Genomic DNA, 230,686 nt, shown 5'->3' on the forward strand with positions numbered 1-230,686 from the left:
ATGTACGTCGTGGCTATACCATTGATCCTAATGCACTTCTGTACTTTGACAAAGAGCTTCGTAGTGCTCATACACAAGGAAACGAAGAAATAGGTGTTCCTTCAACCCAAGCTGATACAGGTTATACCTTCTTTGATTGGCAAAAGCTTGTCGCTAACGATAAGGGAGATGTAGTATATCTTGCTCACTTCCATAAGCTTCCTATTGCGCACTTTACTCTTGAAAGCACAACAGAAGCCGAGCAACCATTTACCACTAAGCTTATAGGAGACGCACAAAACCATCCGCGTCTTAAAGCAGGCTCTATAGTTCCAGATGGCATACAAGTAAGCTGTGAAGGTGAGACCTGTACCATAAGCGGTACCGCTCATATAAACGACTGGGAAGACGGAGAAGAACAGCGTGTCATAGAGCTTCACTTTGAAGCAGTAGATGAAAGACAAGCAGATGCATACGGCAGAACATCTTATGGACTCAAGAAAGACATTACCGTTCGCATTGTAGTCACACGTCCACACAAAACTACTCGTCCTCAAGCTCCAGCAGTCTATGATAAGCCCGCTTTACCAAAGGTAGGAACAGGAACACCTCGTCATGCACGTCTTCCCCAAACATCAGATCCAACGCTTGCAGCACATGCAGCAGGACTTTTGGGTATGGGTGTAGGCATGATAACAGCTGTTGCACTTGCACGTAAGAAAGAGCGCAAACATTAAGATGAGCAGTAGGGAATAGGTACGCTAAGCTAAAGCGTACACCATGCGCGCGGTTTTCGTGACCGCGCGCTTGCGTTTATAGGCATAGGCGGCTGAGCGAGTGCATACATCTACACGAATCCGCGCATACGCTCTAGTACGCGCGCCGTGCAGACGCCCCGTACACACAAGCGCCACCCATGCCCGCGCGCCACGCCCACGTGCTCGCACTTTATACATTTTGTATGCGTTTTGTATACGTTTCATGCATACTTCACATATCAGCATATTGATATGGCGAATTCGCATAATTTATATTGATATACAAATCCAACAACTTGCTGGAAACATGGTAATACCACCTATAACCTCGTCATTTATAATTTTTTCGTTTTTTTTTTTCAACAGCTTAAAATACTTTTAAACAACATTAAGAAAGGGTAAAATAACCATCAGTTTACTGTACATTTAATGCAATATTTATATATGATAACAAAGGTCTTGTGCCCAGGCATCATCGATAGGAGTTAGCAATGAGCAAATTGGCACGTAAACATAGTTCATATCGATCAACTATAGATCGCTCTTTATATCATTCTCGCCTTGCGCTCTCAGCGCGTGCATGTTCTGCAATTCTTGCAGGTACAATGCTTCTGGGGGGGGGGTCTTGCCGCCTCTCTTGCCTACGCTGATGGATATGTAGCTCCTGACGGAAACATTTACTACGGTTATAAATCCGATGCCAATTATAGTAAAGACCGCATTAAGATCGAGGTTCATTACTATAGTAATATGAAAGATGCCGAAGACGATAATATTGCTAACCAAGATCCTTTAGGTAAATTTGTACATGTAAAATACATTGCTAATCTTAATTCTAGTGACAATTCTTTTGATAAATGGGCGTTTCGTCCAATGTGGTGGTACGGCGTTCCTGCAGGTTTAACAGATGTACACGATATTAATTATAGCCGTTTTGAACAATACACCGATGCGGGCGCGCCTGCGCCTTCAACTCCTGGCATACGTAAAGATAGCGATAACGTTACCAAACATTATGCTAATTCAAAGGATTGGAAAGGCATTTCCAATTTCTATATTACCGATCCAGCTAAGCTTACTTCTATGAACGGCTTGAGCACGCTTTTGGGTATTGATGGTAAGAGAAATAATGGCTACGACAATGCTGGTAATACAGCTGGTAACTGGTCAGAGTATTACGATGCTACAAAAGGTATGCAGGGAATGTTTATCGATTGGGAATCTGCCGGTAAGCGTTTTTATCAAATGACTTACGTTGCAGAACTTACTCCCCAAGCATGGAAAGAGCGCGATGAGCATCCTTTGCGTTTTGGTGCTGGTGTGTATCGTTTTGCTGGTAATTGGCATATCGCTACTGGTCAGGTGCATCGTGCTCCAAAAATTGGCGACAGCTTAAAGGTTGTCTATCCGTCCTTAACGCCTGTTGCTAAAGCTGATAGTCTTACGCCTGACGAGAAGACAAACGTTACAACTGCCATTAAGAAGGCTAATGAAAACGCGAAGCATTTCGCAGATCTTCTTGAAAAAATTGAAGTTGGTAAAGACGGTACTGCAACTCTTACCTTCCATGACAAAACTACGCTTACCATGCTTGGTAATTTGCTGGTTGTAGAAGAGAAAAAAGACAATGTTAAGTTTCCGCCCGTGTATCCTGCTCCAATTGGTGTGGTGAATCCTAAGAATTTGAGCGATGCTGATCAGAAGACGATTATCCAAGGATTTAAGGACGCGAATAAAGGTAAAGACTTTTTGACCAAGGTTTCTGATAAGGATTCGGATGTTTATAAGTTTGATAACAATAATCAAACGTTGAAAATAAACTATAAGGATGGCTCTTCGCTGACCATTCCTTACGATCAACTGGTATATCAAGGTGCGACCATTGCCGATTGGGCGCCGTATGTTGTACCTGCTCCAACTGAGGTTAAAAACCTTTCGAGCTTAGATGCAACCGAGCAAAAGCAAGTAACCGATGCTTTCGATAAAGCAAACGCTGACTTGGATGTCTATACTGCAGCCAAGAAAGACGGTAAAACTCCTGTAACCTTTGATAAAGACTTCAAGAATGCTATTATTACCTGGGCCGACGGTTCACAAACGCAAGTGCCTTCTTGGCAATTCTTAAAGCAGAAGGCAGCCCCTGCGCCCGAACCATCTGTACCAACTCCTGCCGCTGAAAAAACATTTATTGTTGAGCATCCCGAGACGCCAACGGTGGTTACGTTTGATCCGTTTAAAACAACGACCGCAGAAATAACTACGGGTAATGTTGCGACTCAGCTTAACAACCTTAAATCAACACTTAAGGCTAAAACTGCTAAAGACTCTCAAAACCCACAAACAAAAGTAACTATTACCGACGTTGAGTATAGTGTAGACAATAACGGTGTAGGTTATATTACCTTTAAGGCGAATGGTTACAAGGACGCTAAGTATCCAATGGGTGTGTTCTTCAAGCAGAACCCTAACAATAAGGTACTGCCTCAAACGGGTACTACTACCACTAGCAACACAAATAAGCAGGGTTATAAGTACAACTATACAAAATTTAAGATACAGGGCACGACGCCGACTGCAGCAGAGAAAAATGCAGCTGTTAAGCAATTTGTAAAAGACAACTATAACGGTACCGTAAACGATTGTAGCAACGGTACGTATATGCTTAACGCTGGGCTTACTCCCAAGGATGGAACACAGGGTCTTGCAATCAACAATACTTCTGGTTTAAGCAAGGTTGTTGCGGATAATACAAGCATAAAGGTTCTAGATAAATCGGGCACTGCTGTAATTACCATTAATGATCCTTACGAAAAGAATCAAGGTCAAGCGGGTGGTGCTGATACCACGCTTGCGGATCTCAGAGCTCTCGCCAAGAAACTTCTTGCTGCAAAACAGAAGGCAGGCGTTACCAATAAAGACCTCAAAAAGGCAGGTATCACTGATCCAGCAAACCTCTCCAATGCTGAAAAAGGTATCGATAAGATGGATGAAAAAACACTCCGTGACCTCATCCAAAAACTCACTGATGTCAAGCACTACGACAGAAAGTACAACACGCCTACCCTAGAGGTTGATAATCCAGACAATCTGACCGAGGATAACCTCAAAGCTGCGATAAAGGCATTCCTTGAAGCCAACTACGATAACGCAGACACAGTGAATGTCACTTCGACAAGTGATTTTACCTTGCCCACCAATCTTACCCCGAAGAAAGGCACGGTCTACATGGAGGTTGGCGCTGACGGCGTCGCCAAGATTAAGAGCGCAAGCAAGGATGGAATCGTTGTTGTAGATGGCGATGGCACTACCACATTTACGGTTAAGCCTACTTACACGAAGAAAGCTGTTCCATCTGCCGACGCATTGGCGCAGATGAAAGAGGACGCAAAGAAGCTTATTGATAAGAATCCGTATTTAACTCCTGATCAGAAGAAAGAATACAAGAAGAAGATTGAGGATGCTAAGGATCAGCCTGGCATTCAAAAGATCCTGGATGATGCTAAAACACAGGGTGAAAAGAATAAGCAGAACACAACTGATCCTCAGATTCAGCAAATCATCAATAACAACAAGGGCGGCGGCGATGAAAAGAAGCAGCACGAGCTTGATGCCGCTAAAGAAGCTGCCAAGAAAGCAATCGAAGCTCTTCATAATTTGTCGCAGGATCAAAAGACAGAGTTTGAGAATAAACTTAATGGTACAGACGTTAAGACTCCTGCAGACGTCCAGAAGATTGTTGACGCTGCTAAACTTGCAGATGCACTTGAAAGCGTTAAGAAGGATGTAGCAAAACTGGTGTTCCTCGACCACGGTAAGGGCGCAGATGCGGATAAAACAGATCCAAATCACACCGAAGATGCTGCTTTGGATACGATTCTCAATACAAAGCCAACCAAAGACGCAACACTTGCGACATTGGAAACAAAGCTGGCTGCAACTCCAGTAGTTTTGGCCGATGTGAAAAATGCGCTTACTGCCGCAACGCGCCAAAATGGCATTAACGAGCAAGCTGCAAAACAGGCCGCAACTGCTAAGTTGAGTGCTTTTGAACAAAGCCTTGAGGACGCATATAACAAGCTGTCAGACACAGATAAAACTGCGGTAAGCACTCAGTATAACGCTGCAAAAGAAGCTATTACTAAGGCTAAAACGGCTGTTACCAAAGCAACTAAACCGTCTGAACTTCTGCAGGCAATAAGCGACATTAATACAGCGCTTGATACTGCTAATAAAGCAATAAGCGAGAAGGCAAACGCGGCACAAAAGGACAACAAGAAAGACAACGATCACGATTCCAAGCCAGACGCCTTCAAACAGGAAAAAGAGCATGCCAAGGCTGAAATTGATAAAATAGACGATCTTACTCCTGAGCAGAAAAAGCAATATAAAGAGGAGATTGATCACGCTGATCATAAGGGCGATCCTGAGGCAATTGTAAATCGTGCTAAGAAGCACACGAAGATCGACGCTGCTCTTAAAGCAATTGATGAATTTAAGCACTTAAACAATGCTCAAAAGGATGCTTTTAAGGCAATCCTCAAAGATACGGATGCTTCTGATCACACCAATCCTGACGGGACAACGTCTGATGATATCGATGATGTACTTGCTAACGCTGCAAACACCGATAATGCTATGGCTCGTCTTGAAGGTTTGAAGATAATTGCAGATGAGTTTGCCAAAGGTGAAAAGTATAAGGGTGCTAATGATACTCTGAAGAAAGCATTTGATGATGCTTCTACTGCTGCAGGTGCTGTACTCGATAAGGCTAAAGGTGCCGATAAGGGCGCTGACGAAGTCAATACGTTATATAACGATCTTCTAAAAGCAATGCGCGATATTGATCCTAACGCAAAAAGTGCTGGTCTAAAGACTGATGCTCTTAGCAAAGAGATTGACACCGATAAGACCTTTAAGCCAAGCGAAACCGATCCCAAGACTCCAGGCAACTCTGTTTATAACACGTCTTCTAAAGCTAAGAAAGATGAGTTTGATAAAGCGTTGGGTGCGGCTCAAACGGTTTTGAATGGTGCTAAGACCGCTGATATTTCTACTGCAGACAAAGAAGCTGCTGAACAGAAAGAAATCGACGCTGCACTCGATAAGCTTATTAAAGCTCGTTTAGCTTTAGACGGCGTAAATACTGATGCTCTACAAGCTGAAGTAAAGAAAGATGGCGCATTAAAAGACGACATCTCATATAAGAATGCTTCACAAGCTAAGAAAGACGCATTTGATAAAGCGCTAAAAGATGTACAAGATCTTATTTCTCAATTAGGTGATCTTGAGGGTACAGGTAAACAATACGCAAACAAGTCTCAAAAAGAAAAGCAAGCTCTTGTTGATGAGGCTCTTAAGACTCTAAAAGATGCCGCTGCTGCTCTTGATGGTGTTGATACAAAAGCTTTACAAGCTGAAGTAGATAAAGATGCTAAATTACCAGAAGACGTTTCGTATAAGAATGCTTCAAAGGATAAGCAATCTGCATTTGATACTGCATTAACCGATGCAAAAGATCTTGTTGCTCACATAAATGCCGATTCAACCAAGACTAAAACAGAAAAGCAAACTCTTGTAGATAACGCACTTAAAGCACTGCAAACAGCCGCTGCCGCTCTCGACGGTGTAGACACCAAGCCTTTACAAGATGAGGTTCATACAGCTGATGAAGTTAAGAAGTCCGATGCTTATATCTATGCTTCACAAGATAAAAAAGATGCATATGATCAGGCTCTTCAACAAGCAGACAAACTGCTTAAAGAACTCTCAGATTCTAGTACAGATACACGCACTAAGGATCAAAAAGAAAAAGCTTTGGCTGATGCATTAAAGCTTGTTCAAGATACTAAAGCTGCATTAGATGGCAAGAAGCCAGAATCTCCTGCTGAACATGTGGAGTCTGCTCAACCTGTAGAGCAAGCATCACCTAAGACCTCTGATCCATTTGTCTTAGGTCAAGTACTTGCATCCTTACTTGGTTCTGCAGGAATACTTGGTGCAGGTTTTGCAGGTCGAAAGCGCTCATCTGCAAAGCACATGAAACGCAAGAAGTAAACGTCGAGCTATAGGGCAAAAAGTGTGTATAAAATCGGTTGTTTGCGTAGGTAAACAGCCGATTTTTCGTAAACAATTCAAAAGATCAAATTTTTTACCTGGACAAAAAGTGTGTAAAATTCACAACATATCGGCAGGTAAAACCATCTAAATTAGAAAAAAATTACTAATTTTAGGTGGTGGAGTATGAGTGCAAATATTTGTTTTCGTTTGTAGTAGCAAGATAGTAAAAGATGGCAAGACAAAGGCTGGAAAGCAGCGGTATAGATGTCTTGAGTGTGGAAGTTCACAATCACGTAGATATGCGTTACAAGCAAGAGAGTTAAAACTCTTCTTAGATTGGTTACTAGGTAAATAACTATATATGAAGTCAGTCATTGCAGAAAAACTAAGTGTAGCTATATCGATCGCAAAGGTTATCGGAGCAAATAAAAAGAAAGACGGATACTATGAGGGAAATGGAATTATCGGATATTTCAAATGGCAAGGTAAATAAAGAAGATTTTCTACAAAAAATTAAGGAAGAAATAAATAATACAACAGAGCAATATGTAAGAGGAGGTTCTGCAAATAGCTTAGGGTTTACTTTTGCACCCAAAAATGTATAATTTTAGGTGCAAGGAGGTGCTTTATATGACTTCTATAACCAACCAAATAGAAAATATTATGTCAGAAAATCAGGGGAAAATCTTTTCTATTAATGATTTCTATAATCTTGGAACAAAGAACACAATTAAGTCTGTCTTATATAGATTAAATGAAGAAAATCAAATTATAAGGCTTATAGATGGACTATATATAAAACCAAAATATAGCGAGATTTTAAAAGAATATTCTTATCCAGGTGTAAGTGAGGTTGCTGAAAAGCTTGCAGATAAATTTTCTTGGACAATAGCTCCTACAGGAGATACAGCACTAAACTATACGGGATTATCTACTCAAATTCCAAACGAGTATATTTATATTTCAGATGGGGCATACAGAGAGTATTTATATAGAGGAAAAAAGATTATCTTTAAACACACGACAAATAGAAACATAACATCTTATTCCAAAGAGTTGTCTATTCTTATACAGGCAATTAAGGCATTGGGCAAAGATAATATCAATGAAGAACATATTAAAAAACTTGCTGTATTCGCCCAAAATATTAAAGAAGATTTAAAGGAAGATACTTTAAGATTACCTTTTTGGATACAGGAAGTTTTAGAAAAGATCCAGGAGATTAACCATGAATAAATTATTAGAAGTATCAAATGAAGAATTGGATCTTGTGATACAAAATACTTCAGATAAACTCAATATGTCAAAAGCTATTGTAGAAAAGGATTTATGGGTTTGTGTGATTTTAAAATATCTGTTTAGTAGGTTTAAGTACAGGGATGCTATTGTCTTTAAAGGTGGAACAAGCCTATCTAAAGTTTATAAACTGATAGAAAGATTTTCAGAAGATATAGACCTTGCGTTAGACTGGAAAGTTTTAGGATATGGAAAAACAGAACCTTATGAAGATAGAAGTAATACAAAGCAACAAAAATTCAATGATAAATTAAATGATGATACAAAAGTGTTTCTGCGTGATGAATTTCTGCCTGTTCTACAAAATGATTTTAAAGAAATTCTAAATAATAAAACATATAGTTTTTATATTGACGAGTTTGACGGACAGACAATATGTTTTGACTACCCTAAGAATCATAAAGATAGCTCGATTCTACAAGTAATAAGATTAGAAATTGGAAGTTTAGCAGAACCAATTCCTGCAAGCAATCAAAAAATAAAAACTTATATTGAAGAAGCATATCCTGAGGTATTCAATGAAAATATAGAAGTTGTGGCAGTAGATAGTTTAAGAACCTTTTATGAAAAGATTACTATACTTCATAGAGAGGCAAATCGAGTAAATGGAAATTATCCAACAAGATATTCAAGACATTTTTACGATGTTTATAAAATGATGCTAACGGATATTAGAGAAAAAAGTTTTGAAAACATCGGATTACTAAAAACAGTCATTAATTTTAAGAAAAAATTCTATGCAAGTAATTGGGCGAAATATGATGACATCATGAATGGTAATTTAAAGTTAATACCATCAAAGGAAGGATTAGAAATCTTTTCAAAAGACTATGACAGCATGAAAAATATGTTGTTTGGAGAAAAGATATCATTTGATAAAATCGTTGATGCTCTTATGGAATACGAGAAAGAGTTGAATGATGTTATAAAAAATAAGTAAGTTTATTTTGTCCTATAACTCTAAGCGTCGCACGACCACGCGCCCACGCGCTCAACAAGCACAAAATCACGATGCGTGTTCTCTACAAGGTAGGGGCACGCATTGTTGTATAAATTGCCGCACGTTTCTGCCTGTATGACTAATTCGTAGAGGTAACGCAGGCGTGTAGGAAATGCACTGATAAAAGCCCAGAAGGCGCGGCAGGTATTGTCCGTGCGTCCGAGTGCGCGGGTGTGCTATTGCAAAACATTTCTCCTAATATTCGAAAAAAACCTTGTTTGACACGAGTTTTGCGACGCAAAGCCTTGGGATCAAAAAAACGTGTTTTGTATTTGCCCAGGTAAGCGTGCTGGTACAGTTTTGAGAACCTCTCAAAAGTGATGCAAAGGGCAATTTTTGGCGTCAGAACTCGTGTCAAATGGGGTATTTTTCGAATTTTTCTCACTTGGTTTTGTATGACCCAAGACTCCACGCCTCCATGAATGTGCACTCAGCAGATAAACTGTTTAAAGAATCCTCAGATTCTAGTACAGATTCACGCACTAAGAATCAAAAAGAAAAAGCTTTGGCTGATGCAGCAGGACTTTTGGGTATGGGTGTAGGCATGATAACAGCTGTTGCACTTGCACGTAAGAAGGAACGCAAACATTAAGGTTTGCCAAAAACGCACCTGTGTTTACATAACACAGGTGCGTTTATTTAGGGTTGCGCGTTACCATCCGTGTACCGTGCAAGCTTTTGTTTGCCTGCGTTTGCCGTGAAGCTTTTGTTTGCCTACATGTTCTCAAGCTTAAAATTGAGCTCAATTATGTATAAAACGTGAATGTGTGTACAAAAAACACCTTGCATTTTGCGCACCAGACGATTTTGTATATACCAAGGTTAACCTGCGGTTCAATAAAAATATACGTTTTTTTTTCAATGTCTGAAAGAAGTTTTAAAATTTATTAAAAAGGTGTAAAATCAACGTCAAATTACTGTACGTACCATACAACTTTCATTTATGGTAATGAAGTCCTTGTGCCCGGGCAAAAGTTGAAGGAGAACAGCAATGAGTAATTTGGCACCTAAACATAGTTCACAAAAAGTCAACCATAATCGTTTTTCAAATCATTCACGTCTAGCACTTTCTGCGCGTGCATGTTCTGCCATTCTTGCAGGTACCATGTTGCTGGGTGGGGGTCTTACAGCTTCGCTTGCCTATGCTGATGGTTATGTAGGAACCGACGGAAACATTTACTACGGTTATAAGTCCGATGCCAACTACAGTAAGCAACGTATTAAAATAGAAGTCCATTACTATAACAATCAACAAGACGCCGAGCAGGACAACCTTGCTAATCAAGATCCACTTGGTAAATTTGTACACGTTAAATACATTGCAAACCTTAACTCCGACGATAACAGCTTTGATAAGTGGGCATTTCGCCCCATGTGGTGGTACGGTGTACCAGCAGGTTTAACAAATGTGCACGATATAAACTACAGTCGTTTTGAAAAATATACAGGTAATGGTAATCCTGTTCCTTCTCGTCCTGGTCTTCACCGTGAAGACGAAAATGTGACTAAACATTATGCCACCGCAAAAGATTGGCCATCTATTTCTAATTTTTATATCACAGACCCAAGCAAACTCGCCTCTATGAATGGCTTAAAAACGCTTTTGGGTATTGATGGTAAACAGAACAATGGATACGATAAAACTGGTAATACTGCAGGTAATTGGGCAGATTATTATGACGCAACAAAAGGTATGCAAGGAATGTTTATCGACTGGGAGTCTGCCGGTAAGCGTTTTTATCAAATGACTTATGTTGCAGAACTTACCGATCAAGCATGGAAACAGCGCGATGAGCACCCACTGCGCTTTGGCGCTGGTGTCTATCGTTTTGCAGGTAATTGGCATATTGCCACGGGTCAAACACATCGTGCGCCTAAAATTGCCGAGAGCCTCAAAGTTAAATATCCAAGTCTTACCCCCGTTGCAAAATTAAATGCGCTTTCGCCTACTGAAAAGAATACAGTTAAAGAGGCTATTACCAAGGCAAATCAACAGACGCCTCATTTTATGGATCTGCTGGCAGATGATGGTATTAAGATTGGCGAAGAGGGTAGTGCAACACTTACCTTTAAAGATAAAACTACGCTTACCATGCCTGGTAATTTGCTGGTAGTTGAAGACAAAAAAGACAACGTTAAGTTTCCGCCTGTGTATCCATCACCCATGGGTGTTGTGGATCCCAACGCTTTAAGTGATAGCGATCAAAAAGCTATTATTGACAACTTCAAAAAAGCCAACGCTGATAACGAGTTTAGTAAGCATGTTAATTTAGCTGGCGCAGATACATTCAAGTTTGATAACCAAACCAAACAGATGACTATCACGTATAAAGATGGGTCTACACTTGCAGTTCCTTATGACTCTTTGGTATATCAAGGGCCAAAGATTTCAGACTGGGCGCCATTTAATGTGCCCGATCCTATTGAGGTTGAAAATATTTCGAACCTTAGCCAACAAGAGCAAAAACAAGTAACCGATGCATTTGATAAGGTTAATGCCGATTTGGATATTTACACCGCGGCAAAAAAGAGTGGCGCAACTCCTGTTACGTTTGACAACGGATTTAAGAATGCCATTATTACGTGGGCTGACGGCTCTAAAACAGAGATACCTTCATGGCAATTTTTGAACCAAAAACCTGCCTCTACTCCAGTTCCGCAACCGCCCGTGCCAACTCCTGCAGCCGAAAAAACATTTATTGTTGACGTTCCACCAACTCAAACTGTTGTGAAGTTTGACCCATTCAAAACAACGAGCGAAGAAATAAATGCAGGAAATGCTAAAACTCAGCTTGATAGTTTGAAAACTGTACTTGCCAAGTATGTGAAAGACTCTGCTACTAAACAAAAAGTAGATGACGTTACAGTTGAATACAGTGTTGATAACAATGGAGTTGGTCAAGTTACGTTCAGTAAGCAGGGTTATACTTCTAAGACTTATCCCATGGGTATTTTCTTTAAGAATAGTCCTCAAAGTCCAGCTTCCAAGCCTACTACTGAAAGTAAAACGCACACTGATACTGACGATCAGAAAAATACATTTACGTATAATGTTACAAAAACGGAGATTGAGGGTGATAAACCCACTCCTCTAGAAGCTGTTAAAGCATTAAAACAGTTTGTAAAAGATAACTATGATGGCGTCGAAGATTCTGATTTTCAAGGTATGGCAGATAGCATTGCTGTTAATACAAAGTGGATTCCAAAAACTGGTACTAATAATATGGGCGCTTATGGTGCTCAAGCCCCTAATGATGGCCCAATGAGTTCGTTTAGTATAGTAGGCAGTGACTCTGGCATCCAGGTGATTGGCCACCCATGGACTGACAACGATGATAATGGTGACTGGGATTCCGCTATTGAAACGACGTTGTTTACTATCAAGCCAGATGAATTATATGTCAAAAAAGCTAGTGCACAGCACCAAGACAACACGCTTGCAGACCTCAAAAAGCAAGCAAAAGATTTGCTCCAACAGAAGCGTGGTACCGACAAGTTAAGCAACAATGACCTCGCGCGCGCAGGTGTCAAGGACGCTGAGAACCTGAATGATAATACGATAGACGGTATGAACGAAAAGGCTCTTCGCGATCTTATCCGCAAGCTTATCGACGCCACAAAGGCGGAGTATAAGTACAACACAGATTTGTACGAGGTTGATGCTGAGCCAACGGCAGCTAAGCCTGATGATGATTTCCAAGCCGCAGTTAAGAAGTTTTTGCACGCCAATTACGATGATAGTCAAGCAGCCGAGAAGATTGATCAACTTAATTTTGTCGATGTTAATGTTGCAACTCTAACAGGTAAGGGCTGGACTCCAAAGGCAGGTACTTCCTGCTTGGAGCTTAATTCTAATACGGCATCATATGGCATTACTACAGTGAGCATGGGTAATGACGGTGCAAGTGCTGACTTTAAGAACGGTGATGAAGTTCTGTTCAATGTTTCTGCAGATAAGCTCTACAAGAAGAAGGTTCAGACGCCTGCTCCTACGCCCGACGCTTTGGCGCAGATGAAAGAGGACGCAAAGAAGCTTATTGATAAGAATCCGTATTTAACTCCTGATCAAAAGAAGGAATTTAAGAATAAGATTGATAATGCTCCTGATGAAAAAACTATCAAACAGATTCTTAAAGACGCTAATGATAAGGGTAAAGAGAATAAAAACAATACAGGCGATCCTAATGTTCAGCAAACCATTAATAACAACAAAAATGGTGGCGAGGACAAGCAAAAACACGAGCTTGAAGCAGCCCAAAAAGCCGCTCAAGACATTATTGATAAGCTGCCTCACTTGTCTAATGAAGAAAGAAATGCATTTAAGAAAAACGTTACGGACTCAACTACCCTAGACGATGTAAATGCTGCTCTTGAAAAGGCAAAGAAGCAAAGTGAGCATAATGGTGCAAAAGAAGATGCCAAGACCGCGGCTCAGCAGCTTTTGTTCCTCGACCACGGCACTGCAACAGGCGAGGACGCTGCACTCAATAAAGTGCTTGGTTCTACGTCTACAAAAGACGCGGCTCTTAAAACACTTGAGGACAAGATTGCTGCTCAAGGTGCAACGGTACAAGACATTAAAGATGCACTTGCTGCAGCGCAGCGCGCAAACGGCATTAGCGAGCAACATGCAAAACAATCAACAATTGCAAAGCTAAATGGTCTTGCTCAAACCCTTGATGATGCGGTAAGTAAGCTATCCGATACAGACAAAGAGGCTGTTAAAGCTAAGGTAGAAGCTGCTAAAAATGCTATAGAGGCCGCAAAAACTAAGGCGGCACAAGCAAACAAGCCTTCTGATTTGCTTAATGCTCTCAATTCTGTTGATACTACACTCAAAGACGCTCAACAAGAAGTGACCACAAAGATTGACGCCGAGCATAAGGAAAACAAGAAGCAAAACGATCACGACGTTGATCCTGATGCCTTTAAGAAGGATAAAGAGAAAGCTAAGGGAGAAATTGATAAGATCCCAGACTTAACTCCTGACCAAAAGCAGAAGTATAAGGATCGGATCGAGAATTCTACCCACAAAGGCGATCCCGAGGCGATTGTTAACCAGGCTCAAAAGCATAAAAAGATCGAAAACGCACTTGATAAGATCAATAACGAATTTAAGCATTTGAATAACGCTCAAAGAGATGCATTTAAGAAGATCATTGAAGATAGCGATGCGTACGATCATAAACATGCAGACGGTACAACTTCTGACGATATTGACGACGCACTTAAGAATGCGAGCGCTACCGATAAGGCTATGGAACGCTTAGAGAAGCTTAAAGTTGAGGCTGACAAGCTTCATGCAAGCGATACCTACAAAAATGGTGACGGAGATAAGAAGAAAGCCTTTGATGAGGCTGCAACTGCTGCTGGTACGCTGCTTGATAAGGTTAAAGGTGATGCAAAGGGCGCACCAGAAGTTACCAACTTGTATAATGACCTTCTCAAAAAAATGCAAGACCTTGATCCATCGGCTCATGGTGCGGGAATTGATACAGATGCATTACAGCACGAGATCGATAATGACGCTACCTTTAAGCCAAACGATCAAGTAGATCCTAAAGTACCTGGAAATACGGTATATAAGACGTCATCTAAAAATAAACGAGAAGCGTTTGATAAGGCACTTGAAGATGCCAAAACGGCATTAAAAGAGGCTCAACAAGCTATCGAAAACGCCAAAAAGCCAGGAGCAGCAGCACTTACCCCAGATCAAGAAACTGCACAGCAGAAAAAGGTTGACGACGCACTTGATAAGCTTGTGAGCGCACGTGAAGCTCTTGATGGTGTTGATACCAATCCATTACAAGCTGAAGTAGATAATGATGGCGCATTAAAAGACGACATCTCATATAAGAATGCTTCGCAAGCTAAGAAAGACGCATTTGATAAAGCACTAAAAGATGCAAAAGATCTTATTTCTCAATTAGGTGATCTTGAAAACACAGGTAAACAATACGCAGGCAAGTCTCAAAAAGAGAAGCAAGCTCTTGTTGATAAGGCTCTTAAGACTCTTAAAGATGCCGCTGCCGCTCTCGACGGCGTAGACACCAAGCCTTTACAAGATGAGGTTAATGCGTCTGGTGATGTTAAACAAACTGATACATATACCAATGCGGATAAAGACAAGAAAGATGCGTATGACGCGGCTCTTGAGAAGGCACAAAACTTGCTTAAGGAGCTTGCTCAACCAGACACAGACACGCGCACTAAGGAGCAGAAGGAGCAGGCGCTTAAGACTGCGCTTGATGAATTAGTTGCAGCTAAGAGTGCTTTGAATGGTCAACCCACGCTTCCTGATAATGGTTCTGATGATGAGGGAACAGGTACAGACACAGGCGCAGATAGTAAATCTACACCTCAGACTTCTGATTCACTTGCCTTGGGTCAAGCTCTTGCCGCGCTCTTGAGTTCTGTTGGTATGGTAGGTGCAGGTTTTGCAAAACGCTCAAAACGCAAGGGAGCTAAGCACTTAAATCGTAAGCACTAAACAACGGTGTAACTTCTCTGTTTTAGCTTGTAATGCGTGTTCTCTACATGGTGGGGGACACGCATTGTTATATAGAGTGCACGACGTATTATAATCAAGAAGCACACATTTTATACAAACAGTTTTTAAGGGGCACTATGAAGCTGGCACAAACAACTACCCATACATTGGCAATTTTTGCAGGTGGATCTCTTGGAACTCTTGTGCGCTGTTGTGTTTGCTTAGCGGTTGGTTTAGGTTTTTCAAATCCGATAGTAATTTTGTTTATTAATATAATTGGCTCGTGGGTTTTAGGGTTTGTTCAAACTTTTTTGCCCGCCAAACACCCGCTTGCTCAAACCTTTTGGGGAACAGGGTTTTGCGGTGCATTTACCACGTATGCTACCTTTATTGGAATTGTTGCTGTAGGTGCACCGTCCGCCGTGTACGCCTTTGGCTATGCGCTTGTTTCATTGATAGCAGGTGTTATGTGTTCCATACACGGCAGATATATGGGAAAACGATTATCTGCTTGTGTGTTTTGTCGTTCGCTCGATAAAAGCTCACAGGATCCAAAAACGTGTGTGCACTCACAAATAAACTCGTCTGCTCAGAAAGACAGGTGTGTTAAATGACGCTCTATGCAGGAATAACATTACTTGTTGTAGCTCTTTGTGGAGGAGTAGGAGCGCTTGCGCGTGCATGGCTTATCAAATGCGTAGATGCAATTACAAAAAAGACCGCTTTAACCGAAGGTTTAGCTATGCTGGTGGTGAATATACTTGGTTGCGCGTTATCTGCGCTTGTTCTTATTTTTTCAGCTTGGCTTGGATTAAATTCACCATGGCGCATATGCATAACCGCTGGACTTTTAGGTGGTTTTACGTCGTTTTCTACCCCTTGTGCAACAAGCGCACATCTTATAGAGCAAAAACGATACGCACAAGCTGTAAGATATGCACTCATCATGATAGTTCTATGCTTGTTAGCATACGTAAGCTGTGCATATCTATCTGCTACGCTTGTTTAGATAAGCGGCAGCGAACACGAACGCAGTGCGGGTGTGCGGCATGTACATCTGTCACGCTTTCGTGTGTGCAATGTGCCGCTTAGTTTGGTTGCGTGAATATGTATAAAATGTGAATTAAAGCAAGATGGGTATAAATATAAAAATTCTTGAACAAAGGATTGTATCCCCGTATATAAAGTATTCTATAAATTCATGCATATATGTATATGAGAAGTCATTGAGTACATATAATAAAAGACGTTCTCATAATCTATGTACAACGATATAATCACTATCAAATATATAACACATACAATATACGATACCTATTGATACATCAGGTTTTCCAAACTTTTACATGAGTTTCTCTCAAAAAAATTGTTTTCAACCGCAAAATTAAAATTTTGCACGCCTCATACAGAGTTTAGGAACCCATGCTCCGCTATCAAAACCCGCCATGGTATGCGACAAGGCTCATCACTTTTTCTATGGGCAGGCTATACTTAAACGTAATCAGTTCTCTATAAGATGTAACTGGTATTTTGTGTATACACCAACGTAGAAAGGTCAACTATACCTATGGCTACTTCACAGAACACATCTGGTGCAGCTACGCCTCAAGCAGCAAAAGTATCTACAGCTGCTAAGCGTACGTCTGCGCCATCGGCTTCAGAATCCTTTGGGCAATTTATACTCAAAATTTTGAATGGAACTACGATTGCAATCGTTGTGGCTCTTATTCCTAATGCAATTCTTGCAACTTTTATTAAACCGTTCCCCGACTGCGCACCACTCATGGAGTTTTACCACACCATTGTTGCCTTCCAATTTTTAACGCCAGCTATGGCTGGTTTTCTGATTGCTCATCAGTTTAAATTTAATCCTATTCAAATGGCTACGGTTGCTGGTGCAACCTTTATTGGTTCGGGCGCATGGAAATTTGTCCCAGCTGCTACCGTTGCCGATAAAACAGCTCCACTTTTTCAACTGGCAGGTATCGGAGACATTATTAACGTGATGATCTGCGCTGCGCTTACCGTTGCTGTGGTACGTGCTATTGGCAATAAGCTTGGCTCGCTTACCATTGTATTGTTGCCAATTATCGCTGGTGCAGGTATGGGATTTGTTGGTTGGAAATTATTGCCCTATGTATCACAGATTACATTTTTTATAGGACAAGTTATTAATACCTTTACTACGTTACAGCCTTGGTTGATGTGCATGTTAATTGCCGCTTCATTCTCTATTATCATTATCAGCCCCTTGTCTACCGTGGCAATTGGTATTGCTATTGGCTTAACGGGTATGTCTTCTGCTGCGGCAGGTATGGGCGTTGCTGCGTGTGCTGCAATGTTGGTGTGGGCATGTGCTCGTGTCAATAAAGCAGGTGTACCTATTGCCGTGGCACTTGGTGCTATGAAAATGATGATGCCAAACTTTATGACGCGTCCTGTGATGGCAATTCCTGCAGCTCTTACTGCTGCAATCAGCGCACTTACCATTCCTTTATGGGAAATGGGTGGAACTCCTGCTTCGTCAGGTTTTGGTCTTGTTGGATTTGTAAGTCCTTTAGCAGCTTTAAGTATTGGTAACGTTAACATTATTCAAATTCTTATAGCCTGGGTAGTTATTCCGTTTGCTGTAGGATTTGTAGTTAATAAAGTCCTATGTGACGTTGTTCATCTGTATGATAAGGATCTCTTTAAATTTAAGGGCTAATTGTTATACATTCGCGCGCGTATGCAGCGGCGTTTCGCGCGCGATAATTTTTGCATGTTTTAACATATGGTATATAAAAAAGTAGTTTATTTACGAAAGGTGGAAATATGCGTATTTATATTGCAGGTTCAGGTGCTATGGGTTGTCGTTTTGGCTATCAGCTTCAACAAAGCGGTCAAGAAGTTATTCTGTTAGACAACTGGCAAGATCACATTGACGCCATTAAGCAAAACGGTCTTAAAATTGTGGGCGATAAACCCGATTGCGTTAAGATGACTATCATGCATCCAACCGAGGCACATGAAACTGCTGATTTCATCATCTTATTTACTAAAGCTATGCAGCTTCCCCAGATGTTAGAGGACATTAAACAAATCATCGGTGAGCACACAAAAGTTTTGTGCTTGCTTAACGGTTTGGGTCACGAGGACACCATTCGCAAGTATATTAAAGAAGAAAACATTTTGATGGGCGTTACCGTATGGACTGCAGGTCTTAAAGGTCCAGGTGTTGCCATTTTACAAGGTAAGGGCTCTATTAACTTACAAAGCTTTGACACATGCGGAAAAGAGTCTTCGGCTCAGATTGTAGACGTTATGAATCAAGCCGGCTTAAACGTTATCTATGACGAGGACGTTCTGCCTTCTATTTGGCGTAAAGCATGTGTTAATGGAACCATGAATTCTACGTGCGCGCTTTGCGACTGCACCATTGGAGAATTCTTTGCAACCGAAGATGCGCTGCATACCGTTCGTGCTATTATTCACGAGTTCTGTGAAGTGGGAATTGCATCGGGCGTTAAGCTTAACGAATCCGAAATTGTAGACTACGTTATGCATGTATCCGAAATAGCTGCACCTCATTATCCATCCATGCATCAAGATCTTGTGCAAAATCATCGTTTAACCGAAATTGACTTTATTAACGGTGCTGTTGCACGCCGTGGTAGAAAGCTTGGTATTCAAACACCTTATTGTCAGATGATTACCGATTTGATCCATGCAAAAGAGCACATTTTAGGCATTTCTAAATAGTCTGTTGTGACGTGCTTGTTATGACGAGTCTGTTGTGACGTGCCTGTATGACGTGCCTGTATGAACACTTGAATGGCGCACATCATAATCGCACGGTGCGCGTATAAGCACATGCTCAATCTGCGCACGCTCCACGTTTATACTCGTTGGTGTATGAGGTTACGCCCGCGCCTAAGAAACTTATAAATATGCCCTGCAGCACACATGTGTTGGCAGGGCATATTTTGTATATTAAGATATAAATCTTCTTATAAACATTATTGAGATAGACCAAAATGCGCACGTACTTACGCAGAAAAACACTTGTATACTCTGCAAATATTGCTACAATGGATATATTAGACTAGCACGGTTATCTCTATATTTACTATAGCTAAGTAGAGATAATACATAACAATAATCGCAATCGTTTGTGAAACTGTATCTCAAGCGAAAGGAAGTTTATATGGCTCGCAAACATCACGCTAAACACAGTAAAAATACTATACTTGCGTCTTCTGCGACAAAGTCGTTCTCCAAACTTTCTGTTGGAGCGGCAAGTGCCGTTGTTGGTGCTTCTCTTGCTTTAAGTGCTGCTCCTGCGCTTGCACAAGAAATGTCACCAACGGATGCGCAGCAGGCTGCCTCAACTCCATTGGCTCAACCAGCAAACTCTGCTGCAGCACAAAATCAGCAGGGAAGGAGTACTCTAAGTAGCAAGCCTTCTAACCAAAAGACGCCCAACACACCTGCCTCTGCGTTGCACACTACTCAATCAGCGCAAAAGAACACACCCACAAATACAACCACACCAACTGAACGCGCTGCTACATCCCAACAAACCGATCGCGCAGCTACCCCTGCACCACAGCCTCAAGTTTCAGATGAAGTAAATCTTTCAGCAGATACCAAAGATACTGTTCCCAATATGTATGCGTGGGGCTCATCGGATAATGTATTTATCGAGAACGGCCAAAATCATTCTGTTACGTTTAAATTTGCAAAGCCAACAGATGAAAAAAAATTACTAAGATAGCTATTTTCCCAGCTGACACTAATGGTGTTGATAATGTAAAGAGCAGAAAGTTTTTGGAATATTATTCTGATCCTAACAGCGCCAACGCACATCAGTCATATTCAGGAAAATATGCTTTTACGGCAAATGATGATGGATCGGCTACGCTTACCATGACTGCTCTTTATAGAGATAACAATATGGACGCAGAAAAATATGCTGCAAACCGTTGTATTTATGTGTACGGTAACAACAAGGAAGGCAAAGAAGTTCTGCTGTACAAAACAAACATTGTTCGTGCAGCAACACTTGTTCCACCTAAAACAGTTGGCTCAATTGTGCTGAAGTATAATGAAGAACTTACTGAACAACAAATTCAAGATAAGCTCAAGGCTGCTTTAGATGCTCCTACTGCTGCCAAGGATGGTAAGTCGGTTCGAGACCAGATTACAGCTGCAAGCAAGGCGTTTGGCGTTGGTGGACGCACTGGAGAGAATGGTAAATTCGTTCAGACGCCAGATGATCCTGATAAAAAAGTGGTTATTACTGACAAGCAAGCATATGACGCTAATCAGTTAGCCACCGTTATTAATAAGGTAGATGCATCAAAGACAGGCACGACAACAACATATGTTACAGGTGTTAATAACCTTAAGACCTACCTTGTTTCCGACCTTGGCTACAAGTCCGAGGCGCTTCCGCTTACGGTTGCGCGCTACGACACGCGTATCGATAAGCCCATCGTAGACGATGTGGACATCACGAAGCTCACAGACGATCAAAAGGCGGACATTTGCAAGAAGCTCGCTAAACTCAATCACGTTACGCAAGACAAAGTTACGTTTAACGATAAGGGCGAAGTTGTTATTAACTTTGATGGTGTAGACGCAAAAGACGCGCCTGTGATAGCTCTTAAAGATTTAGTTATTAAAAGACTTAAAACTGATGAGTATGTAGTTCCAACAGGTGATAAAGCAACCTATGTGGCTAATCCTTTGGGATATTCACAAGCAGAGCTTGCCCGTATTAAAAAGTCTATTTATGAGGCAAATAAAGATAATACAAAATTAGGTTTAAGCGCAACAGATTACGAAAAGCAAATTACGCTTTCCTACATTACAGGTGACCTTACTGGCGCAGGCGATGCTAATAAAGGTCGTTCAAATGGCTTACAAGAAAATAATATTAGTGTAACCATTAAAACTGATAAAGCACTTGCAGAGTTTACATCGGACATAACCAAAGATAAACTCACGCGTCTTCCTGATATTCGTACTGATTATAAGGTTGAACTGGTAAAGAATAAGCTCGATGGTCGCGACAGCGATGAGGGTTTCTCGTGGAGTGACGATAAACACACAACACTTATCTATCGCTATGACCCAACCAAAGCTCAGGCGTTTACCGCTCCTGATATTTTGAAACTTATCAAAGCTACGCCTAAGGATCAAAACACAGGTTTGCGTCCGCTTACAGGTGGCGAAACGCTCGATCACGAAGGTGCGGCCGGCAAGGCGCGCAAATCTCATATGGGATATGCAATTGATAAAAATGGTGAACCAACTACTGAGCTCACCCTTGGTATGATGAATGGCGCGTATTGGATAGGCAATCCGCAAGTTGCTAACTCAGATGTTAACTTGGGTAATGACCAATCAATAGCTGGAAAATATACATGGGATAACGAGGCTGGTCCTGTAACCGTAGCAGGTAAGAAAGATAAAATCTTTAAGACACGCCTTTTTGTTGCACCATATGCTTTAACATATTACCGCGGTATATATACAAATCCGTATCAAAAGAATCCCAATAACACACCTCGTGCTATTAACGTTATTTTTGTGCCTCAGACGAATCACAAAAAAGCAGATTTAACCAAGTCGATTGCCGAGCACAAAACCACTCATGTAGAAGGCATAGAGGTTCCAACACAATCTACCTACTATAATGCTTCTGACAGTGTAAAAAAGGCATATGAAGACGCCCTTAAAGTTGCGCGCCAAGCGCTTGAAAAAGCGGGGAATAAAGATGATTCTCAATTAGATGAACATCTTAAAGCCGATATTGATAATGCAACTATAACCTTAGAAAAAGCTCGTAAGGCACTTGATGGTACGCCAACCAATAAAGAAGGGCTTACTAAGTCACTGGATGCCCATGTGAGAGATGAATGGTCACAACAAGATGGTACGGGCACAGAGTCAACCGATAAATATAAGAATGTGTCTGAGCCCGACTTTAGAAATAGTGATGGTACGCCCAACACACAAAAAAATGCAGCTGCCAAAAAAGCTAAAGAAGCTTATGATAAAGCACTTGCCGAGGCAAAAAAGCTCAAAGATGACGAAAATGCAACTCAAGAAGCTGTTGATAATGCAAAAGCTCAGTTAGATGCTGCTCGTAATGAGCTTAACAAATACAGCACGAGTAAAGATAAACTGAATGCGGCTCTTGCTGAACACGGTCATGTGTTTACGTATACCGATGACACGCTTAATAAGCTTACCCCTGAACAAAAATTAGCAACCGCCAACCCAACGTATAAGAATGCAACTCCTGAAGAGCGTGAAGCATACGATAATGCGTTAGAGGAAGCTATGCGCTTGGCTAAAGACCCCGCTGCTTCGCAAAAAGAGGTTAATGAGGCAATTGCTAATCTTGAGGCTGCAAAACAAGCTCTTGATGCTAAGGCAACCAACAAAAGTCTGCTTGAAGCACAGCTTCAAACAAGCCGCGATCACGATGGCGATGCAGAAAATCAAAAGAGTGTATTCTACAAGAACGGAAAGGATCCAAACTACTTTGCTGACACTAACACCAAGTTCCCACAAGGTGTAGATAAAGAAGAGGCAAAGCAATACGCGGATAAGTATGACGAAGCTCTGGCAAAAGCAAAAGAAGTCCTTAATAACAAGGACGCTACACAACAGCAGGTAAATGAAGCACTGGCTCAGCTTAAACAGGCAGAGGAAAACCTTCACAAATTGCAAAGCGACGCAAGCGATTTAGTTAAAACACTTGCCGATAACTTTACGGGGTACTTACTGCCAGCGTACTTCAACGCATTTAACTTGTCACAAAGCAAAGATCCTGCTCTTGCACAAAAGGCTCAACAGGCCGCAAAAGACTTTAAGACATATAACGATGCGTATCACGCGGCAAAGCAGCTGCAGGAAAAGTTCAAAAATGCTGATCCAGCTCAGCGCCCCTCACAAGAAGAAATCAATACTGCAAAAACTATGCTTGAACACGCACGAGCAGTTATTGATAGCTATGCAACTGACACAAGTAAACTCTCTGTTGCTATTTTGAGTGATGTGGCTATTACTGCAAGCCCTGCATATAAGAATGCAAAAGCTCTTGCAGATAAGCAAAATCCTGCGCCTGAGGAGCAAGCACAGGTAGAAGCAGCTAAAAAGGCTGTTGAAGCATATACAAAAGCTATGGCAAAGATCCACCAAGCATTTGACAACCAGATGCCCAAAGATCAAAAAGACGGTCAAGATATCCCGGCTGATAAAGCTCCCGCTGCAAATGGAGATACTTCATCTCCAAATTATCTTGAGGGCATTCAAAGTCACGCTCAAGGTCAACCTCTTAATAAAGATGTAACCGACGCACTTGCAGATTTTAATAAAGCTCGCGAGGGTCTTAATGCATTTGCAACTCATACCGATGCTTTGCTGGATTCTGTTAATGAGCACAGCCTCACTGAACAAACTCCCGCATACAAAAATGCAATGCTTCCAAGGTTTCAAAAAGACGATGGCTCAGGCCCTGATACCGATAAAAACTATGTAGCGTATTTTGCAAAATCCAAGTATGACGACGCGCTTAATGCAGCGCGTGAATTGCTTAAGGATCCCACGGCAACACAAGACCAAATAGATGATGCAAAAAGGGACTTGGACATTGCACGCGCAATGCTTGATACGTTTAAAACCGACACTTCCAAACTTAAGGAAAGTGTTGAAAAGCATGGCAACATGCAAGATCCCGAATCTCCAGCCGCAAAAGAAGGCACGGTTACTTCTGACGCGTATCGCAATGCGTCCGATCCTCACTTCTTAACTGCTGATGGCAAGCCTGATGAGGACAAGAACAACGCCGCTAAGAAGGCTAAGGCTGATTATGACAAGGCATTGACAAAAGCTCAAGAGCTTTTGAAGAAGCATGACAGTGCAGATACGCCACAAGACGCAAAGCCAACGCAAAAAGAAATCAACGATGCACTTGAGGCTCTCGATAAAGCACGTACCAAGCTGGACGCGTACAAGACCGTTACTACTGATCTTGAGACGGAAATTAATAAGTCTACTCCTGAGCATGCTCCTGCTGCTACTGAAGGCGATTTCGAGTATACTCCTGAGTTCAAGAATGCTACTTACAAGCAAGGTGTTAAGCCCGATGCCGATCCTGCTGTTCAGCAGGCAAAAGCTGATGTTGAAACTTATAAGAATGCTTTGAAGACTGCACGTGAGTTACTTGCCAAGAAGGATTCGGCTACACTGAGCGAACGTCCAACGCAGAAGCAAATTGACGATGCACTTGCTGCCTTGAAGCAAGCTAAGCAAGCTATTACCAACGGCTATAAGACGAATACTGATAAGCTTACCGAAGCAAAAGATTATGCAAATGGTGACTTTAAAAAGACGCCTGAATATAAAAATGCAGACGCAATTAAGGGTGATAATGCTAACGCTAAACATGAACAGGCTGCAAAAGATGTAGATGGTACAGATGACAAACCTGGTTTAAATAAGCTTATAGAAAAGATAACCCAAAAGTTGCAGAATGCTAATAACCTTACTCAGCGTGAGGTTGATACGCTGCTTAAACAGCTTAAGAGTGCACAGAAGAAGATTGCTGACAACTACAAGACTGATGTTAAGCCGCTTGCTAACGAAGTAGGCGATAAGGATCAAGACGGCAATCCGATTGTGCCTGCGTTTGAAGAATCTGTTACCTATAAAAATGCGCTTGATAAGCAAAATTCAGGTGACGCAGACGCTACTGCAAAGCTTAAAGACTATAATGACAAGCTTGACGCAGCTCAGAAGCTCCTTGATAAGGTTGCAAATCCAGATCCAAATGCAAAGCCCGAAGATCGTCCAACAAACGCTGATGTAGCACAGGCACTTGAGGCGCTCAAGACTGCTAAAAAAGCTATTGATGATACATTTAAGACTAAACCTGGTGCACTCAAACTTGAAGCTGATGATAAGGATGAGCACGGAACTGCTCATAATCCTGCATTTGAGGCTACTACAGAGTATCAAAACGCTTTAGGCGAAAAGAATCCAGACGGCACGGATAATGCTGATGTACAAACATACAAGAAAGCTCTTGAACATGCAAAGAAGCTGTTGGAAAAATTTGATGAAACCGGCAATCCCAAAGCTGGCGCACAAGATGTTCCAACTCAAAAAGATGTTGATGAGGCTCTTGCAAACCTTAAGGATATAAAGGATAAAATTAAGAAGAATTACGTCACCAATCCGCATGATTTGCAAGAAGAGGTTGATAAGTCTAAAGATGGAGAAGATGACACAAGCGAAGATGCGTTTGAAAATACTCCTGAATTCAAAAATGTAAGTGATCGTGATGATGAAGCTGCAAAGAAGGCATTACAAGATTACACGACTGCTTTAAAGAACGCACGCGAATTGCTTGATAAGTTTGACCGTAGCACAGGTAAGCCAAAGGCAGGAGTAAGTGTTGTGCCTACGCAAAAACAACTCGACGATGCCCTGAAAGCTTTACAAAAAGCCAAGCAAGCCATCTTGGATGGTTATAAGACCGATACCAGCAAACTTGTTGCAGATGTGGATGCTGCGGTGGATGTAGACAATAAGGATTATCGTAATGCCTCGCGTGAAGCACAAGAGGCTTATGACAAAGCTCTTGCAGCCGCGCGCGCGATTCTTAAAAATCCCAAGGCTACTCAAGCAGAAATTGACGCCGCGCAAAGAGCCCTTATGCTTGCCAGTGATGCGCTGATGAAATCTGCACATCGTCCTAAACTTGCCTCACAACAAACTGCGCGTACAAATGCTCCTAAGCACCTTGCTGCAACCTCAGATCCAACAAACACGTTTGCCGTGATGGGTATGATTACCTCAGCATTTGGCTTTATATTTGCAGGCGCAAAGCGTAAACGTCAACGCAAGCAATAGAACAACTCTTGCGAGTTATCGGTGAATGTCTGGTTAAGCTTATACGTGGTGTAGATAGTATCCACGGGCTTAAACAGGTGTAGGATTAAAGCAAGTCAATCGCCTTGTTCCCTAGGTAAATGGGGAGCAAGGCGATTTTTTATGTTGGACATTGCGGTTTACGCAGACATCAACTAATCCAGCACACACTTACATCAGCGTTTGTGTCAACTTGTTTATATTTGTGCGTTATACCAGTGAGTACTTACGGTAATGCCTGCGTTAAAGTTGTATCCTTAATACGTTTCGTTTTACATATATGTCTACGATTTGTAGTAGAATCACACCACACATTCAGTTACAATACAATCTATAAGCTTGTAATCAGTTGACAAGACAAACGTTTTGTATGTATATCAGTGCTTAACTTCTTTATAAAAAGATTGCAACCTCTAGGAGATACCATGAGTAAACACGCCTCATCTACAAAGTACTCTTTTTCTCGTGTGTTACCGCGAGTTGTTCTATCAACTGTGCTCATTGGATCTTCGGTACCTAAATTTTCTTCTGCAGCTGGTTTAGATAAAACCACCGCTTATGCTCAAGGACAAAGCGTAAGCGGGGGGGGTATCAGCGTTTAGCCAATAAAGACGCGCAGGTACACATTGATATTTGGGTAGATGGCACTGCAGGTGATGACAACTCTGCAGGAGATGAACAACACCCCTTACGCACCCTTGATGAGGCAATAAAAAAGGCAGGCGCAACAGCTGCACAACATAAGACCATTGGAATTAAGGGTACCTATGCTCTCACTCACACAGTTTCGATTCCTGAAGGTGTAACGCTGTTTGTTGCTGCAAGTGGGGCCACTATACAAGGCACTGGCAATACCATTGATGGCCTTATTCTTCAAAATGGAGCAACGCTCACAGGTGCAGGAACGCTTACCATGACGGGCTTTAAAACAGCTCTGACCGCCAAAGAAGGCTCGCTTATTACTGATGGTACCTATGTATTTAAAAACAATGGTCAAGAAGATGGCTGTGGCATTTCTTTGCAAGGAAAAGTTCACGGAAGCACGGGTAAAGATAAGCTTACCATTACAGCTGATGATATCTGCGATACCGATTTTTATACAGACAGTGTTGTATTTGAAAATTGTACCGTAAGTGTAACATCGCAGACGCGTACGTGGTTTGACGCGCGCAATCTTACGCTTAAGAATGCTTGCCTAAGTGTTGCTGGCTTTGGCATGTCATACTATGTGAATAACCTTACCATGGAAAACTCTGAATTTACCATTAATAAACGCGGATGGCGTCATGCAACTGGTTTAACAATTCAAGGCAGCTCAACCATTAAAGACTCTACTATTACGGCAAATGCAGGTTCTACTGCAGGCATTTCGGTGGGTGCCCAAGACAAAGAAATCAACATTATAAATTCTACGCTTGTATTTAATAATGGTGGTACGGGTGGTCTTAATGTGAATACAGGTAAGGTGGTGCTTACCGATTCAACTATTAAAGGTAATGGTAAGAATAGCGGCGCATTATTTGGCGCGCAAAAGGATGGCTCTATAGAATTTTTAGGCAATTGCTTAGTAGAAACGCCTGCCGCAACTAATGCCGACACTGGTGCTGGCGTACAAAACCATTATATCGTTAAAGGCGGTTCCTATGCCCTCACGTATGAGCCAAACTACCATTCAAGTTTGGGAAGTACGGTTCCTGTCAATGGAGCGGAAAATGGTAACGAGCAGCTTTCGTTATTTACGCTTGCAGATAGCAGTGTTCGTATGCTTACACCACTTAACAAACAGGGCAATACGTATGAATATAAAGTAGAAAAAGCGTCTGCAGACTCCAAAAAACATGTATGGGTACCTGCTGCAACAGTCACTTTTTCACTTAACGAACCATCTGTTAAAGAACCTGTGCGCGCCCAATTTGCAGATGGCACAACAGAAGAGGTAAAAGCCTTCGCCATGCGCGGATATTCACTAAGCGCAGCTCAGAGTGTGGCAGGAGGTAGTGTATCTACTCCGAGCGATCCTATGGCTGCTGGTTATAAATTTTTAGGCTGGTTTTATAAGGATGCCAATGGAGTAGAACAAGCATTTGACCCTTCCACAGTGGTTACCACCGATACGGCTGTTTATGCAAAATGGGAAAAAGATCCCACATCGTATGCAGTTGTATATCATAATGCAGATACTCAAAATGCAGCCAGTTACATGGTATCAGGCAATAATGCACAGCGCGCACAAAAAGTTTGCTCAATAGAAGAGGTTATCAAGAGCGTACCTAAGTTTGTTCCATATGGAAAAACATTTGTTGGATGGTCAACAGATCCTCAAGACGCTACAAAAATTGTTGAAGTTGGAAGCATGCTGTCTATACCTCAAGATGTTCAAACTCGTGATCTTTATGCGGTATGGAAAGACAAAACTGTATCGATTAAATTCTCTGCAAATGGTGGTGTTTTTGACGCGCAAAGCATTTTTAAGACGCACCCCGATGTTTTTGACATCACTAAAGACTCAACCGGTGGAGAGGTAGCTGTTGTAAAGAAATCGGCTAAAATATCTGACAAACTGACGCTTAACGCTTTGCTTCAATCGTGTGGAGATGGAAGTGTTTCGGCAGCAAGCGATGGATTAAACACCCCTGAGAGTTCAGATTCTGCTGCATATAAGACTCTTGCAGCTAAACCTTATCATGTATTGGACAATCAAAAAGAAGAAAAATCTGTCTTTGGATTTGTGTATAGCACGCTCTATAAATATTGGTTTAGCGATGTAGAGGGCAATGCTGCTACAACAATATCAGGCGACACCAAGCTTGATAATGATTACACCTATTATCTTAAGTGGAAACTTGCACCTCATGTTGAGCAAATACACGCCGATACCTCTATTCCAGCTGATATACTTGTGGGAACAGATACGGCACATAAGCAACCATATGAGGTAATTCCTGGTCAAACGGTTGATTTTACAGGTGCTATTTCTTCTGCGGTTGTTAAAGATCAAATGAAAAACATTGAGGCTAAATTTAGTGCAACTAAACAAAGCGACTACAAAAACATTGCACTTTCAGATATCAAATCAAGTTTTGTAGCAACGTTTAAAGTTCCTCAAGGGCTTTCACTTCCTGATAACCTCAAACCAAGTGATATAAGTACCGAGGGATTTTCGGATACCTTTAGTGTTTCGCATGTTGAAGTAAAAGACAACACGGCAATGGTAACCTTGCAGCTTAAAGACGGAATACAGAACTATGAAGAGCTTCAAACTGCGGTTCAGAAAAACCTTAATGATACTATGAAGTTAACCATTCATGGGGTTAAAGTGCATAAAGACTTTACGGGTACAGCTCAAGTATCAGGTAGTGTTCAAGGATCGTTTTCTGCCGTTGCTACCAAAGATACAAATGGATCTAAAACTATTAAACTCTTTTCATTTACCTGGAAAGGAGTGCAAACCGAAGAGGGTAGAGATTCAAGCACCACAAGTGTTGATGATGGAATTTTGTTTTCGGTAGCAGCGCAACAGCCGATTTCCACTCAGTTATATGGAGACCTGTTACTAGCAGATGATACCGAACACACGGCTGTTCCTTATGTATCACCAGATACGCCCTTTACGGTAACAGGTGCTTTATGCGCAACACAGATTAAAGACCAGATGAATGCTATAGAGACTGTATATCCAAATCTTAATCACAAAGATATTGCACTTGATATACAAAACTTTGAGTTTACCGCAACATTTAGCGTTCCCGAAGGTATGAACTTACCAAAAACAGTAACTAAAGATACCGTCCGCGCGGTTGATTTTGGTGATGGTTTTGTTGTTAAAGACGTGGTAGCTTCAGGCAATACTCTTACGGTAACGTTTGCGCTGAAAGACGAGGCTTCTCTTAAAACGTATGATGACCTTGAAAAAATAGTTGATGCTGCTGGAGGAAAAAGTGGTTGGATGAAACTTGTGGTTTCGGGCGTAAGCGTTGATCCAAATGTGGAAGACGCTACTCGGCTCACCATGAAAGGAACGGTACACGGAACATTTGCTGCAGCAGCAACTTCTAAAGGTGGTGTACGTAAAGTATTTTCGTTTGTATGGAATGCCACTCAGTGGCCCGATGGTAAGGATAAACTTGCTACCGATGATGAAACGATTCAGTTAAGCGTGCTCGTCAAAAAGCCCCAAACAGAGCCTCATACCACGCCTGACACACATACCCCCTCTGTACACAAGCCACACGGCGATTCGCATACTCCGCAAACATCAGATTCACTTGCAGGCTTAGCTACATTATTGCCTCAAGGTATTGCGTCGGGCATTATGTTAGTTACGGGGGCTCTGCTTCGCAAAAGACGTCATAATAAATAACGATTTCTATTCGTTATAGCATATCGCAACATTGCATATAGCTGCATATTTGGCTGTATGCAATGTTTTTATAGGTACACTTTTATCCTTAATGAAAGAAAGCACATCTGTTTTCGTATGTATAAAAAACCTCCTGCAAAGTTTAACTTTGCAGGAGGTTTACTCATACGCACATATCAAGCTGATTTAGAGCATATTAAGAATCTCTTGAATCTAAATGCTTTTTAGAGGCGTGGTTGGAGCCGTGGCGTTCCTTCTTACGTGCAAGTGCAACAGCTGTTATCATGCCTACACCCATACCCAAAAGTCCTGCTGCATGTGCTGCAAGCGTTGGATCTGATGTTTGGGGAAGACGTGCATGACGAGGTGTTCCTGTTCCTACCTTTGGTAAAGCGGGCTTATCATAGACTGCTGGAGCTTGAGGATGAGTGGTTTTGTGTGGACGTGTAACTACAATGCGTACGGTAATGTCTTTCTTGAGTCCATAAGATGTTCTGCCGTATGCATCTGCTTGTCTTTCATCTACTGCTTCAAAGTGAAGCTCTATGACACGCTGTTCTTCTCCGTCTTCCCAGTCGTTTATATGAGCGGTACCGCTTATGGTACAGGTCTCACCTTCACAGTTTACATGTATGCCATCTGGAACTATAGAGCCTGCCTTAAGGCGTGGGTGGTTTTGTACATCTCCTATAAGCTTTGTAGTAAATGGTTGCTCGGCTTCTGTTGTGCTTTCAAGCGTAAAGTGTGCAATAGGAAGCTTATGGAAGTGAGCAAGATATACTACATCTCCCTTATCGTTAGCGACAAGCTTTTGCCAATCAAAGAAGGTATAACCTGTATCAGCTTGGGTTGAAGGAACACCTATTTCTTCGTTTCCTTGTGTATGAGCACTACGAAGCTCTTTGTCAAAGTACAGAAGTGCATTAGGATCAATGGTATAGCCACGACGTACATAAAACGTTGTAAATGGAGACGTAAGGCGTCCATGATCGTTCAGGGCAACGCGATACATAACCTTAGTGTAGTTATGCTTTATAAATTCTGCTTCTGGTGTGTCTTGTGCTGGGAAGTGCTGTTCTGGTATAACACGAGGCAGAACACGAACAGGAACATTTACCCATATCGTTTCTGTCTTGAACAAAGGATTACCCTGTTTATCTCGCTTAGGTGTACCGTCTGCATTCATATCCCATGCATCGGTGTAATACATAAGACCAAAGCGAACATTATAGGTACCGGCTTTATCGGTCTTAATGTTCTTGTAGCCGTCTTCAGCGGTCTTCCATCCAGCAAAACGCTTGTTAATGGTGCGATCGGTAAATGCCTTAAGAGCATTAATGGTAAGTTGATTACCATGTGCGTCTAGTTGAGGCTTACCTGTTTTAGGGTCAACTTTTGTAATATCTTCTACCATGTTGGCATAGGCTGGCATAGCGTCGCCTACAGTTACTACCACATCATTTTTAACGTGAATCTGTGGCAGCTCACTTTGACGTGCGATAAAGGTACGAGCACGCGTAGGTTTGCGATCGGCAATGTCTTGCGGATCGGTAATTTCTTTGCTGTTTGCGTCGTATATTGTCCAGTCGATGAACCCTGAAAGCTGTTTTTGCATAGCTTCAATGGTATCTTTGATAGAACTACCGCTTTTAACGTACTTGATATAAGGATCACGCGATCCATCTTCCCAGGTATGACCAGGTGCTGGCAGAACAGCCACGGGAACATATCCTGCAGGAACCGTATCAACCTCACTTGAGTCAAGGATGTGGTAGACCTTCTCAAATATGGCGCGATACGTTGTTTTACCTTTAAATTGCTCGGTTATCGCACGCTTATCGGGGCTAATATCAACTTGTGGATCTGTACCTGTCTGGTTTGCATTAACTTTTTCCCAACCAACAAACTTATAGTCAAAGCCTTTACCCTGGTTGTCTTTTTGGTTAAGTTTAGCCAATACCTGCGGCACACTAATCTTTATCTTTGTGGTTCCTGTTTGGTCTGCTACTACGTAGCGTGTAAATGACTTTTTGGTATCACCACCAAGTAGCTCTCCTTGAGCTTCGTCGGATTCAAACGCTACGGGAACATAATGATTCTTGAACAGCGTCTCTTCTTCGGTAAGTGCAGGCGCTGTGGGGTTGGCTTGTGTTTTGGCATCTATGCTATTGATAAGAGTTTCTGCAGCTTCGGCACTCAAAGTCTTTGGCATAACTTTAAGTACAGACGTCAAGCGGTATTCTTTGTTCTTATCGGTATCTTTATGTTTAATAATTGCCTTAAAGGTAACGGTATAGGTACCTGCTTTTGCCGTAGAAGGAGAGCTTGTATATTCAATGCTTATGGCATCGTCGTCGGGCTTACCATCGTTATCGTCATCTTTTAAGGTGTCTTGCAACAGTTCTTTCATATTTTCTATGTAGTCGCGCGCTTGTGGCAGATTTGCTCCAGTAAGAACCGCACGCTCACTCATAAGACGAGGGATAACAACGTCTGTTTGATGTGCAACAAACTCTTGGAATGCATTATTAGCAAGCCATTCACCGGGTTTATCTCCTACATGTTCATCACCTGCAATACCTTGCATAGAGCTCTTGGACCACGAACCCTGATAGCCGTACAACTGTGCACCTAAATAATCAAGAATAGATGTTTTACTTGTATCGCCATCTGCAATAGGCACTCCATTCTTATCAAGCTTAGAAATGTCCATACCCTTGCGGATATAGTACACCTTAGGACCTGCAGTGCCATCTTTCCAAATGCGTCCATTTGCTGGTTGGAAGGATACAACAACACTGTCAGGTGGAACATTTCCGTTATCACTTTGCTGGGTGATATAAGGAATCTTTTCATAAACAGCCTGGTAAATGATATTACCCGTTGGTTTGGTAATCTGCTCATAGCGAGCTTGTGGCAAAATGTTGGGCTTAAAGGTTTTAAAGTCGGTCACATCTGGCTGTGTTGGATCGTCCACAATACGCCATCCACGGAAGACCCAGTGATATCCTGCTTGTGTATAGTCTTTTCCTGTAGCCGAAGGAAGATCAAGCTGGTAATTTTCAGGAGCTTTATCGCCTGTGTATACATAGGTTTCAAGCGTTTCGGATTCGCCTTGTGGACTCGTTTGATCTTTTCCTGTGAGCACGCCTTGTTGCGTATGAGATGTAAACGTAATCTTTTTGTACTTGTTGGCATATTCTGCTGGGTAACCCTTTGCATTGAACTCTTTACCAAACATCAGCTGCGGCATCACTTCATAGAAGAAAGGTACCATCTTTGATATGCGGCTCTTTTCGCGACCTGCGGTAACTTTGATAAAAATCTTATGTTCACCAGGCGTTTTTATATCAAGGAATGCTTTGTTACCATGCTCATCGCAAAATTCATAGGTTGCTGCACGTGCTCCAGTTTCGTTATCGTCTGCGTCAGCATAGATATTGTTATTGGCAATGAGATCTTTAGCACTTTGATTTGCTTGTAGTAAAAGATGACCTGGTAGAACATAGCGTTTTTCAACAGCTTTAGGTTCGATCATTTCAAAGTGTTTAATATAGGTTCTATCTTTCGCGTCACGGCCCTTAAATTCAAAGTCGCCTTTTTCTTCAAAGCCCTTATCGGGTACCGCAACAGGAGCTTCAATAACGTTATCTTTGTACTTATCAAGTACAACAACATTGGTGAGTGTATCAAGCGTTTCTGTTTTAGTGCCACCACGTCCGTCAGAAATTTGGCGCGACAAGCGACCGTTTTGATCGGCTGAATAGGTAACTTTGTAGTAGCCCTCGGGCGCCTCGGTCGTGGTATCGCCACCAACAAAAGCAATCTGCGTTTTAGTAAAGTGAGCGGTATACACTACCTTGTAGGGGAATTCCTCCGAGTATACGGGCAAACGATTTGCACCGTCAACACTTGTTTCGCCTTTTGCAAATACTACTTTAGAGGTCCAACCTGTAAAGGTATAGCCCTCTTTTGCATGAGGTGTGGGTAGTGGTGCCTCATACGCTTTAATTCCTTTAACAACATCAAAGGTAAGGGTATTGGTTGTTTTGCCTGTGTCACCTGTATTAGTTCCATTAAACGGAGCTAAGTTTCCACCGTCTGTATGCGAAGGCGTAGAAATTACTTTACCGTTTTGCATGGAAAGTTCTGTAGTCTGCGTATCAAATTGCAGGCGAGAATAATCATCGGGCGTTATTTGGTCACCGTTGGTGCGTGAAAGAATACGAACGTCATCATAGATAAAATCTACGTCGTAGTTGTTCTTGTATGCGCCGTGTTCGTCTGCTTCAAAATGAAGCTGACGAGCCAGTGCTTGGTTGCTTTGTAAGCGATAACCAAGAATCGTTTTGGCGTGAGCCACGTCAAAGGTAAGTCTATTGGATACAAAGACTTCGGGCGTGCGAAGCTCATGCCCCGCAGCGTCTTTATAGTGGACGGTAAAGCGCCGTATTGCATATGGGGTATATACAAATTCTGCGTTGTTATTCTTCTCGTCCTCGCTCACCATAAATGTTGTATAGGTATGGTCAGGATAATAGTTGCCACTGCGATAGACTGCCTCTGCAGCATAACTTGAACATGGCCTTAAATTAGTAAGTACGTTTGTTTGGATGTCGGCAACCATCTTTTTAAGTTCTTCTTGGTTGTTAGTATCCTTAGCTTTTTTGTAGTCTTCTGCCGTATATCCTTCTCGTAAAAAGACGTGAGACATAGTACCAGATACACGTTTATCCTCTATCCATTGAGCTTTAATGTGAAGATCTTCAAGAATGGGGGAACTAAATGCAAATGGCAGCCACTGTACGCTTCCATCTGGTTTGATGTATTGTTGCATCCATCCGTTAAAAATATAACCTGGACGCTCGGCAACCGCAGGGAAGCAATCTTGCTCGGTGGTGGTTTGATCGCCTTGAACGCCTAATTTAGCGCGTTTGGCATGACCTGCATGTTTAACTTTTACGAGTGTATGTTCAGGTGCGTCTGGGCGCGCCATATCAACATCTATGGTGTGAATGGTGTCAACGCGCTTCCAACTTGCATAGAGCGTAATGCCGTTTGTTTCGAGCGGAATATTTCCAAGAACTTTTGCAATTTCTTCGGGAGATTTCTTAAGAAGATCCGCTAGTTCTTGAGCAGTATAGGCGGTGCCGTCTGCTTTTGTAGTGGCAAGCTTGTTGGTACCTGTGGGATCAAGCGACCAACCTGCAAATTCGTAGTCTTCGGGAATGTTGTCAGGACGCGAAAATGTGTATGTTTTGTCGTTAAGAGTAAAGGTATAGCTTGAAGCAAAGTGCTTGCCAGTGGCAGGCGGATTCTTGGTAACACCTTCATTATATTTATGTGCAAATTTTCTTACGTTTGTGCCGTAAGGTTCTTGTGTGCTTGCTTGCGTATTGCTTGAATCTTTTACCTGTGTGATTTCATCAACATTAAAGCGAACGCTCACATTTTTGCGCTTGTACTCGAAGATCAAAAGGCCATTTTCTTCGAGATCACTGTCGTCAGAGCCTTTTGACGTAAAGACAAGATGAGGGAATTTTTGTTCAACCCATTCTCTAAACTCATCATCAGAACCGTCAGGATCATCTTCTTCTTCGGGGTGGTCTTTTTTCCATACATCTGCAAGCTCGTCGGCAAGCTTATTGTAATAATCGTCTTCGTCGTAATTATCTGTTAGATTTTTAGTTTTGTTAAGCGCCTCAAAGCCTTCGATGGTGGGGGCCCCGTAGTCGTAGCTACTGTTCAGCGTGTCGTCTTTGGTATAGCTGAGCTCAGAGACTACGTATTCACGATTGCTGTCATCGTTTCTGCGGGCAGATTCTTCGGTTTCAAGCTTAACCAGAACATGTATTGATCCTGCCTGACCGCTGTTTGCATCGGGAACAAGAACACGCTGATAAGGTGTAAGCTTTTCTCCAAAAAGGCGAATCTTATCCTGTGAAAAGGCTGTAGTATCTTTATTGGCTTTCGGTGCTATAAAGTGTTTTTCGTCAAAGCGGTAGGGTGGTGTGTCTATATAGATAACTTTACCAGCGTCGTTTGCAACTCTCCAACCTAAACCAAATGAGGGCGAGTCGTCGTCTTCTGTTGTGTATCGTTTTGTTTCGACATCTGTTGGAAAACCACTTGTGTAATGAATGGTTTGTCCAAAGCGATAGGTAACTTTATAGAGCTTGCTCTTATCGGTATCGTTATATTCCTTACCATCTTTTGTGATGGTAATGTGCTTAACCCTATCAAACAGTTTATTAGTTGAGCCATTTTTTTGATATCAGCATTCGCAAAAATAAGCTCGTAGGTGCGTCTATTAAATACTTTATTAACGACGGTTGTTCCATCGGGACGTATTTTGGTGCGCTCGCGCGTCTCTTGTGAACCAAAATATTCAGGCTCGGTGCCTTCATTCATTTTGGTAGTAAGGGATTTGGTTGTATCGTCTTCCATAAAGTATTTGGAAAAATCATCTTGATTAGTGATGTTCCCACGTAAATTAGCATCAGGCCATTGCAGCTTGGTGATATCGTTTTGTCCTAAGTTTAAGTCTTGTTCACCAATGGTTGTATCGGTTTTACCCTGCTTGTGTACCTGACCAATAAAGTCATAGTTTTCTATATTGGTAGGGTCATCGGGTTTAGGAAGATCGGCCTTTTGAACCCATATATTAACGGTGTATTGTGCTTTTTCTGACGCTGGTTTCCAATGTGCAACAAAATGCACATCGTAATCAGGCATTTTGTCTAGAAGTGTGGCGTTAGTACTGGTATCAGGTGTTGAGGAATTGGCACTTGATGCGTTCTTGCCAGGTGTTTCGCGCGTCCAGCCTGTAAAGGTATAACCTTTGCGTGTGGGAGTAGGAACCGCGTCAACTTTCATTCCGTATAAAAACATCTTTGATTGAATAGCATTGCCACCATGGGTATCGTAAGATACTTCATGTCTATTAAGTAAATAGCGCAACTCAAGAACAAGATGCTTTTTTGCAAGTGATGGATTATTCAAATTGTTGTCATCATCATCTGAATAATCTTCATCGTCAGGAATGGGGGAGTTAATAAGATTTGGCTCGGGCGTATAGCCTTCGATAGTTACTGGTTGAGCATAGAGGTTTTGTCCAACTACACCTTTTGCCTTACTTACTCTAATCGTGTGAGATTGACCCTGTTTATCCTTAATAGTAATTTGCTCGTTAATGCCTGTGAACTCAATGAACTTTTGGGGGTCATTGGGATCTTGGAGCATGTGACGCACATAATACGTAATAGTCTTAGGGCGATAATTAACCGTAAAGTTAGAAATAATATTGGTATCGGTAGACGTAATGGTATTTTTATGAGCTTCAATTAAGGCGCGGTCTATTTTTATGTACGATTGTACCGACGCGTCTTTTTTGGTATCAATAATGTATTTCCCGTTTTCTTTAATGTACGCGCCACGTTGCGCGCGATAACCTTTTGTTTCTACAACAGGAATATAGAGTCCTTGATCGCTGGGATCACTTATCTTGGTAAGTTCGTCATCGGTAAAGGTAAACTCTGTTGGTTGTAAAAGCTGTTTTTGGCTATAGCCTTCAACGCAGTATGTAACTGTAAACGTGTAGGTTTTTTTGCTGTCTTTTTCACGCTTTACCTGGGTGTTTGCCTCTTCTTGCGAATGTGCCGAAGGGTTTTTATCGTTTGGAGTAATAACTTGGTTCCCACCTTGTGCAGGCGCTGGCTGTGTTTGCGCTTGTGGGGTGGTCTGGGCGTTTGCCTGAGTGTTAGGCTGGGTGCCTGCGGGTGAGTTTACGGGTGCTTGTGGGGTATCTGCTTGTGTAACAGATCGTTCGCTCTTTTGCGTATGTGCCGCGTTGTCTGCGGCTTTGTTGGTGCCTGCGGGCGATGAGTTTTGAGGCGTGGATTGCACCGTGTCTGTCTGTGTGGCTTGTAGCGTTTCTGCTTGAGCAACAGGAGCTAAAGCAATAGTTGATGCGATTGCTACGGATGCTGCTACACCAAGTTTTGCTGTGGTTTCGGTTGAAATAACCTCGTTATTCAGTTTTTTCTTGGCATGCTTTTGCAAGCGCGTCTTGTGTGTCATGTTGTAATCACCCAAACTTTACGACTTTAACATATGAATATAAATATAAATATTAATATTTTATATGATTGTCTGGCTGGTTTTGAGCACATTTACAAGATAGATGGTAATCGCGCGCGTTTTAGAAAACATTATGGGGGGGGTCACGTTTTCCATGGTCAACGCGTTACTATTTTATGAATAGCGCTTCTGCGAATTTACGGTTTTTTTGCGTGCTAAATTGGCATTCACCAATCCACCACATCTGAATGTGTATAAAGTCGCGTAATTTATTCATAAATTTTACGGCTTACCTGATGTACGCGCTGTGCCTGTTGCTCTTAATATCCTAGAAATCATCCCTCGTTATCGCAAAAATATATAATTATGTGATGATCGTCACATAAATACGTATAATTATGTGATAAACATCACAAAAATATATATAATTGTGTGATGAGCGTCATCGTTATTTTGCGCGTTGGATAGTTCTTTGTGATGTAACTTGTGAATAGATGTTTTTTAAGAGCTTTTGCAACGGCTTAAGTATCAGATAATCACCTACACATGCACATATAAATGCTACGCAATACGCCACTATAACAGCTAGGATCCACAGCGGGAACCTTGCCGTAAGCGTTGCTGGATTTTCTGCGGTAAGTAGGCCACATACGTGTGTTTTTTCAAATATAAGGTTAATTGCGGCATAGTTAAAAAGGTACACAGAGTATGAACGTTGCGCCATAAAACTTATGATTTTGCTTGGTACGGGTTGGGTAATGCGCACCTTACTAAAAAGATAAAACACGGCAATGGTACCAAAAAACCACAGATAGCTGGGATCTGCTCTGTTATAACCAAACGCCGATAACACGGCTCCTACAATCCAAAGCACTATACCTGCTCCGCAAAGTTTTTGTAGCGTTTCTTTTGAAATGAGTGTTGGTAAGATTTTTACAAAATACCCAAGACAAAAATATACAAAATAACTACCTGGAACTAGTGCAGGAGACACAAACAGCGTAAGAGCGTCTATAGCAGCTGTGGCTCCACTGAGCTGAAAAACTTTCGCCCATGACGATAAAGCGGTTGTTATAATTCCCCATATCATAGCGGCGCTAACCAAAATAAAAAGGGAACGTTGTTTATAGGTGTCTAATGCCTCAAACATGGTGTATAACCAAGGGGCAAGCATTAAAAATGGTATAAGAGCTGGTATAAACCACCATTGACCTGCAAGTAATTGTTGATAAAAACGCATGAGGTTACCAATGGATAGCGTGGTTATCCCTCTATATATGGCAAAGCAATATAATAAAGCGCCATATGCTATAAGAGGAAGAACAACGGTGAGAAATTTCTTCCAAAGATATCCTGCGTAAGAGCTTGTAAGCTGCCGAATTGCAAAGTAGCCTGAGAGCGTAAAGAAAATGGGGTCACAAATAAGTGCAAGTTCTCCTGCAATGGTGCATGCTTGTGGCGTTTTAAGATAGAATCTGCTGTGAACTATCACCACAAAAAACATTGCAAGTGCGCGAAGTAGATCCCATTGTGTAAGTCTTTTTTTCATGAATATACCTTTGTTTTTAAGGATGATTCCTGCTGTTTTCACAACAATCTTAGTATATTCCATTTTTGTGCAAATACGTGTGTTGATACGACTTACTACACATAATAAGGCTTGAGCAAAAGTAATGTAAGCGAGTAAGCAGTGCTAGCTATGTAAGCAACGAAAGTAATGTAAGCAGCGCCAGCAGCACAAGCAGCACAAGCAGTACAAGCAATGGCTGCGGACTTATAACCCTTTCGCGTGAGAAGGCGCTACTTGGCAAGCCTGCGCGGTATCGGGGTCGCTATGTACACCTAACATTTCTTGCAACGTAGCCCATGCAAGTTCTGCGCATTTTACACGCGCTGGCATATGTGAGATGTCTTTAAGCATCGCCGCGTCTCCTAAGCTGTCAAGCGATTCGCCTTCTTGAAGTTGATTGCGCACCATACGACCAAAAAGTTCGCACATCTGTAAAGCCTCGCTGCCAGTTTTGTCAATAATTGCGTCACTCATCATATCGGCAGATGCCTGACTAATAGCGCAGCCGTGCCCTTGATAGCATGCATCACGAATAATGCCATGCTCATCGAGCTTCAGCGAAAACGTAAGCTCATCGCCACAAGATGGGTTAACGCCTTCGTGCGAAAGTGTTGGGTTGTCAATAGAATAGCAATAATCGGGATGATTGACGTGATCCATAAACAGAGCGTTGTATAAGGTGGGAGCGCCCATTACTCCGGCAGCAGGTTTTTTATCGATTGTTTGGTGCGAGTTGTTGTTCATATCCATAGTTGCTTTCCTTGCTGGTTGTATGCCGTTTTGTATTTACGCGGTTTGACCTGTTATGTGTCTTGTAGTGCGCAAGCTGCTGTGTGCGTCTGAGCTTCTGCGTTCGCGCCGCCTGAGCCCATGTGCTCGCGCCACCGCTCACGTCGTTAAGGCTTAAAAATATTATGTACTGCTTGCAGCGCATCAATAAGACGATCAATATCGCGCGCGTCATTATAAAACGCAATACTTGCTCGGCAGGTACTTTGAACGCCCAAAGAGTTCAGCAGCGGTTGAGCACAGTGATGACCTGCGCGAATGCAGACATTATACGAATCAAGAATAGATGAAACGTCGTGCGGATGTACACCGTTTACATTAAACGAAACAACACCTCTATGGCGCGCGGGGTCATGTGCTCCGTAAATATCGATAAAGCTAAGCTCTGACAAGCGCGAATACAAATATGCGCTTAAATGAGCCTCGCGACGTTCAAGCTTTTTCATATCGTGCGTGTCAAAATAGCTAAGAGCCTTGTCAAATGCGTAAATACCTGCAGCGTCTTGGGTTCCTGCCTCAAACTTTTCGGGGACTTGTGCCCACGTTGCAGAAGAAGTGGTTACCGAGTCTATCATCTCGCCACCCGTTAAAAATACGGGCATGCGTTCAAGAATGTCAAGCTTTCCCCACATAACGCCTATACCAAAAGGACCAAGTGCTTTATGTGCAGAAAACGCAAGCAGATCACAATTAAGCTGTTGTACGTCTAGCTGCATATGCGGCGCGCTTTGTGCGGCATCCACTACCATATAAGCACCTACTTTGTGAGCATGTGCAGCAATACGCGCAATATCGTTGGTTATGCCTAAGACGTTAGATACATGCGTAAGGCTTATAATTTTTGTTTTGTTGGTAATTTTGCGCTCAAGTTCTTCGTCTGAAATACTGCAGGTATCGTCTAGATAGAGATAGGTTAGCTTAGCATGCATTTTTTTGCATATTTGTTGCCAAGGAATCATATTTGAATGGTGTTCCATGATACTAATAACAACTTCATCGCCAGGCTCCAAGCACATCGTTCCCAGTGATTGAGCAATCAAATTTAGAGATTCTGTAGCATTGCGCGTAAAGACAATCTCGCGCGCGCGTCCTTCGCCGTTTGTATCCACCGCGCCAATAAAGCGTGCAACATGAGCGCGCGTAGCTTCAATTGCCTCGGTTGCCATAACAGAGAGTTTATACAAGCCACGCAAAGGGTTTGCGTTCATGTTGTGATAAAACTCGCTTTGTGCATTGATTACCTCTAAAGGCCGCTGAGCTGTGGCTGCGCTGTCTAAAAACGCAAGTTCTTTGTGTTGAGCTAAAAGCGGAAAATCTTGTTTATAAGGATTTTCCTGCAACGCCTGTTCGTCGTTGGTTGCGAGCATTATCAATAAAACCTTTCGTGTAACGTTTGTTGCGTAACGCCGTGTAAAGTTTGTTGCGTAAAGCTGTATAACGTTTTTTCGTAACGCTGCAGCGTCACTAATCTTCTATCACACCGTTAATTTGGTAACTACGCGCGTGATTTTCACCTAATGCATCGGTAAAATCATCTGCCACGTCATCACCTACTATAACGCGCGCACGATCCAAAACAGCGTTTCTCGAAACCGTATCTGGCGCGTGAATGGCTGCATCGTCAAAGATTGCACGCGTAAAGAGCTTGTTTGCCTCTTCTTCGGTAAGACCGCGATCGGCTAGATATGCAAGCTGCTCGGGTCCTATAGAACCAATAGAAGCACCGTGATTTCCTAAAACATCATCTTCGTCACATAGAATAACGGGGAGCGTTTCATTCATAACGTTATCGGATGCAACTAAAACGGTTTCGGCTTCGTTTCCTTTGGAGCCTTTTGCGCCGTGCACTAAATCGATGGTTTCTCGCAGCGTTTTATATGCATAATCGGTAAGAATACCATTAGAAAGCATGGTACAACGCGTGTTTCTGCCGCGTTGCCTGCACAGGTGGTTAACATCGAGGCGTTCGTGTTCGCAGGTAAAATAACGAAGCATGAGGTCAAGACGCGATGAATTACCGTGAAGATCGCACGAAAAACCAAAGGCCACTTTTTTACCGCCCAGCGCATATTGGTGAACATCAATTTTTGCACGATCGTCGACATCAAGCGCTACGCCTTGTAGATGTTGGTGAGTATCGTTCATAGCAACAATTTCTACCAAATGGATAACGCTTTCGCGTTCGGCTACAATGCGCGCCAAATTAGCAGAAGTTGTGTCTTGCGCTTCTTTTCCATATGAAACCAAAACGATGGTTGCCTCGGCACCTTCGCGCACGATGATACCAGTATCTTTTGCTTCGTGTGCATCGGCATTTACATCAACAACAACAGGTTCTGTACGCTTAGTACCTTTTGGAATTTCTATAACGTGTGCATCAGGCGCAACGGATTCTATCCACTTTTGTGCATCTTTTCCTAAGCCGCAGGTCATGCGGTCGAACAGGGGAGGAAGACGCGCATAGAGCGTGCCGCGTACTTCGGGCGCGGGAACAGAAAAGGGAATATTATTGATGTGTAAATAATTCCACGTTTGCGACCACGGGGCGTTTACATGAGCAAGATTGATAACATCTTTGGTTACGTGCATTGCCGTTTCCTGCGTAAAGGCACTCGTTGGTTGTTCTTGTGTCAAGGAACTTGTTGTAGTTTCTTGCGGAGTCGACTGTTCATTTGTGTTGGTGCTCATTTAGCCAATCGCTCCTTCCATTTCGATTTTAATAAGATTATTCATTTCTACTGCATACTCAAGGGGTAATTCTTTAGAAACCGGGCTCGCAAAGCCGTTAACAACCATGGTGCGTGCTTCGGCTTCGCTACATCCACGACTCATAAGATACAAAATAGTGTCATCTGATATTCTTCCGATGGTTGCTTCGTGTCCCACGCTTGCCGTAGCGCAACGAACATTATTCGCAGGAATGGTATCGGAGCGGCTAATATCATCAAGCATAAGCGACTGACAGCTTACCGTTGCCACCGAGTGGTGTGCGCTTTTACCAACGATCATAGACGAACGGAAAGTGTTGATACCTCCGTCTTTAGAAATTGACTTTGTATCAACCGAAGCTTTACAGCCTTGACCATTCATCACAATTTTGCAGCCAGTATCTAGGTTTTGCGTTGCTCCTGCAAAGGTAATGCCCGTAAATTCGCAGGTAGAGTGGTTGCCTTGTAAAATGGTACTTGGATATAAGTACGAAACATGACTTCCAAACGAGCCCGAAATCCATTCCATTCGTGAGTTTTCACCCACAAGTGCGCGTTTGGTATTGAGGTTGTACATATTCTTTGACCAGTTTTCTATGGTTGAATAGCGCATACGTGCATTATTGCCTACAAAAAGCTCAACGGCTCCTGCGTGCAGGTTCGCTTCGTAATATTTTGGCGCAGAACACCCCTCAATAAAGTGTAAATCGGCTTCGTCGTCTACGATGATGAGCGTATGTTCAAACTGACCAGCACTTGAAGCATTAAGTCTAAAATAGCTTTGAAGGGGGTAACTAAGCGTTACGCCTTTGGGAACATACACAAACGAGCCACCTGACCAGACGGCATAGTGAAGCGCAGCAAACTTATGATCTTTAAGAGGAATAAGCTTGGAAAAATACTTTTTGACCATGGGTTCCCAGCGCGGATCGTGAAGCGCGTCCTCAATGGTGGTATATACAACTCCTTGTTTTGCTACATCATCGCGCATGTTGTGATAAACAATTTCAGAGTCGTATTGTGCACCAACGCCAGCCAAACTTTTACGTTCAGCATCGGGGATTCCTAAGCGCTCAAACGTTTGTTTAATATCTTTTGGAACGTCATCCCAGCTACGAGCCTGTTTGGTGCGTGGACTTACATAGGTTGAAATATGGTTGAGGTCTAAGCCCGAACAATCTGGACCCCAGTTATCTGCCATCTTGAGCTCGTGGTAAGTTTCAAGTGCTTCAAGGCGCAGCTGTAGCATCCATGCAGGCTCATCTTTTTTGCGCGAAATTGAGGTAACAATTTCGGGCGTAAGACCGTCTGCGTAGCGTTCGTAGCCTTCCTCACTCATAACAAAGTCATAGAGTGAGCGGTCGATATCAGAAATATTAGAGCGGCCTTTTTCGTCGACACCAACATTTGAGTTTGCACCGCGATCTACATAGTCATCACCTGCGGATTTGGTATCAAACACATCGGTTTGACCTTTGTCGGCAAGCTCTATTAAAGATTGGTCTTTCACGTTAAGCCTCACTTGTTCCACGCGCATCAAGTTGTTCTTCAAGTTTTTGCTCGTATTCGCTAAATCCGTGTGCGTCAATATGGTCGATAAGCGAAGCAGGGCCTTCTGCCATTAAGTGGCCTTTAACCATAACGTGTGTACGGTCAACGTTTAAGCGCTCAAGAATACGCGTGTTATGCGTGATCATCAACAAAGCGCCATCACACTGAGCGCGATAGGCTTCGATACCTTTTGAAACAATTGCAAGCGCGTCAACGTCTAAGCCTGAATCGGTTTCATCAAGGATCGCAAGCTTGGGGCGAAGCAATAGGAGTTGCAGCATTTCAACTTTTTTCTTTTCACCGCCAGAAAAGCCAACGTTAAGTTCGCGCGTTAAAAATGCTTCGTCCATATCAAGCTGTGACGAGATTTCAGAAACACGCTCACGAAACTTGCGCGCCGTTAATTTAAGCTCGGGACGCTTTTGGCAAATGGTGCGTAAAAAGCTATAAAGTGGCACGCCTGGAACTTCAACGGGAGCTTGGTAGGAGAGAAAAATGCCAGCAAGAGAGCGTTTGTCTGCGGTGAACTCGGTAATATCTTGATCTTCAAAATGAATAGAACCTTCTGTTACGTGATAAACAGGGTCGCCCATAATAACGTGACCAAGTGTTGATTTACCTGCACCGTTAGGACCCATCATCACATGGGTTTCTCCTGGCTTAATGGTGAGATTGATGTTATGCAAAATGGGTTTATCTTCTGTTCCTGCATGCAAATTTGAAACAGTAAGTAACTCGGACATGAGCGCCTCTTTCTTATATGCGAACGGCTAAACATCACTTATATGGACAATACTTGTATGTACATGGTGCGCGAATGTAATTGCACGCGCATAGTGCGTAAGCTTTTGCTTAAGCGTGATGTTTATGTGCGTAGTAGGTGACATATAGTTCTTCATCTATCGTACCCTTATCTGTAAGCTTTAATCGTGTTACATGTGGAGGTTCATTAAAGTTTTATAAGGCAAAGTCTGCAAAAGGAGCAACACCTGAAAATAAGGCGACGCCTGCAAAACTGAGTTTGGTGTGCAAAAAATTGTGGCGACATAATTGCTACAGGAAGGGTATCTATACAACGATGGACAAGCAATCCATAAACAAGCAAACAATAAACAATCATAGAGATATGAATTGAGGATGAGATATATGCAAACAGATTCAGCCAGTGTAACACTTCTTTGGTATCCAAGGTGTTCTACCTGCAAAAAAGCAAAGGCATGGCTTGATATGCATAAGGTAGACTACAAACTTCGTGATATTGTTGAGCAAAACCCCACGCCCGAAGAGTTGTCTTTGTGGTTTGCGTGCAGTTCGTATGATAATCCGCGTCGTTTGTGCAATACCTCGGGTGTTTTATATCGCCAAATGAACCTTAAGGCACAATTAGATGCTGGTATGAGCACTCATGAATTATTTGAGCTTATGGGTACCGAGGGAAAACTGGTTAAACGTCCGTTATTAGTTGTTAGGTGCGATGAAAAAATAACGGCTGTTTGCGCTGGCTTTCGCGAAGAAGAATGGACGCGCGCGCTTAATTTGTAATTAAGGTTAACGTTGCTAAGACTAACGTTGTGAGCTTATTTTTTATGTGCAACTTTGAGTTGTGCAATTTTTTACGTGTAGGTTTTTGTCCCACAACTTGCTACCATGCAATTTTTTGCCCCACGAATTTTTGCCACGCAACTTTTTAATTAGCTAAATTCAATGCAGTTATAATTCTTGTCCGCCTCATGCGCTATCCTGTTACATGAAGAACAAAAATTCTAACACGGTATTCAAACAGTGCTGTGTATGCATGAGGAGAACTTATGTTGCGTCCAACTATCTATAATGCTTTGCAGAAACTTCTGCGCGCACAGCAAGACGTTGTTATTTTTGTGCCTTCTTTTACCATGCAAACAAAGGTCGAAGGTCTTATAGCTACGTATCAGCAGCTAGCTTTAGGTATACGTATAACGTCACCTCGTGCGTGGGTTGAAGAACGCTGGAGTGTGTGGGGTAGTAAAGCATATCTTGCTGTGCCTGCGTCTTTACGCATGTATGCCATACGGTGTTTGCTTACTGGTCAAATTCCTTATGAGCATAATCAAGATTTTGAGCTTAGTGCCAATAATGGTTTGGTAAGTTTGCTGGCAAAGCTTTTTGAACGGGCGTTTGCACAGGTTGTTTCTTGTGACGCAAAAAATCCTGCATATACGCCTGCTCAGCAAGAAATTATTACGCTTGTGCATGCATACCAAGCCTACATCCACGAACAAGGATATATCGAACAAACAGAAATGCTTGAGTATCTAAGCGTGTCTTTTAAGCAGCACCATGTGCATCTACCTCATATTTTTATGGTGGGTTTTGATACACATACACGTTTTGAGCAAGAACTCATTGCGCTTTTGTCATCGTGTACTCAGATAGAGTCTTTTACAACCGATGAATTTTTTGACGATGTGAGTGTTTGTGAAGAGTTGGCGCAGGTATCTCAACATATTTTTTCAAACGATGAACAAAGCGTTGCCTCAACTGGCGCGCTTGATTTACTTTTGCCAACAGGTCCGCTTGCACGCTCGCCACTTATTGCTGCGCGCGTAGAACAACTTGCCCAAACGTGCAAAACAGTTGCAATTTCTGCACCTGATGCATTCTACCTTTGGAAAGATTTAGCACCTCGGTTATGCAAGCAAGGAATTGGTGTTAAAGCCGAGCTTAGTTTTTTGGTGCTTGAAACGCAAACAGGGCGTGCAGTGTTTCAATTTTTACGCAGTGTGACAACACTTATGCAAGCGGCAAAAACTTGGCCTGCTCCTACAAAAGAAGAAGAGGGAACATACCTTACTATTCCGCTTGATTCTATGTCGTGGTGGCCTCCAGAAGATCTTATAGACTTTTTAATGTCAGATTGTGCGCATATGAGCATGTCAAGCGTGTATCGTCTTGATAGACTTATGCGTTCAAATCGGCTTCTTACACCAAGCGACGTATTAAATTTGCTCCAAAATCCGCACATGGTTTCTCAAAGTGTGGTAAGTGCTACGCATGAGCTGCTTAAAGGTCATGTTGCAGCTGCGCTTGGAAAACTGGCGCAACCATACCTACAAGAGTTCGATTCTCATACAACTGATGACTTCTATATTGATGCTATGGGCAATACCTGCACTATTTTTCAGCGGGAGCCTCATCCATTTGAACAAAGTCTTGCATATAGCGTCCTTATGCACCTCAATGCACGTGTTAAGGAACTTAAAGAATTTTATATATCAAATACAGCAGATTCTTGTATAGAAGACTTTCTTCCAAACTTTATTGAGGATTTATATCTTATTGCGCGTTCAATGACATGTAGTGTGTATCCGTATATGCGCCCATCAGTTAAGAAGGTGTCGAGCAACCATTCGCATAGCGATGAAAAAGCATCGTGCGATAGCTCACGTACGGATGAAAAAGCAACGTGCGATGGCTCATCTACAAGTGAGCCTTTGTGTTGTGTGTATATTGCGCAGCCTTCAGCGCTTGCGCTTTGGCTTCCTGCTTCGTTTGACGCTGTGGTGTTAAGTGGGCAAACTTCACAGATGAGTCCGCTTCCTCGCGCACTTGATCCACTTCAGCAGCTTCTTGTTGCATTTGATATCGAAAAACCTGTAACGCCACTTGCGTGCGCGCGACACGATTTTCGCGCGCTGTTAAGACTTGCCCAACATCATGTGGTTTTAGAGCGCAGCTTGTTTGATGAATCTTCTCATAAGACCTATCCTTCGGTGATGTATACCGAGCTTTTAGCGTGTTATGGGCTTTCGTCCTTTGAAGATGATGATGTTCTGGCGCATTTTTCACATATGAGCATGAGCGAAACAGGTATTTCCCACATGATTTATTCTGGCGCGCGCCCCCAGGTGTTTGCTCAAGATAATCCTTTATGTGCAGGACAAGTAAGCAAAGACTATATCCCGTTGGTATGTGTTTCGCCTATGGGTAGAAAAGCCGAGATTGCAGACAAACCTTTGCTTTCTGCGTCACAAATTGAGGCATACCTGCGTTGTCCGTATTTATGGTTTAACGAACGACGCTTAGGGCTCACCACGCCTGATGCTGGATTTTCTCCTATGGAAGCAGGAACGTTTGTACATCGTGTGCTTGAGCTTGTTCATACCAAATTGCTTGACGTGGCGCAAAGCAAAAGTATGCATTCAGATGCGCTTTATACGATCGGAGCGCGTGCGAACGCACAGGCACCTGCGCGCGTAAGTAAGACTGCCGATGAGCATACGCATATGCTGCTTGACCAGTTCTTTGATGAACACCTCCACCATCAATACCTTAAGCAGAGTCAAAAAAGGTATAAACAACTGCAAATATTTGTACCGCATTGTTTGGAAGACGAAGGTTTGCTTAATCAAATACGCAAAGATCTGCACTCGTTTCTTGATTACGAATCAGGATTGTTTGAAGGGTTTGAGCCGAGATTTTTTGAACTTGGCTTTGGTAAGGGTGAGGCGGCTGTTGAATATGCAGGCGTATATGTAAATGGTTCTATTGACCGCGTTGATGTGGACGCGCATGGTAACGCGCTTATTATTGACTATAAGCATAAGTCAACCTATAAGTTTTTACCGTCCTATGCGCTTTTTACCAGCGCACACCCCTATACAGATGGTACGTATGAACTGGCAGAACACATTCAAACGCTTATCTATGCAAGCGTTTTACAAAAGCTTTATCCAAATTTGCATGTAGTAGGTGCGCTTTATGTGTCTACTAAAAGAAATCATGCGATCTCGGGTGCAGTGGACGAAAACTTTATCGATCGTGTGTGTGGTTGTAATCGTGTGTCTCGACAGCTTCGCCAAAGCATTGCGGTACCTGCCAATTATTATAGTGAGTATAGTACGCTTACAGGTTTTCAAGGGGTTCTTGATGCAACCGAACATATGATTGCCCAAAAAATTACAGGCATGATAGGCGGAAACATTGCGCCAGACATCAGTTCGCCCGAGCACATCCAAACATGCCCGTATTGTAAAATTGCTTATCAGAATGGAAGGATTCACCATGAAAACTAGCGGAGTCCTCACCGATGAAAAGATATTAGACGGGCTCAACGATCAACAAAAACAGATCGTCAAAACGCTTGCTTCTCCTTTATTTGTAGAGGCAGGCGCTGGATCGGGTAAAACCTTTACGCTTACCAAACGCGTATTGTGGGCACTTACCAAGGGTTCAGGTCCAAACGGCACTGCATTTTTAGATGATGTATCGCAGGTATTAATTATTACCTTTACCCATGCAGCCGCTCACGAAATAAAAGAGCGCATTCGTTCTAGTTTGCGCGAAGCTCATATGCCTCAGCAGGCGCTTGAGGTAGATAATGCATGGATCAGCACGATTCATAGCATGTGTTCGAGGATACTTAAAACATACGCGCTTGACCTTGGCATAGATCCGCAATTTAGCATTGCGTCTGAAAACGACACCGTAAAACTTATGCGTCGTGCCGTTCAAGATGTTTTAAGTGATTATTATCATAAGCGTTTTGAGATCTCGGGTATGCGTTTATTGCTTGGGGCATATGAAATGGGAAGCATGGGCGATGTTTCCACGGGCTTTTTACCAACAGGGCTCTGCGATGTAATCTCTACCATTTCTCGTCAAGCAAAAATATATGCCGATGGATATGACGCTTTCACCAAGGTAGAGGATACAACGCTTGAGCCACGAATAGATGACATCATAGGCGGTCTTACTACACTTTGTAACGCAGATGATATAACCGAAAAAGCTAAAGAAAAGCTTGCGCCTTGTACAGAATTTGCCTCGCGCTTAAAAAGCTGTTTGCAAAATCTTACTCATACACTTGAATTTGCCACATCTGACGATGAAGTTATTGCCTCAAGTAATGATATATGCGCATGTTTGCAGGAGCTTCGCACAAAGCTTCCCACATCTGTTGGTAAGGCACATGCTCAAGAGCTTAAAACCCTTAAAGAAGATTTCGCATGCGCGCATGATAGTGTACGTTTTTTGGTGCTTAATCGCGCGTTTGATTTGTGTGTAGACATAGCGCGGCATGTGGATGAGCGATATATGCAACTTAAGCGTGAATGTTCTATGCTCGATAATGACGACTTAATCCACGAAACTCTGCGCGTTATCAAACATAATTCTTACATTGCCGCGCAACTCACGAATCGCTTTAAGTTGGTTATGGTTGATGAGTTTCAAGATACCGATACGGCGCAATTAGAGCTTATTTCTTTACTGTCAGGAAAAAATGCTGAGCACCTTACCACGGTCGGCGATGCACAGCAATCTATTTATGCATTTCGTGGTGCTGATGTTTCGGTATTTAGAAAACGTGAAGCTACATGCCCATGCGCACTTAAACTTTGTGTTAACTATCGAAGCCATAAAGATATTTTGTCCTTTGTTGATAAAGTATGCGATGCAGGAACTCCTAGCAATCCAAAACAAGGTCTTGTCCAGCACTTTATGCACTTAGATGACAATCCTACACGTGACGCACACGCCTATAAAGCTCATGATCTTCCTCGTTTGGATGTAGAAATGGTAAAAGCGCCTTTCAAACGCGATGTTTGCGCACGTAAGGTGCTGGCTGCGGCGCTTGCACAGCGTATGTATGCGTATGTAAAGCACGGTCAAAAGCCTTCTGATATGGCACTTTTAGTGCGCTCCGCAACAAATGTTGATGTATATTTAGATGCCATTCGCGCACGCGGCCTTAATTGTGTGGTAAGTGGAGGTTCTACCTTTACATCTGCTCCCGAAGTGCAGGTTATGGCTCAGCTGCTACATGTTTTAGCCAATCCGTGCGATACACAAAACGGTCTTTTTGGCTTGTTGATTTCACCGTTATTTGCTCTCGACGAACAAGACCTTTTGCTTCTTGCGTCTATGAATCAGCCAACAAGTGATTTACCTGCAAAACGTCCGATTGATCGTGGACTGGAGCATATGACATTTTACAAGGATATGCCTTGTTCTCTGCGTTTGCAGCGTGCTCACGATATTCTTATGCGCGCACGTAATGAGCTTCCGTACAAAAGTGTTGCCGATGTATGTTTAGATGTTGTCAAACAGTCGGGCTGGTTGTTGCGGCTCGAAAAAGCAGGTACGACAACTATTCCTGTACGTGCAAATATTATGGCTGCACTTAGATATATAGATGAACTTACCAAAGATTTAGGTTTAGGGCCAGCGCGCGCCGCTCAAGAGTTTGACATTTGGCTTTCTCGCTCAAAGATTGCGCCGGCATCTCTTGCAGGTGATGATCAGGATTCAATTCAGGTTATGACAGTTCATGCTTCAAAAGGCTTGGAATTTCCGCTTGTCTTTTTAAGCGAATGGTATACCGAAGTACCTGCCGCTCCTCGCGTGATGTGTGTGTCTGTACCTAAGAGTTCAACAAAGCAGCCAGCATCTACAACAAAGCAGCCAACTCACGCCGACGCACATTCCTCGTCTTTAGACGCGCAAGAGACCGCGGCAAAGGTAGCTTGTATGCTGGTTCCGCCGTCATCAGATTTAATGCCACATCAAAAATTTGATGAGGGGGTTGTAGAAGAACACGCGCCTGTGTGTTATAGCGAGTGGTTTGAGTATGGAAAACGTTTGGCTTCGCTTCGTGATCGCGAAGAAAGCGCGCGTATTCTCTATGTAGGCTTAACGCGCGCACGCGAAGCATTGATTGTTGGTTTGCCTCTTGTTTCGGTTAAAGATGGCTATCGTGATACGCTTGCATTGCGCGTAGCTCAGGCTTTGGATATAACGGATGAACAAGCAGGACTTCACCATAAGGCATACGGTGGTTCTCAAGATGCTTCTGTTCGTGTGTTTGAGCTGCAACCTGATGATTCAGATACGCTTGTTATTAGAGGAAATCATGCACTTGAAGAGCTTGAAGGCTACAAGATTCCTCTTAAGCGTGAGCTTGTGTATAGCCTTAGCTTGCCGGTATCAGAAGCGTTTTCAATGTCACAGGATAAGAAGCAGGCTTCACCGTGTACAGACACGCTTAAGATACAAGATGATAGAATGCATCCCAGCTCGCTACCCTTTGAACTGTATGATACAAATTCTTCGCAGAAAACGTATGACATTATAATGCAGCGCGCGTCAGCTGATTTTTATAGTTTTTCTTCGATTAAAGACAGCATGGATCAAGATAAGCAAGCGCTTGCCTCACATGTTGATTCGAAAAAAGCAGACGCTGTGTCTGTTCAAGATGTGTCGATGAATACTTCCGATACAACACGCGCAACTGCACTAGGTTCGGCATTTCATCAACTTGCACAAAGTATGGTAGAATCGCAAAATCTGTTCCCCTCAGATGAACACATTGCGCGCATGTGTGCGTATTGGAAGTTATCTGCTGCAAAAGAGAAGCGGTTACGTGACGCGCTTTGGCGTTGGTGGAATTCTAACATTCGTCGTGAAGTTCTCACCTACGATACTATCCGTGCTGAAGTGCCGTTTTGTATCCAACGTGATTCGGCATACGGGCGCTATTATCATGGTGCATTCGACTTATTAGCAACCTCTGCTTCGTCGCGTCATGCGCTTCTTATTGATTACAAAACAGGAGATCTGGGCTTGTCAAAAGAAGAGATTGCTGCTCGCCATGCATTGCAATCACAACTGTATGCCGATGTATTGTTGCATGCTGGTTATACAAGTGTGACCTGTGCGTTTGTTTGCGTTGAGTTAGACGATGGGCATGGACAACCTTATGTAATTAAAACAGATTACAGCAGTTGTGAGGCTAAAAATCCTGCTTGCTAAAAAGAAGGACATACGATTACGATAAAACAGCTACGATAGATAACGCTACGATATATACAGCTACAATAGACGAAATTTGAGGGAATAATGGCTTTTGTTCATTTGCATAATCATTCGTTTTTTTCTGTTTTGGACGCATCAACTTCCATTCAGAATATGGTGGACGCAGCAGTTGCTCAACACATGCACGCGCTTGCACTTACCGATCATGCGTATATGTTTGGGATCCCCGATTTCGATTTAGCATGCAGAAAATATAACGATAATGCTGCCGATATGAAGCAGTACAAGCACGACGTTGAATGCTATGAAAAACAGTGGGATAACAAAGAGCCTAAGCCAGATGACCCTGACGCTGCGCCTCACGATAGATGTCATGCACAATGGGAAAAAGATAAACGCGTATGGGATGAAACGCATGATATCGAGCGCGTTCGTGCACAAAAACCTGAGCTTCTTATTAAGCCTATTTTTGGATGTGAGGCAAACCTCATTCCTGATCAGTGTATCGAAAAAGGAACGCCGCAAAAACGTTATCACCTAACGCTTTTGGTAAAGAATGCTGTGGGCTACGTTAACTTAATGAAAATGATGTCACTTGCGGCAAACCAAATGATGTATTACAAGCCTCGTACTACGTTTGCCATGTTGGAAAAGTATCATGAAGGCCTTATTTGTTTAAGCGGTTGTGCGCATGGTGTTATCGCTCAAATGATAGTTACGCAGCAATACGATGCAGCGCGCGCGTGGGCACAAAAATTTAAAGCTTTGTTTGGTGATGATTTTTATCTTGAAATCCAAGATCACGGTGTTTCTTTGGATTCTTGGAACGGTATGTCCGAACAAATGATCGCACAACGCATTGTTCAGCTGGGAAAAGAAGAGGGAATAGCTGTTGTTGCAACTAATGACAATCATTATTTTCATCAAGATGACGTTGAAACGCGCGATATCTTAAGCTGTATTGGTGCCAACACCCACCTCGACGAAAATTACCAGTCAACGCTTCCCGGTTCGGAGTTTTATTTTAAGTCCGAAGAACAAATGCGCGCACTGTTTGCATGGGTTCCTGAGGCCGTAGACGAAAGCGTTCGCATAGCCGCAAAATGTTCGTTTGAGCTTGACTGGACGCACATGTATCTTCCTAAGTTTCCTGGTTTGCGCGAAGGTGAAACATCAGAGGAGCGTTTCCGTAGCGAATGCGAACAAGGTTTGGCGCGTAAATACGGCAAACAATGGCAAGACGTTACCATTAACGGTGTAAATGTAAAAGAACGTTTTGAATATGAATATGGCGTTATTTGTTTTAAGGGTTTTGCTGACTACTTTTTAATTGTTCAAGAATATGTCCGATGGGCAAAAGAGCATGGTATTGGTGTAGGCCCTGGTCGTGGTTCTGCGGCAGGTGCTATTGTTGCATACGCTATGGACATTACGGCATTTGACCCGCTTGAAAACGGCCTGATGTTTGAGCGTTTCTTGTCGCTTGAGCGTACCGAGATGCCCGATATTGATATGGACTTCGACGATGAGCGTCGTTTGGAAGTTGTGCAACATGTTCGTGAACTGTATGGTTCTGATCGTGTGTGTCACGTTATTACGTACTCAACCATTAAGGCAAAACAGGCAATTAACGATGCCGCTCGTGTTTTGGGGTATCCCGTTGCAACTGCGCAAAAATTGTCCAAAATGGTTTCAAGTGACCCAAAGACTAAGCTCAAATTTGTGCTTTCAAAAACTGAAGGCAAAGAGGACATGTATAACCCCGATTTTGTGGATGCTTACCATAATAATGGTGATGAGCACCGCATTATTGATGCTGCGCGCTCTATTGAAGGTATCATTCGTGGCGAAGGCGTGCATGCCTGCGCTATTCTTATTGCACCAACACCTGTTAATGACCACGTTCCCACTAAGCTTGACACCAAAGGTGGCGTAGAAATTACCCAATACGAAGGACATTCCGTTGCGGATATGGGTCTGTTAAAGATGGACTTTTTGGGTTTGCGTACCTTAACCGTTATTTCTAAAGCACTTGATAACATTCGTGCTAGTTATCCCGACTTAAGCAAGCTTGATTCTTTGGGTGATGGAGTTAAAGCTTGCCTTAAACCAGGAGCTACTTGCATTGATATTGATCCGCAAAAAATACCTTTTACCGATCCGCGCATTTTTCAGTTGGTTGGTTCGGGACGAACTGCTGGCGTGTTCCAAATTGAATCGGAAGGCATGACAGCAACCATCAAAAATATGAAACCAAAAGAGTTTCGCCAAATTGTAGCTTTAATTGCCTTGTATCGTCCGGGACCTTTGGGTGCAGGCATGGTAACAAGCTACATTAACCGTATGAACGGTCGTGAACCTGTTGTCTTTTATGATGACAGACTTTCAGACATTTTGGACGAAACATACGGAACTATTGTATATCAAGAGCAGGTTATGCAGATTTCGGTAAAAATGAGTGGTTTTTCTAAAGGAGAGAGCGACTCTAAAATCAGAAAACCTGTTGCAAAGAAAAAAATTGCGCTTTTAACCAGTACCATTTTTCACTGGGAAAACGGTCGAGATGAAACAACGTATGACCACTGGATGAATGGTGCAAGTGCAAACGGCTATAAAAAAGAAGTTGCACAACGTATTTGGGACGATGTTTTGGAATTTGCGTCGTATGCGTTTAACAAATCGCACTCTGCAGGCTATGCTATTTTGGTTATGCAAACAGCCTGGTTAAAAGCATATTTTCCGCGTGAATACATGGCGTCGGTACTTACATCGTATATGGGTAAAACCAACAAAATTGTCCACTATATTAGTGCATGTAATCACGAGGGTATTAAAATTTTGCCTCCTGATATTAACGAGTCTGGTCGTGATTTTACGGCAACACCACAAGGAATTCGTTTTGGATTTGCTGGTATTCGCGGTGTTGGTGAAAATGTTGGTATTGCTATTATGCAAGAACGCAAGAAAAACGGCCCATTTGCAAATTTGCATGATTTTGTGAAGCGCGTTAATTCTGCTCAGGCAAACCGCCGTGTTGTAGAAGCTCTTATCAAGGCTGGTGCGTTTGATTCGTGTGGCTATCCACGCAAGCAGCTTATGGGATTTATTGATAAAAACAATCCTAAAAATATTATAGATGAGGCTGCACGTCACGAAAAAGATCGTTCGATGGGACAACTGTCGCTGTTTGATTATTTTGGAACGGTTGAAGGATCGGGATTTGAAGAAAAAATTCCTCCTGCAGATCCGCATGATCGCTGGGAAGACGGATTTATGCTTTCGCAAGAGCGCGAAGTATTAGGTATTTATGTTACCGACCACCCTCTGCGCCCGTATCAGGTTGCTTTGCGTCGTTCGCGTGATTTTACCTTAAGTGAGCTGGAAGAAAGCAAAGAAGTTATTGACGAGCAAAGCGGCGCCACGCATTTGGAATATAAAGTTCCCGAAGGAAAAACAATACATTTAGCAGGCATGACAGCAACAGGTCTTATTCAGCGTCGCCTTACTAAAACGGGAAAACAGATGGCTATTGTTACGCTCGAAGATATGGAAGGACAAATTCCTTTAGTTGTATTTCCTAAGGTGTTTGAGGCTTCATCTGCGCTGCTTAAAGGTGAAGTTTTGGAGTCGCTTGATAGCAGTGGCGAAAATATTTTCATCAAAGTTACTGGTAAACTTGAGCGTGGCGAGCGAGGTAATCAAGTTATTGTAGAGACTTTGGCACCGCTTCAGCTTTCGGGTGCAATTAACTCAATTCATGTTATAGAAATCGGCCTTTCTACGTCAAAACTCTCTACGCCTTATTTTGAAATGCTGCGGAGCGTGCTTGTGCGCTATCCTGGACTTGATAGGGTTGAGTTGCTGTACGAAAGTTCGGCACATGATATTATGCATATGGAGTTACCTCTTACGGTAGATGCGTGCGATCCGCTGCTCAAGGCCGAGATTGAGGATATGTTTGGTTCGGATTGTCGAGTGAGTGTGTTTATCTAAAGGGTTGTAAGCGCGCTCGGTAAGAGTTGCGTGAGTTCAACGCATGATACCATGCTTACTCAAATGGCGTTGTGCGGTGTTAGTATAAAGTTTTGGAGCGATTCATGAATATATTGATGGTACATACGCGTCTTATTTGTTCAACAGTTGCCGAAATGCTTGCCAAGCTTGAAGAACTTGACGCATATGCTACACGTCATGCAGTTGATTTAATTATTGTTCCACGTAGTTTTACCAATGCGTGCTTGAAAGTAGGTACAGCAGATCCATCTTCTTTGGCGCACTCTTCGCGCTGTGATGATTTAGATGTGCGCTTGCGCTGCTTGTATACCATGGCGCTCCATGTGAAAACACCTTTGTTAGCTCCTTGTGATTGGAGTTTTGCCTCGCGTGAGTATCCGTGCGCATTTCTTCTTGAAGAACGCTTGCCGCGTCGTGTTACTCGTTTTAGCTTGTGTCATCAAAGATTTGTGTGTACATTTTCGCCGCGTAATTTAGATGCATACAAAAAATACGAGCCACATGGAATCATTCTGTTTGACTCTCAACCACTTTCGCTCTCGTCTGCGCTCGAGTTTGTAAATGCGTCTGCACATACGCCTTCAAGTACGGCTGAAAACACGCCTTCAAATACGTCTGCACATACGGCTGAACGCACGGCTGAAAATGCAGCTCCTGATACAGCTGCAAACAAGTTTGCGCGCGTAACGCCGTTTATGCAGGATACTTTGATAACTCCTACGATATGTCCTGTATATGTAGTGCCAAGTATTGGTTGTATAAACAACAAACTTTATGTAGCACCAAGTTTTGTTTTGCAGCCACATGGAACAATGAGCGCGTATTGTGCACCCTTTGAACAGCGCTTTTGTTTGTATAACACCGATCAATCGCCAACATCTAAAGACAAACTATCAACTCAAAAACTGTCAACTCGTATTCAAAAAAATCCTGACTATGCTTACATGCATATATGGGATGCGCTTTGTATGGGTATCCAAGACAGGTGCGCGATGTTTGGCGCGCGTGAAGTTGTTTGCGTCATGGATGGTGGTCTTGCAAGTAGCGTGCTTGCGGCGTTATTGGTTGATGCACTTGGTGCTTTGCACGTGCACGCGTTGATTGCACCTCGTGAATGCTCGTATGATTTTACGGCTGCCAACACATTGGCAACTGCGTTAGGAATTGATGCTCGTACCTGCAACGATATGTCATACGGTCAAGGTTTTAGAACGTTGCAAGAAAAAATACATGTTCGCGAAGGTGCACTTGTTGGCTATGCACAAACATGGGCACAAACGCTTTCGGCTGTGTTGGTAAGTTCGTGCGACAAGCTTTCGTATATGCTGGGTGTATACACACTTTTTGATACATGTACTCGCATTGCTCCGCTTGCCGACCTCTTGCGCTGTGATGTTGAGCGTCTTGCTCGTGCTCGCATGACTCGTTCGGCTCTTTTTTCAACCTGTGAATATAAAAATATTGAATATCAAAGGCTGCAAGAACACCTGTCTGTGCCTGCTACCTGTGATGTTCGTACACTTGATAGCAACTTGCAGAACTATCTTCACCAGCGTGTATCAGCGTCTGATCAGTCTCACGCCACTCAATCTGGCGCCACTCAAGAAGTAATTGACTTCTTTACTTCGTGTTTGCATAAACTTTCTCACACGCTTGCAGCACCATTTGATACGTTTACGCTTTCTAACTGCCCCATTTCGGCATGCATTTTAGCTGCTCAAGCTGATACGTTATCAACCGCTCTGGTACCAACAGACCTGTCGTCACAGCTGTTTCAAAAGATAGACCTGTCGTTGATGAAGGCTTTTTCTCGTTCGCCTGAGTCTTTGCTCAAATTGTTCGGAGCAGATGACGACGATGCCGACCCAGACGATGCCGACCCAGACGATCCGTATCTCGACGATGATGACGACGACGATGAACTTGATGAGGACATTCTTTTGCGCGCAACCGGCGCGCGTGATGTGGACCCAAGCGCTGATAGGGACGTTATAAAACATGCACAATCTCTTAAAGCATGGCTTGAGAGTCATGGTTTTCAAACGCTTCCTGTTGCAGGTGGGTTTATGACGGTGGGTAATGCCCACGACATTGACGAAGACGAATTACGCAAGCTCTTGCAATCGCTTCCGGGCGATATAGATAGTCACATTATGCAGGCTAATATTGAAGTTCCAAGTGATTCTGTAAGCGACTTTGAAACATTTATGAAAGATATTCAGCGTGTGTTTAATAAAACGTCTGATGATTCACAAGAGCATACCTCAGACGACACTCAAAGCAATACATCGGATAAGACAATTGATAAATTTATTCGTGATCTGCAACATGCGTTTGATCTCAAAAATAAGATGAGCTCTCAAAAAGCAGCTCGTGCACAGGTGCGTTCGCAAGATCAGTCGATTCAAGATTTGGTGGACGATATTTTGAACGCGCGCCCGCTCTCACATGAAGAAAGCTTTTATATTTTAGACAATCAGCTTGATACGTTTGAAAATATGGAGTTTCGTGCAAACGATACCCATCAGTCACATGCACATGATGCCTCGTTTACCAAACTTATGAATAAAAAGCTTACCTCGGCGCATGCCGAGCGTCATCTGAAATTTATTTTGGGAACAGTGCGTGACTTTTGCTATGGTGGCGTATTTTATAATCATGCGCAGCGTCCCACGCGTACATCTCATGCAAATGCATCATCTGTATCGGGTACGTCTTTGCAGATGACGCACGAGTTAGATGACAATAATCCGTATTCTGAAAACTAAGTCCTTAAATCTCATCCACATTGTCAAAGAATCTGATATACTAGAACTAATGTTCCGGTTATCGGGATGATACTAAGGAGATAGCATGGTAATCCTAGGAATAGACCCAGGACTTGCACATACAGGATGGGGTATTGTGGAAACACGTGGGAGCGTGTATCGCGCACGTGCGTATGATTGCGTGGTCACCACCTCTGCTCAGTCGTTGCCCGAACGTCTTGATGCTATTTATCAGGGAATTTCCTATGCTATTGAGCGCTATCAGCCAGTGCACGTGGCTATTGAAAAAATATTTTTTGGCGAAAATGTGCGTTCTGCCATAGATACGGCGCATTCACGTGGTGCGGCACTTGTTGCTTGTGCGCGTGCAGGTGTAGTTTTGGGCGAATATACTCCTATGCAGATTAAACAAGCTGTTGTTGGTACGGGTTCAGCTGATAAACGCCAAGTGATCTTTATGGTTAGAAATATTTTGAACCTCGATCACGATCCAAGACCCGATCACTGTGCTGATGCGTTGGCTGCGGCAATTTGCCATGCAAGTTTACTTCGCACACAGCAGGCGGCATATCAAAGTGCTTCGGTAGAAATGCTTGAACAGCAACGTGCCGAAGCCCTTCAACACAAACTACAGGCTCGTGCGCTTACCGCAGCTGCAAGTAAGGCTCATTCCGATTATGCTCACGGCATTGGAAATGTTATGGATAAGACACGTCAGAGCAGGAGAAATAAATAATGATCGTTCAGCTTACAGGAACACTTGTTGAAGTCTTTCCAAACTCGGTGGTCTTAGACGTACAGGGCGTGGGATATGAATTGGGAATTTCTGCCAATACGGCTGCCAATTTACCTGCATGTGGTCAAACGGCTGTTACGCTGTTAGTTAGAATGATCGTTAAAGAAAATGCTATGGAACTCTATGGCTTTTCTTCACGCCAAGAACGAAACGCGTTTGATAGGCTTATTGATATTTCGGGTGTAGGTCCTAAACTTGCGCTGGCGGTTTTGTCAACGTATTCTTTATCAGATTTAGCAACAATTGCGCTGTCCGAAGATGTAACACGTATGGCACAGGTGCCAGGCGTTGGAAAAAAGAAAGCGCAACGTTTGCTTATAGAGTTAGCCGATGTGTTTGCAAAAGATGCCGAGCTTCGTATTTTGGCTTCTGCCGAGCAAAAGACGTCTGGCGCGCGTGAGCAAGCACCGCAGCACAGTGTACTTGATGACGCGCAATCGGCATTATTGGCTATGGGCTTTACACCTCAAGAAGTTGAGCTTGCTCTTAAACCGTATGATAAAAAAGAATGCAATGATAATCCATCGCTTACGGCACAAACCGTTATTACGCAAGCGCTTCAACGCTTAGGAGGCAGATTATAGTGTGGGTAGCAGACGAAGAAAACCTCTTTGCCGATAGCGCTTCAAGCATGCACTCGCATGCTTTACAGCACGAGAGCGGAACAGATGCTCAAGCACATAACGCAGGAGCTTCGCGGAGCGTGGCGTGTGAGCTTACCGAAGATGATTTAGATGTTGAGCGTAGTTTACGACCAGAATCGCTGGGAGATTATTGCGGACAAACGCGTGTACGCGAAAACCTTCGTGTACTTATTTCTGCTGCAAAGGATAGGGGAGAAACCCTCGATCACGTGCTGTTTTCGGGCCCTCCAGGTTTAGGAAAAACAACACTTGCTTCAATTGTTGCTCATGAAATGGGTGCTCACCTTAAAACAACCTCAGGTCCAGCAATTGCTAGAACAGGTGATTTAGCTGCTATTTTGACAAACCTTCAAGAGGGAGATGTCTTATTTGTCGACGAAATCCATCGCCTTAATCATCAGGTAGAAGAAGTGCTCTATCCGGCAATGGAAGATTTTTTCCTTGATATTGTTATTGGAAAAGGTCCAGCTGCACGTTCGATACGTTTAGATGTGCCTCACTTTACGCTCATTGGTGCTACCACCAGAACGGGCTTGTTAACAGGACCTTTGCGCGATCGTTTTGGAATTTCGTATCGCCTTGATTATTATTCGGTGGATGAGCTGGCAGAAATTGTAAAACGCAGCGCGGGGATTCTTGAGGTTGGTATTGACGATTCAGGTGCACAAGAAATTGCATCCCGCTCGCGCGGTACACCTCGTCTTGCAAACCGCCTTCTTAAGCGCGTCCGAGATTATGCACAGGTAAAAGCCCATGGCGAAATATCCTGGGATGTTGCTTCACAAGCTTTATCGTTCTTTGAAATTGACGAAATGGGCTTAGACTGGATGGATAAAAAGATATTATCGGTATTAACGCAAACATTTGGAGGTAGAGCGGTTGGACTTACCACTATTGCTTCTGCGGTAGGGGAAGATCCTGCTACGTTAGAAGATGTGTACGAGCCGTATTTGCTTCAACGAGGATTGTTAATTAGAACGCCGCAAGGAAGACAAGCAACTTCACTTGCGTTTACACATTTAGGCTTGCATGCTCCAACTGCATAGATGCTAACCTTAAATATAGGTGCTGTGTGAGATAGTTTTGTGTTCATAGCGAAAGGAGAATTCATGATTCATAAGGATTTTCTTGAAGAAGCAATTAAAAAATTTGTTGAGGGCGTTTCCAAGCCTTTGGAATACGCGCTTCTTAAAAAAGACATTACGCATCTAGGTGAAGTTGATGACGCCATTGCAGAATTGCTTGAGATGAATTCAGCAGTTGTTATGCAGCTTGCTCCCGCTTCTTTGGTTACGATGATGAATCTATCTCAGGTGGGTGCTTCTATTGCTCAATATGTTGCCTATGTGCTTCGTATGGAGGCGCGTGTTTACGAACGCACGCAAAATCTAGAGTTAAGTAGTTTAAGATTAGGACAAGCACATGCTATAGAGCAGGCATTTGATTGTGAAGCTGATGTTATTCCACTAGAATTTGCAAGTCTTAACACAAAGCTATCGTAAGTCTTAAAGAATGCAATATAATTGTCGACTAAATTATTACATTTATAGAGTATGATAGAAACTGTGCTTGTGAAAAGACTATTTAACCAAGGTCACCATCGTGTGTGTTTGGTAAAAGAGTTTCTTTATAAGTAGCGGTTAGTTAGTGTGTACATAATGTATGCACCTATTAAGTCCAATAGGACAAGAAAGAAAGGCACGACATGGCTCAGGGTACTGTAAAATGGTTTAATCCAGACAAGGGCTACGGTTTTATTTCTCGCGAAGATGGCGATGATTTATTCGTACACTTTAGTGAGATTAAAATGGATGGTTTTAAGACTTTGGACGAAGGTCAAGCAGTAGAGTTTGATATTACCACTGGTCAAAATGGTAAGCTTCAAGCTTCTAATGTTCGCAAAGCATAACTCATTTGGGGTTATACGTATAAATTAGCTTTACCGTGAGTTCATTATTTTGCACTTATTTAAAAGGCTGATTAGAAAGAGAGCCGCGTGTGTGGCTCTCTTTTTTGTCGTTAAAATTCGTACATTTTATATGTGTATATGTTTAATGGTAAGAAGTTATAAAGGAAGTTTTGTTGAACACACAAAAAGAGATCATGACACCTTGTGATACGGCTACATCTACTCATAGTACAGCACGCAGCCTTCATCTTTCATCGCTGCTTTTAATGGCTTCAATTACCTGTCTTGCTGTCTTATCCGAACTTATGCCTTCAGGTGTTTTGCCTGCTATGATAGAACATTTTTCGATATCGCAGACGCAGGCAGCGGGTCTTGTAGGAGCGTATGCAGTTGCTTCTGCAATTTTTGGAATTCCTTTAGTTTCTCTTACGGTTTCTCGCGATAGAAAAAAACTGTTAGCTGTTTTACTTATCGGGTTTGCAGCTTCAAATCTTATGGTTGCCCTATCGCCACAATTTCATATTGCTCTTGTTGGAAGAGCATTGGGCGGCATCTGCGCCGGCACACTGTGGCCCATGATCACGGCATACGGTATGTCGCTTGTTCCTCGCGAATCTGCTGGCAAAGCCGTTGCCATTATTATGTCGGGTATAACGGTAGGTATGTCGGTTGGTCAACCCTGCATGACCTGGATTGGTCGTCAATTTGGTTTTCAGTTTGAGTTTGCGGTTATGGCTTTGCTTATTGTAGGTGTTATGGTACTCTGCATGATGTTCTTGCCTCACGTTAAAGGTGAAAAACGAAGCCGGGAAAATTCTCCGTTTACCATGCTTGCTAACCCAGGTATTTTGCTTGTCATCGTTCTGACGTTTTTAGGAGTTGGCGCAAATTACGGAGTATATACGTTTATTACCACGCTTATTTCTACGTTTAGCTATCCCAGTGTTGAGCTAGCACAAATTTGGTTTGGTATAGGTTCAATTATTTCGGTCATCCTTATTTTGAGGTTTATTGATACGCGTCTTCATCTCTTTTTGGTCTCGATGTTTGTGCTGGGCTGTGTAGCTATGCTTGTCTTTTATAGCTTACACTTCGAGATGGTGCTTCACGGTGCATTCGTTCTGTGGGGCATTGCATTTGGCTCGCTGAGCAGCATTTTTCAAACTGCAACTGCGCGTCAGGTTCGTAGTGGCACTGCCGTTGCTAATGCGCTTCAATCCTGCTCGTTTAATGTTGCTATTATGTTTGGATCAACGGCTGCTGGATTTTTACTCGAAACAGGAGGAATTGAGCCTATTGTCTTAGGTGCATCAGCTATCTTCTTTGTTGGTATGGTGCTCTCAGTTTGTACACGCTCATATTTTGCTTAAAGTACATATTTTACTAGAACATACGTTTGATTTACAAGCGAAGCAATTCAAGCAAAGCTGCACGTAGGCTATTCGCCCTCTTGAGGCCGTGTTTCTATTGAGCGGATAATGCCTACCATTACATCATCACCCGACAGTAAGCCTAAGAGCGTTGCAAAATTGCGTGCCACGGGGAATACCTCGGCATCAAGCGACGCTTTTGTTCCTTCAAGTACAAATGACGTGATCTCAGGAGTTGGCGCAAGGGGTATGTTGTAGGCTTTAAGGACCGATATAAGCTCTTGTGTATCCATCATAGAAAATGGATGTTCAGTGCCATCAGATTGAGATATACCTAATTCTGCATGTAATTGCGCAACAAGGCGTGGCATAAAATGTACCGCACATGCAAAACATGCTTGAGCAGATAACTTGTGGTTCTTTATCATTTCAAGACGAGCCATGTGATAGTACGCAAGCGCTAAGCTTTCGGGAGCGTAAGCATAGCGCATGAAGTCGATAAGCTCATTTCGTGCCTGGTCGTAGCGCTCGCATGCAATTAAGCATTTTATAAGCTGAATGTGAGCTTGCCCATCAACAGGTGCAATATTTACCAGTTTATAAGCATATGTAACAGCTTTTTTATAATCTTTTAAGGCGGCTGTGCACACCGATAATCCTAAAAGCATTTCATAATAGGCGTCGGGTACGAGCATCAGCGAAACACGATGCGAATCCCACATTTGCTGTTCGTGTTGCATGAATTCGCGCGCTGTATGCGTGTGCGGCAACAACGCTTCTTTATCAAGCTCACGGTTTTTGCAGCGTCGCTCATATTCAATGCGCCCATATTTGCTGTTATAAAGTGCACGATCTATATAGTTATTAAAGTAGCGCCATTTTACCGTTTGTGTATCACGATAGCTGCCTTTTTTCTCGATATCGGTATATACCGGTGTAAGCAAATCAAGTGCTTGTTGGTATGCTTCATTATTGCAGGCATTGATTGCCTGTTTGGCAATTTGATTAAGAGTATCGCCGCTTATGAGTTCTTCGGTGATTGCTTGAGTATTATCTGGTATCAAAGCAGCAATAAGCTTACGTGCGCAGCGTCTGCACGCTTCCGTAATGCGCGGATCAACTTCATTTTTGCCACATTCCAGAATAATCTGTACTTTGTCTGAGCAGCTGAGCGTGCCAGCCGTTTCCTCGCGTGCGAGTTTTTCTGCAACACGTGCCGCAAGTTTTTCGAGGCATTCGTTTTCCTCGATTGCTAAACCCGAGGCATGTCGACAACCAAATACGCGCTGTTGTTCTTTGGATAGGCGCGTATTGTTGTTCAAGAGCACGTCGTAGCGTTTGGAAGGACAAAAACGCGTTTCATCCAACGAAAATGTCTGTTCAATTGGATGCAACATGTTGTCAGAAACATGAATTTCGGGCACAAACTGGTGGTAGATGTCTTGTAACTTTTTTGTATCGCAAAGTTCGTCAAAGTCTATGGTCAAAAAGCGTGCTTTATCAAAATCTACCGAAAGTAAGCAAGAAGTGTTGCTGTTCTGCTTTTTGCGCGCGGCAATCCAAACATGTTCAATACGGTCAGAACTTGCAAACGCAACACCTGCAAGCAGTAATGCAAGACGAAGCGTATAAGCACTTGCCAGACATTTTTTATCGCTGGCTGAATTTTTATGAGGAAGATGGTTTACAAAATCATAATCGGGAAATACATGCGCGTCTGTGGTATCAAATTCAAGAGCAACATTGCCATCTGCAACGTTGGTACGAAAATCTACATGGAGACGATAGGGAAGCCGTAGTGCTTCAACAGCATAGGCTATACTTCGACGTACTACCCACTCAGTATTGGGCACCTCACCTTGGGATTTACCCAGCATTGGCTTGATACGTGCAAGTTCATGGGCAATTGAGTTGGTATACTTGTGTAAAACCGCATGTGCCTGTTCTTGGGTAAATTCCTTATCTTGAAAATGCTCAGCTAAAATAAGCGTTGCGTTAAGCGCGACCTCTGCTTTTTCCACCGCACGTAAAGCTTGAGTTGTTAGATTTTTCCCAGACGTACGAATGTAGAAAAAGTTAGACGGCTGTGGACGAACAATACGCATTTCGGTAAGCGTAATTTGATCGGAAAAAATACCCGAATCCATAAGCTCACGCACTAAAAACCATGCAAGACAAGAAGGCTTTTGAGGTGATTTTGTTGGTGAATCGTCTGTAAGATATGCGTTGTTTGAAAGTGTAGAAAGTTTGAGTAGTTGCGTTTCTTGGCCTGTTTCGTCGCAAATCACGGTTTTTTGGGCGGATGCACTTAGGCTATTTTGCAAGCGATCGGTTGCACGTTTAAATTGGGAAGAATCCCACAGAGCGCGCTTGTCTTTGACATCTTGCGCAAAGAGTCGCAATGCTGCAATTCCATCGGCTGTATGGAGCAGCTTTGAGGTAAAGTCATCTAGATCAAAAGATTCAATTTTTGTTTTTGCCAAGTCAATTTGTTGAGCCAGCGCCTTTGTTTGCCGTGCGTGAACTTGTGAGCTGTCTTTGACGTCTGTTTTTGCTGCAGCTACGGTTGTCGCTTTTGTTGCAAGTCTATCCGCACTCGTGTTTGGTGAGGTTGTCGTATGTTCTGTGTTTGTCGAGGCAATACGTGCGTTGGTAGGCATAGTTGAAGGAGCTGTTATAAGCTCATTGTTTGCAGTACTTTTGTTGTTTATAGAAGCAAAATAGTATATCCAGCACGCGGCAACCAAGCCATAGCCGAGTGCTGCAATGTATCCACATATCATGTTTTGTCCAAAAAGAGCGTCTGCTAAAAAGAGTAAACCACCAGGAAGAAATATTACACTTATGCAGATGCACATTTCTTTAGTTATTTTCATATAAAACCTTTCGTAGTTACTCTTTAGTATAGCTTTTTTATACCCATTCGTACTGTTTGAGTGCATTCATTTTAAGGTATGAGATAAGTCTTTGTAGAGATAGTGGCAAGTGTTTGTAAAGATGATGATGGAATGGGTTATGGACAGGTGAGCTGTAAAGCTGAATGTATACTTAAAATAATATCTTCGACTACACCCTCAAATTGATTCGTCCGTACTATTCAGATATATGTTTGGATGAGGCTGTGTGTTTGCTATCGGCGATGTTAAATTGCACAACGCGCCAACTAGGTGCTTTTTGTCTAGTACATGTAAGAGAGGTTACCGTGCACAGTATAGATTACCTGCTATTGCTTCTTATTGGAGCTGTGATGGTTCGCAGTATATATCGTATTGCACGCAGTATGACAGGTGCGTGCGGTTCGTGCGATGTTAAAAAGTCCTGCCCCGCGCATGCTGGTATCTTAAGCAAAAATTCGGGTCAATCACAATGTCCAGCTGCGCAAGCTATGCTTGCTCATGCGGATAAAGCACTTGCGCTTCAACGTCTGAGCAGGGTTCAGCAGCAACCAACTTCGCACAAAGCTTAGCAGTAACATTTTTGTGCTGCTATAAATTGTGTTATCTGTTTACTTTTTCAAAAAACGCAAGAAAATACGTTTCTTTCCCAGCACGATTGTGAGAAACTAACACAAATACTGATTGAGGAGGAACGTATGGGTGATGATCGCAATATCGATTTTGTTTTACGCACCGTAGAAAAACGCGGTATTCGTTTTGTTCGCCTTTGGTTTACCGATGTGTTGGGAAAACTTAAATCATTTTCTATTGCGTCTGAAGACTTGGAAGAGGCTTTTGAAGAAGGAGTCGGATTTGACGGTTCGGCAGTTGAAGGCTTTGTTCCGCAAGAAGAGTCAGACATGCTTGCGTTTCCCGATCCAACTACGTTTCAAATTCTCCCATGGCGACATTCCGAAAATGATGGTGTAGCACGTATTATTTGCGACATAAAAACGCCTCATCGCAATCCTTTTGAAGGCGATCCACGCTCATGTTTACGTAGAGTTTTTGCCGAAGCAGAATCTAAAGGCTATATTTTAAATGTTGGTCCAAAGATTGAGTATTTTTATTTTGATCGCTCTAATGTGGATGGCTCTTTACTTCCTAAATCACTTGATACAGCTGGATATTTTGATCTTACGGCATCGGACTCTTCAACCGATCTTCGTCGCTCAACAACTCTTATGCTCGAGCGTATGTCTATTCCTATTCAATATTCCTATCACGCACCCGCTCCTTCGCAAAATAGCGTAGAGCTTCGCTATACCGAGGCTATAAGTTGTGCTGATAATATTATGACAGCGCGTTTGGTTATTCGTCAGCAGGCGTTTGATAATAATTTGATCGCATCATTTATGCCTAAGCCATCTACCGAAGTTTCGGGTTCTGGTATGTTCTTGTATCAATCCCTGTTTGATAAAGAGGGCAATAACCTATTTTGGGCTCCAAAAAAAGAAAATATTGCTCATCTAACGCCTCTCGCTCAACACTACGTTGCAGGGCTTTTAAGATATGCGCCAGAATTTATGCTTATCACTAATCCAACAGTTAATTCGTACAAACGTCTTGTTGCAAATGGAGAAGTTCCCGTATATACAACCTGGGGTCGCAAAAACCGCTCTGCGCTTGTACGTGTTCCTACGCATAAGCCTGGAAAACATCAGTCAACACGTATCGAACTTAGAAATCCCGATCCTACGGCAAATCCTTATCTTGCGCTTGCTATATCTTTAGCAGCGGGTATGCGCGGTATTGAAGAAGAACTTCCGCTTGCGCCCGAGGCTCCCATGAAATTGGACACCTTGAGTCTTGCAGAGCAAAAGGCAGCTGGTATTCATCGTTTGCCTAAAAATCTAGGTGACGCTATTGATCTTTTTGAACAAAGCGATTTCTGCCGCGGTGTTTTGGGTGATCATCTGTTTGAGTATTTACTTAAAGAAAAGCGTCGTGAATGGGATGAGTACTGTTCTATTGTTACCGATTGGGAACGTAAAAAATGTTATGTAGGCGTCTAGCTTTACGGTGTTTCGTTATGCATTGACCATATAGATGCAATTACGGTGTATTAAAGGGGTTAAGGGAGGATATTCAATGCATCATAAAAATGTCTTGCTGGTAGCTCATACTAAACGATGCGTGGCCAGTATGCAGGATTTAAAGCAGGCCTTGGATGTATCTATTTTGTCTTCTACACCTCAAACGATTCATCGTGCATTTGACTCGGGTCATGAATTTGATCTTATTATTATTGATACCCTCGATCTTGATACTGCTGTACTTAAGACTATTGAGTCTGCAGGCGTTGAACACGGTGTATCCGCATTGCTGCTTATTCAAGATCAGCGTAACTTAGATAAATTGTATATTCCTAAGCATATAAATTTTGACTTCATTTTGCCCACTGCGCCAAGTTCAGAGTTTCAAATTAGATGTGCACTTTTATTGTGGACAGGCGAAGAAGCAGAGCCAGCGGACGAGATATGCGTAGACAATATGAGTATTAATCTTGCTACCTATCAAGTGTGCATAGACACTAAGCCTGTAGACTTAACATTAATGGAGTATTCTCTTCTTTCATTTTTAGTTACTCATCCAGGTCGTGCATATTCGCGCGAAAAACTTTTGCATCAGGTGTGGGGTTTTGAATACTGCGGTGGTACAAGAACCGTTGACGTCCATATACGTCGCGTTCGTTCTAAAGTGGGACCTCAGATCGCTTCTCATATTGCTACGGTTCGTGGTGTAGGGTATCTCTTTAAATCGTAAGCATTAACGATTACCTCATTTTGTGTAACGTGTTATGTTTTGTGCAACGTGCGGTGAGCGTGTGTCAGTTTTATATGAATGTATACATTTAACCGATTATGTATATAGTTCATATATACCGATAACCTCTTAGCTATTGTTTTGAGGTATATGTTTGCCTCATGAAAAGAAAGGTGTTGCAATGAATAATGAATTGGAGCATCCTCAACACGTAAATCCAACTGCGCCTCGTCAAGATACATCACCAACAGATGTTATGGATCCTCTTGTGTCTCATTCTCAACATGAACATGACCAACAAGGTAAAACGACGTCTTCTGTTCCACATGTTTCGGCTCATGTAGCGGATACGGTCGTAGCTCCACGAATTTCAACTTCAAGTGCTCATGCACAAATTCCATGTGCACAGACAAAATCTGATCCATGTAAACCTGATACCATGAGAAAAAAACGCCATGTGCGTACATGTTTGGTAAGACTTGGATTGGCACTTATTCTTGTTCTTGCAGGCGCAGGCGTTGATTTTGGTGTTCAAAACTACCTAGCCCAAACGCGCGGACACAGCTCACAGGGTAATTCTTCTCCCTTAACTATAGACGCCCATGATCAGGATACATCCACAGCAAAGGCTGCGGCTGCTAAGGCTCTTCCTTCGGTTGTCTCAATTGGAGTGCAAAAAGCTCAGGGTTCAGGTGTGGGATCGGGTGTAATGCTCGATAGCGATGGTAATATTCTTACTAATTATCATGTTGTTGCTAATGCTCAAGCTGTTTCGGTTACTATTGCTAACAAAACGTATTCCGCAAAGGTGGTTGGTTCGGATCCTTCAAGCGATATTGCTGTGATTAAAGCCGATTTGGAAGGCGACGAAGTAACACCTATAGAAGCTGCCGATTCAGATAAGCTTTCTGTTGGCGACTGGGTTATGTCGGTAGGAAGCCCCTACGGTTTGAATCAGTCTGTTTCTGCAGGTATCATAAGCTCTCTTGCACGAAATCAATCGCTGCGTACAAAGTCGGGTACAACCTTGTATACCAACTTAATTCAAACGGATGCTTCTATTAATCCTGGTAATTCTGGTGGTGCCTTAGTTAATGCCGAAGGTAAGCTTGTTGGTATATGCACGCTTTTCTCTTCTACATCGGGGGCTTTTTCTGGTATTGGCTTTGCCATTCCATCAAATTATGCTATGAAAATTGCCCATAAAATTTTGAATGGCGAAAAAGTAACACATGCCTATATTGGCCTTGCTATGCAGACCATTAACGCACAAAATGCATCACATTATCGTTTGCCCGTTACCGAAGGTGCCTACGTTGCAGATGTTGCGGCAACGGGTCCTGCCGAAAAAGCAGGTATCAAAAAGGGCGATATTATTACTGCTGTTGATGATAAAGAAATTACCTCGGCTGATGCAATGATTTTGAATGTTAGATCTCATGAAATTGGCCAAACAGTGCGTGTTACGGTTTGGCGTGATAAAGAGAAAAAAACATTTGACGTGACACTTGGATCGGATGAAGCACTACAGCAGCAACAAAACACCTTGCAAAAGCAACAGTCGCCCAATGCTGATCCTTTTGGAATACCCAAAACCAATGAAGACGATTCCGATGATTCCGATCAAAATGGACAAGGTACACCAAACCAACGTAAAAAGCTTCAGCGCTTAAAAGAGTTCATTATGGATCTCAATAATTTATAAGCGAGAACTTATATGTCCTTGTCTAAGAACACGCGTTTGTATACATTTGACGTAGAAGGCATGACTTGTTCGGCATGTGTTAAGCATGTGCAGCAGGCAGCCGAGGGTATTACGGGTGTGCAGTCAGCAGACGTTAATTTGTTAACGCATACACTGCGTATACAGGCTTATCCACATGAAATTGGTCCGTCTTTCTGCACAACGGTTGTGGATACTCTTAAAAGCGCAGGTTACGATGCTCAAATCAGTGATGTTGCTGGTGGTGCGCATGATGGTGTTGCCGATGCAGCTGCTAACAGTGTAACCGCCACACCTGGTAGTGCTTCTGACGCTGCCGCCGCTGTTGGCGTAGCTCAAAAGCACTCTCATTCAACTCCTGCAGGCTCTGACCTGCGCGAACTTTCCCGTCTTGCGCATCGCCTTAAACTTTCAATTCTCTGTGCCGTGCCACTGATGTATCTTGCTATGGCTCCTATGTTTGGATTGCCCTGTCTATTTTCAAGCACTTCGCGTGCCGATTACGCACTTGGTGGTCTCATCCAATTCTTTTTGGCGCTGTGCATTCTCATTATCAACCGCGTGTACTTCATACGTGGCTTTAAGGCAGCTCGCGCAGGTTATGCCACCATGGATACGCTTATTGCACTTGGATCACTTGCTTCGTTTGTATATTCAACGTTTCTTGTGGGGCTTCGCTGGTTTGATGTGTTTGCGTTTCTGCATTATGCCGAACATGTGTTTTCTTTGCCACACGCGCAGCAAAGCCTTACAGAGGCACTTCCTGCTTTCGTAAGCGTATCCGCGGCTTTTCCCCTCGATCATCTCTATTTTGATTCGTGCGGCATGATTTTAGTATTTGTAAGTATTGGAACCTATTTTGAAACAAAAACCAAGCAACAAGCAACAAGCGCATTAACCGAGCTTATCAATTTGGTGCCGCCTTTGGTAACGGTTGTTACTTCTTCGGGAGAAAAGCTTTGTTCGCGCGATTCCGTGCAGGTTGGGCAAGAAATAATCGTTAAAGCAGGGGAGCGTATTGCTCTGGACGCCACCGTGGTTGCAGGCTCGCTTGCAGTAGATGAGTCTGCCCTTTCAGGCGAGGCGTTTCCTCAAGACAAAACACTTCATTCCAAGGTTTATGCAGGAACTCACGTTCTGCAGGGTTGGGCGCGTTTGCGTGTGGACACTGTAGCTTCCCAGAGCGTACTTTCTCATATTATTACCCTTGTTGAACAAGCTACTTCAACTAAAGCTCCTATTGAACGCATCGCTGATACACTTGCATCTTTATTTGTACCTGCCGTTATATTGATTTCTTTGGTTACATTTGTCACTTGGTTGTTGCTTGCAGGCGCAGTATCCGCACTTCCTTGGGCAATAAATTGTGCTGTAAGCGTGTTAGTTGTTAGTTGTCCTTGCGCCCTGGGTTTGGCAGTACCTGTTGCGCTTATGGTTGCATGTGCGCGTGGCGCGCGTTTTGGTATTTTATTCAAATGCGCTTCTGCGCTTGAAAACTTGCGCCGTGTACGTGTGGTTGCTTTTGATAAAACAGGCACGCTTACCCGTGGCAAGCCCTGTGTTACGGCACATGTTGTACTTGATGAATTATCAAATAATCAGCAGGCCTACGCATCGTTTTTGCGCGATGTATGGATGCTTGAGCATAAAAGCGAACACGTGGTTGCACGCGCTTTATGCTTATATATTAAAACATTGGCAGATAAGCATGACATAGAGCTTAGCGACAAAACGTGCACTTCTGTTGTTGATACCTGCGATTTTACTCAACAACCTGGTCTTGGTGTCACAGGTTATGTACGAGGCAGACGCCTGGTAATAGGTAATGAGCGACTTATGCACTCATTGCATATTGATATAACACAAGTTTGTGCTGTATTGCCTGAGTCTACGTTAAAAACGAGCGTTATATACGTTGCCTACGATACATGTGCCTATGCCTGTTTTGAGTTTGAAGATCTTTGCAAGCCTTCAAGCATTGAAGCGCTTGCCGCTTTGCGCACGCGCGCTCTTGAACCAGTTATGCTTTCTGGGGATACGCCTGCATCATGTGAGCAGCTTGCGCGCCAGCTCAGCATAAATAAAGTACATGCAGGTTTGTTACCAAATGAGAAATACGCATGTATCAAGAATTTACAAAATGCTGCGCACGCGCGCACGAATAGGCTTTCGCGTTTGGTAGGTTTTCGCAGCTATCCATTAGTTGCAATGGTAGGCGACGGTATTAACGACGCGCCGTCTTTAGCACAGGCAGATATTGGTATTGCGGTGGGTGCTGGAACCGATATTGCAATTGATTCCGCCGACATCGTTTTAATGAATTCCAATGTATGCGATCTTGTGCATGCATACGATTTAAGTAAAAAAACGGCACGTATTATCAAGCAAAATCTTTTTTGGGCACTGGTATATAACGTTATTTGTATACCACTTGCAGCAGGCGTACTCCAACCGTTTTCCATAACGCTTAACCCTATGATGGCTTCGGCGTCTATGAGCATTTCTTCGCTTATCGTAGTGGGGAACGCGCTTCGTTTGCTGAGATGGAAACCGCGCACACTTTCAAAAATTACTCCTACCTTGCGCGAACATTCATCTACAATAAAAGAAAAAACTTGTGTAACGCATAAAGAAGTATCTGTAACGCATAAGGAGAAAACAGTGATTATTAAGCTGGCAATTGAGGGTATGACCTGCGAACATTGTGTAAGTCACGTAACGCAAGCGCTGTCAGAGGTTGCAGGTGTTAGTAATGTCGATGTAAGCCTTGCCTGTAAATCAGCAGAAGTAGTATGTAGCGATGCACAAATATCTCAGCAACTTATTGCTGCCGTAGAAAAAGCAGGATATAGCGCGCGCTTGATGTAATGGTGCACCGCAAGCAAACGCCAGTACGAGAGTTTATTGCAGTTTGTGCTAATAAGGATCACAAATGACACAGCAGAGTAAATCTAGAGAGAAAATACCAAGTTCTTCGCTTAAGACAACTCAGATGACACAGCCTACGCTGTTTGACGTGATGTCTGAAGCTCAGGATCCAGATATGTCTGATTCTATGCAACGCGGTGATTTATCTGCAGTGTCTGATACGTCCAATCCTCAAAACTTTACCGCACCTGTTTCTACACCGCATGAATCGCTAGAAGCTGATGTTCCTGTTGACACGCATGCCAGCTTGCCTGAGGCGCGCGTGCGTGAGCTTAGAAAACTATTGGAGTATCACGCTTATCGATATTATGCTTTAGACGCGCCTTTGATAACCGATAACCAGTTTGACAGTTATCTTCAAGAATTGTTGCATCTCGAAAAAACGTATCCCTATCTCGACGATGAGCATTCATACACACATCGTATAGGTGGTTATGTTTCTCAGCAATTTCGTCGGGTTGCCCATGCTCAGCGCATGTATTCTATGGACGACGCTATGAATTTGGAAGAGTTGGATGCCTGGCTTGAGAAAACTGATGAAGCGCTTGGGTCTTCGCCGTCCAATCCTGTTGCATATACCTGTGAACTTAAAATAGATGGTTTAGGTGTTGCGCTTACCTATCACAATGGTCAGCTCTTGCGTGCGGCAACGCGCGGTGATGGTAGTGTTGGAGAAGACGTAACCGCCAACGTGATTACCATTAAAGATGTACCGCACACCCTTTTACGTGATGGTTTGCAAAAAATTGCCAACACGGGTTTTGGATCGGATATTGAGGTGCGCGGCGAAGTATATATGCCCAAGCATAGCTTTGTCCGTCTTAACGAAACCGCCGACGATGAAGGCCGTCCTACCTTTGCAAATCCGCGTAATGCTGCGGCTGGCTCGCTTCGTCAAAAAAATGCACGCATTACCGCACATCGTGATCTTGAAACATTTATTTATGCACTTGCTTCGCGCGAATCTTTAGACGTTCACACCCAAACCGATTTTTTGGCATGGTTGTCTTCGTGCGGATTTAGTGTCAATCCACATGCGCAGCGCTGTGTGTGTGCACAAGAGGTGCACGACTATTGCGCGCGTGCGCTTAAAAACCGCAGCTCACTTGATTACGATATTGATGGTGTTGTGGTCAAGGTTGATTCTTTTGCCTTCCAAGATCAGCTTGGTTTTACGGCACGCGCGCCAAGGTGGGCAATTGCGTTTAAGTTTCCGCCCGAGCAAAAGCAAACCATACTTAGAGAAATTCGCATTCAAGTTGGTAGAACAGGCGTTCTTACTCCCGTTGCCGAATTTGATCCCGTTTTGGTTGCAGGATCAACCATAGCACGTGCTACGTTGCATAATATAGACGAAGTACGTCGTCGTGATGTGCGTGTAGGCGATACCATTGTTGTCCACAAAGCAGGCGATGTGATTCCAGAAGTAGTAGGACCAGTTTTAGAAGGTGATCTTGCTGCGCTTCATTTTGCGCGTCCTGTGTGGGATATGCCGCAAACCTGTCCTGCGTGCGGTGCATCCGTTGTACGCGAGGACGATGAAGTGGCTTATCGCTGTGTTTCGCTTGATTGCCCAGCTCAGGCATCTCAACGTCTTATCCATTGGTGTTCTCGAAAGGCTATGGATATTGATGGCTTAGGCTCTGAACTTATCACCAGGCTTACAGAACAAGGCTATGTTAAAGATGTTGCCGATTATTACGATAAACTGAGCTTAGAAAATTTGAGCTCGCTTGATACGGGACGCACGTACGATACTACCAATAAATTGCACAAGCAGGGTGACGCCATTCGTGTTGGTAAAAAAATTGCGTCAAAAATCATAGCACAGCTCAATAAGAGTAAACAAGCAGGTCTTGCCCGCGTTTTGTTTGGATTGGGTATTCGTCATGTAGGAGCAAGTGTTGCAGAACTTATCGTGGCAACATATCCTGATCTTGAAAGTTTACTGCGTGCAGATAAAGACGAAATTGCAGCTATAGATGGTGTTGGCCCCAAAATTGCTGCTTCATTGGTTGACTTTTTGCATATGCCACAAAATATGGAAGTGCTTATCCGTCTGCAAGCTGCAGGTGTGGTGCTTTCAGCTCCTGAACAGAAGGCTCTGCTTCCGCAATCGTTAACAGGATACACCTTTGTGCTCACCGGAACGCTTGAGGATCTGTCGCGCACTGCTGCAGGAGATGCGCTCAAAGCCTTAGGTGCAAAAGTTTCGGGTTCGGTATCTCGTAAAACAAGTTTTGTGATTGCAGGGGAGCAGGCAGGCTCAAAGCTAGACAAAGCGCGCGAGTTGGGTGTATGTGTTATTGGTAGAAAAGAGCTTGATGAGATCTTATCTACTCAAAAACTGCCGCAATATTTGCTTGAACAGCTTAAGGAATAGCTCAAAGGAGAAGAGATGTCATTATCACAGTTAAACGACCATATAGAAGTTCACGAAAACACGATGGACTTTATGGGCTATAAAACGTACTACCGCATTGCGGGCGACATAACTTCTGGTAAAGCACCGCTGATCACGCTTCACGGAGGACCTGGTTCTACCCACAATTATATGGAACTCCTTGATCCTGTGGCTTTGTGTGGCCGTGCGGTTATCAGCTATGACCAGCTGGGTTGCGGAAAGTCGTATGTAGAAAATCGGCCCGATTTGTGGAAACTTAGCACATGGGAAAACGAGCTTGATGCCCTTATCAGCCATCTTGGTTTATCAAAATATTATCTGTTAGGCCAATCATGGGGCGGTATGCTGGCACAGAGCTTTGCACTGGATTGCAACGCACAGAGTTTGCAAGGGCTTATTTTGTCGTCTACTTTGCCGTCCTCGCAACTTTGGGCGCGCGAGCAGCACCGTCTTGCGCGTATGCTTCCTGCGCTTGAATACAGTGCGCTTATGAATGCCGAAAAAACACAGGACTTTTCTGGCCGTGCATATACCCAGGCTCTTGACCATTTTATGACTATGCATTGCTGCGACTTAACATACGACGAAACTGCGCCCGAATGCTTGCGCCGTCCTAAGAAAAGTGGCGAAGAATCCTATGTAGTTGCGTGGGGTCCAAACGAATTAACGGCAACGGGTACGCTTGCAGATTGGAACGTGATTGATCGTTTGCACCACATTAAGGTGCCAACGCTCATTATCAGCGGCACAGATGATGAGTGCACACCGCTTATTGCAAAGACTATGTTTGATCGTATTCCAAACGCACGCTGGGAATTATTTGAAGGTTGTAGGCACATGTGTTACGCCGAAAACACCGAGCATTATCTGAGTGTCATTTGTGATTTCATGACCAACTAGTATAATGTGTGCCTGTGTGAGGTTACTTATTTGCTTAGCAGACCTTATAGGACAAGCTTGTAGGATATGAAATGAGATTCTTATGATAGCTGTAACTAATGATATTTTTAGCGGAACGCAAGCACCTGTCATTATTGGCATTATTATTGCTGTTTGTCTGATAATAGGCGGAATTTTGCTACGTCGTCGCAAATAGTAAGCATTCTCAAGGTGAAACAGCTAAGATAATCTCTATAGACTCTAAAATCGGGTGTCCGCTTACAGCAGATACCCGATTTCTTATGCAACAACCTATGAATTATAACGCGTGTTCTAACATCTAATCTCACCTTATCAACATAGGTGCTAGTCTACCTGTTTTACATGCACAGCTTCTTTGAGTTCGTCCATGCGCGAAAACGTACCTAAACCTGCAGACATAGCAACATTTGCGCCACATGCCATTGCGTTTGTAAGAGCCTGCTCAACAGATGCTTTATGCACCACATATGATGCCAAAAAGCACCCAAGCGTAGCATCGCCTGCGCAAACCGTAGAATAAGGCTTAATTTTTGGTGCGTTTGCATACCAAACATGTGTTCCATTAAAAAAGTACGCGCCGCGCGAACCAAGCGTCAACAATACGTTTTGAAATCCTTGCGTGCCCAAATCATGGAGCGCGCGGACAGTATCATCTTCGTCTGTAAGCGTATAGCCAAAAATGGCATGCAATTCGTCGTCGTTAGGCTTAATGAGAAGCGGCTTCTTTGCGCCAAGCTGGCTTAGGTGAGAAGAGCTGGTATCCAGTACAACATCTACGTGCTTAGAAGCAAGGGTATCAAAAATCTCATCATAAAAGGTAGGCTTTACCTTGGGAGGAAGCGAGCCCGATACAACAAGACAGGTTAGATCATCAAGTGAGCTCAGCAACTGTAATAGTTCGTGCTGTTTATCTTCTGGCACACTACAGCCTGCATTAGGGAAGGTATATTCTTGCGTAGGCGTCGAAATAAAGGGGTTGATGCGTGTGATACCGTCTACCATAACGGGATAAACGTCACAGCCCTTCTTTCGTGCCTCGTCAACAATATAGGTACCGCTAAATCCTCCAAAAAAACCTAAAATAGGAGCATGTACACCAAAATGTTGAAGGGTAAAACTCACATTTAAGCCTTTGCCGTTTGGAGTATATACTGCATCTTTGGTGCGACAAACACGATTAGGCACTACAACATCGGCGCTTACATTCATGTCAACGGCAGGATTGGGAGTGAGCGTATAAATCATGGGTATGTCCTTAGGTTTGTGCTTGTTCAAAACGAGCAATAACGTTTGCGCTTGTGTCTTATGAGCAGATCACTATGCCTTGTTGGTAGACCTTAAGCCTTGTTGGTAGATCCCAGGTTATCCATATGCGATGCAACAACATCAAAAATTGCCTGTTGAGCTGGGATAAACGGTTTTTTAGGATCAAAGCATGCAGGATTTTCTTCCATATATTTCATAAAGCCAGCGGTAAAGACTTGTCGCAGCTCGGTTGCATAGTTTACTTTGCAAATACCATTTTGGATAGCTTGTGCAACCTGATCGTCGGGAACACCCGAGGTACCGTGCAATACCAAAGGTACATTTGTGTGTGCTTTAATTTCTTTAAGAACGCCTTGTTCAATATGAGGAGTACCTTTATACACGCCATGAATGGTACCCACGCCTACCGCTAAGGATGTGCAATGCGTTTTTGCAATAAATTCTGCAGCTTGTTCGGGGTCGGTGTAGGGGTTTTCGTCGGCAGCAAGTGGACCATCGTCTTCTTTTCCACCCACTTTACCTAACTCGGCTTCAACAGGAAGGCCAATAGGCTCAGCAACTTTGGTTACCGATGTCGTAAGAGCAAGATTGCTTTGATAATCAACATGTGATCCATCGATCATAACCGAGGTATAGCCTGCTCGAATAGCCTGTACGCAGCGCTCAAACGTATCGCCGTGGTCAAGGTGAAGCGCAACAGGAACATCTACCGACTCTGCTGCAACGCTGACCATTGCCTTAAAATAATCAACATTTGCATATTTCAGCGTTCCAGGTGTTGTCTGTAAAATAATAGGCGAGTGCTTTGCTTGCGCAGCACGCACTGCTGCCATAACAAACTCAAGGTTCTCTACATTAAATGCACCAACGGCATAATGTCCTTCGTAGGCTTTTTGCAACATTTCTTTTGTTGAAACGAGCATGATGACACTACCTCCTATAAAACGTGTATGAGCTTTGCTGTCAAAAGGCATAATAACAAGGCAATCATGATTTGATACTTCATTTGACAACAAAATGTACCTTCATTGTAGAATACTTTATGAATCTCGCGTTATCTCATGTATGCTTTGTCGTGCATAATACATAATTGAAATTGTAAATTCTGTTGGCATTAAATATAGACCCTGACCTGTGCTCCTTTGGGTTTTTATATGCATACCACTTTCTTGAGGGAAAGGCATACTTTTATGATTTTAACCGTTACGCTTAATCCTTCTATCGATACAAGTTACGCGCTTGATAAGCTTTGTATAGACGATGTTAATCGTGTAGTTGCTCATAAAACAGCAGGAGGTAAAGGCCTTAATGTCACACGCGTTTTGCACGAGTTGGGCGCGCGTGTTCTAGCAACCGGTTTTGTAGGGGGATATATGGGCTCTTATTTGCAGCAGCTCATGGATAACTCTGATTTGCCTCATGATTTTTTGCAAATAGAGGGCGAAACACGTGTGTGCATAAGCGTGCTGCACGAAGGCAAACAAACCGAGTTTTTAGAGGCGGGGCCTTGTGTGACACCACAGGATACGCAGGCATTTAAGGAAAAATTTACACACCTTATACAAGACGCGTCGTGCGTTACGATTTCTGGATCTATGCCGCAAGGCATACCCGATGATTTTTATGCGCAGCTTATTACGAGCGCTGCCGCCGCGCACAAACATGTGCTATTGGATACATCGGGTGCAGCTCTTGAAGCAGCTCTTTTGTCGTCGGATAAACCAACGCTTATAAAACCCAATCTTTCGGAACTCAATGCTATGCTGCACACAAACTTTACCAGCGAAAATCCCCAAGCGCTTGTACATGCGCTTGCGAGCGATGAACGTTTTACGGGTGTTGCATGGATTGTTATTTCTATGGGAAAAGACGGTTTGCTTGCATACCATCAAGGGAGCGTGTATCGCGTGCACGCTGCTCAGATTAGCTGCGTTAATGCAACGGGTTCGGGTGATTCTACGATTGCAGGATTTGCCTATGCGCTTTCGCAAAATATGAGCGCGCCCGACGTGCTGCGTTATGGAGCCGTATGCGGTACGCTTAATGCGCTTGAAGCCCAAACTGGTCATATTAATATGGATAAATGGGACAACGTATATAAAGACACCAAGGTAGAACGTATATAAAGACACCAAGTTAGAACGTATCAAATAAAGAAGTATTAAAGAAGTGTTGTCATGAGCATGGATTTAGATAGTGCGGCCGCTCAAATTGTCACGTACGAACACGATATTGCTGCATGGTGTAGCCTACGTCACCTATCAGACATTCAGAGAAACTAAAGTTTTATGGATTGACTAGAACATAAAACTCAACTGTTGTAGGATAACTACATGCTTATGTGTAAGTTTCACAGAATTGGCATATGCAAAGGTCTTAAAATCCTTGGTCATGTGGTTTGCGCGTTGGCATCTCGCCAATCCTTTCAGTTCAACTTTCACTTTGCTTATCAACACCATAAATTTTTATAGAAGATGTAGGTCGCTAGATATGTCAACTGATAAGGCCTCAACACTACATAGATATTCAAAAGGAACTCAAACATCGACATCCATGTCAAAATCATCTTTGCATGCACGGTTGACAAACTATCTGCGCGAAAAAATTTATTCACACGAATTAGTTCCTGGACAACGCATTGCCTCCGAGAACGAACTTGTCAAACAATACAGTCTCTCACGAGGAACAGTGCGCAAGGCAATTTTGACGCTAATCGAAGAGGGATTGCTTAAAAGTGTACAGGGGAGTGGCACTTTTGTTGCTGATCATGCACTTTCCCATCCTGCGGGCGTACGTCCCCTGTCATTCGCGGAGTCCCTGCATCAACAGGGCAAATCGTTCCAAACACATATTCTTACTAAAGAAGTGCTTGCTGCGTCCGTTGAAGTGGCGCGGCATTTGCATGTTCAGCCCGGCGAGAATGTTATGTTTATGCGCCGTGTGCGTAGCGTGGATGGACAGCCCATAATGTGTCAGGAAAGTTGGTACCCTCTGCGAGAATGCCCTGGTATTGATAGGGTTGATTTTACACAAGCAGCTGCTTTTGATGCCGTTGAACAATGCTCGGGGCGTCGCATTAAAACTGCGCAGATGCGTTATGTGGCGCGTGTTGCTGGTAGACAATACGGCGAGTATTTAGCGGTTGACGAGAATGCGCCTGTACTCCTTTTGATCCAAACTATTTTTCTTGAAGATGGCGTTCCTATTGAGTGGAGCTTTACTTGGCTCAAGGCTGGTCAAGAAATTATTGGTACTGCAACTCAAGAATAATTTCAAACAGTTTTCCATACAGGTCTATCATGCGCATGACCTACCTCAAACCCACGGTTTGTTGAATGAGCACACAGGTGCTGTCATTTTACAGTGCAATCAAATTTTGTATAAAAACCGATGAACGTTACAAAATTGTCGGCGAATGGTCTTTCGTAAACACTTGCAATAAAGTATTTGCTTTACTCACGGCTTTTTGATAAACTTGTTCATAAAAGTATGAACAAGTTGCGTTTTAACAGGCAAATTCAAGAGACGCATACGTCTAATAATCAAGGTTAGTGGTAAAGGAGTTATTATGGGGAATGTAGTTTTGCAGCGCCCTTTTTTTGTAGTCAATCCTAAGTCATATCTGTACGGACAGGAGTTGTACAAGCTTGCAAAAAAAGTCGACGAGCTCTGCGAGCGTTACAAGTTTCAGTCGCTGTTTACCGCGCAACTCATTGATCTGCCATGGGTTATCCATAATTGTCCGCATCTTATTCCCTGCGCTCAAACAATGGAGTCGCTTAAGCCAGGACGTGGTATGGGTCACGTATTACCCGAGGCATTAGCGGCAGCAGGCGTGCAAGCAACATTTTTAAATCATGCCGAGAATCCCATGACCATTAATGAGCTTGCATTAACGATTATGCGTGCTAAGGAGGTGGGGATTCTCACCTGTGTTTGTGCTGATTCAGTTGAAGAAGCTCGTGCTATTGCGCAGTTTAAGCCTGACATTATGACTTGTGAGCTCACGAGTCTCATTGGCACGGGACACATTGCTTCAGAAGATTACATACGTGAATCAACCAAGGCTGTTAAGGAGGCTTCTCCTGACACGATGGTCTTGCAAGCGGCGGGTATTTCGTCGGGGCAGGATGTTTATGATGCCATTATGTACGGCGGTGACGCTACAGGTGGAACGAGTGGTATTGTAGCGGCAGCGGATCCCTTCGCCACGCTTGACGAGATGTTTGAAGCATTGGATCGTGCCCGTCGTGACATCAAGAAAGGAATATAGGCATGAGTGTATATAAAGGTTTAGTCACCGTACAAACTCTCGCAGGTAAACCAACTTATGTTGATATTACTGATAAGGTTAACGAGATTGTAGTTGCTTCTGGCATTAAGGAAGGAACTGTCACGGTTATTTCGTGCCACACCACCTGTGCTCTCTTCTCGGATGAATATGATCACGATCGCACAGGTTCGGGCGATCTGTTTTTGCACGCTGATCTCAATGACGGGCTGCAAAAAATTTTCCCTGAGCAAAAGGATTGGTCGACTTATCGTTATCCTGGAGAGAAACATTTCGAAGCAGTGGAGAGCTGGCCTGACGCTGCAGCTTATTTGCCAGGTGGCGATCGCACACTTTTGTGGAACGGCGATGCTCATCTGCGTGCAACTCTGCTGGGCGGTTCATGCGTTTTTGAAGTGGCCGATGGAAAGCTTCAAATGAACGGTTTGGCATCAATATTTTTTGTAGACTATGACCGTACGCGTGAACGTACGCGTAAGGCAAAAGTCATTGTTATGGGTGAGTAGCTTTTGTCAAGCCCTACAATGACTTTATGATTTGAGTAGAGCTTTTATTGTTACGCTATTCTCGGTGGTAAGAGCTCTATAGAACGATTCTGGTAGCCATCACGTTTCATTGTAGGTCTAGGCAATACTCATACAGTAAAACAGCACTTCAAATAACGTTGAAGGGAGGTAGTATGAAAAACATCATTTTGGCTTGTGGATCAGGAATTGCAACGTCAACAGCGGTTGCTGCAAAGATTAAAGACCTGCTCGACTCCAATGGGCTTGAAGGAACATTTAACATCACTACATGTTCCATTGCTGAGGCTGTTGATAAATCTAAGGACGCTGATCTTATTATCGCAACCACGGTTAAGCCAGCAGGTATTGAATGTCCATTTATTTCTGGCATTCCTTTCTTGACTGGCATGGGTCGCGCTGCTGCAGAACAGCAGGTTATTGATTTCATGAAGGCCTAAATTACATTCGTTTTGTTTGTTGCGGTGCAGCTAATTTGTTGCGCTCGCAATACATATACTTTTTTGGAAGAGAGACATATATGGACTTAGTCATTAGCTTCTTTTCGGGTTTGTCAAGTCTTGGCGTCTCGGTGGTAATGCCTATTGTGCTCACCATCATTGGCATGGCCTTTGGCGCAGGTTTTGGTAAATCTCTTAAAGCTGGTCTTACGGTCGGCATTGGTTTTATCGGTCTTAATCTTGTTATTAATCAGCTCATGGGTACCGACCTTGCTGGTGCAGTAACCGCTATGGTGCACCGCTTTGGTCTATCTCTTTCTGTTATGGATGTTGGTTGGCCTGCAGCTTCTGCTATTGCTATGGGCTCCATTGTTGGAACTATCATCATCCCGCTGTCGTTGCTTGTTAACGTTGTGATGTTGCTTACCAACACAACTCAAACGGCTGACGTTGACATTTGGAACTACTGGCACTTTGCCTTTACAGGTGCACTAGTTGCTATTGTGACAGGTAACGTCGCATTTGGTATTGCTGCAGCAGTAATTAACGAGGTCATCGTGCTTATTATTGGTGACGTAACCGCTCCTATGGTTGAGAAGTCCCTCGGTTTGCCAGGCGTTTCTATTCCTCATGGCTTTTCAGGCGCCTATGCACCCATTGCTTTTGCTATGGACTGGATTATCGATAAAATCCCTGGCTTGAACAAAGTTGACATTAACGTCGAAAGCCTCCAAAAGCGCTTTGGTGTCTTTGGTGATCCTGTGCTCCTTGGTTCCATCATTGGTCTGGTTATTGGTGTTTTAGCAGGTTATGGCTTCCTACCTGCAGTAGGCGCTGACGGTAAGGCCACACCTAGCTTCTTCGCGACCGCCGTTTCGATGGGTGCTGTTATGGTGTTGATTCCAAAGATGGCCGCCCTTTTGATGGAAGGTTTGCTTCCCATTTCAGATGCTGCTTCTGCCTTCATTCAAAAGCATTTCCAAAGCCGCGGTAAGATCTATATTGGTCTTGACTCTGCCGTTGGTACCGGCCACCCCGTTACATTGACGATGGCTCTGATTCTGGTACCGTTTGCCATTCTTCTTGCCTTTATTCTTCCTGGAAACAAGGTTATGCCTCTGGTTGACCTGGCTTGTATTCCTTATATGTTGGTTTTGGTTACGCCCATCGTTCGCCAAAACGGTTTCCGCGGTATTTTGACTGGTATTGTTGTATTGGCTGTTGGTCTCTACATTGCAACAGATCTTGCTCCGCTCATCACTACCGCTGCAGCCTCTGTTAATTTTGATATGAATGGTGCTGCTGCTATTTCATCTATCTGTGATGGTGCGAATCCTTTGACTTGGGTTATTGTTCGCCTTGGTGCGCTAGGTGGAGGTATTGGTCTTGCAATTCCTGCTGTTGGTGCTTTGGCATTGGCTTTCTGGAACCGCATGCGCATTCTTAAAGAAGCAAAGGTTTTGCATAACGAGAACGAGTAGGTATTGAGGTAGCGAGCGGGTGAAAAGAAACGGTAGGTGCATTCGTATATGAGTATATGCACGAGCCAGTTTATCCTGCATGTTGCATCAAGGATATAGATAAGTTATAGCGCTCCATGTTGAGGCGGGACTTTCGTAAGGCGGTCCCGTCTCTGGAGGTTTTCATGAAGCAGTACATATATGAACCAAAACGATTTTTTGTGTCAGTAACCTTTACGGGCATGTTTTGTATAGCCATTTGCATTGCATGTTTAGGCGCATTTTTCGGGCTTGTACCGTTGCCGCATGGAATTGCTGCGATTGTAGGAATTGTTGCTGCATATCAGGTATGGAATACGTTTATAGCTCGAGCAAATCCACAAATTGTAACTATTGACGATACTACTATTCGTTTTAGTGCCTATGGCCGTAGTGATGTCTTTGAGCTTTCAAAAGTCACGAGCTTTCTGGTACGAGAATTTTCAGGCAAACGATATGTTCGTATCAATGGTGGGGGCATGTTTAAAGGTAGATACTGGCTTCAAACGATGTATATCGAAAATGGCGACGAGCTTGAAGCATGGTTAGCTGATTTTGAATACAAGGTTGATCCCCATTCACTAAAATCACAGGCTCGACGACCGTATTGCATGCGTAGTTCGGACAAGTGATAAAACCAACATATGTGAAATCGATCGAGCAAAAAAACGATAACAACTAATAAACCGCTCAAAAGCAATCAAAAGGAGAGAATATGCTGATTAGTCTTCGTGACATCTGTGCGATTGCTGAACAAAACAGTATGGCAATCGCGGCATTTAATACACCAAGTCTCGAGGCCGTACGTGCGGCACTCGACGCTGCTGAACAGACAGGTTATCCTGTTATTTTGGCTCACGCAGAGGGTCATGAGCACGCAGCTCCTTTGAAGTATATAGGTCCTGCCATGGTTGCGTTGGCCGAACAGTCCAGCGCTATGGTGTGCGTGCATTTGGATCACTGTGAGCATCTTTCATATCTACGTCGCGCTCTTGATATGGGCTTTACGGGTGCTATGTTTGATGGCTCGTACATGCCATACGAAGTGAATGTCGAGAATTCTGCACGAGCCGCTGAAATCTGTGCTCCCTTTGGTGCAGGTCTTGAGTGTGAACTTGGAAGCATGGGCTCTCGTGAGGCGGGTTATCGTGACGAGGGCGGTACTGCTGAAGAGTCAGGTGCTGTATACACTGATCCTGATCAGGCGGAAGATTTTATCAGGTGTACGGGCTTAGATATTTTGGCATGTTCGTTTGGTACTGTACACGGCATTTACAAGGGAGAGCCTCATCTTAATTTAGATGTACTTCGTGATATTCGCTCACGCATTAAGTTACCGCTGGTTATGCATGGTGGTTCGGGCGTTTCGGATGAGGATTATCGCAAATCAATTGATGCAGGCATCCGTAAAATTAATTACTATACCTATGGTGTGAAGTTTGCGGGCGAAGCTGTGTGTAATCTCATTGCTGACCGTCGCCGCGACCGCAAGGATGCTCTTGTTTACTGGCATGACATGACGCCTGTTGCCTATGAACGCATGCTTGAGGACTTTACGCAAGTTATTAAAGTCTTTGCCAATGGTGCTAATCCCGTAGCTTAGATACGATGACATAGACACATCCCATTATCGACAGTACACACTACAAGAAGGAGTTACACGTGAGCGATAACTACATCACTGAACCTACCGTCAACACCACCGAAACCACCACTGATAATACTTGCCTTTACAGGCCAGAGCTTGTGTTTTTTGATTTTGATGCCGATACTTACGTCGATTTTTTTGAAAAACTCTCTGACATTTTGTTAAAGAAGGGGTATGTAAAAGAGAGCTGGCTTCAGGCAATTACGGATCGCGAGCGCAATTTCCCAACGGGTCTCATGTTCGAAACTATTGGTGTGGCTATTCCTCACGTTGATCCGCAGCACATTGTTAGGCCTTATATCGCTATTATCAAACCAAAAAAGAGTGTGAGCTTCGAGCCTATGGCGGGTATGGTTGATCATACTATCGATACTAACCTTGTGGTGAACCTTGGTCTGCTGAAACACGCCGAAGATCAAGTTGAGGTGTTGCAGGCTATGATGGGTATGTTTATGAATGAGGACGCTGTCAATGATGTACAGTCGCAAACTACACCCGAGGGTATGGTTGAATGTTTTAAGCGTTACGCTAACGTTAAGTAGGCAGTAGACGGTAGCTAACGAGCATTGTATATAATATAAATGGAAAAGGCGACTTTTGCTTAAAGCGAAGGTCGCCTTTTATAAATGAAATGAATCTCATCCTCTAAAACGATTTGTTGTTCTATTTCTAACCGGTATTACTATTTAAAGACCTTTATGCATTCAACTTGTATTTTAAGGTATCCATATTCATCTATTCATTGCAAAATATGATTGCAAATGAGGTATACATACCAGTTTTATACGTACTCCTCATGAAAAATAACCCTTGTGAACTGCTGTTATCCGTTAGCCAGCGTTTTCTGTCCGTTCACCTAACACAACTTTGTATCTAATGACTTTATACACATTCTTTTATACACTATGAGTAGCTGGTTATAACCAGTTATACAAAATGTATGATGTGCCGCAAAAAGAACGTCCCACACGTTGAGCGATAGGAAAACACATGGTAGGTTGCATTATTACAGGACACGGTGATTTTGCACAAGGACTTATGTCTGCACTCGAAATGATTGCAGGTCCTCAAAATGCAACTCAAGCCGTTATTTTTCACGAAGATGAAGCTGCTACGTTTGGAGTGCGCCTTACACACGCAATTGATGAAGCAATTGAGCAGTTTGGTTCAGTTTTGGTTTGTTGCGATTTAATGGGTGGCACCCCATTTAATCAGGCAATGTTGGCCGCAGCGGATAAGCCAGTTGAAATTGTAACTGGTTGTAATTTAGGCATGTTACTCGAGCTCACCTCTTCCCAAAGCAGCGCCTCTTCAGCTCAAGAACTTGCCCAGATCGCGCAAGATGCAGGCAAGGAAAGCGTTGCACACATCAGCCCATCTCAAATCAGCGCTCATACAGACAATCAAGACACTTTGGATATATCTGATGAAGGAGATGGTATTTAATGAGCGAGATGTTTCTAAACGCTTTAGGCGCTTCTTCGTTGGTTATTGCCGTCCTTCTTACTTTAATTGCACTTGTTTTGTTTGTGTATATGACCGTTTTAAGACAGCGCAAGCAGCATGAATTCAAAGAGCTTCATAAGGAGCTCGCGGTTGGCCAAAAGGTTTCCGTTATGGGCGTTATCTTTGGCGAAATAGTGGCGCTGCGTACAGACACCTGTGACCTCAAGGTAAAGTCGGGTGCTGTATTAGAAGTTTCGCGCTATGCAATTCAATATATCGATTCACAAACTTTAGGTAAATAGTCGTTCGTTTTGTAGGTAATAGTCAAAGTGTGTTCCCGCGTACAAAGCTGCATGCGTGAATATTCACGCGTACGCATATGGGCTTGGTAACAATAAGGTTTTGTTGGGTGAGCAGTCGTAGGCGTTTGTGCATACGGGTTGCGTTTACTGAGGAAATGATGCATAAGCATTCATAGGCATACAACCGAAAGGGTGAGCGGTATGGGTGAACCAAATATTGTACTTGCACGTATTGACAATCGTCTTATTCACGGGCAAGTGGCAACTCAATGGACAGGTAGCGTAGGCGCTAATCTTATTCTGGTTGCAAACGACGAAGTTGCAAGCAATACCATGAGACAACATCTTATGGATATGGCTGCTCCGCAAGGTGTTGCAACGAGATATTTTTCGCTTCAAAAAACAATTGACGTTATTCACAAAGCTGCTGCTCGTCAGCATATTTTCCTCGTGCTGGAAACACCTGAAGATGCTTTAAAGCTGGTAGAAGGTGGCGTTCCCATTAAGGTTTTAAATATCGGTAATATGCATATGTCAGAAGGTAAGCGTCAAGTTGCAACCTCGGTTGCGGTTGATGATGCCGATGTAGCGGCGTTCAAAAAGCTTGTTGACTTAGGCGTTGAGCTAAGCATTCAGCGCGTTCCTACCACAGCTGTTGAGGATTCATCAAAGCTGTTTAATTAATTGGATTTTACGTGCATATATGTGGGGTATATGCACGATAAAAAGGGATATGTATGTCTTATACATTGAAAGGAGGAGCAAAGATGGAATATTCAATTATTCAGGTTATATTGGTCTTTTTGGTAACGTTTGTTGCCGCGATCGACCAATTTAGTTTCCTTGAGTCACTGTATCAGCCGCTGGTTACCGGTCTTGTTATTGGCCTTATCTTGGGTGATGTTCAAACTGGTCTGATTGTTGGCGGTACGTATCAGTTAATGACAATCGGAAACATGCCAATCGGAGGTGCACAACCACCTAATGCTGTAGTAGGTGGTATTATGGCGGCAGTTATTGCCATTTCGTTGCATCTCGATCCAAATATCGCAGTTGCAACTGCAATTCCATTCTCTCTGCTCGGCCAATACGGCGTTACGTTGATCTTTACGCTTATGTCCCCACTCATGAGTAAAGCAGATCAATATGCTCACGATGCCAATCCACAAGGTATTGTTAATCTTAACTACCTTTCAATGGGTCTTTTAGGACTCGTATTCGGTATTGTTGTTACCCTGTTCTTTGTTGGTGGTGCAACGGTTGGTCAGTCTGTTGTTGATTCAATTCCACAATGGTTAAGCAATGGTTTGAGCGCCGCTGGCGGTATGATGCGCTTTGTTGGTTTTGCAATCCTTCTTAAGTTCATGATGACCAAAGATATGTGGGGATTCTACTTCCTTGGCTTTGGTCTTGCACTTATCGTTACCAACATTGCTGTTCTTGCAACACCCGCTCTGCTTATTCTGGCTCTTATTGGCTTTGGTATTGCATATTGGGATTATCAACAAAATACCGAGCTCAAAGGTAGTGTTGTTGTAAATGCGGGAGGTGAAGAAGATGGCATCTAATGAGCAAACAAGCTATAAAAATTTGAACGAGGGCGCACAGCTTGATCAAGCTACCCTTAACAAAATGGCATGGCGTTCATGCTTCTTGCAGGCGTCGTTTAACTACGAGCGTATGCAGGCTGCAGGTTGGCTTTACTCTATCTTGCCCGGTTTGGAAAAGATTCACACCGATAAAGATGACCTTGCTACTTCTATGACCCACAACATGGAATTTTTCAACATTCATCCATTTTTGGTAACGTTTGCAATGGGTGTGATCCTTTCCATGGAGCAAAAGAAGGTCGATATTCCTACCATCCGCGCGGTCCGTGTATCACTTATGGGACCTCTTGGTGGTATTGGCGATGCCTTGTTCTGGATGACGCTTGTTCCTATTACAGCAGGTATTTGCTCTAATATGGCAATTAGCGGTAGTATCTTTGGACCTATTTTATTCCTGCTCATCTTCAACATTGTTCAATTTGCGCTTCGTTTTGGTCTTATGAACTGGTCGTATAAGATGGGAACGCAGGCCATCGATGCTATGATGGCTAACATGAAGGCATTTACCCGTGCAGCTTCTATTTTGGGTGTATTTGTTGTTGGTTGCTTAACGGTTGCTATGGGCGGAACGCAAATTAAGCTTTCGGTACCTAATGGTTCAACTCAGTCATACGTTGCGCATGTTGCCGTTGTTAAAACCGACGAAGTTAAAAGCTTTGACGTCATTAAAAAGACCGACGAAGGCGTTACGCTTTCGGGTACTAAAGATGCAGCTGGCAAGCCTCTTAAAACAGTTGACGACAAAGGCCAAACCGTTGTTGCTGGTGCTAAAGATCTTGGAAATGGCATGAGCGAAGTTACCTACATGGAAATGGTTCAAAAACCGGTCAATGTTGATATCGCTAAGGTACTTGATAGCATTTGTCCTAAGCTTGTTCCATTAGCTATTGTTATGCTTTTGTATTATTTATTTGCACGTCGTCGCTTTACTCCTATGAAGGGTATCATTCTCGTTTTGATTATTGGTATCCTAGGTGCAGGACCATTTGGTATGTGGCCAAGTATTTGGGGTTAATTTCGTGCTAAGCATTTCTAAGGCGTGCGGTGCCTTGCACACTGCACGCCTTTTTTAATAGGGGGCATGTATGACCGCTACAAGCAAAAAGCAGCCTTTGTATCAACAGCTTGTTGATACTTTGCGCGAACAAATTGATAACGATATGACACCTGGCGCTCTTTTGCCCTCCGAACGCGAACTTGCATCTAAATACGGCTTATCGCGTACAACGGTAAGGCTCGCGTTAGACGAACTTGAGGGGTACGGCATTGTGGTTCGCCGACATGGAAAGGGAACATTTGTTTCTGAGTTTTCGAGTCACGCAGCCAATCTTATTTCGGCATACAGTTTTACCGAACAAATGAAAGAGCTTGGTCGTATCCCTTCTACTAAAATTTTGAGTTTTGACATCATAAAGGCAACGCGCAATGTTGCCGAAAATATTCATATTCCCATAAACAGTGATGTGTATGTTATTAACCGTTTGCGGCTTGCAGACGGAGTTCCCATGATGGTGGGTGCAACGTATTTACCTGTTTCGCTTTTTCCAAATATCAACTTAAATTTATTGACCGATAAACCCTTGTACGATGTGCTTGAAGAGCATTTTAATCAGCATATTGTTGTTGCAAATGAAGAGTGTTTTGCAAGCACATCTCGGATGGATGAAGCAGCGTTTTTGAACATTGCCGAAGGTGTTCCCGTATTAAGAATTTGGCGCACCACCTATAATGACAAGCATCAAATTATTGAGTATACCAGAAGCGTTGCACGTGGTGACAGCTTTAAATACGTTGTATCTCACGTGCGAAATAAATAAGTAAGTAAAACCATATGAGCGTATGCTCAAGAAAGAAGGCGGATGGCATGTTTAAAAAATCATCTGAGGAATTAACACAACTAGGTGCGCATATTACAACTCATGAGATTTTTCAGCAAAGTGATTTATGGAAACAAACCTATGACGTGTATACGCAGCACAAACAGGAGATAGCCACATTTTTGAACGGTGTCGTTGCGGGCAAAGGAAACCACGAGGCTGTTCGCGTTATGTTTGCAGGTGCTGGGACTTCGGCTTATGTGGGAGATACGCTTGTACCGTATTTACGTCGCTCGGCGCAAACGTCTCCCTATGAGTTTTGCGCACGCGCTACAACCGATATTGTGTCTGCCCCTTATGATTTTATTCGCCCCGATGAACCTACGTTGTTTGTTTCGTTTGCTCGTTCGGGCAATAGTCCCGAGAGCTTGGCAGCTATCGAGCGTGTAGAACAGATTGCAACCAATGTTCATTTTCTTAATATAACCTGTGCTCCCGAGGGCAAACTTGCAGTGCAAAGTGCAAACAATACACGTGCATATACCGTGTTGCTTCCGTTTGCAAATGATCAAGGCTTTGCGATGACAGGTAGCTTTACCTGCATGTTATTGCTTGCTGCACTTATTTTTGATCCATTAGAAGATGCTCGCAAACAAGAGCTTGTTGAGCAAATTGCTCAACTTGGTAAAAATATTACCGATCGCGAGGAAGAAATCTGTAAATTCTTACAAGACGACTTTACGCGTATCACCTATTTGGGTTCAGGAGCCTTAGGAGCTCTTACACGCGAAGCGCAACTTAAAATTCTTGAGCTTACTGCTGGAAAAATTGCAACTTCGTTTGATACCTCAATGGGTTATCGTCATGGACCAAAGTCTTTTGTTGATGCACACACGCTGGTATTTGATTTTGTTTCAAACGATTCTTATACGCGTCAATATGACCTTGATATTCTTAACGAAATTGCAGGCGACGATATTGCACTTCACACGGTTGCCATTCAGCAGCTTCAAACCAGCAATTTTGAGGGCGAATCGTTTAACCTCAGCGCGCAGGAAGCACTGCCCGAACTTTATCTTGCTTTGCCGTATATTTTGGTTGCTCAGACAATTGCGCTTAATACATCTGTTAAAGTTAACAATACCCCCGATACACCTTCTCCATCTGGTACGGTTAATCGTGTGGTCAAAGGTGTAACTATTCACCCTCTGTCATAGCACGCGCGTAAATATTAACTAACGCTTTGCTACAGTTTGTATACGTGGTGAGATGTGTGTAAGCATATGCGTATGGAGTTTTGAATCAAATAGAAGAGGTAAACAGCAATGTATGCGGTACAAGTTGGAAAAATTGTTCTTCCCGGACGCGTTGAAACTCACGGGTATCTTCTGATCGACAAGGGTGAATTTATAGGCTTTACCCATGAGAAGCCTTCAGAAGATATAAACGTTGTGGACAGATCAACGTATTGGGTAGCACCTGGATATGTAGATACGCACATTCATGGTTTTGTGGGGCACGACGTTATGGACGCTAACGCCAAAGGTTTAGACGAGGCGTCTCGTGCCTTGGTAAAATTTGGTACTACTACTTGGGTACCAACTACGCTTACACAAACGGTTGAGCAAATTGGTCGTGCGTGTGAAAGTGTATATGAGGCACGCTCAAATCGTTCAGACGATTTTGTGGGCGCTCGCATCGAAGGAATCTTTTTGGAAGGGCCGTTCTTTACCGAAAAACATAAAGGTGCGCAAAATCCTGCGCATATGATTGACCCCAACATCGAAATTCTTGAAGGGTGGCAAAAGCGCGCGCATGGTTTGATTTGCAGAACTGGTCTTGCGCCCGAGCGAAGTGGTGCCGCGCGTTATTGCGCACAGGCACGTGATTTAGGTGTTGTTTGCGCACTTGGGCATTCAGACGCAACAAGTGCAGAAGGTTTTGCGTGTATAGAAGCTGGCGCTACAACATTCATACATGTGTATAACGGTATGAGTGGCCTTCATCATAGAAATCCAGGCTTAGTTGCGTGCGCCATGGCGTCGAGCAACACCTATGGTGAGCTTATTTGTGATGGTATGCATATTGTACCTGACGCATTAACTGCATTTGTTAAAGCAAAAGGTTGGGAGCATACGCCCCTTGTTACTGATTGCTTGCGTTGTGGTGGTATGCCCGAGGGCAACTATATGTTAGGAGATTTTCCTATTCGTATGCAGGATGATCTTGCTCGTCTTGTTATGCCAGACGGCTCCTTAGGAAGCATTGCGGGCTCGGTACTTACCCTTAATCAAGCAGTTAAAAATGTTGTTGACTGGAATATAGTAACCGCTGAGCAGGCAATACGTATGGCAACAGAAGTTGCAGCTCAGGCGTCGGGTATTGATGATGTGTGTGGACAAATTTTACCAGGCCGCCATGCAGACTTTAATATCCTTGACAACAACCTCAATGTTGTGGAAACATATTTATCAGGTGCTTGTGTACAAACATCGTCACAGTTGTAATATGCAAAGTTTTGGATGAGTATATGATTAAATTAATTCTTTCGGATATTGATGGCACGCTTTTGCCTTTTGGCGAACATGTTGTGAGCGAGCGTACTAGACGTGCTATCGCGTTGGCAAACGAAGCAGGGATTGTATGCGGTCCGTGTACAGGTCGTGTATATGGACAACTACCCCCTTTATTTGCCAATGAGAGTGCTTGTACAGAAAGTGCAGTTGCTACTAATGGGTCGCAGGTTTTTTTGCGTGGCAAAAAAATCGAAGAAATTATTATTCCCTATGAGCTTCTTTGTGCGCTTAAAAGCGAAGTTGAGCGTATTCCGCGTTGCGGTATGTTGGTGTTTAAGGATACAACTCCTTATTTAGTTGCAGGAAAACGTGAGGATTTAGGTCTTCATTTTCCTTCATATGCAGATATATGTATTCCAGTGTCTCAGATGCCAACGCATCCTGTGGTAAAAACAAATGTGTTCATGGCCGAGCCCGAGCAAGGTACGCGCGCTGTTATAGATCATCTTAATCGCTGCGTAGATGGTCTTGATTTTGACTATCCGCGTGTTGGCTTTTCTAATGTTATGCTGAGCGGTCATAATAAAGCTACAGGTATTGACACTATGGTCAAGGCGCTTGGTATTAGCTACGACGAAGTAGTTGTTTTTGGTGACGCAGGTAACGACCTCACCATGTTTTCAAAAGTACCTGCTTCTGTTGCCGTTGCAGGTGCAACTCCAGAAGCTGCAGCTGCTGCGCGTTATCACATCGGTGCGTGCGAAGACGATAGTGTTGCATGTGCAATTGAGATGCTTGCACAAAATATTTGGCCCTTTTCTTCCTAAGCTGTGCTATGATTCATACATATGCAATGACGGAGAGGGTATGCCTTTGCCATTGGTCGGTGTAGTTAAGAGATAAAATCCTTGGCTGAAAGATTTTACGTCATCGAGGTATACGTTCACTCTATCAGCAGCTATCTGAAAGCTTTTGAGTTTTGTATAACGCAAATGTATAAAGCAAGTAGGTGCGCCGTTTTCTCACGAGACGAGATTTTAAGTGGGCAAAACAAAAGCTATACGTTTTGTCAAACAAGGTGGTACCGCGGAATATTATCCGTCCTTGTGTGTGATACACGAGGACGGTTTTTTTATATAGAAGTTCGTTTTATACACAAAGTTGTATGGATTTCTAACTATGTGTACAGTTTGAAAGGGGAGCTTATATGTCAATGGCAGAAAGCCTTGAAGCTATTCAACACGAAGTAGAACAAGGTCTTGCACAAGCGTCTTCTCCAGAAGAGATCGAAGCTATTCGCGTACAAGTTTTGGGTAAAAAAGGCTCGCTTACGGCAGTTATGCACATGATGGGTAGTGTAAGTAAAGAAGAACGTCCTCATATGGGAAAGCTTGCAAACGATGTGCGCGAACAGGTAACAAGCCTTATTGCCAAACGTAAAAGTGAGCTTATGGACGCGTGCATGCTCAAACAGTTTGAAGCCCAAAAAGTAGACATAACGCTTCCGGGGCGTGCATATCCAAAAGGCACGCAACATTTGATCTCATCTATTCGCGAAGAAATTGAGGATATTTTTACGGGTCTTGGATATACGGTAGAAGATGGCCCTTATGTTGAAACCACGTATTATAACTTTACTGCACTTAACGCTCCTGAAGATCATCCCTCACGTAGTGCAAAAGATACCTTCTATTTGGTAGATCGTGCACCCGAAGGAAAAGAACATCATGTTTTGGGTGAGTCCGATGTTTTACTGAGAACTCAAACATCAGGAGTGCAGGTACACGTAATGGAACATACCAAGCCTCCTATTTATATGATTTGCCCAGGTACCGTATTTCGTCCCGATACAGCAGACGCCAATCATCTTCCACAATTTACGCAGGTAGAAGGTCTTGTTGTTGATAAGGGAATTACGTTTGGCGACTTAAAAGGTACGCTTGATTATTTTTGCAAAGAGATTTTTGGAAAAGACAGAAAAACGCGGTATCGTCCACACTTTTTCCCATTTACCGAGCCAAGCTGCGAAGTTGATGTATCTTGTGGTGTTTGCAAAGGTAGTGGGTGCCGTTTTTGTAAATATACGGGTTGGTTAGAGATTTTGGGTTGCGGTCTTGTAGACCCCAACGTCTTTGGATATGTAGGAATTGATCCCGAGGTATATTCTGGTTTTGCCTTTGGTATTGGTGTTGAGCGCGTTGCTGCATTGCGCTACGATTTGCCAGACTTACGCATGCTTATGGCAGGCGATATGCGCTTCTTGCGCCAATTTTAGCATCATCTAATACAACTGCTGTTACGTTGAAAGGTTTATAATGCGTATCTCGTATGAATGGTTAAAAACTTTAGTAGATATACCCGATGATCCAAATGATTTAGTACGTGAATTTATTCGTACCGGAACCGAAGTTGAGGCGGTGGATACAACAGGCGCCGATATTACCCATGTAGTAACATCGCAAGTTCTTTCCAAAACGCCCCATCCCGATTCCGATCATATGTTTGTATGCAAAATGGACGTTGGCACATATCATACAGATGATAAAGGTAATCCCATACCGCTTCAGGTTGTTTGTGGCGCTCAAAATTTTAACGAAGGCGATAAAACCGTAACCGCGCTGGTAGGAGCTACGCTTCCTGGTGATATTCACATTAAAAAAGGTAAATTGCGCGGCGTTGAATCCTGTGGTATGAACTGTTCAGCGCGTGAATTGGGCTTGAGTTCAGATCACACCGGCATTATGATTTTAGACCCCACAGCTCCTGTAGGAGTAGATTTTTGCACGTGGAAAAACTTGCGCGATACCGTTATCGACTGCGAGATTACGCCTAATCGTCCCGATTGTTTAAGTATGCTCGGCATTGCGCACGAAGTAAGCGCTATGTATAACGAGCCGTGTCATATCTCACTTGAAGGTGTTAAACACGAATCCGCGCCCTCTACTCAAGATCTTGTTGATGTGCGTATCCAAGACGATACATTATGTCCTCGTTATACGGCGCGCGTGTTGCATAACGTGGTAATTAAAGAGAGCCCCGAGTGGCTTCGCAAGCGTTTAATAGCTGCAGGTACCAGACCCATTAATAACGTGGTAGATATTACAAATTACGTTATGTATCTTACCGGCCAACCACTGCACGCGTTTGATCTCGCTAAGCTGTCGGCTGACGAGAATGGCAAACGCCATATCGTAGTACGTGCTGCACATGCAGGTGAAACCTTGGTTACGCTTGACGACCAAGAGCGTACACTTACCGATGACATGATCGTTATTAGCGATAACGGTCAAACACCTCTTGCGCTTGCAGGTGTTATGGGCGGTAAAAATTCTGAAATTGATGAATCAACACAAGATGTTTTGCTTGAAAGTGCGGCATTTTCTGCAGGTCATATTTCACGTACCAGCAGAAACCTCGACCTTATGAGTGAAGCCTCTATACGCTATGAGCGTCAGATTGATGTTAATGGCTGCGCGCGTGCCTCTGAAATTGCTGCTGCATTATTTGAAGCATATGCATCGGCTGAAGTTTCCAAAGGTTTGCTTGATGTGTATCCACATGTTGTAGAGCCTGTATGCATAAAATTGCGCTCTAAGCGTGTGTGCGAGCTTGCTGGAGAAACTATTCAACCAAACTTTATGAAAGAGCGTCTTGAGCGTCTTGGGTGTACGGTAAAGCCTTGTAACTCGTCTGATACCCAAAACGCTGATGCGTGCACACAGCCTTCGGATAATGCGTGCGAATATCTTGTGTATGCACCAACTAATCGTCCCGATTTAACGCGCGAAATCGATCTAGTAGAAGAAATTGTTCGTCTGTGGGGCGAAGGTGATATTACACCAACGCTTCCTGCAGCACGCAATCATGCAGGTGGTTTAAGCGAGGAGCAGCGATATCTGCGTTGTATAGGCGCTACGTTGCGTGCAAGTGGACTAAGCGAGACAACTACGTATAATTTTGCCGATCCAGCCGATTTGGAGCGTTTAGGCATGTCTGAGGAGGGTAGAGGCGTTCCCATTCAAATTATCCGTCCTTTAGTTGCCGATCAAAGCGAAATGCGCCGCGATATTATCCCTGGACTCTTACGCAGTGTTGCTTACAATCTTGATCATGGTGTTAAAAATGTACATTTGTACGAAATTGGCCGTGTGTTCTTTGGCCATGAGCACAAAAGTCAGCCTACCGAGAGTGTCTATGTAGCAGGCGTTATGTGTGGCTCATGGGCAGATGATGCGTGGTGTGCCAGCTATCCTGCATTTGATTTCTTTGATGTTAAAGGTGTTGTTGAGCAGCTTTGCGAACGCTTGCGTCTTACCAAAGTTCGTTATAAAGTTGCCGATCCGCAAGCATTTGGTTGGCTTCAGCCTGGTTGTGCAGCCGAGCTCATATGCTCAGGCGAGCACATTGGCTGGCTTGGCGTGTTACATCCAAAGAGTTGCAAAAACTTTGGTGTTTCTGAGCCCGTTATGGCATTTGAATTATCGTGCGCTGCTCTTCTTCGCCATGCACATCACGAACTGCCTTACCAAGATGTTCCTACGCTTCCGGGTGTATCTATTGACCTTGCCCTTGTGGTAGACGAAGATTTGGATGCCGAAAGCATTATGCAGCGTTTGAGTTCTGCTGGTGGAAAACTCTTAACTGATGTTCGTCTTTTTGACGTGTATCGTGATGAGGTGCGTGTTGGCGCCCATAAAAAGTCAATGACCTTCTCGCTGACGTATCGCTGTGATGATCATACGCTTACCTCAGAAGAAGTTAACAAAGCTCATACAAAATTGATTGCCAAGATAACAAGAAGTTGTAAAGCGGAGATAAGAAGCTAAACTGTATACGGTATACTATTTCTCGTGTGCGACAAATTAAAGCGCACACGAGATTTATGCGATCTAAAACTCTAAGAAGGTCTTTATGCCAAGCTGGAACGTTCATATAGCGCATGCCCTGCGCGTGTTGAACAAACATCCTAAACAGGATCTGGGTATTCATAACGAGCAGGCGTTTGTCTTTGGTTGCTTGTTGCCCGATTTATACGTTGGCTACATGGTTAAGCCACTTACCAAAAAGATTGCGTATATGAAAACGCATTTTGCTGATCCAAGTCAGGTGCCGCTTCCCGATTATGATCGTTTTGAAACGGAGTTTGTGCCTCATGACAAGGCTTTATATACCCATGAACACCCACAAGACGTGCTTTTAGGTGCGTGGTGCCACCTTATGGCAGATCATACCTACAACGCTGCAACACGCGTATTTTTAGCCGAACATCATATTCCGCGAGGTGAGCGTGCCCGTATTGGCAAACAAGGTGATCTTGACTTATTTGGTAAAACAATGGATATTGATATTCATATAGAGCTTGCGCAGGCGCTTATACAGCAATGCCGTGCATTTAAGCAGTATGAAATAGACATAGATGATGTGAGGCGTGCTTGTGAAGTAGTTGATGAGATCGTTGCTTCCAATAAGCGCGAGCATATCTATGGACATCCGCACTACGTAATGTTGAATCAAGAATTTTTTGATACAACATTTGAGCGTGTGGATCATTTAATGGAACAAAAATTACTGGAGTATGCCCACAAGCGCTATTCGTAAAGAAAGGTCTTTTCATGCCAAAGTTTGAAAAATCTACAGGTGATTTATTTTATGCGCAGGTTTCAGACTATGTGCGTGAAAAGATTTATTCCAAAGAATGGGGTGTAGACGAGCCCATCCCTTCTGAACACGAATTGATGGCCATGCTCGATTTATCGCGTGGAACCGTGCAAAAAGGTATTAGACAGCTGGTAGACGAGGGTTTATTAGTTCAGCAACGCGGACGTGGCACTTTTGTTGTACAGCCGGTTATGGCAAGTCCTACCTCTAATAAGTTGTTGTCGTTTGGCGAATCTATGACCGATTTAGGCGTTGATTATACAACCTGTGTTGTTACGCGCGAAGTGCGCCCAGCCGATGTTGTGTGTGCCGAGAATTTACAAATTGATGTAGGAGATCCTTATTTGTTTTTATGCCGTGTCCGTTATGTACGGGCGCGCCCTGTTATGTTTTTAGAAAGTCATGTTAATATTAGCGTGTGTCCTGGTCTTGAAAACGAGGATTTTACCGAGCATACCTTATTTTATCAGGTGGAAAAAACCAGTGGCCGAAAAATTGGCCGTTCTGAGCTTGTGTACAATGCGCGCGTTGTAGGAAAAAAACGCGGCGCCTATTTGGATTCTGATGAACATGCGCCTGCACTTGAAATAGACCAGCTTGTACGCCTTGATAATGGCGTACCCTTTGAGTGGGGAAGCGTGTGGCTTCCTGCTAACAGGTGTGTTATTTCAAACGAAACGCAGCGCACCAACAGGTAACATAACAAAGCTTTGTATGGTCTGCGCTCGGCTGCCAATCTCGGTACTTTTATAATCGCGGAAGAGCTTATACTACATAACCACTAGGTGTCTACAAAAATAACCCCCTCTACATCAGCAGATATAGAGGGGGTTTCTTAACATGTAAGACGTTGGTGCTTATTGAATTTGAGCAACCATAGTCATGTTAGTTGAGGTGATGTAGTCGCCTTGAGAAGGTGAAGTTTGTGGGTCACCAGCGGTGATAACAACCAGATCACCTTTGTTTACGCAACCGTGATCTTTTGCCTCGCGCAAAGCGTTATAGCAAGTAGCAGAAAGTGAGCCTTGCTCAGGTGTCTTATAAGAAGTAACACCCCAGTAGAAGCAGGTCTTTCTGATTGCGTGGTTTGAAGGAGACATTGCAATAATAGGCAAATTAGGACGGAAGTTTGAGATCAGACGTGCGGTACGACCCGAGTGAGTTGGGCAAATAATGCAATGTGCATGAACACGATTGGCACACTCAACAGCTGCCAAACCAATTGCTGCGTTAACTTCGTCACCTGAATCGTGATAAATACCACGCTCTGCTAAGTACTTCTCGGTTTCTTTGCAAACAGTTGCCATCATCTTTACAGCCTCAACAGGATATTTACCTGCTGCAGACTCGCCTGAGAGCATAACACAGTCGGTACCATCGTAAATTGCGTTGGCAACGTCTGTTACTTCTGCACGTGTTGGGCGAGGATTTCTGATCATAGAATCAAGCATTTGAGTTGCGGTAATAACAGGCTTATATACCGAAGCGCATTTGCTAATAATGCTCTTTTGAATGTGAGGAACCTTTGCAGGTGGAATTTCTACACCCAAGTCACCACGAGCAACCATAATACCATCGGAGTGCTCAAGAATCTCGTCAAAGTTCTTTACACCAAGTGCGCATTCAATCTTGGGGAAGATATCAATGTGACGTTGACCTTGGCTAAAGCAGAGTTGGCGGATTTCGTCTACAGCAGCACCGTTGCGGATGAATGAAGCGGCGATAGCGTCTATTCCAAGCTCGCAACCAAAGAGGATGTCTTTTTTATCTTGCTCGGTAACAGAAGGAAGACCAACTTCAACGTTAGGTACGTTTACACCCTTGCGCTCACCAAGCTCACCACCGTTGTCAATGTTGCAGTACATATCGGTACCTTCAACATGGTCAACAGTTAACTCAATTAAGCCGTCATCAATAAGAATGATGGAGCCTTTTTCTACTTCTTGAGGAAGACGCTTGTAGTCAAGTGAGAAACGATCCTTGTTTCCAATAACACCGTCATCAGTGGTAACGATGGTTTTTTCACCTGTTGTTAAAACAACTTTTTCGTGGTTTTCAAGTTCACCCGTACGGATTTCTGGGCCTTTGGTGTCAAGCATAATAGCTACAGGAATACCGAGTTCTTGAGAAATACGGCGTACACGCTCGATATTTGTGCGGTGATACTCATGAGATCCGTGGCTAAAGTTAAAACGAGCAACATTCATGCCGCTTTTAATAATTTCGCGTAAGACGTTATCATCTTCAGTTGCAGGACCCATGGTGCAGATGATTTTTGTTCTTTTCATCTATATCCTTTCACATGTATTGTTTCTATCCGCTAGCATTATAGTTGTTGTAGCAAAAAAATCTAGCATACAACGCTACGTTCTATAAACTCTTTACCTTCTGCATAACGTTCAGCATTTTCAAGGGTAACGCGCGCAATTTGGCTAAGCGCTTCGTGTGTAAAGTATGCCTGGTGAGACGACATAACAACATTGGGGAATGCACACAGTTGGGTGGTAACAGATTCAAAGACTTCACTGGTACGATCTTGATAGACATTTGGACCTTCTTCTTCATAAACGTCCAAACCTGCTGCACCAATTTTTCCAGAAATGATACCACGAATTAAAGCTTGTGTATCAACTAAACCACCGCGACCAGTGTTTACAAAGATAACACCAGGTTTCATCTTGGCAATTGCTTTGTCGTTAATCATGCGGTAGCTTTCTTCATTTAAGAAGGCATGCAGGCTGATAAGATTAGATTCTGCATAGAGCTCGTCTAGAGAAACAAATCTATCAACACAGTGCTCTTCGTCTACCAATTTTTGATTAGGATACAAATCGTAACCCAAAACGGTCATACCAAAACCTTTACAAATGCGGCATAGTGCAGCACCAATACGACCACAGTCTACGATACCAGCAGTTTTTCCGTGTAAGGTATCACCAACCAGGCCAGTAAGCGAGAAGTTATTTTCACGAATACGATTGTAACCTTTGCAAATGTGACGATTAGCTGCCAATGCCAAAGCCATTGCGTGTTCAGCGATTGCCTCGGGTGAATATGCAGGAACGCGGGTAACTTTCATACCAATTTCTTGAGCTGTTTTAACGTTTACCGCGTCAAATCCTGCGCATCTCATAAGAACAAGCTCAATACCCAAGCCTTTGAGTACTTCCAAAGTCATTGCTGATACGTTAGAGTTTACAAATGCACATACGGCGTCATAACCTTTTGCCAATGCTGCAGTTGTTGGAGTGAGTTCTACATCGGTATATTCAAGTGTTACATGAGGAAAATCAGGCAACTCTTTGTTGAATGAATCCTTATCGTAGCTCATGGTTCCAAAAACAAGTACTTTCATGGCAACTCCTTTTACTAAAGGCTGTATTAAGATTATGTGCACCTGTACTACGTGTGCACAAAATATTTAGGCACCTTTAGTTTAACGCACTTTTAACATAGAGGGTATGAGTAAAGTAGAAGTACATATCACATTTTTAAATTCGTTCATGTTAAATTTGGTTAACGGATAAAAGTAAGTGGTAAATGGTATAAATATGCAGAAATCATAGGAAATTTCATCCGAGTGATTTATGGAGTTGTTGTTATGGTTTTGTTGTATGTGCTGTTATGACGCTTATTATCTCATTTTATTTTTTCTATACAAAAGAATGACTATTACGAGCGATTTTCACTTAAATTGCGCGTAGTATATGTATTAAATGATAAAAAAATACAATAAATTGTATGCAATAAAAAAATACAGACAGCTTTGATTACTAGAATACAAAAGCATAAGACCATTTACCGATAATTTTTGCATCTCAACAAATTTATACAATAACTTTTTTATTTTATGCGTAAGAAGTATGGTAGGCTTACACTGTGATATGGTATAAGGAACACGTGCGGCACGTTTTAGGTGCATGTTCGCTCTACAAGGAGAAACTATGGATACACAACAAACCATCGTTGTTGCTTTAGGAGGAAACGCTTTAGGTAAAACTCCTCAACAGCAGCTGGCTCTTATTCAAAATACGGCAAAATCGCTTGTTGATATGATCGAGGAGGGTTACCGCGTAGTCATAACACATGGCAATGGTCCTCAGGTCGGAGCTCTTAAAGTTTCTACCGATTATGCGTCTCAACATGGTGTAGGACCAGAAATTCCCTTTGCAGAGTGTGGCGCTATGTCGCAAGGCTACATTGGATATCATCTTCAGCAGGCAATGACCAACGAACTTGCTCGCAGAAATATACACAAGCCCGTAGTGTCGGTAGTTACGCAAACGCTGGTAGATGCTGCAGATCCTGCGTTTCAGCATCCTACTAAGCCGGTAGGTGCCTTTTACAGCGAAGCAGAAGCAAAAAAGCGCATGGAACACTCGGGCGACGTTTATGTTGAGGATTCGGGGCGTGGATGGCGATGGGTAGTTGCATCTCCTCTTCCAACCTATATTGTAGAAACTGATACTATTAAATCGCTGGTTGAAAGTGGGTGTGTAGTTATTGCAGCAGGCGGCGGCGGAATACCTGTTGTTAAAACCGAAGCAGGTTATAAAGGTGTTGCAGCAGTTATCGATAAAGATAATACCGCAGCTTTACTTGCTCACGATATTAAAGCCGATCGTTTAGTTATTTTAACTGCCGTCGAAAAAGTTGCCATTAACTTTAACAAGCCTAATCAGCAAGACCTAGATGTAATAAACGTGGAACAAGCAAAGCAATATAGCGATGAAGGCCAGTTTGCGCCAGGATCTATGCTTCCTAAAATTTCTGCGTGCGTAAACTTTGTACAACAAACACCTGCAGGTGAAGCCCTCATTACCTCGCTTGAATGCGCTAAACAAGGGCTTTTAGGCAAGACGGGAACACGCATTGTAGCTTAAGCTTTTTTGAGCACTTTATCGAGCAATTGAGTATGTAATTGACGTATGTGTATTGCACATACGTCTTTTTATATTTTCTTCTTGTGAATGTGGTGGGAACTTACCAACATTTTAGTCATAATATAAGAAGTTTTTTGATAGGTACTTGGAGGATGTATGAACATCACAAGAAAGTCTTTTTTATCACTTGCGTCTTGCGCTCTGCTTTTTGCAACAGGTTGTACGGGCCAAACCGAAGATCAGCCTCAGGACACTTCTTCCTCGGAATCGCCTGAGCCTGCGCTCAACTTGAGTGAATTTAAGGCATTGGAGCTCAAACGCGATGGGTGGAAATTTGATAAAGTGAACAACTGTTTTTATCAACTTGGTATTCCGTATTGCTTACATCCTGCGTCAAAAACATACGGATCGCTTTCTATTTATGTACCTGGTACGTATTTTCTTGCAAAACAAAAAGGTGATTCGTGGCAATGTACCACCCGAGATGACGCGCAGCTAGGTGGTTATACGCCTCAAACTGCTCCTATTGTTATGCCACTTAATTCTGCTTTTTTTACGCCACAAGCCTGTCCTAATGTCTATGAGTACGAAGGCATGCGTAGGTATTTACAAGCGGGCATGATTTATGTGTATGCTGGCTTTAGGGGCAGAAGTTCAGGATTTGAAAGCGATAAAAAAGAAATGTTCTCTGGGGGAGCGCCTTGGAGTGTGGTTGATCTTAAGAGTGCTATTCGATTTTTGCGCTACAATGCATCTGCTCTACCTGCTAATACCGATAACATTTTTACACTTTCTTATGGTGCAGGGGCAACTATAAGCTCTGTTTTAGGCTCTAGTGGCGATAGCGACCTCTATACGTCTTATCTCAAAAAAGTTGGCGCAGCCACACACGATAGTAAAGGAAATACTATTTCCGATAAAATTGCTGGTTGTGCGCTGTGGTGTCCTTTGCTTGATGCCGAGTTAGGGGACTGTGCCTATGAATGGATGATGGGGCAATTTGTAACGGATGAATCTCGCAAGGCGAATTCGTTCAAAAAGCAATTGTCTTCAGATCTTGCACAAGAGTATGCAGCTCGCTTGAATGAGCTTGGGCTGTGTGATAACCAAAATGAACGCCTTCTTCTTTCAAAATTAGATGACGGCAGTTACTGTGATGGATCATATTACAATTATGTGATGAAAACGCTTACTGACGCTGCAACCGATTTTATTACGCATACGCAATTCCCTTATGTTCAAACACCTTCACGGTTGATGGAGCCTGCGTTTCCGGGTAATTTGAACGAAAAATGCGTCAGTAGTACCACTAAAGAGCCAGAATCATCATCTTCTTCTGCTCAAGATGGGTCAAAACAAAAATTGTCGGGGGATCCAACATCGTCTGATAAAACTTCTACAGGAGTTTCAAAGGTACAGGGAACCTCGTACGAAACACCATCAAGTTATCTTGCATCACTTAACAGCGACACGCGCTGGATTACCTATTCTTCGTCAAAAGGAACGGTCACTATTAGTAATTTATGGGAATTTGTAAAGCATTGTAAAATTCCCAATAAAGCAGTATGTGCTTTTGACGCACTAGATAAGTCTACGCCAAGCAATCAGCTCTTTGGAGTTGATAACGAATCTACCTTGCACTTTGATGCGCATGTTGCACATTTACTTGCCGAGCACCAAGACGCATATAAAAAAGATTCTGCTTTTGATGCCAAGCTTGTAGATGCATATCGTCAAGATCTTGATAAGAAAGATTCTTTAGGTTCTTCGCAGCAGCTTCGTATCAATGCGCTCAATCCGCTTTATAACTTGTGTGGTTCAAGTGAGGGCTTTGGCAAAGCGCAGGTTGCACCATTTTGGCGCATCAATACAGGGCTTATGCAGCAGGCCTCGCCTTTAACTACCGAGCTTAATTTGGTTGCTGCTCTAAAACATTATGATGGTGTAAAAGACGTTCAATTTACACCCGTATGGGATAAGGGCTTTGAGCTTGCCGAAGTTAAAGGACATCCGCAAGATAACGCTATCCAATGGGTAAGTACCTGCATTAAGCAATTATCCGCTCTTCAAGAGCAAAAAGAGCAACAAGAGCAAGATGAGCAGAGTCAAGACGATAGTAGTGATTAAACTTTTGATTCTTAGCGTTTGACGCTAACACAACATTTTATGTATCGAAGCCATAATACACACAGGAAGGGTCATTATGGATCACAATTCATCTCATACGGTATCGGATGCACAAACAACGCTTGATCGTGCACAAAGTACGCATAATCGCGCGGTTGTAAGCGTTTTAGGAAAAAACCGCTGCGGTATCGTTGCAAAAGTTGCAACGATCCTTGCTAACAATAATGCAGATATTTTGGACATCTCGCAGACAATTATGTCTTCTATTTTTACGATGACTATGGTTGTAGATCTTTCAGAAGTTAGCGTTAGTTTTGCCGAGATTCAAGAGTCGCTTGATAAGCTTGGAGAAACATTGCACGTTCAGATTACCATGCAGCGTGAAGATGTATTTACCTATATGTATCGCCTGTAATGCCGTGTATTTGCGCGACGTCTGTGATTCTTTTAATGCATAAGGCATAAGTTTCTAATATGCATACTGCATGTTAATGTGTATATCCATGGTGTTACAAGCGTTTAAGATTGTGACTGTGGTGGTGTTGTTCAAACTTTTCTTCTTCAAGCTTAAATTCGGGATCTTTGGGCGAAACAAGTTCGTCTTTTCCAGTAGTAGGATTGGTATGGTGAAAAAGTACAGGCTCAAATAAATGCAATTTAAGCGTAAACACTAGCGAAAGTGCAAAAAGTACGATAAAAATGCAGATACGTGGCACTACCTCAACTTGCGTCATAAGATAGGTTCCACAGCACAAAAATGCTGTCCACGCATACATAATAAGAACTGCTTGTTTTTGATTGAATCCTTCAGAAATAAGACGATGATGAATGTGCCCTTGATCAGCTTGACTAATACTGATATGTGCACGTTTTCTTCTAATAATAGCCGAAAACGTATCGATAATAGGAATGCCCGAAATAATAAGTGGCACCATAATGGTAGTAAGACCTGCTACACGTGTTACCGATAAAAGCGAAATAACGCCTAAAGTAAAGCCAATTAACAAAGATCCTGAATCGCCTAAAAAGATTGAAGCGGGATTAAAATTATATTTTAGAAAACCTAGCGTTGATCCACACAGTGCAATTGCCAAAAACGCAGCATCAAGCCTATGTGCCATAATCGAGAGTACGAACATAGTTGCACTTACAATAAAGGCAAGTCCTGTTGCCAGACCATCAAGGCCATCGATGAGGTTAAAAATATTAACGTATGCAACTAAGTAAAGAATTGTCAAAGGATACGCAATCCAGCCCAAATAGAGCGCGGATGAGCTTAATGGATTAACAATCACGCCAATAACAAGTCCGCCGCATACCGCACATGCAGCCGAGATAATTTGACCAATGAGTTTTTGAAGTGGCGTTAAATGATAAATATCATCAAGAACACCAGTAATAAAAATGCAGATCATACCAAGCATAATAAGTGGGTAGTTAATGTATTGAAATACTTCACTGGGTAAAAATACGCTTGGCCAAAGATGAGCTAGAATACCTAAGTAATGAATAAGCAGCGTTAAGAAAATTCCCGTAAAAACGGCAACACCACCCATGCGGGGAATGGGCTTTTTATTCACGCGGCGTTTTCCGGGGTAGTCAATAGCTCCAAGTTTGTGGGCGATTATTTTGGCAAGTGGTGTAAGTGCCAAAACAGTTACGAATGCTATAAAAAATAAGCAAAGAGAACACATAAGCGTAAATGGAGATACTATTGATCCAAGTACAGGTAGGATGTTTAGAAATCCTAAAGAAGATGTAGATATAGGTAGATCCTTAAAACAAGATATACCAAGTGCTTGTAAATTAGGGTGATAACCTAAAGTAGAAAATGCGGGATCAAGGTGGGTAAAATTGCTCACGCTATAATCTATAAGATTTGTGAGCATAAAACTTTCTCCTTATCTTACCCTGCGTTCTTGCAGACACGAGGTAAATCAACGTTGTTGGCCAATAGTTACATATATCTTAAGTTTGAACGATAATGACTTTCTATTCAAGTCTATTTTATAGTGAAAAAATTCGCTATAGTAATAGTAGCGTCCTTTCGTAGTACAACTGGGTGAACCGACAAGCGTTTTGAGGGAGCTCATATTTCGTGTTCAGTACAGGCATCCTTCACAGTTGAGGAAGCTGGAACAAGCGATGAGAGCACCCACCTTATGGAAGGTGGGTTCATTTCGCACCTACGAAAGGGCGTGTTTTCGTGGCATGACCATGATTTTACTGTCGTTTTGGCGGACGCATAGAAACACATTGATCGAGTGTGTTATAAATGCAAATCATCAATAGGTTACCTTTTGAACGCATGCATAAACGATGACTTTAATTTACCTGTTTTCCATAGTTTTGCTGTAGCACATACCTGATGATGAGCGTATACTTTTGCACGGATTTTGTAAGTTTATCGTGTAAAGCATGAAGTATTGCTTGTCAATATACATAAACAAGAGCTTTGTGTGTTGTCATGTTGAAATTCGAGGTGATCTCTACGAAAAAACAGTGTATTCATCCTTTTTGGGTGCGCCATTCAAAAGCTCAACTTATAAGAGGACTCGCACTTTCTGCAGTTGTAAGTGGTCTACTTTTTGGTTCGTTGTCTTCATCTGTCTTTGCTGCTTCAAAGGCGGATACTCCACAGACAAGCATATCAAATACAAATGCGCCTCATAAAGCAAATACGTCAACCGCGCCCACGTCAGAAGAGGTTCCTCAGACAGGATGGGTTCGTGACAATAAAGGTCTTTATTATCGTTTAGAAGACGGTAGCAAAGCGTATTCTACGTGGATAAAGACTGATAAGGGTTATCGTTATGTTACTAATGACGGTTATTGTGCCCGTGGTTGGCTGTGGATGCCTAACGGTAAATGGTTCTACTTTAATAAAGACTCCTACCAGATGGTAACAGGTAAACTAACCGATGGTAATAAAGACTACTGGTTAGATGAAAATGCAGGACTTCTGTATGACCGCTGGGTACAAGATAGCCAAGGAAACTGGTTACACACCGATGATAATGGAGTCTTAGCAACAGGCTGGTTTAAGACCAAAAGCGGATACTGGTTCTACTTTAATCAAGACCATACTATGAAGACAGGTATCCTAACCGATAAAGGCTATACCTTTTGGTTAGATAAAAACGATGGATTACTCTATAACGAGTGGGTAAAAGACGAATCTGGTAACTGGCTTCACACCGATGGTAATGGTTGTCTTGTTAAAGGTTGGTATCATGCACCTAACGGTAAATGGTTCTACTTTAATAAAGACTCCTACCAGATGGTAACAGGTAAACTAACCGATGATAATAAAGACTACTGGTTAGATGAAAATGCAGGACTTCTGTATGACTCTTGGGTACAAGACGCTAAAGGTAATTGGCTTCACACCGATGATAACGGTGTCTTAGCAACAGGCTGGTTTAAGACAAAAAGCGGATACTGGTTCTACTTTAATCAAGACCATACTATGAAAACAGGTATCTTAACCGATAGAGGTTATACCTTTTGGTTAGATAAAAACGATGGATTACTCTATAACGAGTGGGTAAAAGACGAATCTGGCAAATGGCTTCGTACTGACGGTAATGGTTGCCTGCTTACTGGTTGGTATCATGCACCTAACGGTAAATGGTTCTACTTTAATAAAGACTCCTACCAGATGGTAACAGGTAAACTAACCGATGGTAATAAAGACTACTGGTTAGATGAAAATGCAGGACTTCTGTATGACGCTTGGATTCAAGTTAGTCAAAATTCCTGGATGCACACTGATAGCAATGGAGTATTAGTTAAGGGCTGGTATACCATTTCTAACGGTAAACGTTTCTTCTTTGACCCGCAGGATCTACTCACACGCTTTAAAAAAGTTGCAGTAGATAATCATTTCTACTGGATAGATCAAGATGCAGGACTTTTGTACAATACCATTGTAAGCGATGGTAACAGCAAATTCCTTATTGATGGAAATGGCCAAGTTCAAGGTCAAATTACAGATGATGTATTTATTGCTTCTGATGGATCAACTCCTACAGGTTTAATTTCTGCGTGTGGTAAGAACTTTTATGTAGATCCTCATTCAAAGAAACTCCGTAAGGGTACTTTTACGGTTAATGACCTCCATTTTTATGCGAACGACGATTATGTTTTGTTGGATCATACTGAAGAAATCAACGGTAAGCTCTACGCATATTCAAAGCTGGGCACACCATGCTCTGGCTGGCTTTATAGTAATGACGCATGGTATTATGCTGCCGATGCGTCTGGTTTATGTGCCACTGGTTGGCAAAAAGTAAACGGAGTTTATTATTATCTTGATCCTACAACCTATCAAATGCAAACTGGTTGGTTAACCGATCCAACGGGTGTATTTTACCTTGAGTCAAACGGCGCCATGCTTGCAAGTTGTGATAAAACTATTGATGGATATGTATATCGCTTTGATTCTAATGGTCGTTGCGATAAAGTGGGTTATCAAAATCCTGCAGGTTATTTCCGTGTATCATCGTGGAATGTACCTTCGGTGTGGGGAGCTCCGTATCCATTTAACTATATGACGCCTTCGCGTATTGGCGTGAATGCCTCAAGACAAGAGTGTATTGATGCTTTTCTAAGTCGTGCTAAAGAATATATAGGTACTCCGTATGTATGGGATTATGCATGTGCTCCAGGTGTTGGAACCGATTGTGTAGGACTTGTCATGCAATGTGCATATGCTTGTGGTATGGATTTGGGCGAATTTAATCCATATGATCACTGGGCCACAGGTCCTTATGGTTGGCATAGTCATGATGCTAATAATTTATACAATAGTGGCATGTATCAAAGCATTAATCTTGCAGACAGACAACCAGGAGATCTCATATTCTGGCGCGGTCATGTTGCAATTTACTGTGGCGGTGATTGGATCATAGAAGCTTATCCGCCTGACGTACATTGGAGCCACTTGTATGATCATGGAGCTCCTATTGGTTGTGGAAGAATCTTTATCTAGCTTGTCTTGCGCGCGCTCATATGAGCGCGCGTTTTATATGAAGGCTCTTATTTGTTTATTAAATGACAATTTTGTGTATCAACAGCAATAACACGTTGAAAACCAACAAAGTTTGAACCTTATAACCATATATAAATGGCTCTTGACTGTATTCTAAACAGTGCTCAAGAGCCATTTTAGGTAAACACTATGAATTAAGCCTGTGAGTACTTATTGCGTGTGTTTAGGCGTATTACGCGTGTTAGAAGGATGAGTTGTGTGGTCATGCGGCAGATTATGCATGTCTTGCGCCTCAGGTTCAAAAATGCCCGTATCAGTGCCTATAAATTCTTCACCTTGATAGCTATACTCATCATCTTCACTATCATCGTTATCATCCAGTCTAAGTGGTCTAAAGCTAGCTGTATCTCCACCAATAAGTGAGTGTTCAACCGACTCATACGAATCTGCAAGTTCGTGTTTAACGCTGGCAGAAAAGATATCTTCATCACTGTCGTCTATGTGCATAACTCCTGTTTGTTCAGGAGAGGGGTTTACGTGAAGTGGTTTCATAATGCGTGTAAGGCGGTGCTGCTGTTTTGCTCGTGTAAAGAGTGGTACATACTCAAAAATAATGCTTGAGTTTTCAAGGCCATACCATTTGACAGGCGATCCGCAAAGTCTACGAATAATATACTTAGCTTCAATTACCACGCGATTAAGACCAGAGATATTGGTTTCGGGCGACAAAACCTTACGCAGCATGCAGAATCTAAAGTCGCCAACATTGCTATTTTCTCGATAAATTGAATACTTGTGATGCTGAGGGTGCAGAATTCGCGCATCTACCATATCGGAAACAATTTGATACAGATAGGTATTAATTCGCTGGTTTACTCTAAATCCAAGACGGAGCTGTACTTTAAAAATAAAGTTGGTACCAAAGTTTTCTACCAAATATTCGTGAGTGTATGGTTCATTGGTAACTTTAATATTTACAAACCAGTATGCTTTTGCACGTTTTGGACGCTTATCCAAAATTGAGTATAAAATGTCACGGTCAAGACGGTCTTGAGATGAGTCATTTGATAAAAAGACAATGTTGTCAGCGGTAAAGGGGAATTCACGGTCGCGTTTAAGACGGCGCAGCTGATCGATATATTTAACGATGGGTAAATAGACGGTTTGTGTATGTTCTACTGCTGTTGCGCGCCTCCATATATACATAATGGCAAACATTGCTGCTGCCATAAGCACGGTAAAATATCCACCATGGAAAAACTTGGTGAGCGATGAGAAGAAAAACATCAGCTCAATTGCACCAAAGAACAGACCAAAGATAATAGCTGCGGGTTTGTTACGTTTAATTGAAGTTAAGTAGGTGTACAACAAAATGGTGGTCATTAACATGGTTGCGGTGATAGCCAAACCATAGGCAGCTTCCATATGATTGGAGGTTTGGAAGATAAGCACAACAAGTATGCATGCAAGCCACATGGTATTGTTAACAAGCGGGATATAGATTTGACCTTTATTAAGCGATGGATAATTTATTTTCATATGTGGCATGAGGTCTAAGTGAATTGCTTCGGAAATAATGGAATACGAGCCAGTAATAAGTGCTTGAGATGCAATAATAGCGGCAAGAGTTGAAAGTATAACTGCAAATACGCGATAATTTGGATCGATCATCTGAAAAAACGGATTTAAGTCGTCCATGCTTGCAAGCCCTAATGATGAGTTATGCACAAGTATCCATGCACCTTGTCCTAAATAGTTAAGGATAAGGCAGGTCTTAACAAAAGGCCACGTTGCAAAAATATTGACCTTACCAACATGGCCCATATCACTATAAAGTGCTTCTGCACCTGTGGTACAAAGAAACACGTTACCAAGCACCATTAAACCAGCAGCATTTATCTGGCCATTAAACAAAAATACAATTCCACGTATGGGATTAAGCGCGCGCAAAACATTGAGATCGGCGCATAAATTGAGAAGACCTGAAATGCCTAAGTAGAGAAACCATACGGTCATGATAGGGCCAAAAGCCTTACCAATCGAAGATGTTCCTGATCGTTGTACAAAGAACAAAAGACAAATAATAGTGATGGTAATAATTACAACCACGCTTTGGCGTCCACCCATAAGCACGCGTATAAAAGGAATGGTTCGCAGACCCTCGATGGCGGTGGTAACTGTTACGGCAGGTGTTAAAATACCGTCTGCAAGTAGTGCAGCTCCGCCTATCATAGCAGGGATAATAAGCCATTTTCCAAAACGCTTGACAAGTGAGTACAGCGCAAAAATACCACCTTCATTGTGGTTGTCGGCGCTCATTGCTACAAATACATATTTTACGGTTGTAATAAGGGTAAGCGTCCAAATAATAAGTGAAAGAGCTCCTAATACAACATCTTCTTTCATAGTCATAAGTCCGCCGTTGCCTGTCATAATGGCTTTAAGCGTATACATGGGACTTGTTCCTATGTCACCATATACAATACCTAGAGTTACCAGCATCATGGACGCGCTTAAGGGTATAGACGGCATTTTAGCACGCGCTGTTGCCGCAATGCGACCCGTTTGTCCTATGCGACCTGTGACGTTTGCATTTTGTATCGACTGCATATTGCCACCAGATGCGCCAGAAGACGATGTAAACATGAACACCTAATTTCTTTATCCATTTTCACCTAAAAATTTGTAGGTTAACCCGTATAATAGGGGAACATACAAATATATATGTAATCCTATCTGATTTAAAAAGTTATGCAAGTAAGGAGATTTCTATGAGTGATACAACACCACAATCATTACAAGATGGCATTGCTGGTGCGCAAAATATTCAGCCACAAAGTTCAAGTCGTGCTTCAAAAATAAAGGACGCCTTTATTACTGTTCCTGCGCAAACACGAATTGATTTGCCCAAGGCTGCGTCCACAAACCTTGTATGGCGTGGATCACACGAAACATCAGGAGAAATGATCAGTTATCAAGCGCAGGCATCTCATGTGGATGTACGTTCTGATACAGGAGCGCTTATTGGTAATATGTTTTCCATGTCCTATCTTGCTTTGGACGAAAATGGAAAAACGCAAAGCACACGTCCTGTTACCTTTGCTTTTAACGGCGGTCCTGGATGCGCTTCGGTTCCTATCAATTTTGGTGGCTTAGGTCCTCGTCGTGTAGTATCAAATGGTGTTAAACATCTGGGTACTCCTATTGAAGTTGAAGATAACCCATATACTCTTTTGCGTTCAACCGATTTGGTATTTTTAGATGCATTGGGCACTGGTTGGTCAACTGTTGCCGAAGGTGCAGACACTTCGTCTATTTTTGGTGTTGATGGCGACGCTGACGCATTTTGTCGCGCAATTACCACCTGGCTTGAGGAACATAACCGCTGGTTGAGCCCTGTTTATCTGTTTGGTGAGTCTTACGGAACTACCAGAAATGCAGTTTTGATGCGCCTTTTGGGTGAAAAAGACATCAAAGTTGCAGGTGTGACCATGTTGTCTGCTATTTTTGACTTTGCCCAGGTAGAAGAGGGTAGTGACCTTTATCATTTAGGCATGCTCCCAACTATGGCCGCAACTGCTCACTTCTTTGGTAAAGCAGGTGCACAAGAAACTATTGAATCTTGGTTTGATAAAGCGCTTGCATGGACCGATAAAACGCTTGCACCTGCGCTTTTACAAGGGGATCGTCTTGATGTCAACGAAGAAGAGCGCGTTGCACAAGAGATGAGTCACTTTATTGGGTTACCCGAGGCTCATATTCGCGCTTGTCATTTACGTATTACGCTCGACGATTTCCGTCGTAACCTTTTGTATGAACAAGGACGCGTGGTAGGTCGTTTGGACATGCGTTATTCAAGTGATGCTCCTGTTGCTGTTCAGTCGAGTAGTTCTTGGTTTGCGTCGCAAGATCCTGCTGATGATGCAGTTGAGGCAAGCTGGACAAGTGCATTTAGAGACTTTTGTCATAATACCTTAGGATATTCATTTAAGACTCCGTATATGTCTATGAACTATGATCGCGTAGGCGTTAACTGGAAATGGGAACATACCACACCGGGCAAAGATGGTTCAAGCATGTCTGCTAACGTTGCATACGACATAAGCGTTGCCATGCGTAGAAATCCTTGCATGAAAGTATGCATATTAGGCGGTCGCTACGATGCGGCAACTACCTATTGGAATGTTCTTCACGACATTTCCTGCCAGTTCCTTTCTCCCGAATTAAAAGAGAAACTTGAGTGGCATCTGTATAACTGTGGTCACATGGCATATACCGATGCTCCAACGCTTGCGCAGCTTTCCAAGGATATGGAAGCGTTTTATAAGCAGGCATAAATAAGCACGTATACAGACACTCGTGTATGAGCAAACATAAAGGTGCTCGTGCTGTTTGAGTTTACATTTTAGGCGCACCTGCATATGTTTCGTAGGTGCGCTTTTTCTCTTATATCTCTATAACTCCGCTTTTCGAGCGCATGTATGCAAAAACAAAATATGTTAGTTTAACTGTGAGAACAGCTGATTATTTTAGATGCAGAAAGAGACAGGCTTTTGAAAGCTGTAGATATGAGACACTATCTGAATGAGTCGCTTTTGAAAGAAGGCGGTCATATAGGCAATGGGATAAGACCTAGCGAAAGAAGAAAAGGCTATGCAAAGGTATTGGATAGATACTAGAAATTAAGGCGTTAAATTATGATAATAGATAGTTATGATAACAATACAGAGCCTGTTATAAGCCTAAAAGACTTTTACAAAGAAAGAAAATATTTAACAGAAAAATGTTTGATAATATTTTCAAAAATTATAATCGATTATTTACTTGATAACTTTGAATGTCAAAAAATTGGTACTATAGAATCCGTTAATGGTTCAAGACCCGTATATAAAAGCACTTTTGAAGGTCAGGAATTTGCCTTCTACCTTACTATGATGGGGTCAGCTCTTGCTTCAACAGATTGTGTAGAAGTTAATTGGATTACTGGTGCACATAAATTTATTATGTTTGGATCTTGTGGAAGCCTCGATAAAGAAAAGACTTTTGGCAAGTACATTATACCTACAGAAGCTTATAGAGGTGAAGGAACATCTTATTATTATGCAGCTCCTTCGGATTACCTTGAAATTAAAAACCATGATAAGGTAGAAAAATTTTTTATCAAAGAAAACGCTCCCTATACTAAAGGAAAGGTCTGGACTACAGATGTTATAATACGTGAAACTCGTGGACTTGTTGCAAAGAGAAAAGCTGATGGATGTATAGCCGTAGAGATGGAGCTTGCAGGTATTCAAGCAGCTTGTTCTTTCTATGGGCTTGAGCTTTATACTTTTCTTGAAGCAGGAGATGTCTTAAATGAGAGTTCTTATGAAGTTAAAGGGCTCCATAGTGCCAACCATGATCTTGGCAAGTTGTATTTAGCTTTAAAATTTTTAAAAGAAATATAACATTAAAAATAAAGAGATTATTAACTTTTACTTAAGTAGTGAATATATGAAGATGATTTCTAGCAGCTTACTTTCGACAATCGAGCTATAAAACATCTGAATTGTTGAAGATGGAGAAATTCCAAGTTGTTTCAAAATATCTATCAGATGTTCTATGGCTGTTCTTCTCTTACAACTTTAGCGACGACCTCGGTCACGACTTTAGCCACGACCTTGGTCGCAACTTTAGCCGCGAGTTACGATATACGCATGGTGTACATTTTGCGTACGCGCAAAATCAAAAGGAATGGTATCCGCGGTAATATCGTGTATGACAACGCCTGCTTTGCCAAGCGCTTCTTTGTTGAGCGTAAAGTGCTTAAGATTGCAGCAAAACAGGGCTTTTCCATCTCGTGTTAAAAGACGAGAAAGTGTAATAATTAACTCAACATGATCGCGCGCAACATCCCATGTTTTTCCATGCATTTTATTTGAATTTGAAAACGTGGGAACATCACACAAAATAAGATCCCATCTGTTTTTGCTATGACGCATATCCTGTATCCACGTAAGTACATCCGCACGAATGTATTCATGTTGATTGCCTTTAAATCCGTTTCGCTCCATGTTACGCTGTGCCCATTGAAGCGTTGGCGCGCTCATGTCAACTGTTGTGGTATAGTTTGCGCCTCCATCGGCAGCATAGCAGGTAGATGTTGCAGTATAGGCAAACAGATTCAAAAAGCGTTTGGAGCCTTTCATTGCTTTCGCCATCTCGCGCACGCGGTTTCTTACTTCTCTAAAGTCAAGAAAAATTCCGCAGTCATGGCGTGCGGTAAAATTAACTTCAAAAATCAAGCCGCCTTCTTCGATAAGATGAGATCCTTCGGGCATGCTTGATTTGCGCAAAGGCGATGCGCTTGCGTTGCGCAAAGCCGTTGTGCTTGCATCGCGCGTATGTGCGGTTTTACGAATATTGCTTGTCTGTGGCATATGATATTGCGATCCACCTTTTGCCTGCATTCTGGTGTGAACGAATACATCTTCGGGTTTGGTTTGGAGTATCAGCGATGCAATATGCAACGTATCATAGAGTCTGAGCTTGGCTTTCACGGGATCGATAACTTTTGGTGCTTTATATTCAGAAATATTAAGCCAACGCTGCGCCGATCCATCTTGCGTTGCGGTCTTTGTGGTGCGCGGTTGATACGCATTAAACATATCTATTGAACAGGCAAAATCGGGGAGATCTGCATCGTAGACGCGGTAGCAACTGACATCTTCGCGTTTTGCCCAAGACCCGCGCTGCTTGAGCGTTTTCTTAAACCGCGCAGCAAATTGAGCCGCGCCTTTATCAAATATCGTAATGTCTTGTATACGTCCTTGTGACCAGGTACCGCCAAGCTCACAAGAATACAATTCACGCGCGGCAGGACGTAGATTACCAAACAGCACGGTTTGCGTACCCAGGCGCGTGGTGCACGTTTGAGCAAGTAAAGCATCGCCAGCTTCGTGTGCTAACTCATCAGGAATGCTTACCGTTAAACTGCGTTTAAGCGTCTCAGAAGAATTTTTAGTCGGCTCATCTTCCTTACAGGTTGCCTGTGCTGCTCGAATAAGTTTACTCACTCTATCAGCACATACGGCAGTTGAGCTTACATCTGTTTGGCTTGCGTTGAATATAAACGCGGTTGCAGATGCGTTGCTTGCAACGTGAGGTGCGTTTGAGTTATTTGCAATGCTTTGACCTTGTGAAAACTTTGTATATCGTTGTATAAATTCGTCAAAATCAACAGTTTCAAAATTTACGCGTGAAGCTGATACATGCGCACGTGAGAGCATAAAACGTATAGTTTGTATACTTTTACGTTGAGTGGCTGTGTCATCGTATAAAACCAGAGTGCACCTATGATTTTGATAGCGTTGCTCGTCTTTTTTTGATTGTTCGATAATGTTTTCCCATATATCGGGCTGGTGACCTTTCCACTTTAAAAATCCCCAATGTATACGATTACGACCACATGCAAGATGTAGCGCTTGTTCTACAGCTTCAATGCAGAGCGTTCCACTTTGAGGATATGCACATACCAGTGTTGCATGTTCATGTCGAACACAGCTGTACCAGCTGCTTTGGCTTAACAGAGCAGCTGCATAATCAGGGCGCAAAAATGCAAGATGGTGTTGCGTGCTCTTTTGGGCTTCCCAGCCGCGCTTAAAAAGTGGCTCACCACTTAAATCAATGCCGAGTGTTGCGCGGTTTTTTGCAATGCGTAACGAAATCATTACGTCGGGGTGATGTGTGTCAATAGATGGACGCCATCCTTGCGTTTTTATACATGCATCGCATAGAGCGTCTTTTACCTTTTGCGCACTAAATATAGAATTGCTGAGGTTTTCATTGGTACCATGAGCGTCAATTGCACAGGTCGTACCACGATCTATATGCTCCCACCAGGGAATTTCCGCTGCTTGTTGGTAAAGTGTTTGTGCGTCTGTTGCATCGATATGTTTGATAACATACACAATACGCGACGCTAAGCGCGTATAAAGACATATAGTGTAAGCATCTTTAAGTGTCGAAAAAAACTGTACACGTCCTTGCAACGGGCGTGTTTTTACCGGAGCAATGCTTCGCAATTCGCGACTTAACAGCTGTTCAAATCCCAAAGGACAGCTTGCAAAAAACTCCATTTGATCTGCAACTGGCTGATTACTCATGTGTTAGATTGCTCCTTTAAATGGTTGTGCTATGGTACTTAGATAACGTAAGAGGACACCGATTCTTAATGTTTTTGCTTTGTAATATATAACGTTTCTATCTAGCATAGAGGATATTTGCACGCGCGCACGTCATAACATGTTGTAATACGCTTTATACATCCTAAAAATATAACGCTGCCAAGCTTGTACAAGACGCCGTGTATGTTTGCATGCTTAAAAATTAAGCAATAGATGATGGTTCGTAGCTATCTGCGTAGTACACACATAAAGCTTATTCGCTGTAGTACACGCATGTATACCCAGCTTACGCGGTCTATAATCTTCATGCAATATGAAAGCGTTTGTTTTCGTCTTTACATCTGTCGTAATGTTACCTATGATGGTTTTGTGTGTAATTTTTTTCTTTCAACTAAAACCAAGGAGATTTTGATGGATTCACAAACTCAAGAGCGCATTGAGCTGTGGCGTAAACATGTAGAAGATGAAGATTTGCGTCAAGAGTTACAAAGCCTTTTAGATGCAGATTCCCAAGAAAAACTCAACGATGCATTTTATCGTTGTCTTGAATTTGGTACTGCTGGTTTGCGCGGAACGCTTGGTGTTGGTACCAATCGTATGAATGTTTATGTGGTAGCTCAGGCAACACAGGGAGTTGCAGATTATCTCAACGCTCATTTTGATAATCCCAGCGTGGCTATTGGTCGCGATTCTCGTTTAAAGGGCGAGGATTTCCAAAATATTGCAGCTCGTGTTTTGGCGGCTAACGGTATTCATGTGTATGTGTATCCACGTATAGAGCCGGTACCTGCGCTTTCGTTTGCTGTTCGTCATCTTCACACGTCGGCTGGTATTGTTATTACCGCTTCTCATAATCCAGCAATTTATAACGGCTATAAAGTGTATAACGATAACGGCGGTCAAATTGCCAATGAATGCGCTGCCGAGATTTCGGCATCTATTGCAAAAACTCCCGTTTTTGGCGGAGCAAAACTCATCAGCTTTGACGAAGGTCTTGAGCGTGGACTTATTGAGTGGACGCCTGAAGAAGTGCTTGATTCGTTTATCGAAAACGTTATGAAAACTTCTGTTGAGGGCTTTAAGGCTTCTGATGGTTATAAAGTTGTGTATACGCCGCTTAATGGTACTGGTAGAGAATGTGTTACTCGTATCTTAAAGAAGCTTGGCGTAGAAGATGTAACCATTGTTCCCGAGCAGGAATTTCCAGACGGTAATTTCCCAACTTGCACCTATCCTAACCCCGAATTTAGAAAGACTTGGAATTTAGGTTTACAATTAGCCGATAAAGTTAAGCCAAATCTGTTGGTTGCAACCGACCCCGATGCTGATCGTATGGGTACCGCCATTCCTCATAATGGCGATTACGTGCTGCTTTCTGGTAACGAAATGGGCGTTTTGCTTATGGATTGGCGTGCTCGCATGGCGCGCGAGCAAGGCGAAGATGTTGCTTCTAAAGTATGCGTGTCGTCTATCGTTTCTTCTGATATGAGTTGTGCGCTTGCAGAAAAATGGGGCTTTGAGCTCAGACGCGTGTTAACCGGTTTTAAATATATTGGCGAGCAGGTAGATCAGTTAACCGATAAAGGCGAACAAGATCGTTTCTTGTTTGGTTTTGAGGAGTCATACGGCTATCTTGCAGGAACTCATGCGCGCGATAAAGACGCTATTACTGCCACGATGCTCTGTGTTGAAATGGCAAGCTATTATGCTGAGCTGGGCTTAGACTTATACGAAGCTATGGATAAGCTTTATCAACGCTATGGTTATTACCTTAACAAAACGGTGAGTGCGGCATTTATGGGCGAAGCTGGAGCTCAAAAGATCGTTGCTATTATGAATAAGCTCCGTACAGCAGCTCCTTGTGAGTTTGGTGGTTTACGCGTAGAGTCTATGGTAGATTACCTTACCGATTGTGAAATGCAGCGTATTTCTGGGTTGCAGAAAGAGTCAAGTCAGCTGTTGCCACACGCAAACGTTCTTGAATTTAACTTAGAAGGCAAAAATAAGCTTATTATTCGTCCTTCTGGTACCGAGCCAAAGATCAAAGCATACATCTTTACCTATGGTTCTACACGCGAGGATGCGCTGCGTCTGCAAGACGAGCTGTCTTCTACGATTGACGAGCTGTTTGCGTAAAATGTTTGCTTCGTAAGGCGTGCTATGCTGGTTCTTATTAAGATGTAAAAGTAGTGCAAGTGTAGTAAACGTGTTACGTGCCATATGTGATGTTCAATAAAAACGTGCTCAGACTTATAAGAGTTTGAGCACGTATTTTATGCTGATTCTATTTGTAGCTTTTGGACTGTAAACGCCTGCTTTGTGTAGGCTTCTTATTTCATAAGCGTAGAATTGCGCAGCTTATTGATGAGCGAAACAAAATCTTCGGCGGCTTCCATGTCATCTGCTACCACTAATACAGTGTCATTACCTGCAACAGAGCCTTTAATTTCTGGAAGCGATGCCGCGTCAACTGCAGCAGCAACACCAGGCGCAGTGCCTGGTTGTGAATGGATAACTATTAAGTTACCTGCTTGATCAATATTGGTAACAAATTCTGACACCATGCGTTGCAAATGGAGATCTTCGGCAAGGACGTAAATACCTTCTTGAAGCTTACGCAAGCCCATATCGGCAATATCACGAGAAACCGTTGCTTGCGTGCAATTAAAACCAAGCGCCTGCAGCTGATCTACCAGAGCTTTTTGTGTACGAATCGACTGGCCACGAACAACATCACGTATGGCGTCTTGTCGATTGTTCCGCCGCTTGACCATGTAATCCTCCGAACATGTTGAGCATTCCTTTAATTACTCACCATATCCTTTTTCACACATACTTCGGCTCTCTCATGCCGTGGAACTATCAAAATTGGTATGTGTAAACCTTTTTGTAGATGAAGTGAGTATTTACCTCCTTAAAAATACGAAACAATGACTAAAATGTCAATAATTGTTACCTTTTGTTAATATTGGAGGGTAAAATGTACTACGCTATTTTTTACGCATCATTTATGACAGCGAACTGCAAACGCTATGCATACGCGATAGGATAAACATACTATGTTCGGCGTTGAGGATAGATGACAAACTTAACTTTGTTGCCTCAACTCACCTAACTTAGACGCTAACTTAGACACTAACTTCAACGCTTAATATACCAAGTGCGCACGTATCTCTCAAGGAATATTTGATATTACTTTTAAATACGCTAAACTTAAGCTATATGGATGCTCCGACCATGATTGCTGACTGTCTGAAATAACGTACGGGGAGGCATTGCTTATGGCATTTTTACAAGGTTCTCGCACACGAGGCATTGGGTCTTCTCGTCGTGGGAAAATGCTTTCTCGCACGTCTGCTACCTCACATTCTGATCGTGGTAACAACATGAGTGAGCCAGGCAAACGCCAGCGTTTTTCTCCGTATAAAAGTCATCGTAATTATCGTACCATTCGAGGTACAGATGCTGGTCTAACTTTACGCCATTTTGATCGCTCTCGACGAAAGTATAGGCTTTTTGGCAAGCTTTCTGATGACGCGGTTGCATATCTTCTCATGGGCATATCAGGAGTTATTTGTGTTGTGCTTTTGCTGTGCCTTGCCAATTGTGTAAGTGGATGTATACACGGGTGCACTCGCCAAGACACAACTTCTTCTCAAACGAACGAGCTTGATTCTCGTGTTGAGGCGCAAACGTCGCAAAATCTTACGCGTCAGTTTACAGACGTTCTGAATTATGCCGATAATATTACATGGATTGCAGCACATGCCCACTCATACCGTGATGAGCGTTTACCCGAGCTTGCACTACGCGAACAAGAGGCTGCTCCCTTTGTAAGAAGTATACTAGACAGCAGCATAACTGCACCTGCTTCAGACATTTCACCAGAACAAGGTAGTATGCCTACCTGTTACACCTGGGATGGTTTGTGGGGAAGCACCTCGTATGGTCAAGGAACTATAGCTACTGATGGCTCGGGTTTGGTATCGTGGTATATGATTCGTGCCATGCTTTTGGGTGATGGGTCGCAAACGCCTGTAGATTTTGCCGAACAAGCACATGAGTATGCAGATGATACTTGTGGTACACGTGGCGAATTTTTTACGCAGCACGCAAAAGAAGCCGGTTTATCAATCAAAGAATATAGTGTTTCGTTAGACAACTTAAAACTCTCTTGTGATGGAGACAAAAAGCTTGCGCTTGTTTGCTTAAAAGAGGGTGCTACGTCTCCATACCAACATTGGGCGGTTGTTGCGCGCGTTAATAAGAATTCCACGGTCTCTTTGTATGATCCTGCTAGCAAAAAAGCTACGGATGCTACGTGGGAGCAAAATCAACTTGTTGATAAAATTTCAAAGCTCTATACCGTAAGTGCCTTGTCGTAGAGGCTGTGAATGTCTCATAGCTAAGTCTCACGTATTGAACGTGCGCAAACATAGGCTTTATGTGTACGCATACGCGCAACTGATATGCTTGTTGATGTGCTTCCGTTGATATATTCCAATAGTTTGCTACCTCACAACAAAACGTTGAGAGCACCTATGCAGTCAGTTGCATGCAGTAATACTGTGCGGATAAATATCTACATGGATATATGTATTAATTTTTATAAGAAAGGTATGCTATGGAACTTAACCGCTTTATTGACCACACTTGTTTGGCTCCCAATGCTACAAAGCGCGATATTGAACGATTATGCAACGAAGCGGTAAGTTATTCGTTTAAGACGGTTGCAATTAATGGTTGCTGGGTCTCATATGCAGCACAGCTCTTGCAGGGGAGTAACGTTGGAATTAGTGCTTGCATTGGTTTTCCTTTGGGTGCTATGACTTCTCAGGCAAAAGCATATGAAGCTCGCGAAGCAGCACATAATGGTGCAACCGAGATCGATATGGTTATTAATATTGGGTTGCTTAAAGATAAAGCCTACGACGAATGTATAGCAGATATTAAAGCGGTTGTAGACGCTGCCCAGTTACCTGTTAAGGTGATTTTAGAATGCTGTCTTTTAACGTCGGACGAAATTGTACAAGGTTGCATGTGTGCACGTAATGCGGGTGCTGCGTTTGTTAAAACGAGCACGGGCTTTTCTGCCTATGGCGCACGAGTCGCCGATGTAGCGTTGATGAAGAAAACGGTTGGGGACGCACTTGAAGTAAAAGCTGCTGGCGGTATCCATTCGGCAGATGAGGCGCGCGCCATGATAGAAGCAGGTGCTTCCCGCATAGGTGCATCGGCATCATGTAAGATTTGTTCTAAAGACTAACTATTCAGCGCTTGTTATAACGCCTGTGGTTTCTCTTGTATCAATACTTTACATCGTTAAAGATCATGCCTTTTGAATAGAAATATCCCCCTTGCATATGTATATGTGCAAGGGGGTATGTTGTAGATGCAAAGTTAATGTTCGTTGGGGCTTTGGCCACCATTATGTCCACCTGGATTGCCTCCACCGCCTGGATTAGGACTTGGCGGATTAGGACTTGGACTTGGATTTGGACGAGGCCTTGGTGGGTTGGGATTTTCGTTTCCTGGTTGGTTAGGGTTTTCACCGCCTGAATTGTGCTCGTGAGTGTTTGCATTTTGATTGTGATTTTCGTGCTGAGTTTGGGTTTGCTGTTCTTGAGTTTCTTCAGTTTCAAGTGTTTCAAGTGTATCTGTTTGTGCTGTATTTGCATCGGCAGAGGTAAACTTAAAGGTCCATGAGTCATTAGGCTTAAAGTTTATAGTTCCCGTTGCATCTGGAAAATCGGCGACTCCTGCATCTCCGAGAGCTAGATTTATAAAATCACCAAATAAAGGAACAGCAGTATTGTAGGGGTGACCTAATCCACCGCCTACACGTACGGGTACTTCTTCGATATACCCAAACCAAATAGCAACCGATAAATTAGGGGTAATTCCGCAGAACCACAAATCACGACATTCTTGGGAGGTTCCTGTTTTCCCTGCAATAGGTTGTTTGATTCTTACGCTACCAGCAAGTTGACTTGCAGTTCCGCCCGCTTTACAAACGCCTTTCATTACATCAATGGTTGCACGCGCAACTTCGGGAGAAATTACTTGGCTGGGTGCATCTTTGTGTTCATATACGGTATTGCCATTTCTATCTTCGATTTTTGTAATTGCAATGGCATCGCGATGTTGACCTCCAGCTGCAATTGTTGCATATGCCTCTGCCATTTGAATAACTGGTACACCATCTACACCAAGGGTCATAGAATCGTATGCATCGAGTTTTGCGTGAACTCCTAAATTATGTGCCATGTCTGCAACGTTATTATTTCCCAGTGTTTGAGCCACTTGAACAAAGCCTGTGTTAGAAGAGACTGCAAAAGCGTGCTCTATGCTAATAGTTCCAAAACTTTGGTTGCCAAAGTTACCCAGTGTCCACAAGGGAGATATCTGAATTGGCGAATTACAGTTGACGCGTGTTTGTGGGCTCATACCATTATTAATGGCACATGCAAGCGTAAATGTTTTGAACGAAGAACCGGTTTGTCGATATGCTTGTGTTGCGAGATTAAACTGATTGGTATTGTAATCTTTTCCACCGATCATAGCTTTAATATGACCAGTTTGAGGCTCAACAGCTACAAGCGCTGCTTCGAGTCGTTTATTACCAATTAACTTAAGTCTTTTATCTGTTGCCTGTTGTGCTTTATCTTGAATAGCAGGGTCAAGCGTTGTATAAACCTTTAAACCGCCTTGCATAACCGTATTTTTATCAAAATCGGCAAGGAGAAGCTGCTTGATATAATCAGAAAAATAAGGATAGCGACCTTTACTATCACTAAACTTACCAGCATTTACTTGTAGTGGTTCGGCTGTTGCTGCGTCACATTCATCTTGTGTAATATCGCCTGATGTAAGCATACGCTGCAGTACGATGTTTCTACGCGCAACGGCATTATCGGGATTAACCAGCGGATCATAAGAGGATGGAGCTTGCGGCAATCCTGCAAGCGTTGCACTTTCTGCGAGTGTTAAATCTTTAGCATCTTTATTAAAATATGTAATAGCGGCTGCTTGAATGCCATAGGCACCATGACCAAAATAGATGGTATTTAAGTACATATTAAGAATTTGGTCTTTGGTGTACATTTTTTCCATCTGAATGGAAATGTATGCTTCACGAACTTTACGGCGTATGGTTTGTTCAAACTGTTCTTTTGATAAAACTGTATTACGAACAAGCTGTTGAGTGATGGTTGATGCGCCTTCAGATCCGCCGCGCGCGGTTTTTACAACAGCACGAACAATACCTTGAGGATCAACACCATTGTGTTTATAAAAACGGCTATCTTCGGTATCTACAATAGCTTTAAGTACGTAAGGAGAAATTTGATCTTTATTAACGCTTCTTCTGTTTTGTAAATAAAATTCTGCAATCACCGAATGATCTGCCGCATAAACGGTAGTGGGTTCACCTACTACATAGGCATCTGCGGAAGCATAATCGGGAAGGTCTTCGAGCCATGAAGAAATAAGAGAGCTTAACGAAAATGCAAGTGCAATACCAAATAATGCCATAAAACCAAAGGCACCGGCTATTCCAAATTTAACAGCATGAGTTTTACTGTGTTGTCGTGCTCTACGGGTTCTTACGCCCATGTATCCTCCTTACAGAGTCAGTAATACAACCATTATAATTGATATGTAGCTTAAATTGACTAATTCTTGGGTCTTTACCAAGAATAACAAATAGTTTACGAACATGTGTACTATATAGATTTTCTTATACCATGTGCTTCACCTGTGTAAAACATGATACAGTGTAAAGAAATACCTTGTATGTGTCTTATTATTTACAGCTGCATCATAGAGGTACTACGTAAGCTCCACAACTAGCGGTGCTCAACATATAATCTAACGTATACATGGAGGACAGAGCGTTGGTGTCAGTAGAAGAACAGCTTAAGGTTATTACTTCGGGTACTATGCAAATTGTTCCCGTTGATGAGCTTAAAGCAAAACTCAGTCGTCAAGAACCTTTAACCGTTAAACTTGGTGTAGATCCCACATCTCCCGATCTTCATTTAGGCCATGCTGTACCTTTGCGTAAAATGCGACAGTTTCAGGATTTAGGACACAATGTGGTTCTTATCATTGGAAACGGTACAGCTCTTATTGGCGATCCTTCGGGTAGAGATTCTACGCGTCCTCCTCTTACCGAAGAGGCAGTTGAAAAAAATGCAGCTACCTATGTTGAACAGGCTATGAAGATTCTCGATCCTCAAAAGACCAAAATCGTTCATAACGGCGAATGGCTTAAGCCTCTTGACCTTAGCAAAATGCTTGGACTGATGAGCAAGTTTAATGTAGCTCGCATATTAGAGCGCGAAGATTTTCACAATCGTTATACCAATAACCAGTCAATTTCACTCCATGAGTTTATTTATCCTGTTTTGCAAGCATACGATTCGGTTGTTGTTCACGCCGATGTAGAAATGGGCGGTAATGATCAGATTTTTAACCTTTTAGCAGGTAGAGATCTTATGCGTGCCGAAGGTATGGAGCCGCAGGTTGCACTTACTATGCCGCTGTTGGTTGGTACCGATGGTACTAAAAAGATGTCTAAAAGCTATGGCAATTATGTTGGACTCACCGATTCTGCAGATGATATGTTTGGCAAGCTCATGTCTATCCCCGACGAGCTTATTGCTTCGTATTACCGTCTATGTTCAACATTTTCTTTGGAAGAAATTGATGCGGTAGATGAGCAGTTTAAGAATAAAACAGCCGATCCGTATGCGTTAAAGCGCGCTTTGGCCGTAAACATCGTAACGCTTTATCACGGAGAAGGTGCAGGGCTAGCTGCACAAAATCAGTTTGATGCTCAGTTTAAACATCATGAGGTCCCCGATGATATTCCTGAGTTTTCTACCTCTCTTATAGATGTTAGTGACGATGGAATGGTGTATTTAGCAAAACTTATGGTTGATTGCAAACTGGCACCTACGTCAAGCGAGGCACGCAGGCGTATTGATGGTGGTGGCGTAAAAATCGATGGAAAAGCTGTTGCGCCTAAGTCGTATAACATTTCTCATGAGCGCTTACACGCGGGTACAGTTTTGCAATTTGGTAAGCGTAGCTGGGCAAAGCTTATATAGATTTTTGTTGGGTGTTAATTATTGAGTGTTGATCGTTGATTGGAAGATTCTATGCAGAATTGCACGCTTGCACATGTTATATTCGAAAATTCGCAGCGTTTTTATCAGTTTCCCACGCTTTACTGTTTCTCAACAGCGTCTTTGCAGCCTGTTGACATGTATCAAGCAAAGCTGTTGGGCGGTGCAACATATGATTTTACGTCGTTTATGAACGCATGTTCTGTGCAGAAGTGGGCTACCTATACCTATGCTCAGCAATTTTTCTTACACGTAGAATTTTTGGGCGCTCCCGCAAAAATTCAGCTTACCTACGCAAAAGCTTATGACGATCATGCTCAAACGTATCAGACATCTTATGAAATTGGCGGTACAACCGATGAATGGCAGACGCAAGACATTGCATATGAACTTGATAAAGATGTAGTGGTATGTGGATTTAAAATAACAACAACTTCTGATGCCATGATTCGTAACTGTTATTACTATACATCAGTTGCGCCTGAGCATGTTTGTACTCCTGAACTGGCTTTATGTACAACAACGTTCAAAAAAGAATCCTTTATCATAAAAAATGCGCATATGGTGCGTGATTACATTCTGGCTTCATCAGAGCCTATCGCCAAGCACTTTTCTATGCACATTGTTGATAATGGACGCACGCTTAAAGCAAGCGATGTTGAATGCGCAGGTATTGTTCTTCATCCTAATCCTAATGCAGGCGGTTCTGGCGGATATGCACGAGGTATGATCGAGGCAATGCGTCAAGACATGCCAGCCACTCATGTACTTCTTATGGATGATGATGTGAGCGTTTGCCCCGAAAGCATTATGCGTACCTATGCAGTGCTTTCTCTGGTGCGCGATACCTATCGTGATGCATTTATCAGCGGTGCTATGATGTGTTTGGATGCCATGGACACGCGTTGGGAAGATGTGGGTCATATGACCGAAGTAGGTCAATGTCTTCCTCTTAAAGAACCAGTTTCCATGGCTTATTTCCAAAACATTGTACGCAACGATGTGGCTTGTTCACACCAGGAAATCAAACACATCGCTGATAACAAGCATTGTTATGCTGGTTGGTGGTACTGTGTCATACCAGTCTCTTCTATTAAACGCTTTGGCTTACCTTTGCCGTTATTTGTACGATTTGATGACATCGAATATTCTTTGCGTGTTCGTCCAAAGTTTATCAGTATGAATGGTATTGCTGTATGGCATATGGGATTCAATGCAAAATATAATGCAGCAGTAGAGCGCTATCAAACTACTCGGAATTCTTTTATTACGCAGTGTACAACCCATATTGCTTCTGGACATTCGTTAGTTGTTCGTTTTAGAGACCTTGCTTTTGGACTTGATCTTAGAAAATTTAATTATGAAGACGCACGTTTGGCACTTGAAGGTTTTGAAGACTTTCTTAAAGGTCCGCGCTATATTATGAAACCCGGTACCGTAGAAGAGCGTTTTATGTATGCACATAAAGCAGCTGAGCATTTACTGCCAGCTAATGAGTTTAAAGCACAGCTTAAAAGTAAACTTAACTATACACTCTCTGATGTGTACGGCTCTTCGTATGTTGCACCTGTTGGCAATGAGTACAACGTTTCGCGTTCACTTAAACAAAGACTGATAGACCTCATTACGTTTAATGGACAACGTTTTACGTGGCTCGCGCGCTCTAAATCGGAACCTGCCATTATTGATGCGGCTGGATGGACATATCCGTCAGGAATTATTTCTCAGCGAACAACGCTTTTGGTCATTAATGGTCTTAATGGATCAGGAACTATTCGTACCCGTGATGTCCATGCTTTTCGTGAGTTGTACCATAGGTTTAAGCGTGATATGAAGTTTTATAATGATCATAAAGCTCAGCTTGAGCGTGCATATCAAGAAGCTATGCCAGAAATGACTTCCGTTGAGTTTTGGAAAAATTATCTAGGTATCAAGTAATACGCATAACAGTGACAGCTAACGTGCGAGTTGGGTATAGTTGCATGAGATTTACACGTTGCGTATAAGAAAGGGTTTCGTTGCACGTTTGTTCACCTCACAGCTCACAAGCTAAGTTTCCTTTAGAACTTTTAGCTCCCGCAGGAAGTCCTGCTGCTTTTTATGCAGCTTTATACGCAGGAGCAGACGCTATATACTGTGCGCTTGGTTGCGATTTTAATGCACGCCGCAGTGCGGATAATTTTTCGGACGAAGATTTTCAGCAGGCATGTAAAGACGCACATATTCTAGGCGTACATGTGTACGTACCCATTAACATCGAAATGCGAACCGAGGAGATTCCGCGCGTATTAGCATTGGTTGAACGTGCGTATACGCTTGGTGCTGATGCTTTTATTATTCAGGACTGGGGCGTTTTGTTTGAAGTACGCAGGCGCTTTCCGCATATCGAGTGTCATATTTCTACTCAGTCAAACATACATGATTGTCGCGGTATTGCATTTTGTCGCGCGTGCGGTGCACAACGCGTCACACTTTCGCGCGAGCTTAGTTTGCCCGAATTGACTAAACTCTCAAAAGAGGGTGTTGATTTGGAGTGCTTTGGGCACGGTGCCTTATGTTTTTGTTATTCAGGTTTGTGCATGTTGAGTTCACTTAACGGCGATCGTTCTGCAAACCGCGGGCTTTGTGCTCAGCCGTGTAGATTGCATTATCGTATGTACGATGACGAAGGTCACGTATACACAATCAAGAAAAACGATCATCTTCTTTGTCCCAAAGATTATTGCGTACAAGATAAATTACAGGATATGGCACAAGCAGGAGTTTTCTCGCTTAAAATTGAGGGAAGAATGAAAAGTCCTGCGTATGTTTATGCCGTTGTTCGTGCGTATCGTATGCGTATGCAGGCACTTTTGGAACACAGAGATCTAAGCCATGAAGAAGAACAAACCATTCATAACTTGCTGCAACGAAGTTTTAACCGCGGCTTTACTCATGCGTATTTAGATGGAACTTCTGGAAATGAAATGATGAGCTTTGATCGCTCAAATAATCGTGGTCAATTGGTTGGAAGCGTTGTTTCATCTCGTGATTTAGGCGTCTTTAAGCGCCCGCGCCCCGATAAACCAGGTCGTTTTCGCTATAAGCCAACGGCAGAAATTACGGTGTTATTGTCTTGCGAAGTTCATAAAGACGATTTATTAGAATTGCGCGAAGACGGTCACAGCGATTTTTTGACTTCGCGTGTTACCCATGATGCACAAGCTGGCGATACAATTATCTGTCAAACCGCGCGTCCTCTTCCGCAGGGCTGTCCTGTTCGTATGATACGTTCTCAAGAATTGATGGATATAGCCGATAAAGCTGCTCGTCATGTGCTTGTACGTCGTCTGCCTGTTGTGTTTTCTATATATGCACACCTGAACGAAAAATTTATTATCAGCGCTCAAACCGCAGATGGTCGCGCTGTGGCCACGCTTGCAGGCGATCCGCCGCAGGTGGCAAAAACGCGCGCGCTTACTAAAGAAGATATTATTGCGCATGTAGGACGTGTGGGAACTTCTCCTTTTGAGGTCGAATCCTTTTCTATTGATATGGACGAAGGACTTGGCATGGCGTTCTCAACGCTTCATCATCTCCGCCAACAGGTACTTGAGGATCTTCAACATTCCTTATTGGAGCCCACGTCACAACGTGCGCGCACTGAGGCGCTTCGTCGCATGCGCAAGGGATTACCGTTTACTCAAAAGCCTACTATGGACGCACTTGCAACCGAGCTGGCGTATGGTCGTCAGAAAAATTTGCTCTTGGGCATGCGTGATAGCCGCGTGCATGAGCAATTGTCTTCCCAGCTCTTTTATGGAGCGGTTATCTGTGCGCTGGTGCCTTCGGTAGAAGCTGCATACACTGCAATTAAAGCTGGCGCAACCAGGCTTTATGCAACCGTTGATACGCTTTTGTACGCAAAACACCATCATCAAGCATGGCCTGCGCACCACGTTCCCATTCCTTTGTTAGACGAGGTTTGCCGCGAACGCGATCATGTGCGCAATGATTCGTTTGTACAGCGCGATAAGTCTTGTGCGGTGGGAAATATGTCTGAGCTTTTGCTTGCTCATCAAAGCGGTGCAATAAGCGAAATCAGACCTTGTGTGCCGGTTTTTAACACCTCAACTATTGAGGCACTTGCGCGATACGGTGCAAGTACTATATGGTTTTCGCCTGAATTAAGCCTGCGCGAGCTTATTGGGTTAAGCCAAGCCTCACCTTTGTGTACGGGTATACTTGTATTAGGAAGGCCTCGTACGATGACAACTGAGCACTGCATTTTACAGGCGGCAAACCAGTGTATTCATAATTGTCTTAAGTGCCGATTGCGTCAAAGGCACATGTGGCTTGAGTCTGAGCGTGGCGATAAACATGCCTTTACCGTTGATTTAGAAGGAAGAAGCAGGCTGTATTCGGCGCATCCGCTTGATGCAACGCCTCACATTCCAGCACTTATGGAAGCAGGCATGAATATGTTCATGGTGGATTGCACGCTTTTGTCAACTGAACAAATTGTACAATACATCCATCATGTACAACATGCCGTACTTGCTGGGTATAATCATAAACAGCCAAAGCCGCGCATGGTTGGTTTTTCGGCAGGCAGACTTTTTGACGAAGTAGGGTAGAAGAAGTAGGGTAGACAAAGACTTAACAATACGTATGTACCATGTGGCAGAGCTTGGGTTTTGTAGATGTGCGCTATCGGTACGTGCGTGTTGAAACCTTAAAGTACACAAGCTCAATATAAGTGATAGGGGTACGGTCGTGGAAGAAACATATGATTCGCAATTTTCGTCGTACACGGAAGGTTTTAAGAGCGATGATTTCAAAGATTTAGAGCAATCTTCAATTAACGAATATAACGTAGCTGCAGATGCTGCTGCGCGCACTCGTGCGCTTGCGGCAGATGAAGCCGCTGCGCGCGCATGTGATGCCGACGTTAAAGATGATGCTTCTGAGCACGCTGAAGATGCCCAAGCTTCCGCGGATACCCAAGCGGCTGCCACAGGTTCATCTCCTGATATTTCACCTGAAGCCCAGCATGAGCTCGATAACTTTCAAGCGCATGAAACACCCAGCGAAAAGCCAGCTCATGTTCCTATTAATCGCGAAATTCTTGAAGCAACGCTCGACGTTATTCGAGAAAGTCTGCAGGCTGATGGCGGTGATATTGTGCTCGTTAACGTGTCAGATGATGGCGTAGTAACGCTTGATATGGTTGGCGCGTGTGCAGGGTGCCCGATGTCTGCCTACGATATGAGCGAAGGCGTAGAGCGTATCTTAAAAGAGCATGTTCCTGGTGTTGTAAAAGTTGAACCTTCGATGATGTGGTAGATGCTATGTGGCTAAATGATTTTTACCAAACGCTTAATCCTATTGCTTTGCAAATAGGCCCTTTTATTATCAGATGGTACGCGCTTGCCTATATTGCTGGTTTTATTTCCGCTGGTATTGTGATGTATAAAACATCGCAAGCGTGGAAGATTCCTTTGGGTATTGATCGCGTAATGGGGTTGGTAAACGCAAGTATCATCGGCGTGATTGTGGGCGCTCGTTTAGTGTATGTGCTGTTTTATGGGTTTTCATATTACAGTGAACATCCACTTGAAGTTTTTTTTCTCAGTCAAGGCGGTATGAGTTTTCACGGTGGACTTTTGGGTGCGCTTATTGCTGGATATATTATGTGTCGCTTTGTATATAAAATTTCATTTGTAACTGTGTGCGATTTAGCTGTTATCGGTACCTGCCTGGGTCTCTTTTTTGGCCGATGCGCTAACTTCATTAACGGTGAATTATGGGGAAAGGCTTGCGATCTTCCCTGGGGTGTTATGTTTGCTCATACCGGTGGCGGATTTGTGTATCGTCATCCTTCACAGTTGTACGAAGCTGTGCTTGAAGGCTTGGTTATCTTTACCGTACTTTTTACGCTTGCTCACTCAAAGAAGCGCAGCTATGAAGGGGAGTTTATCGGCATTTTTTTGGTGCTGTATGGCACGTTTCGCTTTTTGGTTGAGTTTGTGCGCCTGCCCGATGCACAACTTGGGTACTTATGTGGAACTGATTGGCTTACGATGGGGCAATGTCTTTCACTGCCACTTATTGTGTTGGGTGTGCTTGTTCTTTTTTGGTCGCGTGCGCGCAAAATTGAGCATCATTTGTCTTAAAGCTCAGTTGTCATAGAGGTGATACGTTGCCTGTTTGCATTTTTGAACGTAAAACAATAAACTCCGTACCTGACAAAGCGGATACGGAGTTTTTTCTATTACCCTAATTTATATTTGAGCACACATTCCAATTTTTCTACCTTAGCCATGCTATAGCGGAGTATTCATACACTCTTTAAGCCAGACCTCATCGTTCATGGGGTGTGATATCTTTCCATCCGCTCTTCCAAGTGAGGTAATGCCTTTGATTTCGTCTTCGGTGAGCTTAAAATCAAAGACATTTAAATTTTCGGGCAGGCGCGCTTCGTGTACAGTTTTAGGAATCACCGCAATACCACGATCCAGTTGCCAGCGTAGCACCACCTGTACCGGAGTTTTGTGGTACTTTTGAGCACAACTTTGAACGATATCGCTTTGCATAACCTGGGGATTTGCACGTGCAATGGGGCAGTATGCAACTGGCTGAATATTGTGTTTATGCAGGTAACGTACTAAAGCTTCTTCGGGCCATAACGGATGAATTTCAATTTGATCACAACTTGGCATAACGTGCGCGTGCTGCATAAGATCATTAAGCATAACTTCATTAAAATTGCTTACACTGATGTTTTTGATAATGCCTTGGTCGTGATAATCTTCTAACACATGCCATGTTTCTAAAGCATTTTTACCCCACCAATGCAGATACATCATATCAAGATAATCTACCCGCAGATCTTTAAGAGAACGATCAATGGAGCGTTTTGCCAGCTCTTCTCCGTAATAGTTGGGCCATATTTTAGTTGCAACAAAGAGATCTCCACGCTTTACATCGGTGTGAGCAATTGCTTGACCTACTTCTGCTTCGTTTTGGTACATCCATGCCGTATCAAGCGCGCGGTATCCAAGATCGAGTGCTTTAAGCATTAAATCAATCGCGTTATGCGCCTTGTACGTGCCTAATCCAATTAAGGGCATAGCATGTCCGCTGTTTAATGTGGTGCTATGTTCTATACGTTTATTTTTGTTGGTATTGTCTCCCATAAAATTTCTTCTTTCTGAACGCAACGCATAAACAAATCATAAGACGTGTGTTGGGATATGCATATTGTCATTCGACGCATGTGTAAGAATATAAGTCCTTTTTACATAGTATAAAGGAGCGAAATATCTAAAATCTAGTGTTAAACACAATCTTCCAAACAAGCGTTAATTGCAAAGTAGATACATCACAAGCAAATTTCTACGCACATAACATACAACCAACAAACTAAGAACCAACATACAAAATTCTATGTAATGCCTTGTGCCGTATGGATGATATGCACCAAAATGCATTATACTGTAGTTCATGCTAGGATAGGTAATCACAAGTCACAAAGACCAACATACGGTGCACTCTTGAAGCACCGCACGCGGTGTATAAAACCCGCGTTAATGACTATTTCGGAGGATGTATGTGCGGAATTGTTGGATTTACTGGAAAAAAACAAGCAAAACATTTTTTGTTACAAGGCCTTGAGGCACTTGAATACCGTGGTTATGATTCCGCGGGTATTGCGGTTGTTTCCGACGATAAAGAGCTTCACAGTGTAAAATGTGCAGGCCGTGTGCAAACGCTCATTGAGCGCAGTGAGCTTGCCAACCTCAATGGATTTACAGGCATTGCGCATACACGCTGGGCAACACATGGTGCTCCTACCGACAAAAACTCGCATCCTCATTTAGACGATAGCGGAAGAATTGCCATTGTTCATAACGGTATTATAGAAAACTTCCGCCAACTAAGAGCGTATCTTGCGCAAATAGGTCATACGCTTAGGAGCGAAACAGATTCTGAAGTTATTGCTCACCTAGTAAGTGACGCATATAATGGTCCAGCACAAGGCAATCTGCTTACCGCCGTTAGATATGCATGTGAGCGTTTGCAAGGTACTTGGGCAATAGCTGTTGCATGTGCCGATTTACCAGACGAAGTGGTTGTTGCTCGCAAAGGATCACCACTCGTTCTTGCCTCTACACCTCAAGGTGCCTATGCCGCAAGCGATATTACACCTATGGCATCGGTTGCTTCGCATGTTATTCAGCTCCAAGACAATCAGTTTGCGCGTCTTAACTCAACAGGTGAAATTACGGTATTTGATGATAACGGTATAGAAATTGCACATCCCACTACGCTTGATATCAATTGGGATGCTTCAGCAGCAACGCTTGGTGGTTATGCCGACTTTATGGCAAAAGAGATTGCCGAGCAACCCGAGGCACTTGAGCGGTTGCTTAAAGGTCGTCTTACGCCTGATGGTATTAAGCTCGATGAGCTTGCAATGACGAGCGATGAGCTTGCATCCGTAGACAGAATTTATATGATTGCCTGTGGTACCTCGTATCACGTAAGTTTAATTGCCCGCCAATACATCGAATCATGGGCAAAAATTCCTGTTTGCTGTGAATTTGCTTCAGAGTTTATCTATAAAGAACCACTTATTACTGATCATACCCTTTGCATTATCATTACACAGTCGGGCGAAACGGCAGATACGCTTTGCGCAGCAAGAAGAATGAAGGCGTTAGGATGCAAAGTTATAGCTATTACCAATGTGTTGGGCTCATCGGCTGCGCGCGAAGCAGATGGTGTTGTATACGTTCAAGCAGGTCCTGAGATTTGCGTTGCTTCAACAAAAGCATATACGGCACAAATTGTTGCTTGTGCGCTTGTTGCGCTTCAACTTGCATACGTCCGTAAAACCTTGGAATATAGCGACGTTCAATCCCATTTTGAGCATCTTTTGGCATTGAGCGATCTTATTCGTGAGGTCATTTCTCGCAGATGGCAAGACAAACAAATCGCTCCTTTATTTAGAAATGCTCATTCCGCGCTGTTTTTGGGCCGCGGTGCAAATTCAACCACGGCGTTTGAAGGTGCGCTTAAACTCAAAGAGCTTAGCTATCTCCATGCTGAAGCCTATCCTGCTGGTGAAATGAAACATGGTCCAATTGCACTTTTGGAGCCAGGCTTTTTGGTTGTTGCAATTGTTCCGCAAGACCATGTACACGATAAAACCGTTTCAAATATTCAAGAAGTTATTGCACGTGGCGCAACATGTATTGCGGTTGCAACAGATGGCGATGAATCAGTTGCTGCTCAATGTGAGCATACGCTTTGGATTCCCGCTTGTCCCGAAGAGGATCTTGTGCCTATCGTGGCTATTATTCATTTACAACTTTTGGCGCGTTATGTGGCGCGTCTGCGTGGTTGTGATGTTGATAAGCCGCGCAATCTTGCAAAGTCGGTCACGGTTGAATAGTTTGCGTTAATTGGCAGGTATTGATTACAACTTGTGCGATAATGCACAATAACGCACAATGGCGCGCAAGAACACATGTTTGGATAAAAGGAGTGCACGCAGGATGGAACATCAGAGCATGATGCAATCAGGCATTGGTGTTGATATGTTCGAAATCGAACGCATGAAGCGTGCACTCACATTACATCCAAGTCTTAAAACGCGCGTATTTACGGCCGATGAGATTAGCTATGCCGATGCTTGCGCCCGTCCTGCCGAGCATTTTGCTGCATTTTTTGCTGCGCGCGAAGCCGTAGTTAAAGCGTTAGGCACAGGTTTTGCTTGTGGCATTGGATATGCTGATATAAGCGTTGCCCACGATGCGTTTGGAAAGCCCTATCCTGTTTTATCGCGAACCGCTCAAGAAATTGCAGATCAAGCTGGTATTATTAAAATTGCTTTGACGCTGAGCCATACGCATACGGTTGCCGTTGCCAATGCTTTAGCATTAACGCAGGATATGATAGCGTCTGATGACGCTAAACCTTCGCCCAAAGAGAAGTTAGCGTATTCGTTTAAGCAGGCACGTGGCCTTATTGATGAGCTTGAGCGGCTTGATTACGCAGAGCTTATGCATTACGAAACAGATGCACAAAAGAATTCTTCATCAACAAATTAGACATGTGTTATCCGTATAATGTAGCTCTATTAAATTATATAAAAACGTATAATAATTCTAACGGATCGAAGGCGTCTGGTGTATTAAGCTACACCCAAAGCTTAATACGTATGACGTGGTAAAACGTATAAGTACGGGCGTGTTTTATAGGAGTGTTTCATGCAACCGGTTCTCAATGTTGAGGATATAAAAAAAGTCGAGCACCATTTAGCTGATGTAGGCGTAAGTATTTCTGAACTTATGCATCGTGCAGGCTTGGCTGTAGGAAGAGAAGTCGTTGAGCTTAAAGAAGTTTCAACTGTTACTGTTATGTGTGGCTTTGGCAATAACGCTGGAGATGGTTGGGTAGCTGCTGCTTATCTACTTAAAAAAGGTTGTACCGTTACCGTTGTAACGCCAGTTGAAACCGATGAGCTACAAGCAGACCTCATTCGTGTATGTGCAAAGTCAGCAGAGGCTCAAGGGGTTGCAGTGGTTGTTGCTCCTCCTCGCGAAGAGCTGGAAGAGCTACTCTTTAAAAGCGATGTTGTTATCGACGCTATGTTTGGTACGGGTTTTCGCGGTTTTGCTCACGAGCCGTTTTCTATTTGGATCGACTGTGTTAACGAATCTGCTGCACGCGTTGTTGCTGTTGATGTTCCAAGCGGCCTTTCTGCGCAAACAGGGCTTAAACAGGGCAATTGTATTATTGCCGATTTAACGGTTACGATGATCGCGCTTAAACCAGGACTTTTATGTGATGATGCCCGTGATGTAGTAGGCGCTATTGTAGTTGCTCCTTTAGCAGAACAAAGTGATTATCTTGTGCGCGAAGCTGATCCTGTTGCATGGCGTGTTGATTTTGATGATTATGCTGATGTCATTCCACAACCTTCTAAGGCGCACGATAAGTATTCACGTGGTACGGTATTGGTCGTTGCGGGCTCTACTCGTTTTCCAGGAGCAGCTATTATGGCTGCTTTAGCGTGTGCACGCGCTGGTGCTGGATATGTAACGCTTGCAGTTCCAGAATCTATAGCTGCGCTTGCTCAATCTCATCTGTTAGACATCCCTGTTCTTGCGCTTCCTGCTTCTCCTGAGGGAACTTTTGGAGCTGCTGCATGTGAAGCAGTTGCGCAACTAGCTCCTAAATTTGACGCGTGTCTTATAGGGCCAGGCATGAGAGTAAATGCGCACACGGTAAGCATTGTATCAGCTTTGTTGACGTCAAATGTTCCGCTTGTAGTTGATGCAGACGGCCTTAACTGTATTGCTCGTCTTACTGGTAACAAGCTTGATAAATTCCCCGAGCTTATACGTCGTAATGCTCCCTTGATTTTAACGCCGCATCGAAAAGAACTTGCTCGTTTGGTAGGTCTTGAAAAAGAACCTCTTTCTACGTTAAGCGCAACGCTAGAAGCTGCACGCCGTATTGTGTGGTCTGATGGCGGATCCGAGCTGGTAGTTATGGCAAAATCGTCTGCAACGGCATGTGTGTCAACCGATGTTGCGCTTTTACCAAAGCCAGGCCCTGCCTGTCTTGCAACAGCCGGTACGGGTGATGTTTTGGCAGGTATTACCGCGTCGCTTTTGGCTCAATCACATGTAACTAACGAAGAGTTGGTGTTGCTTGCTTCGTATGCATGCGAGTTGCACGGCGCTTCCGCGCTGTTAGCACAAAAGAAATTTGGTGAAACCGCAGTTATGGCGCATGATTTACTGAACTATATTGGGCTTGCTGCACAAGATTTTGGTGATTCTTTTTCGCAGGCTTAAGTTTTTTGATACGTTTATAGATCTCATATGACGTATATGAAAACTTACGTTATCTGTTCATGCAAAAGTATCTACGCAAGCTCATGCGTTTTTGCTCAATGAGCACAATGCGGGTTTTCATGCATATTTCATGATGCGATGCACAGCTTATAACGTATATTGCAATATTTTGGCAAAGGATAGTAAAAGGATAGTAAATGCAGGAGATAGGTCCAAAGAACAGATGGTCATGGGTGGAAATCAACCTTTCCGCACTTCGTCGTAACGTTCGTACGTTTAAGAAATTGCTTAACCCATCAGTAAGACTTGTGTGCGTTGTTAAGGCCGATGCATACGGTCATGGAGCCGCCGCGTGTGCGCGTGCTATGAGCTCGGCTGGTGCAAATCAATTTGCGGTGGCAACGGTTGACGAGGGGATTGCGCTTAGAAAATCTGGTATCACTCAGCCAATTGTTCTGCTAAGCGAGCCTCCTGAAACAGCGATTGATGACCTTATTGAGTATTCGCTTATTCCTACTATCTATACCACAGAATTTGTTCTTGCGTATGGTGAACGCTGCGTTGCACATAATACCGTTGGAAAATATCACATGGCTCTTGACACGGGAATGACACGTGTTGGGGTTGCTGCAAGCGATGCGGTAGAATTTCGTCACACCATAGATTTTCATCGGGGCATTAGCTGCATTGGAACTTCAACGCATTTTGCTACAGCCGATATTGAAGGCGACTGGGATTTTAGGCGTCAATATCAAGTATTTTCAGATGCTATACGCGAGTTACATGCGGCTGGATTTTATACGGGTCTTATTCATTGCAATAGTACCGCGGCAACTATTTTACATCCCGAACTACAGTTTGATATGTGTCGTGTAGGCATTGGTCTCTACGGTCTTCACCCCAGCGAAGCTACAGTTTCTCGTCTTGAGCTTTCACCTGTTATGTCGGTAAAAGCGCGCGTTGTGCGTGCGGTTGAGCCTCGTATTGGCGACGGCGTCAGTTACGGTATGACCTATCGTGTAAGCGACCCTCACCTACAGATTGCAACCATTCCACTTGGCTATGCTGATGGTCTTTCGCGCAGCTTGTCTAACAAAATGGATGTGTTAGTTAAAGGACAGCGTGTTCATCAGGTTGGTCGTATCTGTATGGATCAGTGCATGTTTGCGTATCCGCTCCAAACGCTTGCCCATCCTCAAGGCTTTGCGCCCATCGAGCGCGGGGATGTTGTTACCGTATTAGGTGAGGATGGTGCAGAATACATCAGTGCCGATGAACTAGCAGCTTTGCGCAACACCATCAATTACGAAGTTCTTTGTGATTTCTCCTTACGCTTAGAGCGAATCTACCTCTAAGAATGGCTATAATTGTTACATAGTTTGTACCGTGTAACTTTTATGCTCATATATCCCGGGGAGGGATTTCAATGGATAAGAACATCTGTTCGTCTATACATATGACATCGCCAGGAACGTTTATTACGGTGTCAACAGAGCAAACGCAAGCCTTGGGTACGTTGCTTGGAACGCTTCTTTCTGCAGGTGATGTTCTTATTTTAACAGGTGATTTGGGCGCGGGAAAAACACAGCTAACCAAAGGCATCGCTGCAGGTATGCAGATTGCTGACGATGTTACCAGCCCAACATTTACTATCGAAATGGTGTACGAAGGTGCGCATATGCCTTTGTATCACTTTGATCTGTATCGTCTGAGCACCCCCGAACAACTAGAAGATACTGGTTTATATGATGTTTTGGATTCAGATGGCCCATGCGTTATCGAGTGGGGTGAGCAATTTGTTGATGAAATTGGCCCAGATCGTATGGACGTTGTTATTACACGTTTATCGCAAGACGGCCACACTATGGCAGAACCGCCTCGTCAAATTAGCTTTATTGCACATAATGACCATATGCACCACCTTGTCGACCAGATAAGTTCGCATTTTTGTGCGTAAGGAGTGAACTCTATGAATTTTGCTACTCAAAAATCGTCCCATGTAGTTGCATTTGATACATCTACCGATATGCTTGCCTGCGCAACCGCGCGTGTTGTTTTGGATTCACCCACTTCAAATAATGCAGAAAAGAAAAGCTTGCTTCCGCAGAACGCATCTTTTAAGGTAGTTGATGTTCACGCACAAGACCACCTATGCCGTCGTCGTGCAAATGTAGAGCTTGTTAATACCATGCTTGGCTGCTTGGATAGTGCGCATATATCGCTTGATGATGTTGACGCAGTTATAGTTGGACGAGGTCCTGGCTCATTTACAGGCGTAAGAATTGGTATTGCTACCGCAAAGGGTCTTTCTTGCGGCATGAGCAAAAAATTGTACGGTGTATCGACGCTTGACAGTGTTGCATGGAATATGTGGCTTCAAGGGGTAAGAGGTCGCGTTGCTGTGGTAGCAGATGCTATGAGAAAAGAAGTTTACCCTGGAATTTATAATCTATGCGAAGAAGGAGCTTTGCGCACGTTTGCGCTTGAACGTGTTGTAAAAGCCGATGTCGCCGTCCAAGAATTTTGCGCACGTGCTGATAAAGATGAACTTTTATTCTCGGGAGATGCATTCACTAAATACTCAGATCTCTTTAAAGGTGCAGGTCTTACTCGTATTGCGGATGAGCCTTTGTGGCATCCAAGCGGAAGTGGCCTTATACAAGCTTATGTCTATGCACTTACTCACAACCAACTTAAAAGCGGAGATCCTGCTTTGGTGCTTCCTGTGTACACACGTCTTTCCGATGCCGAAGAGCATGAACGCCAAAGGCTTGGCTTGAAAGAGCCCGTTCAGGTACAAACAACAGGTGTAAACGATGAATTAGCAGGTCTTCATTGCCAGTTGCGTCCTATGTCGGTAAACGATGTACAAAGTGTTTGTGCACTCGAAAAAGCCTGCCATGCTCAAACTCATCATACGCCCTGGACTGAGCAGATGTTTGCAGACGAGTTAAGCCAACCCAATCGTTCGTGGTGGGTTGCTCATGACGAAGCAGATATTATTGGATTTGCAGGTGCGGTGTTATCAGGTGACGAGTTCCAGATAAGCGATATTGCCGTTGCTAAAGCGCGTAGGCAAAACCATATTGGAGAGCGTCTGCTTGAGCGTGTAGCTTACGACGGTCAAATGTATGGTTGTACGTCGGTTTCGCTTGAGGTAGAAGCAGATAATGCACCTGCACGTGCGCTGTATAACAAACTTGGATTTACACGCATTGCAACGCGAAAAGATTATTACGGAAAAGGTCACGATGCGTTCATGCTTCGTGCAGCTTTGCCTCTTGACACCACGTCCCTTCATAAAAAAGAACAGGCACGTCCCGCCGCTTCTGTGCGCCCGTGGCCCATATGTGCTGCTACGCGCTCGCAAGCAGGTTTAGATGCGCTTAGGCATGCTGGTGATCTTATCTTGGCCATTGAGTCTTCCTGCGATGAAACAGGCCTTGCTATTATTGATTCTCATGGCGAAGTGCTTGCAAATGTAGTTGCAACTTCGCTTGATTTTCATTCACGTTTTGGCGGTGTTGTTCCCGAAATTGCTTCACGTAAGCATGTAGAAGCTATTGTTGGCGTATTTGAAGAAGTTATGCAACAAGCTGGTGAGAAGCTCGGTCTTGACACCTTGGTTCCGCAGGATCTTTCAGCTGTAGGAGTAACAGCAGGTCCTGGTCTTGTTGGTGCGTTGGTCGTTGGCGTCGCTTTTGCAAAAGGCTTGGCAGCAGGTGCTCATCTTAAACTTATCGCAGTAAATCATCTTGAAGGGCATATGCTTGCAAATCTGTACGAAACAAACGATCTTAAGCCACCGTTTATTGCATCGTTGGTGTCGGGTGGAAATACGCTGCTTGTCCATGTTAAAGCATGGGGTGTCTACGAAATTTTAGGAGCAACGATTGACGACGCAGTAGGAGAGGCTTTTGACAAGGTTTCAAAAGCTTTGGGCTTAGGCTATCCAGGTGGTCCTATCATTTCTAAACTCGCTGCTAAAGGTAATAAGCGAGCAATTCATTTTCCTCGCGCAATGCTTCATTCGCACGACTATAGTTTTTCGCTTTCGGGCTTAAAAACTTCGGTTATTACCTACATTGAGCACGAAAATCAAGCAGGTAGACCTATCAATTTACCCGATCTTGCGGCTTCGTTTGAGGCAGCTATCATAGATGTTCAAGTTGCAAAAGCTTACGAAGCACTTAAGCAAACGGGTGCGCGTGATTTTTGTGTGGGCGGCGGAGTTGCTGCTAATAAAGAGCTGCGCGATGCTTATATCGAGGCGTTTACCAAAAAAGGTATACGTGTAACTGTTCCACCGATGGTTGTTTGCGGTGATAACGGCGCCATGATTGCCCTGGTTGCACTAAGGAATTGGCGCGCAGGCATCTTTGCTGACTTTTCATTAGACGCAAATCCTAATTCTAAGTTTGGTGATTGGTCTTGTTTGGCACAGCCTTGCGTATCGCCTAACTGGCCTCCTAAACGTTTTCCTCACGGCACAGGTAAAGGAGCCTCACACTAGTATGAAAGACGGTTTTATAAAGGTTGCTACACGCTCGCCGCATGTACAGGTGGGGTGTGTTTCAGAAAATGTTGCAGCATGCTATGAAGAAATTTTAAGTGCTTACCGCGACGATGAGGCACGCCTTATTGTGTTGCCCGAGCTAAGCATAACAGGATATACCTGCGAAGATTTGTTCTGGCAAGCACAACTTATCACCGAGGCTCAACAAGGCGTAGAACGCTTGATACAAAAATGCGCTAACCTTGATGCCCTTATCTTAGTGGGTGCACCTGTTTCGGTGAGATCTAACCTTTATAACTGTGCAATTGTTTTTCATCGTGGGCGTCTTTTGGGTATTGTTCCAAAACACGCGCTTCCTACCTATAACGAGTTTTACGAGCTGCGCCATTTTACCCCAGGTGAACACGAGGTAACCTATATCAATTTTGCATCGTTTTCTCATGTTCCTTTTGGTATGAATCAACTTTTTACCTGCAGCTCTGTACCTCAGTTGACGGTTGCTGTAGAAATTTGCGAAGATCTTTGGACACCTTGTCCGCCCTCTATTGCTCATGCTTTAGCTGGTGCAACAATTATCTGCAATTTGTCCGCATCAGACGCACAAATTGGCAAGTGCGCATATCGTCGTAATTTAGTTACCAATCAAAGCGCTCATTTGATAGCAGGATATGTATACGCTTGCGCTGGGTGGACGGAGTCAACTCAAGATCTGGTATTTTCTTCGCATAATCTTATTGCCGAAAACGGCACGCTCTTGGCCGAAAGTAAGCCATTTTCACATACAGGTGTTTCTACCGAGATAGATGTAGACATGCTTGATCAGGAGCGTCGTCGTACGTCTACGTATACCAGCACTATTGCCGCCATAAAAACGTATGTGACCACCTCATTTGACCTGCAGGTGCGCCCCTGTACGCTTACACGTTTTATTGATCCGCATCCTTTTGTGCCTGCCCAAACTGCCGAGCTCTCCGCCCGTGCCGAAGATGTGCTTTCTATTCAGGCTCACGGCCTTGCTAAGCGACTTTTACATACGCATACAAAAACTGTCGTGCTTGGTGTATCAGGCGGTCTTGATTCTACGCTTGCACTTCTAGTATGTGCGCGTGCTTTTGATATGATAGGGCTTGATCGTGCAGGAATTATAGCGGTTACCATGCCAGGCTTTGGTACTACCGAAAGAACTCATGGTAATGCGGCTGTTTTAGCCGATGTCCTTCATGCAACCCTCAAAGAAATTCCCATTTCTGCAGCTGTTTTACAGCATTTTGAAGATATTGCCCACGATGTTCACGACAAAGATGTTGTGTACGAAAATTCTCAAGCGCGCGAACGCACACAGATTCTTATGGACATTGCCAATCAGGAAGGTGCACTGGTAATCGGTACAGGTGATTTGTCCGAGCTTGCGCTTGGTTGGGCAACATACAACGGTGATCACATGTCGATGTATGCTGTTAATGTTGGTGTTCCTAAAACCCTTGTTCGTCATGTAGTCGCACACGTTGTCCATAGCTGTTCTACGTCTTTTGATGAATCACAAGATTTACAAGATGTATTACTTGATATTTTGGCTACGCCGGTGTCGCCCGAGCTTTTACCAGCACACGATGATGGTACCATTGCACAAAAGACCGAGGATTTAGTTGGCCCGTATGAGCTTCACGACTTTTTCTTATATCAAGTCTTAAGGCGTGGTTTTAGGCCTTCAAAAGTCTTTCGCTTGGCACAAACAGCTTTTGCAGATAGCTACGATAAAAAAACGATCCTTATGTGGCTTAAAACGTTTTATCGCAGATTCTTTAGTCAACAGTTTAAGCGTAGCTGTTTACCCGATGGACCCAAAGTTGGATCGTGCGCCCTTTCTCCGCGCGGCGACTTTAGAATGCCTTCTGATGCATTTTGTACCGATTGGCTTCGCGAATTGCAATCTTTTGAATAGTGTTCAAAAGACGTACAACAAGTTAGAACACATGTTTAACTCACGAGCCAAGCGACAACGCGCAGGTGTGTAAAACTATCCATACAAAACAAATAAGCGCCCAAGCTTTGCGCTTGAGCGCTTTTTGTATACGCATTAACTAACGTACTCATGGAGTGCTTCTAAGGCGATTTAAGCACCTTTATCCTAGCTTACGCACCAGCTTTGAGCTTAAACGTTAGCAAAACGGGATTATGGTCACTGGTTGCAAACCCCGTATCTATATTATGCGCTTGTGCTTCAACATTATTTGAAACAATAAAACCGTCTACGGTTGTGGTATACGTTACACCTTTTTCGTAGGCAATATCATCGCCTCTACACGTTGGAACTTCCGATAAATTATCCGCTGCAACGCAGGTAAAGCCTTGTGGAAGGTCACTTGCATTAAGCGGTTTCACCCAATCGGGAATACCTTGCTCGCTTGGATAAAGCTCCAGAGAATCACACAGAGCGTGATTCCAATCACCGCCTGCAATCACATAATTGCCCTTTGCATACTCGCTAACAAGTGTGTTAGTAAGTAGTTTAAGCTGTGCTGCTCTAAATTTTCCGCCTTTATCGTAGGCCGACATATGCGAATTGATGAGCACCAGCGAATGTTTATCGGGAAGCGTATAGCGTGTAATTTGAAAACATCTGTCTAAATCAAAGTATTTATCAGGGAAATCAGTGGTAACAGGATAGCTTCTGCGAATAGAATTTATCATGTTAACGCGCGATAACGTAAGAATTCCCGAATTAACTTTTCCGTGCATATCGTGTAAGGGGTAGGCAAGAAAACCCGAATGGAAATTAGACGCAAAACTCGACTCGTAGGTAGAAAACGTATCTTTAACCGCCTTTACTTGGTTAACGTGATAACTTCTATCAGAATCGGTGTCGATCTCTTGAAAGAACATAAAGTCGGGCGCGGAGCCATTTGCCGCTTGAGCAATCGTTGCAATGGATCCTTGAGTTGCGGCTTCTACGCTTTCTAGACTTACTGCCTTGCCATGAGTCCCTTGTTTAGGCGTGCCATCCTTCATAACGCCTTTATCCATAAAGAAGGTATAATCGGGCGTATATGCACCAAAACCTACGTTATACGTAGTAAGTGTATAGGTGGTGTCATAGGACACTTGTTGAGGCTGATTACCTTGCAAATCGGTGCGTGGACTTTCAATTTTAAGCATTTTATTATCGGCTATGCGCGAATAATGACTTTCAAGATAGGCGGCATATCCAACAAATGCAAGCACCGCAAGGACAACAACAAGTATTCCTAGATATACAACTGCCTTAACGATCGAAAAAGCTTTATGATGCTTATAATTCTTGTGGTGTGTCTTTTCTTTGGTTTGTTCAGCAAGATTTTTGAAAACACTTTTATGCAAAAGCGAAGTACTTGTTATATGAGCTGAACTTTCTGCATGAGGCATGTTTATCTCTTGCATTGCTTGTTCAGTTGAAGCTTCTGGCTGTTGTTCGAGAGAATTATCTTCTTCCGAAGCGCCTACACGCGTATCAGAATCGTCTCGATTATATGTTTGGTCTTTCATACTTGCTCCTTTATGTCCAAAACACAGAGATGAGCACATTTGTTGTAGCACCATAACAACTATTATAAATAATTAGTTTTACGATACAATTACTTTCGCACTATTGTAGCGTACTTTTGCACGTTGGTAGAACAGCTCAATCATGCACGTATGTGTAGTAAGCGCCTTCGCGAGTGTTCACTGCAAAATAGGGAATAACACTATTACTCGCTTAAAGTAATGAGGTATCGTCTGCGCTTAGTTTGTATATGTATCAATGATTTTATTTGTAGGTAAAGAGTAGGATAAGGCTTTGAACTTTTCATTTCGTGACGTACGGAGAACATTTGTAATAGCAACAGCTTTGTTTGCTATGTATTTTGGTGCTGGAAATCTTATTCTTGCACCTTATATAGGAGCTAACGCAGGGCGTGATGTTCTATGGGTACTTGCTGGTTTTTTCATTTCGGGTGTTGGATTGCCAATGCTGGCACTTATTGCGTTGTGTTTGGTGGGGTCTCCTGCCACGATTTCAATGCATATATCACCTCTTTTTAGCAAAATTTTTACGCTTTTAGTATTTTTAACATTAGGTCCTTGCATGATTGTGCCGCGTACCGCCGCATGTGCATATGAAATGACTAAACCATTGATGCAGGGGCTTGTAGCTCCCTTATCTGTCGTGTGTACAGCTGCGTGTTCATTAGTTGGTCAGGCTCAGGTAGCTGCTACACATATAGATGTACTTGTGAGTGCATTCATGTTGATATTGTTTTCCGCGCTGTTCTTTGCTATTGCTTACAGCTGTGCAGTTCATCCAGGCAGTTTAACAAATATCATGGGAAAAATTTCGGGACCATGCTTATTGATTCTTATGCTTACACTTATTGGTTCGTTTTTCTTTCAGCGTCCAAGTACACCACCTCAGATTGTTAATTCTTTTTCAGCCTTTTCACAGCAGCATGTTATTGTTGAACATTCAAACGCTTTAGAATCAGGGCTTTATTCGTTTGCGCAAGGTTTTATTTGTGGCTATCAAACCATGGATGTTTTTGGAGCATTTATCTTTGGTTCTATTTTAATTCCTTACATTAAAGAGCAAGGTATTACCAAGCAAGAAGATGTTGTTCGTCAAGTTATAAAATCAGGCTGCATAGCTGGTGTACTTATGATGTGCATATATGCAGGTTTTGCCTTTGTTGGTGGGTGTATGTCGGGAACAGCTCAACACTTCGATCAAGGCGCTTCTATTATTGCGTCTGCTGCGGCGTTTCAATTTGGTTCATGGGGTTCCTTAATTGTAGCTGCAATTTTTACGATTGCGTGCTTAAACGTATGTATGACACTGTCGTGTGCGGCAGGTGAATATTTTGCCAAGACAAGTGAAGGTCCACGCTTCCGCTGGGCTCTACGTGCGGTATGTTTTGTTTCGTTTGTTTTGGCTAACGTTGGATTATCCGCAATATTAAGTTATTCTGTACAAATTTTAACGATTATGTACCCGTTGGCGGTTTGCATCATCGCAATGGCTCTCATCACCTCATACACTAAGAAGAAACGTGCCACGCTGCCCGATGATACCTGGCTACCTTATCAAATTGCCTGTTTAGTATGCGCGCTCGAGACAAGTATCGTGGTAATTCGCGATATGTTCTTTACAACAGTTACGCTTCCATTTGATTTTGTGCCACTCGCCGATTTGCATCTTGAATGGACGATCATTACTTTGCTGGCATTTATCTGTACATATGTATTCCAACAAGCTCGCGCTTATGTTCGGCGTTCAACGCTGTAATTTCTAAAGCTTGCTTGTATGGTTATATAATTGCTGTATGCAATGCGGTTGAAAGCTGGAGAGGGTTTTTAAGCGCACTGATACTTTGTCTTATTCAACTCGCGTCATCTTGCGTAGCACCTTGTTACAAAAGATGATATAAGGGAGGATACGTATGTATAACGTGCGTAAAGTGGTAGATGATATTTGGTGGACAGGAGCGCAAGATCGTCGTCTTGAACTTTTTGAAAACACCTATCGTGTACCTGCAGGAATGTCGTATAACAATTATGTCATCATGGACAATAAAACCTGTCTTATGGACGGCATTGATGCAGCGGTAGAGCATCAGTTTCATGACAATCTTGATCACGTATTAAACGGTAGACCCCTTGATTATATGGTAGTTGACCATATGGAGCCCGATCACTGTGCGGCTATTCCGTATTTAGCCGAAAAATTTCCTGATATGAAAATTGTTGCAACGCAAAAGGCGTTTCGCATGATGGAACAGTTTTACGATTTTGACGTTCAAAGTCGAGCGGTTGTGGTCAAAGAAGGCGATACCTTGTCGCTTGGCAAGCACGTTTTGCGCTTCATTATGGCTCCTATGGTTCATTGGCCAGAAGTAATGGTAACCTATGACACAACTGATCATGTGCTTTTTGCTGCCGATGCGTTTGGCGCATATGGTGCTATGCACGGTAGTCTTTTTGCCGATGAAGTAAACTGGGAAAAGGATTGGTCAGATGAAACGCGCAGGTACTACACCAATATTGTGGGGAAATACGGTCCACAAACACATGCGCTGTTAAAGAAGGCCTCTCGTTTAGATATTTCATATATTTGTCCTTTGCACGGCTTTGTGTGGAGACAAGATTTTAATATGCTTATTGATCGTTATGAAAAATGGTCTACCTATACACCCGAAACCAATTCAGTTGCTATATTTTATGGTTCTGTGTATAGCGGAACCGAAAATGCGGCGGACATTCTATCGGTAAAGCTTTCAGAAAAAGGTATAAGAAACGTACGTGTGTTTGATGTATCAAAAACCGATTTATCCGAAATGCTTTCCCGTGCATTTGAGTATTCTACATGGGTATTTGCTGCAGCAACGTATAATTTAGGGGTTTTTGATCGCATGCATTTTTTGCTACACGATATCAAAACGCATAATTTGCGTAATCGCTGTGTTGGTCTTATAGAAAATGGTACCTGGGGTCCTTTGTCAGGCTCATTGATGGCTAAAGAGCTTGAAAGTCTTAAAAACATCACGATTCTAGAACCGCGCGTAACGATTCATTCTGCACCCAAAGAAGATACCCTCATTGAACTGGATAAACTTGCCGATGCGCTTGTATCAGCTGTTAAAGATTGTGCTTAGTCTTTGGGGCATGGTGCATACAAGTTCAATAAAAGTTCATTTTAGGTGATGATAAAATGAACTCTGTAGTACAATAGACCCTGAGTTCAATTTGAGCTCAGGGTTTTTGTATGGCGTTGTATGATGCGTTGATGTGTAAGCTTATTATTTTTTTGCTCTGCACAAAGGCCGTACAAGACTTCAATGCTTTGCAGGTAGGGTGCTGTGTTGCACCTATGAGGGGAGCACTACTATGACTACATCTCTTGTTACACCAATATTTACGCAACAATTGGTACATTTTATGAAACAAGCAGGTCTTCGCCAAATCGATCTCATTGAACGTGCACGTCAAAGGGATGTTAAGCTTGGTAAAAGTCAGCTGAGCCAGTATGTAAGTGGCAAGTCGCTTCCTCGCTATGATATGGTTCAAACGCTTGCTGAGTTGCTTAACTGTACTGCCGATGATCTTCTAAGCGCACCTTCACCCAAAGCTTCTAACATGCAAGATAGCTTGCACCAGGCACAGAGTAGCTCTCATGTAGAGCATGACCATGTCGTTGCAACTTCCACTCATACGCCAAAACCTAAAAAGCCATGTCGCAGCTTTAAGAAATCATCCAAGCTTGATAACGTTTTGTATGATGTGCGTGGCCCTGTGGTAGATGAGGCATATCGTATGGAAGCAAGCGGTGTTCATGTGCTTAAGCTTAATATTGGAAACCCCGCGCCGTTTGGATTTAGGGCGCCTGATGAGGTCATTTACGATATGCGTCAGCAATTAACCGATTGCGAAGGCTACTCTGATAGTCGTGGACTTTTTTCCGCGCGCAAAGCCATCATGCAATACGATCAGCTCCGTGGCATTCCTAACGTTTCGATGGAAGATATTTACACGGGAAATGGCGTATCCGAGCTTATTAACCTTTCTATGCAGGCATTATTGGACACTGGCGACGAAATTTTGGTTCCTAGTCCCGATTATCCATTGTGGACCGCGTGTGCAACGCTTGCTGGTGGTACTGCAGTTCATTATCTGTGCGACGAACAGGCTCATTGGTATCCTGATATTAACGATATGCGCTCTAAAATTACGCCTCGTACCAAGGCTCTTGTTATTATCAACCCCAATAATCCTACCGGCGTTCTGTATTCACGCGAAGTACTGGAAGATATTGTTGAACTTGCGCGTGAGTTCAATTTGATGATCTTCTCTGATGAAATTTATGACCGACTTGTTATGGACAATAAAAAGCATATTTCAATTGCCTCGCTTGCGCCCGATTTGTTCTGTGTTACGTTTAGCGGCCTTTCAAAATCGCATATGATTGCAGGATATCGTATTGGATGGATGACGCTTTCGGGAAATAAATCAATCGCACGCGACTACATTATGGGCATTAACATGCTTTCAAACATGCGCCTGTGTTCAAACGTTCCTGCACAGTCTATTGTTCAAACAGCTTTGGGTGGATATCAAAGCGTAGAAAATTATATTGCCCCAGGTGGACGTGTTTACGAACAGCGCGAATTTACCTATAACGCTCTTTGCAACATGGAAGGTGTTTCGGTAGTAAAACCCGACGCCGCGTTTTATATGTTTGCTCACCTCGATAAGAAAAAGTTCAATATCAGCGATGATGAACAATTTGCCCTTGATTTGTTGCGCGAGAAACGCGTGCTTATCGTGCACGGAAAAGGTTTCAACTGGGAAACTCCAGGTTATTTTAGAATTGTGTATTTGCCACGTTTGCAAACGCTTTCCGACGCTCTTGGCAAAATTGCCGACTTTTTAACTTCGTATCATCAATAAATATATCGTTGTAAGCGCGTTTACGCTCAAATAACGTACGTACTAACGATAACGTGGGATATCGCTCAACAAAAAACCGGGCCTTGTGCCCGGTTTTGTTGGTAAGTTTGGGTTTATGCGTCTGTATGCGCGACTGCATGTTTGCACGCCTATACGCGTGTCTGCAGCCTTGTCGCTCGCGTGTTCAAGCGCCTATGCGTCCATATGATCTCGCGCGGCATTTACAAAGTTTTGGATAAGCTGCATATGTTCTGGATAATCAAAGCACATAAGTTCAGGGTGCCACTGAACAGCCTGAACAAAGGTTTTATCAGGCATATACACTGCTTCGATAAGATTATCATCAGAAAACGCCATGGGAACAAAGCCTGTACCTAAATCCTTAAGCGCTTGATGATGTCTACTATTTACACCAACATGGTTATGCGTAAGCAAGATTTGCTCTTCCCAAAGCTTTGCCAAAGGAGTGGTTTGTACAATTGATACGGTGTGCCACGGCTTAAAATAAGGCGGGCGCATACTGTGTGTATGAGCGTTAGGCAATTGCGTGGGAATATCCTGATACAGTGTTCCTCCAAACACGCAGTTCATAATCTGAATACCGCGACAAATTCCAAAGACGCACTTATCAAGTTCAACTGCTTTAGAAATAAGCAAAACTTCGTAGGTATCAAGGTCGTCGTGGGGCAGTTGCGTTTGCGCAAGTGCTTCTTCATGATAGAGCGCAGGATTAACATCGTCGCCTCCTGTAATGAGTATGGCGTCAACGGCTTCAAGGTATGCGTCTATCACAGCAGCATCACTTGTTACTGGTAAAAGCATAGGCGCCGCACCACATGCACTAATAGCACGAATATACACGCCCAACGCTGCGTATTCATCTGTTGCGCAAAGGTTTCTGGTAGTAATGCCTATACGAGGCATACGCTCATGAGCGCATGTTGAGATAGGGGAGTGGTTTGTCTCTTTATGGTATTGCATGACGTATAGCTTCCTTATAATAATAGTTTCCTTATACTATGAACTTGAACTTATTCTAATAAGTATATAAATGAAAATACTTCCCCATAAAAAATTTGTTATTTTGAAATATATTGGTTATAGTTCATTAGAAATTCGTAAGAGTTTATAGAGGGTCTATCTTGCACACACGCGAATAAAAATCATCAGTAATTCACGATGGGAGCATGTTAGCACGTATGTATGTTTGTTTGTGCGTATTGTAGTATCTAAGTGAATAGATGTCCCGTATATGCACGGTGCATACATGAAATGTAGGAGTTATATGGTGAAGTGTGTTGTGCTTTAGTAAGTGTTGACATGTTCTATAAAAGAACGTATATTTATATCTTGCGCATGGGAACCTATCATAACTTTAAGGTTCTTATCATACAGTGCGGGGTGGAGCAGTTTGGTAGCTCGCCGGGCTCATAACCCGGAGGTCGTTGGTTCAAGTCCAGCCCCCGCGACCATTTGATTTCAAGCCATCCTTACGGGTGGTTTTTTTATTCCTTTTATTATATGTTGAACACCTTTCATAGAACGTATCTCATCATTCTCAAATACTTTTCGTAATATGTGTACACGAACTCGAGCAATAAATTCATAAAGTATTCACAAAACAATATATAAAAGCTTGACAAATAATACGGGGGGGGGGGGGTAGGTCTCATTGTTAATTCGATTTAGCATACCAAAGATTAACAAGCTTTATGTTATATCTGAAACTTTTATATGCTTCACATCGAAGACTTTACATGCTTTGCGATTAAAGAGGTGTTTTGTATGAAGCATATGAAAGTAACCAAAAAAAGTAACGCACAATTTGCCATAAGTGCAGGTTTGTCGGCACTTATGGTATGTTCTACTTTGGGTGTCGCTCCTGTGTTGGCTGTTGCCGATCCTGCTCCAAAGTCAGCAGTTAAGGATTTTAGTAAAATCGCTCAACAGGTTCAAACCTATGATGCTGCAAAGCTTCATCCTAACGCAACTCAGGAACAACTTGACAAGCTGTATCCCACAACAGGGGACTCTCAGTCAAAGATAACTGTAAAAAATGTAAAAAACATGAAAGCCAAACTTGATCAGGAGCAAAAAGTTATCGATGGCAATAAACTTGCACAACCTGGTGGCTATCTTGAACAAGTAACAAAAGATAAGAATCAAGCTTCTCACGATCTACACGAGAAATATAAAGCACTCGAAAAAGCTGAAAACGAGTTAGAGAAAGCAAAAAGTGTTGATTACTTAGCTGATTTAGATCAAGACGCACCTCAAGAGTTAAAAGATAAAGCGTTGTCTGGATACAATGCAGCAGTTGAAGCGGCACAGAAGGTAGTTGTTAGTGCTCAAGATGAAATAGCAAAAGCAACTAAGGTGCTCCAACAAAAGCAATTGTTACAGATCACTGTTCAGCTTGATGCACTAAAGAGCCAATTAGCTACCAAAGTTCCAAATTCCACTATGTTGAGTTACTATGAGAAATGGCTTGCAGGTAAAAAGGCTGAACTCGAAAAATTAAAAACTATTGATTTAGGTGATTTTTCAGAAGAATATTTAATGATTCCGCGTGAAGAAGCTGAGCAGACTCAGACGTGGGAAGCTTTGAATAAAAAAACGGATGAGGTTAAAAACCGAATCAAAACTTTAGAGCAAAAGATTAAAAATGTTAAAGACAATCCAGATTATAAATCTATTACAGAGCAGATTAAAGATTTGGAAACTCAACAAGCTTATCTAAAGAAGGAACTTTCAATTTCTGGGCGTCTTTCTCTTGGGGAAGTTCTTGGTGGTATAAGCGCAGATGACATTCTCAACAATGTGGGTAAACTTCATATTGCATCTATAGAAGACCTCACCAGAGCTACAGTGGATCCTGCTATCGAGACCTTAGCCCAAAAAGCAGAAAAAGAAGGTTTAAGCTTTACTGCAAAGCAAATCCGTAAAGCTAAAACGCTTGATGGTGCAAACAATTTGCTAAAAGAAGCAGAGAAATCTGCTATCGAAACCTTAGCTCAAAAAGCAGAAAAAGAAGGTTTGAGCTTTACTGCAAAGCAAATCCGTAAAGCTAAAACTGTTGAGGGCGCTCGTGCATTGCTTAAATTTGCAGAAGATTCCAAGCTTAATAACAAGCCCGAAAATAAGCCTGAAGCTCCCGAGCCTGATAACTCGGGTGATAGCACAACCTCTGGTGATTCCTCTCATGACAATACTTCTATGAGTAAGGAAAAAGCTCAAGCAAAGAAGACTCCTAAGACTTCTGACGTACTTGCAACTCTTCTTCCTATGCTTGGTGTTGTACTTGGTGGAACTTCCATTGCATTTGGAAAACATATGCGTCACTAAGGTGGAACTTGATTTTTCGTAAAGCATAGCTAAGAAAAATCCTCCTCAGCAATGGGGAGGATTTTTGTTAGAACAGTTTTCTTTTCTATTCGTAGCGCCGTATGCATGTTGTACGGTGATTATTCATAATCGCAGCACCTGTGTAGTGACGGGTAGTGCAATATAGCCTATTTCAAACTAAAAGCCCTCCAGAACTTACCCGCACATATTTGGCACCAGGCAAATTACTTCTCAATACTCTTTTCCCACTTTGGATTGACGGCAATACCAGTAATGCGTGCGTTATCTTTTCGATACTCTGCTAAGCTATCTACATTAAATAGGTGCTCATATTCACCAGTTTTAAATACATAGCGCGTAAAGTCAAGAGTAGAGTCGTCATTCTCTCCATCGTCAAGACGGTATACAGCATAAGGTGTTACATCAAAGAGAGGGTATCTTCCTTTGTGAGGCAGTATCTCGAACGTATAGAGGTGCTCAGCTTTTCCTGTTGTTATGTCAACTGAAAACACCTTACCCGTCCTTGTAACGAAGCACAACTTGCTCCCAAGCAAGATACCTTTTTCTCCTCCCGCGTCATGAGCGTTCATGTCAATAACGCTTCCATCGGAATTTACTACATCGATCATACGATGTGTATGCTCTTTTAGGTTCCATTCTTCTAAAACAGCATGCCCTTCATTTTGCTGCTCAGAAAAACTCAAGAGATAAATACTATCGTTGTAGCGCTGATACATTTTGTGCGCGTGCTTGATACTGCTATCGTAAGGAATGCTCTCAAGCACTTGAGGGTTTTGCGGATCGTTTGCAGGATATACCTGAACTAAAACATCGAAATGCTCTATCTTCGCAAGTTCTTCATCTGATACACCAGTGTGCTTTTGATATACCGCTTTTGCTTGGTCAAGAAGATTGGGTGCATGGTTTGTTTGAGCTATGGCGTAAAGCGTATCTCCACATGCCCCCATGCTCATGTAGCCACCGCGTACATCTACACTTTCAGTTTTATCTGCATCTCCTATAAGAACGGGCTGTTTGTAACCTTCAGAAGTACCTCCAACGCCATAGAATGCCATAAATCCTTTGCCATTATCTCGAGGATAACGTGCATATTCCGTTTGTGGTTTTATGTCGCGTGCAAGGACCTTTGTCCCATGATCATTGGTGAAGAAGTCAGAATCTTCACCGCCATAAAATATGCCTGTTGTTGTCCATATGGGATCTGCAGAAAGCATTTTTCCTGAACGAAATGCACGGATAGCACCCGTTGGGCTTGCAAGTACCATATACCCCGTTTGCGGGGTTAAATCGAAATAACTATACGTAGGTTGGCTACTTAATTGCACAGCAAGCACTTGGTTTTCAGATGTGAAGCTTTTTGAGTTCATAGTATCAGCCGGCTTAAAAAAATAAAAAAGTATGAGTGATACCATGCATACAATTGCACATATAATGCTAACTAAAGCGCGTCGTTTTATAGTGCGACTCATAATAAGCCTCCCTTCGTCGGACAAGTTTTAAATCTTGTCTATTGTGAATAAATTGTAATTATTTTATATCATTTATATAAAGACATCTAGAAAAACTTTTATTTAGTGATATAGGCTTCAATTGCCTAGATACCATTCTTTAGGAGTTGGCACTAGAATCTTTTAACCACAAACTCATGAACTTAGAGCTGTATGACAAAAAGTGTGTAAATGAGTTATTCTGTCGTAAAAGGATAAGTATTGCTGTGATGTAGTTCTGACCACACTTCAGCGTTTCCATATGTATCGTGATTGCGAGCTTCCACACTCAAGACATCTATACCGCTGCTTTCCAGCCTTTGTCTTGCCATCTTTTACCATCTTGCTACTACAAACGAAAACAAATATTGGCGCTCATAATCCACCAACTAAAATTAGGAATTTTTTCTCTAATTTAGATGGTTTTACGTGCTTATATGCTGTTATTTTTACACACTTTTGTCCTATAACCCATAAACTTAAGAACAAATCCTCCCCAGCAATGGGGAGGATTTTTTTAGAACAGTTTTTTCTATTCGCAGCGCCGTATGCATGTATTGACGAGGTATACTCATCGAACACTATGCTTGGCACCTGCGGCTTCTATCCATATGATCAATACATATGTTCGTCCTAAGTTTTGGTAGTTTAGATTGTTTCTAAGGTTAGATATGTTTTTGACCGTGCAGGTATCGTGCAAGAAATTCTTGCGTCCGTGCATGCTGTGGATTATCAATAACCTCCTCGGGCTTTCCTTCTTCTAAGATAATTCCTTCGTTCATGAAACATACATGCGAAGAGACATCTCGCGCAAATTCAATTTCGTGCGTTACAACCATCATGGTAAGCCCGGCATTTGCCAAGTCCTTCATAGCGGCAAGCACGCTGTCTACCATTTCGGGGTCAAGTGCGCTGGTAGGCTCATCAAAGAGCAAGATTTCGGGATCCATTGCAAGTGCACGCGCAATAGCAACACGCTGTTTTTGACCACCCGATAAAGAAGCTGGTTTTGCATGAATAAAATCTTGTAGCCCAACGTGTTCCAGCTCCAAAGCAGCTCTGTCTTGTGCTTCTTTTTTGCTGCGTTTAAGTACATGTGTTTGCCCAATAACGCAGTTATCCAACACACTTAGATTATTGAACAGATTAAATTGCTGAAACACCATGCCAACTTTTGCACGATACGGTCCTAGTTCAAAATCGGGATCAAGAATAGAAGCTCCATGATATAAAATTTGACCGCCCGAGGGTTTTTCTAACAGGTTTATACAGCGTAAAAAAGTACTCTTACCCGAACCAGAACTACCAAGGATACTAATTACCGAGCCTTTATACAATGAGAACGATACATCTTTAAGAACGCTGTGTTCTCCAAATGATTTTTGAAGATGTTGTATGTCTAGAATGATTTCTTTTTGTGTCATGATGACTCCTTATACGCTTACATGGATAGAACTATGCTTTAGCAGAAGATACATACGCATTAGGTGCAACGATATGCTTTTCAACATATTTGAGTCCTAAACTTGCAAGAAAAGTAAGTGCAAAGTAGATAACGCTTGCAATGAGATAGGTTTGGAACGTTTGATATGTGGTACCTGCAATAGATTTAGTAATAAAGAAGAGTTCCGATACGGCAATAACATTTAATACTGATGTATCTTTAATGTTCATATTTAACTCGTTACCAACTGAAGGCAAAATACTGATAACTGCCTGCGGCAAAATAATATGTACCATAGTATCCCAGTGATTGAGGCCAAGTGCATGAGCACCTTCGAGCTGTCCTTTGGAAACACCTAAAATGCCGCCGCGGACGGTTTCGGAAAGATATGCACCTGAGTTTACCGATACAATGAAAAATGCCGAGGTAAGCGGTGATAAATCTAGATTAAAGAGTAATTTTGAACCGTAAAAGATAAGCATTGCCTGAACCATCATTGGTGTTCCACGGAATACCTCAATATATATTCGTATGAGTACAGCAACACTTTTATAGAGCATATAACGGATACGATGATGTTTTGACACCTGGATGGTTTGATAAATTGCAATGAGCAGTCCAATTAAAAATCCTATAAACGTAGAGATAAACGAAATAATAACCGTATAGAATGTTCCGCGAATAAATTGGTCATGATAGGTATTCCAGATTTCTGCAATTTGATCAAAAAAGCTGGGGTGTTGTTCTCGTTGATTAAGATTTACCATGTCTTGCATAAGTGTTTGCTGTTGTTGAGGGGCAAAAGAGTCGAGAGCACGGTTGAGATATTCCATAAGCTTTGAACCTTTGCGTATACCAATTGCGGTAGACGCATCTATGCCATGAGTATCAAATCCTGCTCCGTCAGCAAATGAAATGAAGGTTAATTCACTATTTGCAGCTACTGCAGCCATAGCAGCAGGTCGTTCAGAAACATACGCATCAATTTTTCCACTCATAACCGAAGCAATCATCGTGGGGAAATCGCTAAATGCTACTTGTTTATTCACGTTAGGAATTTGATCGATCAACTTATAGTGAAACGTATTGAGTTGAGCGGTTACTTTGGCACCGGCAAAGTCTTGAATGGATTTTGCCCCTGCAAATGATCCGCTTTTTTTAGTAACCATTACCATATCGGAATAGTAATAGGGGTGTGTGAAATCTATTTCTTTGCAGCGCTCTGGTGTGGAGGTCATGCCTGCGATAATAGCGTCAATTTTACCCGATTGAAGCGCAACCGAGAGTCCATCCCATTCCATTTTAACAATCTTGAGCTTAAGACCCAGGGCGTCAGCCATACGTTTTGCAACCTGCACGTCGTAACCATTTGCATATTCACCAGTAGAATTGCTAATTGGCACGCCATCGTGTGCATCGTTGGTTTGCGTCCAGTTATATGGCGCATAGTTTGCTTCCATACCAACGCTTAGAACACCTGGTTCTGAGAGCTCTGTTTGTGAAAGTTCTGATGGTAGCTGCGTATCTGTTGAGTCAGACTGTTCTTGAGCAATACCTGGCTGATATGTGCTTGCAAGGAGCAGCGCACATACAAGTGTGCTAGCCATAAGCTGCAAGAAGTGTTTTGTGGCAACACTACATAATTGCTTAAAACATAGATACGTATAATACAAAGATTTTCGATACGTACGAACCGCAGTACTATATAATCCTTTGAGAAATTGTGTAATTTGTTGGGGTGTGTGCTTATGCTGTGCTGAGCCGTTCATAAGACGCCTTTCGCTTGAAGTGCGGTGTAGATACGATAAGGCTGAGCACGGATACATATGTATACAGTCTGAGATGAAGTGCCACAAAGGCATGTATAAAAACAGTTTTATCTGGCTTTAATCGTACCTGTTGTGTTATACGCTCCAAGTACAATTATGTATAAGCGTTTAACTGTTTTATTTTCAGTAGCGCTCCACATCTGTGACAGTTACAAAGATATTATCCCTGTACCCAAGCATATTATTTGGCAATAATATGCTTTCGGCGTTTGGCACCTTTCCTTTTCTTCACAGCTCCCGCTCAAAAAAGTAATCTTTACCAAACGCTCCTCTACCTTACGTGGCTCAAAGTTTACTCGTCTTTACATAAATTGCAAGCAAAAATTTACTCATTGGTGTGTATTTAATGGTCATATATTAATTATAAATGTATAAAGCCGATTGAATATCCAATAAACTGTAAAATTCTCGTAAAGAGGAGTTACGAGATGTAATGCATGCTTGCATAAGGAAGCCTTAAAAAATTACGATTTGATTTAAGGGATTATATAGAGGACACAAAATGTATGCAAAAGGCTCCCTCATTTTATTCATCAAAATTTTGCACATACAAATGGTTCGATGCTCCTATGTTTTTGAATAAATAGTGATGACGCCTCGTGAATCATATTGTTATCGCATTGATAAAGCCATTATCTCTTGTGCAGTAAGCGCATATGTCTTTTGTGATGTGTGTAAATTTCTGACAAATAAGCCCCGCACGTGCCACAGCACCTACGAGGCTTATTGCTTAGCTTAGAGCTACTTTATAACACTTTGTATTAGCGAATGTTATAGAAAGCGGTTTTACCCAAGAATTCTGCAGAAGAACCAAGACGATCTTCAATACGAAGAAGTTGGTTGTATTTAGCAACACGGTCGGTACGAGCAGGAGCACCAGTCTTGATTTGACCAGCGTTTGTAGCAACTGCGAGGTCTGCAATAGTGGTGTCTTCGGTTTCACCAGAGCGGTGAGAAACAACTGCGGTGTAACCAGCACGTTTAGCCATTTCGATAGCCTCAAGGGTTTCGGTAAGAGAACCAATTTGGTTAACTTTAATAAGGATTGCGTTAGCTGCGCCAACCTCAATACCTTTAGCAAGACGCTTGGTGTTAGTTACAAACAGGTCGTCACCAACAAGTTGAACCTTCTTGCCAATGCGCTCGGTAAGTTTCTTCCAGCCTTCCCAGTCTTCTTCTGCAAGACCGTCTTCAAGAGAGATGATGGGGAACTTGTTAACGAGCTCTTCCCAGTAGTCAACCATTTGATCGCTGGTGAGGGTGCGGCCTTCGCCTTTAAGCTCATAGTTACCGGTCTCTTTGTTATAGAACTCAGAAGAAGCAGGATCCATAGCAAACATGAAGTCTTGGCCAGGCTTAAAGCCAGCTTTCTCAACAGCTTGCATGAGGTACTCTAAAGGCTCAGCATTGGTTTTAAGGTTAGGAGCAAAACCGCCCTCGTCACCAACGCCTGTATTGTGACCAGAATCCTTAAGAACATTTTTAAGAGTGTGATAAACCTGTGAGCACCAACGAAGTGCAGTCTTAAAGTCGGGAGCACCAACAGGCATAATCATGAATTCCTGGAAGTCTACGTTGTTGTCAGCGTGAACACCACCGTTAAGTACGTTCATCATAGGAACAGGAAGGGTGTGACCATTTGCACCACCAAGGTACTCATATAAAGGAAGACCAGCGGATGCAGCAGCAGCACGAGCTACAGCCAAGCTTGCGCCCAAAATGGCATTAGCACCAAAGTTACCTTTGTTGGGAGTGCCGTCTGCTTGAATCATAGCAAGATCGCAGCCACGTTGATCATTTGCGTCACGACCAACCAAGAGCTCTCTAATCTCGTTGTTTACATGACCAACAGCAGTTAAAACACCTTTTCCTTGATAACGATCTTTGTCGTTGTCGCGAAGCTCAACAGCTTCAAACTCACCTGTAGAAGCTCCAGAAGGAACAATAGCGCGACCAAACGAGCCGTCCTCAAGTTCTACCTCAACCTCTACTGTTGGGTTTGCGCGAGAGTCGAGAACCTCACGGCCATACACGCTTTTAATGTTGCTCATGTGCAACTCCTTTCATAAATGCTTATGTATGAAAAATATTTACATAACCTTGTATAGTATAAGCTAAGTTTGAAGTCTTGACACCTATTTATAATTTTATGCACAACTCGCATATTTGCCCAGTGTTCTCTAGACATTTTTGTGTACCCATTGCATAGGGTATCCAAGAGTTTTGTATACGTATTATTTTTTTCTTTGGAATACAACCATTCTCCGCGCAGATGCGTATATACCAAGGCAAAGAATAAGACCAAGAGCATTGATAATAAATTCTAGGAGTGTTTTGTCTCGTGCCATCATACCAAATGCGGCACAAATAAAGCATAAAAGCACGGCAAGTGAGGCGCGGTTCATTACCGTTACAGCGCGTGAGGGTACGTTTATAAGGCGCGCAGAAACATAGCCCACATATATCATGGTTAAACTTTCTATGACGCATAAGTACACATGGAATTTCATGGGGTCTGCCGCAATAAGTAAACATGTTGCAATAATTGAGATAATTCCCAACAAGAGCGATGTAAGCGCGGCAAATTTTACTGTTTTAGCAAGCGTATTCAAGGCTTCTCCTATCTGCCCTTAAGCTATAATCCCGGCTGAAATCATAGGCGCATACAAGTTTGTACAAGTACGTGTATATCACGGGTTTGCCCAACGGTAAGCATGGTACAGTTGGCTTGTGACATACCCAACAAGTGTGTGGCTTGATTTCGTGCGTTACTGGTAAGTATAGCAAACTTAAGTAATGCGACGCAGCGTCTGTTCGTGTTGTTCATTTCACATCGTAATATATGAGCTTAGCTGCAGGTATATCATCATCTGTCTTATGTCTTTATGGAACTGCTCCATCTTATGAATAAACCTGATACCATTTATAACATCAAAGGTTGAAGTCAACATACAACTAAAGGAGTTGCAACGTTTATGAATAACTCGGATTCCTCGGTATGCAATGTATCTGATGTCAACGTAAGTGCAGATACACAAGTGATGAGCGACTGCACAAGCCGCCAAAAGCTTAATCGTCAACTTGCCGCTATGCTTAAAGGCGGAGTTATTATGGATGTCACAACGCCCGAACAAGCGCGTATAGCCGAAGCCGCAGGCGCCTGCGCTGTTATGGCTTTGGAGCGCATTCCTGCTGATATTCGCGCGGCTGGCGGTGTAAGTCGCATGAGTGATCCTTCTATGATTAAAGGTATTCAACAGGCAGTTTCTATTCCCGTTATGGCAAAATGCAGGATTGGTCATTTTGTAGAAGCACAGATTTTGCAAGAACTCAATATTGATTACATTGATGAATCCGAAGTCTTAAGCCCTGCAGACGGTGTTTATCATATTGATAAAAACGAATTTAACGTGCCATTTGTATGCGGTGCCAAAGATTTAGGAGAGGCGCTTCGCCGTATAGCCGAAGGTGCTTCTATGATTCGCACTAAAGGCGAGCCTGGTACGGGAGATGTTATTCAAGCCGTTACACACATGCGCCGTATGCAATCGCAGATTCGCTGTATTGCTGCTTTACGCGCAGATGAACTGTTTGAAGAGGCAAAGCGTCTACAAGTTCCTGTTTCGTACGTAAGCTATGTTCATAAACATCAAAAACTTCCTGTAGTTAACTTTGCGGCAGGTGGTGTGGCAACGCCAGCCGATGCTGCACTTATGATGCAGTTGGGTGCTGAAGGTGTGTTTGTGGGAAGCGGTATTTTTAAGAGTGGCAACCCTCAAAAGCGTGCCGAGGCTATTGTTCAAGCTGTTACAAACTTTAACGATCCTTCTACACTTGCGCGTGTGTCACAGAATTTAGGAGAAGCAATGGTTGGTATTAACGAGCAAGAAATCCAGCTTCTTATGGCTGAGCGTGGTAAATAAGCTGTGTCTGTAATAATTCTAAATTATGAAGGATAGACATTAAAGGATAAATATGAACAACACGCACGTACGTGCAACATTTAGAAAAAAAAGAATTGGCGTTCTAAGCGTCCAAGGTGCTTTTATCGAGCATATCCATCTGCTGCGCAACTTAGGCGTTGACTGTTTTGAGATTAGACAAGCTCATGATATAGCACATTCGTTTGATGGACTTATTTTGCCTGGAGGAGAATCAAGCGTGCAAGCTCATCTTCTTAAAGAGCTTCAGTTGTTTGAGCCGCTTCGCAACCATATTTTACAAGGCATGCCTGTTTTGGGCACCTGTGCAGGTCTTATTTTATTAGCTGCTCATATTGATGGATCGGGAGATTTAGCGTGTGTAGAATCTTGTGATGCGTCTCAAGATAAGCACACGCCTTTACGCGAACAAGGTTTTGGTGATACCGAGACCTTTTCTCAACAGAGTGTCCTTGATACGCGCGCTGCAGTACATGGTTTTCAAACGCTTAAGGTGCGCGTTTGTCGCAATGCATATGGGCGCCAACTTGCAAGTTTTCATGCGCAAGCACCAATACATTCCTTAGCCACTGCTTCGTCGTCTGTTAACGCCCCTGCGCAGTCTCATCTAATGCAGCTTACGTTTATTCGTGCGCCTAAAATTATTGCGCAAGATTCTTGTGTTGAAACGCTGGTAAGTTTGGATGGTTATTCGTGCGCGGTGCGTCAGGACAATCAAATTGCCTGCTCGTTTCATCCTGAGCTTGATGCAGAAGTGTATTTACACGAGTTGCTGTGCGCGGCTTCGTAAACCAACAGGCGCGTGTTTGTGTGGGGCATTTAGCATGTTGTGGACAAAGTTTATAGTATGCAACATGGTATATTCATGTAGTAGGATGGTAAGTTATTTTATGAGTGGTAACGATAAGGAGTATCTTTTGTGATAGCTCTTGCCGAAAAATTATCTAAATCATTTGGTCCGCAACTGTTATGGTCTGATGTTGTCTTACAACTTAACGCTGGCGAACGCTGGGGGCTTGTTGGTCCTAACGGAGCTGGTAAAACAACCTTTTTAAAGATTCTGATGGGACTTGAAACCCCTGATGAGGGCCGTGTAAGCTTTGCGCGCGATATACGTGTTGGCTATCTTGAGCAAGAAACAAAACTTTCAAAAGATACAACCGCTTTAGAAGAAGTTGTGCAATCGGCTCACGAAGTTGTGCGTTTACAATCTCTGCTAAGCGATCAAGAACATCAAATTGCGCAGCTCAGTAGTTCTTCCTTACATACAGCTCAACAAAAAGAATTGGACGAATTGCTTGCAAATTACAGCAAGAATCAAGAAAATTTTGAGCGTTTGGGCGGCTACGAACTACAGGCGCGTGCTCAGCAGATTTTAGGTGGCTTGGGATTTCCGGTAGAGGATTTTCACAAGCTTGCGTGCGAATTTTCGGGTGGATGGCAAATGCGTATTTCGCTTGCCAAGTTGCTGCTCAAGCATCCAGATTTATTACTGTTAGACGAGCCAACTAACCATCTTGACCTCGAAAGTGTTGCATGGCTTGAATCGTTTTTGTCAAGTTATGATGGCGCGGTGCTTATGGTATCTCATGACCGTGCATTTATGGATGCTTGTGTTTCGCACATTGCGTCAATCGAAAATAAGCGCGTTATGACGTACGTGGGAAATTATACGCGCTATCTTAAACAGCGTGAAGATAATCTTATACAGCTGCACGCAAAACGTGAAGCTCAATTGCGCGATATTGCCCATATGCAGGTGTTTATTGATCGTTTTAGGTATAAACCCACCAAAGCAAAACAGGTGCAAGAACGCGTGCGCCGTCTTGAGCAAATTAAGTCGGAGCTTGTAGTATTGCCGCAAGCGTCAAAGAAAGTGCATTTTAATTTTCCTGCGCCACCACGAACAGCAGATACGGTAGTGTCAGTTGAACATGTGTCAAAACATTTTGAAGATGCAGTTGTGTATAACGATGTGAATCTCGTTTTATATAGAGGAGATCATGTTGCGCTCGTAGGGCCTAATGGTGCAGGTAAATCAACACTTATGAAGTTGATTTGTGGCATCGAAAAACCAACAGCAGGAAACATTGTGCTTGGGAAAAATGTTGAGTTTTCTTATTATGCTCAGCATCAGCTTGAAACGCTCAACGAACGTAATACCGTATTGCAAGAAATGGGTGAAGCCTCAAATACATGGACTACCTCTGAACAACGTAGGCTTTTAGGTGCGTTTTTGTTTCACGGAGAAGATGTTGACAAACGTGTTAGTGTGCTTTCGGGTGGGGAGCGCGCTCGTTTGGCTTTGGCAAAAATGCTGGTCTTTCCCGATCCTCTTTTGTGTTTGGATGAGCCTACCAATCATTTGGATATCGACTCGGTTGAAGTGCTTGAGCATGCATTAACTACCTTTAAGGGCACTGTTTTGTTGGTAAGCCATGATGAACATTTGGTACGAAATGTTGCAAATAAAATTATCGAAGTGCGCAATCATCAGGTTCGTGTCTTTGATGGTGATTACGATTATTATCTGTATAAGCGCGAAGAGTTGGATGCGCGCGAACAAAAAGATGCTGCTGGAGCGCACGCCCAAGTGCGTGTAGACAATACTGGGTTGTTGCATGCTTCGCACGAACAGAGAAGTGCGTCTTTAGATACGCTTTCACAGGGTAAGAAAGCTGAGGCTGTTGTTTATCAGAACTCCACGCGTACAGATTCCCCTTTGGATTCACATGATCATCTGGCAAAACGTAATGTTAAAACCAAAGAGCAGCGCCGTCTTGAGGCCGAAGCGCGAAATCGCGCGCACAGACGTGTTGCGCGTGAGCGAAAACGCTTGTCAGAAGTTGAGGCAGCTTTACAAGCATCTACTTCGCGCAAACATGAACTCGAAACTCGTATGTCGGATCAGGAAATTTATCAGCATAAAGATGAATTTAATGAATGCATGAACGAATATAATGCGCTTTCTCAAAAAATTGACGCTTTAGAACAAGAATGGCTCGAATTAACTCGTATTGTGGAAGAGGGAACAAATGAGTAATCCCGATAATATGCATAATCCATATGGCGTGCCTGATGACGCGCGCGATGCGTATGGTGTACGTGGCGCTTATGATGGGCGTTCCGCTTATGATGAAGGTGCCAATCGCTGTGATAAAACAATTGTTATGCCTGCGTCTTTTGCGAACAAGGGATATGCAGCTCCTACGGTACGTCGTCAGCGGATAGCACAATCGCCTCAGCCTTATGATCCAGGCTCCGATTCTGAATATGCGGCATATGCATCGCCACAGGGTGGGTATGAGCCGCGTCCCATACCTTCGCCTTCACCGCGCCCCATGCGTAAATCAACACCTGAAGCTATGCGTCCTGAACGCGCTGATTATTATGCGTCAACAGTAGAACGCGCAGTCTCAGGCCTGTTTCACGGCATCACAGGTTCACTTGTATCTGTGTTTTGCCAGTTCATTGCAGTATTGTGTCGCGTGTTCGCATGGATGCTTTCGCTCATTATTGTAGGAAGCGCGTTGCCGTTTGCACCTTTGCGGTTTGCTTTTCTTATGTTTTACCATACGGTTTCACGTATTTTACCGCCAGTTTTGGTGGGGTCGTTTATTATCGAGAGTCCATTTGGTGGCATTTTGCGTGGCGATTACGTGATAGTAACTCTTATTTTGTTTGTGCTTGACCATCTGTTATGTCGTCTTGCGTTTACTTTACGAAACAGCAGGTAAAGTGCATATATACGCCTTGTGTATTTCTTGTATATAGTTGACCTTATGCCCTCTTACCGTTATGATAAATGAGTACATATGTTCTATATTGGCATATGCATGATGTAGGCAGCGTTCGCGTAAAAAGTAGGTGTTATGCTCAAAGACCCCATTTCCAGTGCAACCTCTGTTGCAATAACCGTGGCTATTTTAGTTGTGTCGTGTATGCTCCACGAGATTGCTCATGGTTTTGTTGCATATTTGTTGGGCGATGACACCGCCAAGCGCGCGCATCGTTTAACGCTCAATCCACTTGCGCACATCGATCCTTTTGGTTCGGTCATTTTGCCATGTCTTATGAGTTTGGCGCATGGTCCTATTTTTGGTTTTGCTAAACCTGTTCCATATAATCCGCGCCGTCTTAAAGGCGGTAGACTGTCAGAGGTTTTAGTAGCCCTTGCAGGGCCTTTGTCAAACGTACTACAAGCATGTGTAGCTCTTGGAATAGTGCGCGTATTGTTTGCAACAAACGGTTTTAAAAGCATGCCCTTTCAGCAAGATATAACAACAACTATATTTGTATATAAAATTTTAATGCAATATATGGTCGTTAATATTTCGCTTGCAGCATTTAATCTCATACCGTTGCCGCCGTTAGATGGATCTTCTTTGTTGGGTCTTTTTCTTTCTGGCAAACTTCGTCAAACATACGAGTATATACAGCACTATTCTTTGCCTATTCTTATGATGGTGTTATATGTACTGCCTTCTATCTTGCATTTTGATATTATAAGTTGGTATGTTACGACTGTTATTCATTTTGCTATGGAGTTTATGCTTCAGGGTTTATAGTTTCTGCTTGCAAGAATTTTGACTTACTAGATAGTACAAGCCAAAGTATACAAACACAAACAGAGCATGAGCATACCAAAGAAGAATATAAGGAGGATAGATCATGTCGTTTAGTGTGCAAACGCCTACATACAGCGGACCTTTTGATCTGTTGCTCCGTTTAGTGTATCAACAAAAAGTTGCTATTGACACCATTTCTGTAAGCAACGTTATCGATCAATATCTAGAAGAAATTAAGCATCTTAAACAGCTTGATTTAGAAGTTGCAAGCGATTTCGTACTTGTTGCTTCAACGTTGCTTATGATTAAAGCATCAAGTGTTGCTCCCTTAGATACTAGTGAGAGCAATCAACCTCAAGAGATAGATTCAGAAGAGCTTGATGACTTAACACCACAGCAAGCACAAGATTTACTTGTTACAAGGCTTTTAGCGTACAAACAATTTAGAGAAGTTGCTCGTATGCTGCAAGCACGAAGTGAACAACATGCACGTATGTTTGCAGCTCGTGTGTTGCCTCTGCCAGATCAGCTCAACTACACGCCTAACTTTTTAGAGGGTATTACTCTCAGAACATTGGCTGTTATCTGTGCAGATATCGACAGCCGCCATCAAGAGTTTCTTTTGGAGGCTTCTCATATTGCTAAAAAACGCAGGCCTATTGCTGTAAGTATTGCCAAACTCGATCAACTCACGCGTGAAAAACCTTGTGTTCAATTTGCACAAGTTGTAGGCAAAGATCCAACACCGGTGGTTGTTGTCGAAAATTTTCTTGCTATGCTTGAGCTTGTACATATCGGCTTTGTAGAAGTACAACAAGCACAAACATTTGGAAGCATTGTGCTCCAACGGGTTCAAGGCACACAAACTACAGCGTTTGATACATCGCGTTATGCAGGCGAGAACTAGGATAGGAAAGGCGCATATGGATACCTTGCAATCAAAATTAGAAGCGCTTCTTATTGTTTCTCAAGAGGCTGTAAGCGCACATACACTTAGTACGTTTTTAGACGTTTCTGCTGATACGGTACAAGATGCACTTGTCCGTTTGCAACATGAGTATAGTAACGAAAACCGTGGATTCCAATTATGTGAAGTTGTTGGTGGGTGGCGTCTGTATACGCATCCTGCATATCAGGATTTAATACAGGCATATATTCAAACATGGGATTATAAGCGTCTTTCTCAGGCTGCATTAGAAACGCTTGCGGTCATTGCATATCATCAGCCAGTAAGCCGTGAGGGTATTAGAGCTATTAGAGGAGTTGCAAGCGATGGGCCGCTTGCATCGCTTAAAGAGAAAGGCTACATTCGCGAAGCAGGCCACGATAAGCAAAATCCCCATGCGGTGCTGTTTGCTACTACCAAAGCATTTCTAGAAGCGTTTGACCTAAGAAGCCTATCTGATTTGCCACCTCTCGAGCAATTTGCAGCAAACGATGCTTCAAAAGAGTTTATTCGCCAACGTCTTCAAGCAACATCTCAGCAGACAGAACTGTTATCCGAGGATATTGCCCAAGAAGTAGAAGCTCAAAATTCGCAGATTGGTAATGAATAAATGGCACTTGATTCTTCTCATTATAACGAACAAGATATTATAGCTGGGAAGTATCCAAGTGATCACTTTACGATGCGTTTGCAGCGGTTTTTAGCGCGCGCAGGTGTTGCGTCGCGCCGTGGTTCGGAAAAGCTTATATCAGCAGGTAGAGTATGTGTTAATGGTAAACAAGTTAGGGTTCTTGGTACTAAGGTTATGCCTCAATACGATCATGTAACAGTTGATGGCAAAGAGTATGTGCTTGGAAATGACCATGTTTATTTGCTGCTTAATAAACCTTCACAGGTGCTTACAACGATGAGTGATCCTTTTGGTTTTCCTTGCGTTGCTTCTTTGGTGCCTTGCGATGATTATCCAGGTCTTTTTCCAGTGGGTAGGTTGGATAGCGATACTACAGGAGTTTTGCTGTTTACTACCAATGGCAATATGGGCAATCGTTTGCTTCATCCGTCACATCATGTGTGGAAGACTTACGTTGCGCTTATCGAAGGCAAACTTACCTCATCTCAAATGCAAAAGCTTTCTCAAGGTATAATGCTAGAAGATGGCATGACGAGTCCTTGTTTTATACGCACTATCACGCAAGATGAGCCATGCACTCACCTTGATAAAAATCATTCACTTTTTGATGATATGCGCCTCAATGCTGCAAGCTCACTGTGTGAACTTAAAATACATGAAGGAAGAAATCATCAGGTAAAACGCATGTTGCAAGAAATTGGGCATCCAGTTATAAAGTTGCATCGCTTTCAGTTTGGCCCTTTGTGCCTTAATGCTCAAATTCCATTAGGATCGTGGCGCATGTGTACACAACAAGAAATACACGATCTCGAAACAGTTTGTGAGGATAATACATGATCATTGCAATAGACGGGCCTTCAGGTTCGGGTAAATCTACCGTTGCAAAGGCTCTTGCACATAAAGCACATCTTACCTATCTTGATACAGGTGCTATGTATCGAGCAATAACATGGCGTTGTCTCAAACATCAGGTGTCTTTTGATGACACACGCGCTATCATCGCGTGCGCCCAAGCTATGAAGCTTGTTATGAAATCAGATGAAAGAGGATTGCGTGTAGAAGTTGATGGGGAAGACGTCAGCCACGAGATTAGAAGTGCGCAGGTAGATGAGCACGTGTCTCAGGTTGCTGCGGTACCTGAGGTTCGACTTCTTATGCTCGAAAAACAGCGCGCATTTGGACAAGAAAGCGATGTTGTTGCAGAGGGAAGAGATATTGGTACTGCGGTGTTTCCTCATGCGCAAGTTAAGATTTTTCTTACCTGCGATGCTGCAGCTCGTGCACATAGACGCGCTGTTCAGCGCGCTGGCGGAGATCTTGCAACCGCTACAGAAGCACACGTTTCTCCCGATGAAGAAGCAGCAATTTTAGCCAATCTTCTTAAGCGCGATGATATTGATTCTCACCGTAAGACAACACCTTTAAAAGCTGCAAAAGACGCACATCATATAGACAGCTCGCATATGAGTGTTGATGAGATTGTTGCTCAGATTATGCAGTATATGAATGAGTCTGTTTCCCATGATGGGTCTGCTCTTAATGCTAAGGATCAACGTAGCGATAAAGCTTCTTTTGATACAGAGCCTACAGATAGTTCTTCTTCAAAAGACACAGATTCATCTGCATGCATGCCGCATGCTACGTGTCAGCGTAATTCGTTTGACAGCTACTACGACACACCAATGAAAGAACACCCGTGGTATGCACGCCTACTTTTTGCATGTGTTATGGTACTTTGTTGGATCGGTACCAAAATTTTATGGCCATGGAAATTTTACAGCATGCCTTCTGAGTTGCTTCGCTCCAAAAAGCCGCACATCATTGTGATGAATCATGTATCTGCACTCGAGCCGCTTATGTGCGTGATGTATTTTTACTTCCACGGAATACGTGTACGATCGATGTATAAAAGCGAATTCAATACGCATAAGCTTAATGCTTTTGCCTTAGCAGTTGCAGGCGGTATTCCCGTACAGCGTCATACTGCCGACATTACATGCATCCATCGCTGCGAAAATGCACTTAAACGGGGGGAATGGTTGCTTATTTATCCAGAAGGTACGCGTATACAAGATCTTTCTGTTAAGCCAAAAATTTATGGTGGCTTTGCGCTTTTAGCGGCTCGTGCTCATGTGGATGTGTTGCCTATTTGCGTTTTGGGTGCGTATTCAATAGCACACGCACCTCGTTTGTGGAAAAAAGTTGGACGCATCTACTTTAAAGTAGGAGAAATACTTTCGCTTGACCAGCTAAAACAGCAGGTAGAAAAGCCTATATCTAAAAAACAACTGATGCAGCTGTTAGAAACGTCTGCAATGGATAGGGTATATACCTTGCGCGAAGAGCTTATGCAGCGCTATCCGCATAAGCTGTAGTAAAACTGTTGTGTCACCCTAAGATAAAGTAGGTCGTATGCATATTCGTATAGCCACAGAAGCTGGAGCTTGCTACGGTGTGAATCGTGCGTTAGATATGGTGGAAGCTCTTTCTCATAAAATACATGGACGTATTCATACGCTAGGCCCTTTAATTCATAACCCTCAAGTAGTTTCAAAGCTTGCCGCCAAAGGCGTTGAGGTTATTCACAACGCTGATGAGGTATCGGGCAAAGCAATTTTGCTGCGTACGCATGGCGTTACTCCCGAGGAAGAAAAGAAAGCCTATCAAAGCCACGACATTGTAGTAGACGCAACATGTCCTTTTGTAATTCGTGCACATAGAGCAGCCGAAACGCTTACCAAAGAAGGCTATCAGGTGCTTGTGTTTGGAGAAAAAGGTCATGCTGAAGTTGAAGGCACCTTAGGTCATGCACCGGGTGCTGTGTGTGTTGAAACGCCCGAAGACATCGAGGCTCTTTCAATCAAACGAAGAGTGGGGATTGTTGTCCAGACAACGCAAAGTCGTCGACGTCTTAAAGAGATTGTAGCGGCTCTTGTAGGTAAAGCTGAGGAAATACGTCTGTTTGATACGATTTGTGAGGCAACGTCACTGCGCCAGAATGCAGCAACAGATTTGGCAAAGTCGGTTGATTGCATGATTGTAATTGGCGGTAAAATTTCTGCTAATACTACGCGTTTAGCTGAGATATGCAGAACGTATTGTGATCATGTATATCATATCGAGACTGCCGAAGAGCTCGATCCTGCGTGGTTTTCTCCTACCAGCGAAGTAGGTATTACCGCTGGCGCGTCTACGCCTCAGTATCAAATTGATGAAGTGTATAAACGGCTCATGTCTTTGTATCCCGCGTCCGACAAATAAGCAAGAAGTTCACATGTATAAGCAATATGATTTACATGTACGTGCATGAAAGCATATATACTAAGTGTAACAGTTTAGCTTGTGCCTGTACGTTTTTTAGAATGGAATGATATGTCAAAACCACTGGTAGCCATAGTTGGTCGTCCGAATGTAGGAAAATCAACACTTGTTAATCGACTTGCAACTACCAAGTCGGCAATTGTGCACGAGTCGCGCGGTGTTACACGCGACCGTTCCTATCATGCTTGTGATTGGAACGGTCGTGAGTTTACGCTTATCGACACGGGCGGTATTGAATCGCTTAAAAGCAAGGATCGTTTTGCTCTAGGTATTCGTGAGCAGGCACTTTTAGGCTGCGACGAAGCAGACGTTATTGTTATGGTTGTTGATGGAAGCATTGGTCTTACCGACGAAGACGAGACCGTTGCGCAAATTGTACGTCGTATGCATAAGCCTGTTTTTTTGGTTGTAAATAAAATTGATAATCCCGATGAGGTTTTAGATTCATGGAACTATCTAAAACTCGGTTTAGGCGAGCCACGTGCTATTTCGGCTACACATGGTACAGCAACAGGTGATTTGCTTGATGATATTGTTAACGCTTTGCCTGTTCATGAAGAAGCACCCCAGCCAAAAGACTCATCAGTGGCAATTGCAGTTATTGGTCGTCCAAATGTTGGTAAATCATCGCTTGTTAATAAACTTTCTCGCTCACAGCGCAGCTTAGTTGCCGATTATGCGGGTACAACGCGTGATGCTATTGATATCACCTTTGATTATAAAGGTCAAACTATTCGCCTGGTTGATACTGCTGGTATGAGAAAAAAGACGCAAGTTCATGAGGATGTTGAATATTACAGCATGGTTCGCGGCTTGCAGGCAATGGATAAAGCCGATGTGTGCCTGCTTGTTATAGATGCACATGAAGGTATGACCGAACAGGATCAAAAACTTGCTGGTATGGCAATAGATCGTGGGTGCGCGTTGGTTTTGGTTCTTAACAAAACCGATTTGTTACGTGACGAGCAGGATCGTCAAAAACTCCTGGATTCATTCGCTATCCGTCTTACCTTTGCAACATGGGCAGAGCAAATAAGCATTTGTGCGCTTACGGGTAAATCTGTCAATAAGGCGCTTGATGCAGCACTTCGTGCATATCGCACGCATGCCAGTTCCATTAAGACCTCTCAGCTCAATAATCTTGTTACTAAAATTCGTGAGGCGGGCCACACGATTGTGCATAAAAACCGTCGTTTTAAGATTCATTATGTAACACAAACAGGGTATTGTCCTCCTGAATTTACCTTTTTCTGCAATGCAAAGGATTTACTCGATGATGCGTACATGCGTTTCTTAGAGAACCGTTTGCGTGAAACGTTTGATTTGCAAGGTACGCCTATTCGGCTTAAGTTTAGGAATAAAGATTAAGCGTTTACATTTTTGAGTCTGTAAGCTGGTAAACCTTAACCCTTTAAGGAGAGCTTTATGCAAGGGTATTGCATTTCGGTGATAGTGGCGCTTGTGTTTGTGTATGCAGTATGCGGCATACCGTTTGGCGTGGTTCTAACAAAAAGGTTTTGTCACGTTGATGTGAGAGCTGCAGGCAGCGGTAATATAGGCATGACCAATGTAGCACGCGTGGCAGGTAAACTACCAGCGGCGCTTACACTTTTATGCGATGCAGGAAAAGGCGCTTTAAGTTTGGGCATAGCTATCTATGCACTGAATATGGTTGTCGCTATCCACGTACAAGAACTTATCCAATTTTGTGCAACTTCGCAGATTTTTTCTGAGGTTAATAAGCTGTGCATGTTTGTTAACAGCGTTGTTTATGCAGCCTGCGTGTGTGGTCATATTTTTTCTCCGTACCTGCATTTTAAGGGTGGTAAAGGAATCTCGGTAGGGTTTGGAGCGGCATTAATGCTCAATTGGCAAACGGCTTTGCTTGCACTTTTGGCATTTTTTGTTTTTACGATACCTTCAAAACGCGTTTCTCTAGGGTCGTTAGCGGCTGCGATTGCACTTCCGTGCTGGGCATATGTATTTGGTTACACATCATTTGAACTTATACCTATTATCGTGGTTGCTTGTTTGGTTATTTGGGCGCATCGTAACAATATCGCACGTCTTATAAAAGGAGAGGAAAAACCCTTAAAGGCAAAATCTTAAAAGTTGTGGAGATATACCCTGTTGCAACGTCTCTTTGTTGCAATAACCTCTATGATATAAACATGCTCTGTGTGCATCACAATAGAATATCGTATAAAACGTAAGTTGAAGCTAAGAGAATAGAGTAAGGAAAGCCGATGTCGATTTCAAAAGTTGCCGTTATAGGATCAGGCAGTTGGGGTACAGCTGTTTCAGGCTTGCTTGGACTTCATGCAGATCAAGTTATGATTTGGTCCCACGATCAAGAAATAGCTGATTATATCAATGAACATCATCGTAATCCTGTTCAACTTAATACCTATACGATGCTTTCGTGTGTTTGCGCTTCAACTGATTATCAAAGCGTTTTGAAGGATGCACAAGCAATAGTTATGGTTGTGCCATCACAATTTATTAGAGCTTGCGCACAAGCTGCCCAGCCCTATGTAGACTCACAAACGCCTGTTCTTATTCTTACAAAAGGTATCGAAAATCATACTAACTATACTATGAGCGAAGTTTTGTCCGAAGTTTGGGGCAATCCTGCTCGTATTGCGGTGTTGAGCGGACCTAATCACGCCGAGGAAATTTGTAAAGGTAAAATTTCGGCGGCTGTTATTGCCTCGACTCATGCATCGGTTGCTCAATTTTTCCAACGTTTGATCATGAATGAAAATTTTAGAATCTATTTGTCTGACGATGTAGTTGGGGTTGAACTATGCGCTGCTATTAAAAACGTGGTGGCGATTGCCTGTGGAATTTGTACCGGTTTGGGATACGGAGACAACGCATTAGCAGTTTTAATGACACGCGGCCTTGCAGAAATTAGTCGAATTGTTATTGCAAAAGGTGGTAAATCACTTACCTGTATGGGTCTTGCAGGTATGGGGGATCTTATTGCAACTTGTACGTCTGTGCACTCGCGCAATCGCTCGTTTGGCTGTGCTTTTTCGCAAGGAGAAAGTTTGCAGGAATATGAACAGCGTACGTCAATGGTTGTTGAGGGGGCTCGTGCTGCTTTGAGCACACAAGAGTTATGCAAAAAGCTTTCTATTGAAAGTCCGCTCACCAACTCGGTTTACTCAGTTTTATATGAACACGCCAAGCTCGAAGACGTCATTGCGCTTTTGCTTGAAAGAATTCCGCACGAAGAATTTTATGGTATGTCAACAAACAATTAGAAGGGTTCATTCATGGATACACATCCCATTTGCATTGCGCCGTCAATGTTGTCCGCCAATTTTATGAAGCTTTCAGATGAACTTTCATCTATTGCAACAGCCGATTATCTGCATTTTGATGTAATGGATGGACACTTTGTTCCAAATTTAAGTTTTGGATGTCCTATTTTACGCGCGGTTAAGGCCTCTAGCGATTTACCTGTTGACGTGCATCTGATGGTTGATAATCCCGAGACAACGCTTGAGTGGTATCTTGATGCAGGCGCCGATTCTTTCACCATTCATATGGAAGCTCAAACTCACTTAAAACGACTTATTGATACTATTCATTCAGCTCATAAGCGTGCTTGTGTTGCACTTAATCCTGCAACAGCAGTCATGAATTTAGACGACGTTATCGAAGATGTAGACATGGTCTTGGTTATGAGCGTAAATCCCGGCTTTGGTGGTCAATCATTTATTGAGTCTACCTGCAAAAAGATTGCAAAGGTCAAAGCGTTATGCGACGAACACGGTGTTAATCCTGTGATTGAAGTAGACGGTGGCATCAACGCTCATAATGCATACGATGTGGCACGCGCTGGTGCAACAATGCTGGTTGCGGGTTCATCGGTTTTTAACGAGCACGATAGATCTGCTGCTATCGAAGCATTACGTAGCTCTGCACAACGCGGAGCTTTGGAAGCAAAGCGTGCATAATATGAAATCTTCATCATACGTATACCTTGATTATGCGGCTTCAGCTCCGCAGCGTCGCATTTCTCTTCAGACGCAAGAAGCTTATGAGGAGTCTGCCTATGCAGGAGCCAATCCAAATTCACTGCATACACCAGGACGTTTAGCTTATGCGGCACTTGAGCGTAGTCGTCGCGAGATTGCCTCTTGTTTCACAACAGCTCTAGACCCTTATGAGGTGCACTTTACCTCTGGTGGTACCGAATCTAATAATATGGCGCTCTGCGGTATTGCTGCTGCATATCGGCTTAGACAGCCACATCGTACTAAGATTGTTGTTTCTGCAATTGAGCACGATTCGTGTCTTGAACCGCTTGGTCGTCTTAAAGAACAAGGATTTGAGATCGTATACGTACGCCCTTCGTCAACGGGCGAAATTACCTGCGAACAATTACGAGCTGTCTTAGATGAGCATGTTGCGCTTACCTGCATTATGTATGCCAATAACGAAACAGGTGTTATCCAGCCAATTAGTGAACTTGCACGCTGTGCTCATGAGGTAGGTTCTTATGTTATGAGCGATGCTGTGCAAGCGTTTGGCCGTATTCCTTGTGATTTAGAAGAAATAGATGCATGCTCTATTGCAGCGCATAAAATTGGTGGGCCAGTGGGTATTGGTGCTTTAATTCTTAAACGAAATACGCCTTTTGTGCCCCTTACCTTTGGAGGTGGTCAAGAAGGTGGCACCCGTCCTGGTACTCAAGCAGTGTGTTTGTGCGAAGCATTTGCACAAACAGCGTGTGAATGCATACAACATATAAAACAAAGACGGTCTACAGTTGCCGCACGTGCACACATGCTTGAGCAAATGTTGTGTGCATCAGATCGCATAACTCCAACAACGCCGCTTTCGTTTGCTGACAAACGCCTTCCAGGAATTGTAAGTGTACTGGCAAAAGACTGTGATGCTCAGGCAATTTTGTTGCAGCTTGATAGCAAAGGTTTTGGCATATCATCTGGATCTGCATGTGCTTCGGATTCTGCACGCGCATCTCATGTTTTGCACGCACAAGGAATCTGCGAGCGTGACGCGCTTGGTGCATTACGCATTTCGTTTGATGAGCGCGTAGACGAGGATACGCTTAAACGTTTTGCAAACACGCTTTTATCAATTGTTACCACATCACAAGTTGCCCTATAAGCTGTACGTATCATGAAAGGAACCCTATGAAAGAGTATCAAGCACTTCTTAAACTTCAAGAGGTTGACATACAGCTTATGCGGTATAACCAACAACTTCATACTCTACTTGAAGGAAAACGCATACCTGCTTGCACTACTGCGCTTAAAAAGTTAAAACAGCAGCAAACTCAACTGTTGGCACAACGAAAAGACATTGAAACCGAGCTTCAAGATAATCTCGACATGCAAACACACTTGCAAGAAATTACCCAAAAGGTAAAGCTTGAGGCACAATCTGCTGGCAGCGATTATCGTCGTATTAGTGATTTGGAGCTTCAGCTTTCCAGCCTTGCTAAAAAGTTTGAAAAGTTGCAATTTGACGAAAAAAAGCTTAAAGCAGATTTAGAAAAATTTAAAAAAGCCGAGCACAATGCCCATCTTTTACAGGAAAAATTACAAGGGGAGTTAACCTCGCTTAAAGACGAACAAGCGCAAAACATTGAAGACATCAAGCGTCAAGCTGCTTCGTTATTACATGTTCGTGACGAGGTAAAATGTGGTCTTAGCCATGAACATATGGCATTATATACCAGCCTCAAAAGCAGATTTAACGGTATTTGTGTTGAAGAGCTCAAAGGAAATGTGCCATCGGTTTGCTGTGTTAAGCTGCAACCCAGTTTGTATAACAAGATTAAAGCAGATCAAACTATTGCAGAATGTCCGTATTGTCATCGTTTGCTTATCATTGCTTCTCATGACAGATCGTAGAGATAGACCGTAGAGGAATAACTATGAATACATCGGATAAACCTTTACAGGTACTTTTAGTGGTATGCGGAGGAATTGCTGCATATAAAGCGGTACTTACGCTTCGAGAGTTACAAAAACACGGATGCGATGTTCGCGTTGCAATGACAAAAGCAGCTTGCGAATTTGTGGGCCCACAAACATTTGCGGCAATATCGGGACACGATGTATATACCGAGCTTTTTACTCACAACAGCACGATTGCCCATATCGAGCTTGCTGATTGGGCAGAGGTAAGTGTGGTTGTTCCAGCAACGGCAAATATCATGGCAAAACTAGCAGCAGGAATTGCTGATGATTTGGTAAGTTCAACGCTTTTAGCAGTTCATACTCCTGTTGTAATTGCTCCTGCTATGAATGTTCATATGTGGCAAGCGCGCTCAACTCAGGCTCATGTTAATACCCTTAGATCTTGGGGCTATTATGTTGTTGATCCTGCTTCAGGTCATCTTGCTTGTGGCTATAATGCCACAGGAAAGCTTGTTGATCCTGTTGAGCTTGCTTGGTATGTTATGTGTATTGCACGTTGTTCTTCTGCTGATTTAGCTGGCAAAACTGTGGTGATTACGGCAGGCCCTACCAGAGAGGCGCTTGATCCTATACGCTTTATTTCAAATCATGCCACGGGAAAGCTTGGTTATATGCTTGCGCGTACTGCTTGCGCCCAAAAAGCGCGTGTGGTACTGATTAGTGGTCCTTCTGTTTTGCCTCGGCCGTTCGTTGATTCGTTTATCTCTGTAGTAGATGGCAAACAGATGTATGAGGCAACGCTTGAAGCTGCTAAGAGTGCTGATGTGATAATCTGCACGGCTGCAGTAGGGGATTGGCGCGCAGAAACAGTTGCTACGCAAAAAATCAAAAAGCCTCATGGTGAGTTTATAACTCATACGCAAAATTCAAATCCTGTGTCGCTTGATTGTGCTGACAGCACTCATACGCAAAATTCAAGTCCTGTATCGCTTAATTGTGCTGACAGTACTCATACGCAAAATTCAAGTCCTGTATCGCTTAATTGTGCTGACAGTACTCATACGCAAAACCCAAAGTCATATACACTTCGTCTTGTTGAAAATCCCGATATTTTGCAAACGGTTGCGCGTCTGTACCCTCAAAAAATTGTTATTGGCTTTGCTGCCGAAACCGAGGATGTGGAGCACAATGCTGCTGAAAAATTAAAGTTTAAGCAATGTACGTGCATTATTGCTAATGATGTATCAAAAGCTGAATCTACCTTTGGCGCACAAACCGACAAAATTACCATCGTATATCCCGATCATCTTATACACCACGATACACAAGAGTTGCCCGAAGTTGCACGCGTTATTCTTAACGAAGTAAAGTCTTTGTTGCATATACAAACAAGTGCATAACACAAGGCTCATGGTACGAAAACATTAGTTAAAGGAACGCAATGTCAGTTGTTATAAGTGCAGATAAAATATGTGTTGAACGCTCTGCAAAGGTTTTACTTTCGAAAGTGTCGCTTGGAGTAAGCGCAGGCGATACCATAGGCGTGGTTGGCCAAAACGGCGGAGGAAAATCAACGCTTCTGCAGGTGCTTGCGCATATTATGGAGCCCGATAGTGGAAGCGTGATAACTCGTAATGCTTCTTCCATTGGTTATCTTGCGCAACGCGATGCATTTAAGGATAGCGATCTTGTTCGCGATGTTGTATTTCAGTCTCTTGAAACATACGAATGGGCACAAGATCCTCTTAAGCGCTCTCTTATTAATCGTTTGCTGCAAGATGTTTCATTTGATACTACTATATCTAAACTCTCTGGTGGCCAGCGTCATCGCTGTGATTTGGCGCGTGTACTCCTTGGATCATGGGATGTGTTGCTGTTGGATGAGCCTACCAATCATCTGGATATGACAACCATTGCATGGCTTGCTTCTTATCTCAAAGATCGTAAGCGTATTCATGGATTAAGCTCGGTTATCGTTACGCATGATCGTTGGTTTTTAGACGAGGTATGCGACCACATGTGGGAAGTCCACGACGGCTGCGTTGACCCATTTGAAGGTGGATATAGCGCCTATATTCAACAACGTGTTGAACGGGAGCGGCTGACAGAAGTTGCGGAAACTAAACGTCAAAATATGTTACGAAAAGAGCTTAATTGGCTTGCTCATGGTGCTAAGGCTCGCAGTTCAAAGCCTAAATTTAGGGTTGAAGCTGCCTTAGAGATGGTTGCGTTGGACCCGCCACTAAGAAATTCTATTGAGCTTAAGGCTCTAGCTGCAACGCGCTTAGGAAAACAAGTTATAACACTTGAGCATGTTGGGTGCGCTTATGGTTCTCATCAGGTAATTAAGCCTCTCGATTGGATCATAGGGCCTGGTGAGCGCATTGGCATTGTGGGAGAAAACGGAAGCGGTAAATCATCTCTTTTACGGATCATGACGCTTAAGCAAGTTCCCTCACAAGGTGTGGTAAAAGTGGGAAAATCCGTTGTATTTGGCATAGTTGACCAGCACTTGTCATGTTTTGCTCACAAGGAAAACCAAACGGTTGAGCATGTGTTGGCACGCTCAAAATCAAGTGTGTATATTGATGGCAAAAGTTATACACCCATGCAGCTTTTTGAACGACTTGGTTTTAGAAATCTTGATCAAAAAAGTCGTTTATGTGATTTGTCGGGTGGGCAATTGCGCCGTTTAGCTCTTATGATTACACTATTGGAACAACCTAATGTTTTAGTGCTTGACGAGCCTGGAAATGATTTAGATACCGATATGCTTGCTGCGCTTGAGGATGTTTTGGATTCGTGGGCTGCAACACTTCTTTTAGTTACACACGATCGTCATCTTATGGAGCGTGTTTGTGACGATATTTATGCTTTGCTCAATGGAGACCTTATTCATATGCCTCGTGGCATAGACGAATATATGCAGCGTCTTATCTCACAAGATAATGACGCAAGTTCTTCTCATGCACTTGATGCTAGTTCAATGCCAAAAAACAAAGATCGTGCAGCAAAACAGCAACGAGCTTGTGATGGTGTTTCGCGCTATGAGCTTAAAAAACAATGTGACGCCGTTTTAAGAAAGCTTACCAAGCAACAAGATGAACCAGATCGAATTCAACAACTTATGCAAGCATGTGATGGATCAGACTATGAACAACTTGCAAAATTACAAAAACAGTTAAGTGAGGCGCAGAGGTTAGTTGATGAACTAGAAACTCAGTGGCTTACGCTTTCTGAAAAACTTGAATCACTTTAGAGCATGACGTTTAACGAGATACATGCTCATCGTTCGTTTGGAGTGGGTATGTTTTACATGCTAAAACGCTTTGTAATGCCATACAGATTGCAAGCATTATGTGGTATGACAGGAAAAGCAGTAGAAGTTATTTTTGAGGTCATAACGCCATATTTTGTTATGCGCCTGATTGACGAAGGCATCATGGGCCATAGTTTTACGGTTTGTATGTACTACGGTGCATGGTTGGTAGCTGCAGCTGGTATTAGTTATGGCGCAACGCTAATTTGTCAATCAGTTGCTGCACAGGTTTCTGTGAATGTTGCCTGCGACGTGCGCCGTGAACTTTTTTCAGAAATTTCAACCCTGCCGCTTTTATCCTTGCATAAATTTTCTACCTCAACGCTGGTAAATCGATCCATTACTGATGTTAATCAAATACAACTTATGATTGCGCTTGCCATTAGGCAACTTATTCGCTGTCCTTTGTTAGCAATTGCATCAATTGTCTCTGCACTGATTTTGAACTGGCGTTACGGATTGATTTTTTGTATTTGTATTCCACTCGTGGCACTTATTTTTGCGTGGGCAATTCAAAGACTCTCACGTATGTTTACGCTGTTACAGCGTACGCTTGATACCTTAAGCGATCATGTATTGCAAAATTTGGAACTTGTTGAACTTGTAAGAGCGTATCGTACACAAAAGATAGAAATGCAGCGTTTTGAAAATGATCATCAACACTATACACAGCTTCTTGAAGCAACAAGCCGCATTTCTGCGCTTTTGTCTCCAGTAACGTTTGGAATTATGAATATGGGCATTATGATGCTTATGTATGTGGCGTCGCTGCGTGGATATGCACTTTTTTCGATGTTCAACATTTCTCAAGGTACCTTAGTTGCTTTGATAAACTATATGACGCAAACACTTTTGGCAATTGTCTATATTTCAAACCTTATGTTGGTATTTACCAAAGCCTCCGCTGCCTCTGCGCGCGTCATGGAAATCTGTACCTGCAAGGATTCAACGTCAGCAGATCATGCCCTTGCTGCCGATGCCTTGGTAGATGCTTCTGTATCAACGAACGCTCAATACGTTTTAGAGCATGTGAGTTTTACCTATAACCCTTGTAGTTGCACAAGTACGCAAGCTGCAGGTACTAAGGGCGCGTGTTTGTGTGGGGTGTCCAAAGATAAAGAATCAACAGCCGAAGAAGGTTTTGCTCTTACCGATATTACCTGCACGATTCCTGCACACGGCTTTATTGGTGTTGTTGGATCGGTTGGGTCGGGAAAGTCAACGCTTTTAGCACTTTTAGCTCAGCTGTATGCTCCTCAAAAAGGTGTAATTCGTTTTGGTGGATACGATCTTTCACAGCTTTCTTCTAACGTATGTTCACAAAACATATGCTATGTACCTCAAACAACTGAGCTGTTACAAACTTCAATTCGTGATTTTATATCTCTTGGTAATGATACGTTGACTGATGCAGATATAAACAATGCGCTTAAGCAGGCGTGCGCGTTTGATTTTGTTCGCAGCCTTGACAAAGGAGTTGATACCTTTGTTACTCACGGCTCGGCTCAAATGTCGGGTGGTCAAAAGCAGCGTTTAGCACTTGCTCGGGCATTTGCTTCGCGCGCGTCACATATTTTATTAGATGATAGTTTATCGGCGCTTGACGCACTTACCGAGCAAAAGGTTGCACAACATCTTCTTAACCGAGCCAAACAGAGCTGCGTTATGCTTGTATCTCAGCAGATAAGTCATGTGAAATGCGCAGATATGACTTTGGTTTTAGATAAAGGACACCTGGTTGGTGTGGGCACGCATGCAGAGCTTTTACAGTCATGTAAGGTGTATCAGGAGCTTTATGAAACACAACATGCGTATACGCGAGAATGACTTGTTGTTATGGTAGACGCAGGTAATACCTGTAATTTTGAGTACGCAATAAAATGAGCAAACATCAAAAAAGGAATTGGATGCGATGAAAAATCCTTATGTTGCAGCTGGTTCGGCACAAACTATAGTTTCTAATACACAAAATTCGCAGGCCTCTGGCTCGAGTGCTGCACATTCTAAGACGGATGCGCTTGTTTTTCATGCTCTTAAGCCCAAGCGCTCAGAACTTGTGCGTTTTCTTATGCCTTTTTTTAAGCCTAAAACAGTTTCATTTATACAAAGCATCGTATTGTGTACGCTGGCTTCATGTTGTTCTTTTAGCATTCCGCTTTGTATTGGTTTATCAGTTGATGCGCTTTTTACGCCGGGGATGCCGTCTCTACCAACGTATTTGCTTCTTCTGCTTGTCTCAATTATGGCAAGTGCTCTGTTTGAATGGACAGGCGTTGTGCGTTTTACCCATGCCTGCGTGCAAAGTATTCGTGCTCTCAGAAGTAGATGTTTTGCGCTCATTCAAAATATACCGCTTACCTATATCACTAAAGATGTGGTAAGTGATATTCACAACCGTCTTATTATGGATTGTGATCAAATATCTGATGGTCTTATCCTTGCGCTTAACCAAAGCGTACGAGGGCTTATCATTGTTGTGGGTTCGTTTGTATGCATGTGCTTGTTGTGCTGGCAGATGGCTCTTATCATTATTGTTCTGCTGCCTTGTTTTATGTTTATCAATTCCTATATTGCCTCTCGTGGACAGTCCTATTTTGAGGCACAACTGCACGCACAAGAAAACATGATGCAGTTCATTCACGAAAGCGCGCGTATGCAAAAATTGTTACGAACAACCAACTCTTTTCGTGCGCGCTCGCAACAGTTTTGCGCACTTAATCACAAGGTTGAAGTACAAGCAAAGCGTGCTCAGTTTTTGAGTTCGTTAGCAAATCCTACCACGCGCCTTATTCAAAATCTTTTATATGCATTTGTGGTAACATTTGGCGCGTTTTGCGTGGTAACGCAACAATTTGGGTACTTAAGCGTTGGTGCTCTGGTGAGCTTACTGGTGTATACGCAACAGCTTACTAAGCCAATTAACGAACTATCCGGATTGTCTACGCAAATTCAAACGGCCTATACCTCAATGATCAGAATTGTTCAGCTTCTTATGTTTGCAAAAACTTATGAGAACAATTCAGATGAGGCCTTTGATGGTAACTCCGTGCTGCGCGCAGCTACAAACACTGCGTCTGTTCGTGCTACAGGTGATACATCCAATGCATGTGACCCGTGCGACCCTTGTGACCCGTGTGACCCGTGCGATACACGCCATTCTCACGATGTGTACTATGCTCATCGCATATGCAATACGCCTACACATGTAAGCACATCTCACGCACCGCTTTTGAAAGTCTCAAACATTTCTTTTTCTTACGATGGAACGCATAATGTTATCCACGATCTTTCGTTTGAGGTATATCCCCATCAAACATTGGCTTTAGTAGGTCATACGGGCTGTGGTAAATCAACTTTGCTTCACCTGCTTATGCGCCTGTATCCGCTTGGATCGGGTGAGATCTATTTTAGGGAAGTGGCGTATCGTCAACTGAGTGCGCAAGAGGTTCGCAAACATTTTGGTATGGTTTTGCAAGATGTAAGCCTTATAAATGCAAGCGTATACGAAAATATTGCCTATGGAAGTTCAAACGCCACGCCTGAATATATTCGTTCGGTTGCAAGTAAAGTGGGAGCGCATGATTTTATCTCACAGTTGCCACAAGGTTATGACACGCATCTTTCTCAAAACGATACGCGACTTTCAAAAGGACAAATTCAGCTCATTTGCATTGCTCGTGCGCTGGTGTTTGATCCCGAGATCTTGCTTTTGGATGAGCCTACAAGCTCGCTTGATACGCGTAGTGAGGCTCAAGTAACGCAGGCTTTACAAAAGTTGATGGAGAGGCGCTCTTGTATTGTGGTAGCGCATCGGCTTTCTACAATTAAGGATGCTGATCATATAATTGTTATGGACAAAGGGTCTATGGTTGAGCAGGGAACGCATACTGAGTTACTTGCAAAACATGGCGAGTATGCGCAACTGTTTGCCTCACAGTTTGACAATGCATAGTTTATCGGGAGATAAAACAGAACTTTCTTGGAGGATGAGCATAATTTTTAGTGTACGCGCTTTGTTGTGTACTTGTGAAAAATTGTGGAAGCTGTAAAGTTCAAGATGAACAATTCATAAACGTGTTACTATAAGTAGGCGCAAAACGTAGTTTTGTATATTTCGGGTGGTGGCGCAGTTTGGTAGCGCACTTGACTGGGGGTCAAGGGGTCGCTGGTTCGAATCCAGTCCACCCGACCACGTGATTTTTAACGGCCGAAGTTCTCGGTCGTTTTTTTATGGAAGTATAGAGATATTTCAATATCAAGCACGTGTTTAACCTGTTTGACCTGCAACAGTTTTAGAACGCAACATCTCGGACAGATCATAGTACATCTCGTGTTTCACATATCTTATGCATAATAAATCTTATCCATAACAAATCCCCCACGTGTTCAAAGCACGTGGGGGATCAAAATAGATTCTTAAGTACAAGACGCTTCTCACCACAAAAAACTACTGGGTATCTGCGTTTGTGCTCGGAGCAAAACCATCTTTACGATTGAGCATTTGCATAAACTCGTCACCTGTAATTGTTTCTTTAAGTTGTAAATATCTTGCAATTTCATGCAACTTAAATTTATATGCTTCAAGAGTTTTTAGCGCAGTTTCATGAGCTTCACGGATAAGATCTTGAATTTCTTTATCAATCTGCTGTGCTGTTCCTTCAGAACAGGTGAGCTCAGATCCTCCACCTAAGTACTTGTTACGAGTTTGACCAAGGGCAACCATGCCAAATTGTGATGACATACCCAGCTGAGTTACCATGGCACGCGCAATTTTAGTAGCCTTTTCAATGTCGTCTGCCGCACCTGAGGACATATGACCAAATATAAGCTCTTCAGCAGCACGGCCACCGCATAATACCGCCAAACGCTGTTTGTATTCCTCTTTGGTTGTTAGGTAGCGCTGATCTTCTTCGGCTTGCATAGTAAAACCAAGCGCACCTGAGGTACGAGGAATAATCGTAATTTTTGAAACAGGGGAGCGCCCATTTTGAACCGCCGCAACAATGGCGTGTCCTGTTTCGTGATAAGAAACAACTTTGCGTTCGTGTTCGGAAAGCACGGCTGTTTTCTTCTTTTCGCCAGCAACAACTACGTCTACTGATTCTTCGATATCACTTTGACTTACTCGGCTACGACCCATACGAACGGCACGCAGGGCTGCCTCATTTATCATGTTAGCGAGATCTGCACCCGAGGTACCTGGTGTTTGTCGAGCAACCTGAGCAAAGTCGATTCCTTGCTCCATCTTAACGTCGCTTGCATGAAGCTTAAGTATTGCTTCACGTCCTGTTAAATCGGGGAGTTCTACAGGAATGCGACGGTCAAAACGACCAGGACGCAACAAGGCCAAATCAAGCGTTTCGGGACGATTGGTTGCTGCAAGTACCACAATGCCTTTATGGTTATCAAAACCATCCATCTCGGCAAGGAGCTGGTTAAGTGTTTGCTCGCGCTCATCGTTGCTGTTAACGCTTACGCCACGCTTTTTTCCAACGGTATCAAGCTCATCGATAAAGATAATGCAAGGAGCTTTCTCTTTTGCCTGCTTAAAGAGGTCGCGAACTTTTGCTGCACCTCTACCTACAAACATCTCAACAAATTCAGAACCCGATATTTGGAAAAATGGCACTTTCGCTTCTCCTGCAACGGCGCGTGCTAGAAGCGTCTTTCCTGTACCTGGAGGTCCTACAAGCAAAGCGCCTTTAGGACAACGCGCTCCAATAGCTGCATATTTTTTAGGATTATCCAAAAAGCTTACAATTTCACGCAGCGAATCTTTTGCCTCATCTTGTCCAGCGACATCCTTAAAGGTTACCCCAGTTTCCTGACCTTTTACTTCTTTGGCATTCGATTTGCCAAATCCGCCACCAAAAGGTCCAAAACCGCCAAAACCTCCTCCAAAATTCATAGAAGGATTATCTTCGCCCATCTGCTTTTTAATACGACGATTAATAAGCCATCCGCCACCAAAAATAATGATAAACGGTGATAAATTGATGAGTAACCAAATCCACATGTCCTTGCTGGTGTCAGGTATTTTGGCCGAAAAATCAACTCCTTGGGCTTCCATACGTTTAACCAGGCTCGAATCATTAGGGAATTGAGTTGTCTCGTATGCTTTCTCGCCTGCGCCATCACTGGTCGTGAAACGCATAGACTTTGTTCCTGTATCAAGTTGGACTTTCTTTACTTCGCCTCGTTCAACTTTTTGCAGAAACTCACTATAGCTTACCTGTTCAACACGAGTTTCTCCCAGTGTTGGCATAAGTAGTGAGCGTGCAATAAAAGCAGCTACCAACCCTATAATTAGATACAGAATAAGCTTTTGACGCTTGTTCTTGTTGTTTTGCACCATAAACGTTAACTCCTTTAATAAGGGATCGTAGATGTATATATATGTATTTTAATACTTCTTGTTAGTGTATCGTTACTTGTTATTTTTTAGTATCCATCACATAGTAAATCCTCTATTTTGCGGGTTTGATGTACGTTCATACATATTTCATATTGGATATTTGTATTGTACGCATGAGCTATAAAATGAATAAAAAAGAACTAATATCGAATAAAAAAGGAAACATACTTTGCTTATGTTCGCTTTTAAGAATATCGCGGGATAAAAAACTATTTACGATATATGCACGATAATTTTAGAAAACCGCAGGTAAATAAATTAATAATGTATAAACGAGCCACTTAGATAAAAACTTATACCGTTAACCGAGACTTCTACCATAAGATGGTCCATACTTTAATTATTGGATATACTCTCAATAGGTACACATTTTGTGTGCTCTTATTGATGTTGGAGTGCTAAGGTCTCTTTCCTTGTAGTAGAGCTTTGGCCTCAAATCGGATTACAGGAGGCATCATGGCTAACGGGCTATACGTCCACAGCGAGATTGGTACTCTTAAAAAGGTTTTGCTTCATCGCCCAGGCGAAGAGCTTCTTAATCTTCCGCCAGATGATTTAGGACGCCTTTTATTTGACGATGTACCATTTCTCGATGTTGCTCAAGCAGAACACGATCGTTTTGCCGAAATTTTACGCGAGCAGGGTGTAGAAGTTTTGTATCTTGAGAAACTGGTTGCTGAGGCTCTTGATGCAGCCGGTTCGCGAGAGGAATTTACCAATCAATGGCTTGATGAATCAGGTCTTCACGGAACTCATACACGTGCTGCCGTTAAAGAATTTATGGATTCAATTAAAGATACTCAAACATTTGTAGAAAAATGTATCGCAGGAATCCGCAAGAACGAGATCGATTTGCCTGATCGTTCTAATAATCTTTTGGTAGACATGGTTAATATGAACCAAGGTTCCGATTCCGATTTGTTAATTGACCCTATGCCTAATACATACTTTACGCGTGACCCGTTTGCTATCGTTGGCAAGGGCGTTAACCTTAATCGTATGTTCTCGGTTACGCGCAATCGCGAAACACTCTTTGGTAAATATATTTTCCGTGACCATCCAGATTATAACGATGCTCCTTTATGGTATCGTCGCGATGCAGCTTATCACACAGAAGGTGGAGACGTACTCAACCTCAATGCGCATACCATTGCCATTGGTATTTCACAGCGTACCCAAGCTTCTGCTATTGACTGCTTAGCACAGCATATGTTCTGGGATAAGTCCGATGAGTGCGAAATCGATACAATTTATGCGTTTAATATTCCGGTATCTCGTGCGTTCATGCATCTTGATACAGTCTTTACGCAAATTGATGTTGATAAGTTCACCATTCATCCTGGTATTTTGGGCACTTTGCAGGTATTTAAGCTGACTGCAGGTTCGGTACCTGGAGAAGTTAAGATCGAAGAAATGAACGACACGCTTGAGCACATCTTAAGCAAAGCTTTGGGTCTTGATCATGTTACGCTGATTCAGTGTGGTAATGGTGATCCTGTTGCCGCCGCTCGTGAACAGTGGAATGATGGTTCCAACACGCTCACCGTTGCACCTGGTAAGATTTGCGTTTACCAGCGCAACACGGTAACAAATGACGCGCTGTATAAAGCAGGCCTTGAGCTTTTGGTTGTTCCATCAGCTGAGCTTTCTCGTGGTCGCGGAGGCCCACGTTGTATGAGCATGCCGTTTGTTCGTGAAGATTTGTAACAGATTATAAACCGGAAGTTAAGCGCTTCCGGTTTTATATGACTGCCCTTTAGAAAGGAAAACACATGGGTGTTAATTTAAGTGGTAGAAGTTTTCTGAAATTGCTCGATTTCTCAACCGAGGAAATTAAATACCTCATCGATTTAAGCGCAGAATTCAAACGCATGAAGATGGCAGGTGTTCCGCACCGTTATCTTGAAGGCAAAAACATTGTGCTTCTTTTTGAGAAAACTTCAACTCGTACGCGCTGCTCCTTTGAGGTTGGCGGTATGGACTTAGGTATGGGCGTTACGTACCTTGAGCCAGGATCTTCGCAGATGGGTAAAAAAGAGTCTATCGAAGATACTGCGCGCGTTTTAGGCCGTATGTACGATGGTATTGAGTACCGTGGTTTTGAGCAAGAAAAGGTTGAGTGTTTAGCAAAAAATGCTGGCGTTCCTGTTTGGAATGGACTTACTACTGAGTTCCACCCAACTCAAATGATTGCCGATATGCTTACCATCCAAGAGAACTTTGGTCGCTTAAAAGGTCTTAACTTTACCTTTATGGGCGATGCTGGTAACAATGTAGGAAATTCGCTTATGGTTGCTTGCGCAAAGCTTGGTCTTAACTTTACTGCTTGCGGTCCTCGCGAACAAATGCCACATCCTGAGCTTGTAGAAACCTGCAAAAAGCTGGCTGCTGAACATGGTTCAACTATTACGCTTACCGAAGACGTTCACGAAGGAACCAAAAATGCCGATGTTATTTATACCGACATTTGGGTATCTATGGGCGAGCCTGATAGCATTTGGGCTGAGCGCATTAAACTTTTGGAGCCTTATCGTGTTACCAAAGAAGTTATGGCAAACGCACACGACGATGTAATCTTCATGCACTGTCTGCCTTCTTTCCACGACACAAACACCACCATTGGTAAAGATATTGCCGAGAAATTTGGCGTTACCGAGATGGAAGTTGCCGACGAGGTCTTTGAGTCTAAACAGTCTAAGGTATTTGACGAAGCAGAAAATCGTATGCACACCATTAAGGCTGTTATGTACGCAACGCTTAAATAGAAGGTTCGACTTTCGACCCTCTTGGTCTTGCAAGAACTTTTGTGAGAATTTGCACGTATAGTTAGTATTCACCTGCATCATAGGTTGCACCTAAGATGCAGGTTTTTTATAACCAAACATATACGTAGAATAGTGCGTCGTATTGATTATTCATGTATACAGTGCTTAATACGTATTTTTTCTAATTTATGAATAAAATAACAACTATATTGCATAAAAATTCCTGCTTATACGTAAGAATCTAAAAGGCATTTTTTATATAGAATCATATAAATAAAAAAATCTGTCGTATTGATATTTAATAAAAGACAAGGTAATACAATAATTTATGTTGCTTGTTTCTGCGCGTGCGTATGTGTAGCATTCCAGCACTGGTTTATAAAGCTCTAAATAATGATATTCAATACCGTTAACGCTTTAATGCATAACGTTAACCGAATTACATGATTGCCTCTATCAAAAATTCTTCATATGTTCTACAATATTCTTACAAAGAGCCCGACGTGCAGAGTTTGAGCATGTTGATGGCGAAGCATGTAATGTATGTATGCGGTGAAAGGAGTTGCGAGATGGATTCTACAACTACGCAACCGAAGAAAAAGAGAGAGATGCTTACGTCCTTCTCCATTATCTTCATTCTCCTCATCCTTGTAGCGCTGATATCGGTAGCAATAGCTCCCTTTGTTCCTGGTATTACAGCTGTTACGGTGGGTGATTTCTTCATGAGCCCTGTTAAGGGTTTTGGAGATGCGCTTGGTGTGTGTTTATTTGTTTTGGTTATTGGTGGCTTTTTAGGCATCGTTAACAAAACAGATGCTCTTAACACTGGTATTTCCGTACTGGTCAAGAACATGAAAGGTAATGAGCTTAAACTCATTCCAATTCTTATGGCATTGTTTGCCCTTGGCGGATCTACTTATGGCATGTGCGAAGAGACGGTTGGATTCTATGCACTTCTTTCTGCAACTATGATGGCTGCAGGCTATGACTCACTTACAGGTGCTATGATCGTGCTTCTTGGTGCTGGTGTTGGTTGCTTGGGCTCAACTGTTAACCCATTTTGTACCGGTGTTGCAGCGTCAGCTTTGGTAGACAAAGGCATTACAGTAGACCAAGGCGTTATTATTGGTCTTGGTGCTGTTTTACTTGTTGTCTCCTATGTTATTGCTGTTTTCTTTACGATGCAGTATGCAAAGAGCGTTAAAGCAGATCCAAGTCGCACCTTGATGAGTCTTGACGAAGTTAAAGCTGCCGATGAAGTATACAGAACTGAAGAAGAGGAAGCTAATAAAGATGTTGCACTGACCACAAGACAAAAAATTTCTTTGTGGATATTTGCTATTACCTTTGTTATCATGATCATCTCTTTCATTCCTTGGACAAAGCTTGGCGTTAACTTCTTTGAATGTGATGCAGCTTCTCACGATGAAGTAACACAAGTGGCTCCTGCAGACCTTACTAAGACTTTTAAAGAAAAAGAGCTTGGTGAACTTAAAATCGAAGGCAATGCAAACTTTAGTGTTAAAAAAGAAGTAGTTGATAATGCTGGTTGGTCTTCCTTGCTAACTGGTGTTCCACTGGGGCAATGGTACTTCCCTGAATCAACTACGTGGTTCCTTATTATGGCCATTGTTATTGGTGTTGTTGGTGGTTTATCCGAGCACGAAATCGTTGATTCCTTCATGCGCGGATCTGGTGAGATCATAAGCGTTGCTATGATTATTGCAGTTTCTCGTGCTGTTTCTGTACTTATGAGCTCAACTGGTTTGGCAGACTGGATTCTTAATTCGTCATCCGAGGCACTTTCTGGTACGTCAGGTGTTATCTTCTCGGTAGGTGCATATTTCCTGTACTTTGTACTGTCATTCCTTATTCCATCAACTTCTGGTATGGCAACAGTTTCTATGCCGATTATGGGACCTCTTGCCCAAAACCTTGGCTTTAACCCTGCGGTTATGGTTATGATCTTTGCGTCCGCTTCTGGTGTTGTAAATCTGTTTACTCCAACCAACGGTGCAATTATGGGTGGTTTGGCACTCTCCCGTATTGAGTATGGAACTTGGCTTAAGTTTGTGGTTCGAGTTGTTGTAGCTATTGTTATTAGCAACTTGATTATCTTAAGTGTTGCATTAATGGTATTACGTTAATGGTTGTGTAGACTCTTAAACCGTTTACCATACTTGTTTGTATCAAGGTTTGATATGCCCGTCTCGCTTGAGGCGGGCATGTTTTTAAGAAATGCTAAACTAGATACCTTGAGTTTTGATATAGAAATGAAATTGCTATTTTTTACAAAAAAATCTTGAAATCACCATACCTAATAAGATATTCTGTTTAATGCATATGTTGTTTCGTGCATACATGCGTGTGCGTAACAGCTTTGCACTTATATCTGTTGGCCCCCGAGAGCATGTACGTTTGCATTTGTTTGTAAACAAGCTTTACCACGCCTTGTGATTAAAGCACCAACCATGTACCGGGGCCCCGTATTTGAAGGGGGTCCACCTTTGAGTGAGATTCAAAACTCGTCTATTTTCTCATTAGATGATGTTTCCGATGATGAGCTTAATAGCCTTATCGATGGAACCATCACCGATTTTGATGAGGGAGACCTGGTAACAGGTACCGTTGTTAAAATTGAGCACGATGAGGTATTGTTGGACATCGGCTTTAAGTCCGAAGGCGTTATTCCAGCTCGTGAGTTGTCTATTCGTAAAGATGCAAGCCCAGAAGAGCTTGTACATATGGGTGACACCATCGAGGCTTTGGTTCTTCAAAAAGAAGACAAAGAAGGTCGTCTTATTCTTTCTAAGAAACGCGCCGAGTACGAGCGTGCTTGGAATGCTGTTGAAGAGAAGTTTAAAGCTGGCGTTAATGTTGAAGGTGAAGTTATCGAGGTCGTTAAGGGCGGTCTTATCCTTGATATCGGTCTTCGCGGATTCTTGCCTGCTTCTCTTGTAGACCTTCGCCGTGTTAAAGATCTGAGCGCTTACATGGGAACTCGCATTGAGGCTCGTGTTATCGAGATGGATCGCAACCGTAATAACGTTGTTCTTTCTCGTCGTGTTGTATTGGAAGCTGCTCGTAAAGCCGAGCGTTCTGAGATCCTCACTAAGCTTAAACCTGGTATGAAACTTAAAGGTACCGTTTCTTCTATCGTTGAATTTGGTGCATTTGTAGACCTTGGCGGTATCGACGGTCTTATCCACATTTCGGAACTTTCTTGGAACCACGTTAACCACCCAGCAGAGGTTGTAAAAGTTGGTCAAGAAGTAGAAGTTCAGGTTTTGGATATCGACCTTAACCGTGAGCGCATTTCTTTGGGTCTTAAGCAAACTACCGAGGATCCATGGCGCGTTCTTGTTAAGAAATACCCAATTGGCGCAATCGTTGAAGGTACTGTAACCAAACTTGTTACCTTTGGTGCGTTTGTAGACCTTGGTAATGGGGTAGAGGGCTTGGTTCACATTTCAGAGATGGCAAAGGCTCATGTAGATGCTCCTGCTCAGGTTTGCAAAGTTGGCGATGTTGTACAAGTTAAGGTTATGGAAATTGACCTTGAACGTCGTCGCATTTCTCTGTCTATTAAGGCAGCTGCAGAAACCCTTGGTACAGACCAAGACGAAGAAGCAAACGATGCTGCACCTGCTGATGAAGCACCAGTAGAAGATGCTGAGTCACAAGCTTCCACCGAAGCTTAGATACTAAGCTAGTTATTCACTGCTTGCTACGTGGCAACATTTGAATGTTTGAAAAGAGGCTGTTTTTCAGCCTCTTTTTTGTATAGAGGTTGTCTTATTGGCATCTTGGCTGTTAATCGCCTTATCTATTACTCATATAGATGTCTAACAAGCAAGAAAATATAAGTGAGTTCGTATAAGATTTGTGCTAAATAAAAAACTTTTAATTTTTGTTTCCAAATGATAACAAAACGTTGTAAACTACATGTTGTGAAGACGTTCACATGAACTTTTCAACCGTTTACAAAATTGTATATCAATTCATATTCAACTTGGTTAAAAATTCATTGTTTATGTCTTAAGAGTGCTTTGCCACTTTTTAGCTACATGTTTAGCTACACTATATATGTTTTATTTAGTTGTGTATTAATGCAAAAGGTTCGTGAAGGAAGATAGGCTTCCTGCAAACCTTGCGAAAGGAGAAAGCATGGCAGTTAAGGTTGCTATCAACGGCTTTGGTCGTATTGGTCGTTTGGCCTTCCGTCAAATGTTCGGTCACGAAGGTTCAGAAATCGTTGCAATTAACGATTTAACCGATCCAAAGATGCTCGCTAACCTCCTCAAGTATGACTCTTCACAAGGCAACTACGCACGTAATCACTCTGTTGTTGCTGGTGAAGACTCTATTACTGTCGATGGTAAAACCATTAAGATTTACAAAGAAGCAGATGCTCACAATCTTCCTTGGGGCGAGCTTAATGTAGACGTTGTACTTGAGTGCACTGGTTTTTACACTTCAAAGGCTAAGGCTCAAGCTCACATTGATGCAGGTGCTAAGAAGGTTGTTATTTCTGCTCCTGCAGGTAAAGATCTTCCTACCATTGTTTACAATGTAAACCACGAAATTCTTACCAAGGACGACAACATCATTTCTGCTGCTTCCTGCACCACTAACTGCCTTGCTCCTATGGCTAAAGCTCTTAACGACTTTGCTCCTATCCAAAGCGGTATCATGAGCACCATTCACGCATTTACTGGTGACCAAATGGTTTTGGATGGTCCTCACCGTAAAGGCGATCTCCGTCGTGCTCGTGCAGCAGCTATCAACATTGTTCCTAACTCAACTGGTGCTGCTAAGGCAATTGGTTTGGTAATTCCTGAACTCAACGGTAAACTCATTGGTTCTGCTCAGCGTGTTCCTGTACCAACTGGTTCAACCACACTTCTCTTTGCAGTAGTTAAGAGCGACAAAGAGATCACCGTTGACTCTATCAACGCTGCTATGAAGGCTGCAAGCGATCCTGAGACCTTTGGTTACAACGAAGATCCTATCGTTTCTTCCGACATTATCGGTATGACTTATGGTTCTTTGTTTGATGCAACTCAAACCATGGTTCAAGATCTTGGCAATGGTCTTTATCAGGTAGAGGTTGTTTCTTGGTACGACAACGAGAACTCTTACACTTCACAAATGGTACGTACTATTAAGTACTTCGAGAAATTTGTTGCTTAATCAGCTTTACTAGTTTGCGAAGCCACAAGGCGCGGTAGCAGCTAAACATAGCCGCGACCGTGCCTTTTTATTGAAATTGTGTATTCCATACACACAAGACGCATATTCGTGTATCAACGGTGCGTCTAAAAGTTAAAAGGAGTCTTACTATGGCCTTTACAAAAAAGACCGTTCGCGACATAGACGTTAATGGCAAACGCGTTCTTATGCGTGTCGACTTTAACGTACCGGTAAAAGACGGTGTCGTAGGCGATATTACCCGTATTCAAAAAGCTATTCCTACTATTAAGTACCTTAAAGAACATGGTGCAGGTATTGTACTTATGAGCCACTTGGGTCGCCCTTCGGGTACTGGTTACGAAGAAGCTCTTTCTTTGGCTCCTGTTGCTAAAAAACTTGAGGAATTGAGCGGCTATAAAGTATCTTTTGTTGCTGATACCTATGGCGAAGAGGCAAAAGCTGCTGTTGAAGCAGTAAAACCAGGTGACATTTTGTTGCTTGAGAACGTTCGCTTCTTAAAGGCCGAAAAGAAAAATGACCCCGAAGTTGCAAAGAAGCTTGCATCATATGGTGACATTTTTGTACTCGATGCCTTTGGTACTGCTCACCGTGCACAAGGATCTGTCGTAGGACCTGCTGCATATATTCCTGCTGTTGCAGGCTTTTTGCTCGAAAAAGAAGTCGATACACTTACTTCTATTTTCTCTGAGCCTAAGCGTCCATTTGTTGCTATTGTTGGTGGTTCTAAAGTTTCAAGCAAAATTGGCGTTCTTGACCACTTAATTGATTCGTGCGACACACTTATCATCGGCGGAGGTATGGCATACACATTCTTCCTTGCCCAAGGTTATCAAGTTGGTACGTCGCTTCAAGAGCCCGATTGGGTTGAACGCGCAGGTGAAATGCTCAAGAAAGCACAGGAAAAAGGCGTTAAGATTTTGCTTCCTGTTGACAACATTGTTACCGATCACTTTGGTGAAGACGCTGTAGGAGAAGCTGTTGCTTCTAACGCAATTCCTAGTGACCGTATGGGCATGGATATTGGTCCTAAAACCGAGAAACTCTATGCAGATGCTGTTTCTGGTGCTGCTACCGTATTTTGGAATGGTCCTATGGGTGTATTCGAAATGGATCAATTTGCACACGGTACCGAAGTTGTTGCAAAAGCTATTGCAGATTCTTCTTGCACCTCAATTATTGGCGGTGGAGACTCTGTTGCAGCTATCAATAAGTTTGGTCTTGCAGATAAGATGAGCTGGATCTCTACTGGTGGTGGAGCATCTATGGAGCTTGTTGAAGGCAAGGCACTTCCAGGAGTGGAGGCGCTTTTAGATGCGTAATGTAATGATCGCAGGCAACTGGAAAATGAATAAAAATGTCAACGAAGCTACAGAACTTGCATCTGGCTTAGTTGATGAATTGCAAGACGGAACTGGTTCGGTCGATGTTGTTGTTTGCCCTCCAACTGTTGACCTTAAAAATGTTGCCGATGTTCTTAAACAAAGCTCGGCTCAAATTGCTCTTGGTGCTCAAAATGTCTATTGGGAAGAATCAGGCGCATATACTGGTGAAACTGCTCCTTCTATGCTTACAAGTGTTGGAGCAACCTACTGCATTATTGGACACTCCGAGCGTCGTGGCTATTTTGGAGAAACCGATGAGGATATAAACAAGAAGGCTCAAGCTTTGCTTGCTCATCATATTGTTCCAATTTCTTGCTGCGGTGAAAGCCTTGAGGTTCGTGAAGCTGGTAAGCATGTTGAGTTTGTTGTTGAGCAAATTAAAGCAGACACCAAAGGTTTAAAGCTTACTGATCCATCGCAATATGTAGTTGCATATGAGCCAATTTGGGCTATTGGTACAGGCAAAACTGCTACTGCTGCCGATGCACAAGAGGTTTGCTCGGCTATTCGTTCTACCCTTAAAGAGATCTTTGGCGAAGAGCTTGCTTGCGGCATTCGCATTCTTTATGGCGGATCTGCAAAGCCTGAAAATATCAAGGGCTTCCTTCAAGAGCCTGATGTCGATGGTGCATTAGTTGGTGGCGCTTCTCTTAAGGCTGATTCTTTTGCCGCTATGGTTAAAGCTGCAAAATAGTATGTAAATAAGACACTTTTATGCATGTTTGTGTAGAAGCGCTGTTTTAATACGTTTTAAGAAGCAGGTATCAGTGGATATCTGCTTCTTTTTTTGAGTTGTTTGTATTGTTCTATTTTTAACGTAACCGATATTCTTTTTCAATTTTGGTGCTCCATCTTTTCTACCAATTTTGTCTAGCTTTCGTTTATATCTTAAGTTTGTGATATCATACATGTGTTTTATTGTGTGTTCGCGTAACACATGCGCATGATGTGCGTCTGCTGTATGCGATGAAAAGGAGTATTCGTGAGTCCACTTAATTTTGCTCTTCTGGTTGTGCTTGCACTTTCTGGTTTCTTTACCGTTATTCTTATTTTAATGCACTCAGGAAAAGGAACAGGCGTTTCCGACATGATTGCTTCTTCGATGTATAACTCAACTGCTGGTTCGGGCGTTTGGGAGAAAAACCTTGACCGTCTTACCATTATCATGGCGCTTATCTTTGGTCTATGCATTTGTGTCATGGCCTTAACATTTCCTTTGGGTGTCATCTAAGCTCATATTTTTTCAGCCTACTTTGGAATCTAGATTACAAATTTATGAATACGCACGAGCAATCGTGCGTTTTTGTTTATGTCGTGCATGAGGTTTTCTCAAAGAAACATTTATGTGGCTTTAGGTATTTTAGTTCCTTTCAACCTAACTTTTTTCCAGAGGAACTCTTTCTTAAACGAGCTCTTTCTTAAACGCTTTTACGTATATCTTCGCCTGTGATGATCTGCTTTCCTTCTCGGATTTTTTGCATGCTTCGCTTTTTAATACGTGTGTCAAGATGTGTATTAGTTGCTAGATAGTTACTTATAGAGCTGGGATCTTTCTTATAAAGCGTTTGTATATACCACGCCGCGCCCATTTGCACGTAATAGGGCATATCGTGGGGTAAGTGTGCAATGATATCTAAGCTAGCCAACTTTTCATGTTGCGTCAGCTTAGAGCAGCCAACAAGTTTTATAAGCAAAACAAGAGCAATACGCTTACCCCATGGATCATCTTTTTGCAGCCACTCTAGTGCTTGTTTTGCATAATTCCAAGAGTTTATCTTAAGCATTTTTGGCGCAGTGCAATCTGTTACCATCCAGTTAGTGCAAAAGGGGATAAACAACCCCATTCTATCTGTCCACGTTTCAAAATGTGTTTCATTATTTAGCATAATCATATGCAGCATATTCATTTCAAGATAAGGATGCGGAAGTGCCTGTAAAAATTCACCGCGGAGTTTCTTGTTTACCTTATTTGCATATGTACGTAAAAGGGGAGTGCGTATTCCTAAAATGGTCTGCGGGTTAGTATGAGGCACAAGCTTTGCATTAAAACGTGCAAGACGTTCAGACTGATAAGGGCGTATATCACGCAAAATCTTTGCATGTACATCTTTTAATAAGCCATCTTTTTGCATGTAAATCTCCATGGTTGTAGCTGTTTTAATCGATAGTAGTATAAATGATCTCTGCAAATAATGAGTATAGCCGCATCTATAGTGCCAAGATACAAGAATATGCTGGTATTTGGACAAAACATGCATTGCAATGCAGCACATAAGAGAAAAATACTTACAAATCAAAAAACAAATGATACGCCACTATGTCTATTGGAAAAATTAGCCTCAAGTATTTCATAATTGTTAACATTTATAGAAAGAGTTTGCATACGTATGCATAACGGGGCAAAATAATACGCAAGGAAAGTTCGTTATCCCGTTCGTGTATTCAAGCGTGCGTATAACGTTTGGACTATGAGTATTGGAGGCATCATGGCGAATGAGAAGCTTATGATGGGGCGTCGTAGCTTCATTGGCGGCAGTATCGCTGCAGCTGCATTAACTGCGCTTGCAGGATGCGGAAAAAAAGGTGGATCTGCTTCAGGTGACAAAAGTGGAGGAAGTAAGGGTGGTACTCTTAAATTCTACATTAATGAGCCTGTTGCAATTGACCCGTATAACACTCAAGAATCAGAAGGTAGCCAAGTTGAGCACAACTTGTTCGATCCTTTAACTACATTTGACTGGAAAACTCACAAGGTTGTTCCTTTAGCTGCAGAGTCTTGGGATATATCTGATGATGGTTTAACCTATACCTTCCATCTTGTTCAAGGTGCAACATTCCACAACGGTGATAAAGTTGATTCACAATCATTTAAACGTGGTTGGGAGCGTATTGCATCTCCTAAGATGAAAACTCCTTCTCAAATCTCATTCCACCTTTCACCAATTGCTGGTTATGAAGAATTCCACAGTGGAAAAGCAGATTCTATTTCTGGTCTTTCTTGCCCAGATGAGAATACTTTTGAAGTTAAGCTTACTGCTCCTATGTACGACTTCCCCTATGTAGCAGCATGTATTGCTTTGGTTCCTGTTCCTCAGGCAGCTGTTGACTCACCTGATGACTTCTTGCTTGCTCCTATTGGTAATGGTCCTTACCAGATGGATGGTAAATGGGAAAGCGGTCAAAAGATCGTTCTTAAGCGTTATGACAACTACTATGGTTCCAAGAAGGCTAATCTTGATTCCATCGTATTCTCGATTCAAAAAGACCCCAACACTGCTTATCGTGAGTTTGAAGCAGGCAACATGGACTTTTGTGCTGTTCCTACAGGACGTCTTAAAGAGAATATCGACAAATATGGTCAATCTGCAGATGGTGACACAGTAACTCCTGATAAGCAAGTTCTTACTGGTCCAACGCTCGGTGTTTACTATCTCTTGCTTAACCTTAACGATCCAGTTATGAAAAACGTCAATCTTCGTCGTGCAATTTGTATGGCAATTAACCGTCGTAACATTGTTGACACCTTGTTTGAAGGACTTCGTACTCCTGCAACTAGCTTCATTCCTGTTGCTTTGGATAACGATCCATTTAGCGCTTGGAAATACTGCAAGTATGATGTTGATGCAGCTAAGAAGCTCATCGACGATAACGGACTTAAAGGCACCGAAATTACCCTTACCTATAACTCTGGTGGTGGACACGAAGACCTTATGTCTGCTGTTCAAGGTGACCTTAAGGCTATTGGCTTGGAAGTTAAGCAAAAGACTCTTGAGTGGGCTGCTTACTTAAGCGCTTGCCAAAATGGTGATTACCAAATTGGTCGTATGGGCTGGGTTGCTGACTATCCAACGCTTGATAACTTTATTTATCCTTGCTTCTTCTCAACTGCAGAAAACAACATGGGTAAATATAACAATCCTGATGTTGATAAAGCTATTAATGCTGCACGTCTTGAGAAAGACGAAGAGGCTCGTAAGGCTAAATACCGCGAGATCAATGCTCAAGTTGCAGAAGATTGTCCTTTGATTCCTATTTTGTACTACTCACACAATCACGTAGGTTCTTCAAAGATTCAGCAATTCTTCTACAATCCACAAAGCATTGGTAACTTTGTCGACGCAGAAGTAAAGGCTTAAGTCCTTACAACGTCATACGTGTGTAGTACCTTAGCAGGTATGTAGTGCGGGAGCTGACATCAAAATGGTCTGCTCCCGCTTGCTATATCAAGAATTTACAAGATTCATAGATGTAAGCTAGGTACTTTGCGTTTGACATTGCATTTTGAGGTGAATTGTGCAAAAAACGAGTATCTTGTGTTTTCTCTTTTAACATTGTGTTAAAAATTCACTGTATCTTTTCTAATAGGCTATACTTTTAAAGTCTATGTAATTAGCTTTATATGCATTAGGGCGTATATATGAGCGGTAGAGGGTTTTCATAGCGCGCTTGCAGCTAATTATTTGTTTGTTGTCAAACTAAACAAGGGGATTCGTACTTATGATCAAGTACATAATGAAGCGTCTTCTTCAGTTTATACCTGTATTTTTAGGTGTAACACTTATCCTGTTTGTTATGGAAAATGTGGTTCCTGGAGATCCTGTTAAGCTTATGGCGGGAGAGAAGAAACTCGACGCAGTAACAGAGCTTAATTTAAGAGCTACCTTCCATTTTATCGAGACCGATGATAATGGGGCTCCCATATTCGATGAACAAGGCAATACCATAGATACTCCTTTATGGAAACGCTATGCCTTGTTTGTAAGCGGTTTGCTTCAGGGAGATTTGGGCGTTTCTTTCCAGCGGAGCGGACAACCTGTTACACAAATTCTTCTTGCTAAGTATCCGTATACTATTAGCCTTTCCATAGTTGCTATTTGTCTTGAAGCAATTGTGGGAATTGGTGCTGGTATGATTTCGGCAATTAAGCGATATTCGTTTTGGGATATGTTTGTAACGCTTGCAACTTCGGTACTGGTTGCCATGCCTGCATTTTGGCTTGGTATGCTTCTTCAGCTCTTCTTTGGTATTGTCCTTAAAGATCTTACTGATGGATTCTTCTATTTGCCAATCTCTGGTGTAGGTGGTCCTGGCTCTAACTTTGATGACTGGATGTATTATATTCTTCCTGCTGTTACTCTTGCTTCTGTTTCTACTGCATACGTTGCAAGAATTATGCGTTCGCAGCTTTTGGAAGTTCTTAACCAAGATTATATTAGAACTGCTCGTGCAAAAGGACTTTCCCGTCGAAACGTTATTTGGCATCATGCACTTAAGAATGCGCTTATTCCTGTCGTTACCTATATCGGTTTGGATTTCGGTGGTATGATGGCAGGAGCTATTCTTACCGAAACCGTTTTTAACTGGCCTGGCGTTGGTTTTGAAACCTATCGTGCTATTACACAGCGCGATTGGCCTACTGTTTTAGGATCGGTAACCGTAATTGTTGTGGTGGTTATGGTCATCAATCTTCTTGTTGATGTTTCATATGCCTTCCTGGATCCTCGCATTAGATTCAGTTCATCTAAGAGCGAATAAGGGGAGTGTGTATGATGAGTTTAAAAAATATGTTTGATAAGTCAAAAAAATTAAAGCCTATAGGCATTCAAACTCCTGAGGAGCAAAAAGAAAATGCTCCTAAAGAGGGCTCTGATCCTATTGATAAACCAAAAACCAGAACTATGTGGGGCGATGCGTGGGGACGTTTAAGCCGCAACAAGCTTGCCATTGCTTCCATTATTTGGATTATATTTATGATTTTAGTAGCCTTAACTGCCGATCTTTGGGTACCTCAAACACTGGGTAACCCAACCGAGATTGATTCTACGACAATGGCGCAGAGTTCAAGACTTCCACCATCGCTTGAGCATCCTTTTGGTACCGATACGCTCGGACGTGACGTGTTGTGTCGTGTTATCTATGGTGCGCGTATTTCACTCTCTGTTGGTGTGCTGGCTACTCTTATTTCGACTGTTATTGGTTTGGTCATGGGTTCGTTCTCTGCCTACTATGGTGGTATTTGGGATACGCTTATCATGCGCTTGGCCGATATTTTTCTCGCGTTTCCCTATATTTTGTTTGTAATTGCCATGTTAGCAGTTATAGGGCCTGGTATTCAAAACGTATTTCTTGCTATTGGTATTCTTGGATGGCCTTCGATTGCGCGTGTCTTTAGGTCGGCTATTCTCTCTGTTAAATCAGCCGATTTTGTTGATGCTGCCCGTTCAATGGGAGCATCTGACGCTCGTATTATTATGCGTCATATTTTTCCAAACTCTGTTGCATCTATCGTCGTTTACTCTACGATGAATATCGGTGGTGCAATTCTTACCGAGTCTGCTCTTTCCTATCTTGGTATGGGTGTTATTCCTCCCGATCCTTCCTGGGGAATTATGATTCAAGATGGTCAGATTTATCTTGCAACACAACCTTGGCTTATGATTATGCCGGGTCTTGCAATTCTTACAACAGTTTTGTCCTTCACGCTTTTAGGTGACGGTCTGCGCGATGCGCTTGATGTAAAAATGAAGGATGCATAAGCCATGGGGTCGAAGAAAATGTTTGATGTATCAAAGCTGTTTGCTTTTAGAAAAAAGAAAGATGGTGCGTGGGTAGATCTTAAGAATCAACCTGTACCTGAAGGTGCACACCTTTTGGAAGTTGATAATTTAAAGATGTACTTCCATACCAAAGACGGTATTGTAAAGGCTGTTAATGGCGTTTCGTATACCCTTGACCGTGGAGAAACACTTGGTGTTGTAGGTGAATCTGGTTCTGGTAAATCGGTTACGTCTATGACAATTATGGGTTTAATCGATATGCCTCCAGGAAAAATCGAAGGTGGCGATGTTCGTTATCGTGGTCACTCTTTGCTTAAGATGAGTGAGCAAGAGATGGAACACATCCGTGGTAATGACATTGCTATGATTTTCCAAGATCCAATGACATCTTTGAATCCTGTATATACTATTGGTCACCAGCTGAGCGAAGGTTTACGCTTACATAAGGGTTATTCAAAAGAGGACGCGCTTAAACGCTCTATTGAGCTCTTAAGCTTAGTAGGCATTCCAAATCCCGAGCAGCGCGTTAAAGAGTATCCGCATGAGTTTTCAGGTGGTATGCGTCAGCGTGTTATGATTGCTATGGCTCTTGCTTGTGATCCAGATATTCTTATTGCTGACGAGCCTACAACTGCTTTGGACGTAACCATTCAGGCTCAAATTATTGAGCTTATGCAAAAAATGCAAAAGAAAAATGGTAACGCTATTATCATGATTACGCACGATTTAGGTGTTGTTGCCGACGTTGCCGATAAGATTATGGTTATGTACGCAGGTTCTCCTGTTGAGTTTGGAACAGCTGACGAGATATTCTACAATCCAATGCATCCGTATACCTGGGGTTTAACGCGCTCTATTCCAGATGCGGTTATGACCGAGAAAAAGCCTTTGACGCCCATCGAAGGAAATCCACCTTCGTTGGTCAATGTTCCTAAAGGATGTGCGTTTGCACCTCGTTGTCCGTATGCAACAGATTTATGCAAGCAAAAGCGTCCAGAACTGTTTGTTACCGAAACTGGACATTATTCACGTTGTCATTATGCAAATGACCCCGAGTTTATTTTGGCGCATACGCCCGAAAACTCAAGAACTAGGAAGGGAGGCCAAAAGTAATGAAAGAGCACATGCAAGGTAGTGACGCTCAAGAAAGCCCAACGCCTTTAACCCTGGCTGATATAGAGTCTAACGTAAGCTCAGAGCATAAGTTTACTGGTAAGCCTCTTTTACATGTTGAGCATTTGTCAAAATTATTTCCTGTATCAAGTGGCGCTCTATTTGGCAAGATGAAGAAGCGCTATGTACACGCGGTAAATGACATTTCGTTTGATATTTATCCTGGCGAGACCTTTGGACTGGTAGGCGAGAGTGGTTGTGGTAAGTCTACAACGGGTCGTTGTATTATGCGTTTAATTCAGCCTTCTTCTGGTGTTGTTGAGTTTGAGGGTAAAGACATCGTTAAGATGAATAAAAAGGAATTAAAGCATATGCGTCGTAATATGCAATATATATTCCAGGATCCTTATGCATCTTTAAACCCTCGTTTGACTATTGGCGAAATTGTTTCTGAGCCTTTGGTGATTCACAACGTTATGCCCGATCGCGAAGAACGTATAGATTATGTTCGTAAACTTTTGGATGTTGTGGGTCTTAATCCTGAGCATATTAACCGTTACCCACATGAGTTTTCAGGTGGTCAACGCCAGCGTGTTGGTATTGCGCGTGCGTTTGCATTAAAGCCAAAGCTTATTATCTGTGACGAGCCTGTTTCTGCTTTGGACGTTTCCATTCAAGCTCAGGTTCTCAATCTGTTGAGTGATCTGCAAAAAGAGTATAAAACTGCCTATCTGTTCATTGCGCACGATTTATCGGTTGTTCAGCACATTTCCGATCGTATTGCCGTTATGTACTTAGGTAACATGATGGAATTTTCAGATTGGAAAAGCTTATATGCCGAGCCTAATCATCCCTATACGCAGTCTTTGTTGAGTGCAGTTCCTATTCCTGATCCAGATATTCAGCACAACCGTAAGCGCATTATTTTGGCAGGAGATCCTCCTTCCCCAATTAATCCGCCTTCGGGTTGTCGTTTTCATACGCGCTGTCCTATTGCAAAAGATATCTGTGCCAAAGAGCCCATGCCTCAGCTGAAAGAAGTTGCACCGGGTCATTTTTGTGCATGCCATTTTGCAGAAACGAACCCTATAAAAGAGGACTCCATTAAGTTGTAAGTTTCTAAAGCGCACGTTTTTTTACGAGACGTGCGCTTTTATTGTATTAGTACGTGTGTTTCTTAGGCGCTCTCCTACGTTTTAGAATCAACTATGTTAGTTTGACAAACTCAAATCCATTCGTTATAGTCGTCTCCTATTACAATTTCGGCGGATAAAGGAGCGCGCATGTATCATACCAATATGATGACATGTTGTTAACGTTACGTTACTGTGGTGCATTTCATAAGAGAAGTATTGTTTGCGGGTACTAGGCATAGATAACATCTAGTTTGTGTTAAATGCTTTTACACTAGAACCCCGCAAATACGTAATCACTTTATTATCTAAAATTACTTTTAAAAATTAAAAACAATTAAATAAAACCAATACGTAAGGGGAAATATTATGTCTACCATCTATAAGTCCATTCAAGAACTCGTAGGTCGCACTCCACTTCTTGAACTCACACACATCGAAAAAGAATACAATCTAGCAGCAAAAATCCTCGTGAAACTTGAATACTTAAACCCAGCAGGCTCTGTAAAAGACCGCATCGCAAAGCAGATGATTGAAGAAGCAGAGGCCGCAGGCATGCTTAAACCAGGCTCTGTAATTGTTGAGCCAACTTCTGGAAACACGGGTATTGGTCTTTCAATGATTGCGCAAACCAAGGGATACAAAAGTATTATTGTGATGCCAGAAAGCATGTCTATTGAACGCCGAAATCTCATGAAAGCTTACGGCTCTGAGCTTGTGCTTACTCCTGCTGCAGATGGCATGAAAGGTGCAATTACAAAGGCGAAGGAAATCGTTGACAGTACTCCAAACGCATGGACTCCAGGACAATTTACCAATCAAGCAAATGTACACGCGCATTACAACACAACTGGTCCAGAAATTTGGCAGGATACTGACGGAAACGTTGATATGCTCATTGCTGGTGTTGGAACTGGAGGCACAATCACGGGTACTGGTACCTATTTAAAGGAGCAAAATCCGCAGCTTGAAATAATTGCAGTAGAACCAGCTGATTCTCCTGTTCTCTCAGGTGGTAAGCCAGGAGCTCACAAGATTCAAGGAATTGGCGCGGGGTTTGTGCCAGAAGTGCTTAATCAAAACATTTACGATCGTATTTCTCAGGTAACCAATGAAGATGCAATCGAAACTGGCAAACTTATATGCAAAAAGGAAGGCATTCTTGTGGGCATTTCTTCTGGAGCTGCAGTTTGGACAGCGATTGAGGAAGCAAAAAGAGAAGAAAACATCGGCAAAGTCATTGTTACGATACTGCCAGATTCAGGAGATCGATACTTGTCTACTGCATTATTTGAAGACTAACTTTATTGAGGAACATTACTATAAAATCGCGAGTTTTGATCAACTAATACATGCAGACACTACATAATAATTGAAACGAGAAAATAAAAAAGAAAATACTGGAGATTAATGTATGAATAAGTATCTTGACCTTACAAATCAACTCAACTCAATTCATGATTCTGACATAAGACAAGCTACATTCATACCTAATTACCGTAATGTTATTGCGCTTATAGATGCAACTTGGGTTGCTTTGTTTCCTGAGTTGCATGTGTGCAATGATGATAGCGCGTTGCTTAATAGCAACAAACATGAAGCACATAACGCAAGAAATAGTTTGCTAAATACTATAACAAACAGTGCAATATATAACATGGAAAGAATTTTGTTGCACGAGCTTACAATCTATACAACTGACAAAGAAAAAATTCATGAAACTTGCAACAGGTATCTGCAGCAACTTCCAAATATTAAAAAACTTCTTCTTACGGATATTAAATCTATGTATGAAGGAGATCCAGCTTGCACAAGCAAAATAGAAGTCGCACTTGCGTACCCTGGTTTTTACGCTTTGCTCATTCATCGTACAGCTCACACACTTTACGAGCTTAACGTGCCGCTCATACCTAGGCTTATGAGCGAATACGCCCATCAAAAAACAGGTATTGATATTCATCCAGGAGCAACAATTGGTCCATATTTTTGCATTGATCACGGAACTGGCATTGTTATAGGCGAAACAACCGTAATAGGAGAACACGTTAAGCTCTACCAAGGTGTCACGCTTGGTGCAAAAAGCTTTTCGTTGGACGAACAGGGAAATCCTGTAAAAGGTGGAAAACGACACCCGAATATTGGTGATAACGTAGTAATTTACGCGAACGCTACCATTTTAGGTGGACAAACTACAATCGGTAGTGGAAGCGTAATTGCGGCAAATGCGTGGATCAACCGCAGTATTCCTGCAAACACAACCTATCACTTTCCTAAGGCCTAATACACGCTTACAATACTAGGGTTGTTTATACAAGTCAGTAGAACACTTGAGGTTACACGAGTTAGTAGCACGTTTTTTATCAATTTATCTAAATTGTTTGATTTAGTAATAAAACGTTTTACATTTTCTCAGTGCAATTTTAGGCTTCTTGGATGTTCTCATAACTTTTGAAGTCAAGCAATGCCTGTGTTTTACTTAGTGTTCGACTTAAGTCTGAAATTAGCGAATCATGAGTATTTTTTAAGTTAGCTGCACAACTTCCAAAATAATTAGTTGTGCTTTTAAATAGATGTTGATTGTGTTATAATTCTCATGAGGTAAAAACTCACGCCCATAATTTTTTGTGATGATTGGAGTATCATGAGAAATAAGAGTTGTTTGTTTTCACTGTTTTTCGCTATTTTGATGTTCTCTTTTCCTTATTACTCGGTTGCATATGGTCAGGATAATCGTTATATATCTACGGAATATAAGAGAATTTTTCAGTCGTATGAGGTTGGCGATATTCTAGCCGACGAAGATTCAGAATTTGTTAAGACTTATCTGATAAAAGATCAATTATTAAATCCTCTATATGACGTTGTGAGCGGAGCTGATAGAACAACTGCCGATGTTAACGAAACTGACTCTCAATTTGGTACGTCTGTTTCGTTAACAGGTACAGTGTGGCATACGGGAACTTTTAACTATAATTTTGGTGGTAGATTGAATGGATATGTGACATCTGGACCCGTACCTAAGAATATGACAATTACAGTTTCTTGTATGGCATGGGGTCTTGAGGGTACTCAATTGGGACTTGCATATAAGGATCAGGTTTCTCATACTGTCTATAATTCTAAGTCAATTTACATGAATAAAAGCAAAAATTATAGTGGAGTAACAGCTGTTCATAGTATCAATACGGCGTTAGATGTAACCACTGCTTCAGGTGAGGGTTTTACCGTTAACGCAAACTAAAGAGGTTGCGATGAACTTTCAAATTCAATGCATTCGTACGTGTGCACAAGATTTTGTAAGAAGCTTTCTGGTATTATGTCTTTTCCTGCCTTTCTTTGTTTACCCAGATCAGATGTATATGTCTATAACTATGCCAACAGGTGGCTCTATAGCAGTGTTTATTTGTCAACTCTGTATGATGGCTGCGGTTATGAGTCTTTGTAATTGTGTGCTAGATTCAACGCTTCATCCTTTTATCCGTTACATTAAGGGTTTCACGCTCGCTCTATTTTTACAGCTTCCTTACGTTGTAATGAGCTATTATGCTATGAGTTTTCTTTTTCATGTTTTTGGTATCCATGCAGATATGATTCATACACTTATAATGTCGGTATTATACCTTGCTCCTGCGCTTTTATGTGTCTTTACGACATATCAGCAACATCTTGAACGAGCTTCTAGGTAAGTTGAAGTAAATGTATGGGGGATAGTTCCATCATGATGAAATTAGGTGTTCTCATAACTTTTGAAGCTAACCAATGTCTGTGTTTTGCTTAGCATTCAACTTAAGGCTGAAATTAAATGTTTTGCATGATTTGTGGTATTGAGCGTTATTTCAAAAAAAAATTGAATTGACACTTGCATTACATAGTCAGAGCATGGTAGTATACATTTCGCGCAACAAGCGTCGGAGTGGCGGAATTGGCAGACGCGCTAGCTTGAGGTGCTAGTGACTGACTAAAAGGTCGTGCGGGTTCAAGTCCCGCCTCCGACACCATTTTTGAATGATAGGACTCGAAAGAGTCCTTTTTTCTTAAAGAGCGTATTTCTATTGCTTATGTTACAAATAACTTGCTTCATGCGCCTCAAGCCTCAAAGCAAGTTATGCTTTCATACGTCCTATGGAGGCTCTATGCAAGATGTAGATATATCACATATGCAGGATTCCTATAAGGAGCTTCAAGATAAGCTTAAAACCTCTCAAAAGCGCACTCGAGGACTGCTTGATATCGTGTTAGATACACTTGATGCAAAAGATATTGACACACTTTGCGCGCGCGTGCTTAAGCTTCTTACGCAAACCATGGATGCTACGGCAACGCTTTGTTACATTCATACGCATGATGGTTTTTATCTTCGAGGTACTCAGAGCAATATCGATCTCGCAGGTATTCCTCATCACTTTCCCGACAAGGTAGCGTGTAGGCAAGATTGCTTGTGTTTTAATCCACATGAGCTATCAACGCAATGCTTTACGGTTGTGTCGCCTGATGAGGCAGCTGTTGAGCCTTTAACACATAAGCATAATGCTTCACCCACAACAAATACTTATTCACAAGATACTACACCTGATGTTGTATTTTTACGTGATGACAAAACGGGGGATATCACGCGCTTAAAAGCCTGTAATGTCCCACCCTTTAGTTCATTTGTAAGCGTTCCCGTTTGGTATGGCGAGCGCGTGATTGCGCTTTTGCTTGTTGGTTATAGTGCTGTGCATACGTTTGATAAGAGTGATCTTGATTATCTTAATGGGATTGCACGCTATTTATCGATACAGTTGATTGGCGCGATAACTGCCGCTCAGGCACAGCGTGAAAATCGCTTGATTGCAACTTCAAGCAAGCTTCGTGAATCTATGTTGCATGCGCAGGAAATAGGCTTATCACACGTTTGGAAATACGCAAATCTTGCAGCCAAAGCAATTGATACAAAGCTGATATTTGTCTGTGATGAAAAAAGCTATTGCTCTTTGTATGTCCATAGTGCAAACCATCAGGGTGAACCTACGTTATTTTCTGGCGCTTCTAAGACGTGTAAAACGCCTTTGCCTGCAGCAGAATTTTTTGCGCAAAGTCCTCACTATCCCGCTTTTAGTTTTGATTGCCCGTGTTTTTCGGCTGCGCTTGGTATTCCCAAGCATGTGAGTATAAGTACGTTTTGTGCTCAAGATAGCCTTGGAGCTGTGCTTAAAGATCAGGCTATTGTAGGTACTGGTGCATTGGTTGATTTTGGGCTTTTGGGTTCAAGTCGTTGTATGTGCATTTTTGTTCGTGAAGAAAATAGTGCACGCCTTGATTCTGCCGATCTTAACTTTTTATCCCGTTTGGCTCACGATATTCACGATACTACTACCAATGATCAGCGTCACGCGTGCGATCAACACATAGCTCAAGCTTTACAAACTGGTATGACCAATGAGTTGCAGCAGGTAGAAGGCATTACCGCTCAGGGTATTTATTCGTCAGCAACACAGACAGCTACCATCGGAGGCGATTTTTACGATCTGATTAGGCTACCAAAGTGTCGCGCATGCGTTATTATGGGCGACGTTTCGGGAAAAGGTGTTGAAGCGGCAAGTGTGTCGGCTGCGGTTAAAACGGCTTTACGCGCCTATGCGTGGCAAGGTCTTATGCCTGCAGTGCAAGTGCGATTGCTTAACAGGTTTCTTTTGAGCTTTTCTCGCGTCGAAACTTTTGCAACATTGTTTATAGGCATTATCGATTTGCAAAAAGGCGTTATTACCTATTGTTCGGCTGGTCATCCTCCTGCAATGCTTATACGGGCTTCTACGGGTACTATTGAGCAACTTAACGTTCAGTCCGGTGCTGTGGGTGCTTTTAGCGAAATGAGCTATACAGATGGCACTACAGAGCTTTTTGAGGGCGATATTCTTGTGCTCTACACTGATGGTACAACTGAGGCTCGCGCGCAAGACGGGAGTTTTTTTGGCGAGGACGGCTTAATGGACGCATTGCTGCGTGAGCGAAGCCAAGGTATTCAAGGACTGCCGCAGCGCTTACTTGATCGTCTGGATGCGTTTACTTCTCAACATCTTCAAGATGATGTGGCAATTGTTGGTCTCAGATTTGACGATGTACATGTAAAAGTGTGTCGCGATTGTTTGCTAGACTAAGTGCCGTCTGCAATAAGATTTGTATACGTGGCTGTTTTTGTATATTGTCAGCATTTAAGGGAATAAAAACCATATGAATGTGATTCCAAACATAGTAGTTATTCCGCTTAAAGGCGATTTAGATGTGACCACGGTAGCATCTGCATCGGCGCTGATAGATTCATTTTTGTATCGCGAATATCCGCGTATGATTTTGAATCTTGCTGACGTATCTTTTATTGATTCGTCGGGTATGGGGCTGTTGTGGAGCACGATGAGGCGTATACGTGCACATCAAGGGATTATTTCTATGATCAATGTGCAGCCTCAGGTGTTGGCAATTTTACGTCGTGCGCGTATGCTTGATTTTATTCCCTTAAGAAATAGCGATGCCTTTTGTCAAAAGGACATGTTTCAACCGCATGCCTTGCCTTTGTGGCAGCGTGTGATTCAAATAGATCCCAAGCATTTATGCACCACGCGCAGCCGCATTCAAGAAGAATTGAGCCAGCTTGCGTTTAGCTCGGACGAACTTTTTGACCTTATGCTTGCAATAGGGGAGGCTATGGGCAATGCTGTTGATCATACGGATGGTTCTTGTTCGCTGGTGAGAATTAGTGCGTATTCCGATCGTGCGATTGTGGATATAACCGATTGTGGCGAAGGCTATGAGATCACATGTGTGGAAGATCTTCCCAAAGTTGATGAGGGAGCTATGCGTGGTCGCGGCATTCATTTGATGAGCCTTTTGGTGGATGGTTTATCTATAGGTAAACGTTTGGGGCACAGCGGTACACGTGTTCATATTGTGAAGTTCATATCAGCTGCGCGCGCTTAAATGAAAGTTTATTCGCTGATATTCTTGATTATTACTGCAGGTCAATAAGGGATAATTTGCAATTATAGGTTCTGAGTTTATTTGTGTAGTATCAAAAATTTGCTATCAATTTAAAAATGAGTCTTGCATTCTTGTTCGGTCTTGCGTATATTATCTATTGCGTTCGCGGGCTTAGCGCAGTTGGTAGCGCGCAACCTTGCCAAGGTTGAGGTCGCGGGTTCGAACCCCGTAGCCCGCTCCATTGATTTTAATGACCGATTTTATCGGTCTTTTTTATATCTGATGTATGTGCGTGCATACATCAATCGGCGAGATGGCCAAGTGGTAAGGCAGAGGCCTGCAAAGCCTTTATCCCCGGTTCGAATCCGGGTCTCGCCTCCATTGAATAACCGCAGGTAGAGCGTCCAAACGGCGCTCTTTTTTTGTACGATTTTACCCTATATAAAACCAACCTCAACCTATCGGTAATTCCGACAGGTTGAGGTGTGAGGCAAATTATTACTTTTTCTAGAATCAAAATGAAATAAAATATATATCCATGTACTAAAATCTAACGATGTGTTTTGTCATATGCAGTAAGAAGACGCTGTGAGCAATAATCAGTAAAGCACTTGTAAGCTTGATTATAGCGCTTTAATTATTGAACTCATACAGCTGACATCAAAGAGCCCAAAGCTCAAGGATAAAAAGCAGATGGGCAGAAATAAGAATAGGCGCTTGTATACAATTGCGCACGAGCGTCTTGTTTCGATTATAGGGGGTTCATTATGGAACAAGCAATTCATATGATTATCACAAGTGCTATAGGGTATATTATTGCTCATTATATTGTTAAGGCGCTTGATAATATAAGAAAGAAGAAATAATAACGCTAACTAAAGCATAAAACGCGCAAAAGCTAACCGTAAAATGTAGATGTACAATATAAAACAGATCGTTTCTTTACCGATGATATAGACATTTACCTCTCCTAAAAATAATTTTGGACGATAGGGGAATCATGATTTCTTTTGAGCAAGCCAAGAAAAAGGCACAAGATAGCGTGGGCAATTTTCAAGAATTTGATTTGTGCGTAGAACACGATAATGCTTTCGTTTTTTACAGTGGCAACGATTGTGAAAATGAAGAACCTGTTATCGGTGGTTGCACCTCGCCTTTTATTGTTTGGAAAAAGGATGGGTCTATCGATTTTAGTTTTGCAGCAGCGATGTTTCATGATACGTTAGGCACCGAATTAAAAGAGATGAAGCTTTAACATTTAATCTTTTGTAAGCGTTTAACCGAGAATTCGTTCTAAGTTTTAGGAGGTAATCATGGTTGATTATGAGCAAGCTCTATCTATTGCAAAAGACCTTTTAGGGAAAGTTGATAAATGTTGTGAGTATAAAGACTATTATGTGTTTTCCTATCACACTCCAGTGGTTGAAGACTCCTCCTCAAATCTTGTTGCGATAGAGAAAAAGACTGGGAAAGCCTATAACTTTATTGCAGTAATCACAGAGCTTGGGAAAATGCTTCGTGAAGGCAAAGTAAAATAAGAAGCCGTTCTTTATTGTCATCTGCAAGCCTCAAATTCATTAGACCGCCCGCGTGGCGGTTTTTGCGGTAACCTTAAAGCTCAAGCTCGCATTAAAAAAGAGAACTAGCACAATAATTACAGGTCATATTTTGATAGTTCATATAAAAAGACTTAAACAGTTTTATTATTTGGGTAAAAAAATAAAGGTAGCATCGAAGGGATCCACTCCCTAAGATACCACCTCTATTCCCTAATCACTATACACCAACTAATTTTGTTTATCAAAAGCACAGATGTTAATTTTTAAGCTATCTCAATGAAACAAGGAGACATCTCGATCTGATTTGAGTGATGTTATGACATTATGTTTTCCATGATATAAAGCTATACAGCATATTTACTTGTAAAAAAGAGCCCCATGCCGCAGCGTTGCCACGGGGGGGGGTGCTCTTTTCAAAAACTATACCACATTTTACTTCGACGCCTAAAGATACACGCAAACACCCTTTTGAAAAGGAACAGCATGGGTGTTATGGCGAAGTCCGAATAATTAACTCAAAAGGCGAGATGAAAATAATAAAAAGGCTAAACCCCTCTGAATAGGTCAGTGGGGAAGCCTCTTTATGCTTAAATTATAACAAAATTTGACTCGCTTATCAAAGTTACACCCGTGCGCCTTTTAATAATTCCGCTGTACAGAGTGTATTTGAGCCATCAGTACAATAGATACTCTTTCTTACATGATAGACATGGCTTTTAGCATGATTACAATGGAAATAATTATAACTACCTCTAATATGTAACGAAGGATACAATAATATACAGCAACAACCACAAATGAACTAAAATGATTAAATTGAACGAATCAGAGGTTGTTGCTTTTGCCGCTGATGTTCTTAAAGAAGCAATTTCAGACGATTTATCAGGGGTTATCCTGTATATGCTTTTGAAAGACAAAAACGACAAATAAATAAAAGATTACAAGGCGTGGTGCTGCGCGCCTTGTAATCCATCTTACCAGATTAAGGGGTTGATAGAATGGATTACATAGAGTTTTTACTTAGTTTTATACGCCAAGTTATAGCCAGTATGATTGGTATATATATCGCGTATATAATAATCAAGAAATGGGAGAAACATCATGGCAACTCAAGCACGCCTAAGAGCAAATAATAACTACGTTAAGCACAACGTAAAAAAGGTAACAATATCGTTTTATCCAAAAGATAAAGATATATATGCATGGGTTGCGCAACACACTGGCATGGCTGGTTACATTCGCGACCTTATTGTGAAAGACATGCAAGCTCACAACCAAAATGAGCAGCAATGAGCAATGAGCAGTGAGCGACAGTGCCTTAATCTGTATGTAGCAGTAAGCAAACGTTTTCAATATGCCAGCTCTGCGGAAATAGATCAACTGGTGTAATCTTTGCAGGTAGATATGCGCCTTTATCAATAAAGCGACGTATATCGCGGGCAAGTGTTTGCGGATCGCACGAAACATACGCAATTGCGCGCGCCCCACTTTGTGACAATTTATCGCAAACGCCCGCTTCCAAACCAGCTCGCGGTGGATCAACCACAATGACATCGGCATGAGCTTTTGGATATTCGCGCAGAGCATCTCCGCCAATTGCCTGAACGTTATGTAAATTAAAAAGTTTAATATGCCTGCGCAAATCTTGAATAGAACTGCCTTGCGCTTCAACACCTATAACATCACGCGCGCGCTGGGCAAGTGGAAGCGTAAACGTTCCTGCTCCGCAATACAAGTCAAGTGCTGTTTCGTTTGGTTGTACATTCAAATCATCCATAACGCGCTCAATAAGTTTTTCGGCATTGTGCGTATTAACTTGAAAAAACGAAGGAGCAGAAATCCGCATGCGTCTACCTGCAATAAGTTCTTCCCAATAGCCTTTACCGTACAACTTTTCTACACCGCACACACGCCTTGCGCGACGCGATCCTTTGGTTAGAACACGTACAATGGAAGTGAGCTCTGGTGCTGCAGAATTCAGAATTTTTACCACATAGCCACGTGGGAAAGCACCAGGAGTGGTCCAAAGCGCCAGTTCTACGTCTTTTGTACGAACTGAAGTTCTCAGTGCAATGCGCTCGATGCCCAACTCCTGTGAGCGTGCAATAAATTGCAGCGCGCCCGTAATTGATTTGGTCAGTTTGGAAAAACGTTTATCAACAAGTGCACAACTTAAAACTTGGACAAGCCGCTTTTGAATAGGATCATACATGCCCAAATAAAAGTTATTATGTTCTGTACTTGCACTGAGCTCAATTTTATTGCGATAGCCCCATTGTTTTTTAGAAGGAATTACATCTCTTACTAACGTTTGTGCTTCATCGGCCTCTATATGTGCCGTGCGTATAAGCGCATCCACAACATTTGCTTTTTTAGCTTTGAGCTGTTCGTCATATGCAAGGTTTGCCCACGGACATCCACCTGCTTGTTCGTCGTATGTATACGCTGGTTTTACTCTATAAGGTGATGCGGTAAGAATTCGCGTTACCTCGGCGCGTAGATAGTGCTTGGCTTCCTCGGTGATCGCAGCTTCGCATACGTCGCCTGTTACTGCTCCGCGTACAAACACGCACTTGCCATCTGGCATATGCGCGATAGCTTCAGCTCCGTATGACATACGTTCTATGGTTATGGGTCCTATAATCGTAGCGTTTTGACGCAAAATCACCGTATACCTTTCTCACAAGTGGTAAAACAGTTACTATTTTAATAGCTATTGGCACGGTGAGAGGAGCAAAATGGCGTCTTTTGAATCGCTTTCATCATTTGAACGTTTTACGCCACAATTTTCTCAAAACGACAAACGCACAATTACCTTGCTTACGCAGGCGTTAAGCGCGCGCATGAGTGAGGTTAACCCTCGGCGTTTTGCGCATTGTAAAAGTGTTGCTCAAACTGCTGCGTACATGGCAAAAGTTTACCAGCAGAATCAAACGCATGCCTATATTGCTGGACTTTTGCACGATTGGGATAAGATTTTAAGTACACCTGATCAAATTGAAAAGGCACAGCATTACGACATCGATATGGGCGCACCTTTGGAGCAAACCTGTCATCTTTTACATGGTCTCACTGCTGCTTGTGAGTTACACGAACGCTTTCCTGAACTATCAGATGATATTATCGACGCGATTCGTTATCACACAATTGCACGGACTAACATGAGCGCACTTGATATGATCGTTTTTGTTGCCGATGGAATTGAACCGCTGAGGAAGCCCTATCCTACGCTTGATGCTATTCGCGCATCTGTTGGGACACAACCTCTTGATCGCGTCTTTTTTGAGTCGTTTACCAGCGGTCTTGTGTACGTTCTTAAAACGCAGCGTTATCTTTATCCGCCAAGTATTCAGCTTTATAATCACTATATTCGTACGTTTGCTCATATTGGAAAGTAGTATTGTGGTGCACTTTAGTGAAAAAACGCTTGCTTTATGTGTTGCTCAGATATTGCATAGTAAAAAAGCCGAGCATACAGCTCTTATTACGTTGCCGCCTGAGCGTGGTTTGTGTCCATACATGGTGGTTGCAACCGCGCGTAATCGTATTCATTTGCACGCGCTCTTACAAGACGTTGAAGATGGAGTGCATAAACAAGCGCATGAGCTTCCAAAAGCTGTGGAAGGAATCCACGCCAATTCGTGGGTGGTACTCGATTACGGCTGTGTTATGGTGCACATTTGCACCGCCGAAATTCGCACGCTGTATCGGTTGGAATATATTTGGGAAGACAGTTCTGTACAATATTTAGATGACTGTACGTGTGCGGATAAAGATAGTTTTGAGAACCGCTGTGCGAACGACGTGCGACTAACAAAATGATACGCACTTGAGCACTCGCAGACGCCCTTTATAAATGCGTGGGTAACGTTACCGTAAACGTGGTGCCTTTTTCTGCTGAGCTTTCAACTTTAATAGTTCCCTTATGAGACTTTACCAAACCAAGTGCAATTGAGAGTCCCAGTCCAAAACCACCCTTTTTATTGGTTTTACAGCGTGCTTTGTCGCTTCGATAAAAACGGTCAAAAATATGTGCCTGGTCTTCTTTGCTGATAACTTCACCTTGATTGGTAAAACTCAGTTGCAAAACATTTCCTGCTGCTTTATTTGTTTTTGTAAGGTCTATTTGAATGACCGAAGACTTGGCAGCGTATTTACACGCATTATCCAGCAAGATGTGTACAAGTCGTTTGAGTTTTTCCTCGTCGCCAAATAGATATAAATCTCTTGGAATATCAGTTTGAATGGTGCACCCATGTTCAAACGCCAAGGTATCAAACTCAAGCGCAGCTTCATATACCATGTCAGAAAAATTAAAGCGCGCGGGATGTAAAATATTGGGCGCACCAGCAGCAGCCTCATCGCTTTGTGCAAGTTCCAAAAGATCGTTAATCATCTGTTTGAGCTGCAACACTTCTTCTGAAGTATTTTGAACCCATTTACGCTCTTCCGCCTCTAAGCGCGAGCTGTGGAGCAAAATATCGGTATTAGCGATAATCACCGAAAGCGGTGTTTTAAGTTCATGCGAAACATTTCCCAAAAAGACACGTTGTCGATGCATTGCCTCTTCGACAGGTTTAATTGCCCAGGTAGAAAGGCCCCATGCAATACCTGTGATAACTACTACGGTAGCGGCTATAATACACGAAACCATAATAATGCTTTGAGAAAATGAAAAGTCAAAAGCCGAGGTATCAACAAAAGCAATGGTATTACCACGTTTAAGCCATCTCACATGGTAATCGGTGAGTTTTCCGCGCTCCTCAGAGCTTTCCATAATTTGCGTGCATACCTCTTTAATGGGCGCTGATCCAATATATTCGGGATGTTCACTTGGTTTAATTTCTCCCTGATCACCAAGCTTAACCACCATGGATAGCATGTTAGATGAGCTGGCAATATCGCTATGGTGATAGGGTACTTGTCCAAAATGCTCAATATCAGGGTTATCCTCGGTAATAATATACTCAAGATAATTATTAAACTTAATTTCTTGTGCATGGTAAGTAAGATACATAGAAATGCAGGTATGCGCTATGAGGGTGCCTTCAACAAGAATGACGATACTCAATAGGAATTTATATTTAAGTGCTTTGAGCATGACCATTTTTTGTTTACACATGTACGAGCCTTATCAATCGCAATTCCTACAACACATAAAACAGGAGTACCATGCCGATTGTGCTGAGATTACTATGTTTACATACATCTATTGTCTAATATGTTTCAAGTCGATAACCCAACATGCGAAGCGTGGTAATTTGTACCTTTGAATGAACATATGCCAGCTTTTTGCGCAAAAATGAAACGTAGGCTTCTACCGAATTTTCCGACGCATCAGCCGTAGTACCCCATACATAGGTTAACAAATCCTGCTTGGATACCACACGTGACGGCGCGCTCAGTAACATTTTTAAGACTTCAAACTCTTTACCAGAAAGATGGACGGAATGATTTTTGCACATAAGGTCGTGTGTACTTAAATCAAGCGAAAAATCAGCAAACTTCATCTGCTCAATAATTACATCTCCTTGCCTACGAGTAAGCGCACGTAAACGAGCAAGTAATTCGGGAGCTTCAAAAGGTTTGGTAAGATAATCATCGGCACCTGCGTCAAGGCCATCAACTTTATCTTGTGTAGATGTTCGTGCGGTAAGAATCAAAATAGGCATAGAGTCGCCGCTACGTCGAACTTCTTTGACAATATCAAGGCCGTCCATGCCAGGAAGCATTCTGTCTACAATAGCTGCATCATATAATCCGCTTTGACACGAGATGAGCCCTGATTTTCCGTCATATACGGCTTCAGCGTGGTAATGAGCATCTGTTAGAATACGAACGATAGCATCTGCTAAATTTTTTTCGTCTTCTATAACCAAAATGTTCATAGCCGCCTCCTTAGCGAAAATTTTCAATAACACATGTTTGTCTTAAAAGTATACTTGTACAGGTGAATAAATCTTATATATATAAGTTTATGCATGAAACTTAATTTCTGCTGAAACTATGAACTTTTTTATAAAAAACCAAAGATTTTAGTAAGAGTTCACAAAAACGACACGGTTTTTTACTGTTATAATGTCGTATAGTTAAACATTGCTTAAGTGGCAAAGCGACGCACTTTTTCTTCGTATCCATCGCGTCGCGTGTGTAAAGGAGTTCTACTTTGGCTGTAAAGATTCGTCTTGCTCGTCATGGAGCAAAAAAGCGTCCGTATTACCGTGTTGTTGTTGCTGATGGTCGCATGCCTCGTGACGGTCGTTACATTGAACAAATTGGTAGCTATAATCCGCTCACCAATCCAAAGTCAATTGATATCGATTTAGAAAAGGTTGATGCATGGGTAGCTAAAGGAGCTCAGCCTTCTTCTACCGTTTCTCACCTTATCGACATTGTACGCAGCGGTGCTGCTGCTCCTGAGAAGAAACGTAAACTCTCTAAGAAAGCTGCTGCTAAGGCTCAAGCTGCTGCAGAAGAAGCTGCTGCTGCTGCAGAAGATGCAGCTCAAGATGCGGAGTAGTTAACGTGAGTGATCAAATTCAGGAAAACGTCATGGATCAGGATATTCCTGAAACCCATGAAGAGCTCAACACTCAAGACGCGCAAGATAGCGCACATGCTGCTTCGCACAAAGAGTCTCTTTCTACGTTGCCTTTAGCAGAAGGTGAGCTTGCTTCTGATAAAGTTGCCGATCTTGTTGAATACATTGTATGTGGTTTGGTAACCAATAAAGAAGCTGTTGCGCTTGATGTTACCGATAGTAACGGCGCAGCGCTCATCGAGATTTCGTGCGCCGAAGAAGATGCAGGTCGTATTATTGGCCGCAAGGGTCGCACCATTAAAGCAATTCGTACACTTGCTCGTGCTCTTGGTTCGCGTGTAAACACAGCTGTTGAGGTTGAGGTTTTAGGATAAGTTATGTCTTGCCCGGAATATAGCGTGTTTGCTCGCATTTCTAAGGTATATGGTAATAAAGGAGAAGTCGTTGCACACTTTGTGCACGGCTTTTCTTTTACACCCACCTCAAAGCAAGAACTCTATTGCATACCTCCCATGTTGCACCGTCCGCGTGTGCTTCACGTACAAGCTGCCACGTGCGCAGCCGATGGACTTGTTTTGTTGTGCGCAGAGCTTGATTCGCGAAGTATGGCTGAGTCGTATGTAGGTACTTATTTGGCTATCAACCGTTGTGATTTAACGGATGAGCAGGCAAAGCAAAGTATTGAGCCTGTGCTCAATAGAGCGGTGCACGATAAGCGTTTTGGTGATTTAGGTGTTGTAAGCGAGGTTCTTAGAAGTTCGGCTCAAGACACGCTTTTAGTACATGGCAGGTACTCTGATGTGATGATTCCGCTTGTTCCTGAGTTTGTAGATGATATAACAGCAGATACAGATGTTATAACTACGCATATTCCGCAAAGCCTTCTTGATTTGCAAAGTAGGTTGTAAGTGCATGATTAGCTTTGAAGTGCTTTCGATATTTCCTAACTTGTTTCAGCCATATATGGATGCGTCCATTATGGGCAGGGCACGTGCGCATAATCTCTATTCGCTTACAACGTACGATTTACGTCGCTGGACTCACGACGCACATCACAGTGTAGATGATGCACCATATGGTGGGGGACAGGGAATGCTTATGAAGTGCGAGCCTTTTTTTGAAGCTTTCTCTGAAATTTCTTCGTATAGCGCAGAAAAGCCCTACATTGTTATGTTTTCTCCGTGCGGTAAACGTTTTACACAAGCCTGCGCTGCTGAACTTTCGCACAAAAAGCGCGTGCTGTTTGCATGCGGTCACTATGAAGGTATTGATGAGCGCGTCTACCAAAAAGCCGATGCTATTTATTCGTTAGGCGATTATGTACTTACTGGTGCCGAATTAGCAACGCTCGTGGTGCTTGATGCTACTATTAGGCTCATACCTGGAGCTTTAGGTGATGCACAAAGTGCTTGTGACGAATCATTTTCTGACGCGGGGTTGCTTGAATATGCGCAGTACACGCGTCCACGTGAGGTAGAGGGCGCGCGTGTTCCTGATGTTCTGCTCAGCGGTAATCATGAAGCAATTAAAACGTGGAAACGTATGAATGCGCTTGAAAGAACGGCTCGTTGGCGTCCCGATTTGTTATCACGCGCAACGCTTACCGATAAAGAGTATGATTTTGTTCAAAATCTAACATCTTATAGAAAAGAAATGTGATGCGTATGAGACATATGCAACCTCAACAAGAGCGTAGTTCATTTTTAAGAACGTGTTTTGACTGGGTCATGACACTTGCAATATCTGCAGGTATTGTGTTTGTAGTTCACGCTTTTGTGGCGGAAGTGTATTTGGTGCCTACGGGCTCTATGCTTTCTACCGTGCAGTTACAAGATCGCCTTATTGGAGAAAAGATCAGCTATAAGTTTGGCAAACCTCAAGCAGGCGATATTATTACGTTTAACGATCCTGCAGGTACAGGACATACTCTGCTTAAGCGTGTTATTGCAACTGAGGGTCAAACCATAGATTTGCGTGATGGCAATGTTTATGTTGATAACAAAAAACTTAACGAACCTTATGTTAATCATCAACCCACCGAGCCTATTACCAATCAGGGAGTAGGTCCACAAGGTGCAATCACGTTTCCTTATACGGTGCCTGCACATTGTATATGGGTAATGGGGGATAACCGAGGCAATTCGCTTGATTCGCGTTGGTTTGGTGCAGTAGATATCTCTTCTGTTTCGTCGCGCGGATTTTGGATTATTTGGCCGTTTGACCATGCAAAAAGTTTGGAGCGTCCGCATTAAAGCGTGGTGCGCGTGTGTTTATAGACACATAACACATGTAAGTTTTCCTAAAGCGGTAAGGAGATTGATATGAGCAAAACGCCCCTGACATTTCAGGATATGATTTTGACTCTACAAACGTATTGGGCGCAACACGGTTGTACCGTTATGCAACCCTATGATAGCGAAGTTGGCGCAGGAACGTTTCATCCAGCAACACTGCTTCGTTCACTGGGAAATAAACCATGGGCAACCTGCTATGCTCAGCCTTGTCGGCGTCCTGCTGATGGTCGTTATGGTGATAACCCTAACCGTTTACAGCACTATTATCAATTTCAGGTGCTTATTAAGCCTTCTCCTGCCGATGCACAAGATTTGTATCTTGGCTCGCTTGAAGCAATTGGTTTGGATCCTCAAGAAAACGATGTCCGCTTTGTAGAAGACGACTGGGAGTCGCCAACCCTTGGTGCTTGGGGACTTGGTTGGGAAGTTTGGCTCAACGGTATGGAAGTTACGCAGTTTACGTATTTCCAGCAGGTAGGCGGCATTGAAGTTGCGCCTGTGCCGGTAGAAATTACCTATGGTCTTGAGCGTATTGCAATGTATACACAAGGTGTAAATTCGGTCTACGATTTGGTGTGGAATAAGCTTGCAGATGGAACTTGTGTTACCTATGGTGACGTGTTTCACCAAAACGAGTTTGAATTTTCGACCTATAACTTTGAAGTTGCAAACGTTGAACTTATGCGCGAAAAATTTGACGAATACGAAGAAGAATGTCATGCCTGCTTGCGTCGTAATTTGCCGTTGCCTGCCTATGATTGCGTGATGAAATGTTCTCATGCGTTTAACTTACTTGATTCGCGCGGTTCTCTTTCTGCTACCGAGCGCGCTAATTACATTTTACGAGTGAGAAGCGTTGCCAAGGCGTGCTGCGAGGCTTATTTAGCCTCTCTTGTGGCGCTAGAATCAAAGGCACCCAAGCCTGCAGACAATTCTTTATCAAAACAAAATCCAACTGCAAATGAGGTGGCATAAATGAGCAAGTCGTGCGAATTCTTACTTGAAATTGGAACAGAGGAAATGCCGTCAGCACCTTTGATTCATGCAACAAAACAGCTGGTTCAGCTTATGCAGGCTCACTTGCAAAAAAGTGGCTTAACATTTGGTAGTGTTGAGGCACACCAAAGTCCGCGCCGCCTGGCTGTTCTTGTGCATGATCTTGCAGCTCAAACACCTGAGATCAATGAGATTAAGCGTGGACCTGCTGCCTCTATCGCATTTGATGCAAACAAACAGCCTACAAAGGCGGCTTTGGGATTTGCAAAAAAGTGTGGGGTAGATGCGCATGATCTTATCGAAAAAACCGCAGAAGACGGCAAAAATTATGTGTT

At 42.8% G+C, this 230,686-nt stretch carries 165 protein-coding genes, 5 tRNA genes, 1 pseudogene and 1 riboswitch (1 of these 172 cut by a window edge); of the genes and pseudogenes, 139 read left to right on the forward strand and 32 right to left on the reverse strand.

Going from position 1 to position 230,686, the window contains the following annotated elements:
- The 16 genes and pseudogenes from HMPREF0091_RS04285 to HMPREF0091_RS04355 all read left to right on the forward strand — a co-directional run.
- A pseudogene (locus HMPREF0091_RS04285) lies at positions 1-716 on the forward strand (hypothetical protein); the annotation flags it as partial.
- A 615-nt stretch (positions 717-1,331) separates the two neighbouring features.
- Positions 1,332-6,791, forward strand: coding sequence for a peptidase (locus HMPREF0091_RS04295; protein ID WP_261974442.1), 5,460 nt, complete (start codon positions 1,332-1,334; stop codon positions 6,789-6,791).
- Positions 6,792-6,981: 190 nt separating this feature from the next.
- Complete coding sequence (locus HMPREF0091_RS06355) at positions 6,982-7,149, forward strand: IS1/IS1595 family N-terminal zinc-binding domain-containing protein (protein ID WP_438830559.1); 168 nt, start codon at positions 6,982-6,984, stop codon at positions 7,147-7,149.
- Positions 7,150-7,249: 100 nt separating this feature from the next.
- Positions 7,250-7,399: a DNA topoisomerase III gene (locus tag HMPREF0091_RS04300; RefSeq protein WP_232235979.1), complete on the forward strand. Its 150-nt coding sequence runs from the start codon at positions 7,250-7,252 to the stop codon at positions 7,397-7,399.
- 25 nt (positions 7,400-7,424) lie between these two features.
- Positions 7,425-8,030 (forward strand): DUF6088 family protein, encoded by a 606-nt coding sequence (locus tag HMPREF0091_RS04305; protein ID WP_010241987.1) that lies wholly within the window; start codon positions 7,425-7,427, stop codon positions 8,028-8,030.
- Positions 8,023-9,030: a nucleotidyl transferase AbiEii/AbiGii toxin family protein gene (locus tag HMPREF0091_RS04310; RefSeq protein WP_006303055.1), complete on the forward strand. Its 1,008-nt coding sequence runs from the start codon at positions 8,023-8,025 to the stop codon at positions 9,028-9,030. The genes HMPREF0091_RS04305 and HMPREF0091_RS04310 overlap by 8 nt, the downstream gene beginning before the upstream one ends.
- 478 nt (positions 9,031-9,508) lie before the next feature.
- Positions 9,509-9,682, forward strand: coding sequence for a hypothetical protein (locus HMPREF0091_RS06270; RefSeq protein WP_006303056.1), 174 nt, complete (start codon positions 9,509-9,511; stop codon positions 9,680-9,682).
- Between the two features lie 399 nt (positions 9,683-10,081).
- Positions 10,082-15,580 (forward strand): GA module-containing protein, encoded by a 5,499-nt coding sequence (locus tag HMPREF0091_RS04320; protein ID WP_010241990.1) that lies wholly within the window; start codon positions 10,082-10,084, stop codon positions 15,578-15,580.
- Positions 15,581-15,717: 137 nt separating this feature from the next.
- Positions 15,718-16,194, forward strand: coding sequence for a fluoride efflux transporter FluC (locus tag HMPREF0091_RS06130; protein WP_010241995.1), 477 nt, complete (start codon positions 15,718-15,720; stop codon positions 16,192-16,194).
- On the forward strand, positions 16,191-16,589 hold the full coding sequence (locus tag HMPREF0091_RS04330; protein WP_006303059.1) for a fluoride efflux transporter FluC: 399 nt from the start codon (positions 16,191-16,193) through the stop codon (positions 16,587-16,589). The genes HMPREF0091_RS06130 and HMPREF0091_RS04330 overlap by 4 nt, the downstream gene beginning before the upstream one ends.
- A gap of 558 nt (positions 16,590-17,147) precedes the next feature.
- Positions 17,148-18,287, forward strand: coding sequence for a PTS sugar transporter subunit IIC (locus tag HMPREF0091_RS04335; protein ID WP_006303060.1), 1,140 nt, complete (start codon positions 17,148-17,150; stop codon positions 18,285-18,287).
- Between the two features lie 107 nt (positions 18,288-18,394).
- Positions 18,395-19,321, forward strand: coding sequence for a 2-dehydropantoate 2-reductase (locus tag HMPREF0091_RS04340; RefSeq protein WP_006303061.1), 927 nt, complete (start codon positions 18,395-18,397; stop codon positions 19,319-19,321).
- A 445-nt stretch (positions 19,322-19,766) separates the two neighbouring features.
- Positions 19,767-20,336: a hypothetical protein gene (locus HMPREF0091_RS06285; RefSeq protein ID WP_010242002.1), complete on the forward strand. Its 570-nt coding sequence runs from the start codon at positions 19,767-19,769 to the stop codon at positions 20,334-20,336.
- A gap of 53 nt (positions 20,337-20,389) precedes the next feature.
- Positions 20,390-26,491: an FIVAR domain-containing protein gene (locus HMPREF0091_RS04350; RefSeq protein ID WP_010242006.1), complete on the forward strand. Its 6,102-nt coding sequence runs from the start codon at positions 20,390-20,392 to the stop codon at positions 26,489-26,491.
- A gap of 443 nt (positions 26,492-26,934) precedes the next feature.
- Entirely contained in the window at positions 26,935-27,111 is a 177-nt protein-coding gene (locus HMPREF0091_RS06240) for a hypothetical protein (RefSeq protein ID WP_006303064.1), read from the forward strand.
- Between the two features lie 311 nt (positions 27,112-27,422).
- The gene (locus HMPREF0091_RS04355; protein ID WP_006303065.1) at positions 27,423-30,869 is read left to right on the forward strand and encodes an InlB B-repeat-containing protein; all 3,447 of its coding nucleotides are present in this window, start codon (positions 27,423-27,425) and stop codon (positions 30,867-30,869) included.
- 196 nt (positions 30,870-31,065) lie between these two features.
- Here HMPREF0091_RS04355 and HMPREF0091_RS04360 read toward each other — a convergent pair whose 3' ends face one another.
- The 8 genes from HMPREF0091_RS04360 to sufC all read right to left on the reverse strand — a co-directional run bounded on the left by HMPREF0091_RS04360 (position 31,066) and on the right by sufC (position 46,309).
- Positions 31,066-36,318 carry a hypothetical protein gene (locus HMPREF0091_RS04360; RefSeq protein WP_232235978.1) on the reverse strand — a complete coding sequence of 1,751 codons (5,253 nt, stop codon included), beginning with the start codon at positions 36,316-36,318 and terminating at the stop codon, positions 31,066-31,068.
- A gap of 608 nt (positions 36,319-36,926) precedes the next feature.
- Positions 36,927-38,948 carry an InlB B-repeat-containing protein gene (locus tag HMPREF0091_RS04365; RefSeq protein WP_006303068.1) on the reverse strand — a complete coding sequence of 674 codons (2,022 nt, stop codon included), beginning with the start codon at positions 38,946-38,948 and terminating at the stop codon, positions 36,927-36,929.
- 448 nt (positions 38,949-39,396) lie between these two features.
- Positions 39,397-40,497, reverse strand: a complete 1,101-nt coding sequence (locus tag HMPREF0091_RS04370; protein ID WP_010242015.1) for an acyltransferase — start codon at positions 40,495-40,497, stop codon at positions 39,397-39,399.
- A gap of 225 nt (positions 40,498-40,722) precedes the next feature.
- Complete coding sequence (gene sufU, locus HMPREF0091_RS04375) at positions 40,723-41,268, reverse strand: Fe-S cluster assembly sulfur transfer protein SufU (protein WP_006303071.1); 546 nt, start codon at positions 41,266-41,268, stop codon at positions 40,723-40,725.
- A gap of 146 nt (positions 41,269-41,414) precedes the next feature.
- Positions 41,415-42,674, reverse strand: a complete 1,260-nt coding sequence (locus tag HMPREF0091_RS04380) for an aminotransferase class V-fold PLP-dependent enzyme (protein WP_006303072.1) — start codon at positions 42,672-42,674, stop codon at positions 41,415-41,417.
- 97 nt (positions 42,675-42,771) lie between these two features.
- On the reverse strand, positions 42,772-43,995 hold the full coding sequence (locus HMPREF0091_RS04385; protein WP_006303073.1) for a SufD family Fe-S cluster assembly protein: 1,224 nt from the start codon (positions 43,993-43,995) through the stop codon (positions 42,772-42,774).
- Complete coding sequence (gene sufB / locus HMPREF0091_RS04390; RefSeq protein WP_006303074.1) at positions 43,996-45,552, reverse strand: Fe-S cluster assembly protein SufB; 1,557 nt, start codon at positions 45,550-45,552, stop codon at positions 43,996-43,998.
- Positions 45,527-46,309, reverse strand: a complete 783-nt coding sequence (sufC, locus tag HMPREF0091_RS04395; protein WP_006303075.1) for a Fe-S cluster assembly ATPase SufC — start codon at positions 46,307-46,309, stop codon at positions 45,527-45,529. The genes sufB and sufC overlap by 26 nt, the downstream gene beginning before the upstream one ends.
- Positions 46,310-46,712: 403 nt before the next feature.
- Between sufC and HMPREF0091_RS04405 the strand changes: the two genes are divergently transcribed.
- The 11 genes from HMPREF0091_RS04405 to HMPREF0091_RS04455 all read left to right on the forward strand — a co-directional run bounded on the left by HMPREF0091_RS04405 (position 46,713) and on the right by HMPREF0091_RS04455 (position 65,857).
- Positions 46,713-47,108, forward strand: coding sequence for a Spx/MgsR family RNA polymerase-binding regulatory protein (locus HMPREF0091_RS04405; protein ID WP_010242023.1), 396 nt, complete (start codon positions 46,713-46,715; stop codon positions 47,106-47,108).
- Between the two features lie 266 nt (positions 47,109-47,374).
- Entirely contained in the window at positions 47,375-50,617 is a 3,243-nt protein-coding gene (locus HMPREF0091_RS04410; RefSeq protein ID WP_006303078.1) for a PD-(D/E)XK nuclease family protein, read from the forward strand.
- Positions 50,607-54,353: a UvrD-helicase domain-containing protein gene (locus HMPREF0091_RS04415; protein WP_010242026.1), complete on the forward strand. Its 3,747-nt coding sequence runs from the start codon at positions 50,607-50,609 to the stop codon at positions 54,351-54,353. The genes HMPREF0091_RS04410 and HMPREF0091_RS04415 overlap by 11 nt, the downstream gene beginning before the upstream one ends.
- Before the next feature lie 87 nt (positions 54,354-54,440).
- Complete coding sequence (gene dnaE, locus HMPREF0091_RS04420; protein ID WP_006303080.1) at positions 54,441-58,349, forward strand: DNA polymerase III subunit alpha; 3,909 nt, start codon at positions 54,441-54,443, stop codon at positions 58,347-58,349.
- A 104-nt stretch (positions 58,350-58,453) separates the two neighbouring features.
- Complete coding sequence (locus HMPREF0091_RS04425; protein WP_006303081.1) at positions 58,454-61,138, forward strand: adenine nucleotide alpha hydrolase family protein; 2,685 nt, start codon at positions 58,454-58,456, stop codon at positions 61,136-61,138.
- Positions 61,139-61,223: 85 nt separating this feature from the next.
- The gene (gene ruvC / locus HMPREF0091_RS04430) at positions 61,224-61,874 is read left to right on the forward strand and encodes a crossover junction endodeoxyribonuclease RuvC (RefSeq protein ID WP_006303082.1); all 651 of its coding nucleotides are present in this window, start codon (positions 61,224-61,226) and stop codon (positions 61,872-61,874) included.
- Positions 61,874-62,518 (forward strand): Holliday junction branch migration protein RuvA, encoded by a 645-nt coding sequence (ruvA, locus tag HMPREF0091_RS04435; protein ID WP_006303083.1) that lies wholly within the window; start codon positions 61,874-61,876, stop codon positions 62,516-62,518. The genes ruvC and ruvA overlap by 1 nt, the downstream gene beginning before the upstream one ends.
- Positions 62,518-63,624 (forward strand): Holliday junction branch migration DNA helicase RuvB, encoded by a 1,107-nt coding sequence (ruvB, locus tag HMPREF0091_RS04440; RefSeq protein WP_006303084.1) that lies wholly within the window; start codon positions 62,518-62,520, stop codon positions 63,622-63,624. Before ruvA ends, ruvB begins: the two co-directional genes overlap by 1 nt.
- Before the next feature lie 63 nt (positions 63,625-63,687).
- Positions 63,688-64,080 (forward strand): hypothetical protein, encoded by a 393-nt coding sequence (locus HMPREF0091_RS04445; RefSeq protein ID WP_010242032.1) that lies wholly within the window; start codon positions 63,688-63,690, stop codon positions 64,078-64,080.
- Between the two features lie 203 nt (positions 64,081-64,283).
- Positions 64,284-64,487, forward strand: a complete 204-nt coding sequence (locus tag HMPREF0091_RS04450; RefSeq protein WP_006303086.1) for a cold-shock protein — start codon at positions 64,284-64,286, stop codon at positions 64,485-64,487.
- Between the two features lie 173 nt (positions 64,488-64,660).
- Positions 64,661-65,857 carry an MFS transporter gene (locus tag HMPREF0091_RS04455; RefSeq protein WP_006303087.1) on the forward strand — a complete coding sequence of 399 codons (1,197 nt, stop codon included), beginning with the start codon at positions 64,661-64,663 and terminating at the stop codon, positions 65,855-65,857.
- 68 nt (positions 65,858-65,925) lie between these two features.
- Here the strand turns inward: HMPREF0091_RS04455 and HMPREF0091_RS04460 are convergent, their stop codons facing one another.
- Complete coding sequence (locus HMPREF0091_RS04460; RefSeq protein WP_010242037.1) at positions 65,926-68,733, reverse strand: tetratricopeptide repeat protein; 2,808 nt, start codon at positions 68,731-68,733, stop codon at positions 65,926-65,928.
- Between the two features lie 371 nt (positions 68,734-69,104).
- Here HMPREF0091_RS04460 and HMPREF0091_RS04465 point away from each other — a divergent pair, with 371 nt between their 5' ends.
- The 8 genes from HMPREF0091_RS04465 (at position 69,105) to HMPREF0091_RS06245 (ending at position 79,710) form a co-directional block, all read left to right on the forward strand.
- Positions 69,105-69,323, forward strand: a complete 219-nt coding sequence (locus HMPREF0091_RS04465; protein WP_035434618.1) for a hypothetical protein — start codon at positions 69,105-69,107, stop codon at positions 69,321-69,323.
- 126 nt (positions 69,324-69,449) lie between these two features.
- On the forward strand, positions 69,450-70,808 hold the full coding sequence (locus HMPREF0091_RS04470) for a glutamine synthetase family protein (protein WP_006303093.1): 1,359 nt from the start codon (positions 69,450-69,452) through the stop codon (positions 70,806-70,808).
- A gap of 76 nt (positions 70,809-70,884) precedes the next feature.
- Positions 70,885-71,559 carry a winged helix-turn-helix transcriptional regulator gene (locus HMPREF0091_RS04475; RefSeq protein WP_010241167.1) on the forward strand — a complete coding sequence of 225 codons (675 nt, stop codon included), beginning with the start codon at positions 70,885-70,887 and terminating at the stop codon, positions 71,557-71,559.
- Between the two features lie 181 nt (positions 71,560-71,740).
- A complete protein-coding gene (locus tag HMPREF0091_RS04480; RefSeq protein ID WP_010241168.1) occupies positions 71,741-73,264 on the forward strand; it encodes a S1C family serine protease in 1,524 nt (507 codons plus the stop codon).
- A 12-nt stretch (positions 73,265-73,276) separates the two neighbouring features.
- Complete coding sequence (locus tag HMPREF0091_RS04485; protein WP_006303099.1) at positions 73,277-76,150, forward strand: heavy metal translocating P-type ATPase; 2,874 nt, start codon at positions 73,277-73,279, stop codon at positions 76,148-76,150.
- A 64-nt stretch (positions 76,151-76,214) separates the two neighbouring features.
- Positions 76,215-78,593 carry an NAD-dependent DNA ligase LigA gene (gene ligA / locus HMPREF0091_RS04490; RefSeq protein ID WP_006303101.1) on the forward strand — a complete coding sequence of 793 codons (2,379 nt, stop codon included), beginning with the start codon at positions 76,215-76,217 and terminating at the stop codon, positions 78,591-78,593.
- Between the two features lie 15 nt (positions 78,594-78,608).
- Complete coding sequence (gene pepI / locus HMPREF0091_RS04495; protein ID WP_006303102.1) at positions 78,609-79,514, forward strand: proline iminopeptidase; 906 nt, start codon at positions 78,609-78,611, stop codon at positions 79,512-79,514.
- 82 nt (positions 79,515-79,596) lie between these two features.
- Positions 79,597-79,710 (forward strand): LPXTG cell wall anchor domain-containing protein, encoded by a 114-nt coding sequence (locus HMPREF0091_RS06245; protein WP_010241179.1) that lies wholly within the window; start codon positions 79,597-79,599, stop codon positions 79,708-79,710.
- Between the two features lie 149 nt (positions 79,711-79,859).
- Here HMPREF0091_RS06245 and HMPREF0091_RS04500 read toward each other — a convergent pair whose 3' ends face one another.
- Positions 79,860-80,780, reverse strand: coding sequence for a 1-phosphofructokinase family hexose kinase (locus HMPREF0091_RS04500; protein WP_006303103.1), 921 nt, complete (start codon positions 80,778-80,780; stop codon positions 79,860-79,862).
- A gap of 92 nt (positions 80,781-80,872) precedes the next feature.
- Positions 80,873-81,724, reverse strand: a complete 852-nt coding sequence (locus tag HMPREF0091_RS04505; RefSeq protein WP_029575144.1) for a class II fructose-bisphosphate aldolase — start codon at positions 81,722-81,724, stop codon at positions 80,873-80,875.
- A 267-nt stretch (positions 81,725-81,991) separates the two neighbouring features.
- Between HMPREF0091_RS04505 and HMPREF0091_RS04510 the strand changes: the two genes are divergently transcribed.
- From HMPREF0091_RS04510 to HMPREF0091_RS04615, 22 genes are all read left to right on the forward strand, one after another.
- A complete protein-coding gene (locus HMPREF0091_RS04510; protein WP_006303106.1) occupies positions 81,992-82,927 on the forward strand; it encodes a hexose kinase in 936 nt (311 codons plus the stop codon).
- Between the two features lie 364 nt (positions 82,928-83,291).
- A complete protein-coding gene (locus HMPREF0091_RS04515) occupies positions 83,292-84,071 on the forward strand; it encodes a GntR family transcriptional regulator (protein WP_232235976.1) in 780 nt (259 codons plus the stop codon).
- A 298-nt stretch (positions 84,072-84,369) separates the two neighbouring features.
- Positions 84,370-85,074: a triose-phosphate isomerase gene (locus tag HMPREF0091_RS04520; protein WP_006303109.1), complete on the forward strand. Its 705-nt coding sequence runs from the start codon at positions 84,370-84,372 to the stop codon at positions 85,072-85,074.
- A gap of 2 nt (positions 85,075-85,076) precedes the next feature.
- A complete protein-coding gene (locus tag HMPREF0091_RS04525; RefSeq protein ID WP_006303110.1) occupies positions 85,077-85,598 on the forward strand; it encodes a YjbQ family protein in 522 nt (173 codons plus the stop codon).
- Positions 85,599-85,771: 173 nt separating this feature from the next.
- Positions 85,772-86,056, forward strand: a complete 285-nt coding sequence (locus HMPREF0091_RS04530; protein WP_006303111.1) for a PTS sugar transporter subunit IIB — start codon at positions 85,772-85,774, stop codon at positions 86,054-86,056.
- 80 nt (positions 86,057-86,136) lie between these two features.
- Positions 86,137-87,537 (forward strand): PTS galactitol transporter subunit IIC, encoded by a 1,401-nt coding sequence (locus HMPREF0091_RS04535; RefSeq protein ID WP_006303112.1) that lies wholly within the window; start codon positions 86,137-86,139, stop codon positions 87,535-87,537.
- A 164-nt stretch (positions 87,538-87,701) separates the two neighbouring features.
- Complete coding sequence (locus tag HMPREF0091_RS04540; RefSeq protein ID WP_010241185.1) at positions 87,702-88,187, forward strand: hypothetical protein; 486 nt, start codon at positions 87,702-87,704, stop codon at positions 88,185-88,187.
- A gap of 83 nt (positions 88,188-88,270) precedes the next feature.
- Positions 88,271-89,158, forward strand: coding sequence for a class II fructose-bisphosphate aldolase (locus HMPREF0091_RS04545; protein WP_006303114.1), 888 nt, complete (start codon positions 88,271-88,273; stop codon positions 89,156-89,158).
- A gap of 59 nt (positions 89,159-89,217) precedes the next feature.
- A complete protein-coding gene (locus HMPREF0091_RS04550) occupies positions 89,218-89,745 on the forward strand; it encodes a PTS sugar transporter subunit IIA (protein ID WP_006303115.1) in 528 nt (175 codons plus the stop codon).
- A 448-nt stretch (positions 89,746-90,193) separates the two neighbouring features.
- On the forward strand, positions 90,194-90,649 hold the full coding sequence (locus tag HMPREF0091_RS04555) for a PTS sugar transporter subunit IIA (RefSeq protein WP_006303116.1): 456 nt from the start codon (positions 90,194-90,196) through the stop codon (positions 90,647-90,649).
- Positions 90,649-90,951: a preprotein translocase subunit YajC gene (gene yajC, locus HMPREF0091_RS04560; protein ID WP_006303117.1), complete on the forward strand. Its 303-nt coding sequence runs from the start codon at positions 90,649-90,651 to the stop codon at positions 90,949-90,951. Before HMPREF0091_RS04555 ends, yajC begins: the two co-directional genes overlap by 1 nt.
- A gap of 201 nt (positions 90,952-91,152) precedes the next feature.
- Entirely contained in the window at positions 91,153-91,635 is a 483-nt protein-coding gene (agaV, locus tag HMPREF0091_RS04565; protein WP_006303118.1) for a PTS N-acetylgalactosamine transporter subunit IIB, read from the forward strand.
- Positions 91,636-91,718: 83 nt separating this feature from the next.
- Positions 91,719-92,519 carry a PTS mannose/fructose/sorbose/N-acetylgalactosamine transporter subunit IIC gene (locus tag HMPREF0091_RS04570; RefSeq protein WP_035434620.1) on the forward strand — a complete coding sequence of 267 codons (801 nt, stop codon included), beginning with the start codon at positions 91,719-91,721 and terminating at the stop codon, positions 92,517-92,519.
- Positions 92,509-93,576 (forward strand): PTS system mannose/fructose/sorbose family transporter subunit IID, encoded by a 1,068-nt coding sequence (locus HMPREF0091_RS04575; RefSeq protein ID WP_006303120.1) that lies wholly within the window; start codon positions 92,509-92,511, stop codon positions 93,574-93,576. The genes HMPREF0091_RS04570 and HMPREF0091_RS04575 overlap by 11 nt, the downstream gene beginning before the upstream one ends.
- A gap of 70 nt (positions 93,577-93,646) precedes the next feature.
- Complete coding sequence (locus HMPREF0091_RS04580) at positions 93,647-94,378, forward strand: GntR family transcriptional regulator (RefSeq protein ID WP_006303121.1); 732 nt, start codon at positions 93,647-93,649, stop codon at positions 94,376-94,378.
- Positions 94,379-94,425: 47 nt separating this feature from the next.
- Complete coding sequence (gene agaS / locus HMPREF0091_RS04585; RefSeq protein WP_010240782.1) at positions 94,426-95,595, forward strand: SIS domain-containing protein; 1,170 nt, start codon at positions 94,426-94,428, stop codon at positions 95,593-95,595.
- A gap of 108 nt (positions 95,596-95,703) precedes the next feature.
- Entirely contained in the window at positions 95,704-96,885 is a 1,182-nt protein-coding gene (gene nagA / locus HMPREF0091_RS04590) for an N-acetylglucosamine-6-phosphate deacetylase (RefSeq protein WP_006303123.1), read from the forward strand.
- Positions 96,886-96,908: 23 nt separating this feature from the next.
- Positions 96,909-97,721 carry an HAD hydrolase family protein gene (locus HMPREF0091_RS04595; protein ID WP_006303124.1) on the forward strand — a complete coding sequence of 271 codons (813 nt, stop codon included), beginning with the start codon at positions 96,909-96,911 and terminating at the stop codon, positions 97,719-97,721.
- A 380-nt stretch (positions 97,722-98,101) separates the two neighbouring features.
- A complete protein-coding gene (pheS, locus tag HMPREF0091_RS04600) occupies positions 98,102-99,169 on the forward strand; it encodes a phenylalanine--tRNA ligase subunit alpha (RefSeq protein ID WP_006303125.1) in 1,068 nt (355 codons plus the stop codon).
- Between the two features lie 40 nt (positions 99,170-99,209).
- Positions 99,210-101,720 (forward strand): phenylalanine--tRNA ligase subunit beta, encoded by a 2,511-nt coding sequence (pheT, locus tag HMPREF0091_RS04605; RefSeq protein ID WP_006303126.1) that lies wholly within the window; start codon positions 99,210-99,212, stop codon positions 101,718-101,720.
- Positions 101,721-101,805: 85 nt separating this feature from the next.
- Positions 101,806-102,492: a YjbQ family protein gene (locus tag HMPREF0091_RS04610; protein ID WP_006303127.1), complete on the forward strand. Its 687-nt coding sequence runs from the start codon at positions 101,806-101,808 to the stop codon at positions 102,490-102,492.
- Positions 102,493-102,506: 14 nt separating this feature from the next.
- The gene (locus HMPREF0091_RS04615) at positions 102,507-103,250 is read left to right on the forward strand and encodes a GntR family transcriptional regulator (RefSeq protein ID WP_006303128.1); all 744 of its coding nucleotides are present in this window, start codon (positions 102,507-102,509) and stop codon (positions 103,248-103,250) included.
- Positions 103,251-103,409: 159 nt separating this feature from the next.
- Here HMPREF0091_RS04615 and pyk read toward each other — a convergent pair whose 3' ends face one another.
- Together pyk and HMPREF0091_RS04625 are read right to left on the reverse strand one after the other, a co-directional pair.
- Complete coding sequence (gene pyk / locus HMPREF0091_RS04620; RefSeq protein WP_006303129.1) at positions 103,410-104,840, reverse strand: pyruvate kinase; 1,431 nt, start codon at positions 104,838-104,840, stop codon at positions 103,410-103,412.
- Positions 104,841-104,902: 62 nt separating this feature from the next.
- A complete protein-coding gene (locus HMPREF0091_RS04625) occupies positions 104,903-105,907 on the reverse strand; it encodes a 2-hydroxyacid dehydrogenase (RefSeq protein ID WP_035434623.1) in 1,005 nt (334 codons plus the stop codon).
- A gap of 589 nt (positions 105,908-106,496) precedes the next feature.
- On the opposite strand from HMPREF0091_RS04625, the gene arcC reads away from it, so the two are divergent.
- From arcC to HMPREF0091_RS04645, 3 genes are all read left to right on the forward strand, one after another.
- Positions 106,497-107,435: a carbamate kinase gene (gene arcC / locus HMPREF0091_RS04635; RefSeq protein WP_006303132.1), complete on the forward strand. Its 939-nt coding sequence runs from the start codon at positions 106,497-106,499 to the stop codon at positions 107,433-107,435.
- A gap of 156 nt (positions 107,436-107,591) precedes the next feature.
- A complete protein-coding gene (locus HMPREF0091_RS04640) occupies positions 107,592-109,562 on the forward strand; it encodes a subtype A tannase (RefSeq protein ID WP_006303133.1) in 1,971 nt (656 codons plus the stop codon).
- Positions 109,563-109,638: 76 nt separating this feature from the next.
- On the forward strand, positions 109,639-109,977 hold the full coding sequence (locus HMPREF0091_RS04645) for an ACT domain-containing protein (protein WP_006303134.1): 339 nt from the start codon (positions 109,639-109,641) through the stop codon (positions 109,975-109,977).
- Positions 109,978-110,071: 94 nt separating this feature from the next.
- Here the strand turns inward: HMPREF0091_RS04645 and HMPREF0091_RS04650 are convergent, their stop codons facing one another.
- Positions 110,072-111,451, reverse strand: a complete 1,380-nt coding sequence (locus HMPREF0091_RS04650; protein WP_006303135.1) for a glycosyltransferase family 4 protein — start codon at positions 111,449-111,451, stop codon at positions 110,072-110,074.
- 578 nt (positions 111,452-112,029) lie between these two features.
- On the opposite strand from HMPREF0091_RS04650, the gene HMPREF0091_RS04655 reads away from it, so the two are divergent.
- Positions 112,030-114,555 (forward strand): NlpC/P60 family protein, encoded by a 2,526-nt coding sequence (locus HMPREF0091_RS04655; protein WP_010242065.1) that lies wholly within the window; start codon positions 112,030-112,032, stop codon positions 114,553-114,555.
- Positions 114,556-114,765: 210 nt separating this feature from the next.
- Here the strand turns inward: HMPREF0091_RS04655 and HMPREF0091_RS04660 are convergent, their stop codons facing one another.
- The gene (locus HMPREF0091_RS04660) at positions 114,766-117,201 is read right to left on the reverse strand and encodes a KUP/HAK/KT family potassium transporter (protein ID WP_006303137.1); all 2,436 of its coding nucleotides are present in this window, start codon (positions 117,199-117,201) and stop codon (positions 114,766-114,768) included.
- 125 nt (positions 117,202-117,326) lie between these two features.
- On the opposite strand from HMPREF0091_RS04660, the gene HMPREF0091_RS04665 reads away from it, so the two are divergent.
- Both HMPREF0091_RS04665 and HMPREF0091_RS04670 read left to right on the forward strand, forming a co-directional pair.
- Entirely contained in the window at positions 117,327-118,892 is a 1,566-nt protein-coding gene (locus tag HMPREF0091_RS04665) for a S10 family peptidase (RefSeq protein WP_006303138.1), read from the forward strand.
- Positions 118,893-119,252: 360 nt separating this feature from the next.
- The gene (locus HMPREF0091_RS04670; protein WP_006303139.1) at positions 119,253-120,002 is read left to right on the forward strand and encodes a nucleoside phosphorylase; all 750 of its coding nucleotides are present in this window, start codon (positions 119,253-119,255) and stop codon (positions 120,000-120,002) included.
- 225 nt (positions 120,003-120,227) lie between these two features.
- On the opposite strand, the gene rlmKL is transcribed toward HMPREF0091_RS04670, so the two are convergent.
- Complete coding sequence (gene rlmKL, locus HMPREF0091_RS04675) at positions 120,228-122,699, reverse strand: bifunctional 23S rRNA (guanine(2069)-N(7))-methyltransferase RlmK/23S rRNA (guanine(2445)-N(2))-methyltransferase RlmL (protein ID WP_006303140.1); 2,472 nt, start codon at positions 122,697-122,699, stop codon at positions 120,228-120,230.
- A 432-nt stretch (positions 122,700-123,131) separates the two neighbouring features.
- Here rlmKL and HMPREF0091_RS04680 point away from each other — a divergent pair, with 432 nt between their 5' ends.
- Positions 123,132-124,856, forward strand: a complete 1,725-nt coding sequence (locus HMPREF0091_RS04680; protein WP_029575190.1) for a phospho-sugar mutase — start codon at positions 123,132-123,134, stop codon at positions 124,854-124,856.
- A gap of 194 nt (positions 124,857-125,050) precedes the next feature.
- Here the strand turns inward: HMPREF0091_RS04680 and HMPREF0091_RS04685 are convergent, their stop codons facing one another.
- On the reverse strand, positions 125,051-125,494 hold the full coding sequence (locus tag HMPREF0091_RS04685) for an arginine repressor (RefSeq protein WP_006303142.1): 444 nt from the start codon (positions 125,492-125,494) through the stop codon (positions 125,051-125,053).
- A 507-nt stretch (positions 125,495-126,001) separates the two neighbouring features.
- Between HMPREF0091_RS04685 and HMPREF0091_RS04690 the strand changes: the two genes are divergently transcribed.
- Together HMPREF0091_RS04690 and deoC are read left to right on the forward strand one after the other, a co-directional pair.
- The gene (locus HMPREF0091_RS04690) at positions 126,002-127,105 is read left to right on the forward strand and encodes a hypothetical protein (protein ID WP_010242076.1); all 1,104 of its coding nucleotides are present in this window, start codon (positions 126,002-126,004) and stop codon (positions 127,103-127,105) included.
- A 239-nt stretch (positions 127,106-127,344) separates the two neighbouring features.
- Positions 127,345-127,986 carry a deoxyribose-phosphate aldolase gene (gene deoC, locus HMPREF0091_RS04695; protein WP_006303144.1) on the forward strand — a complete coding sequence of 214 codons (642 nt, stop codon included), beginning with the start codon at positions 127,345-127,347 and terminating at the stop codon, positions 127,984-127,986.
- A 134-nt stretch (positions 127,987-128,120) separates the two neighbouring features.
- Here the strand turns inward: deoC and HMPREF0091_RS04700 are convergent, their stop codons facing one another.
- A complete protein-coding gene (locus HMPREF0091_RS04700) occupies positions 128,121-130,334 on the reverse strand; it encodes a transglycosylase domain-containing protein (protein ID WP_006303146.1) in 2,214 nt (737 codons plus the stop codon).
- Positions 130,335-130,600: 266 nt separating this feature from the next.
- On the opposite strand from HMPREF0091_RS04700, the gene tyrS reads away from it, so the two are divergent.
- The 5 genes from tyrS (at position 130,601) to lgt (ending at position 138,006) form a co-directional block, all read left to right on the forward strand.
- The gene (gene tyrS, locus HMPREF0091_RS04705; protein WP_006303147.1) at positions 130,601-131,833 is read left to right on the forward strand and encodes a tyrosine--tRNA ligase; all 1,233 of its coding nucleotides are present in this window, start codon (positions 130,601-130,603) and stop codon (positions 131,831-131,833) included.
- A gap of 51 nt (positions 131,834-131,884) precedes the next feature.
- On the forward strand, positions 131,885-133,789 hold the full coding sequence (locus HMPREF0091_RS04710) for a glycosyltransferase family protein (RefSeq protein WP_006303148.1): 1,905 nt from the start codon (positions 131,885-131,887) through the stop codon (positions 133,787-133,789).
- A gap of 80 nt (positions 133,790-133,869) precedes the next feature.
- Positions 133,870-136,467, forward strand: coding sequence for a U32 family peptidase (locus tag HMPREF0091_RS04715; RefSeq protein WP_006303149.1), 2,598 nt, complete (start codon positions 133,870-133,872; stop codon positions 136,465-136,467).
- Between the two features lie 475 nt (positions 136,468-136,942).
- Positions 136,943-137,176, forward strand: coding sequence for a NifU family protein (locus HMPREF0091_RS06335; RefSeq protein ID WP_029575192.1), 234 nt, complete (start codon positions 136,943-136,945; stop codon positions 137,174-137,176).
- 5 nt (positions 137,177-137,181) lie between these two features.
- The gene (lgt, locus tag HMPREF0091_RS04725; RefSeq protein WP_029575193.1) at positions 137,182-138,006 is read left to right on the forward strand and encodes a prolipoprotein diacylglyceryl transferase; all 825 of its coding nucleotides are present in this window, start codon (positions 137,182-137,184) and stop codon (positions 138,004-138,006) included.
- A gap of 150 nt (positions 138,007-138,156) precedes the next feature.
- Here the strand turns inward: lgt and HMPREF0091_RS04730 are convergent, their stop codons facing one another.
- On the reverse strand, positions 138,157-139,029 hold the full coding sequence (locus tag HMPREF0091_RS04730) for an aldo/keto reductase (RefSeq protein ID WP_006303152.1): 873 nt from the start codon (positions 139,027-139,029) through the stop codon (positions 138,157-138,159).
- A gap of 413 nt (positions 139,030-139,442) precedes the next feature.
- Here HMPREF0091_RS04730 and glmS point away from each other — a divergent pair, with 413 nt between their 5' ends.
- From glmS to HMPREF0091_RS04765, 7 genes are all read left to right on the forward strand, one after another.
- Entirely contained in the window at positions 139,443-141,290 is a 1,848-nt protein-coding gene (gene glmS, locus HMPREF0091_RS04735) for a glutamine--fructose-6-phosphate transaminase (isomerizing) (RefSeq protein WP_006303154.1), read from the forward strand.
- 103 nt (positions 141,291-141,393) lie between these two features.
- Positions 141,394-141,948 carry a holo-ACP synthase gene (gene acpS, locus HMPREF0091_RS04740; RefSeq protein WP_006303156.1) on the forward strand — a complete coding sequence of 185 codons (555 nt, stop codon included), beginning with the start codon at positions 141,394-141,396 and terminating at the stop codon, positions 141,946-141,948.
- 159 nt (positions 141,949-142,107) lie between these two features.
- Positions 142,108-143,703, forward strand: a complete 1,596-nt coding sequence (locus tag HMPREF0091_RS04745; RefSeq protein ID WP_006303157.1) for a bifunctional ADP-dependent NAD(P)H-hydrate dehydratase/NAD(P)H-hydrate epimerase — start codon at positions 142,108-142,110, stop codon at positions 143,701-143,703.
- Positions 143,704-143,900: 197 nt separating this feature from the next.
- A complete protein-coding gene (gene alr, locus HMPREF0091_RS04750) occupies positions 143,901-145,058 on the forward strand; it encodes an alanine racemase (protein WP_006303158.1) in 1,158 nt (385 codons plus the stop codon).
- 71 nt (positions 145,059-145,129) lie between these two features.
- Complete coding sequence (gene tsaE, locus HMPREF0091_RS04755; protein ID WP_006303159.1) at positions 145,130-145,660, forward strand: tRNA (adenosine(37)-N6)-threonylcarbamoyltransferase complex ATPase subunit type 1 TsaE; 531 nt, start codon at positions 145,130-145,132, stop codon at positions 145,658-145,660.
- A gap of 12 nt (positions 145,661-145,672) precedes the next feature.
- Complete coding sequence (gene tsaD, locus HMPREF0091_RS04760) at positions 145,673-148,216, forward strand: tRNA (adenosine(37)-N6)-threonylcarbamoyltransferase complex transferase subunit TsaD (protein ID WP_006303160.1); 2,544 nt, start codon at positions 145,673-145,675, stop codon at positions 148,214-148,216.
- A gap of 1 nt (position 148,217) precedes the next feature.
- Complete coding sequence (locus HMPREF0091_RS04765; protein WP_006303161.1) at positions 148,218-150,161, forward strand: NAD(+) synthase; 1,944 nt, start codon at positions 148,218-148,220, stop codon at positions 150,159-150,161.
- A gap of 191 nt (positions 150,162-150,352) precedes the next feature.
- Here the strand turns inward: HMPREF0091_RS04765 and HMPREF0091_RS04770 are convergent, their stop codons facing one another.
- Entirely contained in the window at positions 150,353-151,741 is a 1,389-nt protein-coding gene (locus HMPREF0091_RS04770; RefSeq protein WP_006303162.1) for an endonuclease/exonuclease/phosphatase family protein, read from the reverse strand.
- A 292-nt stretch (positions 151,742-152,033) separates the two neighbouring features.
- Between HMPREF0091_RS04770 and HMPREF0091_RS04775 the strand changes: the two genes are divergently transcribed.
- The 3 genes from HMPREF0091_RS04775 (at position 152,034) to HMPREF0091_RS04785 (ending at position 156,673) form a co-directional block, all read left to right on the forward strand.
- Positions 152,034-153,515, forward strand: a complete 1,482-nt coding sequence (locus HMPREF0091_RS04775; RefSeq protein ID WP_006303163.1) for a branched-chain amino acid transport system II carrier protein — start codon at positions 152,034-152,036, stop codon at positions 153,513-153,515.
- Between the two features lie 154 nt (positions 153,516-153,669).
- Positions 153,670-154,881: an FprA family A-type flavoprotein gene (locus HMPREF0091_RS04780; RefSeq protein ID WP_006303164.1), complete on the forward strand. Its 1,212-nt coding sequence runs from the start codon at positions 153,670-153,672 to the stop codon at positions 154,879-154,881.
- Between the two features lie 232 nt (positions 154,882-155,113).
- Positions 155,114-156,673, forward strand: a complete 1,560-nt coding sequence (locus HMPREF0091_RS04785; protein WP_006303166.1) for an aminotransferase class I/II-fold pyridoxal phosphate-dependent enzyme — start codon at positions 155,114-155,116, stop codon at positions 156,671-156,673.
- Positions 156,674-156,865: 192 nt separating this feature from the next.
- Here HMPREF0091_RS04785 and HMPREF0091_RS04790 read toward each other — a convergent pair whose 3' ends face one another.
- The gene (locus tag HMPREF0091_RS04790; protein WP_006303167.1) at positions 156,866-157,654 is read right to left on the reverse strand and encodes a gamma-glutamyl-gamma-aminobutyrate hydrolase family protein; all 789 of its coding nucleotides are present in this window, start codon (positions 157,652-157,654) and stop codon (positions 156,866-156,868) included.
- A 414-nt stretch (positions 157,655-158,068) separates the two neighbouring features.
- Here HMPREF0091_RS04790 and HMPREF0091_RS04795 point away from each other — a divergent pair.
- Positions 158,069-158,145, forward strand: a tRNA-Met gene (locus HMPREF0091_RS04795).
- 313 nt (positions 158,146-158,458) lie between these two features.
- Complete coding sequence (locus HMPREF0091_RS04800) at positions 158,459-160,018, forward strand: coiled-coil domain-containing protein (protein ID WP_010242102.1); 1,560 nt, start codon at positions 158,459-158,461, stop codon at positions 160,016-160,018.
- 224 nt (positions 160,019-160,242) lie between these two features.
- On the opposite strand, the gene HMPREF0091_RS04805 is transcribed toward HMPREF0091_RS04800, so the two are convergent.
- The 6 genes from HMPREF0091_RS04805 to HMPREF0091_RS04830 form a co-directional block, all read right to left on the reverse strand.
- A complete protein-coding gene (locus HMPREF0091_RS04805) occupies positions 160,243-161,304 on the reverse strand; it encodes a hypothetical protein (RefSeq protein WP_232235975.1) in 1,062 nt (353 codons plus the stop codon).
- 471 nt (positions 161,305-161,775) lie between these two features.
- A complete protein-coding gene (locus tag HMPREF0091_RS06360; RefSeq protein ID WP_438830558.1) occupies positions 161,776-161,868 on the reverse strand; it encodes an IS1/IS1595 family N-terminal zinc-binding domain-containing protein in 93 nt (30 codons plus the stop codon).
- A gap of 323 nt (positions 161,869-162,191) precedes the next feature.
- A complete protein-coding gene (locus HMPREF0091_RS04815) occupies positions 162,192-162,950 on the reverse strand; it encodes an amino acid ABC transporter ATP-binding protein (protein ID WP_006303171.1) in 759 nt (252 codons plus the stop codon).
- 31 nt (positions 162,951-162,981) lie between these two features.
- Positions 162,982-164,739 carry an ABC transporter substrate-binding protein/permease gene (locus tag HMPREF0091_RS04820; protein ID WP_006303172.1) on the reverse strand — a complete coding sequence of 586 codons (1,758 nt, stop codon included), beginning with the start codon at positions 164,737-164,739 and terminating at the stop codon, positions 162,982-162,984.
- Between the two features lie 179 nt (positions 164,740-164,918).
- Positions 164,919-165,081: riboswitch (Lysine riboswitch) on the reverse strand.
- Positions 165,082-165,560: 479 nt separating this feature from the next.
- On the reverse strand, positions 165,561-166,850 hold the full coding sequence (eno, locus tag HMPREF0091_RS04825) for a phosphopyruvate hydratase (protein ID WP_006303174.1): 1,290 nt from the start codon (positions 166,848-166,850) through the stop codon (positions 165,561-165,563).
- Positions 166,851-167,033: 183 nt separating this feature from the next.
- The gene (locus HMPREF0091_RS04830) at positions 167,034-167,411 is read right to left on the reverse strand and encodes a hypothetical protein (RefSeq protein ID WP_006303175.1); all 378 of its coding nucleotides are present in this window, start codon (positions 167,409-167,411) and stop codon (positions 167,034-167,036) included.
- Positions 167,412-167,774: 363 nt separating this feature from the next.
- Between HMPREF0091_RS04830 and pdxS the strand changes: the two genes are divergently transcribed.
- The 21 genes from pdxS to HMPREF0091_RS04935 all read left to right on the forward strand — a co-directional run bounded on the left by pdxS (position 167,775) and on the right by HMPREF0091_RS04935 (position 191,620).
- Positions 167,775-168,722, forward strand: coding sequence for a pyridoxal 5'-phosphate synthase lyase subunit PdxS (gene pdxS, locus HMPREF0091_RS04835; RefSeq protein ID WP_006303177.1), 948 nt, complete (start codon positions 167,775-167,777; stop codon positions 168,720-168,722).
- Positions 168,723-168,774: 52 nt separating this feature from the next.
- Positions 168,775-169,530, forward strand: a complete 756-nt coding sequence (locus HMPREF0091_RS04840) for a type 1 glutamine amidotransferase family protein (RefSeq protein WP_006303178.1) — start codon at positions 168,775-168,777, stop codon at positions 169,528-169,530.
- Positions 169,531-169,659: 129 nt separating this feature from the next.
- Entirely contained in the window at positions 169,660-171,783 is a 2,124-nt protein-coding gene (locus tag HMPREF0091_RS04845; protein ID WP_006303179.1) for an ABC-F family ATP-binding cassette domain-containing protein, read from the forward strand.
- On the forward strand, positions 171,776-172,477 hold the full coding sequence (locus tag HMPREF0091_RS04850; protein WP_006303180.1) for a hypothetical protein: 702 nt from the start codon (positions 171,776-171,778) through the stop codon (positions 172,475-172,477). The genes HMPREF0091_RS04845 and HMPREF0091_RS04850 overlap by 8 nt, the downstream gene beginning before the upstream one ends.
- Positions 172,478-172,612: 135 nt before the next feature.
- Positions 172,613-173,308 carry a site-2 protease family protein gene (locus HMPREF0091_RS04855; protein ID WP_006303181.1) on the forward strand — a complete coding sequence of 232 codons (696 nt, stop codon included), beginning with the start codon at positions 172,613-172,615 and terminating at the stop codon, positions 173,306-173,308.
- A 103-nt stretch (positions 173,309-173,411) separates the two neighbouring features.
- Entirely contained in the window at positions 173,412-174,215 is an 804-nt protein-coding gene (locus tag HMPREF0091_RS04860) for a segregation and condensation protein A (protein ID WP_006303182.1), read from the forward strand.
- Positions 174,216-174,231: 16 nt separating this feature from the next.
- Positions 174,232-174,864, forward strand: a complete 633-nt coding sequence (scpB, locus tag HMPREF0091_RS04865) for an SMC-Scp complex subunit ScpB (RefSeq protein ID WP_010242118.1) — start codon at positions 174,232-174,234, stop codon at positions 174,862-174,864.
- The gene (locus HMPREF0091_RS04870; RefSeq protein WP_006303184.1) at positions 174,865-175,722 is read left to right on the forward strand and encodes a pseudouridine synthase; all 858 of its coding nucleotides are present in this window, start codon (positions 174,865-174,867) and stop codon (positions 175,720-175,722) included.
- Positions 175,719-177,260, forward strand: coding sequence for a (d)CMP kinase (gene cmk / locus HMPREF0091_RS04875; RefSeq protein ID WP_006303185.1), 1,542 nt, complete (start codon positions 175,719-175,721; stop codon positions 177,258-177,260). The genes HMPREF0091_RS04870 and cmk overlap by 4 nt, the downstream gene beginning before the upstream one ends.
- A 37-nt stretch (positions 177,261-177,297) precedes the next feature.
- A complete protein-coding gene (locus HMPREF0091_RS04880) occupies positions 177,298-178,146 on the forward strand; it encodes a 4-hydroxy-3-methylbut-2-enyl diphosphate reductase (RefSeq protein WP_006303186.1) in 849 nt (282 codons plus the stop codon).
- Between the two features lie 111 nt (positions 178,147-178,257).
- On the forward strand, positions 178,258-179,574 hold the full coding sequence (gene der / locus HMPREF0091_RS04885) for a ribosome biogenesis GTPase Der (protein ID WP_006303187.1): 1,317 nt from the start codon (positions 178,258-178,260) through the stop codon (positions 179,572-179,574).
- Positions 179,575-179,631: 57 nt separating this feature from the next.
- Positions 179,632-180,315 carry a glycerol-3-phosphate 1-O-acyltransferase PlsY gene (gene plsY, locus HMPREF0091_RS04890; RefSeq protein ID WP_006303188.1) on the forward strand — a complete coding sequence of 228 codons (684 nt, stop codon included), beginning with the start codon at positions 179,632-179,634 and terminating at the stop codon, positions 180,313-180,315.
- Positions 180,316-180,452: 137 nt separating this feature from the next.
- Positions 180,453-181,475, forward strand: a complete 1,023-nt coding sequence (locus tag HMPREF0091_RS04895) for an NAD(P)H-dependent glycerol-3-phosphate dehydrogenase (RefSeq protein ID WP_006303189.1) — start codon at positions 180,453-180,455, stop codon at positions 181,473-181,475.
- Between the two features lie 12 nt (positions 181,476-181,487).
- A complete protein-coding gene (rpe, locus tag HMPREF0091_RS04900; RefSeq protein ID WP_006303190.1) occupies positions 181,488-182,174 on the forward strand; it encodes a ribulose-phosphate 3-epimerase in 687 nt (228 codons plus the stop codon).
- A gap of 1 nt (position 182,175) precedes the next feature.
- Complete coding sequence (locus HMPREF0091_RS04905; RefSeq protein ID WP_006303191.1) at positions 182,176-183,351, forward strand: cysteine desulfurase family protein; 1,176 nt, start codon at positions 182,176-182,178, stop codon at positions 183,349-183,351.
- Positions 183,352-183,377: 26 nt separating this feature from the next.
- Positions 183,378-184,100 carry a zinc ribbon domain-containing protein gene (locus HMPREF0091_RS04910; RefSeq protein WP_006303192.1) on the forward strand — a complete coding sequence of 241 codons (723 nt, stop codon included), beginning with the start codon at positions 183,378-183,380 and terminating at the stop codon, positions 184,098-184,100.
- 23 nt (positions 184,101-184,123) lie between these two features.
- Positions 184,124-185,509: a bifunctional phosphopantothenoylcysteine decarboxylase/phosphopantothenate--cysteine ligase CoaBC gene (coaBC, locus tag HMPREF0091_RS04915; protein WP_006303193.1), complete on the forward strand. Its 1,386-nt coding sequence runs from the start codon at positions 184,124-184,126 to the stop codon at positions 185,507-185,509.
- 41 nt (positions 185,510-185,550) lie between these two features.
- Positions 185,551-187,368: an ABC-F family ATP-binding cassette domain-containing protein gene (locus HMPREF0091_RS04920; protein WP_006303194.1), complete on the forward strand. Its 1,818-nt coding sequence runs from the start codon at positions 185,551-185,553 to the stop codon at positions 187,366-187,368.
- Positions 187,369-187,416: 48 nt separating this feature from the next.
- Positions 187,417-189,255, forward strand: coding sequence for an ABC transporter ATP-binding protein (locus HMPREF0091_RS04925; protein ID WP_160149233.1), 1,839 nt, complete (start codon positions 187,417-187,419; stop codon positions 189,253-189,255).
- An 85-nt stretch (positions 189,256-189,340) separates the two neighbouring features.
- On the forward strand, positions 189,341-191,380 hold the full coding sequence (locus HMPREF0091_RS04930; protein WP_006303196.1) for an ABC transporter ATP-binding protein: 2,040 nt from the start codon (positions 189,341-189,343) through the stop codon (positions 191,378-191,380).
- Positions 191,381-191,543: 163 nt separating this feature from the next.
- Positions 191,544-191,620, forward strand: a tRNA-Pro gene (locus tag HMPREF0091_RS04935).
- 255 nt (positions 191,621-191,875) lie between these two features.
- On the opposite strand, the gene ftsH is transcribed toward HMPREF0091_RS04935, so the two are convergent.
- A complete protein-coding gene (gene ftsH, locus HMPREF0091_RS04940; RefSeq protein ID WP_006303197.1) occupies positions 191,876-193,783 on the reverse strand; it encodes an ATP-dependent zinc metalloprotease FtsH in 1,908 nt (635 codons plus the stop codon).
- Positions 193,784-194,299: 516 nt separating this feature from the next.
- On the opposite strand from ftsH, the gene HMPREF0091_RS04945 reads away from it, so the two are divergent.
- The 8 genes from HMPREF0091_RS04945 (at position 194,300) to secG (ending at position 204,435) form a co-directional block, all read left to right on the forward strand.
- A complete protein-coding gene (locus HMPREF0091_RS04945; protein WP_006303198.1) occupies positions 194,300-195,550 on the forward strand; it encodes an arginine deiminase in 1,251 nt (416 codons plus the stop codon).
- Between the two features lie 65 nt (positions 195,551-195,615).
- Positions 195,616-196,608: an ornithine carbamoyltransferase gene (gene argF / locus HMPREF0091_RS04950; RefSeq protein ID WP_006303199.1), complete on the forward strand. Its 993-nt coding sequence runs from the start codon at positions 195,616-195,618 to the stop codon at positions 196,606-196,608.
- A 569-nt stretch (positions 196,609-197,177) separates the two neighbouring features.
- Complete coding sequence (locus HMPREF0091_RS04955) at positions 197,178-198,755, forward strand: YfcC family protein (protein ID WP_010242134.1); 1,578 nt, start codon at positions 197,178-197,180, stop codon at positions 198,753-198,755.
- A 360-nt stretch (positions 198,756-199,115) separates the two neighbouring features.
- Entirely contained in the window at positions 199,116-200,309 is a 1,194-nt protein-coding gene (gene rpsA, locus HMPREF0091_RS04960) for a 30S ribosomal protein S1 (RefSeq protein ID WP_035434625.1), read from the forward strand.
- Between the two features lie 466 nt (positions 200,310-200,775).
- Positions 200,776-201,801: a type I glyceraldehyde-3-phosphate dehydrogenase gene (gap, locus tag HMPREF0091_RS04965; protein WP_010242139.1), complete on the forward strand. Its 1,026-nt coding sequence runs from the start codon at positions 200,776-200,778 to the stop codon at positions 201,799-201,801.
- A 149-nt stretch (positions 201,802-201,950) separates the two neighbouring features.
- The gene (locus tag HMPREF0091_RS04970) at positions 201,951-203,141 is read left to right on the forward strand and encodes a phosphoglycerate kinase (protein ID WP_006303210.1); all 1,191 of its coding nucleotides are present in this window, start codon (positions 201,951-201,953) and stop codon (positions 203,139-203,141) included.
- Positions 203,134-203,898: a triose-phosphate isomerase gene (tpiA, locus tag HMPREF0091_RS04975; protein WP_006303211.1), complete on the forward strand. Its 765-nt coding sequence runs from the start codon at positions 203,134-203,136 to the stop codon at positions 203,896-203,898. The genes HMPREF0091_RS04970 and tpiA overlap by 8 nt, the downstream gene beginning before the upstream one ends.
- 288 nt (positions 203,899-204,186) lie before the next feature.
- Positions 204,187-204,435, forward strand: coding sequence for a preprotein translocase subunit SecG (gene secG / locus HMPREF0091_RS04980; protein ID WP_006303213.1), 249 nt, complete (start codon positions 204,187-204,189; stop codon positions 204,433-204,435).
- A 187-nt stretch (positions 204,436-204,622) separates the two neighbouring features.
- Here secG and HMPREF0091_RS04985 read toward each other — a convergent pair whose 3' ends face one another.
- Entirely contained in the window at positions 204,623-205,336 is a 714-nt protein-coding gene (locus HMPREF0091_RS04985; protein WP_010242144.1) for a DNA alkylation repair protein, read from the reverse strand.
- 354 nt (positions 205,337-205,690) lie between these two features.
- On the opposite strand from HMPREF0091_RS04985, the gene HMPREF0091_RS04990 reads away from it, so the two are divergent.
- The 18 genes from HMPREF0091_RS04990 (at position 205,691) to HMPREF0091_RS05070 (ending at position 221,813) form a co-directional block, all read left to right on the forward strand.
- Complete coding sequence (locus HMPREF0091_RS04990; protein WP_029575194.1) at positions 205,691-207,340, forward strand: peptide ABC transporter substrate-binding protein; 1,650 nt, start codon at positions 205,691-205,693, stop codon at positions 207,338-207,340.
- Positions 207,341-207,701: 361 nt separating this feature from the next.
- Positions 207,702-208,739: an ABC transporter permease gene (locus tag HMPREF0091_RS04995; protein WP_006303217.1), complete on the forward strand. Its 1,038-nt coding sequence runs from the start codon at positions 207,702-207,704 to the stop codon at positions 208,737-208,739.
- 11 nt (positions 208,740-208,750) lie between these two features.
- A complete protein-coding gene (locus HMPREF0091_RS05000; RefSeq protein WP_006303218.1) occupies positions 208,751-209,740 on the forward strand; it encodes an ABC transporter permease in 990 nt (329 codons plus the stop codon).
- Positions 209,741-209,743: 3 nt separating this feature from the next.
- Positions 209,744-210,874, forward strand: a complete 1,131-nt coding sequence (locus HMPREF0091_RS05005; RefSeq protein WP_006303219.1) for an ABC transporter ATP-binding protein — start codon at positions 209,744-209,746, stop codon at positions 210,872-210,874.
- The gene (locus HMPREF0091_RS05010) at positions 210,874-211,989 is read left to right on the forward strand and encodes an ABC transporter ATP-binding protein (protein ID WP_006303220.1); all 1,116 of its coding nucleotides are present in this window, start codon (positions 210,874-210,876) and stop codon (positions 211,987-211,989) included. Before HMPREF0091_RS05005 ends, HMPREF0091_RS05010 begins: the two co-directional genes overlap by 1 nt.
- Positions 211,990-212,376: 387 nt before the next feature.
- Entirely contained in the window at positions 212,377-213,309 is a 933-nt protein-coding gene (gene cysK, locus HMPREF0091_RS05015; protein WP_006303221.1) for a cysteine synthase A, read from the forward strand.
- Between the two features lie 112 nt (positions 213,310-213,421).
- Positions 213,422-214,288 (forward strand): serine O-acetyltransferase EpsC, encoded by an 867-nt coding sequence (gene epsC, locus HMPREF0091_RS05020; RefSeq protein ID WP_006303222.1) that lies wholly within the window; start codon positions 213,422-213,424, stop codon positions 214,286-214,288.
- A 360-nt stretch (positions 214,289-214,648) separates the two neighbouring features.
- Entirely contained in the window at positions 214,649-215,248 is a 600-nt protein-coding gene (locus tag HMPREF0091_RS05025) for a hypothetical protein (protein ID WP_006303223.1), read from the forward strand.
- A 10-nt stretch (positions 215,249-215,258) separates the two neighbouring features.
- The gene (locus HMPREF0091_RS05030) at positions 215,259-215,693 is read left to right on the forward strand and encodes a hypothetical protein (protein ID WP_006303224.1); all 435 of its coding nucleotides are present in this window, start codon (positions 215,259-215,261) and stop codon (positions 215,691-215,693) included.
- 221 nt (positions 215,694-215,914) lie between these two features.
- A tRNA-Leu gene (locus HMPREF0091_RS05035) sits at positions 215,915-216,005 on the forward strand.
- Between the two features lie 135 nt (positions 216,006-216,140).
- Entirely contained in the window at positions 216,141-218,144 is a 2,004-nt protein-coding gene (locus HMPREF0091_RS05040) for a GAF domain-containing SpoIIE family protein phosphatase (RefSeq protein WP_006303225.1), read from the forward strand.
- A 73-nt stretch (positions 218,145-218,217) separates the two neighbouring features.
- On the forward strand, positions 218,218-218,961 hold the full coding sequence (locus HMPREF0091_RS05045) for an anti-sigma factor antagonist (protein WP_006303226.1): 744 nt from the start codon (positions 218,218-218,220) through the stop codon (positions 218,959-218,961).
- 165 nt (positions 218,962-219,126) lie between these two features.
- Positions 219,127-219,202: transfer RNA gene (locus HMPREF0091_RS05050), tRNA-Gly, on the forward strand.
- A gap of 66 nt (positions 219,203-219,268) precedes the next feature.
- Positions 219,269-219,342: transfer RNA gene (locus HMPREF0091_RS05055), tRNA-Cys, on the forward strand.
- Between the two features lie 619 nt (positions 219,343-219,961).
- Complete coding sequence (locus tag HMPREF0091_RS05060) at positions 219,962-220,216, forward strand: hypothetical protein (protein ID WP_006303227.1); 255 nt, start codon at positions 219,962-219,964, stop codon at positions 220,214-220,216.
- A 58-nt stretch (positions 220,217-220,274) separates the two neighbouring features.
- A complete protein-coding gene (locus tag HMPREF0091_RS05065) occupies positions 220,275-220,499 on the forward strand; it encodes a hypothetical protein (RefSeq protein WP_006303228.1) in 225 nt (74 codons plus the stop codon).
- Positions 220,500-221,327: 828 nt separating this feature from the next.
- Entirely contained in the window at positions 221,328-221,450 is a 123-nt protein-coding gene (locus tag HMPREF0091_RS06305; RefSeq protein WP_006303230.1) for a hypothetical protein, read from the forward strand.
- Between the two features lie 171 nt (positions 221,451-221,621).
- The gene (locus tag HMPREF0091_RS05070) at positions 221,622-221,813 is read left to right on the forward strand and encodes a hypothetical protein (RefSeq protein ID WP_006303231.1); all 192 of its coding nucleotides are present in this window, start codon (positions 221,622-221,624) and stop codon (positions 221,811-221,813) included.
- Positions 221,814-221,838: 25 nt separating this feature from the next.
- Here HMPREF0091_RS05070 and rlmD read toward each other — a convergent pair whose 3' ends face one another.
- Positions 221,839-223,188 (reverse strand): 23S rRNA (uracil(1939)-C(5))-methyltransferase RlmD, encoded by a 1,350-nt coding sequence (gene rlmD, locus HMPREF0091_RS05075; RefSeq protein WP_006303232.1) that lies wholly within the window; start codon positions 223,186-223,188, stop codon positions 221,839-221,841.
- 70 nt (positions 223,189-223,258) lie between these two features.
- Between rlmD and yqeK the strand changes: the two genes are divergently transcribed.
- The gene (yqeK, locus tag HMPREF0091_RS05080; protein ID WP_006303233.1) at positions 223,259-223,918 is read left to right on the forward strand and encodes a bis(5'-nucleosyl)-tetraphosphatase (symmetrical) YqeK; all 660 of its coding nucleotides are present in this window, start codon (positions 223,259-223,261) and stop codon (positions 223,916-223,918) included.
- A gap of 4 nt (positions 223,919-223,922) precedes the next feature.
- Positions 223,923-224,342 (forward strand): ribosome silencing factor, encoded by a 420-nt coding sequence (gene rsfS / locus HMPREF0091_RS05085; protein ID WP_160149232.1) that lies wholly within the window; start codon positions 223,923-223,925, stop codon positions 224,340-224,342.
- Between the two features lie 28 nt (positions 224,343-224,370).
- Here rsfS and HMPREF0091_RS05090 read toward each other — a convergent pair whose 3' ends face one another.
- Both HMPREF0091_RS05090 and HMPREF0091_RS05095 read right to left on the reverse strand, forming a co-directional pair.
- A complete protein-coding gene (locus HMPREF0091_RS05090) occupies positions 224,371-225,642 on the reverse strand; it encodes a sensor histidine kinase (RefSeq protein ID WP_006303235.1) in 1,272 nt (423 codons plus the stop codon).
- 94 nt (positions 225,643-225,736) lie between these two features.
- A complete protein-coding gene (locus HMPREF0091_RS05095) occupies positions 225,737-226,408 on the reverse strand; it encodes a response regulator transcription factor (RefSeq protein WP_035434627.1) in 672 nt (223 codons plus the stop codon).
- Between the two features lie 278 nt (positions 226,409-226,686).
- On the opposite strand from HMPREF0091_RS05095, the gene rpsP reads away from it, so the two are divergent.
- From rpsP to glyS, 7 genes are all read left to right on the forward strand, one after another.
- The gene (gene rpsP / locus HMPREF0091_RS05100) at positions 226,687-227,040 is read left to right on the forward strand and encodes a 30S ribosomal protein S16 (RefSeq protein ID WP_006303237.1); all 354 of its coding nucleotides are present in this window, start codon (positions 226,687-226,689) and stop codon (positions 227,038-227,040) included.
- Between the two features lie 32 nt (positions 227,041-227,072).
- A complete protein-coding gene (locus HMPREF0091_RS05105) occupies positions 227,073-227,435 on the forward strand; it encodes a KH domain-containing protein (protein ID WP_010242782.1) in 363 nt (120 codons plus the stop codon).
- 3 nt (positions 227,436-227,438) lie between these two features.
- Positions 227,439-227,969, forward strand: coding sequence for a ribosome maturation factor RimM (locus tag HMPREF0091_RS05110; RefSeq protein ID WP_006303239.1), 531 nt, complete (start codon positions 227,439-227,441; stop codon positions 227,967-227,969).
- A 4-nt stretch (positions 227,970-227,973) separates the two neighbouring features.
- Positions 227,974-228,720: a tRNA (guanosine(37)-N1)-methyltransferase TrmD gene (gene trmD / locus HMPREF0091_RS05115; protein WP_006303240.1), complete on the forward strand. Its 747-nt coding sequence runs from the start codon at positions 227,974-227,976 to the stop codon at positions 228,718-228,720.
- Between the two features lie 5 nt (positions 228,721-228,725).
- Positions 228,726-229,313, forward strand: coding sequence for a signal peptidase I (gene lepB / locus HMPREF0091_RS05120; protein WP_232236061.1), 588 nt, complete (start codon positions 228,726-228,728; stop codon positions 229,311-229,313).
- 69 nt (positions 229,314-229,382) lie between these two features.
- Positions 229,383-230,330 (forward strand): glycine--tRNA ligase subunit alpha, encoded by a 948-nt coding sequence (locus HMPREF0091_RS05125; protein WP_006303242.1) that lies wholly within the window; start codon positions 229,383-229,385, stop codon positions 230,328-230,330.
- Positions 230,331-230,686, forward strand: partial view of a glycine--tRNA ligase subunit beta gene (glyS, locus tag HMPREF0091_RS05130; protein ID WP_006303243.1) — the 5' end (the start) only. The gene runs 1,741 nt beyond the window's last position; only the first 356 of its 2,097 coding nucleotides appear in the window; it begins with the start codon at positions 230,331-230,333; its stop codon lies beyond the right edge, outside the window.

This window comes from Fannyhessea vaginae DSM 15829 (assembly GCF_000159235.2).
Lineage (GTDB): Bacteria > Actinomycetota > Coriobacteriia > Coriobacteriales > Atopobiaceae > Fannyhessea > Fannyhessea vaginae.

Bases quoted from the DNA above. Each gene is read 5' to 3' on its own strand.
- HMPREF0091_RS04300 (WP_232235979.1), top strand. From the start codon at position 7,250: ATGGAATTATCGGATATTTCAAATGGCAAGGTAAATAAAGAAGATTTT.
- HMPREF0091_RS04305 (WP_010241987.1), top strand. From the start codon at position 7,425: ATGACTTCTATAACCAACCAAATAGAAAATATTATGTCAGAAAATCAG.
- HMPREF0091_RS04310 (WP_006303055.1), top strand. From the start codon at position 8,023: ATGAATAAATTATTAGAAGTATCAAATGAAGAATTGGATCTTGTGATA.
- HMPREF0091_RS06270 (WP_006303056.1), top strand. From the start codon at position 9,509: ATGAATGTGCACTCAGCAGATAAACTGTTTAAAGAATCCTCAGATTCT.
- HMPREF0091_RS04320 (WP_010241990.1), top strand. From the start codon at position 10,082: ATGAGTAATTTGGCACCTAAACATAGTTCACAAAAAGTCAACCATAAT.
- HMPREF0091_RS06130 (WP_010241995.1), top strand. From the start codon at position 15,718: ATGAAGCTGGCACAAACAACTACCCATACATTGGCAATTTTTGCAGGT.
- HMPREF0091_RS04330 (WP_006303059.1), top strand. From the start codon at position 16,191: ATGACGCTCTATGCAGGAATAACATTACTTGTTGTAGCTCTTTGTGGA.
- HMPREF0091_RS04335 (WP_006303060.1), top strand. From the start codon at position 17,148: ATGGCTACTTCACAGAACACATCTGGTGCAGCTACGCCTCAAGCAGCA.
- HMPREF0091_RS04340 (WP_006303061.1), top strand. From the start codon at position 18,395: ATGCGTATTTATATTGCAGGTTCAGGTGCTATGGGTTGTCGTTTTGGC.
- HMPREF0091_RS06285 (WP_010242002.1), top strand. From the start codon at position 19,767: ATGGCTCGCAAACATCACGCTAAACACAGTAAAAATACTATACTTGCG.
- HMPREF0091_RS06240 (WP_006303064.1), top strand. From the start codon at position 26,935: ATGAGTAAACACGCCTCATCTACAAAGTACTCTTTTTCTCGTGTGTTA.
- HMPREF0091_RS04355 (WP_006303065.1), top strand. From the start codon at position 27,423: ATGACGGGCTTTAAAACAGCTCTGACCGCCAAAGAAGGCTCGCTTATT.
- HMPREF0091_RS04365 (WP_006303068.1), bottom strand. From the start codon at position 38,948: ATGACACACAAGACGCGCTTGCAAAAGCATGCCAAGAAAAAACTGAAT.
- HMPREF0091_RS04370 (WP_010242015.1), bottom strand. From the start codon at position 40,497: ATGAAAAAAAGACTTACACAATGGGATCTACTTCGCGCACTTGCAATG.
- sufU (WP_006303071.1), bottom strand. From the start codon at position 41,268: ATGGATATGAACAACAACTCGCACCAAACAATCGATAAAAAACCTGCT.
- HMPREF0091_RS04380 (WP_006303072.1), bottom strand. From the start codon at position 42,674: ATGCTCGCAACCAACGACGAACAGGCGTTGCAGGAAAATCCTTATAAA.
- HMPREF0091_RS04385 (WP_006303073.1), bottom strand. From the start codon at position 43,995: ATGAGCACCAACACAAATGAACAGTCGACTCCGCAAGAAACTACAACA.
- sufB (WP_006303074.1), bottom strand. From the start codon at position 45,552: ATGCGCGTGGAACAAGTGAGGCTTAACGTGAAAGACCAATCTTTAATA.
- sufC (WP_006303075.1), bottom strand. From the start codon at position 46,309: ATGTCCGAGTTACTTACTGTTTCAAATTTGCATGCAGGAACAGAAGAT.
- HMPREF0091_RS04405 (WP_010242023.1), top strand. From the start codon at position 46,713: ATGCAAACAGATTCAGCCAGTGTAACACTTCTTTGGTATCCAAGGTGT.
- HMPREF0091_RS04410 (WP_006303078.1), top strand. From the start codon at position 47,375: ATGTTGCGTCCAACTATCTATAATGCTTTGCAGAAACTTCTGCGCGCA.
- HMPREF0091_RS04415 (WP_010242026.1), top strand. From the start codon at position 50,607: ATGAAAACTAGCGGAGTCCTCACCGATGAAAAGATATTAGACGGGCTC.
- dnaE (WP_006303080.1), top strand. From the start codon at position 54,441: ATGGCTTTTGTTCATTTGCATAATCATTCGTTTTTTTCTGTTTTGGAC.
- HMPREF0091_RS04425 (WP_006303081.1), top strand. From the start codon at position 58,454: ATGAATATATTGATGGTACATACGCGTCTTATTTGTTCAACAGTTGCC.
- ruvC (WP_006303082.1), top strand. From the start codon at position 61,224: ATGGTAATCCTAGGAATAGACCCAGGACTTGCACATACAGGATGGGGT.
- ruvA (WP_006303083.1), top strand. From the start codon at position 61,874: ATGATCGTTCAGCTTACAGGAACACTTGTTGAAGTCTTTCCAAACTCG.
- HMPREF0091_RS04445 (WP_010242032.1), top strand. From the start codon at position 63,688: ATGATTCATAAGGATTTTCTTGAAGAAGCAATTAAAAAATTTGTTGAG.
- HMPREF0091_RS04450 (WP_006303086.1), top strand. From the start codon at position 64,284: ATGGCTCAGGGTACTGTAAAATGGTTTAATCCAGACAAGGGCTACGGT.
- HMPREF0091_RS04460 (WP_010242037.1), bottom strand. From the start codon at position 68,733: ATGAAAATAACTAAAGAAATGTGCATCTGCATAAGTGTAATATTTCTT.
- HMPREF0091_RS04465 (WP_035434618.1), top strand. From the start codon at position 69,105: ATGGTTCGCAGTATATATCGTATTGCACGCAGTATGACAGGTGCGTGC.
- HMPREF0091_RS04470 (WP_006303093.1), top strand. From the start codon at position 69,450: ATGGGTGATGATCGCAATATCGATTTTGTTTTACGCACCGTAGAAAAA.
- HMPREF0091_RS04475 (WP_010241167.1), top strand. From the start codon at position 70,885: ATGCATCATAAAAATGTCTTGCTGGTAGCTCATACTAAACGATGCGTG.
- HMPREF0091_RS04480 (WP_010241168.1), top strand. From the start codon at position 71,741: ATGAATAATGAATTGGAGCATCCTCAACACGTAAATCCAACTGCGCCT.
- HMPREF0091_RS04485 (WP_006303099.1), top strand. From the start codon at position 73,277: ATGTCCTTGTCTAAGAACACGCGTTTGTATACATTTGACGTAGAAGGC.
- ligA (WP_006303101.1), top strand. From the start codon at position 76,215: ATGACACAGCAGAGTAAATCTAGAGAGAAAATACCAAGTTCTTCGCTT.
- pepI (WP_006303102.1), top strand. From the start codon at position 78,609: ATGTCATTATCACAGTTAAACGACCATATAGAAGTTCACGAAAACACG.
- HMPREF0091_RS06245 (WP_010241179.1), top strand. From the start codon at position 79,597: ATGATAGCTGTAACTAATGATATTTTTAGCGGAACGCAAGCACCTGTC.
- HMPREF0091_RS04500 (WP_006303103.1), bottom strand. From the start codon at position 80,780: ATGATTTATACGCTCACTCCCAATCCTGCCGTTGACATGAATGTAAGC.
- HMPREF0091_RS04505 (WP_029575144.1), bottom strand. From the start codon at position 81,724: ATGCTCGTTTCAACAAAAGAAATGTTGCAAAAAGCCTACGAAGGACAT.
- HMPREF0091_RS04510 (WP_006303106.1), top strand. From the start codon at position 81,992: ATGATTTTAACCGTTACGCTTAATCCTTCTATCGATACAAGTTACGCG.
- HMPREF0091_RS04515 (WP_232235976.1), top strand. From the start codon at position 83,292: ATGTCAACTGATAAGGCCTCAACACTACATAGATATTCAAAAGGAACT.
- HMPREF0091_RS04520 (WP_006303109.1), top strand. From the start codon at position 84,370: ATGGGGAATGTAGTTTTGCAGCGCCCTTTTTTTGTAGTCAATCCTAAG.
- HMPREF0091_RS04525 (WP_006303110.1), top strand. From the start codon at position 85,077: ATGAGTGTATATAAAGGTTTAGTCACCGTACAAACTCTCGCAGGTAAA.
- HMPREF0091_RS04530 (WP_006303111.1), top strand. From the start codon at position 85,772: ATGAAAAACATCATTTTGGCTTGTGGATCAGGAATTGCAACGTCAACA.
- HMPREF0091_RS04535 (WP_006303112.1), top strand. From the start codon at position 86,137: ATGGACTTAGTCATTAGCTTCTTTTCGGGTTTGTCAAGTCTTGGCGTC.
- HMPREF0091_RS04540 (WP_010241185.1), top strand. From the start codon at position 87,702: ATGAAGCAGTACATATATGAACCAAAACGATTTTTTGTGTCAGTAACC.
- HMPREF0091_RS04545 (WP_006303114.1), top strand. From the start codon at position 88,271: ATGCTGATTAGTCTTCGTGACATCTGTGCGATTGCTGAACAAAACAGT.
- HMPREF0091_RS04555 (WP_006303116.1), top strand. From the start codon at position 90,194: ATGGTAGGTTGCATTATTACAGGACACGGTGATTTTGCACAAGGACTT.
- yajC (WP_006303117.1), top strand. From the start codon at position 90,649: ATGAGCGAGATGTTTCTAAACGCTTTAGGCGCTTCTTCGTTGGTTATT.
- agaV (WP_006303118.1), top strand. From the start codon at position 91,153: ATGGGTGAACCAAATATTGTACTTGCACGTATTGACAATCGTCTTATT.
- HMPREF0091_RS04570 (WP_035434620.1), top strand. From the start codon at position 91,719: ATGGAATATTCAATTATTCAGGTTATATTGGTCTTTTTGGTAACGTTT.
- HMPREF0091_RS04575 (WP_006303120.1), top strand. From the start codon at position 92,509: ATGGCATCTAATGAGCAAACAAGCTATAAAAATTTGAACGAGGGCGCA.
- HMPREF0091_RS04580 (WP_006303121.1), top strand. From the start codon at position 93,647: ATGACCGCTACAAGCAAAAAGCAGCCTTTGTATCAACAGCTTGTTGAT.
- agaS (WP_010240782.1), top strand. From the start codon at position 94,426: ATGTTTAAAAAATCATCTGAGGAATTAACACAACTAGGTGCGCATATT.
- nagA (WP_006303123.1), top strand. From the start codon at position 95,704: ATGTATGCGGTACAAGTTGGAAAAATTGTTCTTCCCGGACGCGTTGAA.
- HMPREF0091_RS04595 (WP_006303124.1), top strand. From the start codon at position 96,909: ATGATTAAATTAATTCTTTCGGATATTGATGGCACGCTTTTGCCTTTT.
- pheS (WP_006303125.1), top strand. From the start codon at position 98,102: ATGTCAATGGCAGAAAGCCTTGAAGCTATTCAACACGAAGTAGAACAA.
- pheT (WP_006303126.1), top strand. From the start codon at position 99,210: ATGCGTATCTCGTATGAATGGTTAAAAACTTTAGTAGATATACCCGAT.
- HMPREF0091_RS04610 (WP_006303127.1), top strand. From the start codon at position 101,806: ATGCCAAGCTGGAACGTTCATATAGCGCATGCCCTGCGCGTGTTGAAC.
- HMPREF0091_RS04615 (WP_006303128.1), top strand. From the start codon at position 102,507: ATGCCAAAGTTTGAAAAATCTACAGGTGATTTATTTTATGCGCAGGTT.
- pyk (WP_006303129.1), bottom strand. From the start codon at position 104,840: ATGAAAAGAACAAAAATCATCTGCACCATGGGTCCTGCAACTGAAGAT.
- HMPREF0091_RS04625 (WP_035434623.1), bottom strand. From the start codon at position 105,907: ATGAAAGTACTTGTTTTTGGAACCATGAGCTACGATAAGGATTCATTC.
- arcC (WP_006303132.1), top strand. From the start codon at position 106,497: ATGGATACACAACAAACCATCGTTGTTGCTTTAGGAGGAAACGCTTTA.
- HMPREF0091_RS04640 (WP_006303133.1), top strand. From the start codon at position 107,592: ATGAACATCACAAGAAAGTCTTTTTTATCACTTGCGTCTTGCGCTCTG.
- HMPREF0091_RS04645 (WP_006303134.1), top strand. From the start codon at position 109,639: ATGGATCACAATTCATCTCATACGGTATCGGATGCACAAACAACGCTT.
- HMPREF0091_RS04650 (WP_006303135.1), bottom strand. From the start codon at position 111,451: ATGCTCACAAATCTTATAGATTATAGCGTGAGCAATTTTACCCACCTT.
- HMPREF0091_RS04655 (WP_010242065.1), top strand. From the start codon at position 112,030: ATGTTGAAATTCGAGGTGATCTCTACGAAAAAACAGTGTATTCATCCT.
- HMPREF0091_RS04660 (WP_006303137.1), bottom strand. From the start codon at position 117,201: ATGTTTACATCGTCTTCTGGCGCATCTGGTGGCAATATGCAGTCGATA.
- HMPREF0091_RS04665 (WP_006303138.1), top strand. From the start codon at position 117,327: ATGAGTGATACAACACCACAATCATTACAAGATGGCATTGCTGGTGCG.
- HMPREF0091_RS04670 (WP_006303139.1), top strand. From the start codon at position 119,253: ATGATAATAGATAGTTATGATAACAATACAGAGCCTGTTATAAGCCTA.
- rlmKL (WP_006303140.1), bottom strand. From the start codon at position 122,699: ATGAGTAATCAGCCAGTTGCAGATCAAATGGAGTTTTTTGCAAGCTGT.
- HMPREF0091_RS04680 (WP_029575190.1), top strand. From the start codon at position 123,132: ATGGATTCACAAACTCAAGAGCGCATTGAGCTGTGGCGTAAACATGTA.
- HMPREF0091_RS04685 (WP_006303142.1), bottom strand. From the start codon at position 125,494: ATGGTCAAGCGGCGGAACAATCGACAAGACGCCATACGTGATGTTGTT.
- HMPREF0091_RS04690 (WP_010242076.1), top strand. From the start codon at position 126,002: ATGGCATTTTTACAAGGTTCTCGCACACGAGGCATTGGGTCTTCTCGT.
- deoC (WP_006303144.1), top strand. From the start codon at position 127,345: ATGGAACTTAACCGCTTTATTGACCACACTTGTTTGGCTCCCAATGCT.
- HMPREF0091_RS04700 (WP_006303146.1), bottom strand. From the start codon at position 130,334: ATGGGCGTAAGAACCCGTAGAGCACGACAACACAGTAAAACTCATGCT.
- tyrS (WP_006303147.1), top strand. From the start codon at position 130,601: ATGGAGGACAGAGCGTTGGTGTCAGTAGAAGAACAGCTTAAGGTTATT.
- HMPREF0091_RS04710 (WP_006303148.1), top strand. From the start codon at position 131,885: ATGCAGAATTGCACGCTTGCACATGTTATATTCGAAAATTCGCAGCGT.
- lgt (WP_029575193.1), top strand. From the start codon at position 137,182: ATGTGGCTAAATGATTTTTACCAAACGCTTAATCCTATTGCTTTGCAA.
- HMPREF0091_RS04730 (WP_006303152.1), bottom strand. From the start codon at position 139,029: ATGGGAGACAATACCAACAAAAATAAACGTATAGAACATAGCACCACA.
- glmS (WP_006303154.1), top strand. From the start codon at position 139,443: ATGTGCGGAATTGTTGGATTTACTGGAAAAAAACAAGCAAAACATTTT.
- acpS (WP_006303156.1), top strand. From the start codon at position 141,394: ATGGAACATCAGAGCATGATGCAATCAGGCATTGGTGTTGATATGTTC.
- HMPREF0091_RS04745 (WP_006303157.1), top strand. From the start codon at position 142,108: ATGCAACCGGTTCTCAATGTTGAGGATATAAAAAAAGTCGAGCACCAT.
- alr (WP_006303158.1), top strand. From the start codon at position 143,901: ATGCAGGAGATAGGTCCAAAGAACAGATGGTCATGGGTGGAAATCAAC.
- tsaE (WP_006303159.1), top strand. From the start codon at position 145,130: ATGGATAAGAACATCTGTTCGTCTATACATATGACATCGCCAGGAACG.
- tsaD (WP_006303160.1), top strand. From the start codon at position 145,673: ATGAATTTTGCTACTCAAAAATCGTCCCATGTAGTTGCATTTGATACA.
- HMPREF0091_RS04765 (WP_006303161.1), top strand. From the start codon at position 148,218: ATGAAAGACGGTTTTATAAAGGTTGCTACACGCTCGCCGCATGTACAG.
- HMPREF0091_RS04770 (WP_006303162.1), bottom strand. From the start codon at position 151,741: ATGAAAGACCAAACATATAATCGAGACGATTCTGATACGCGTGTAGGC.
- HMPREF0091_RS04780 (WP_006303164.1), top strand. From the start codon at position 153,670: ATGTATAACGTGCGTAAAGTGGTAGATGATATTTGGTGGACAGGAGCG.
- HMPREF0091_RS04785 (WP_006303166.1), top strand. From the start codon at position 155,114: ATGACTACATCTCTTGTTACACCAATATTTACGCAACAATTGGTACAT.
- HMPREF0091_RS04790 (WP_006303167.1), bottom strand. From the start codon at position 157,654: ATGCAATACCATAAAGAGACAAACCACTCCCCTATCTCAACATGCGCT.
- HMPREF0091_RS04800 (WP_010242102.1), top strand. From the start codon at position 158,459: ATGAAGCATATGAAAGTAACCAAAAAAAGTAACGCACAATTTGCCATA.
- HMPREF0091_RS04805 (WP_232235975.1), bottom strand. From the start codon at position 161,304: ATGGTACTTGCAAGCCCAACGGGTGCTATCCGTGCATTTCGTTCAGGA.
- HMPREF0091_RS06360 (WP_438830558.1), bottom strand. From the start codon at position 161,868: ATGGTAAAAGATGGCAAGACAAAGGCTGGAAAGCAGCGGTATAGATGT.
- HMPREF0091_RS04815 (WP_006303171.1), bottom strand. From the start codon at position 162,950: ATGACACAAAAAGAAATCATTCTAGACATACAACATCTTCAAAAATCA.
- HMPREF0091_RS04820 (WP_006303172.1), bottom strand. From the start codon at position 164,739: ATGAACGGCTCAGCACAGCATAAGCACACACCCCAACAAATTACACAA.
- eno (WP_006303174.1), bottom strand. From the start codon at position 166,850: ATGAGCAACATTAAAAGCGTGTATGGCCGTGAGGTTCTCGACTCTCGC.
- pdxS (WP_006303177.1), top strand. From the start codon at position 167,775: ATGAATAACTCGGATTCCTCGGTATGCAATGTATCTGATGTCAACGTA.
- HMPREF0091_RS04840 (WP_006303178.1), top strand. From the start codon at position 168,775: ATGAACAACACGCACGTACGTGCAACATTTAGAAAAAAAAGAATTGGC.
- HMPREF0091_RS04850 (WP_006303180.1), top strand. From the start codon at position 171,776: ATGAGTAATCCCGATAATATGCATAATCCATATGGCGTGCCTGATGAC.
- HMPREF0091_RS04855 (WP_006303181.1), top strand. From the start codon at position 172,613: ATGCTCAAAGACCCCATTTCCAGTGCAACCTCTGTTGCAATAACCGTG.
- HMPREF0091_RS04860 (WP_006303182.1), top strand. From the start codon at position 173,412: ATGTCGTTTAGTGTGCAAACGCCTACATACAGCGGACCTTTTGATCTG.
- scpB (WP_010242118.1), top strand. From the start codon at position 174,232: ATGGATACCTTGCAATCAAAATTAGAAGCGCTTCTTATTGTTTCTCAA.
- HMPREF0091_RS04870 (WP_006303184.1), top strand. From the start codon at position 174,865: ATGGCACTTGATTCTTCTCATTATAACGAACAAGATATTATAGCTGGG.
- cmk (WP_006303185.1), top strand. From the start codon at position 175,719: ATGATCATTGCAATAGACGGGCCTTCAGGTTCGGGTAAATCTACCGTT.
- HMPREF0091_RS04880 (WP_006303186.1), top strand. From the start codon at position 177,298: ATGCATATTCGTATAGCCACAGAAGCTGGAGCTTGCTACGGTGTGAAT.
- der (WP_006303187.1), top strand. From the start codon at position 178,258: ATGTCAAAACCACTGGTAGCCATAGTTGGTCGTCCGAATGTAGGAAAA.
- plsY (WP_006303188.1), top strand. From the start codon at position 179,632: ATGCAAGGGTATTGCATTTCGGTGATAGTGGCGCTTGTGTTTGTGTAT.
- HMPREF0091_RS04895 (WP_006303189.1), top strand. From the start codon at position 180,453: ATGTCGATTTCAAAAGTTGCCGTTATAGGATCAGGCAGTTGGGGTACA.
- rpe (WP_006303190.1), top strand. From the start codon at position 181,488: ATGGATACACATCCCATTTGCATTGCGCCGTCAATGTTGTCCGCCAAT.
- HMPREF0091_RS04905 (WP_006303191.1), top strand. From the start codon at position 182,176: ATGAAATCTTCATCATACGTATACCTTGATTATGCGGCTTCAGCTCCG.
- HMPREF0091_RS04910 (WP_006303192.1), top strand. From the start codon at position 183,378: ATGAAAGAGTATCAAGCACTTCTTAAACTTCAAGAGGTTGACATACAG.
- coaBC (WP_006303193.1), top strand. From the start codon at position 184,124: ATGAATACATCGGATAAACCTTTACAGGTACTTTTAGTGGTATGCGGA.
- HMPREF0091_RS04920 (WP_006303194.1), top strand. From the start codon at position 185,551: ATGTCAGTTGTTATAAGTGCAGATAAAATATGTGTTGAACGCTCTGCA.
- HMPREF0091_RS04925 (WP_160149233.1), top strand. From the start codon at position 187,417: ATGTTTTACATGCTAAAACGCTTTGTAATGCCATACAGATTGCAAGCA.
- HMPREF0091_RS04930 (WP_006303196.1), top strand. From the start codon at position 189,341: ATGAAAAATCCTTATGTTGCAGCTGGTTCGGCACAAACTATAGTTTCT.
- ftsH (WP_006303197.1), bottom strand. From the start codon at position 193,783: ATGGTGCAAAACAACAAGAACAAGCGTCAAAAGCTTATTCTGTATCTA.
- HMPREF0091_RS04945 (WP_006303198.1), top strand. From the start codon at position 194,300: ATGGCTAACGGGCTATACGTCCACAGCGAGATTGGTACTCTTAAAAAG.
- argF (WP_006303199.1), top strand. From the start codon at position 195,616: ATGGGTGTTAATTTAAGTGGTAGAAGTTTTCTGAAATTGCTCGATTTC.
- HMPREF0091_RS04955 (WP_010242134.1), top strand. From the start codon at position 197,178: ATGGATTCTACAACTACGCAACCGAAGAAAAAGAGAGAGATGCTTACG.
- gap (WP_010242139.1), top strand. From the start codon at position 200,776: ATGGCAGTTAAGGTTGCTATCAACGGCTTTGGTCGTATTGGTCGTTTG.
- HMPREF0091_RS04970 (WP_006303210.1), top strand. From the start codon at position 201,951: ATGGCCTTTACAAAAAAGACCGTTCGCGACATAGACGTTAATGGCAAA.
- tpiA (WP_006303211.1), top strand. From the start codon at position 203,134: ATGCGTAATGTAATGATCGCAGGCAACTGGAAAATGAATAAAAATGTC.
- HMPREF0091_RS04985 (WP_010242144.1), bottom strand. From the start codon at position 205,336: ATGCAAAAAGATGGCTTATTAAAAGATGTACATGCAAAGATTTTGCGT.
- HMPREF0091_RS04990 (WP_029575194.1), top strand. From the start codon at position 205,691: ATGGCGAATGAGAAGCTTATGATGGGGCGTCGTAGCTTCATTGGCGGC.
- HMPREF0091_RS04995 (WP_006303217.1), top strand. From the start codon at position 207,702: ATGATCAAGTACATAATGAAGCGTCTTCTTCAGTTTATACCTGTATTT.
- HMPREF0091_RS05000 (WP_006303218.1), top strand. From the start codon at position 208,751: ATGATGAGTTTAAAAAATATGTTTGATAAGTCAAAAAAATTAAAGCCT.
- HMPREF0091_RS05005 (WP_006303219.1), top strand. From the start codon at position 209,744: ATGGGGTCGAAGAAAATGTTTGATGTATCAAAGCTGTTTGCTTTTAGA.
- HMPREF0091_RS05010 (WP_006303220.1), top strand. From the start codon at position 210,874: ATGAAAGAGCACATGCAAGGTAGTGACGCTCAAGAAAGCCCAACGCCT.
- cysK (WP_006303221.1), top strand. From the start codon at position 212,377: ATGTCTACCATCTATAAGTCCATTCAAGAACTCGTAGGTCGCACTCCA.
- epsC (WP_006303222.1), top strand. From the start codon at position 213,422: ATGAATAAGTATCTTGACCTTACAAATCAACTCAACTCAATTCATGAT.
- HMPREF0091_RS05025 (WP_006303223.1), top strand. From the start codon at position 214,649: ATGAGAAATAAGAGTTGTTTGTTTTCACTGTTTTTCGCTATTTTGATG.
- HMPREF0091_RS05030 (WP_006303224.1), top strand. From the start codon at position 215,259: ATGAACTTTCAAATTCAATGCATTCGTACGTGTGCACAAGATTTTGTA.
- HMPREF0091_RS05040 (WP_006303225.1), top strand. From the start codon at position 216,141: ATGCAAGATGTAGATATATCACATATGCAGGATTCCTATAAGGAGCTT.
- HMPREF0091_RS05045 (WP_006303226.1), top strand. From the start codon at position 218,218: ATGAATGTGATTCCAAACATAGTAGTTATTCCGCTTAAAGGCGATTTA.
- HMPREF0091_RS05060 (WP_006303227.1), top strand. From the start codon at position 219,962: ATGATTTCTTTTGAGCAAGCCAAGAAAAAGGCACAAGATAGCGTGGGC.
- HMPREF0091_RS05065 (WP_006303228.1), top strand. From the start codon at position 220,275: ATGGTTGATTATGAGCAAGCTCTATCTATTGCAAAAGACCTTTTAGGG.
- HMPREF0091_RS06305 (WP_006303230.1), top strand. From the start codon at position 221,328: ATGATTAAATTGAACGAATCAGAGGTTGTTGCTTTTGCCGCTGATGTT.
- HMPREF0091_RS05070 (WP_006303231.1), top strand. From the start codon at position 221,622: ATGGCAACTCAAGCACGCCTAAGAGCAAATAATAACTACGTTAAGCAC.
- yqeK (WP_006303233.1), top strand. From the start codon at position 223,259: ATGGCGTCTTTTGAATCGCTTTCATCATTTGAACGTTTTACGCCACAA.
- HMPREF0091_RS05090 (WP_006303235.1), bottom strand. From the start codon at position 225,642: ATGTGTAAACAAAAAATGGTCATGCTCAAAGCACTTAAATATAAATTC.
- HMPREF0091_RS05095 (WP_035434627.1), bottom strand. From the start codon at position 226,408: ATGAACATTTTGGTTATAGAAGACGAAAAAAATTTAGCAGATGCTATC.
- HMPREF0091_RS05105 (WP_010242782.1), top strand. From the start codon at position 227,073: ATGGATCAGGATATTCCTGAAACCCATGAAGAGCTCAACACTCAAGAC.
- HMPREF0091_RS05110 (WP_006303239.1), top strand. From the start codon at position 227,439: ATGTCTTGCCCGGAATATAGCGTGTTTGCTCGCATTTCTAAGGTATAT.
- trmD (WP_006303240.1), top strand. From the start codon at position 227,974: ATGATTAGCTTTGAAGTGCTTTCGATATTTCCTAACTTGTTTCAGCCA.
- lepB (WP_232236061.1), top strand. From the start codon at position 228,726: ATGAGACATATGCAACCTCAACAAGAGCGTAGTTCATTTTTAAGAACG.
- HMPREF0091_RS05125 (WP_006303242.1), top strand. From the start codon at position 229,383: ATGAGCAAAACGCCCCTGACATTTCAGGATATGATTTTGACTCTACAA.